Source organism: Paenibacillus sp. NPDC058367 (genome assembly GCF_042723305.1).
In the GTDB taxonomy this organism is placed as follows: Bacteria; Bacillota; Bacilli; order Paenibacillales; family Paenibacillaceae; genus Paenibacillus_AQ.
Genome location: NZ_JBHXIZ010000002.1, coordinates 288,358 through 519,043, shown reverse-complemented (window position 1 = coordinate 519,043; position 230,686 = coordinate 288,358). Strand labels below are relative to the sequence as shown.

244 protein-coding genes, 2 pseudogenes and 1 other annotated feature (1 of these 247 cut by a window edge) are annotated in these 230,686 nt (G+C 42.5%); of the genes and pseudogenes, 31 read left to right on the top strand and 215 right to left on the bottom strand.

Features of this window, described 5'->3' with window-relative positions; all coding sequences use genetic code 11:
• Nucleotides 1–79: 79 nt before the first annotated feature.
• The 21 genes from ACFWMP_RS13060 to ACFWMP_RS12960 all read right to left on the bottom strand — a co-directional run bounded on the left by ACFWMP_RS13060 (nucleotide 80) and on the right by ACFWMP_RS12960 (nucleotide 16,872).
• Nucleotides 80–355, bottom strand: a complete 276-nt coding sequence (locus tag ACFWMP_RS13060; protein ID WP_379423880.1) for a hypothetical protein — start codon at nucleotides 353–355, stop codon at nucleotides 80–82.
• Between the two features lie 157 nt (nucleotides 356–512).
• Complete coding sequence (locus tag ACFWMP_RS13055) at nucleotides 513–1,070, bottom strand: DEAD/DEAH box helicase family protein (protein ID WP_042189168.1); 558 nt, start codon at nucleotides 1,068–1,070, stop codon at nucleotides 513–515.
• A 98-nt stretch (nucleotides 1,071–1,168) separates the two neighbouring features.
• Nucleotides 1,169–1,636 carry a DUF2691 family protein gene (locus ACFWMP_RS13050; RefSeq protein WP_379423879.1) on the bottom strand — a complete coding sequence of 156 codons (468 nt, stop codon included), beginning with the start codon at nucleotides 1,634–1,636 and terminating at the stop codon, nucleotides 1,169–1,171.
• A gap of 409 nt (nucleotides 1,637–2,045) precedes the next feature.
• The gene (locus tag ACFWMP_RS13045; RefSeq protein ID WP_339241909.1) at nucleotides 2,046–3,143 is read right to left on the bottom strand and encodes a WG repeat-containing protein; all 1,098 of its coding nucleotides are present in this window, start codon (nucleotides 3,141–3,143) and stop codon (nucleotides 2,046–2,048) included.
• A 504-nt stretch (nucleotides 3,144–3,647) separates the two neighbouring features.
• A complete protein-coding gene (locus ACFWMP_RS13040; protein ID WP_379424303.1) occupies nucleotides 3,648–4,241 on the bottom strand; it encodes a chloramphenicol phosphotransferase CPT family protein in 594 nt (197 codons plus the stop codon).
• A gap of 271 nt (nucleotides 4,242–4,512) precedes the next feature.
• Nucleotides 4,513–4,740: a hypothetical protein gene (locus tag ACFWMP_RS13035; protein WP_379423878.1), complete on the bottom strand. Its 228-nt coding sequence runs from the start codon at nucleotides 4,738–4,740 to the stop codon at nucleotides 4,513–4,515.
• Between the two features lie 356 nt (nucleotides 4,741–5,096).
• On the bottom strand, nucleotides 5,097–5,519 hold the full coding sequence (locus ACFWMP_RS13030; protein WP_339265345.1) for a GNAT family N-acetyltransferase: 423 nt from the start codon (nucleotides 5,517–5,519) through the stop codon (nucleotides 5,097–5,099).
• A gap of 266 nt (nucleotides 5,520–5,785) precedes the next feature.
• On the bottom strand, nucleotides 5,786–6,550 hold the full coding sequence (locus tag ACFWMP_RS13025; RefSeq protein WP_042189178.1) for an SDR family oxidoreductase: 765 nt from the start codon (nucleotides 6,548–6,550) through the stop codon (nucleotides 5,786–5,788).
• A 179-nt stretch (nucleotides 6,551–6,729) separates the two neighbouring features.
• The gene (locus tag ACFWMP_RS13020; RefSeq protein WP_379423877.1) at nucleotides 6,730–7,068 is read right to left on the bottom strand and encodes a tyrosine-type recombinase/integrase; all 339 of its coding nucleotides are present in this window, start codon (nucleotides 7,066–7,068) and stop codon (nucleotides 6,730–6,732) included.
• Nucleotides 7,069–7,295: 227 nt separating this feature from the next.
• Nucleotides 7,296–8,210: a phosphotransferase gene (locus ACFWMP_RS13015; protein ID WP_379423876.1), complete on the bottom strand. Its 915-nt coding sequence runs from the start codon at nucleotides 8,208–8,210 to the stop codon at nucleotides 7,296–7,298.
• A gap of 206 nt (nucleotides 8,211–8,416) precedes the next feature.
• Nucleotides 8,417–8,761: a hypothetical protein gene (locus ACFWMP_RS13010; protein ID WP_379423875.1), complete on the bottom strand. Its 345-nt coding sequence runs from the start codon at nucleotides 8,759–8,761 to the stop codon at nucleotides 8,417–8,419.
• Nucleotides 8,762–8,908: 147 nt separating this feature from the next.
• Nucleotides 8,909–9,703 (bottom strand): hypothetical protein, encoded by a 795-nt coding sequence (locus ACFWMP_RS13005; RefSeq protein ID WP_379423874.1) that lies wholly within the window; start codon nucleotides 9,701–9,703, stop codon nucleotides 8,909–8,911.
• A 223-nt stretch (nucleotides 9,704–9,926) separates the two neighbouring features.
• Nucleotides 9,927–10,166, bottom strand: a complete 240-nt coding sequence (locus ACFWMP_RS13000; protein WP_379423873.1) for a hypothetical protein — start codon at nucleotides 10,164–10,166, stop codon at nucleotides 9,927–9,929.
• A gap of 482 nt (nucleotides 10,167–10,648) precedes the next feature.
• A complete protein-coding gene (locus ACFWMP_RS12995; protein WP_379423872.1) occupies nucleotides 10,649–11,452 on the bottom strand; it encodes a DUF2268 domain-containing putative Zn-dependent protease in 804 nt (267 codons plus the stop codon).
• A gap of 239 nt (nucleotides 11,453–11,691) precedes the next feature.
• Nucleotides 11,692–12,201 carry a tyrosine-type recombinase/integrase gene (locus tag ACFWMP_RS12990; RefSeq protein ID WP_379423871.1) on the bottom strand — a complete coding sequence of 170 codons (510 nt, stop codon included), beginning with the start codon at nucleotides 12,199–12,201 and terminating at the stop codon, nucleotides 11,692–11,694.
• On the bottom strand, nucleotides 12,146–12,535 hold the full coding sequence (locus ACFWMP_RS12985) for a site-specific integrase (RefSeq protein ID WP_379423870.1): 390 nt from the start codon (nucleotides 12,533–12,535) through the stop codon (nucleotides 12,146–12,148). Before ACFWMP_RS12985 ends, ACFWMP_RS12990 begins: the two co-directional genes overlap by 56 nt.
• 255 nt (nucleotides 12,536–12,790) lie before the next feature.
• Nucleotides 12,791–13,591 carry a phosphotransferase gene (locus ACFWMP_RS12980; RefSeq protein WP_339241933.1) on the bottom strand — a complete coding sequence of 267 codons (801 nt, stop codon included), beginning with the start codon at nucleotides 13,589–13,591 and terminating at the stop codon, nucleotides 12,791–12,793.
• A gap of 194 nt (nucleotides 13,592–13,785) precedes the next feature.
• Nucleotides 13,786–14,136 (bottom strand): hypothetical protein, encoded by a 351-nt coding sequence (locus tag ACFWMP_RS12975; protein ID WP_379423869.1) that lies wholly within the window; start codon nucleotides 14,134–14,136, stop codon nucleotides 13,786–13,788.
• A gap of 375 nt (nucleotides 14,137–14,511) precedes the next feature.
• Nucleotides 14,512–14,805, bottom strand: coding sequence for a hypothetical protein (locus ACFWMP_RS12970; protein ID WP_379423868.1), 294 nt, complete (start codon nucleotides 14,803–14,805; stop codon nucleotides 14,512–14,514).
• A gap of 95 nt (nucleotides 14,806–14,900) precedes the next feature.
• Complete coding sequence (locus ACFWMP_RS12965) at nucleotides 14,901–15,452, bottom strand: glutathione peroxidase (RefSeq protein ID WP_379423867.1); 552 nt, start codon at nucleotides 15,450–15,452, stop codon at nucleotides 14,901–14,903.
• A 250-nt stretch (nucleotides 15,453–15,702) separates the two neighbouring features.
• Entirely contained in the window at nucleotides 15,703–16,872 is a 1,170-nt protein-coding gene (locus ACFWMP_RS12960) for an MFS transporter (RefSeq protein ID WP_379423866.1), read from the bottom strand.
• Between the two features lie 183 nt (nucleotides 16,873–17,055).
• On the opposite strand from ACFWMP_RS12960, the gene ACFWMP_RS12955 reads away from it, so the two are divergent.
• The gene (locus ACFWMP_RS12955) at nucleotides 17,056–17,916 is read left to right on the top strand and encodes a LysR family transcriptional regulator (RefSeq protein WP_379423865.1); all 861 of its coding nucleotides are present in this window, start codon (nucleotides 17,056–17,058) and stop codon (nucleotides 17,914–17,916) included.
• 153 nt (nucleotides 17,917–18,069) lie between these two features.
• Entirely contained in the window at nucleotides 18,070–18,471 is a 402-nt protein-coding gene (locus tag ACFWMP_RS12950; RefSeq protein WP_042189208.1) for a VOC family protein, read from the top strand.
• An 86-nt stretch (nucleotides 18,472–18,557) separates the two neighbouring features.
• On the opposite strand, the gene ACFWMP_RS12945 is transcribed toward ACFWMP_RS12950, so the two are convergent.
• From ACFWMP_RS12945 to ACFWMP_RS12880, 14 genes are all read right to left on the bottom strand, one after another.
• Nucleotides 18,558–18,866 carry a GNAT family protein gene (locus ACFWMP_RS12945; protein ID WP_339241945.1) on the bottom strand — a complete coding sequence of 103 codons (309 nt, stop codon included), beginning with the start codon at nucleotides 18,864–18,866 and terminating at the stop codon, nucleotides 18,558–18,560.
• A 127-nt stretch (nucleotides 18,867–18,993) separates the two neighbouring features.
• On the bottom strand, nucleotides 18,994–20,028 hold the full coding sequence (locus tag ACFWMP_RS12940; protein ID WP_379423864.1) for a phosphotransferase enzyme family protein: 1,035 nt from the start codon (nucleotides 20,026–20,028) through the stop codon (nucleotides 18,994–18,996).
• A 98-nt stretch (nucleotides 20,029–20,126) separates the two neighbouring features.
• Complete coding sequence (locus tag ACFWMP_RS12935; RefSeq protein WP_379423863.1) at nucleotides 20,127–20,414, bottom strand: hypothetical protein; 288 nt, start codon at nucleotides 20,412–20,414, stop codon at nucleotides 20,127–20,129.
• Between the two features lie 337 nt (nucleotides 20,415–20,751).
• The gene (locus tag ACFWMP_RS12930) at nucleotides 20,752–21,255 is read right to left on the bottom strand and encodes a DinB family protein (RefSeq protein ID WP_379423862.1); all 504 of its coding nucleotides are present in this window, start codon (nucleotides 21,253–21,255) and stop codon (nucleotides 20,752–20,754) included.
• A 279-nt stretch (nucleotides 21,256–21,534) separates the two neighbouring features.
• Nucleotides 21,535–21,963, bottom strand: a complete 429-nt coding sequence (fabZ, locus tag ACFWMP_RS12925) for a 3-hydroxyacyl-ACP dehydratase FabZ (protein WP_379423861.1) — start codon at nucleotides 21,961–21,963, stop codon at nucleotides 21,535–21,537.
• Nucleotides 21,964–22,084: 121 nt separating this feature from the next.
• A complete protein-coding gene (locus ACFWMP_RS12920) occupies nucleotides 22,085–23,155 on the bottom strand; it encodes a CHAP domain-containing protein (protein WP_379423860.1) in 1,071 nt (356 codons plus the stop codon).
• A 201-nt stretch (nucleotides 23,156–23,356) separates the two neighbouring features.
• Nucleotides 23,357–23,743, bottom strand: a complete 387-nt coding sequence (locus ACFWMP_RS12915) for a hypothetical protein (protein WP_379423859.1) — start codon at nucleotides 23,741–23,743, stop codon at nucleotides 23,357–23,359.
• A 24-nt stretch (nucleotides 23,744–23,767) separates the two neighbouring features.
• Nucleotides 23,768–24,283, bottom strand: a complete 516-nt coding sequence (locus ACFWMP_RS12910) for a GNAT family N-acetyltransferase (protein WP_379423858.1) — start codon at nucleotides 24,281–24,283, stop codon at nucleotides 23,768–23,770.
• 215 nt (nucleotides 24,284–24,498) lie between these two features.
• A complete protein-coding gene (locus ACFWMP_RS12905; RefSeq protein ID WP_076301148.1) occupies nucleotides 24,499–25,116 on the bottom strand; it encodes a hypothetical protein in 618 nt (205 codons plus the stop codon).
• A 172-nt stretch (nucleotides 25,117–25,288) separates the two neighbouring features.
• Entirely contained in the window at nucleotides 25,289–26,035 is a 747-nt protein-coding gene (locus ACFWMP_RS12900; protein ID WP_256716446.1) for a class I SAM-dependent DNA methyltransferase, read from the bottom strand.
• 586 nt (nucleotides 26,036–26,621) lie between these two features.
• Entirely contained in the window at nucleotides 26,622–27,488 is an 867-nt protein-coding gene (locus ACFWMP_RS12895) for an SDR family oxidoreductase (RefSeq protein WP_379423857.1), read from the bottom strand.
• 3 nt (nucleotides 27,489–27,491) lie between these two features.
• Nucleotides 27,492–27,995: a hypothetical protein gene (locus tag ACFWMP_RS12890; RefSeq protein WP_379423856.1), complete on the bottom strand. Its 504-nt coding sequence runs from the start codon at nucleotides 27,993–27,995 to the stop codon at nucleotides 27,492–27,494.
• 108 nt (nucleotides 27,996–28,103) lie between these two features.
• Nucleotides 28,104–28,670 (bottom strand): MarR family winged helix-turn-helix transcriptional regulator, encoded by a 567-nt coding sequence (locus ACFWMP_RS12885; protein WP_042189233.1) that lies wholly within the window; start codon nucleotides 28,668–28,670, stop codon nucleotides 28,104–28,106.
• 57 nt (nucleotides 28,671–28,727) lie between these two features.
• Entirely contained in the window at nucleotides 28,728–29,075 is a 348-nt protein-coding gene (locus ACFWMP_RS12880; protein WP_042189236.1) for a VOC family protein, read from the bottom strand.
• Nucleotides 29,076–29,386: 311 nt separating this feature from the next.
• On the opposite strand from ACFWMP_RS12880, the gene ACFWMP_RS12875 reads away from it, so the two are divergent.
• Nucleotides 29,387–30,199 carry a class I SAM-dependent methyltransferase gene (locus ACFWMP_RS12875; RefSeq protein ID WP_339265387.1) on the top strand — a complete coding sequence of 271 codons (813 nt, stop codon included), beginning with the start codon at nucleotides 29,387–29,389 and terminating at the stop codon, nucleotides 30,197–30,199.
• Between the two features lie 156 nt (nucleotides 30,200–30,355).
• On the opposite strand, the gene ACFWMP_RS12870 is transcribed toward ACFWMP_RS12875, so the two are convergent.
• From ACFWMP_RS12870 to ACFWMP_RS12855, 4 genes are all read right to left on the bottom strand, one after another.
• Entirely contained in the window at nucleotides 30,356–30,610 is a 255-nt protein-coding gene (locus ACFWMP_RS12870; protein WP_339265389.1) for a cold-shock protein, read from the bottom strand.
• 68 nt (nucleotides 30,611–30,678) lie between these two features.
• Complete coding sequence (locus ACFWMP_RS12865; protein WP_339265391.1) at nucleotides 30,679–30,927, bottom strand: hypothetical protein; 249 nt, start codon at nucleotides 30,925–30,927, stop codon at nucleotides 30,679–30,681.
• Between the two features lie 227 nt (nucleotides 30,928–31,154).
• Nucleotides 31,155–31,550: a hypothetical protein gene (locus ACFWMP_RS12860; RefSeq protein ID WP_379423855.1), complete on the bottom strand. Its 396-nt coding sequence runs from the start codon at nucleotides 31,548–31,550 to the stop codon at nucleotides 31,155–31,157.
• Nucleotides 31,551–31,807: 257 nt separating this feature from the next.
• Complete coding sequence (locus ACFWMP_RS12855) at nucleotides 31,808–32,575, bottom strand: nucleotidyltransferase domain-containing protein (RefSeq protein ID WP_283908869.1); 768 nt, start codon at nucleotides 32,573–32,575, stop codon at nucleotides 31,808–31,810.
• A 283-nt stretch (nucleotides 32,576–32,858) separates the two neighbouring features.
• Between ACFWMP_RS12855 and ACFWMP_RS12850 the strand changes: the two are divergent.
• Nucleotides 32,859–33,245 (top strand): annotated as a pseudogene (locus tag ACFWMP_RS12850) (transposase); the annotation flags it as partial.
• 33 nt (nucleotides 33,246–33,278) lie between these two features.
• Here the strand turns inward: ACFWMP_RS12850 and ACFWMP_RS12845 are convergent.
• The 5 genes from ACFWMP_RS12845 to ACFWMP_RS12825 form a co-directional block, all read right to left on the bottom strand.
• Complete coding sequence (locus ACFWMP_RS12845; protein ID WP_379423854.1) at nucleotides 33,279–34,154, bottom strand: aldose 1-epimerase family protein; 876 nt, start codon at nucleotides 34,152–34,154, stop codon at nucleotides 33,279–33,281.
• A 374-nt stretch (nucleotides 34,155–34,528) separates the two neighbouring features.
• A complete protein-coding gene (locus ACFWMP_RS12840; protein ID WP_341053284.1) occupies nucleotides 34,529–35,407 on the bottom strand; it encodes a PhzF family phenazine biosynthesis protein in 879 nt (292 codons plus the stop codon).
• 261 nt (nucleotides 35,408–35,668) lie between these two features.
• The gene (locus ACFWMP_RS12835) at nucleotides 35,669–35,992 is read right to left on the bottom strand and encodes a hypothetical protein (RefSeq protein WP_379423853.1); all 324 of its coding nucleotides are present in this window, start codon (nucleotides 35,990–35,992) and stop codon (nucleotides 35,669–35,671) included.
• Between the two features lie 182 nt (nucleotides 35,993–36,174).
• Nucleotides 36,175–36,657: an NUDIX hydrolase gene (locus ACFWMP_RS12830; RefSeq protein WP_379423852.1), complete on the bottom strand. Its 483-nt coding sequence runs from the start codon at nucleotides 36,655–36,657 to the stop codon at nucleotides 36,175–36,177.
• A gap of 126 nt (nucleotides 36,658–36,783) precedes the next feature.
• A complete protein-coding gene (locus ACFWMP_RS12825; protein ID WP_379423851.1) occupies nucleotides 36,784–37,776 on the bottom strand; it encodes a phosphotransferase enzyme family protein in 993 nt (330 codons plus the stop codon).
• Nucleotides 37,777–38,443: 667 nt separating this feature from the next.
• Between ACFWMP_RS12825 and rsgA the strand changes: the two genes are divergently transcribed.
• Both rsgA and ACFWMP_RS12815 read left to right on the top strand, forming a co-directional pair.
• Nucleotides 38,444–39,517, top strand: coding sequence for a ribosome small subunit-dependent GTPase A (gene rsgA, locus ACFWMP_RS12820; RefSeq protein WP_042189259.1), 1,074 nt, complete (start codon nucleotides 38,444–38,446; stop codon nucleotides 39,515–39,517).
• Nucleotides 39,514–40,530 carry an aminoglycoside phosphotransferase family protein gene (locus ACFWMP_RS12815; RefSeq protein ID WP_379423850.1) on the top strand — a complete coding sequence of 339 codons (1,017 nt, stop codon included), beginning with the start codon at nucleotides 39,514–39,516 and terminating at the stop codon, nucleotides 40,528–40,530. The genes rsgA and ACFWMP_RS12815 overlap by 4 nt, the downstream gene beginning before the upstream one ends.
• A 189-nt stretch (nucleotides 40,531–40,719) precedes the next feature.
• Here ACFWMP_RS12815 and ACFWMP_RS12810 read toward each other — a convergent pair whose 3' ends face one another.
• From ACFWMP_RS12810 to ACFWMP_RS12775, 8 genes are all read right to left on the bottom strand, one after another.
• Nucleotides 40,720–41,601, bottom strand: a complete 882-nt coding sequence (locus tag ACFWMP_RS12810; protein ID WP_379423849.1) for a nucleotidyltransferase domain-containing protein — start codon at nucleotides 41,599–41,601, stop codon at nucleotides 40,720–40,722.
• Between the two features lie 16 nt (nucleotides 41,602–41,617).
• Entirely contained in the window at nucleotides 41,618–42,418 is an 801-nt protein-coding gene (locus ACFWMP_RS12805; protein ID WP_379423848.1) for an aminoglycoside 6-adenylyltransferase, read from the bottom strand.
• A gap of 92 nt (nucleotides 42,419–42,510) precedes the next feature.
• Nucleotides 42,511–43,371, bottom strand: a complete 861-nt coding sequence (locus ACFWMP_RS12800) for a GNAT family N-acetyltransferase (protein WP_379423847.1) — start codon at nucleotides 43,369–43,371, stop codon at nucleotides 42,511–42,513.
• Between the two features lie 121 nt (nucleotides 43,372–43,492).
• A complete protein-coding gene (locus ACFWMP_RS12795) occupies nucleotides 43,493–44,014 on the bottom strand; it encodes a phosphotransferase-like protein (RefSeq protein WP_076300624.1) in 522 nt (173 codons plus the stop codon).
• Between the two features lie 217 nt (nucleotides 44,015–44,231).
• Nucleotides 44,232–44,681 carry a DUF1569 domain-containing protein gene (locus ACFWMP_RS12790; protein WP_042189271.1) on the bottom strand — a complete coding sequence of 150 codons (450 nt, stop codon included), beginning with the start codon at nucleotides 44,679–44,681 and terminating at the stop codon, nucleotides 44,232–44,234.
• A gap of 241 nt (nucleotides 44,682–44,922) precedes the next feature.
• Nucleotides 44,923–45,195: a hypothetical protein gene (locus ACFWMP_RS12785; RefSeq protein ID WP_379423846.1), complete on the bottom strand. Its 273-nt coding sequence runs from the start codon at nucleotides 45,193–45,195 to the stop codon at nucleotides 44,923–44,925.
• A gap of 568 nt (nucleotides 45,196–45,763) precedes the next feature.
• Nucleotides 45,764–47,245 (bottom strand): DUF4179 domain-containing protein, encoded by a 1,482-nt coding sequence (locus ACFWMP_RS12780; protein ID WP_379423845.1) that lies wholly within the window; start codon nucleotides 47,243–47,245, stop codon nucleotides 45,764–45,766.
• The gene (locus tag ACFWMP_RS12775; protein WP_379423844.1) at nucleotides 47,238–47,807 is read right to left on the bottom strand and encodes an RNA polymerase sigma factor; all 570 of its coding nucleotides are present in this window, start codon (nucleotides 47,805–47,807) and stop codon (nucleotides 47,238–47,240) included. Before ACFWMP_RS12775 ends, ACFWMP_RS12780 begins: the two co-directional genes overlap by 8 nt.
• Nucleotides 47,808–48,174: 367 nt before the next feature.
• On the opposite strand from ACFWMP_RS12775, the gene ACFWMP_RS12770 reads away from it, so the two are divergent.
• Nucleotides 48,175–48,927, top strand: coding sequence for a YdcF family protein (locus ACFWMP_RS12770; protein WP_339241988.1), 753 nt, complete (start codon nucleotides 48,175–48,177; stop codon nucleotides 48,925–48,927).
• On the opposite strand, the gene ybaK is transcribed toward ACFWMP_RS12770, so the two are convergent.
• The 5 genes from ybaK to ACFWMP_RS12745 all read right to left on the bottom strand — a co-directional run bounded on the left by ybaK (nucleotide 48,916) and on the right by ACFWMP_RS12745 (nucleotide 51,782).
• Nucleotides 48,916–49,389, bottom strand: a complete 474-nt coding sequence (gene ybaK / locus ACFWMP_RS12765) for a Cys-tRNA(Pro) deacylase (protein ID WP_042189283.1) — start codon at nucleotides 49,387–49,389, stop codon at nucleotides 48,916–48,918. The two genes, ACFWMP_RS12770 and ybaK, sit on opposite strands and share 12 nt — an antisense overlap.
• Before the next feature lie 96 nt (nucleotides 49,390–49,485).
• Complete coding sequence (locus ACFWMP_RS12760) at nucleotides 49,486–49,737, bottom strand: YolD-like family protein (protein WP_042189285.1); 252 nt, start codon at nucleotides 49,735–49,737, stop codon at nucleotides 49,486–49,488.
• A gap of 86 nt (nucleotides 49,738–49,823) precedes the next feature.
• Nucleotides 49,824–50,642: an SPL family radical SAM protein gene (locus ACFWMP_RS12755; protein ID WP_379423843.1), complete on the bottom strand. Its 819-nt coding sequence runs from the start codon at nucleotides 50,640–50,642 to the stop codon at nucleotides 49,824–49,826.
• Entirely contained in the window at nucleotides 50,639–51,172 is a 534-nt protein-coding gene (locus ACFWMP_RS12750) for a methylated-DNA--[protein]-cysteine S-methyltransferase (RefSeq protein ID WP_379423842.1), read from the bottom strand. Before ACFWMP_RS12750 ends, ACFWMP_RS12755 begins: the two co-directional genes overlap by 4 nt.
• Entirely contained in the window at nucleotides 51,162–51,782 is a 621-nt protein-coding gene (locus ACFWMP_RS12745) for a bifunctional transcriptional activator/DNA repair enzyme AdaA (RefSeq protein WP_339796570.1), read from the bottom strand. The genes ACFWMP_RS12750 and ACFWMP_RS12745 overlap by 11 nt, the downstream gene beginning before the upstream one ends.
• 74 nt (nucleotides 51,783–51,856) lie before the next feature.
• Between ACFWMP_RS12745 and ACFWMP_RS12740 the strand changes: the two genes are divergently transcribed.
• Nucleotides 51,857–51,979, top strand: a complete 123-nt coding sequence (locus tag ACFWMP_RS12740; RefSeq protein ID WP_339241999.1) for a hypothetical protein — start codon at nucleotides 51,857–51,859, stop codon at nucleotides 51,977–51,979.
• A gap of 15 nt (nucleotides 51,980–51,994) precedes the next feature.
• A complete protein-coding gene (locus ACFWMP_RS12735) occupies nucleotides 51,995–52,534 on the top strand; it encodes a MerR family transcriptional regulator (protein WP_042189294.1) in 540 nt (179 codons plus the stop codon).
• Nucleotides 52,535–52,640: 106 nt separating this feature from the next.
• Here the strand turns inward: ACFWMP_RS12735 and aspA are convergent, their stop codons facing one another.
• Together aspA and ACFWMP_RS12725 are read right to left on the bottom strand one after the other, a co-directional pair.
• Nucleotides 52,641–54,065, bottom strand: a complete 1,425-nt coding sequence (gene aspA, locus ACFWMP_RS12730) for an aspartate ammonia-lyase (RefSeq protein WP_379423841.1) — start codon at nucleotides 54,063–54,065, stop codon at nucleotides 52,641–52,643.
• Between the two features lie 297 nt (nucleotides 54,066–54,362).
• Nucleotides 54,363–56,039 carry a hypothetical protein gene (locus tag ACFWMP_RS12725; RefSeq protein ID WP_379423840.1) on the bottom strand — a complete coding sequence of 559 codons (1,677 nt, stop codon included), beginning with the start codon at nucleotides 56,037–56,039 and terminating at the stop codon, nucleotides 54,363–54,365.
• 235 nt (nucleotides 56,040–56,274) lie between these two features.
• On the opposite strand from ACFWMP_RS12725, the gene kduI reads away from it, so the two are divergent.
• The 3 genes from kduI (at nucleotide 56,275) to kduD (ending at nucleotide 58,798) form a co-directional block, all read left to right on the top strand.
• Nucleotides 56,275–57,108: a 5-dehydro-4-deoxy-D-glucuronate isomerase gene (gene kduI / locus ACFWMP_RS12720; RefSeq protein WP_076286208.1), complete on the top strand. Its 834-nt coding sequence runs from the start codon at nucleotides 56,275–56,277 to the stop codon at nucleotides 57,106–57,108.
• A gap of 132 nt (nucleotides 57,109–57,240) precedes the next feature.
• A complete protein-coding gene (locus ACFWMP_RS12715) occupies nucleotides 57,241–57,996 on the top strand; it encodes a DeoR/GlpR family DNA-binding transcription regulator (RefSeq protein WP_076286209.1) in 756 nt (251 codons plus the stop codon).
• Between the two features lie 43 nt (nucleotides 57,997–58,039).
• Complete coding sequence (gene kduD / locus ACFWMP_RS12710; protein WP_042189303.1) at nucleotides 58,040–58,798, top strand: 2-dehydro-3-deoxy-D-gluconate 5-dehydrogenase KduD; 759 nt, start codon at nucleotides 58,040–58,042, stop codon at nucleotides 58,796–58,798.
• A gap of 45 nt (nucleotides 58,799–58,843) precedes the next feature.
• On the opposite strand, the gene ACFWMP_RS12705 is transcribed toward kduD, so the two are convergent.
• Both ACFWMP_RS12705 and ACFWMP_RS12700 read right to left on the bottom strand, forming a co-directional pair.
• Complete coding sequence (locus ACFWMP_RS12705; RefSeq protein ID WP_379423839.1) at nucleotides 58,844–59,278, bottom strand: hypothetical protein; 435 nt, start codon at nucleotides 59,276–59,278, stop codon at nucleotides 58,844–58,846.
• On the bottom strand, nucleotides 59,278–59,805 hold the full coding sequence (locus tag ACFWMP_RS12700) for a hypothetical protein (RefSeq protein WP_379423838.1): 528 nt from the start codon (nucleotides 59,803–59,805) through the stop codon (nucleotides 59,278–59,280). The genes ACFWMP_RS12705 and ACFWMP_RS12700 overlap by 1 nt, the downstream gene beginning before the upstream one ends.
• Before the next feature lie 142 nt (nucleotides 59,806–59,947).
• Here ACFWMP_RS12700 and ACFWMP_RS12695 point away from each other — a divergent pair, with 142 nt between their 5' ends.
• Together ACFWMP_RS12695 and ACFWMP_RS12690 are read left to right on the top strand one after the other, a co-directional pair.
• The gene (locus ACFWMP_RS12695) at nucleotides 59,948–60,598 is read left to right on the top strand and encodes an NUDIX hydrolase (protein WP_379423837.1); all 651 of its coding nucleotides are present in this window, start codon (nucleotides 59,948–59,950) and stop codon (nucleotides 60,596–60,598) included.
• The gene (locus tag ACFWMP_RS12690; protein ID WP_379423836.1) at nucleotides 60,595–61,140 is read left to right on the top strand and encodes a GNAT family N-acetyltransferase; all 546 of its coding nucleotides are present in this window, start codon (nucleotides 60,595–60,597) and stop codon (nucleotides 61,138–61,140) included. Before ACFWMP_RS12695 ends, ACFWMP_RS12690 begins: the two co-directional genes overlap by 4 nt.
• Before the next feature lie 44 nt (nucleotides 61,141–61,184).
• Here the strand turns inward: ACFWMP_RS12690 and ACFWMP_RS12685 are convergent, their stop codons facing one another.
• Nucleotides 61,185–63,260 carry a beta-galactosidase gene (locus ACFWMP_RS12685; protein ID WP_379423835.1) on the bottom strand — a complete coding sequence of 692 codons (2,076 nt, stop codon included), beginning with the start codon at nucleotides 63,258–63,260 and terminating at the stop codon, nucleotides 61,185–61,187.
• A gap of 282 nt (nucleotides 63,261–63,542) precedes the next feature.
• Here ACFWMP_RS12685 and ACFWMP_RS12680 point away from each other — a divergent pair, with 282 nt between their 5' ends.
• On the top strand, nucleotides 63,543–64,322 hold the full coding sequence (locus tag ACFWMP_RS12680) for an AraC family transcriptional regulator (protein WP_379423834.1): 780 nt from the start codon (nucleotides 63,543–63,545) through the stop codon (nucleotides 64,320–64,322).
• Nucleotides 64,323–64,371: 49 nt separating this feature from the next.
• Here ACFWMP_RS12680 and ACFWMP_RS12675 read toward each other — a convergent pair whose 3' ends face one another.
• The 5 genes from ACFWMP_RS12675 to ACFWMP_RS12655 form a co-directional block, all read right to left on the bottom strand.
• On the bottom strand, nucleotides 64,372–64,923 hold the full coding sequence (locus ACFWMP_RS12675) for a riboflavin biosynthesis intermediates N-glycosidase (protein WP_076300607.1): 552 nt from the start codon (nucleotides 64,921–64,923) through the stop codon (nucleotides 64,372–64,374).
• Complete coding sequence (locus ACFWMP_RS12670; RefSeq protein WP_379423833.1) at nucleotides 64,920–65,813, bottom strand: NUDIX hydrolase; 894 nt, start codon at nucleotides 65,811–65,813, stop codon at nucleotides 64,920–64,922. Before ACFWMP_RS12670 ends, ACFWMP_RS12675 begins: the two co-directional genes overlap by 4 nt.
• A 27-nt stretch (nucleotides 65,814–65,840) precedes the next feature.
• Nucleotides 65,841–66,851 carry an AAA family ATPase gene (locus ACFWMP_RS12665; RefSeq protein WP_379423832.1) on the bottom strand — a complete coding sequence of 337 codons (1,011 nt, stop codon included), beginning with the start codon at nucleotides 66,849–66,851 and terminating at the stop codon, nucleotides 65,841–65,843.
• The gene (gene pnuC / locus ACFWMP_RS12660; RefSeq protein WP_339242019.1) at nucleotides 66,848–67,525 is read right to left on the bottom strand and encodes a nicotinamide riboside transporter PnuC; all 678 of its coding nucleotides are present in this window, start codon (nucleotides 67,523–67,525) and stop codon (nucleotides 66,848–66,850) included. The genes ACFWMP_RS12665 and pnuC overlap by 4 nt, the downstream gene beginning before the upstream one ends.
• 630 nt (nucleotides 67,526–68,155) lie before the next feature.
• A complete protein-coding gene (locus ACFWMP_RS12655) occupies nucleotides 68,156–68,662 on the bottom strand; it encodes a DL-endopeptidase inhibitor IseA family protein (RefSeq protein WP_042189324.1) in 507 nt (168 codons plus the stop codon).
• A gap of 508 nt (nucleotides 68,663–69,170) precedes the next feature.
• Between ACFWMP_RS12655 and ACFWMP_RS12650 the strand changes: the two genes are divergently transcribed.
• Nucleotides 69,171–69,746: a hypothetical protein gene (locus ACFWMP_RS12650; RefSeq protein ID WP_379423831.1), complete on the top strand. Its 576-nt coding sequence runs from the start codon at nucleotides 69,171–69,173 to the stop codon at nucleotides 69,744–69,746.
• Between the two features lie 98 nt (nucleotides 69,747–69,844).
• On the opposite strand, the gene ACFWMP_RS12645 is transcribed toward ACFWMP_RS12650, so the two are convergent.
• From ACFWMP_RS12645 to ACFWMP_RS12615, 7 genes are all read right to left on the bottom strand, one after another.
• The gene (locus ACFWMP_RS12645) at nucleotides 69,845–70,369 is read right to left on the bottom strand and encodes a DUF4303 domain-containing protein (RefSeq protein ID WP_379423830.1); all 525 of its coding nucleotides are present in this window, start codon (nucleotides 70,367–70,369) and stop codon (nucleotides 69,845–69,847) included.
• Between the two features lie 42 nt (nucleotides 70,370–70,411).
• A complete protein-coding gene (locus tag ACFWMP_RS12640; protein WP_042189330.1) occupies nucleotides 70,412–70,870 on the bottom strand; it encodes an SMI1/KNR4 family protein in 459 nt (152 codons plus the stop codon).
• A 62-nt stretch (nucleotides 70,871–70,932) separates the two neighbouring features.
• Complete coding sequence (locus ACFWMP_RS12635) at nucleotides 70,933–71,499, bottom strand: hypothetical protein (protein ID WP_379423829.1); 567 nt, start codon at nucleotides 71,497–71,499, stop codon at nucleotides 70,933–70,935.
• Between the two features lie 37 nt (nucleotides 71,500–71,536).
• Nucleotides 71,537–72,286 (bottom strand): hypothetical protein, encoded by a 750-nt coding sequence (locus tag ACFWMP_RS12630; RefSeq protein WP_341124807.1) that lies wholly within the window; start codon nucleotides 72,284–72,286, stop codon nucleotides 71,537–71,539.
• A 35-nt stretch (nucleotides 72,287–72,321) separates the two neighbouring features.
• Nucleotides 72,322–73,332: a leucine-rich repeat domain-containing protein gene (locus tag ACFWMP_RS12625; RefSeq protein WP_341145692.1), complete on the bottom strand. Its 1,011-nt coding sequence runs from the start codon at nucleotides 73,330–73,332 to the stop codon at nucleotides 72,322–72,324.
• Nucleotides 73,295–73,963, bottom strand: a complete 669-nt coding sequence (locus ACFWMP_RS12620) for a hypothetical protein (protein ID WP_042189338.1) — start codon at nucleotides 73,961–73,963, stop codon at nucleotides 73,295–73,297. The genes ACFWMP_RS12625 and ACFWMP_RS12620 overlap by 38 nt, the downstream gene beginning before the upstream one ends.
• Nucleotides 73,964–74,031: 68 nt before the next feature.
• On the bottom strand, nucleotides 74,032–74,604 hold the full coding sequence (locus tag ACFWMP_RS12615; protein ID WP_042189340.1) for a hypothetical protein: 573 nt from the start codon (nucleotides 74,602–74,604) through the stop codon (nucleotides 74,032–74,034).
• Nucleotides 74,605–74,947: 343 nt separating this feature from the next.
• Here ACFWMP_RS12615 and ACFWMP_RS12610 point away from each other — a divergent pair, with 343 nt between their 5' ends.
• The 4 genes from ACFWMP_RS12610 to paiA all read left to right on the top strand — a co-directional run bounded on the left by ACFWMP_RS12610 (nucleotide 74,948) and on the right by paiA (nucleotide 77,706).
• Complete coding sequence (locus tag ACFWMP_RS12610; protein WP_379423828.1) at nucleotides 74,948–75,655, top strand: glycosyltransferase family 2 protein; 708 nt, start codon at nucleotides 74,948–74,950, stop codon at nucleotides 75,653–75,655.
• Entirely contained in the window at nucleotides 75,652–76,368 is a 717-nt protein-coding gene (locus tag ACFWMP_RS12605) for a glycosyltransferase family 2 protein (protein ID WP_042189343.1), read from the top strand. Before ACFWMP_RS12610 ends, ACFWMP_RS12605 begins: the two co-directional genes overlap by 4 nt.
• 341 nt (nucleotides 76,369–76,709) lie before the next feature.
• Nucleotides 76,710–77,162, top strand: a complete 453-nt coding sequence (locus ACFWMP_RS12600) for a MarR family winged helix-turn-helix transcriptional regulator (protein ID WP_339242038.1) — start codon at nucleotides 76,710–76,712, stop codon at nucleotides 77,160–77,162.
• A gap of 25 nt (nucleotides 77,163–77,187) precedes the next feature.
• Entirely contained in the window at nucleotides 77,188–77,706 is a 519-nt protein-coding gene (paiA, locus tag ACFWMP_RS12595) for a spermidine/spermine N(1)-acetyltransferase (RefSeq protein WP_339242040.1), read from the top strand.
• A gap of 93 nt (nucleotides 77,707–77,799) precedes the next feature.
• Here paiA and ACFWMP_RS12590 read toward each other — a convergent pair whose 3' ends face one another.
• The 7 genes from ACFWMP_RS12590 to ACFWMP_RS12560 form a co-directional block, all read right to left on the bottom strand.
• Nucleotides 77,800–79,092: a galactokinase gene (locus ACFWMP_RS12590; protein WP_379423827.1), complete on the bottom strand. Its 1,293-nt coding sequence runs from the start codon at nucleotides 79,090–79,092 to the stop codon at nucleotides 77,800–77,802.
• Between the two features lie 245 nt (nucleotides 79,093–79,337).
• Nucleotides 79,338–80,945 (bottom strand): S-layer homology domain-containing protein, encoded by a 1,608-nt coding sequence (locus ACFWMP_RS12585; RefSeq protein ID WP_379423826.1) that lies wholly within the window; start codon nucleotides 80,943–80,945, stop codon nucleotides 79,338–79,340.
• 135 nt (nucleotides 80,946–81,080) lie between these two features.
• On the bottom strand, nucleotides 81,081–82,682 hold the full coding sequence (locus tag ACFWMP_RS12580) for an ABC transporter permease (RefSeq protein ID WP_379423825.1): 1,602 nt from the start codon (nucleotides 82,680–82,682) through the stop codon (nucleotides 81,081–81,083).
• On the bottom strand, nucleotides 82,675–83,388 hold the full coding sequence (locus ACFWMP_RS12575) for an ABC transporter ATP-binding protein (protein WP_042189353.1): 714 nt from the start codon (nucleotides 83,386–83,388) through the stop codon (nucleotides 82,675–82,677). The genes ACFWMP_RS12580 and ACFWMP_RS12575 overlap by 8 nt, the downstream gene beginning before the upstream one ends.
• 198 nt (nucleotides 83,389–83,586) lie before the next feature.
• Nucleotides 83,587–84,366, bottom strand: coding sequence for a sporulation protein (locus ACFWMP_RS12570; RefSeq protein WP_339265515.1), 780 nt, complete (start codon nucleotides 84,364–84,366; stop codon nucleotides 83,587–83,589).
• 153 nt (nucleotides 84,367–84,519) lie between these two features.
• Nucleotides 84,520–86,259: an ABC transporter ATP-binding protein gene (locus tag ACFWMP_RS12565; RefSeq protein WP_076300585.1), complete on the bottom strand. Its 1,740-nt coding sequence runs from the start codon at nucleotides 86,257–86,259 to the stop codon at nucleotides 84,520–84,522.
• A complete protein-coding gene (locus ACFWMP_RS12560; RefSeq protein ID WP_379424302.1) occupies nucleotides 86,256–87,992 on the bottom strand; it encodes an ABC transporter ATP-binding protein in 1,737 nt (578 codons plus the stop codon). Before ACFWMP_RS12560 ends, ACFWMP_RS12565 begins: the two co-directional genes overlap by 4 nt.
• A 150-nt stretch (nucleotides 87,993–88,142) precedes the next feature.
• Between ACFWMP_RS12560 and ACFWMP_RS12555 the strand changes: the two genes are divergently transcribed.
• Nucleotides 88,143–89,012, top strand: a complete 870-nt coding sequence (locus tag ACFWMP_RS12555; RefSeq protein ID WP_379423824.1) for a LysR family transcriptional regulator — start codon at nucleotides 88,143–88,145, stop codon at nucleotides 89,010–89,012.
• Nucleotides 89,013–89,021: 9 nt separating this feature from the next.
• Here the strand turns inward: ACFWMP_RS12555 and metG are convergent, their stop codons facing one another.
• Both metG and htpG read right to left on the bottom strand, forming a co-directional pair.
• Nucleotides 89,022–90,668 carry a methionine--tRNA ligase gene (gene metG / locus ACFWMP_RS12550; RefSeq protein ID WP_379423823.1) on the bottom strand — a complete coding sequence of 549 codons (1,647 nt, stop codon included), beginning with the start codon at nucleotides 90,666–90,668 and terminating at the stop codon, nucleotides 89,022–89,024.
• A 44-nt stretch (nucleotides 90,669–90,712) separates the two neighbouring features.
• Nucleotides 90,713–90,974: a binding site (T-box leader), on the bottom strand.
• Between the two features lie 135 nt (nucleotides 90,975–91,109).
• Nucleotides 91,110–92,990 (bottom strand): molecular chaperone HtpG, encoded by a 1,881-nt coding sequence (htpG, locus tag ACFWMP_RS12545; RefSeq protein WP_042189365.1) that lies wholly within the window; start codon nucleotides 92,988–92,990, stop codon nucleotides 91,110–91,112.
• A 282-nt stretch (nucleotides 92,991–93,272) separates the two neighbouring features.
• Here htpG and ACFWMP_RS12540 point away from each other — a divergent pair, with 282 nt between their 5' ends.
• Nucleotides 93,273–93,683 carry a VOC family protein gene (locus tag ACFWMP_RS12540; protein ID WP_042189367.1) on the top strand — a complete coding sequence of 137 codons (411 nt, stop codon included), beginning with the start codon at nucleotides 93,273–93,275 and terminating at the stop codon, nucleotides 93,681–93,683.
• On the opposite strand, the gene ACFWMP_RS12535 is transcribed toward ACFWMP_RS12540, so the two are convergent.
• On the bottom strand, nucleotides 93,666–94,541 hold the full coding sequence (locus tag ACFWMP_RS12535; RefSeq protein ID WP_042189369.1) for a LysR family transcriptional regulator: 876 nt from the start codon (nucleotides 94,539–94,541) through the stop codon (nucleotides 93,666–93,668). The genes ACFWMP_RS12540 and ACFWMP_RS12535 overlap by 18 nt on opposite strands.
• 121 nt (nucleotides 94,542–94,662) lie before the next feature.
• On the opposite strand from ACFWMP_RS12535, the gene dapA (ACFWMP_RS12530) reads away from it, so the two are divergent.
• On the top strand, nucleotides 94,663–95,559 hold the full coding sequence (dapA, locus tag ACFWMP_RS12530) for a 4-hydroxy-tetrahydrodipicolinate synthase (protein ID WP_076286276.1): 897 nt from the start codon (nucleotides 94,663–94,665) through the stop codon (nucleotides 95,557–95,559).
• 568 nt (nucleotides 95,560–96,127) lie between these two features.
• On the opposite strand, the gene ACFWMP_RS12525 is transcribed toward dapA (ACFWMP_RS12530), so the two are convergent.
• The 102 genes and pseudogenes from ACFWMP_RS12525 to ACFWMP_RS12020 all read right to left on the bottom strand — a co-directional run bounded on the left by ACFWMP_RS12525 (nucleotide 96,128) and on the right by ACFWMP_RS12020 (nucleotide 202,050).
• A complete protein-coding gene (locus ACFWMP_RS12525) occupies nucleotides 96,128–96,928 on the bottom strand; it encodes a phosphotransferase (protein WP_379423822.1) in 801 nt (266 codons plus the stop codon).
• Nucleotides 96,929–97,329: 401 nt separating this feature from the next.
• Complete coding sequence (locus tag ACFWMP_RS12520) at nucleotides 97,330–97,887, bottom strand: hypothetical protein (protein ID WP_339242064.1); 558 nt, start codon at nucleotides 97,885–97,887, stop codon at nucleotides 97,330–97,332.
• A gap of 738 nt (nucleotides 97,888–98,625) precedes the next feature.
• Nucleotides 98,626–99,954: an SMI1/KNR4 family protein gene (locus ACFWMP_RS12515; RefSeq protein WP_379423821.1), complete on the bottom strand. Its 1,329-nt coding sequence runs from the start codon at nucleotides 99,952–99,954 to the stop codon at nucleotides 98,626–98,628.
• 19 nt (nucleotides 99,955–99,973) lie between these two features.
• The gene (locus ACFWMP_RS12510; RefSeq protein ID WP_042189378.1) at nucleotides 99,974–100,483 is read right to left on the bottom strand and encodes an endonuclease V; all 510 of its coding nucleotides are present in this window, start codon (nucleotides 100,481–100,483) and stop codon (nucleotides 99,974–99,976) included.
• A 928-nt stretch (nucleotides 100,484–101,411) separates the two neighbouring features.
• Nucleotides 101,412–101,687: a hypothetical protein gene (locus ACFWMP_RS12505; protein WP_042189381.1), complete on the bottom strand. Its 276-nt coding sequence runs from the start codon at nucleotides 101,685–101,687 to the stop codon at nucleotides 101,412–101,414.
• A gap of 785 nt (nucleotides 101,688–102,472) precedes the next feature.
• The gene (locus ACFWMP_RS12500) at nucleotides 102,473–102,658 is read right to left on the bottom strand and encodes a hypothetical protein (RefSeq protein WP_379423820.1); all 186 of its coding nucleotides are present in this window, start codon (nucleotides 102,656–102,658) and stop codon (nucleotides 102,473–102,475) included.
• Nucleotides 102,659–102,796: 138 nt separating this feature from the next.
• Entirely contained in the window at nucleotides 102,797–104,152 is a 1,356-nt protein-coding gene (locus ACFWMP_RS12495; RefSeq protein ID WP_379423819.1) for a DEAD/DEAH box helicase, read from the bottom strand.
• A gap of 270 nt (nucleotides 104,153–104,422) precedes the next feature.
• Entirely contained in the window at nucleotides 104,423–104,995 is a 573-nt protein-coding gene (gene pduL, locus ACFWMP_RS12490) for a phosphate propanoyltransferase (RefSeq protein WP_042128797.1), read from the bottom strand.
• A 138-nt stretch (nucleotides 104,996–105,133) separates the two neighbouring features.
• On the bottom strand, nucleotides 105,134–106,099 hold the full coding sequence (locus ACFWMP_RS12485) for a dipeptidase (RefSeq protein WP_339242077.1): 966 nt from the start codon (nucleotides 106,097–106,099) through the stop codon (nucleotides 105,134–105,136).
• Between the two features lie 148 nt (nucleotides 106,100–106,247).
• Nucleotides 106,248–106,508 (bottom strand): stage V sporulation protein S, encoded by a 261-nt coding sequence (locus ACFWMP_RS12480; RefSeq protein WP_019910496.1) that lies wholly within the window; start codon nucleotides 106,506–106,508, stop codon nucleotides 106,248–106,250.
• 200 nt (nucleotides 106,509–106,708) lie between these two features.
• Nucleotides 106,709–107,503: a TIGR00282 family metallophosphoesterase gene (locus tag ACFWMP_RS12475; RefSeq protein ID WP_042189389.1), complete on the bottom strand. Its 795-nt coding sequence runs from the start codon at nucleotides 107,501–107,503 to the stop codon at nucleotides 106,709–106,711.
• 142 nt (nucleotides 107,504–107,645) lie between these two features.
• Complete coding sequence (gene rny / locus ACFWMP_RS12470) at nucleotides 107,646–109,187, bottom strand: ribonuclease Y (RefSeq protein WP_042128807.1); 1,542 nt, start codon at nucleotides 109,185–109,187, stop codon at nucleotides 107,646–107,648.
• A 316-nt stretch (nucleotides 109,188–109,503) separates the two neighbouring features.
• The gene (locus ACFWMP_RS12465; protein WP_094870271.1) at nucleotides 109,504–110,235 is read right to left on the bottom strand and encodes a regulatory protein RecX; all 732 of its coding nucleotides are present in this window, start codon (nucleotides 110,233–110,235) and stop codon (nucleotides 109,504–109,506) included.
• Between the two features lie 165 nt (nucleotides 110,236–110,400).
• On the bottom strand, nucleotides 110,401–111,468 hold the full coding sequence (gene recA / locus ACFWMP_RS12460) for a recombinase RecA (RefSeq protein ID WP_042128809.1): 1,068 nt from the start codon (nucleotides 111,466–111,468) through the stop codon (nucleotides 110,401–110,403).
• Nucleotides 111,469–111,767: 299 nt separating this feature from the next.
• Nucleotides 111,768–113,054, bottom strand: a complete 1,287-nt coding sequence (locus ACFWMP_RS12455; protein WP_042189391.1) for a competence/damage-inducible protein A — start codon at nucleotides 113,052–113,054, stop codon at nucleotides 111,768–111,770.
• 109 nt (nucleotides 113,055–113,163) lie between these two features.
• Complete coding sequence (pgsA, locus tag ACFWMP_RS12450) at nucleotides 113,164–113,751, bottom strand: CDP-diacylglycerol--glycerol-3-phosphate 3-phosphatidyltransferase (protein ID WP_036688397.1); 588 nt, start codon at nucleotides 113,749–113,751, stop codon at nucleotides 113,164–113,166.
• A gap of 153 nt (nucleotides 113,752–113,904) precedes the next feature.
• Nucleotides 113,905–114,396, bottom strand: coding sequence for a YajQ family cyclic di-GMP-binding protein (locus ACFWMP_RS12445; protein WP_042128814.1), 492 nt, complete (start codon nucleotides 114,394–114,396; stop codon nucleotides 113,905–113,907).
• Between the two features lie 201 nt (nucleotides 114,397–114,597).
• The gene (locus tag ACFWMP_RS12440; RefSeq protein WP_179086684.1) at nucleotides 114,598–114,759 is read right to left on the bottom strand and encodes a hypothetical protein; all 162 of its coding nucleotides are present in this window, start codon (nucleotides 114,757–114,759) and stop codon (nucleotides 114,598–114,600) included.
• A gap of 79 nt (nucleotides 114,760–114,838) precedes the next feature.
• Nucleotides 114,839–115,801 carry a helix-turn-helix domain-containing protein gene (locus ACFWMP_RS12435; protein WP_340970866.1) on the bottom strand — a complete coding sequence of 321 codons (963 nt, stop codon included), beginning with the start codon at nucleotides 115,799–115,801 and terminating at the stop codon, nucleotides 114,839–114,841.
• Nucleotides 115,802–115,849: 48 nt separating this feature from the next.
• Nucleotides 115,850–116,617: a DUF3388 domain-containing protein gene (locus ACFWMP_RS12430; protein WP_042128818.1), complete on the bottom strand. Its 768-nt coding sequence runs from the start codon at nucleotides 116,615–116,617 to the stop codon at nucleotides 115,850–115,852.
• A gap of 176 nt (nucleotides 116,618–116,793) precedes the next feature.
• Nucleotides 116,794–117,057, bottom strand: coding sequence for a DUF3243 domain-containing protein (locus tag ACFWMP_RS12425; RefSeq protein ID WP_042189396.1), 264 nt, complete (start codon nucleotides 117,055–117,057; stop codon nucleotides 116,794–116,796).
• A 136-nt stretch (nucleotides 117,058–117,193) separates the two neighbouring features.
• On the bottom strand, nucleotides 117,194–117,922 hold the full coding sequence (gene ymfI / locus ACFWMP_RS12420; protein ID WP_042194125.1) for an elongation factor P 5-aminopentanone reductase: 729 nt from the start codon (nucleotides 117,920–117,922) through the stop codon (nucleotides 117,194–117,196).
• A gap of 39 nt (nucleotides 117,923–117,961) precedes the next feature.
• Entirely contained in the window at nucleotides 117,962–119,242 is a 1,281-nt protein-coding gene (gene yfmH, locus ACFWMP_RS12415; protein ID WP_379423818.1) for an EF-P 5-aminopentanol modification-associated protein YfmH, read from the bottom strand.
• Nucleotides 119,243–119,244: 2 nt separating this feature from the next.
• Nucleotides 119,245–120,522, bottom strand: coding sequence for an EF-P 5-aminopentanol modification-associated protein YfmF (gene yfmF / locus ACFWMP_RS12410; protein WP_379423817.1), 1,278 nt, complete (start codon nucleotides 120,520–120,522; stop codon nucleotides 119,245–119,247).
• 136 nt (nucleotides 120,523–120,658) lie between these two features.
• Complete coding sequence (sleB, locus tag ACFWMP_RS12405) at nucleotides 120,659–121,525, bottom strand: spore cortex-lytic enzyme (protein ID WP_339242088.1); 867 nt, start codon at nucleotides 121,523–121,525, stop codon at nucleotides 120,659–120,661.
• Nucleotides 121,526–122,041: 516 nt separating this feature from the next.
• Nucleotides 122,042–124,702, bottom strand: coding sequence for an FtsK/SpoIIIE family DNA translocase (locus ACFWMP_RS12400; RefSeq protein WP_379423816.1), 2,661 nt, complete (start codon nucleotides 124,700–124,702; stop codon nucleotides 122,042–122,044).
• A gap of 78 nt (nucleotides 124,703–124,780) precedes the next feature.
• A complete protein-coding gene (locus ACFWMP_RS12395; protein WP_042128829.1) occupies nucleotides 124,781–124,993 on the bottom strand; it encodes a YlzJ-like family protein in 213 nt (70 codons plus the stop codon).
• Nucleotides 124,990–125,769 (bottom strand): ClpP family protease, encoded by a 780-nt coding sequence (locus tag ACFWMP_RS12390; protein WP_179281594.1) that lies wholly within the window; start codon nucleotides 125,767–125,769, stop codon nucleotides 124,990–124,992. The genes ACFWMP_RS12395 and ACFWMP_RS12390 overlap by 4 nt, the downstream gene beginning before the upstream one ends.
• Before the next feature lie 215 nt (nucleotides 125,770–125,984).
• Nucleotides 125,985–127,664, bottom strand: coding sequence for a ribonuclease J (locus ACFWMP_RS12385; protein WP_042189403.1), 1,680 nt, complete (start codon nucleotides 127,662–127,664; stop codon nucleotides 125,985–125,987).
• Between the two features lie 510 nt (nucleotides 127,665–128,174).
• On the bottom strand, nucleotides 128,175–129,050 hold the full coding sequence (gene dapA, locus ACFWMP_RS12380; RefSeq protein WP_379423815.1) for a 4-hydroxy-tetrahydrodipicolinate synthase: 876 nt from the start codon (nucleotides 129,048–129,050) through the stop codon (nucleotides 128,175–128,177).
• Nucleotides 129,051–129,063: 13 nt separating this feature from the next.
• Nucleotides 129,064–130,287: an aspartate kinase gene (gene dapG, locus ACFWMP_RS12375; protein ID WP_042189405.1), complete on the bottom strand. Its 1,224-nt coding sequence runs from the start codon at nucleotides 130,285–130,287 to the stop codon at nucleotides 129,064–129,066.
• Between the two features lie 355 nt (nucleotides 130,288–130,642).
• Nucleotides 130,643–131,239: a dipicolinate synthase subunit B gene (locus ACFWMP_RS12370; protein ID WP_042189406.1), complete on the bottom strand. Its 597-nt coding sequence runs from the start codon at nucleotides 131,237–131,239 to the stop codon at nucleotides 130,643–130,645.
• Nucleotide 131,240: 1 nt separating this feature from the next.
• Nucleotides 131,241–132,137: a dipicolinate synthase subunit DpsA gene (gene dpsA, locus ACFWMP_RS12365; protein WP_379423814.1), complete on the bottom strand. Its 897-nt coding sequence runs from the start codon at nucleotides 132,135–132,137 to the stop codon at nucleotides 131,241–131,243.
• 195 nt (nucleotides 132,138–132,332) lie between these two features.
• The gene (gene dut / locus ACFWMP_RS12360; protein WP_379423813.1) at nucleotides 132,333–132,779 is read right to left on the bottom strand and encodes a dUTP diphosphatase; all 447 of its coding nucleotides are present in this window, start codon (nucleotides 132,777–132,779) and stop codon (nucleotides 132,333–132,335) included.
• The gene (locus ACFWMP_RS12355; RefSeq protein ID WP_042189409.1) at nucleotides 132,754–134,022 is read right to left on the bottom strand and encodes a M16 family metallopeptidase; all 1,269 of its coding nucleotides are present in this window, start codon (nucleotides 134,020–134,022) and stop codon (nucleotides 132,754–132,756) included. The genes dut and ACFWMP_RS12355 overlap by 26 nt, the downstream gene beginning before the upstream one ends.
• 76 nt (nucleotides 134,023–134,098) lie before the next feature.
• Nucleotides 134,099–135,082, bottom strand: coding sequence for a polysaccharide deacetylase family protein (locus ACFWMP_RS12350; RefSeq protein WP_339265611.1), 984 nt, complete (start codon nucleotides 135,080–135,082; stop codon nucleotides 134,099–134,101).
• Between the two features lie 247 nt (nucleotides 135,083–135,329).
• The gene (pnp, locus tag ACFWMP_RS12345; RefSeq protein WP_042189411.1) at nucleotides 135,330–137,432 is read right to left on the bottom strand and encodes a polyribonucleotide nucleotidyltransferase; all 2,103 of its coding nucleotides are present in this window, start codon (nucleotides 137,430–137,432) and stop codon (nucleotides 135,330–135,332) included.
• A gap of 392 nt (nucleotides 137,433–137,824) precedes the next feature.
• Nucleotides 137,825–138,094 carry a 30S ribosomal protein S15 gene (rpsO, locus tag ACFWMP_RS12340; protein WP_036656390.1) on the bottom strand — a complete coding sequence of 90 codons (270 nt, stop codon included), beginning with the start codon at nucleotides 138,092–138,094 and terminating at the stop codon, nucleotides 137,825–137,827.
• A 148-nt stretch (nucleotides 138,095–138,242) separates the two neighbouring features.
• Nucleotides 138,243–139,190, bottom strand: coding sequence for a bifunctional riboflavin kinase/FAD synthetase (locus ACFWMP_RS12335; RefSeq protein ID WP_042189412.1), 948 nt, complete (start codon nucleotides 139,188–139,190; stop codon nucleotides 138,243–138,245).
• Nucleotides 139,191–139,227: 37 nt separating this feature from the next.
• Nucleotides 139,228–140,142: a tRNA pseudouridine(55) synthase TruB gene (gene truB, locus ACFWMP_RS12330; protein ID WP_042189413.1), complete on the bottom strand. Its 915-nt coding sequence runs from the start codon at nucleotides 140,140–140,142 to the stop codon at nucleotides 139,228–139,230.
• Nucleotides 140,139–141,116, bottom strand: a complete 978-nt coding sequence (locus ACFWMP_RS12325) for a DHH family phosphoesterase (RefSeq protein WP_042189414.1) — start codon at nucleotides 141,114–141,116, stop codon at nucleotides 140,139–140,141. The genes truB and ACFWMP_RS12325 overlap by 4 nt, the downstream gene beginning before the upstream one ends.
• 70 nt (nucleotides 141,117–141,186) lie before the next feature.
• The gene (rbfA, locus tag ACFWMP_RS12320; protein ID WP_042128856.1) at nucleotides 141,187–141,534 is read right to left on the bottom strand and encodes a 30S ribosome-binding factor RbfA; all 348 of its coding nucleotides are present in this window, start codon (nucleotides 141,532–141,534) and stop codon (nucleotides 141,187–141,189) included.
• An 18-nt stretch (nucleotides 141,535–141,552) separates the two neighbouring features.
• Nucleotides 141,553–144,198: a translation initiation factor IF-2 gene (gene infB, locus ACFWMP_RS12315; RefSeq protein WP_042189415.1), complete on the bottom strand. Its 2,646-nt coding sequence runs from the start codon at nucleotides 144,196–144,198 to the stop codon at nucleotides 141,553–141,555.
• A pseudogene (locus ACFWMP_RS12310) lies at nucleotides 144,193–144,514 on the bottom strand (YlxQ family RNA-binding protein); the annotation flags it as partial. The pseudogene ACFWMP_RS12310 and the gene infB, both read right to left, overlap by 6 nt.
• The gene (gene rnpM / locus ACFWMP_RS12305; RefSeq protein ID WP_042189416.1) at nucleotides 144,507–144,815 is read right to left on the bottom strand and encodes an RNase P modulator RnpM; all 309 of its coding nucleotides are present in this window, start codon (nucleotides 144,813–144,815) and stop codon (nucleotides 144,507–144,509) included. The gene rnpM and the pseudogene ACFWMP_RS12310, both read right to left, overlap by 8 nt.
• 27 nt (nucleotides 144,816–144,842) lie before the next feature.
• Nucleotides 144,843–145,940, bottom strand: coding sequence for a transcription termination factor NusA (gene nusA / locus ACFWMP_RS12300; protein WP_042189417.1), 1,098 nt, complete (start codon nucleotides 145,938–145,940; stop codon nucleotides 144,843–144,845).
• A 26-nt stretch (nucleotides 145,941–145,966) separates the two neighbouring features.
• Nucleotides 145,967–146,434 carry a ribosome maturation factor RimP gene (gene rimP, locus ACFWMP_RS12295; protein ID WP_042128863.1) on the bottom strand — a complete coding sequence of 156 codons (468 nt, stop codon included), beginning with the start codon at nucleotides 146,432–146,434 and terminating at the stop codon, nucleotides 145,967–145,969.
• 199 nt (nucleotides 146,435–146,633) lie between these two features.
• Nucleotides 146,634–150,962 (bottom strand): PolC-type DNA polymerase III, encoded by a 4,329-nt coding sequence (locus ACFWMP_RS12290; RefSeq protein WP_339242107.1) that lies wholly within the window; start codon nucleotides 150,960–150,962, stop codon nucleotides 146,634–146,636.
• A 271-nt stretch (nucleotides 150,963–151,233) separates the two neighbouring features.
• Nucleotides 151,234–152,682 (bottom strand): proline--tRNA ligase, encoded by a 1,449-nt coding sequence (proS, locus tag ACFWMP_RS12285; protein ID WP_042189419.1) that lies wholly within the window; start codon nucleotides 152,680–152,682, stop codon nucleotides 151,234–151,236.
• A 25-nt stretch (nucleotides 152,683–152,707) separates the two neighbouring features.
• Nucleotides 152,708–153,982, bottom strand: a complete 1,275-nt coding sequence (gene rseP, locus ACFWMP_RS12280; RefSeq protein WP_042189420.1) for an RIP metalloprotease RseP — start codon at nucleotides 153,980–153,982, stop codon at nucleotides 152,708–152,710.
• A gap of 147 nt (nucleotides 153,983–154,129) precedes the next feature.
• Entirely contained in the window at nucleotides 154,130–155,269 is a 1,140-nt protein-coding gene (locus ACFWMP_RS12275; RefSeq protein ID WP_042189421.1) for a 1-deoxy-D-xylulose-5-phosphate reductoisomerase, read from the bottom strand.
• 20 nt (nucleotides 155,270–155,289) lie between these two features.
• Nucleotides 155,290–156,093 (bottom strand): phosphatidate cytidylyltransferase, encoded by an 804-nt coding sequence (locus ACFWMP_RS12270; protein ID WP_379423812.1) that lies wholly within the window; start codon nucleotides 156,091–156,093, stop codon nucleotides 155,290–155,292.
• A 21-nt stretch (nucleotides 156,094–156,114) separates the two neighbouring features.
• Nucleotides 156,115–156,882, bottom strand: a complete 768-nt coding sequence (locus ACFWMP_RS12265; RefSeq protein ID WP_042189423.1) for an undecaprenyl pyrophosphate synthase — start codon at nucleotides 156,880–156,882, stop codon at nucleotides 156,115–156,117.
• A 78-nt stretch (nucleotides 156,883–156,960) separates the two neighbouring features.
• The gene (frr, locus tag ACFWMP_RS12260) at nucleotides 156,961–157,515 is read right to left on the bottom strand and encodes a ribosome recycling factor (RefSeq protein WP_379423811.1); all 555 of its coding nucleotides are present in this window, start codon (nucleotides 157,513–157,515) and stop codon (nucleotides 156,961–156,963) included.
• Nucleotides 157,515–158,243, bottom strand: a complete 729-nt coding sequence (gene pyrH / locus ACFWMP_RS12255; RefSeq protein WP_036688491.1) for a UMP kinase — start codon at nucleotides 158,241–158,243, stop codon at nucleotides 157,515–157,517. The genes frr and pyrH overlap by 1 nt, the downstream gene beginning before the upstream one ends.
• A gap of 105 nt (nucleotides 158,244–158,348) precedes the next feature.
• Nucleotides 158,349–158,999 (bottom strand): translation elongation factor Ts, encoded by a 651-nt coding sequence (gene tsf / locus ACFWMP_RS12250; RefSeq protein ID WP_042189425.1) that lies wholly within the window; start codon nucleotides 158,997–158,999, stop codon nucleotides 158,349–158,351.
• A 132-nt stretch (nucleotides 159,000–159,131) separates the two neighbouring features.
• Entirely contained in the window at nucleotides 159,132–159,833 is a 702-nt protein-coding gene (gene rpsB, locus ACFWMP_RS12245) for a 30S ribosomal protein S2 (RefSeq protein ID WP_036688493.1), read from the bottom strand.
• Between the two features lie 161 nt (nucleotides 159,834–159,994).
• A complete protein-coding gene (locus tag ACFWMP_RS12240; protein ID WP_339242112.1) occupies nucleotides 159,995–160,639 on the bottom strand; it encodes an endolytic transglycosylase MltG in 645 nt (214 codons plus the stop codon).
• Complete coding sequence (locus tag ACFWMP_RS12235) at nucleotides 160,636–161,214, bottom strand: hypothetical protein (RefSeq protein WP_339242114.1); 579 nt, start codon at nucleotides 161,212–161,214, stop codon at nucleotides 160,636–160,638. The genes ACFWMP_RS12240 and ACFWMP_RS12235 overlap by 4 nt, the downstream gene beginning before the upstream one ends.
• Before the next feature lie 39 nt (nucleotides 161,215–161,253).
• The gene (locus ACFWMP_RS12230) at nucleotides 161,254–161,565 is read right to left on the bottom strand and encodes a hypothetical protein (RefSeq protein WP_042189428.1); all 312 of its coding nucleotides are present in this window, start codon (nucleotides 161,563–161,565) and stop codon (nucleotides 161,254–161,256) included.
• A gap of 148 nt (nucleotides 161,566–161,713) precedes the next feature.
• Nucleotides 161,714–163,117, bottom strand: a complete 1,404-nt coding sequence (locus tag ACFWMP_RS12225) for a flagellar assembly protein A (protein ID WP_042189429.1) — start codon at nucleotides 163,115–163,117, stop codon at nucleotides 161,714–161,716.
• Nucleotides 163,118–163,145: 28 nt separating this feature from the next.
• Nucleotides 163,146–163,934: a FliA/WhiG family RNA polymerase sigma factor gene (locus tag ACFWMP_RS12220; protein WP_042189430.1), complete on the bottom strand. Its 789-nt coding sequence runs from the start codon at nucleotides 163,932–163,934 to the stop codon at nucleotides 163,146–163,148.
• Between the two features lie 188 nt (nucleotides 163,935–164,122).
• Nucleotides 164,123–164,533: a hypothetical protein gene (locus ACFWMP_RS12215; protein ID WP_052404338.1), complete on the bottom strand. Its 411-nt coding sequence runs from the start codon at nucleotides 164,531–164,533 to the stop codon at nucleotides 164,123–164,125.
• A 2-nt stretch (nucleotides 164,534–164,535) separates the two neighbouring features.
• Nucleotides 164,536–165,033, bottom strand: coding sequence for a chemotaxis protein CheD (locus ACFWMP_RS12210; RefSeq protein ID WP_042189431.1), 498 nt, complete (start codon nucleotides 165,031–165,033; stop codon nucleotides 164,536–164,538).
• Nucleotides 165,026–165,619 (bottom strand): chemotaxis protein CheC, encoded by a 594-nt coding sequence (locus ACFWMP_RS12205; protein ID WP_371915738.1) that lies wholly within the window; start codon nucleotides 165,617–165,619, stop codon nucleotides 165,026–165,028. The genes ACFWMP_RS12210 and ACFWMP_RS12205 overlap by 8 nt, the downstream gene beginning before the upstream one ends.
• Nucleotides 165,620–165,655: 36 nt before the next feature.
• A complete protein-coding gene (locus ACFWMP_RS12200) occupies nucleotides 165,656–166,117 on the bottom strand; it encodes a chemotaxis protein CheW (protein ID WP_042189433.1) in 462 nt (153 codons plus the stop codon).
• A gap of 27 nt (nucleotides 166,118–166,144) precedes the next feature.
• Nucleotides 166,145–168,217, bottom strand: a complete 2,073-nt coding sequence (locus tag ACFWMP_RS12195) for a chemotaxis protein CheW (RefSeq protein WP_379423810.1) — start codon at nucleotides 168,215–168,217, stop codon at nucleotides 166,145–166,147.
• Nucleotides 168,218–168,251: 34 nt separating this feature from the next.
• Nucleotides 168,252–169,583 carry a protein-glutamate methylesterase/protein-glutamine glutaminase gene (locus tag ACFWMP_RS12190; RefSeq protein ID WP_379423809.1) on the bottom strand — a complete coding sequence of 444 codons (1,332 nt, stop codon included), beginning with the start codon at nucleotides 169,581–169,583 and terminating at the stop codon, nucleotides 168,252–168,254.
• A 33-nt stretch (nucleotides 169,584–169,616) separates the two neighbouring features.
• On the bottom strand, nucleotides 169,617–170,498 hold the full coding sequence (locus ACFWMP_RS12185) for a MinD/ParA family protein (protein WP_042189436.1): 882 nt from the start codon (nucleotides 170,496–170,498) through the stop codon (nucleotides 169,617–169,619).
• Nucleotides 170,495–171,856: a flagellar biosynthesis GTPase FlhF gene (gene flhF / locus ACFWMP_RS12180; protein ID WP_339242120.1), complete on the bottom strand. Its 1,362-nt coding sequence runs from the start codon at nucleotides 171,854–171,856 to the stop codon at nucleotides 170,495–170,497. The genes ACFWMP_RS12185 and flhF overlap by 4 nt, the downstream gene beginning before the upstream one ends.
• Nucleotides 171,853–173,886, bottom strand: coding sequence for a flagellar biosynthesis protein FlhA (flhA, locus tag ACFWMP_RS12175; RefSeq protein WP_042189438.1), 2,034 nt, complete (start codon nucleotides 173,884–173,886; stop codon nucleotides 171,853–171,855). Before flhA ends, flhF begins: the two co-directional genes overlap by 4 nt.
• A 17-nt stretch (nucleotides 173,887–173,903) precedes the next feature.
• Nucleotides 173,904–174,998: a flagellar biosynthesis protein FlhB gene (gene flhB, locus ACFWMP_RS12170; protein WP_042189439.1), complete on the bottom strand. Its 1,095-nt coding sequence runs from the start codon at nucleotides 174,996–174,998 to the stop codon at nucleotides 173,904–173,906.
• A gap of 22 nt (nucleotides 174,999–175,020) precedes the next feature.
• Entirely contained in the window at nucleotides 175,021–175,806 is a 786-nt protein-coding gene (gene fliR / locus ACFWMP_RS12165; protein ID WP_042194135.1) for a flagellar biosynthetic protein FliR, read from the bottom strand.
• A 9-nt stretch (nucleotides 175,807–175,815) separates the two neighbouring features.
• Nucleotides 175,816–176,085, bottom strand: coding sequence for a flagellar biosynthesis protein FliQ (gene fliQ, locus ACFWMP_RS12160; RefSeq protein ID WP_042189440.1), 270 nt, complete (start codon nucleotides 176,083–176,085; stop codon nucleotides 175,816–175,818).
• Between the two features lie 21 nt (nucleotides 176,086–176,106).
• Nucleotides 176,107–176,871: a flagellar type III secretion system pore protein FliP gene (gene fliP / locus ACFWMP_RS12155; RefSeq protein ID WP_042189441.1), complete on the bottom strand. Its 765-nt coding sequence runs from the start codon at nucleotides 176,869–176,871 to the stop codon at nucleotides 176,107–176,109.
• Complete coding sequence (locus ACFWMP_RS12150) at nucleotides 176,868–177,395, bottom strand: flagellar biosynthetic protein FliO (RefSeq protein WP_042189442.1); 528 nt, start codon at nucleotides 177,393–177,395, stop codon at nucleotides 176,868–176,870. Before ACFWMP_RS12150 ends, fliP begins: the two co-directional genes overlap by 4 nt.
• Nucleotides 177,396–177,404: 9 nt before the next feature.
• Nucleotides 177,405–177,770 carry a response regulator gene (locus tag ACFWMP_RS12145; protein ID WP_036688523.1) on the bottom strand — a complete coding sequence of 122 codons (366 nt, stop codon included), beginning with the start codon at nucleotides 177,768–177,770 and terminating at the stop codon, nucleotides 177,405–177,407.
• Between the two features lie 26 nt (nucleotides 177,771–177,796).
• The gene (gene fliY, locus ACFWMP_RS12140) at nucleotides 177,797–179,098 is read right to left on the bottom strand and encodes a flagellar motor switch phosphatase FliY (protein WP_042189443.1); all 1,302 of its coding nucleotides are present in this window, start codon (nucleotides 179,096–179,098) and stop codon (nucleotides 177,797–177,799) included.
• Nucleotides 179,088–180,086, bottom strand: coding sequence for a flagellar motor switch protein FliM (fliM, locus tag ACFWMP_RS12135; protein ID WP_042189444.1), 999 nt, complete (start codon nucleotides 180,084–180,086; stop codon nucleotides 179,088–179,090). The genes fliY and fliM overlap by 11 nt, the downstream gene beginning before the upstream one ends.
• A gap of 39 nt (nucleotides 180,087–180,125) precedes the next feature.
• Nucleotides 180,126–180,593, bottom strand: coding sequence for a flagellar basal body-associated FliL family protein (locus ACFWMP_RS12130; protein WP_042189445.1), 468 nt, complete (start codon nucleotides 180,591–180,593; stop codon nucleotides 180,126–180,128).
• A complete protein-coding gene (locus ACFWMP_RS12125) occupies nucleotides 180,590–180,814 on the bottom strand; it encodes a flagellar FlbD family protein (RefSeq protein WP_042128923.1) in 225 nt (74 codons plus the stop codon). The genes ACFWMP_RS12130 and ACFWMP_RS12125 overlap by 4 nt, the downstream gene beginning before the upstream one ends.
• A 90-nt stretch (nucleotides 180,815–180,904) precedes the next feature.
• A complete protein-coding gene (flgG, locus tag ACFWMP_RS12120; protein ID WP_042189446.1) occupies nucleotides 180,905–181,723 on the bottom strand; it encodes a flagellar basal body rod protein FlgG in 819 nt (272 codons plus the stop codon).
• Between the two features lie 103 nt (nucleotides 181,724–181,826).
• On the bottom strand, nucleotides 181,827–182,213 hold the full coding sequence (locus ACFWMP_RS12115; RefSeq protein WP_076119556.1) for a TIGR02530 family flagellar biosynthesis protein: 387 nt from the start codon (nucleotides 182,211–182,213) through the stop codon (nucleotides 181,827–181,829).
• Nucleotides 182,210–182,707 (bottom strand): flagellar hook capping FlgD N-terminal domain-containing protein, encoded by a 498-nt coding sequence (locus ACFWMP_RS12110; RefSeq protein WP_076285418.1) that lies wholly within the window; start codon nucleotides 182,705–182,707, stop codon nucleotides 182,210–182,212. Before ACFWMP_RS12110 ends, ACFWMP_RS12115 begins: the two co-directional genes overlap by 4 nt.
• Nucleotides 182,708–182,739: 32 nt before the next feature.
• Complete coding sequence (locus tag ACFWMP_RS12105; RefSeq protein WP_379423808.1) at nucleotides 182,740–184,215, bottom strand: flagellar hook-length control protein FliK; 1,476 nt, start codon at nucleotides 184,213–184,215, stop codon at nucleotides 182,740–182,742.
• Nucleotides 184,216–184,240: 25 nt separating this feature from the next.
• The gene (locus ACFWMP_RS12100) at nucleotides 184,241–185,161 is read right to left on the bottom strand and encodes a MotE family protein (protein ID WP_379424301.1); all 921 of its coding nucleotides are present in this window, start codon (nucleotides 185,159–185,161) and stop codon (nucleotides 184,241–184,243) included.
• A 39-nt stretch (nucleotides 185,162–185,200) separates the two neighbouring features.
• Nucleotides 185,201–185,644, bottom strand: a complete 444-nt coding sequence (gene fliJ / locus ACFWMP_RS12095) for a flagellar export protein FliJ (protein ID WP_076285416.1) — start codon at nucleotides 185,642–185,644, stop codon at nucleotides 185,201–185,203.
• A 9-nt stretch (nucleotides 185,645–185,653) separates the two neighbouring features.
• Entirely contained in the window at nucleotides 185,654–186,967 is a 1,314-nt protein-coding gene (gene fliI / locus ACFWMP_RS12090) for a flagellar protein export ATPase FliI (protein WP_179085815.1), read from the bottom strand.
• On the bottom strand, nucleotides 186,960–187,808 hold the full coding sequence (locus ACFWMP_RS12085; RefSeq protein ID WP_042189449.1) for a FliH/SctL family protein: 849 nt from the start codon (nucleotides 187,806–187,808) through the stop codon (nucleotides 186,960–186,962). Before ACFWMP_RS12085 ends, fliI begins: the two co-directional genes overlap by 8 nt.
• Complete coding sequence (gene fliG / locus ACFWMP_RS12080) at nucleotides 187,801–188,817, bottom strand: flagellar motor switch protein FliG (RefSeq protein ID WP_042128934.1); 1,017 nt, start codon at nucleotides 188,815–188,817, stop codon at nucleotides 187,801–187,803. Before fliG ends, ACFWMP_RS12085 begins: the two co-directional genes overlap by 8 nt.
• Nucleotides 188,818–188,821: 4 nt before the next feature.
• Nucleotides 188,822–190,408 carry a flagellar basal-body MS-ring/collar protein FliF gene (fliF, locus tag ACFWMP_RS12075; protein ID WP_042189450.1) on the bottom strand — a complete coding sequence of 529 codons (1,587 nt, stop codon included), beginning with the start codon at nucleotides 190,406–190,408 and terminating at the stop codon, nucleotides 188,822–188,824.
• 35 nt (nucleotides 190,409–190,443) lie between these two features.
• Entirely contained in the window at nucleotides 190,444–190,755 is a 312-nt protein-coding gene (fliE, locus tag ACFWMP_RS12070) for a flagellar hook-basal body complex protein FliE (protein ID WP_042189451.1), read from the bottom strand.
• A 92-nt stretch (nucleotides 190,756–190,847) separates the two neighbouring features.
• Entirely contained in the window at nucleotides 190,848–191,297 is a 450-nt protein-coding gene (gene flgC / locus ACFWMP_RS12065) for a flagellar basal body rod protein FlgC (protein ID WP_379423807.1), read from the bottom strand.
• 6 nt (nucleotides 191,298–191,303) lie between these two features.
• On the bottom strand, nucleotides 191,304–191,711 hold the full coding sequence (flgB, locus tag ACFWMP_RS12060) for a flagellar basal body rod protein FlgB (protein ID WP_076299245.1): 408 nt from the start codon (nucleotides 191,709–191,711) through the stop codon (nucleotides 191,304–191,306).
• 379 nt (nucleotides 191,712–192,090) lie between these two features.
• Complete coding sequence (gene hslU / locus ACFWMP_RS12055) at nucleotides 192,091–193,491, bottom strand: ATP-dependent protease ATPase subunit HslU (RefSeq protein ID WP_076299246.1); 1,401 nt, start codon at nucleotides 193,489–193,491, stop codon at nucleotides 192,091–192,093.
• Between the two features lie 33 nt (nucleotides 193,492–193,524).
• On the bottom strand, nucleotides 193,525–194,067 hold the full coding sequence (hslV, locus tag ACFWMP_RS12050) for an ATP-dependent protease subunit HslV (RefSeq protein WP_042189455.1): 543 nt from the start codon (nucleotides 194,065–194,067) through the stop codon (nucleotides 193,525–193,527).
• 132 nt (nucleotides 194,068–194,199) lie between these two features.
• Complete coding sequence (trmFO, locus tag ACFWMP_RS12045) at nucleotides 194,200–195,582, bottom strand: FADH(2)-oxidizing methylenetetrahydrofolate--tRNA-(uracil(54)-C(5))-methyltransferase TrmFO (RefSeq protein WP_379424300.1); 1,383 nt, start codon at nucleotides 195,580–195,582, stop codon at nucleotides 194,200–194,202.
• Entirely contained in the window at nucleotides 195,582–197,681 is a 2,100-nt protein-coding gene (gene topA / locus ACFWMP_RS12040; RefSeq protein ID WP_340971005.1) for a type I DNA topoisomerase, read from the bottom strand. The genes trmFO and topA overlap by 1 nt, the downstream gene beginning before the upstream one ends.
• Nucleotides 197,682–197,717: 36 nt before the next feature.
• Nucleotides 197,718–198,836 (bottom strand): DNA-processing protein DprA, encoded by a 1,119-nt coding sequence (dprA, locus tag ACFWMP_RS12035; RefSeq protein ID WP_379423806.1) that lies wholly within the window; start codon nucleotides 198,834–198,836, stop codon nucleotides 197,718–197,720.
• A gap of 221 nt (nucleotides 198,837–199,057) precedes the next feature.
• Entirely contained in the window at nucleotides 199,058–199,987 is a 930-nt protein-coding gene (gene sucD / locus ACFWMP_RS12030) for a succinate--CoA ligase subunit alpha (RefSeq protein ID WP_042128953.1), read from the bottom strand.
• Nucleotides 199,988–200,049: 62 nt separating this feature from the next.
• Nucleotides 200,050–201,210 (bottom strand): ADP-forming succinate--CoA ligase subunit beta, encoded by a 1,161-nt coding sequence (gene sucC, locus ACFWMP_RS12025; protein WP_042128955.1) that lies wholly within the window; start codon nucleotides 201,208–201,210, stop codon nucleotides 200,050–200,052.
• Between the two features lie 351 nt (nucleotides 201,211–201,561).
• Complete coding sequence (locus ACFWMP_RS12020; protein ID WP_379423805.1) at nucleotides 201,562–202,050, bottom strand: MarR family winged helix-turn-helix transcriptional regulator; 489 nt, start codon at nucleotides 202,048–202,050, stop codon at nucleotides 201,562–201,564.
• A gap of 143 nt (nucleotides 202,051–202,193) precedes the next feature.
• Here ACFWMP_RS12020 and ACFWMP_RS12015 point away from each other — a divergent pair, with 143 nt between their 5' ends.
• On the top strand, nucleotides 202,194–202,622 hold the full coding sequence (locus ACFWMP_RS12015) for an organic hydroperoxide resistance protein (protein ID WP_042189459.1): 429 nt from the start codon (nucleotides 202,194–202,196) through the stop codon (nucleotides 202,620–202,622).
• Between the two features lie 230 nt (nucleotides 202,623–202,852).
• Here ACFWMP_RS12015 and ACFWMP_RS12010 read toward each other — a convergent pair whose 3' ends face one another.
• The 11 genes from ACFWMP_RS12010 to ACFWMP_RS11960 form a co-directional block, all read right to left on the bottom strand.
• The gene (locus ACFWMP_RS12010) at nucleotides 202,853–204,550 is read right to left on the bottom strand and encodes a YifB family Mg chelatase-like AAA ATPase (protein ID WP_379423804.1); all 1,698 of its coding nucleotides are present in this window, start codon (nucleotides 204,548–204,550) and stop codon (nucleotides 202,853–202,855) included.
• Nucleotides 204,551–204,739: 189 nt separating this feature from the next.
• Nucleotides 204,740–205,249 carry a phosphoesterase gene (locus ACFWMP_RS12005; protein ID WP_379423803.1) on the bottom strand — a complete coding sequence of 170 codons (510 nt, stop codon included), beginning with the start codon at nucleotides 205,247–205,249 and terminating at the stop codon, nucleotides 204,740–204,742.
• Between the two features lie 38 nt (nucleotides 205,250–205,287).
• Nucleotides 205,288–205,701, bottom strand: a complete 414-nt coding sequence (locus tag ACFWMP_RS12000; protein ID WP_156113146.1) for a hypothetical protein — start codon at nucleotides 205,699–205,701, stop codon at nucleotides 205,288–205,290.
• A 153-nt stretch (nucleotides 205,702–205,854) separates the two neighbouring features.
• Entirely contained in the window at nucleotides 205,855–206,241 is a 387-nt protein-coding gene (locus tag ACFWMP_RS11995) for a YraN family protein (RefSeq protein ID WP_379423802.1), read from the bottom strand.
• Complete coding sequence (locus ACFWMP_RS11990) at nucleotides 206,238–206,546, bottom strand: EscU/YscU/HrcU family type III secretion system export apparatus switch protein (RefSeq protein ID WP_042128964.1); 309 nt, start codon at nucleotides 206,544–206,546, stop codon at nucleotides 206,238–206,240. The genes ACFWMP_RS11995 and ACFWMP_RS11990 overlap by 4 nt, the downstream gene beginning before the upstream one ends.
• On the bottom strand, nucleotides 206,543–208,699 hold the full coding sequence (locus tag ACFWMP_RS11985) for a DNA ligase (RefSeq protein WP_379423801.1): 2,157 nt from the start codon (nucleotides 208,697–208,699) through the stop codon (nucleotides 206,543–206,545). Before ACFWMP_RS11985 ends, ACFWMP_RS11990 begins: the two co-directional genes overlap by 4 nt.
• Nucleotides 208,700–208,771: 72 nt before the next feature.
• Nucleotides 208,772–209,383: a ribonuclease HII gene (locus ACFWMP_RS11980; RefSeq protein ID WP_042189464.1), complete on the bottom strand. Its 612-nt coding sequence runs from the start codon at nucleotides 209,381–209,383 to the stop codon at nucleotides 208,772–208,774.
• Between the two features lie 265 nt (nucleotides 209,384–209,648).
• Nucleotides 209,649–210,509, bottom strand: coding sequence for a ribosome biogenesis GTPase YlqF (ylqF, locus tag ACFWMP_RS11975; protein ID WP_042189465.1), 861 nt, complete (start codon nucleotides 210,507–210,509; stop codon nucleotides 209,649–209,651).
• A 29-nt stretch (nucleotides 210,510–210,538) separates the two neighbouring features.
• Nucleotides 210,539–211,147 (bottom strand): signal peptidase I, encoded by a 609-nt coding sequence (gene lepB, locus ACFWMP_RS11970; RefSeq protein WP_042189466.1) that lies wholly within the window; start codon nucleotides 211,145–211,147, stop codon nucleotides 210,539–210,541.
• A 296-nt stretch (nucleotides 211,148–211,443) separates the two neighbouring features.
• Nucleotides 211,444–211,788, bottom strand: coding sequence for a 50S ribosomal protein L19 (rplS, locus tag ACFWMP_RS11965; RefSeq protein WP_042128973.1), 345 nt, complete (start codon nucleotides 211,786–211,788; stop codon nucleotides 211,444–211,446).
• Nucleotides 211,789–211,935: 147 nt separating this feature from the next.
• On the bottom strand, nucleotides 211,936–212,226 hold the full coding sequence (locus ACFWMP_RS11960; protein ID WP_042189467.1) for a hypothetical protein: 291 nt from the start codon (nucleotides 212,224–212,226) through the stop codon (nucleotides 211,936–211,938).
• A gap of 414 nt (nucleotides 212,227–212,640) precedes the next feature.
• Between ACFWMP_RS11960 and ACFWMP_RS11955 the strand changes: the two genes are divergently transcribed.
• The gene (locus ACFWMP_RS11955; RefSeq protein WP_042189468.1) at nucleotides 212,641–213,591 is read left to right on the top strand and encodes a hypothetical protein; all 951 of its coding nucleotides are present in this window, start codon (nucleotides 212,641–212,643) and stop codon (nucleotides 213,589–213,591) included.
• Between the two features lie 57 nt (nucleotides 213,592–213,648).
• Here ACFWMP_RS11955 and ACFWMP_RS11950 read toward each other — a convergent pair whose 3' ends face one another.
• Nucleotides 213,649–213,876: a hypothetical protein gene (locus ACFWMP_RS11950; RefSeq protein WP_042189469.1), complete on the bottom strand. Its 228-nt coding sequence runs from the start codon at nucleotides 213,874–213,876 to the stop codon at nucleotides 213,649–213,651.
• Nucleotides 213,877–214,082: 206 nt separating this feature from the next.
• Between ACFWMP_RS11950 and ACFWMP_RS11945 the strand changes: the two genes are divergently transcribed.
• Nucleotides 214,083–214,259 carry a hypothetical protein gene (locus ACFWMP_RS11945; protein WP_156113147.1) on the top strand — a complete coding sequence of 59 codons (177 nt, stop codon included), beginning with the start codon at nucleotides 214,083–214,085 and terminating at the stop codon, nucleotides 214,257–214,259.
• 321 nt (nucleotides 214,260–214,580) lie between these two features.
• Here ACFWMP_RS11945 and ACFWMP_RS11940 read toward each other — a convergent pair whose 3' ends face one another.
• The 9 genes from ACFWMP_RS11940 to ACFWMP_RS11900 form a co-directional block, all read right to left on the bottom strand.
• A complete protein-coding gene (locus tag ACFWMP_RS11940) occupies nucleotides 214,581–214,715 on the bottom strand; it encodes a hypothetical protein (RefSeq protein WP_256716277.1) in 135 nt (44 codons plus the stop codon).
• Between the two features lie 221 nt (nucleotides 214,716–214,936).
• Nucleotides 214,937–215,719 (bottom strand): tRNA (guanosine(37)-N1)-methyltransferase TrmD, encoded by a 783-nt coding sequence (trmD, locus tag ACFWMP_RS11935; RefSeq protein WP_042194150.1) that lies wholly within the window; start codon nucleotides 215,717–215,719, stop codon nucleotides 214,937–214,939.
• Entirely contained in the window at nucleotides 215,719–216,243 is a 525-nt protein-coding gene (rimM, locus tag ACFWMP_RS11930) for a ribosome maturation factor RimM (RefSeq protein ID WP_042189470.1), read from the bottom strand. Before rimM ends, trmD begins: the two co-directional genes overlap by 1 nt.
• Nucleotides 216,244–216,335: 92 nt before the next feature.
• Complete coding sequence (locus ACFWMP_RS11925) at nucleotides 216,336–216,566, bottom strand: KH domain-containing protein (RefSeq protein WP_042128982.1); 231 nt, start codon at nucleotides 216,564–216,566, stop codon at nucleotides 216,336–216,338.
• Between the two features lie 22 nt (nucleotides 216,567–216,588).
• Nucleotides 216,589–216,861, bottom strand: a complete 273-nt coding sequence (rpsP, locus tag ACFWMP_RS11920; protein ID WP_036688604.1) for a 30S ribosomal protein S16 — start codon at nucleotides 216,859–216,861, stop codon at nucleotides 216,589–216,591.
• A 47-nt stretch (nucleotides 216,862–216,908) separates the two neighbouring features.
• The gene (gene ffh, locus ACFWMP_RS11915) at nucleotides 216,909–218,294 is read right to left on the bottom strand and encodes a signal recognition particle protein (protein WP_042189471.1); all 1,386 of its coding nucleotides are present in this window, start codon (nucleotides 218,292–218,294) and stop codon (nucleotides 216,909–216,911) included.
• A 20-nt stretch (nucleotides 218,295–218,314) separates the two neighbouring features.
• The gene (gene ylxM / locus ACFWMP_RS11910; RefSeq protein WP_036688609.1) at nucleotides 218,315–218,671 is read right to left on the bottom strand and encodes a YlxM family DNA-binding protein; all 357 of its coding nucleotides are present in this window, start codon (nucleotides 218,669–218,671) and stop codon (nucleotides 218,315–218,317) included.
• 149 nt (nucleotides 218,672–218,820) lie between these two features.
• A complete protein-coding gene (gene trhA, locus ACFWMP_RS11905; RefSeq protein ID WP_042189474.1) occupies nucleotides 218,821–219,468 on the bottom strand; it encodes a PAQR family membrane homeostasis protein TrhA in 648 nt (215 codons plus the stop codon).
• 56 nt (nucleotides 219,469–219,524) lie between these two features.
• Nucleotides 219,525–221,042, bottom strand: coding sequence for a carboxypeptidase M32 (locus ACFWMP_RS11900; protein ID WP_339242159.1), 1,518 nt, complete (start codon nucleotides 221,040–221,042; stop codon nucleotides 219,525–219,527).
• 163 nt (nucleotides 221,043–221,205) lie between these two features.
• Here ACFWMP_RS11900 and ACFWMP_RS11895 point away from each other — a divergent pair, with 163 nt between their 5' ends.
• The 4 genes from ACFWMP_RS11895 (at nucleotide 221,206) to ACFWMP_RS11880 (ending at nucleotide 223,046) form a co-directional block, all read left to right on the top strand.
• Nucleotides 221,206–221,538 (top strand): iron-sulfur cluster biosynthesis family protein, encoded by a 333-nt coding sequence (locus tag ACFWMP_RS11895; protein ID WP_339265675.1) that lies wholly within the window; start codon nucleotides 221,206–221,208, stop codon nucleotides 221,536–221,538.
• Between the two features lie 24 nt (nucleotides 221,539–221,562).
• A complete protein-coding gene (locus ACFWMP_RS11890; protein WP_042189481.1) occupies nucleotides 221,563–222,123 on the top strand; it encodes a beta-class carbonic anhydrase in 561 nt (186 codons plus the stop codon).
• A 201-nt stretch (nucleotides 222,124–222,324) separates the two neighbouring features.
• Nucleotides 222,325–222,753 carry a membrane protein gene (locus tag ACFWMP_RS11885; protein WP_042194151.1) on the top strand — a complete coding sequence of 143 codons (429 nt, stop codon included), beginning with the start codon at nucleotides 222,325–222,327 and terminating at the stop codon, nucleotides 222,751–222,753.
• An 8-nt stretch (nucleotides 222,754–222,761) separates the two neighbouring features.
• Nucleotides 222,762–223,046, top strand: coding sequence for a YxcD family protein (locus ACFWMP_RS11880; protein WP_339804402.1), 285 nt, complete (start codon nucleotides 222,762–222,764; stop codon nucleotides 223,044–223,046).
• A 47-nt stretch (nucleotides 223,047–223,093) separates the two neighbouring features.
• Here ACFWMP_RS11880 and ACFWMP_RS11875 read toward each other — a convergent pair whose 3' ends face one another.
• The 7 genes from ACFWMP_RS11875 to ACFWMP_RS11845 all read right to left on the bottom strand — a co-directional run bounded on the left by ACFWMP_RS11875 (nucleotide 223,094) and on the right by ACFWMP_RS11845 (nucleotide 229,366).
• On the bottom strand, nucleotides 223,094–224,110 hold the full coding sequence (locus ACFWMP_RS11875) for a S66 family peptidase (RefSeq protein ID WP_379423800.1): 1,017 nt from the start codon (nucleotides 224,108–224,110) through the stop codon (nucleotides 223,094–223,096).
• A 128-nt stretch (nucleotides 224,111–224,238) separates the two neighbouring features.
• The gene (locus ACFWMP_RS11870; RefSeq protein WP_042189486.1) at nucleotides 224,239–224,613 is read right to left on the bottom strand and encodes a hypothetical protein; all 375 of its coding nucleotides are present in this window, start codon (nucleotides 224,611–224,613) and stop codon (nucleotides 224,239–224,241) included.
• 79 nt (nucleotides 224,614–224,692) lie between these two features.
• Nucleotides 224,693–225,043, bottom strand: coding sequence for an Asp23/Gls24 family envelope stress response protein (locus ACFWMP_RS11865; protein WP_042129003.1), 351 nt, complete (start codon nucleotides 225,041–225,043; stop codon nucleotides 224,693–224,695).
• A 35-nt stretch (nucleotides 225,044–225,078) separates the two neighbouring features.
• Nucleotides 225,079–226,188, bottom strand: coding sequence for an AI-2E family transporter (locus tag ACFWMP_RS11860; protein WP_042189487.1), 1,110 nt, complete (start codon nucleotides 226,186–226,188; stop codon nucleotides 225,079–225,081).
• Between the two features lie 41 nt (nucleotides 226,189–226,229).
• Nucleotides 226,230–227,555: a sensor histidine kinase gene (locus ACFWMP_RS11855; protein ID WP_379423799.1), complete on the bottom strand. Its 1,326-nt coding sequence runs from the start codon at nucleotides 227,553–227,555 to the stop codon at nucleotides 226,230–226,232.
• Nucleotides 227,556–227,625: 70 nt separating this feature from the next.
• A complete protein-coding gene (locus tag ACFWMP_RS11850) occupies nucleotides 227,626–228,330 on the bottom strand; it encodes a response regulator transcription factor (RefSeq protein ID WP_042189491.1) in 705 nt (234 codons plus the stop codon).
• A gap of 196 nt (nucleotides 228,331–228,526) precedes the next feature.
• The gene (locus ACFWMP_RS11845; protein WP_042189493.1) at nucleotides 228,527–229,366 is read right to left on the bottom strand and encodes a DegV family protein; all 840 of its coding nucleotides are present in this window, start codon (nucleotides 229,364–229,366) and stop codon (nucleotides 228,527–228,529) included.
• A gap of 171 nt (nucleotides 229,367–229,537) precedes the next feature.
• Between ACFWMP_RS11845 and ACFWMP_RS11840 the strand changes: the two genes are divergently transcribed.
• Nucleotides 229,538–229,762, top strand: a complete 225-nt coding sequence (locus ACFWMP_RS11840) for a hypothetical protein (protein ID WP_042189495.1) — start codon at nucleotides 229,538–229,540, stop codon at nucleotides 229,760–229,762.
• A gap of 76 nt (nucleotides 229,763–229,838) precedes the next feature.
• On the opposite strand, the gene ACFWMP_RS11835 is transcribed toward ACFWMP_RS11840, so the two are convergent.
• On the bottom strand, nucleotides 229,839–230,686 hold the 3' portion of the coding sequence (locus ACFWMP_RS11835) for an MFS transporter (protein ID WP_379423798.1). 388 nt of this gene lie beyond the right edge of the window; 848 of the gene's 1,236 nt are visible here — the last part of the coding sequence; the start codon falls outside the window, past its right edge; its stop codon occupies nucleotides 229,839–229,841.

The window sequence follows — 230,686 nt, the reverse complement described above, 5'->3', positions numbered from 1 at the left end:
ACAAATAAAAAACGGCTGCCGAAGCAACCGCTATTCCACTAACGTGTCCCGTTAGTTCAATGAGTTCATGGAGGAAAAGTTATTTCAGACCTTCATTTTTCGTTTCGGAACCTAGAACCTTCCCTGTCTTGTCCATGTACAGTTTTGTCATCATATCGTACTTGTTCTGCCCAATTACTCCAAAAAACAAGGCTTGATGGTCTTTTATAACGTTGAAATGATATCCTTTAGCCCATCCTTCCCCTGGTTTGACATCGTTTTTAATCGCAATCTGCACCATATTAGGTGAGTCAAGTATGAGATCACTTTGTGGAATAATTTCAAAGTCTTGAATGTCTCCTTGTACAGTTCGCATAAACAGTAGACTCATACTGCTTACTAGCGAATTCCAAAAGAACTCGTTTTGAGGGTTCCAATATAAAAAACTAACAGTTGCCTTAAACTAAAAAATAAAGTCCTAGACTACTGTTGGTTTATTGAACTAAAGTGTCCCGTTAGTTTAACAAGAATCGTTATAAAGCGAATCTATTTTTTATGATTTCAGCAACTTCACGAGCGTTGATTTTCGTATTGTTTATTCTCAAATAGTTTTCTTTTTTAATTTCTCCCTCTAACGAGTTCAATCGATGTTGCTCCATTGTCTGTTTTAGATCCTGTTCAGAGAATGTGATATCTCTCTTTGTCGGTTTATGTTCAAGTCTATGGGGAGTCTTGTTACGCTCTATTCTCTCCTCAAGATCGGCTTCAAGCTCAACAAAATAGACATCTGCACCTTGATCCTCAAATATTTTACAAATTTTATCGACATAATCCCAATCGCTCTGCAAATCGAATCCCCATACATATGTAAATATCATTCCATACATTTTACTGACGGCGGTTGCTTCAAATATATCTTGACGGAATTTATCCGATAATCCCCACATTTCACTACTGAAGCCAAAATATGGAGCCAGCAATTCTATCGTCATATGGTTGTGGAACAATTTTAAATCAGATATCATTTCCAGTTCATGCCCCACTGTCATTTTACCAACTGCCTGAGGACCAAATATCAAAACAAATTTCATGATATCACCACTTTTCGAAGTCATTTTAATAATAGTACCACAATTGGTAAATTTTTATTGCACTAAACTGCCCGTTAGTTGAACAGGAACGTGTATGTTTACCACACAGATAGACTTGTTCTAAAATCATTTTCGTCGGTAATATACTCAACGTTCTCATATCCTTTTCTGACTCCATTCAGATATAAATCATTAAGTATTTTTTCGTCCTTACAATAAATTGTGACGTACAAGGAGTCAACCAACAACAGAACCAACTGGCACTGACTATTTAAGAATTCCTCATATGTGAGAACATCTTTAATGATTTCACCTTTTAAATATGCCTTGAAATTCGCGAAAATTATATAATAAACTCTTGATTTCAAAGTTTCACTGAGGTCTTGCCCCTTCATTCCATATATCTCTCCATGGAACATGGGTTCAATTTTACCCTCCCCAGTATCCTGATATGCTTCCTCTCCACCAATATACCAATCAAATTGACTGATATTGAAAGGTTCCAGTACCTCGCCAAGATGGCTACCCCATTCATTCGGTATCTCAAATTGGACTCCTCTGTTCATTTGCTCGCTTCCTCCCATCAATTCAAACGGGCTGCGTTCTCAGCCGTTTAAATATCGTACCCGTTAGGGTAATGAGAATCGAAATTTATTGGTATAGCATTTCCCGCCCGCAGTTGAAGCTTTAGATGGCATCACGGAAGGGGAATGGCTTTGAAGAAAGGGGAAAACCTGAGGTTTAATAAAGGGTTTCACATATTAGTCATGACTAATATGTGAAACCCTTTATGTTCAACTATCGTGTCCCGTTAGCCTAATCTGAGGGATCTGTTTTCTTTTAATAATATTGATGTTATCATCCATTTGCCATTAGAATTTAACAGCAAGTTAATATTGTTAGTTTCGATAATTTCATTAGCTGTAATGCGCTCTTTTTCCGATACAATCTGTGAAGTTCAGTTGTTCTGCCTTACTATAGTTTTGTCACTCCGTTCGGAAGTTCGGAAGCCGGCGGCCAGACGATCGCTCCGCTGCGGTTCATGTACCCTCTGATTTCCTCGCGCGAATTCGGAACGAGCAAGCTGATCACCGCCAATTCTCCGTTAAAAGCGTCAGCCCAATAGAATTGCGACTTGATCACAAAGCGGCCGGATGTATTGATATAACCGTAACTCTGCCCCTTGCTGGCCGGAGCCAGGCCGCCCTTGAACAAGCCTCCGGCTGTAAAGCCCTGAATGACTTTGGTTCCCTTCTTGTTGATGTAGAAGCTGACTCCATTACGCTCGACAAAAGCCAGTCCTTCCGAGAACGGCTGCGCCATGCTGAACTGCGGTTTTATCAGGTAATTGCCGTTTTTGTCGATGTACCCGTATTTTCCGTTCACGTAAACTACTGCCGCCCCGTTTGAAAACGGTGTGGCGTAATCATACCGGGGCGTAACGCGGAGCTTGCCGGTGGTGTCGATATAGCCGTATTTGCCGCCGTACGCAAGCACTACGGTCGCCATACCTTCGGAGAAATCGGACGTCGAGCTATACCGGTACGGAATGACCAGCTCGCCCTTCGTGTTGATGTACCCCGATGCTTTGCCCACATTGACCCGAGCCAGACCTTCGGAGAAATTAAACGCCCGGGCGTAGATGGGCTGTATGCTCACCTTGCCATGGCTGTCTATATATCCGTACCGTGTCGCCGTAGCTCCGTCAGCGTTCTGAACCTGCGTCGTATACAGCGCACGGTCATTATAAAGAATGCCGGCATCTCTCAACTTGTATTCGAACAGCTCGCTGCCCGCCGAGCTGAAATAATATTGCTTTTTAGCCGCATGGTCCTCGACATACACCGTCCCTCCGGATACTCCTGAATACCCGTATCCGTCGTACACCGCCTCGATGACCTCCTTGCCTTTGCCGTTGATGAAACCGTATTTTCCATTAACTTCAATCGGATACAGTTGATCGCCTGTCTGCGCCTGCATAGCGGTCGCACTGGCAGCCAGCGATTGCTCCGCCACGTTTGTACTGAATACCATCGTCGTAAATATAAGGGTAAGAGCCATCTTTTTAAGCACCTGTTGTCCACGCTCCTCAGAGACTATTTTCCAATCGTTAGTATAGACGACACTTGTACCGGTCTTGTTGCGCGTGATTGGGAATAAATCACAAAAAGCCTTCGCTTAATCCCACAATTCGCCCGCCCACATACTGCCGATCAGAAAAATGCTGTTTCGTTCCGAGTCTTACGGACACTGGAGCTGCTATTTGGTAAAATATGATTATTCCCTACTTATCGGCCCCAGTTCTTTTAACTGTATTTTATGTCTTCATCGAATTGCCTATTTTTCATCGCCATAATCTATTCACCAAGCTTTCGGTGATGGTAAATCAATTAAATTTATTATAGAAAAGATTTTCGCTTAATACCCACTAACATTCTTATCAATCTTAGTTTTCTGCACTATCCTGCCCGTTAACTTAATAAAAACAAGGAACACTGCCGAGGCAAACCGTTCCTTGTTTCGTTCAACTATAGTCCCCCAATGCTTAAATATGGTGCTATCTGATGAATACGCCTTCTAAGAAACACTAACATTTCTTTTACTTAATTTCTTAAATACCGAATATTCCTTATTGGACTTAATAAAACTCAATATCTTTTCGGCACATTCTATTGGATTCATCTCTTCAGTATTTACTTCAAGGTCATATTCATCAATGCAATATACTGTGCTGAACTGTGAAGCTGCTAATCCAATTTTTCTATCTCCTCTTGCTTGCTCTCTTCTTATGAGTTCTTCTTTCGAGCATATTACACCTATAAATAACGTAGGCTGATCGAAAAATTGATCAAGAAACTCATTAAACCTCTTGTCATTGTCGATTACGGTATCTACTATTACATTAAAACCCAATTCTGATAACAATTTAATTGTCGAATGGTACACTGAGAATATGGAATCATCAAGTATTTGTGAGACAACTTGATGATCTATTTCTCTTGGAGGTTCATCTGGAAATTTATTATTAATAAAATCATTGTAATTATTAAAAAAATCATCAATTGATAAAAGATAAAAAGGAATCTCTTTCTGATTTATCAGTTCAGTCGATATGGAGGTCTTTCCAGAACTTGAAGTTCCATTTAGATAAACTAATATCCCTTGTTTCAATTTAATCATCCCTTCAAAAACGTATTTTACAGATAACGTTATAATCACAAAGTTCATAAAATTATCCAACTCATAAAATATTCGAGAAACGATTGAACTATCCTGCCCGTTAGTTGAACAAGGGGCTACCTCTCGGCAGCCCTCTCATTATTGAACTATAGTTTCCCGTTAGGTTAACCGCTTTTTGCTTACTATTGGGAACAACCCTAGATTTTATTTGAACAAGATTGAGGTATCACGAGAATCAAAAAAGTACAAACGGACGTTGATGCTAACTAAATATTAGGACTCCAAATATAATAGTCAGTACCACAATAACTGTCAATGAGGCTACTTTTGCATAACGAATTGCCCCCTCAGATACTTCAGGTTCTTCTTTATACATCCATCGTTTCCCCCATAATAAACTATCCTCAGGACAAAAATAGGTCCATATTAATACTCCATACATAGGAATCATAAAAATAAAAAACAAATAAATTCCAGCTATCTTTTCCACTACATCACGCTCCCTCTACCATACCCCAATAATGGATTGGACAATTCTTATGGCCTCCAATAAGTAGGATTTCGTCTTATTTAAATATACCATATATTGGAACCACCCTGCCCGTTCAATGAAAAAAGCAGGATACCGTAGCTCCTGCTCATCAATGTGTATTATTGAACTATCGTGTCTCGTTAGTTGAACGAAATGCACTGTTTGGTCACTATAAAGTCAGTTATTGGAGGCATAAACATAATGAAACTCTTTGAGGTTGCCTGTTATCTTGTCGTATAGAAATATTAAGCAAAAAGAATGGCTGTCGAGCCTTTCTCGACAGCCTGACAAGGAACCAAATGCGGTTCCTTGTTTTATTTATATTCCATAACCCAGTACTTCTCTTCTCCCAGACGGCCTTCCTCAACAACCTTCTTCCATCCGTTGCGTTCATAAAAGGTCAATGCCTTATGATTTTTAGATACGCATTTTAATCGCATCGGTTTATTCATTTTAACGTCAGCTGCTTGCAGCAAACGACTGCCGACTCCTTTCCCTGAGCAATCAGGGTGAACAAAAAGATTATGAATGAAGTTATCCGGCAAATACAAGGAGGTAAAGCCCATAAGGATACCGGCCTCTTCTACTACGATGATGAATTCGTCCTCCGTATGCTTGTCGAAATCCTCCAAGGTCATTTCAATAATATTGTCCCATACGAAGGTATTGTGCCGTGATTCGAGATACAGCTTTCTTAGTTCAGGGTAATCCCCTTCATGAGCCTCTCTAATATTCAATTGCTCACTCCCTCTGCACTGAAATTTTGATGTGATGTATGCCCCTTTTTCAAATATTCACCATTAATACCCAACTATTCTGCACGTTAACTAAACAGGCTGCCGATCGTGCTGGAAGCCTAATGATGTACTATACTATCGTTCCCCGTTAGCTTAATCAAGGATATAAACATACTTGGATGAAACACTCTGTTTCATCCCTTAAATCGGGTGGGATTATAATAGTGAAATGAACATAAAGTGTGGGATTCATCTAATGATTTTACTTATAGGTGAGATCCACCGCTTGCATCGAGCAATTGACCAGTTACCCAACGGCTGTCCGACGAAGCGAGAAAGGTAACAATATCCGCTACATCCTCAGGTTCTCCCCACCTGTTGAAGGTTGAAAGACCGGCCGCATATTTTTGTCCATGGGGATCTTGCAACGTCCCGGCATTCATCTCTGTGTTAATAATGCCGGGCTGGATGGCGTTTACCGTAATATTGCGGTTACCCAGTTGTTTGGCCAGAAGATGCGTAAATGTATCGATGGCCCCTTTCGACATGCTGTAGGTGAACACACTTGGAGAGGCTACGCGCGTCACAAAGGATGAAATATTAATAATGCGCCCCCCGTCTTTTAGACGCGGTAAAGCTTGCTGGGTAACAAAAAGCGGTGCTTTTACGTTAATCTTCATCACCTCGTCAAAAGATTCTTCAGTTGTCTCTTCTAGGCTAACTATTTGACCGATTCCAGCATTGTTGACAAGAATATCGAATCCGCTACCGCCCGTACGTTTCCGAATGTCATCATCCAGTACCGAAAATAAATCATGAATGCCATCGAGAGTGCTCAGGTCAGCACCAATTGCGCACGCGTTACCTCCGCTTTGCTTGATCTGGTGAACGACTGCCTCCGCTTCATTTCGTCTTTTTCCATAGTGCACGACGACAAATGCGCCCTCTTGTGCCAGACGCAATGCGATGCTGCGGCCAATTCCTCGGCTCGCTCCAGTTATTAAAGCGATTTTACCTTCCAACTTACTCATGCTTTCATCTCCTTGTCCGAATTCAGATATAGTTATATCACAGGATAACATTTGAAATGTTGCTCTCTCATTCGGTTACAAGGGGATGTCTTTTGGTAGGTTCTCCGTGCTTATTAAACTATACTGCCCTTTAGTTGAATAGCGGCAGATTTCTAAAAGGGATCTGCCGCTATTATATGCTAAAAAAATCGTCGATACATTTCTCTCCTGCGGTCGCCACGAAGTTGTGCGTATATTTGCGTGGTTGAGGCTTTCTCATGACCCAACATACCTTGGATGAAATCCAAGGGAGCACCGTTATCAAGGAGTTGGCAAGCATAGGTATGTCGAAAGCGATGCGGATAAACATTCGTTTCAATCTCTCCTCGATCTGCAAGTCGTTTTAATGCCCACCTTATTGTAGGAATAGCCATGCGTTTAGTTGGGTTGGTATCCATTACGAATAAGGCTTTACAGGTATCTCCAAGACTGGTCAGGTACTTCCTTAACCATACTTTGCACTCTGTCGTAAAGTACACTTCTCTCTGCTTGGAGCCCTTACCGTTTGGGAGCAGCTGCCCATAGCGGTCTGCTCTATGGTTGTTTGAACTATCGTGTCTCGTTAGCGCAACGACTTACTCTGTTGAATTTCGTGTTCCTCAACATAAAGCGGCATCAGAGAAGGCGGATCGTACCTTATCGCGGCCTTTAAACGACAAAATGGTGCCGATAGCCATAGCCCCATAGCCGCAACGAAATAATGAGCCTAATCCGACAGTGCCCGCATGATGTTGGATTTCGCCTCTGCCGCAATCGCTTCATTCCCGTCATCGACCGCTTGCATTAAGATCAGTATGGGGATGTATACCGCGATCAGCCGCGCCAGCAGCTTCGTTTCCTCGTCCGCTCCTCCGTACGTTTCGAAAAACACGCCACGAGCGTAAGGTGGTAAAAAGCTATAAGCAACGCTCAAATCGCAAGCCGGATGGCCTACGCTCAGATCGCCCCAATCAATGATGCCGGAAACGATCCCGTTCTCATTCACAAGCATATTTTTGAAATGAAGATCGCCATGTAGCAGTGCATTCACCGACTCGACACGGTCCTTTTGCAGCCTGCTAATATACGCTTCGATCACACCGGACTCCTCCGGCGACAAGTGTTCAACCACCTTCGATAGAAAGCCCTCCAATTTCACTTTGCGCGATGCTATGTCCGTCAAGTTTCGATGATCTTGCTGAACTCCGCACTTCAGCGCCGCCTGCACCGGAAACTCATGCAATCTCCGCAAAAATTTCGCCAGCGTCTCTGCCGATAAAGCCCGGCGTTCTTCCGTCAAACCGATTGGGAAATCTCCTGGCACGTAGGCATAGCCAAGAAATGGTGCCGGGTATTCGTCACTTGCTTCGCCATAAAACAACGGTTTCGGATAGGGGATGGTCATATATGCCTCCAGCTTCGGCAGCAGCTTCCCTTCCATATGAATCGAGCCAACTGCAATCGTTCTTCTTGGAAACCGGAACACGTACTCGTCACCGATGAGAAAAACCGTATTGTCCCAGCCCCAGCCCAATCGCTTCATTTTCTTCGATGACAGCTGAGGGAATTGTCTGCCGATCAGCGTCCGCGCCTGCTCTTCGTTAACCTCCCACTCCGCATCCCATACATTCGTTCCTCCCATGAAATGTCTGCCTCCTCGTTCCTTACGTTATTTAGATGTTTACATTCCCTGGTAGTTACGCATAACTGCCCGTTAGTTGATTGCATATCAGTATTATTCTACATATTACCAGTCGAAATCATTATGCAAAATGTACTCTTCTGGTTCCAATTCTATTGCAAAACTTTCGCAGATTATATCTTGTTCTGCATATTCATTACCATTGTCTATACCCAAATAGATATGTAGGAGTTCTTTAGTTCTTTATGTTTTTGTGCTCGTTCGGGAACTCTTTGTAGGATACTTGAAGTTTTGATAACTGCGGAGCGGTAAAATTCACTCCATTCATCAAATTCCATCCAATAAGGTAGTTTCGCATATACCACACCTGAAAATTTTAGCCTTGCTTCCCTTACTTTATAGGTAAAGCTGTGCTCACTTCTATCTACTCGCTCAATTACATTAAGAAAGTAAAACTCAACGGTCTTGTTTTGGTGGTCAATAACGAATTTCTTTATGACTGAATCATACAGTTGTAAATCATCATTACCTTTGTAATCTTCAATGTTCATATTTTCTCCTTATTTATCCATTTGAAGATTATGACCTAATTTTTGGAAATCTAGTGTCACTTTTATTTACAGATAACTGCCCGTTAGTTGAACAAAGGGCTACCTCTCGGCAGCCCTCTCATTATTGAACTATAGTTCTCCGTTAGTTTAACCAATTTTCGGATTCACCAAGTCTCTAACATCGAATGCCGAAAGAGACTTTAAACCAATTTTTTTAAGATAAGATAAACGCAGTTCTAGATCATTAATCAATTCGCAATAATTATCTAACACTTGCTTGTCGAGACAATTTCGTAATTTCTGGAGAAACAATAGTGATTCTGAAATCGGCATTCTCAACACATCTGAAAGGGAATTCCCCATAACCAAGCGTTCCTGCTCCAACAAGCATTCGGTACAATTTGGGCACTTATCATGTCTGGAGAATAATTTTATCGCCCAAAGGTTTCCTTTACTAGTTGTTCCTGCATCACGCATATATTTCAAATCGAAAACGCATCCACGATAATAGTTTCTAAGTTCCTTTTTCTTGTGAACGTATGTTACAGGTTCCTTATCATATCCATAAAGTAAAATATCAGTAAATCGCTTATCCTGCTCAGCAAGTGGCCGTTCAAAGTTAATTCCGATCATTTTAGCCAATTCTCTGATCTTTACAACAGGTCCGCAGTTAGTACCCGCCCATAAAAGCACAGCTCCTTTTTTAAGCGAGAGTTCAGTTGCGACCATACGACTTGGATCTATATCACCAATGACAGTGCCTATGCCATTACATGTAGGGCATGTTGGAGTGCTTTCTAGTAAAGACCAAGTGCCGTCTTTCTCCTTGGCCTCCCCAATATTCGCATACAATGCCGAAAGATGTTCTAACACTCCAGTAATTGTACTAACAAGGGATCCTCTTTTGGCGTTAAACTTTTTATGGGAAAGAACAAATTCCAATTAAAAAACCCCCTTTGGCTGTTTGCTCGATACCCTTTAATCATACTAATTACTTGTTTCTGTGTAAATATTTCCCTTAAAACTTTCCTACCCAATAGCTTAATGAGGCCGCCGTTCTTGCCGGCAGCCTCGTCTTATTTGCTGGCCTAAACTAACGTCTCCCGTTAGTTCTAAACGGATTGTTTGGATAGATCATGGTCTCGATATATGGTAAAAACCCGATTTACATGAAATTTGTTCTTAGTCTAATTGCTTTTAGTTTTGGAATTTCACTATTAATGAAATTTTCTAGATCTATTGATAGTTTATGAATTCCGCGAAATATGAATTTACCTTTTGATTTAGTATAATTGCAGAGAATTATTCTTGGATTAAACAACCCAGTTTTCAAGTCCATTTCATCAATTTCAATTTCTGCAATTATAAAATCATTTGATATTCTGGGTTCACCAATAATTCTCAAAATATTGCCTCCTTATTATTATTGACTTAAAAATCCGCCAAATAACTATGCTCTCCTGCCCGTTTACTTCAACGAGCAACGGCAACCGATCGTGTGGCCGGCTACCGTCATGTCTGGTGCTATCGTGTCCCGTTAGTGTAACTTCACCTAGCTGAGTTACCTTTTCGATTACGACTATCCTATGTCTTTTTGTCAACAATGACCACAATGGTTTGAAGTCAAGAGTGGGGCAACCTGTTCCGCTTCCGGCCATAAACACAAGTGTCTTTCCTCCATTCCCTTCCAAAAAAAATGCATTTCAAGGCCATTGACGTTGACAAGTTTTCCTGGCGCAGAATGTATTAATTCCTTTTTCATCCCTTATCATATTACATATTATGTATTATTTGTAATTACTTTCTTATCAAAAATATGGGAATGCTTTTTTGAATAATGTATAAAATTATTAAACTTTTAGGAAAAAAGGTGAATAAGAATAACGCTTATTTTGTATAATTTTGATAAATAACCTGTGATGACATTGCAGTTAATTCACAGATTGTGTACCCTTTGGTGATTAAATCGTGAATTATATACATACCAATGAAATATCCGCTTAAAGGATATTCGGTAGCATCATCACCACTCCACATAAAAAACTGACTCATTTTCTCTGCGGTCAAGGGTGTCCCAAATTCGTTTACAACCGCCTTTTCTAACGAATTTTTATTATTCATGAGTTTCATTGTTTTATTTATTGGCAATCCCATTACTTCCGCCACTATCTCAATAGTTAAGTCAAAATCACAACTGCCATATTTGAAAGCGACAGGACAATAAGTGCCCAAACCTTCCGATATTACCCGTTCGGTGAAGTCAAACATATCTATGTTTTGTAAAATAGCACCGCGCACCATATGATTTAGTTCATGCGGAATTAATGACTCGACGTTTGATTCACTTATATTTCTGTCAATTCCAATGTAAGCATAGGGGTTTCCGTGATTAACCGGAAGCGCAACGCCTCCGTGCATACCTAGGTCAAGCCCAATGTATAAATCAAAACCGCCATGATAATTCAACAATTTAATGGTTTTATTCACTGTCTTGACAATCTTATCAACAATACCGTTATTTATATTTTCTTTCGCTTTCGCAAGACAAGAATTAAAGTCACACTGTTCTATCATTGATTGCAAATTGCTAATATCAGTCATATAAAAATACTTAAAAATACCGTCATATAAATCTGGATATTTTTCAGTATAACACTTATAAGCGTTAAATTTGCCCTGAATTTTTGACATGTCTCACATCTCATTGTAGTTGTCAATCATTTTTATTATTCTCATCTAAACAACTCCCAAAATATAATTTTAAAATTTCCGAATAGACAGCATCGTAGTCATTTCATTCCTCCAAAGATTGGATATTTCACATTAAATATTCGTGGGAAAGTAATCCATTCCTTTTTTTGGAATTGTGATAAACTGCCCTTTAGTTGAATAGCGGCAGAATTCTAAAAGGGATCTGCCGCTATTATATGCTAAAAAAATCGTCGATACATTTCTCTCCTACGGTCGCCACGAAGTTGTGCGTATATTTGCGTGGTTGAGGCTTTCTCATGACCCAACATACCTTGGATGAAATCCAAGGGAGCACCGTTATCAAGGAGTTGGCAAGCATAGGTATGTCGAAAGCGATGCGGATAAACATTCGTTTCAATCTCTCCTCGATCTGCAAGCCATTTTAATGCCCACCTTATTGAAGGAATAGCCATGCGTTTAGTTGGGTTGGTATCCGTTACGAATAAGGCTTTACAGGTATCTCCACGACTGGTCAGGTACTTCCTTAACCATACTTTGCACTCTGTCGCAAAGTACACTTCTCTCTGCTTGGAGCCCTTACCGTTTACGACTATAGAGCAGTTTTCCCAATTGAGATCCTCGATGTTTATCCTCTCTACTTCCCCGACTCGACAGCCAGTACAATAGAGAAGCTCAAGCAGCGCTCTTTCTCTTAATGTTTGGCCACGAGATCTTAAGATGAATAACATCTTCCTCGACTAAAAACTTAGGAATTCGCTTGTCCAATTTGGGTTCTCTTAGTTTTAAAGAAGGATTTGAAGTCAGGTAAGTCTCTTCATACGCATAGCGAAACAGGGATCGGACGAAACGAATTCGATGCCCTAGGCTGCTTGGCTTCAAACGTTCTGCTTGTTTCGCCAAATATTGCTTCAGCATTGACAATGTAATCTCCGCTATCTCGGGATCACCTAGTTCCGTCATTAGCATTTTGTTTTGGAGGACGTAGGCGTTCAATGTTCTCGGACTATATCCTTGAATTCGTTTATCAGCCTCATATAGATGCCACAACTCACTTAACTTCATAATAAAACCTCCCCTTAGAAGCTATTACAACTAGGTTTGCTTCTAAAGGGAGGTTTTAATCTTCTAACCTGCTTGAGCTAGCGTTCCTCGTTAGCTTAACGGCATGACGCACGGGTCCGACGGACTTCGCCATTGTAGAATTGTCTGACTGATAGCTCTTCCTATTGATGCTTCGGACAGAATCAAGGAGTGAATGCGACTCAGCATACGGTGTTACAGGATGTCAACGCCTTCTTAGAGTTACTACTATATAAATCACAATAATAAAGTATCGATAATTTGATGAAATTTCATTCTATCCTCGTCTAATTCAGATATTCCATATCCTTTCATAAATTCAACTATTTCTTCTTTCCTATCTGTATAATAAGTAAGACTTTTTACAAGATAATAAATATCATAGTATGGATCTGATATCCCTGAAGCTCCTAAATCAATAAATGCTTCAATACATCCATTATTTATCATAACGTTTCCAGAACCATAGTCACCATGAGTAAAAACTAGTTCCTCTGTCGACGCTTTATTCATTTCCAAAAAATCAATTAGTTGCTCAATAGTATGGTTGGGAAATGAGTTATTAATAGCCTCTATGACTTCATGTTTTCTCTCATTAATATTGTTTTTGACCATATCAATCAGTTTTTCTGGCAAAAAATCATTGAAAAAGCAATTATCAATGGGAACATTGTGTATTGTTCTTAAACCTTCTCCTAAAATATAGCCTAGACTTTTATCTCCCTCTTCCTGCTGGTATTCTTCCGCAGTACAACCTTCTATATAGGTCATAACTAAATATTCCTTTCCATTCTCCTTCTGATAACTTATTACTTTAGGAGAAGGAATCACATCATTTACCCATTTTAGTCTTTCTGCTTCGTCCATTAAACTTCCAGAATCTTTAACGTTTTTTTCTTTCAACACATATTTTACAGAATTATCAAACTCTAAAATGTGCAAAGATTGATAATGTCTTCCTTTTTCAATGATTGTAGTTTTAAGTAATTCTGACTGATTTACTAATTTACTTGGCATTGAGAATCGGTTATTCATCATTTTGTACTCCTCATTTGTGTATCTTGGCGTTATTTCCAATATCGTCTTATCACGGACTCTATAAATAATTCATATGTAGAGTATTCGCGAAACTTTTCAACTAACCTGCACGTTAGTTGAACAAAGGGCTACCTCTCGGTAGCCCTCTCATTATTGAACTATAGTTCCCCGTTAGCGTAACGTCATTTCTCCATCTACAACGGATTTTCACAACTCCACTCGCATACCAGTCTTCCGAAATTATCCAGATACTTAGCCAGATATTTTTCAAGATTTTTGATTCCTATAATATTAATTTCATGAATCGATTCGACAAGTTCGTCGTCTGTAACATCCCATTCATTTTCTAGATACGTTGTGGGTACCTCATATTTCCTTAAGTAAAACCTAGCCGATTCAGGTTCTAACTTATTTAAGTATTTCTGTTCAATAATAACCTGTACTTTTACGAAAGCTCGATTCATTTCAGTGTTAGCTTCAAGTTCACAAGCAAGGCCAACCCCAGTCATTAAATTGTTAATTTGACGTGTATCGAAGACCTGCACCTTTCACTTCCTCCTTTTCCTAATTAACTCTTCAACGTGTGTCATGGGATATAATCCCAACTCATTTTAGATCATATTGGTAGTATTCTATCCGTTAACATAACAAGAAGCAGCTGGTCCTCAAGGCAGTCTACTTCTGCCTGTATTGAGCTATCGTTCTCAGTTAGATTAACTGCACCTACCGTAGCCGTCTCCATTCTTTAGGAACATTTAGCCATATGGCGGGTACAAAACATGGGCTAAACCGCTCATCTTCCTTAAACTGATTAGTGTAGACTAGAATAGAATCATTTATTGAGGTTATTTCAGTAGGTGATATATTGCCCTGTTCTAATTTTTCGTATATACCATCAGGTAAATCAGAACTTTCATAATCTACACCCATTTCACTAAACCAGCCCTCGAAATGAATGCTTTGGGTACCTCCCATTCCATGAGGACATCCATAAAGATTCCTATTCTCATCTGTACATGGCACCACCATGTTACACCATTAATTGCTATCCCGACTTGTGTGAGTTCAAATACTAAATTTCGAATATATCTAGAGTCAGTTATTATGTCGATATAACGATGTCCGACAGGTTGTGCTTTATTTCTTTCAAGTATATCTTCAACTTGTTTCTGTTTGCCTTCTTGATTTAACCTTAAAGACCCCAGATAATTCATGTTTAGCACTTCCTGACTTATAGATTTTTATTTGTATTTATTCGATTACTCATTCAACTATCCTGCCCGTTAGCTTAATCACTAATCGGATTCATTTACTTTAAAAGAAGTGATTCAATAAATAACTCTATATCAAATGGTTCAGTCGTTGTTTCGTATCTGCCATATATATGACCGTTTCGATCAATTAAAAACTTTGAGAAATTCCACTTGATCCCGTCACCGGCATATATGTCCGGATACTTTTCCAGCAGAAAATCCTGCATCCATTGACCGCCTGATGTCTCAGTATCGAATCCTTGAAATGGTGCTTGCTGTGTTAAATATTGAAATAAAGGATGAGCAGTCGGTCCCCTAACCTCAACTTTCTCGAATAAAGGAAACTTAACTCCAAAGTTGCTCTCACAATATTCACGTACTTCCGAGTTACTCTCTGGCTCTTTCTCGTTGAATTGGTTACAAGGAAAACCTAGTATTTCAAACCCTTGTTCATGGTGAATTTCGTAAAGCCTTTGAAGATCAGGTAATTGGCGAGAATAACTGCATCTACTGGCAGTGTTCAGAATAAGCAGAACTTTTCCACGATAAATTGACAATTCAACAGGCTCACCCTTAATTGACTTCGCTTGAAAATCATAAATAGACATCAGACCATTCCTCCGCAGTATTATTATAAATAACATAATATAGCTACAGGCTTTTATTGGTCTAATATATAAAAGAAATAATCTTTATAGAATGAACCTATAATCAAATATTACCTTAGGATATTGCCCGTTAATTTACTAGAAAAGAGGAGCTACCATATAGGAAGCTCCTCTACTTATTTCCCCCCAACAAAATCCGTTTCTAAATTCATCATGAAAATAGTACATCCTCTCAGCTCTGGGGCTTATCCTAACTCGCTGGAGAACTTTTTTTATTACCTATAGTCAATTGAACGATAATCTGAAGCACGATGATTACAGCCAAACCATAGAATGCTTGGACGAAGCTGCCCGTTGCATCGTGGAGCCAGCCAATGGCTAGCGGCCCAAGCGCTCCGAGAATGTAGCCACCTGATTGGGTCATTGCGGACCAGCTACTGGCTTCCTGAGCATTGCTTGTTTCATCAATGGGTAACATCAGTGCAATCGGGAACAGTCCACCTGCTCCAATACCGAGTGGAATCGCCGCGAGCCAGGGGCTAACGGATATGTTCAGCATCAGGACACCCATCAACTCTAATAACGCACACCCAACAAGCCAGAATACACGTCTTTGGTAACGGTGTACAAGCATGGGAATGAACAACGTAGAGGGCAGAGATATCAATGTAAATAAGGTTTGGATGTTGCCGGCCGTCTCTTGACTATACCCCTGGCTTTGGATTGCTGGCGCAAGCCAAGCGGTCAACGAGTAGAAGATCGCTGCCATCAGCCCGAAGAATAATGTCAGCATCCAGGCACGCTTGTTGTTCACTGGAAGTGGTGAATTAAGTACACTCGAGATTTTACCGGATTGTCGATCTATGCGCGCAGACCAGGCTAATCTCAACCAGATCGGCAATGCAATGGCTGCGAGAAATGCCCATACAGCCAACGAGCCCCTCCACGAACCACCCAGCGTATGCTGAAGCGGAACCGATAATCCCACACTAATGCTGGCCCCCATCACCATCGCTGTAGAGTAGATGCCCACCATAGCTGCCACTCGGTCAGGGAAGTACTGCTTAATGAAGCTGGATAATAGCGGCCCTGCCAATGCAATTCCTACACCGGACAGAAAAGAAGTGAACATCATCAATGGAGTTGTACCAACAAACCATCGTAATCCAGTACCTAACCCAATGAGGATTAAAGCCAGAACAATTGCGCCCTCATTCCCCCACTTTCTGCTTAATCTTACGGAGAACGGAGCAAATATGCCCATGCATAATACCGGAAGTGTGGTTAACAGACTGGCGGTAATCCCGCTTATACCCAGATCATTCTGTACGGTGCTCATTAGAGGTGAAATGGATGTAATAGGTGGTCGTAAATTCAGTGAAGCCAGGATAAGCGCTAGGACGATATAAAAAAGTTTCATTATGAATCACCTCATGGTAGTAGTATCGTTACATTCACCCATCATCCTATTTTTTAACGACAGATCGTTGGGTGGTGCACGATTAAGTATAGAATCTTTAGAATGATTGAACAATACTATAGTTTCTATTAAAATGATTACTAAAACCAATGATTAGAGGGTATACATATGGAGATTCGTCAGATGGAAAACTTCATTGCTGTTTGTGAGGAGCTTCATTTTACACGAGCAGCTGAGAAACTCGGCATATCTCAACCTACGTTGAGCCAACAAATACGCGCGCTCGAGGATGAACTCGGTGTTCCCTTATTTGACCGAGTCGGCAAAAAGATTGTGATGACCCAGGCAGGAAATCTGTTTCTGGAGCACTGTGTACAGATGATTCGGCATTTACAGAATACCCAGGATGCGTTAGCTGAACTCCGCAATGATCAACGAGGTCGCTTAGTAATTGGTGTTCTTCCTTCCGATCTGGACTATCGGCTCACTCCATTGCTCGTGAATTTCCATGCACGATTCCCCAAGGTACAACTGAAGGTTATCTCTTCGATCTATGTCTTGAATCAAGTGCTCGATAATGAAGTAGACATCGGTATCGAGATCACGTCTGCTCCTGATGATCGGCTTGTACGCATTCCTTTGTGCAGTGAAGAATATGTACTCGTCGTTTCCGAGAATCATGATTGGGCTGAACGAAGTACGATCGGAATCCAAGAACTGCGAAATATCCAAACTGTGATGTTCCCCGAAGGATTTACAGGCAGAGAACTGGTTGATGGCTATTGCCGTAAATCTGGATTCAGTTTAAATACGATCATGGAGACCAGTTCGGCTACTTCCATTATTAGCTTGGTTAAAGCCAACGTCGGAGGAACATTGCTGCCTTATCGTTTGATCCAAGCGATGGATGAACCAACTCTACGCTGCATCCGAATTACAGACGATCCGCCATACCGTCACTTTGAGATCATTCATAGGTCCGACCGTTTTCTGACAAAATCGGCCAAGGCATTTATTGAGAACACTATCGAGTATTTCAATTAAGAGTGAATTGCGATATAGAGAAGAGAAGTTACTAAGGAAACCGCATAATGCATGACAGAAATGTCATTGCGGATTCTTTTGTAAGATTCGCTTCTGCTGCCAGAACTAGAGTATAGTAGGAGTTGTTAAAAATATATTCAGGAGGCTATAGCCATGCCACAGGAGATCTGGATTAACCTGCCGGTCAAAGATGTTGAGAGGTCAACTGCCTTTTTCAATGAGATTGGATTCCATGCAGTGAGCGTTGGTAACGAGAGAGCCAAGCTTGACATAGGCCAAACAACGATTCTGCTGTTCCCGGATGCAGCGTTTGAGAAATTCACAGGTTCTAAAACCGCAGATACTTCCCATAGCGCAGAAGTAATATTCTCCATTGGCGCTGAAAGCAGAGAAGAAGTAGATGCCTTTATTCAAAAAGTAGAGTCTGCCGGAGGAAACATCTTTGGCAAGCCGAGTGAAACTGACGGCTGGATGTACGGCGCAGGATTTGCCGACCTGGACGGTCACCGCTGGAACCTGCTGTACATGGATGAGAGCAAAATGCCTAAAAGCTAATATGAAAACGCCGGTCACCTGTTTAAGGTGACTGGCGTTTTTTCACACCCACTATAATCTCATATCTGTAATTCAAATCACCTGGGTTAACCTATCGTTTCTTTGACCAATAAAGAAGCATATCCTTTTTTTCTTAAATATAAAGGGGTAGCAATTGAACCAATCCCTTTTACAATTTGGTCATCAGAAAGATTTAGATCATATACGATGAGGGAGCTTAATAGTTGCTTTGTATCTGTTGCTTCAAGAACGTACCACTTTCCCTTTTTATACTTTTTGGAAGCCTGGCACATAGTTATATATTCTTCATATGGCAGATTATCTCCCCAAACATCATAGCCCATCTTATAAATTTCGATCATTTCCTCTTTTGTTGCTTCCCTAATTTTTTTCAAAGTACCTCTCCTTTTGTTTATGCGGTTATAGATTCTTTTCGACAATAAGCTTATCATGATCTCTTTTCTTCTGAAGCAAAACTGCTCCCAAAATATCTGGGCTAACGTTCGCCGTTCGTTGAACAAACTACTCCCAGTAAGGAGTACCACTAAAGAGAAATTCTTCTTTATTTACATATCGCTTAAATTCCCGACTTGCTAATTTACTAATGTGACTGGGTAACCACTCATTAGATTCAGGCAGCCCAAGCCAAAAATTCATTGTTTCGAGTTGGGCTGCTACAAAGAAACCTTCCAAACGTTGAACATAGTTATGAGGCAGGTCGAATTGTTTTGCGTATGATTCTAGCAACTGGTTTCTGAATGCTGGGTGGATATAAGAAAGTGTCCAACCTAAATCGAATAAATAATATCCGAACCCACAAGCTCCAAAATCAATAGCTCTAGCTTCTTGTTCATGAAACACAAAATTACTTGGAATCAAATCTGCGTGAATTATCCCCCAATTGCCTGGTGTTCTTTCTATGTCGTTCATCATTAAAATTGCACACTCTCCGGCCAATTGCAGAATTTCCACATCATTTTTATCGAGCTCACCAGCGTTAGCAAGCTGTTTTAGCTTTTCTAATGATTGTGAAATTCTAGAATTATCAAATGACGGTCGAGTAAATGATGACGGAATTTTCCAAAAAGATGATTGTTTATGAAGCTTTCCGATCAATTCGCCTACGCACTCGGCATCATTGACTGTTGGAACAAATTGTTTTTGATCACCATCTACCCATTTTAACAATGTACAGTTTATGTCAGCTATCTTAGTAACATATTCACCAATGTTATTTTTTATAGGTGATGGCAACACCAGATTTGTATCATTTGTTAATGATTCCAGCCAAATCATTTCTGAATGGATGACTTTTTCCTCAGACCAAATACTTTCCATCGAATCATTTTTTGATAGATGTATTCGCAAACTATAACAGTTACTTTCCTTATCTGTCACTTTATAGATGGTGTTTGCATTTTGTCCAATATGAGCTATTGATTGATAAGTAATTGGATAACAAGTTAATGCTTCTATAGCAATATTCTGAGTATTTAGCACGGTATCTTCTCCCCTTGAAACAACCGAATAAGGACATCGTACCATAATATTTTCCAATAGTTTGAGAGAGAACACTTATATTTATATTTTATCCATCACTTAGTTTATTAAGATAACCTGCTCATCTATATGTATTATTCAACTATCGTGTCCCGTTAGCTCAACGGAACTTCGATATTATTGTTATTATCTGATTTAGGATGAAGTCGATTTTCTATTACAAAAAAATGATTGAAAATACCTACTACTCGTACTTTATTATCTGCCTCTCCAAAAATTTTTGTTTCTGTTGTCATAAAAATAATCTGATGTGTGAGACTTGATGATTTCAAGTCATTAATAGTATGAAAGCAATTTGAGCTTTCAGAACTGTCACATTTAAGACCGTGAACCTTATGGAGGTAATTATCATAATCTTGACTACTTGGTTTTGTATAAGCCATCACAAATAATAATATGGAAACTATTAGGGAAGCATATTTCTTCTTGATAAAAAGCACCTCATCTCTTATGGATAATCGTACAATATAATACCGCATTTAACTGCCTAATAGTTCAACAAGGCAACATCACGCTCTACTGCACGTTAGTTGAACAAATAAAAAACGGCTGCCGAAGCAACCGCTATTCCACTAACGTTCCCCGTTAGTTCAATAGAATTAACAGTTTCAGTCCGATGATATCCTCTTGTCTATGATTCAAGCCACCACTTTCAATCCTATGATAAAATACTTATAAATCCCACTATAGCCAAACGGCCAAAGCGGATATAATCTTACTCTAAATTACTGGAGGTAGCGCTCCGTACTCGGCCCACTGCTCTTTTGTCGGGCCGTAAAGATCCGGCACACGAAGGCCTGCCTGACGCATCAGGACTGTCATCTGACCACGATGATGAATCTCATGCTTTACGAGAATATCCAGCATTAAGCCGTTTGGCCATTGATCACCATACATATCGCTCATGATAAGCAGATTCTCATCTTTCCAACTGGACTGTATAGCATCAAGGAGCGCTTGTGAGGTCCTCTTATAGACTGACGCGATGTCTGCTGCCGAAGCTGGCACCGGCATATCTTCGCTCGGTCCTTCGAAAGACAGTCCCGTCCGAGATGGCATTTCGTGCAACGTCTGTACAAGGTGCCATGCAACACGTCCAAGCGTTCTATGATCGCTTGTTATCTGTTGGCCAAGAGACTCGTCGGTCAGGATCTCCAGTGTCCGCATTGTTGCTTCCGTTTCATTCTGCCAAGTTGCGGCAAAATCTTTAATGTGTTTATACATATCCAACATCTCCTTTTTGTAATGGAATCAAGTTTATTATACCGAACACTAGTTCGTAAGTAAATATTTACATTTACTTACGAACTACCCCCGTTAACCAAACGAAGCTGCCGAAAATCATTGTGCTAATCCCGAAATGTAATTAACTACGTATGGTTAATACTTTTGATCATTTTGTTTACGCTAGCCTGCCCGTTAGCTTAATGAAAAGAGCAGGATACCGAAGCACCTGCTCATCAATGTATATTGTTCAATTGTCGTTTCCCGTTACATTAAAACCTAAATCGAACTGAATGCAAACATTATTTCAGATTCGCATACCAATTCATTATTTACCGTGGCGACTCCCTTTCCGTTGACGATTTGTCCCTTGATTCGAATTACATCAAATACAAGAAGGAGTTGGTCTCCTGGTTTTACTTGTCGTTTGAAACGACAATTATCAATACCAGTCAGTAAGCCTATTTTATGATTGTTGCTTTCAACGTTAGACATAGCGACTCCACCGACCTGTGCCAGTGCTTCTACAATTAAGACTCCAGGCATTACGGGATAGTCAGGGAAATGACCGAGAAAATAAGGTTCATTAATGGTTACATTTTTAATCCCAACAGCTCTCTTCCCCACATTAATCTCCAATATCCTATCGACCAAGAGAAATGGATTCCGATGAGGAATAATCTCTTTAATTCTTTCAATATCAATCATGGATTTGCCTCCCTAATCGGTTTATTACCATTTTATCGCCTTTGGGTTAAACTGGCCCGAAAAAAACTCAACATAACTCTTATTAAACTATCCTATCCGTAAGCGTAATAACTGCTCGAAATCAATAACCAAAGGGTATATACTCTCCATTGAAATGATAACGGTAGCCGTTATCTATTCGGACATATCCGAGTATACAATGATCTCTACCCCTGAATGAGACACTAGAGTAGTTTTTATTGTCTTTATTACCTTCAGCAATCAAAATTCCATTGTCTTCACAAGCTAAAACAATTCCGATATGATCGTGAGAATTATCGGAGAGAAGCTTATCGAAAATAACAATATCACCACGTGCCGGATTAAATTCTTCTTGTTTAGCGTCATAGAAAAATCTAGTTTCGGGCAGCTGAGCCCATTCCAACCACGCACCAACCCCAGCTAGACGATACATTCGGTTAGGATATCGAATTGGAAGAAGTATTCCAACCTGCATACAGCAGTAGTATACAAATGCAGCACACCAGTTACCTTCTAGTACTTTATAGATATCAGAGTCCGGCCAATACTTGCAAATTTCCCGATAACGTTCATCTTCCGGTACCCCGATTATATTTTGCTCTGCGAGCTTTTCCGCAAAATCAGCCAGCATAAGTCGTCTGTCTTTAGTTTCTCTATTTAATGCCTCCACATCTACGTTAAATTCTGTATTTACATTTTCCTCCGGAATCCCTAATTCAATAAATACATTTTGTAGTCTATGTATATCCGTCTTAAGCAAATGATTTCCTGTATTTTGAAAGTACCTCTGCAATAAAATAGCGTCTTTAATAACTTCCTCATCTGGCCCATGAACCCGATTTCTATCTTCTTGATAAAAGATTGATCTAAGAATTACTGAGATCTCTTCGTCGGTAAAGATTTGAGTGCTACGTATTATAGGTCTTACCGCGTCTGCGCTATTGTGACCAGGAAAGGTATTTATTCCAGTTTTATAGAAATAAAAATCGTGTAGCATCCCCGCGATCGCAGCTATTTCCGAATCTTGTCCTCTTCTCATAGCGAGTATCGAAGCGAAGGTAGACACTCCTGAAAGATAAGCCCAAGCTTCCTGATTCTTGAAGCTGCTCTGCATTTCACAAACAAGGGATCGAACAATTTCAAGACGCTTAGATTTCTTCTCACATATCATAATTCATTCCCCAATCCCCGAACTAACACAAGCTTATGTCCGTAGCCTCTCTGTACTCATAAAACTAACGTTTCCCATTAGTTCAAGTAAGTTTTTTTTAAATGTTTGTATAGATCCATGTGAGTCTTGCTGTACTAGTTAATCCGTATCCGTGCAATCCAGTACAGACTTTTGACATCTATGACTCCGTTACCAACTCCTTTACTTTAGATGCAAAAGTCTCCCAGCTGTATCATATCCTACATTAAACGTCCACCCGTTAGATCTAAGCTTTTCACCTAAATAGATGTAATCGGCGCGTTGCTTATCATTTAGGTTTACATCTAAAATCTCGTCACCAACCTTGAACTCGTTCATGTAATCGTACATTTTCATAAGGATATCTTCCTTATCTCTTTCCATTCCACTGTGTAAGATAATTGAATCGATGGCATCATCTAGTTTCTGTGTAACAAGAGTTTCATTATTCCAATTATGATCTTGTTGATACTGTATAGTTGCTTCAAGTTGAGCTAAATCTCGGTGAATGTTAGCATTCAATAATTCATATTTCAATTCTTGATTTCTGCTATCCTTTTTCTGATTCATAAAAAAGACAACATTACCGTTAGCTCAACGAGTCATTTGAGGATATATCTCGCTAGGTGGTCTGCTCAATCGAGTGTCCGGTTTATAATATTTTGTTACCCAATGGTTTAATGACTTTGCTTTGAAACCAAGACTCTTATACAATTTTATTGCAGGATTGCCTTTCACAACCCCGAGTGTCACGTTTTTCCCACCTCTTCGCACAATTTCATTTACAAGAAATGAAATAAAAGCTCTTCCGTATCCTCGTGATTGAAGATCTAGATGAACGGACATATGACTCAGTTCAACCCCGTCAATAATTCCGACTGCTGCTATTTCACTATCAATAAGCATCACGAATCTATTGCTTCTATCTTCGGCGAATCTCATCCGCTCCGTTTCGTTAGGAGGATAATAGTAAGACGGAAGAATCCCCACGCGTTCATGCATTTCGTAAAAAGCTATTTCGCAAATGTTATGACATATTACATAATCATCATCTTCGTATTGCCTTACAGTAATATTAGTTTCAGGAAGAAGTACACCTTCACGCTCCATGATAAAGGATGAATAACTTATGTAATACCCATGCGCATTTTGTTACTCTGTTGAAATTTTCAGTTGTTCCATCTGCATTCACCTAATACGTACTCTATAATAATTAGACCATAATTTACAATAATAGATTTCTCTATACTACCCGATTAGTTGAACAAATAAAGTGGCTGCCGAAGCAACCGCTATTCCACTATCGTTCTCCGTTAGCTTAGTTTCTAAAATACAAATTCTGTCTCGTTGTTTTCCTTATCAAGATATATAACCCTACAGGAATCTTTCCAACTATCCCAATTTAATACGCTATCAACATCCACACGGAATAATTCATTATATGGTACATTCATAGGATTAGAAAAATCATAAAAAACAAGTTCATAGGGGCATGCCCAATAGCATCCATCAATCACTATTAGTTTTTTTTGTTGAAAATATATTATTTCCCCCCAGCAAAATCCATGCCCTTTATAAGCCTCTTCGGGAACATAATGATTGGTTTCTTTATTTGATAAATTAACAATTGAATACCCCTGATAATCTAACCCACACAACAGATATTCTGTGCCATTTACCTCCAACCAACTGAATAAGAATGGGTCATAATTTCTATATATTATGTCGATGATTTTATGCTCACTATCCGTAACAATCCCTTTTGTGTAATTATGTCTGATAAAACCTTCAACATGGTTATAGTGATGGATTTCAAGTTTGAACTTTCCTGAAGTTGAATGAATAATTTCAGTTTTCTCAGAGATGTAAAATTCATCTTGAAAATAGTACATCATCTCAGCTCTTTCACTGAGAAACTGTGAGTCCTCAACAATATTCCTCAAATTCTTTCACCTCGCTTTAGTATTACAAATTGTACCATATTTTCAGACAGGCTATTACGCTATCTTGCCGTCTAGTTGAATAAAGGCGGACTCTAAGGGGGAATCTGCTAGGATCACCAAAAATCCCCTCGACCTGAGGGGATTTTTCCTATTACAATGCATTACGTCTCTCCTAACATTTCCTACAAACGCTAATAATAGATGAAGATGACGGAGAGAACGGCTTTTTATCCCAGTCAGCATATTGATGTTCGACGCGAAAGCCGTGACGGATTAATAAAGATTGCAGCGTAGCCTGATCTGTGAATCGACAAGCAATTCGGGAAGTCGTTCGTTTATCTCCCCAATCACGAATCGTGACCCAATGCATGATATGCTGGCTAGCATCGTAACATTGTGTGCCTGATACCTTGACGTTTTGCCCATCCTTATCAATAAAGGACCCCCATCCTGTCTCCTCTTGATCGGATAAATCCGTTCCCTCCGGATTACGGGTCTCGAATGCAAAGATTCCATGGGGTTGTAAATGTTTGTGAACGGTAGTAAGTAAATCGCTTTGATCTTGATCACTTAAGAATGCCTGAAATGCATTGCCAGTCAAATAGATCATCGAAAATCGCTTGTCCGATTCGAAGGTACGGGCATCGCCTTCCATAAAAGTAACAGTCAACCCTTCCGCCTTCAGCCGCGCATATGCGAGCATCGCCGAAGAGATATCTACACCAGTCATCGTTATGCCGGCTTTCGACAGGGGTATCGTTGTTAAGCCTGTACCACAAGCAAGTTCTAACACTTCGCCAGGACTCGATCTTGCAAGCTCAAGATAGAACTGATATTTGTCCATTTCACCGTCAAATTCAAGATCATAATTTACCGGATCCAGATATTCTTCAAGATTGCTATGTTCAATCAATGCCATGCCCCCTCTTTCATTTCAATGTTACATTGGAGAAAAAATAATTTTCATTAGGAAAAACTGTACTTATATAGACTCAGAAAGGATAATCAAAATAAAACCCTCTCGATAACCCTCGTACTTAATAGTATTATTTTACTATTTATTCGATAAACCGTTTGGTAATTCATAGTTATAATCAATTTTTATCGAACCTTACATAACTACTTTTTAAGTCGATAATCACTACTTTATCCTGACCGCGATAGAATAATTAGAGGCCGACCCAACAAAATGGTCATCTTTTTTTCATATTCGGTATAGCATCTTTCTTTATTCGATACAGGTGATCGAGTAAACGATATCTCGTTCCCATCTTCAAGCCGAAACTGGTTCGCAGACACCGTGTCGGAACAATAACCGGGCCAGATGACGCAAAATTATTTCGACTGCGGTACCATTCCGTTAACCTGCTGTTAGCTTAAATGAAAAAGAAGAGCTACCATATAGGAAGCTCCTCCACTAACGTTCTCAGTAAGCTCGATGACTTATCTAAATCGGAATAAAATTCTGCTATCGACACAAATATCAGAATAGGTGGACTCCACCTCTACCGGAAATTTTCTACACACTCATGTAGAAAGGCGTCTAGTGTGCGTGGCTCTCTGCCGAGCAAGCGCTTCACAGTGTCATTTGGACTTTCTGGCACCATCCTAGACATGGTTTGAATTTCCACAACGTGGTTCGCGAGCCAAGGAGGCAGATTCCCGTGCTCGATAAGATTACGGAGTAGTACTTGGGGTTCCAAGTTGATGTAACTTATCGGCCGATTAAGCAGGGCAGATAGTCGACTCGCGATCTGGGGATAACTGAAAATCTCCGAACCAGTAAGCGTATATATATGGCCTGATACCTTGTGGTTGGTCAGAACTTCTGCGGCAACGTCTGCAATATCGCGACAGTCTATAAAGTTACACGGTGAAACGCCCATGGAGCCGAAGAAAACATTTTGGGTTGTGATCGTTGGTGCAAAGCGCCTTAAATTTTGCATGAACGCATAGGGGCGCAATACGGTGTGGGTGAGACCCGATTCTCTCAGCGTGTTCTCAATTTCTTGATGCCAGCCCGCCACTGCCACTGGAGAGCTCTGCTCAAAGGCTGGACTGGATATTTTTACGATGTGTTTGATTCCAGATTCGGCGGCAATCTGAATGATAGAGGTTTCCAATTCGATTTGTCTTGGACTGTTGGACATGGCAAGGAAGAGCTGGCTAGCATCTGTAAACGCGCGGCGCATCGATGTGGGGTCAGAAGCATCGACAAAAGCGACCTCGATAATTGATCGGCCTTTTTCTCCGATCTGATCACGTAACTTCTCTGGCTCTCTGCTTAGCGCCCTGACAGGTACGCCAAGATCAACCAACCGTTCCAAAAGCGCACTACCTATCGTACCTGTTGCTCCCATAATAACTATCATTTTTTATCTTCTCCTTTTAGATGAAAAATTAGTTGTGACGGCAAGTCGCCACCGCCATGTCACTATCGTGCTTGCTATGAATCCAGACAACGGGAAATCGATCCATACACGATTTACCCAGGCCAAGTGATTACTCGGAATCATAATTTCTACTACAACAGATGTCACCCATGCAGCGTATAGTCCAAATGAGGACCCGGCCATTGCGAATACCCCTACCACAACCAAGTGAGGTGCACCGATGACCCATCGCAAATGGCCCACTCGGCTGTGCAACAATAGTCCAATCATCAAGGCCTTCAAGGCCGATGCACCGCCAATTGTGGTCAATGCTGCTATTTGAAGCCCCCTATCTGCAGTAACCAATCCCCCGATACCTGCCATAATGGCAGGAGCAGCATAGGCCATTACAACTTCACGCCATAGTACAAAAGTCTTTTTCTTGGAACCAGCAGCCTTGATGCCGTAAACATCATCTGTCTGATTCGAGTATTTCATCTGGTTCATTTACTTGCTCCTTTCTTCTTTGAAGTAGTTCAATGATTGCGTTCAGCTAGATATAATTAGGTGCCTAACTATATAAGAGTAAAAATAGGCTAGCTTCACTAGCCCATTCTACTCATTACTGATGTTTCCCTTTGGTTTCGAGCCTAATTCGCCCGTAAGTGCTGAGATGCCTTGTGTAACTCGACCTAGCAAGTCGAGAAATACGCTGCGTTCTTCGATGTTGAGCAAGCCCACCATTGCTTCCAACCGAGCAAAATGCTCAGGAGCCATTTCACGGAGCTTCTTCGCTCCTTCTTCCGTTAAAACGACTGATTTCTGACGGCCATCGTCTGAGCTTGATCGCCGAGATACTAGCCCATCTCGTTCTAGAATGTCGATAAGACCAGTCACTGTAGCACGTGTAACGCCTAGATGCTCCGCTAATTGCGAAGGCAACTCTTCTCCTTCGTTATCTTCAAGATCTGCCAATAAACGATAACGCCCTGTTGATAAACCGAATCTAGAGAAATGAATCTCTGAGGCGTGTCCAAGCATGGCTCCCGCTGCCATTAGCCTAGACGCGACGAGTATAGCCTGTGCGTCTATGTCTAGGTTATAGCGATCAATCTGACGCTTGGATTGTACAAGCGAGGGAATAGCCTCAATGTCATTTATTTTTTTATTATTGTTGTTCATATATGTAGTATGGTCCCTAACTACTTTTGTGTCAACTCATTTTTATTGCACAACTCTTTATTTCTCCCAAAGCTCGATCAGTCGACCTTCAGGATCCTCAATCCAAACAAACTTTCCAAATTCACTAATTTCTTCTTTCTTTGCAAGTGGTATACCAATATGCTCAAGATGCTTAATAGTCTCGTCTAGATTATGTACTTGGAAATTTAACATCACTTGTTGTTCTGTTGGAAAATAACTGTCATCCTCGGTAAAGAAAGAAAAGATAGTCTCATTTCCTGATTGGGGCTTTATCACAGTCCCATTCCAATGATCTATTTCTATCTTCAAGGCCTCACTGTACCATTTTTTTATAACTTCAAGATTCTTAGTTCTCCAAAAGATTCCTCCGAAACCTTTGATCATCGTATTTATCTCCTGTCTGTCATCAATTTTTTAGCTATCCGTTCTCAATAGATATTCGAGATTTAAATTTAAGTTCCTTTTTCAACTATCTTGCCCATTAATTGAACAAATAAAAAACTACTGCCGTAGCAACCGCTATTCCACTATCGTGTCCCGTTAGCGCAATGAGTCTACTACATCAAGTGGATGCTGTATGGAAGATTTTAGGTAGATGTATTCATAGAATAATGGTACATTATTTTGGAATCAATAGCGCGCAAGTCAGGATATACATTTAGACTAATATTTTTATATTGGGGGATGGTACTGGCATGGACAAGAATTCTGTTTATAGAACAAATATTATAGGTGCTGGCGAGGTTGGTAGCGCTATCTCGGTCGATATGGACAAGAATGTTATTCATGAAACTAACAGCTTATTTTGGGATACAAAAGGAAATGATATTTTAGGAGCAACCGCGCTTCCTTTATATGGAGCATTCGTCTCAGAAGAAAAATGCCAGCTTTTTGGCGATATTTCAGGAAAAAAGATGTTGGAGATAGGCTGTGGAAGCGGTCAATCCTTGCAATATCTCGGGGAACGTAAAGCATCTGAACTATGGGGTATGGATATATCAGAAAACCAAATCGAAAAAACAAGAGAATACTTATCAGATCACGGACTTTCAGCAAAATTAATCTGTTCACCCATGGAAGAAAAATGTGGACTACCTGAGGATTATTTTGACTTTGTTTATTCGATTTATGCTATAGGCTGGACAACCGATCTTGAGGGTACTTTTAGCAGGATTGCTTCTTACCTAAAAAAAGACGGCGTTTTTATTTTCAGTTGGTCTCACCCTATACACAAATGTGTTGTTGCAGAAAATGATATGCTTGTTTTTAAAAAATGTTACTTCGATGAATCTTGGTATTCGGTAACTCTTGACGAAAGCACGCTAACATTAGCTGACCGTAAACTATCAACCTATGTGAATGCGCTCTCAAAAGCGGGACTTGTTATTGAAGAAATGATTGAGCAATCTGATGATGAAATTATTCAATTGCGGGACGATAACGACGATTTTGCAAAAAAAGCAAAGATGCTTCCTGTAACTTTCGTAATCAAAGCAAGAAAACTGTAATTTAGTAGTTGAAGATAAATGCCCGTTAATTGAATAAAGGCAGCCGATCATGTTGACTGATTGGCTGCCTTATCGCGTTTATTGAACTATCGTCTCCGGTTAGCTTAATTATGATTCCCGAAAGTCCATACATTCATCAAGTAAGTCTCGATTCCTTCATTCCTCTAATATTTGCACATTTTTAGCTGTCCTACGCTGAGAATCAACTATATTCGGAAACTCGAATAGGTCGAATTCAACTTTTTGACCCTCTTTAAGGAACCGAAAGCCGTTCGGTAACCTAATAGGGTCTGGTAGTATTTCGCTGAAGTGTACAAAAACATGGTTACCTTCCTGCCCGTCTAGCATTATCCGTCCGTAACCTTTATCTTCTTTGTACCATTGGACTATACCCCATCTTCTTTCCGCCACCTAAGCACCTCCTCTGTAACTTTATGGTACAACTCATTATGTGCTCACATCGCGTTGAATGAGTTATCTCATTTGATTTTTTTCGGAAACCCATTTACAAAAAGTATCATACCGAGAAACGCAAGGATTGGCACAAAGATATTATCGAAGAAGCTTGTAATATGAGTTTCAGGTAGGGCATTGAACATATTTGCTTCGTACAACGCTGCAATTTCATGGCTGCGAGCTATCAAAGAGCCTACTCGTTCGATTGCATAGATTACTCCAGCGGAAATTAGAAAGGATGCACCTAGTTTTCTGTAAAAGTCGTTGCCCATGAAATATTTGTCTCCTCCTCTATTTTTTATTGAGTACTTCTCCCACGATCCCACTTTACCACATTGTTCCAATTTTCTGGGTGTCAGAATATCATTACATAACCTAATGCTAATAATGTGACGCTATAGCGCCACAAATTGTAAGTATTCTGCCGACTAGTTGAACAATAAAAAACGGTTGCCGAAGCAGCCGCTATTCTACTATCGTTCTTCGTTAGCTTAATGATTTACTTTGCTTCGGACGAATCATATTGCTCTTTATTGAGAACTTCATGGATTATATTTGTTATGTCGTTAATTTTGCGGGAACAATATTTTAAAATAGGGTTAGCCCAATATTCGGGTCCAGTTTCTTCATCACCTATTTTCACTAAATGCAATGTATACGCACCCTCTGAACGCATAGCTGGATACCATCCTAAATCCAAAATCAAACCTGTCTTTTCATTTTTAAAATAGAATATATCCTCATGTAGCTCCCATACATAAGGAAATGAGTCGTCATGAAAGTCATCGGGATTAATTTCATAAAAATGATTCCATAAGACAGTCCAATCTGACGGAATATTTAATGGCACCAATTGTAGACTCATGTTAATAACACATCCCTTAACAATCTTCATATTCAAATCTCCGTGACTTGTCCAAGTTATCCTGCCCGTTACTTCAACGAAAAAAGCAGTCTACCGTAGCGTCTGCTCATTAATGTGTATCATTCAACTAAAGTTCTCCGTTAGTTCAATAGTCTTATGTTTTAATTAGAGTCGCTGCTTATAGTTGTGAGGCTTGCCGAACACCTAATGCAGTGACGTCCCGACGGGCTTAGGGGGCTGGATGTGGTCACTCGCTTCTCAGAGTGACCCGGAGCGTCAATATGGTGTTAGCCGAAGGAAGTTCTGGAAGCAGCCATTGCATTTAAGGCGTTCTCAAAATAGCTATATACTTCATCTGCAATTCCCAGAAACTCTTCAACAAGTACATTACTATCCAAGTAACAAGCATACAGATAATCAACTAAAGCGGAATCAATCTCACAATAGTTTAATATGGCATTCTTCATCTTAATAATGTCATCTTGCCATACACCTGTATCTTCTAAAACCAAAGAGTATAATGCACGAATTAATCTCTTAGAGTAACCTTTAATATATCTAGTTTTCATTGTGTTATCATTAGCATTAGAAAGTAAACTATGTATACGATCTACTTCCTCCTTGGTCTCTGTATTTAAGTCTAAAATGAACTCTGGAGAAATAATTATCGGTGGTACTTTTTCACCAACGTCATGACCATATATGCAAACACAAATTATCTTTACCCAAAAACCCCACTCATTTGGTTTACTTAATACATCGTCAATCGAGCAAATTATCGTATCAATCTTAGTTACTACTGGATATTCTTCCAAAAGCCTGTCTTTAATATTTGACAATCTTTCGTAATCAATATCTTTGGGATTTACACATACAATAGTAAAGTCTGCATCTGACTTAAAAGGTTTAGCAGTTCCTTTTGGAATCGAGCCACACATATAAATGCTATGAATCTTACCTTTAAATTCGGTAAGTATATTATCTATATACTTATCAACAAAATCCTTATATTCACTTTGTATTACAATTCTATTTATAACTTTTTCTAATATCATATAGACTCCTCCTAAACTAAGAACTTCTTTCGGCTAACGTCTTTTTTGCGAACTTCGTAAATTCATCATGACTTAAGTTATTCGCGAAATCATTCAACTATCCTGCCCGTTAGCTCAACAGCATCCACGATTTGACGCCTACTTCAATAAAAAAGAGAACAGGCCACCTGTGGCAGTCTGCTCCCTAATTATCTTGAATGCTCCTTACTTCGATATAAAGGAGTAATAAAACACCACTTCACTTCGACGGCCTTGATTTTAACGAGCGAAACTGATGAAACTAGCCGGTCATATGGCTATTTGGAAGGCTCGACAGGGCAAGAAAGGCATCGACAAAAACCAAGCAGACACCTATTATTTTAACCTTGAACAGTGCAAGCATTGTCCGTTTAAAGAGGGTTGTTATAAAGAAGGATCGAAGAGCAAAACCTACTCTGTAACGATTAAATCTGAAGAACATTCGGAACAGATTGCGTTCCAGGAAACAGAGTACTTTAAAGAAAAATCTAAGGAACGCTACAAAATTGAAGCGAAGAATAGCGAACTTAAACATGGGGACGGGTATGATGTAGCTACATCCTCGGGTCTGATTGGTATGGAATTACAAGGTGTGATGAAGATATTCGCCGTGAACTTAAAGTTTTTTGCAATGGTATGGAGCCGAGCTTAACCAGTTGAGAACCCTGCAGATCCCTTCGGATCGTCAGTTGATTTCTATGGTCAGGGAGCTTGTGAAATTCGCCCCCGGCTCCAGGGTGATTATTCCCTCTTTAGCTTGAAGTTCACCTTCGAAGACGTCCAAATCCGCTACTCCTTGCCAAGGCTCGATGCATATGAAGGGAGCGTTCAAAGGCTGCCAGATTCCGAGGTCGGGAAAACCCTTATAGCTGACAACTACGCTTTTGGAGGAGTGCTTGCTTCTAAGCGAAATCTGCCGAGAGCTCACATTTCGGAAAATCAATGCGCCTTCGGCGAACATTTCATGGGATAAAGGCAGGATGGTCTCTTGTTTCAGAACGGGCTCCGATTTGCCGCTGATCAGCAGGCCGTCCGAATTCAAGAACAACCTTTCAAGGTTTTCCGATTCAGCGAACACCAGATAGTAATCGTTCAGGCTACCGTTGTCATCAAGCGGACAATTGAACGCCGGGTGGGTTCCGAGCTGGAAGAAGATATCCTGTTCATCGCTATTTTCCACCCGGTAACTAAGTTCCAGTGTGCTTGCATTCAGTTTATATGTAATATATAGGTTGAATTTAAAAGGATAACTGGCCAGGGTTTTCTCATCATAAGAGAGGCGGTAAACCGCGTGGGTGTCGCTTTCTTGGACCAGCGTAAATTCGCTGCGTCTGGCGAATCCATGATTGCCGATCTTATAGGCTTTGCAGTCCACCTTAATCTCTCCATTCCGGGCCGTACCAATAACGGGAAACAGCACCGGAGAACGGCCTGTCCAATACGTGGCGTCACCGCTCCAGATGTATTCAGCTTCCGGATCCAGCTTTCTGAAGCTGATCAGTTCCGCCCCAAGGGTATTAATCTCAGCTTCCGCCGAGCTGCTGCGCAAAATTTTATTCATTGTTGTACTCCCTTTCATACTTATAGTCCAGATACCCATATTATATCAAAGTTCTTGAGGGAGTTGAGAAAAAGACAGCCAATTCATCAGCTGCCGTTTCTTCGTGCTTATTGAGCTCTCGTGTCCCGTTAGTTCAATGAAACTACGTGTCGTTCACGATCTTCAACGCAAACGGTCTAACATTGCGGGAGGGGCTTGTTCGATGGCCTCGAGGAACGCAAAATGATCAAAATCAAGGAAAACGACAGGTTGGATGAAGAACTGTTAATCCGTCTGCTTACGCAAGCATCCTCTGCTATCTAGCCTCGCAGTAGCAAAATAAGCCTATTTGCCCCCTATGGTACGGTGGCTGCAAACAGGCTTTTTGATTCCGCTTATATCATGATATGTCTTCGTTCAATGCCAGCCACTGCACCGCCGACCCGAACCTGATTGATTTCACCGCTCTCGCTCAGGCGCAATCCTGCCTTGATTTCAGAAGGACAATCCATCGAATACCCTTGCCTGAACATGACATTCTCTACCTCCCGCAAAGATCGTTGGCCATGTTGGTACAAATAGCTGAGCAGGGCACCGTTGGATGTTCCTGTCGCGCTCTCCTCGGGAATATCGTACAGCGGCGCAAAATTCCGGCATTCCGCAGCAGCATCGTCTGGAGTATCCATCGTGAACAGATGATATCCAACCACATCATATTTTTCGCTGATGGCGGTTATGGCATCAAAATTTGGCTGAACCTCATTCAAGAGCTTCCTGCTGCGGATCGGGATCATAATGTCCCGCAGGCCCGTCGAAACAATCTGGATCGGCAACCCGGTTTCCAGACCCTCGGCATCCATCCCCAAAGATGGGGCGATTTCCTCACAGGATATCCTTTCAAGAAATTGAGGTAAAGCCTGTGACAAATAAACAAGACCCTCGGAGCTAATATCGACATCCAGAATCCCTGCCTTGGTTTCTATCGAATAGGAGGTCCCTTCCTTTGACAAACCCAGCGAATGCATTAGTCCAAATGCAGCAATCGTGGCGTGTCCGCACAGATCAACTTCGCTGGCGGGGGTGAAATAGCGGATTTTGTAATCCGCAAGCAGGGATTTTTCCATAAAGGCCGTCTCCGAAAGGCCCAATTCCTTCGCTATGAGCTGCATTTCGGCAGCATCCAGAGAAAGGCCATCCTCCAAGACAACGCCTGCTGGATTACCGCCACGCTCCCCTTTCGCAAACGCATTTAACGTATACACTTCCACATTCATGTTCCGCTCTTCCTCTCTTTATCTTCAAAAAACTGATGTGCGCAACCGCACGTCCCACTCGCATTCAAGATCTTCCTTTTATCAATTTATTACTAGGTAAAGACGACAGGAGCGATTGAATTGTTGCGTTAATCTGCCCGTTAGCGTAATGATGATCTGTCATCTATGGTACGGTTCTACTTAATGGCGCGGCGAATTAATTTCATAAAGCACCCTCAATGCTTATAATATTCTAGCACGTAATCTTGCTTATGCAGAGTGTTAATGCCCACGGATGTCAAGATCACTTAATGGATAGTTACTACTGCCCCAAGTATAATCAATATAATAGTTAATTAGTTTTTCATCTGCTTTCAATGCTTTGAATTTCAAGTTACCATTAAGAAAATCAATGTTATTACTCACTTGTTTTTCAACGATGTAACTCCACTCATTCTCGCGATACTTTGAATAAAAATGATTTAATTCTTCTAAAGTTAGTTCCGATTTGATTAAAATAGCGCAAAAAAATTGCATTCCATTTCCATTCCCAATTAATTTTCCAGCTGATGATAAATCATCTATCAATTCAATTTTGTCTGGCAAAGATACTTTTACTAGATCTTTTTTATGGATTATGCAATATAACATTTTTAAAATTTCGATTTATTGGTATCTAATCCAATATCAACATTTCTGTTACTCAGCTAACCTGCCCGTTAGTTGAACAAATAAAAAACGGCTGCCGAAGCAACCGCTATTCCACTAACGTGTCCCGCTAGGTTAAATCAAGACCCTTTAAAAGCCAATAAATCTTTTGTGTTAATATGTTTAATATCAGAAATTTGCCCACTTGTAAGCATCTCATAAAGACCGTCAGGAACAAGTTTATACTGAAGGTTTTCTTCAAAATCATCTAAGCTCTTCCAAACAGCTATAAACTTTTTGTCCCCCTCAATCCCTTCAAATTCATTCTTGTTGTAGTCATCCATTCGACTAAAGCTCGCTTCATAAATAAAATCATATTCATGCCCAATTTCTCCGTACCAAGGGAAGATGTGCTCGATAATTCCTATCAATTTTGGTTCAATAATATCAATATTAATTTCCTCTTTTACTTCGCGTATTACAGCTGATTTGCTATCTTCCCCATACTCAATCGTGCCACCAACTGGGCGAAATGTAATGATACCATCTTCTTCCGGGAAATGTTCAAGTAATATTGATTCTCTTCTTTTAATAATGCAAAGAGAACAAGCTCTATATCGCAAATTTTTCACTCCTCATAGTATTTTGTTTTTCAAATATATTCCATATAAGCATTGCGTTATCCTGCCCGTTAGTTGAGAAACAGCAGCCAATTAACTTGGCTGCCGTTTATTCACGTTTATGCTCTATTAAGTTATAAAATTCAAAATATCATCGGGTTCAACCAGTGAAATATTGTTTTCCATATTATATCGGGCACGCTTCAAGAACTCCCTAGACCAACCATCGAGTGCTTCAATATTTCCGTTTCGATAGAGAGCTGAATAAAGGATAGCTTGTCTCAAATCCATAAATAGTGGTAAGTCTCTTAACAATCTTATATCAATCGTATTTTCCTTTTCGTAACCTTCCAAGAACGAAGTTAGATACCTTTTCACAAAAGTTGGAACATCTTCATCTGGACTAGGCACTGCAATACCATAGAATAAGTTAACAGAAATATCTTGCGTGAACCATCCATATTGACATTCATCGAAGTCAAATACAGCGATGCTTCCATTTAGTTGAACTGTATAGTTACCAAAACAAAAATCACCATGAATAAGTCCAAAATTTTCACTATCACGTGATAATTTATGGATACTCTGCATCAAGGATTCAAAATGAGCGATTACAAGGCTCTGGGAAGAAGGAATATATGTTATGAATTCTTGAAGATAACTATTTTCATGCCAGTCGTATCGTGTTATCTCGGCTGTACTAGGAACATATTTTTTAGCTAGTGCGTGCATTCTCCCTGCAATTTCTCCCAATTTATTAAACTCTTCATTTTGAGATATTTCATCACTCCATGAGGCACCAAGCCCTTTTTGGAATGCTACAACAAAAAAACCATCCATCTTTTCAATTAGCTCGCCGTTACTTGATTTCACTGGAGTGGATACTGGAACACCGTTTTTCGCAAGATATTGTATCCATTCTAATTCACCATGTATAAGCTCCAGCGTCCTGTGAGATTCATGTATTATCCGAATGATGAGATTACGTGCTTTGTTTTTACTACCATAGGTAAAGTTTTGATTCTTCCCCAATAAAATTAACTCTTCAGGTATGAACCCATACCTTTTTGCTGCTTCAACTACAATCTTATCCGTAAAAAAGGCTTCAATTGTTGGATTCATATTTCACCTCATTATTTTTAATTCAAAGTGTTATCTCCATTCTAGTTCATTCTCTATTAGCACTTCTTTCCTCGAAGATTTTTCACGATAGTATTTTCCATTTTTCTACCTATTTCCATATATGCATAAAAAGAAGATAGACATTAGGTTTTATTTGTAAATAACTGCCACGTAACCTGCCGATTAGTTCAATGATTAATTACTAGTATTCAATGAGTTTCTTGTCAATTCCTGCAATTTCGCCGATCTTTCATATACCCTCCCATAGATTATTGACTTAACATCAGTAGGTACTTTCTTTCGTACTCCACTACGATTTGGAGAAAAGTAAGAATTGATTTTTTTTCCAAAATACGTTATTTTATAGAAAGCTTAGCGATAAGCAAGTTCCTGACACGAAGGGAGATGTGTTTTAATGGCAACTACTTATATGGTGGTTTGGTCTTAAAACTGAATAGTAGGCATACGCGAAAAAAGCGGGGAAACGCCCCTATTATTTGGTATGCCATCCGAAGTAACCTTTCGTGAATATTGCTGTTTGCAAGATACGATGAAGGTCGTGTCTTTTTTGCGTCCTGATGCCGCGTGACAGCAGCTTCTTTAGAGGCTGCTTGTACGTGGCATTTTTGCGTCCAAAAACAACATTAAAGGAGCTAACAAAAAAACTATGATAAATCTGAAAACCTATGGCTATACAGAAATAGAAGCAATTCCCGACGGATTATTGCCCGGCAGGGTGACAGAGCTTCGGCGCGAGCGCTTCACGGTCATGACCGAGCGCGGCGAAGTAACGGCGGTGCTCAAAGGAGCATTCTATCACAGCGTGGAAACACACGTAGATTTTCCGTGCGTCGGTGATTTTGTCTTGCTGCACTTCAACGAGAGCGGAGATTCTCTCATCGTTACGGTATTGCCCCGTCGCTCCAAGTTCTCACGCGCGGATTACTCAGGGCATGCTGTAGGCTATGCCAAAACCATCCGGGAACAGGTAGTCGCGACTAATTTTGACTATGTATTTATCCTTACTTCTCTGAATTGGGATTTCAACATTACACGCATCATGCGGTACCTGACACAAGCTAGACAGAGCGGCGGTCAGCCGGTCATCATTCTAACCAAGTCTGATCTCGTTGAAGATTATAATCTCACGCTCGCAGAAGTCACACAAAGCATCTCTGATGTTCCTGTTCACGCGATCTGCAGCCATACCGGCCAGGGGCTGAACGAGCTTGATCCCTACTTGATGCCTGGTAAAACAGTCGTCTTTCTCGGCATGTCCGGCGTCGGCAAATCGTCTCTGCTCAATGCATTGATAGAACAGGAAGTAATGAAAGTTCAGGCGATTCGGGAGGTTGACAGCCGGGGGCGGCATACGACAACGCACCGTCAGCTGTTCATGCTCCCCTCCGGTACGATGGTCATCGATACGCCGGGTATGCGTGAGCTCGGGCTTTTTGATGCCGGTGAAGGCATACGCGCAAGCTTTACCGATGTGGAGGATTGGTTCCCGCAATGCCGGTTTGCAGATTGCCGCCATCAGGGCGAGCCGGGCTGTGCCGTTCTCGCCGCGCTTGCCGACGGTTCGTTGCCGCGTGAACGGTGGGAGTATTATGTTGCCCAGCAGCATGAGCACAAGTATGTCCAGGATAAAACAAGCTACCTCATCGACAAGAGGGCTCGAAATAAAACGATAGCTATGTCAAGCAAGCAAACGAAGAAAAACGGAGGATGGAAGAAATGAATATTAAATTTGAAACGCTGATCTATGCTTTAAGCCGACAGTTCAAGAAGGATATTATCTCGGCTGACTGCCAAACCATGCCTTTACAGGGCGGAACTGTGGGAAATGTGCACCTGATAAACGGGATCGCCAAAACCGCAGATGGTGAAAAAATGCCGTACCGTATCGTGCTGAAAATTCAAAAGAAATGGGAACGTTACAACGATCCGGATTCCTGGCGCCGGGAATATGATCTCTATATGTCTGACTTGGGAATGACGTTCTCGGATACCTTCCGCTGGCCGACATGTTACCATGCGGAGATAAATGCCGAAGAAAATGAATTCCAGCTGTGGCTGGAATATATCGATGGCGTAACCGGTTTAGACTTAACCGGTGACATGTATGAAGAGGCGGCGCTGGAGTTAGGACGCTATCAAGGCAAGCTGTATGCGGAGAAGCCCGCTGTGCTGCAGAGCCTGACAAACCTGAGCCATGCAGATCTCATGAAGAATACGTATCTGCATTACCGGTCGTGGCCAGTCGTCTACGATTATATACGCTCGGAGGACTGCGAATTCCCGCAGCACATGCGGCAAATGCTCATCGACATCGATGAGCACGCAGATGAGATACTCGCCCGCATCGAGCAATTGCCCCTAGTGCTATGCCACCGGGACTTCTGGGTGACCAACCTGATCTATGCCGACGGAAAAATCGCACTCATCGACTGGGATACATGCGGTTGGGGCTACATGGGTGAGGATCTCGCAAGCTTGATTGCGGATGAAGCTGATATCGATCACATGGTCGAATACTACCAACGATGTGTCCCTGCGTATTACAACGGTTTTTCGGAGTATGCAGATGCATCCCCTATCGCCGATAATTGCGTCTTCGAATTGATCCTTCTCATATTCGGGTACAGGCTTGTAGAGTGGTATCTCCACACAGTGGGCGATGACGAGAAAACAAAGTGTCTTCATACGCTCCAAAAAATCCATGAAATGAAAACCAGCCCTGTGCAGGGTTAACTCTAAAAAAAGAACTCCGAAACCCCTTGAATATAGGTGGGTTTTCGGAGTTTCTTTCATTACTCTCATTCGGTGAATCGACAATTGAAATAAAGTCCTAGACTGTCACTACTCCACTTAACTAACGTGTTCTGTTAGCGAAAAAGTTATTATTAACAGTCTTTTTTATAGGACAAAAAAGAATCTAGTTTAATGAATTGTTGTTTCGAGAACTCTGTCCAGATCATGTGATGCTTCAATAATGGCTGGCTCCAAATTGCTCAACCATTCGGAATACTCTAAACGTGTTACCATGGATGGATCCTTCCTTAGCTCCTTGCATCTCTTCAAATTATCTTTCCATCCGCTACTAAGATGTAAATGCCCCCAATCTGCTGCTTGGCTTTTAGACAAGATGACACCTTCCTGCCACCAAGCTATAAATTTAGAAGCTAATAGGAGCCAGTCGACGGAATGTAGACTATTTCCCTTGCCAAACTTCCGCATACACTTGGCATATTCCTTAAAAAAACTAATGAACTCTTCCTTCGAATACGATGGAATATTGTCTAGATGGGACTCACCATACAACAAGATACTCTGCTCCTTGATCGTGTGCATGGTGAACAGATCTAATTGATTTTCTGTCCAGTCGGATTCGCGCTTTGTTCCCCACCATAAGCCACTGCCCTTTTCCCCACTCAGCATATTAATCGTAAGAAAGGCACCCTCAAGCATATCGATATAGAGGTTGGGGATTTGTCTATCAACGGATCTTCTAAGAAGGGATGATCTATAATTGGATCTTTGTTTATTTAGAAATTCGATTTCATTTTGGCTTAGGTCCTCTCCAATTACGACGAGAAAATCCAAATCCCCGTATCCCGGGGATAAATCATTGTGTATGGCCGAACCGTAAAGGTAAATGCTTCGCAACTTTCTATTAAGTATGGCACGGATATCTTCCACAAATATGGACAAAGATTGCTCAAGTGTTTCGTCTTCAAATGATTGGATAAACAATTCAATCGCTCCATTTTGAATTTCTATTTTCAGTAGCGTTCCCGTAGTTATGTATCTGAGATCACTCACAATAACCCAGTAATGCTTATGGGTTGATATCCGCTAAACTTTCGCCTTCTTTAGATTGTAATAGCATGACATGAGCCTCTGCTACAGCATTACGAAACAACTTGTCTGTCAATTCGATGCGATCTACTATATCTTCTACGGTTTTTACACCATATAGCTTTTCCAAGGTTAGTACCACTTCGACAGGAAAATCCCGAGACGCATGAACCAAGAAGCTGTCAGCTTGGAATGGTGTATAGATTATCCGAAGTACATCTACAAGTGGATTCACAACATACTTATGATAGTAAATCAACGACTCTAAAAAAAGCCCACGTTTTGTATATTTGACAGCTCGGTTCCTTTGACTGTAAATACCCTGAGCACGTATCAATTGTGATTGAAGTTGTGAATGGTGAGTCGTGTGATCAACGTTTTGATACTTCACGATACCTGTCTTATCTATCAATATAACGGGTACGACAGTTTTGTCTTCGTTAATGAATAAAACAGGGACACTCTCACTTTGGATCGTCACGTCAACTAAGAGACTATCAGATGACTCCTGTAGGTGGTAAACCTTGTAGCGGTTATTTGTGGGTCGACCAGTTTCTTCATAGGCAATATCTACTTTTCCTAATCGATGCATACAGGCATCCAATCGGGTGAATGCAGCATCTATGCAGCCTTCTTTTGTATAGCACACCAAATCGATATCAGAATACTCGTCCAAAGTTTTAGTACCATCTGAACCCTCTAGCCAGATAGCTAAAATATAATTTTCAATTCCAAGGTCTGATACAATTGCGTTTTGAATGGTCTCACGGTTAATCGTCATAGCTAAACCTCCCATGTATTTTCATATAATAATAGTTTTATCACCGGTTTACTCCTGTCATTTTGGAAAGTTTTCGTTTTAAACTCTCTTTTTTAATAATTGAATCTTTTCAAATAATCACTAATTATACTCTGATCCTGATGCCACCATAACATTGGAAAATCATACTTTTTTGCAAACCCTAACTTTTTCGCTAGCTGTATTGATCGTTCATTGCCAGCGTCACAATTATAATTCGGCACTAGATTATGGTTCAGACAATGTTCGATAAATGCTACACCCGTGAGTGTTGCTAGCCCTTTATTCTGGTATTCATCCACGGTTACGATATCAATAGCTGCATACCCTCCACCCACAAAATAAGAATTGCAAACACTTGCAAAATCATCATCCATCACAAGACAGTAACCAAACCCTCGATCCGAAAAGTGTTGTGCCGAACTCCATAACGAATCATAAGAAGCGTCCATTTCATTCTTGTATTTATCGAATAGCGCTTTATCCATCCGTTTCATAACAAATTGTTCTGGCAATGCGTTAGGTTTTTTTAGATGTTGGAATTTGGATAGATCGAATGTAAAAGAAGAACGGTGCAATAATACGGTCTTTCCCGCTAAACTTTCGCTAATTTGAAACAGTAGTTCGGGTGTTGAAGCATAAAGATCGTAATATTTTGAATGATTTTGATCATTTCGCAAAAATTCAACTACATCGCTCATGAAGCACTCATTGTCGCCCCTCTTAACCAAAAAATACTGTCCATATGAATTGATAATAAGACTGCAGGTAGGATTTTCGTTGTGATCAACAAACACTTTTCCAGATTGATTTCGCTCAATTACGGAATACGCAAACACAGGTTCATATGCTAGATTTTTCAACAGTGGCAGAACGTGTGCGTAGTTTTCTTTAGATAATTCTATCATTTCATCTCTCCCTTCAAATTTCATCATTAGATAAGTTCCTTGTTAAATTAACCTGAACACAGTTGAACAAATAAAAACGGCTGCCGAAGCAACCGCTATTACACTAACCTTCCCCGTTACCGGAATGTATCATCTCGAGCATAGTAATTCATACTTCATCTTCAAATATACTTTTTAAAATCAAATCTGCGCATTCTTCGGAAGTGTTTAAATGTGTATTGACAGTACAATTATACTGGATATCTTTTGCCATTATTTTGTGTTGCCAATCAGATTGGTCTTCGGTTCTATTTTCTCGTGCAATATTTCTCTGACGGCAAATGTCTAAAGGGCAAAACACTTCAACAATGTATAATGGGTAACCAGAAAATATATTGTTCACTTTTTCATAATGCGGTTTCAACTCAGGCCTTTCTACCATAATGCCATCAATAAGTACATTTTTACCATGGTCAGAAAATAATTTGGCTGTATGATACATCATGATAATTGCTTCACTTAAATACTTCCAATAATCTTCACGAAGATAACGTTCACCTATCATTTCTTCAAAAAGGTCATTGGCAACAACATAAAAAAATTCATGCGATTTTAACTGTAAAGCATCTACTATTGATGTTTTTCCAGAGCTCGTAACACCGTTCAAAAATACGATTCTACCCTTGTTCATCCTGTTAATGCCCCTTATTAATTCAATTAATCTCATTTTAATATTTAAACTGTAAGTCTGGAAATAAAAAACAACTATAATTGAACTATACTACCGTTAGTGAACAAATAAAAAACGGCTGCCGAAGCAACCGCTATTCCTCTATCGAGTCCCGTTAGCACAGCGAAGTGTTGTTACTGCACTAAACTGAACAATTATTAATCATTGCGAAAAAATACTAAGCACCAAATTGTCTTAAATGATGGTCTAGATGTTTATAAATCCCTTTACCCCATTGCTCAGGAGTAAACTTGCCAAAAAAAGGATGCGGATGGGATGAACATTTCTCCGGACCGTTTCTTTGGAAAGTTAAAATCTTTTGTTTCAGTTTTTCTTTTTCTGTCATAAAGTCTCTTTCATCTACAATAAGTATGGTCGGAATTGTTGACATATTGTGTGGTACCGGCTTGTCATTATAGAAAATAGAATTCACAAACCTTCCTATTAACCTTCCTAGCCAATATCTAGGGGGAAAGGAATTTCCCAATGCGATATCTTGAAATGCTGAGCAGTGAGCCAACATTTGAGCAACATTCATGGTTCCCCATTGTGGTTTTGAATTTGGACTTAAATTCTCGATACGGTTCAGTATTTCTGCTGTATGCAATTCATTGTATATATTTTCCATTGGCACGCTCCATTAAATTTATCTGAGGAAGTTCACATATGGTGTAGTCCGATGCGATTTCCTGCATAATCTAGAATCTTCTGGTTTGTCTATTATATTCATAATTGCATCAGTACAATTCGACAGCATGCTGTCATTCTAATATTTACTATTTCCCATCAACTAACCTTTGCTCACTATCCTGCCCATTAGTTGAACAAATAAAAAACAGCTGCCTACGCAACCGCTATTCTACTAACGTTTACCTATGTCGTCCCTCATCAACCCTATTCTTCGCCAGTACTCTTATATCTTCGTCATCATCGTTCAATAAAATAGTTAAAACTCGAAATGTCACTTTTTTGTTATAGACAATTCGTTTTCTAATTGAGCTATCTAAATCTTTTGCCAGTTTCATTTGTAAACTTTCTGGTAGTCGATTTTTTGTAGCAACATTAAATCTAACCCTTTCATCTGCATCGTCAGCTAGAATTTCCATAATCTCAATAGGAATTGATTTATTATGTGCTCCCATTCACGCATTTCAGGGTACGTTTCAATTACTTGTAACCAAACCTCAAAAGGTGCTTCATCCCATGCAGCCTTCAGATATTCCTCCATGTTATCACTAAGCCTTAACCTTACAAATTCTTCAGCCGAATTAATCATCATTCAACCCCGATAAACAGATTTATTCACATTTTAACATAAAAATTTAGTTCAACTAACCTGCCGTTAGTTGAACAAATAAAAAACGGCTGCCGAAGCAACCGCTATCGGTTAACTTTCATCTTTGAAATGAAAATGTTCATGATGGATCGTATCCATTCCAACCAACTTACTACTCTTTCTATGGTAATATGCGAAGTTATTATTTCGGAAAATCAGTTGAAGCATCAGCAACGAAAATCCCCCAAACATAATCATTTGGCATATAATTCACCCGTCTCCTTTATCGCTCAATAAGACAAAGAGCAGCTGCCGCGGCGATCTGCTCCTTGTTTTAAGTAACTATCGTTCCCCGTTAGTTGAACAGACTCGAACGGCTACTACCAGACACTGTTAAACGATTAAAAGGCCCTGATTTTCCGCTTTCGCTTTTCTTATTTATCTTCTTTTGGCATTGGCAATGGTACTTTCCAATCCAGGTCATAGCTCTTTTTTGCCAATTCTGAAGTAAGACTGAGCTTTTGAGGGAGTTCTTTCATTTCATCACTTTGCAATTTTATTCGGATATGGTTTCTGCCTTGTTCATCCTTTCCCATCATTTTAAAATCTCCACCTGTTACATTGAATATTTTGCCCTTTTCATCTTCTATAGTCCAACCAAAACGATTAATAATTTTATCTGTGTCATCATCCATTAAAATCGTATCTGCTACATTAATATATGATATATCCTTTAAATAAGCCTCTAGCAAAATAGTAGCGTGCTTCTCATTCTTTGGAGATGCTTCATTTAATGGTTCGTCAAAGGTTACGGACATGATCTCAATCGTTTTGCCATCCTCATCTACTCTTACAGGTTTTTCAGCAAGCTGTTTTGGCTCAAATGATACACCTAGCTCATACGGTTCTGTTTTTTCTAAAGAATCCAATACAAGTGTATATTGATGATCAGGAGACAGTGGAGCAAATCCATACTTCCGATTGGAATGACCGTATTCTCCCACAGCCTTGCGTGGAATATCAAGCGCCCTAGTTAAATCTTTTACTTTTTCTCCTTTTTCATTTTCAACATGAAAATTCAGTTTATAATCATCATAGCGAACATAAGGATCAACTGAATCTAGTTTTCCTTTCACTTGTTTACTTTCCTCTACTAATCTTTTCTTTGCCTCTTCCGTCCATTTCGTTTCATAATCCACACGAGCAGCAGTCGGTGAATGCATAATGCTATTTAGATTGATTTGCAGTCCCTGTGGTGTAGTATACGTTTTATCGATTGATAGCACCTTGGATGCCTTAATTGCTTTTTCTAAATCAATAGGAATCTGTAAGGCCCAATTTCCTTTAACAGAGTCGATCTGATTCCCCTCAAACTGTAATAAAAGGTTTTGATCTTCTGTTTCCCCCGGTTTTTTTAGAGTGAGATATCCGTAATTTTCTTGGATTTCTACCATATACGTTTTAGTTTCTTTAATCACATTCCCTTTCAAATCTGTTACCTCTACGTTACTTATGTGAAGCTTATCCGGATGAATAAAGTTCTTTTGCTGATCCTTGATCGAATAAACAGCCACAATTCTCATCGGATCAGCCAATATCTCCTCTATTTCAAGAGTATAGCCCCGATCAGTAACAGAGGCATTTACCTTCTGTGAAAAACCTTCCTGTGCTGCATATTGCAGTTCTTTATCAGAACCATTAAATAGCGATTTAACATAGGCCGCAAAGGTAGGACTTACCGATATCGTTAGAAGCAAAGCGCAGCTGATTAAGACAGGAAGTACCAAAGTACTTAGTAAACGCGACCTTTTTCTTTTATAGGCCACCACTTGGTCAGGAATCACAAAACTAGGCTGATCCAATTCTCCAGCAACATTTTTTAGAGTTTGTGCAATTTGTTTGTCAAGATTAGTCATGCATGTTCACTCCCATCTCGGTAAATACCTGTGTTTCTTTGTTTATTTGTATTTTTTCAGCAATTAACTTTCTGGCCTTATGTAGCCTTGATTTTACCGTTCCCTCAAATACACCAAGGATTTTTGCAATTTCAGCTATACTAAACTCCTCATAATAGTAAAGGATAACTACTGAGCGATGTTTCAGCGTCATCATCTGAATCGCTCGCCAAATCTGTTGCTCTTTCTCCTTTTGAAGAATACTCTCCAATGGGTTTTGCCCAGGGTCAATAGAGTCCAAATATTCTTCCGTTTTTTTCTTTCTACGCACCATATTAAGTGCACGATGTGTCACAATTTTTATAAACCAAGCTCGAAACGATGTCCCTTTTCGTTCATCATATCGATAAAGTGATTGATACGCTTCCCATAGTGCTTCTTGAACGGCATCCTGAGCTAGATGATAATCATGGACGATCAAAAAAGCGACTCGAAATGCACTAGTTAAGTGAGGTTGAACAAGTGTTTCAAAATCAACTTGACCTCCTTCCTTGGGTATTGGAAAATGATGATTTTCTTTCACTTAAAAGACCTCCTCGTTTTTCCTTTCACTTCTTATTCACCAGTTCTCGTATTTTGGTTCATAAAAAGAGGAAAAAACTTTTCCCTCACTTGGGTGAACTGCTACTTGCGAGGTTATCAATAAATTTCCCCTTCTTATCGGTGGCACTTAAATATATACTGCAGCGAAAACGAAAAAGGTTGGGGAGTTCAGGAAAAATTTATTCAACTATCCTTCCCTTTAGCTTAATGCCGCTCCCAATCTAGTTCTAGATTAGGCTTCTCATCAAATAAAAAAAGACCGTTTCGGTCTTTTGTGCAACTTCGAACACCCCAACTCATGTTACAATACAACCTGAACTCATACTTTACGAAGGCGGTTGATACTGTTGATTTACATCATCAAATTTGTATACAGCTTTGTGCTTCCTCCAGGACTTTTCATCCTGCTTCTGCTCGGTCTTGTCATTTGGTTATGGAAAAAGAACCGTCGTCCTGCGCTTGTCCTGCTTGGCGTTACACTGCTTATGTATTTCTCCATGACTTCTTTAGTCAGCGATGCGTTAATCGGAGGTTTAGAACGAAAATATCCTCAACCGGATACATTGCAAGGAGATGTCATCGTTGTGCTTGGTGGAGGTGCAAGCTCTGGGACACCGGATATTGATGGCGAAGGCAACTTATATGGATCAGCAGCGAATCGGCTAATTACAGCTGTACGACTACATAATGCGAGTGGTTTACCCATCCTATTCTCTGGTGGACAAGTCTTCTCCGACAGCGGCAATGAAGCGGATATCGCCAAAAGACAACTCCTTGGACTCGGTGTCCCCGAAGAGGATATCCTGACCGACAATCAATCTCTTAACACGGAGCAGAATGCTGTAAATACCGCCGCAATCCTACAAGAGAAGGGACTTAAGCGTCCTGTACTAGTCACATCAGGGTTTCATATGCCCCGCTCGATGCAGCACTTCAAGAATGCAGGGCTAACAGCGCAAGCTTTTCCTACAGATTATATCGCCAGCGCTGAATTTTCGTTGCAACCCTCAAAGTTCACTCCTTCGCCAGGAGCCATCTCCACTACAGGCACAGCCTTGAAGGAGTATTTAGGTCTTCTTGTTGCTCATCTATTTAATTAGATCTGTGAATTTCGCATTTGTTACCCCTGCAAGAAGCTGCGGTGATACATCCATTTGTTGACCAATTTTTCCGGCGCTAACGGCTATCGTTTCCTGACTTTCTGCGCTGCTATCAATGAACGTTGGATATAGCTTTTTCATACCGACTGGTGAACATCCACCACGGATATAACCCGTCCACTTCTGCAAGTCCTTCACTGGCAGCATCTCAATCTTTTTCTCTCCGGCGGCCTTGGCCGCCTTTTTGAGATCCAGCTCCTCAGCAACCGGTATAACAAATACATAAAGATTTGCTCCGCTATGAGCGACCAAAGTTTTAAAAACCGTCTCTGCCGCCTTTCCTATCTTCTCCGCAACTGCCGTACCATGGATTAGTCCATCCTCGTTGTCATAAACAAACACTTCATATCCAATTTTCTTCGCATCTAGCATTCGCATCGCGTTGGTTTTGGTTACTGCCATATCTGATCTACCTCTCTTTAATCTATTCGATACTATATGGTCAAAGAGGCCCCAAAGCCAACATGGCTCACAGGACCTCTTATTGCTGCGTTCCCATTAATCTCTGGGATAATTAACTTGCATAATATCCATAAACGGAACTTTTTCGATACCTTCGTTTTTACTGATGTGTACTTTTCCTGTCCGCGAGTCCATTTCTACAATCGTTCCGCGCACCTGTTCTTCTTTTCCCCATACGGTCAATAAAATCTCAGAACCTTCTTGCTTCGCTTCAACTAGCTGATTGCCTAGCTCCTCAAGTACAAATTCATCTCTTGTGGGCCGCTTGGCCACTTTTGCTTTTGCCACTCTACTCCTCCAATAAGCGATTACAGGTATTAAGTATTTTAAAATACTAAGTATGAATGCTCTCGTTTATTATATCATGTTTCAGTTTAAGGCTCGAACCCCTTCTGGCTCAAGAAAAGCTCATCTTCATTAAAAACACTCCGGAGTCCATCGTACACCCTGCGATAAGCCGCCGGATCGTACCATTCTTCCAATTGCAGCTCTTCATAAAGGGAATAAATACCTAATCTCCGTGTCCGTTTGCCCCCACTGCCATCTCCCATAAAATAATCGTCGATACAGACCCTATCCACCAAACCCCTTAGGATCTCTGGAAAAGAAGTGCTGCTTGGCAATACCGGAGCGATGGTTGCTTGAACAGGAATGCCCGCTTCACGCAGTAATTTCAGTGTCTTTAATCTTGCAGAAATGGGCGGAGCACTTGGTGTGAATTTTTTGCGAATATCTTCACGATCCGTCTCTACAGTCATACTCACGCGAACCTTGTCTTCTAAGCGTAATAATAAATCTATATCTCTGCGTACGAGCGGACTGCGCGTCTGCACGAACAGAAAATCGGGCGGGGTCTCCACCATAACCTCCAGCAAAGCTCTGGTTACCTGCTCCTTGTGCTCTATCGGTTGGTATGGATCTGTACTAGAGGACATAAAGATGGAGACCGGTCCTTTGGACTTTGCTTTCTGGAGTTCTTTGCGTAAGATAGCTGCAGCTTCTTGTTTGACATCTACCCACGTTCCCCATTCCTCTTGGCGAAACAGTGAAACAGGCATTTGACGCACATAACAATAAGAACAGCCATAAGTACAGCCGGTATATGGGTTTAAAGAATGACTATATCCGTTCAGATAACCCGTCCCTTTATTTAGTAAGGTCTTTGGGGTTTTGTACTGGACCTCAATATTCATAATTCTAGAGCACTCTTTCCACTTTCCAAATTAAGCAGCCTAGTCTTCATCTCTAATCCCCCGCGGTAGCCAGTTAATGTTCCATTCTTGCCAATGACTCGGTGGCAGGGCACTGTAATTAGTATCGGATTTGCACCTATGGCCGTCCCTACCGCGCGTACTGCAGCAGGCTTTTGAATATGTGTGGCGATGTCCGAATAAGACCACGTTTGTCCATATGGGATTTCACATAACGCTTTCCACACCGCGAGTTGAAATGGAGTCCCACGATAGTCAAAAGGAATGCTGAATGCCTGCCGTACCCCTTGCAAATATTCGATCAGTTCCTGTACAAATGGAACCATTTTCTCATCGTCCTGCACCAGTTTACTTTCAGGAAATCTACGGCTGATCCAGTCACTCATTTCTTCGAATGGCTTCTGCTGCGACCCCACATAACTTAATCCTTTCTCCGACGCTGCGATATAGAAACTCCATTCCTTATAAGCTAGCAATGTCCAGTATATGATTGCACTTGGTCTATTCTCCATTTTTCTGTACCTCCATGAATAATTCAGAATGATTCGTTAATTCTAATTTGTTAAGCTGTCGATACTTCGTTGGGGTAAGCCCCGTCTTTTTCTTAAATAAGGTAATAAAATACGACGTATTTGGCAGACCCACATGTAATCCAATATCAGCTACATCCCGATCCGTGGTAACCAAATATTCAGATGCCTGATCGATTCTCTTTTGCTGTATATAATCCGCTGGAGTGATTCCCATTACTTTCTTGAAGGTTCGATGGAGATGATAAGGGCTTCCATGACAGACTTCTGCCAGCGTTTCAAGAGTAAGAGGTTCATGATAATGTTTGTCGATATATTCAGTCATTACAGCCACCCATTCCTTATCCGGCAGCCGCTCACCCGTCGGTTTGCATCTTTTACAGGGACGAAATCCAGATTCTAATGCTTGTTCTGCATTTTGAAAGATACGTGCATTCTCACGATTAGGTGCTTTGGACTTGCAGGAAGGTCGGCAAAAGATTCCCGTAGTCTTCACAGCATAAAAGAATTTTTCGTTATAAGCTGCATCATTTTTCAAAATAGCCTGCCATTGCTCCTCAGTCATCTTTTCCACTTCTCCACTCTTATCCATACGATTCACCTCTAAACCAAGTATACCCCGCTACTGGGTCATCTGTACTCATTCTAGAATGTAAAAGCAAGATAGTGAAATCCAAGAATGGTGAGATTGCTCGTAATTACACTTTGTTTATCGAATCCGCACTTCCTTTGTCAGCCTTGCAGGGAGCAGCAATTGAACAACGAATTACTCATAACATGACTACCTGAACTGGAGGAATCAAAATGGAAATTCTGAAAACAAAGGATGCCGCAGAGCTGCTGTCAGTAAGCCAGACTACGATCAAACGTTGGGCTGCTATGTTCCCTGATTTTTTTCCAAAAGACCGGTTTGGCCACTATACATTCTCAGAGCAGCAAATCAGCTTGCTTAGTCATATTAAAGACCGCATTAATCACGGAGAACCACTAGAGAGTATTCAATTAACTGACTCGAATGAAAAGCAGATGTCTACGTCACCGCAAGATCCACTTCATCCCACAGACGCTGAGCCTATGCAAGATATATTATCCCGGATTCATTATATTGAACGTACACTCGATCAAAAAGCCGACGAAGTAGTCATGATACAGTTGCTTCAGCAGCGTGAAGAGCTTGAGGATCTGCGGATAATGATCAAACAATTAGCAGCAACCCTAGAACCCATGCAAGCTTCAAAAGGCAACGTCTTCACATCTAACGAAGCTTCTCGTCCCGTTACTACTACAAGGTTGCCCTCTCCACCAAGAAAACGTGGTCTATTACGCTCATTCTTTTTCCTGTAAGCCTGAAACGCAAAAGAACCTACTTCTAACAAACGTTGAAGTAGGTTCTTTTTAAATATCGTAGGACATGGATGACAAAGTCAGCGATTAACGGTTAGGTAATCCCCTATTGCTTCTGCAATAAAGCGGAGCCTGCGATTCCTGGATGCGTCATTTCGTATGGGTCCAGAATCAGATTGAGCTCTTCCTCGGATAACACATTATACTTAAGGCACAATTCACGAACAGATTCTCCTGTCAAAATCGCCTCACGAGCAATACGTGAAACCACTTCGTAGCCCAAATGTGGGTTAACCGCAGTAATGATTCCGACACTCCGCTCCACATCCCGCTCTAGCTTCTCTTTATTGGCTTCAATACCAGCCAGACAGAAATCTGTGAAGACTTGGAAGGAGTTGTTCATGATGCTGATGGACTGAATGAGATTAAACACTAGAACTGGCTCCATAACATTCAGTTCCAGTTGACCCGCTTGGGAAGCCAGACAGATTGTATGGTCATTTCCTATCACTTGAAAAGCTACCTGATTGATGACCTCTGCCATAACCGGATTAACTTTACCTGGCATAATGGAGGAACCAGGCTGGCGAGCAGGTAGTGAAATTTCATTAAACCCTGTCCGCGGGCCGGAGGCCATGAGTCGAAGATCATTAGCAATCTTGGACATGTTCATCATGCAGACTTTTAGCGCAGCAGATACTTCTGTGTATGCATCTGTATTTTGCGTAGCATCCACAAGATGATCTGCAGTAACTAGCGGCAATCCACTTATTTCGGCCAAATGTTCTACAACCACTTCGATATATCGAGGGTCAGCATTTAATCCAGTTCCTACTGCCGTTGCCCCCATATTCACTTCATACAAATGATGACGTGTATGTTCAATACGTTTGATATCTCTCTCAAGTACTCTGCGATAAGCCTCGAACTCTTGGCCCAGACGAATTGGCACTGCATCTTGTAGATGCGTGCGTCCCATTTTTATAACCGGATCAAATTCCTTGGCTTTGTCTGCAAACACCTCATGCATTCTGCGCATAGTAACAAGCAGTTGTTCCAGAAGAGAAAGCGTCGCAATATGAATAGCCGTCGGGAATGCATCATTTGTAGACTGCGCCATATTCACATGAGAGTTGGGACTTAAATGACGATAGTCTCCTTTTTCATGACCAAGCAGCTCTAATGCTCGGTTAGCAATGACTTCATTGGCATTCATATTTAACGAGGTACCTGCACCACCCTGTATAGGGTCTACAATAAATTGTTCGTGCCATTGACCTTTGATGATCTCATCTGCTGCTTTCACAACAACTTCTCCAAGCCCACGATAGAGCCTGCCAATTTCCATATTTGCAAGCGCAGCGGCTTTCTTTACGATCCCCATCGCTTTGATTAATTCATTGTGCACTCTATAACCCGTAATTGGAAAATTCTCTACTGCGCGTAATGTCTGAATCCCATAGTATGCGTTCTTATCTACTTGTTTGCTGCCTAGAAAATCATTTTCTACACGAAATTCAGTTCCTGTCACAGTAAATCCCTCGCATTCTTTGAGTTAGGTTTGAACGGATTTAAGAAAGCGCATTCATTCATATGTCTCACTTAGATATTAACCTTTATTGTGATAAATGTCTCTCATAAAATTAGAGATTAATGTAATTAATTTCAAATAAGATTACGAAAGCCTTGCCCTTAAAGGAAAGCTGGTTTTTATTAGGAGTAAATTTCCAATTGAAGCTATAGCATAGTATGCGCATTTATAATATAAAAAAGCCGACCTTTAGGTCGACTCCATCCAAACTTAACTCACAACTATGTTGAGTTCTTATTAAACCGTATAGTTCTCCAAAGAGATCTTCACACCATTCAGCAAAGCTCGCGGTTGCTCTGACTCGCTCTTCATACTCAAATGCAATCTATCGCCATTACTGGTCGTATAATGAGCCGCCAAGCCGCCTTCCATCTCAAATTGGGGTTCATTATGGGCCATTGCTATTACGAATGCATCCAGTCCGATGATGCCACGCTCTGCAGACTCCTTAACACCGATCGCCTCAACGATCACCCCACCCGGCATCCCTTGAACGGTTACCTCAATGTATCCCGGACGTTCCTGTAGCTGGTACGATTGAGATAAATATATTGCGAAATAGACATCCCCAACCTGACCGAATAAGGCGTTCGGGTCTTGCATCCACTCCCCATGAGGAAGAACACCGATGATCGTATTCTTTTCCCCCTGAGGAATGGGAAATAAAGAAATAACTACATTCTTGTGATAGAGGACCTCCATATAACGGCTCTGATGGCGAGGATCTCCCTCATTGTAGCCTTGACCTGGATGGAAGAAAAATAGCTGGTTAGACCCTCCTTCTCCATTCACAGGCAGAGAGAAAGTCCAACGGAGCTGTTCATTATCAAATTCCTCTACTCGTTCCCACATCCCGCCTGCTGCAAAATCCTCTGTAATATAGGCATAGGAATGAAGCAACGGTTGAGCATTCGGATCTGCTGGGACTACCTTCTGTGTAATCTTGGTGGTTTCCGCTGGCGTCCGCCGATTCAATGCAGCTGTTAAAGCCTCATCTGGTGCTTTATAGAATAGGAGTCCAGCGTATTCCGTGCGTGGCATTGCCTTTGAAAGCTTGAAGTCCCCGAACTGAACATAGTCATGAAGCACATTAGCATCCCCTGGTACATCATGTGGCCAACCTCTTGAATGTGCACCCACCCAAGCTCCACGTAAATAAAACTCTGCTCTTACCTTCCAAAGATGATCAAGCATGTCTTTAAGAGTAGTTATTAAATCCGTATCTTCTGTCGGGACAAGCTCCAAAGCGCAGGTAAACGCCTGTATCCAATGCCAGAACCACGGGAGACTGCCGTATTCTGGCATACCCTTAGAGCGGATGTATGTCAATGTGTCCTTCAAGCTTTGACGACCATCCTCAACGAGCACATCATCTGCAAACATAGTGCCAAAAATCAGCTTTGCTGCTGTATATTTCGCTTCATGATGCCCAAAAGTGATTACCGGCTTACGGTAGAAATCACTCCGATAAATGTGTCCAAATGCTGTATTCAGGACAATGCGAAGTTGAGCGTTTAGTGCTCCACCATATCTTTTGCAAAAGTAGGCCATCAGACTGCCCATAATTTCCACAGGCAATTCATGCGGCGAAGCCTCACGTGGAACCGGATTCAATCCAAGCGGCCAGTGCCCGTATAGCTCCGTGCCAGGTTGACGATTCTGTAGCATTAATGTCTCTAGCAGCACATCCTGTGCCTTCTGTTTCGCTTCTTCCCGGTCAAAAGGCAACGACAAAGAATCATCTACTGCAGCTGCAAAAAGATATGAGGCATAATAGAAGTTATTTCGCACATCATCGTGGAACCAGAGTCCACTCTCAAGCAGAGGCCGTCTCTGCGCTTCCAGCGCTATACTTATAATGATTTCTTGTTGACGGTCCTGATAAGTACTCTGAATACCATTCGACTCCAGCATTCAAGTTCAACCTCCCACATCTCAATTTTCAATAGTATGATAACAATCCTATAAAAGAGAACTAAGCATTTTAGATCTATTGTGCACACTTTTCGTTCATTTGGCAATTATTAAAACTTATAAATAAACTAAAACGAACCAACATCTAAAAATAAACACTTGTAATATGAACATAAATGGAGTAAATTGTACCTATACGAACGAAAATATGCTTGTGAAGGAGATTGAATATTCCATGGAAAGACGTTTTGCATCCCATCCTAATGAAGTTAAGCAGTTTGACACTGAGCGCCTCCGTAAGGAATTCCACATTCCTGTCATTTTTGCACCAGATGAACTGAAACTTGTACTTACCCATGAGGATCGCATGATCGTTGGCGGTGCTAATCCTGTTAAGGAAGAAGTTGCACTTACAACTGACCTTAAAGAACTTGGGGTTACTTACTTCTTGGAACGCCGTGAGCTGGGGATCATCAATGTTGGCGGTAAAGGTTCGGTTATTGTCGATGGTACAGAATATGAAGTAGATTTCAAAGAATGTCTGTATGTCGGTCAAGGTTCTAAAGATGTTATCTTCAAAAGTGCAGACGCTTCCAAGCCCGCTAAATTCTATTTGAATTCTGCGCCTGCTCACCAGTCCTATCCAACTACCAAAACCACTCTGGCTGAATCCGAATCTGGTGCAATGGGCGGTTTGGAGAACTCCAATGAGCGTACCATTCACCGGTTCATTCATACAAATGGCGTGCAAAGTGCTCAGCTAGTTATGGGTATGACTCAACTGAAGCCAGGTAGCATGTGGAATACGATGCCAGCACATACACATCCACGCCGGATGGAAGCATATTTCTATTTTGATCTACCGGACGATTCCGTTGTGTTCCACTTGATGGGAGAGCCTAATGAAACTCGCCATATCGTAATGCAAAACGAACAAGCGGTTATTTCTCCAAGCTGGTCCATCCACAGTGGTGTTGGTACTCATAACTATACTTTTATCTGGAGTATGGCTGGCGATAATAAAAGATATGATGATATGGACCCCGTATCCATGAAAGAACTACAATAGAGACAAGCTAAAACGCCTTCGGCGTCCTTTTAAGGACGATAAGCGTTTATGCGAGAATTATAAGGAAGAGTCTAGCGTGAAACTTAAACTTTCTTATAATTTTAATCAATTACGGAAAGCTGAGGCAAGCGGATGAACCCGATACGACGACATGAGATGATTATGGAAGTTATGCTGAACCAAAAAGATGTAACGGTGAATGAACTGAGCGATAAGCTACAGGTTACAGGAAAAACAATTCGTGAGGATTTAAGCAAGCTGGAGGAGCAAGGACTGATCGTACGTGTACATGGCGGAGCTGTGCTGGCACAAAGCGACCAGTTTGGTATTTTGCCCTCTAAGGATCCATTGGATAAGTATTCCGACGAAAAAACAGAGATCGCCTTGCGCGCGCTTGCTCATATTGAACAGGACGATATTATAGCTCTTGACGGCGGGAGCACAACGCTTGAAATTGCCCGACGCCTGGACAATATGCCTCTAACGGTAGTCACCAATGATGTATACATCATCAGCGAACTGGTTCCCAAAGATCATATTCGTCTCGTCGTTCCCGGGGGTTACCGTGTCCGCAATATGTTGGCCGGCCCTGAAGCCGTCTCTTATGTGCAACAACTTAATATTCAAAAAGCATTTCTGTCCTCGACAGCTGTTCATATCGAACATGGACTTTCTATTTATACAGGAGATTTAATTGAGTTTAAGCAAGCCCTTGTGTCTACTGCCCGTAAGGTGTTCGCGGTTGTGGATCATCATAAATTCGGCCAAACTGCGCTGCGTACATTCGCTTCTCTGCAGGAAGTTGACGTTATCTTGACAGATAAAGGACTCTCTCCCGAAACAGCAGAACAGTTCCGCAGTGCAGGCATTGCCATTGAATGTGAGTAATAACGGAATCAAATCCATTTAAATCAAAGGGGCGTAATTTATAATGTCATCATCATTATTCAGCTTGGCAGGTAAAACAGCACTCGTAACCGGTGCTGCTCAAGGTCTTGGACAAGGCATTGCCCTTGCCTTCGCAGAAGCAGGTGCGGATATTGCATCCGTATCGCTTAATACAAGTCAAGAAACCGTAAACGCCGCAAAAGCTTTTGGTGTAAAAGCGGTTAGCATCGAATCTGACTTAAGTGATCATAGCAACCTGCAAAACACATTTGACCAAGCACTTGAACTGACTGGTCATGTTGACATTCTCGTGAACTGTGCAGGAATGATCCGCCGTACTCCTGCAAAAGACCATAGTGAAAAAGACTGGTTCGATGTTATTAACCTGAACTTGAACACAGTGTTCCTTCTGTCTCAGATCGCTGGCCGCCACTTCCTGGAAAGAGGATCCGGCAAAATCATTAACATCGCCTCTATGCTCTCCTATCAAGGCGGAATCAATGTCCCTGGCTACACCGCGAGTAAGCACGGGGTTGCAGGTCTTACTAAAGCTTTTGCCAATGAATGGGCAGGCTCCGGTCTGAACATCAATGCGATTGCACCAGGCTACATGGCGACTGAAAATACAGCTCCAATCCGTGCTGACCAAAGCCGCTCGGATGCTATCTTAGATCGTATTCCAGCTGCACGTTGGGGAACACCTGATGATCTTAAAGGTCCTGCTGTATTCTTAGCTTCCGCAGCATCCGACTATTTGAATGGTCATATTCTTAATGTTGACGGCGGATGGATGGCTAGATAAATAACCTGAAATATTTAACCCGCTGCCTGTGGCAGCGGGTTATTTTTACTTAAACAAGCTTGTAATGGATTCCCCATCATATTTACTAGTAATTTTAAAACCTCCGGAGTGATACTTATTCTTACTAGCAAGATCAATGATATGCAGAAAATTAGTGTCAGTTAGAGTCATTCCAAAACGCAAAGCTTTATTTACACGTATACTTATCCAATAGGTTTCCGTGGTTTTATGAGAAGCACTACTTCTTTTTAATTTCACATTAGAAAATTCATGGATGATCTTTTGAATTTCTTTCGGATCATCAACAATTATTTTTTCTTCATTTGTAAATTTGAGAATTTCGATGGACGTGATTTCGGTTGTATCGATTCGATCTAGAATAATATTTTTAAATGAATTATAACTGTGATATAACGTAATGCTCCAAAAGCCAATAATGAATACTACAATAAACACGATGTACGGATTAGTTTTTTTCATTAATCTGAGCCTTCTATCTCCACAAATTCTCCCGGATGTGCCCGAATATACTCGCCAATCAACCTGTGGCTATCTTCGGCTATGTTCTTAAATCGTTCATATAAACCACTCATCTCATTCAACAACTCAGGATCTCGATCGAGATCCGTGATGGTAGCATCAACCCACTGTATTCCAAGTCTATTGTTTCTTTCTTCGAGAAATGCCTTTGTTTCCTGAAGCAAAAGAATCATCGGATCATCGCCAAAAAATCGTATACCTCCCATCACCCCTGTCCAATACCCCGGCAGGTCTTGCATGTAAGAAATCCAAGCATAATACTCCCCTTCGGAATTACGGCTGTGATCATGCATTACTCTGAACATACAAAGTGCTTTCTGTCCATCTGTGAGCTTTGAGATCACTTCGGATTTGATCGATGGTGATTTTGCGCGAATCTGCTGAAAGGTAGGCTCCATACAGGCCCATCCTAATCTTTCATCACTAAAAGTGTCCAAATCCTTCTGCTTCATGGTTACTAAATTCATTTAACTCCTCCTTTGATTAACATCCAAAAATATACATTTCATTCCAGCGGTTGTCAATAAGAACCTCCCTAACATTTAGGGTAATTCGAACGTTTTTATGATAGGCTTTAGAAAGAAAAAATCATCACAAAGGAGCTTTTCTATGCATAATGAGATACTTACCATTTTTGATGAAGCAGGCAACCGAACAGGTACGGCTCCTCGTGAAGAGGTACATCGGTTAGGACATTGGCATGAGACTTTCCACTGCTGGTTTATAAGCAAAGATCAGGAAATACCCTATATCTATTTACAACTTCGGAGTGAACAGAAACAAGATTATGCGGGACTACTGGACATCACGGCCGCCGGACATTTGCTAGCAAACGAAACTGTAGAAGATGGAACACGCGAGGTTCATGAAGAGCTGGGACTGGATTTATCCTTAAAAGACCTAATCCCGCTAGGGACAATTCCTTATAGTATGAAAAAAGAAAAACTTATCGATAATGAACGAGCGCATGTCTTTGTTTATAACAATCCCTATCGTCTAGAAGATTTTCAGCTACAAAAAGAAGAGGTCGCCGGCATTGTCAAAGCTAAGTTCTCTGATTTCCGCAGATTTTGGCAGGGAGAAATACATAGTCTACAAGTCAACGGTTTTCAAATCGATCCGCATGGACATAGAATTACCATTGAGCAGGATGTAGACATGACCCATTTTGTACCCCATGAAGTGGGTTATTATACTCGTATTATCGAGGGTATCGAAGCTATATTTCTAAAATCACCAGTAGTAACGGAGGACAAATGATTATTGATCAACGAACATTTACCGTGAAAGGAACCCAATACACTATTAGATCTGCAATCACTACGGATGCTATGACATTGTCCAAATTAAGAGTACAAATTGATGGTGAGACCGAGAATTTAGACAGAGAACCAGGGGAGGCTTTTATAGACGAAATAGAGTTTCAGCAGCTTATCCTATCTGATTCAGAGAAACTAAGAAACTTATTTCTAATCGCGGTAGTTAATAATCAAATCGTTGGGTTCTCTAGATGCGAAGGCCATTCATTAGCAAGATTCGCTCATAAAGTCGAGTTCGGAGTATGTGTGCTGCAGGATTATTGGGGTTATGGAATTGGAAAAAATCTTTTAGCAGAATCGATTGCTTGGGCCGACGCTAACGGTATCCAAAAAATCACTTTAAATGTCCTCGAAACGAACGACAAAGCTATCACCCTTTATCAGAAGCTTGGCTTTGAGATCGAGGGAATATTAAAAAATGATAAGATTCTTGCTGACGGAAAATTCTATAACACGATTATGATGGGACGATTTATGGATTGATAGTAAAAAGGCAGAACCTGAATCCCTCAGGTCCTGCCTTCTTTTTATACTAACGATTTACGCTTCAACATTGCGAGATCATTTACAGCTAGATTTAACACAGACGGAGCAGCAGTGCCTGAGCACAAATCCGTATAATCCGCTCCATCTAATTGTACCGCTTGCGGACTGCCGCTGTAGTTTTGCACAAAAATATAATCACTCTCTCCATCCGTACGAAGCTGCGCTGTCACACCAGTTGGAAGCTCACTATCAAGCGCACGAGTAATTCCTGCTTTTGCAGTGATTGCAGCATACAATTCAACGTAGAAAGAGGCGTCTTTTACACGAGTAGCGAGATGATACGCATTTCCTTCACCGAAATGATTTACCGTAAGCGCTGGACGGCCAGCATAGAAATCGCTGCGATAAGTGCCTAATGCTTCCGCACCTTCCAAGTGGATCAGCTCAGCAATTTCATGCGCATCATAATCTCCACTAAGATTAAGTGCATTGCTCGCCTGCATTACAACACCATTCAAATCACGGCTATGCAGCCCTTCGGTCTCTTCTGCCCAAATGCCGAGCGTTCTACGTAGTGGTCCAGGGAATCCACCCAAATGACATAAATCCGTTTCGTTAACGACACCAGACCAATAGGTTGCCAGGAAAGTTCCGCCTTGCTCAACAAACTTCTCGATACGCTTTCCATTCTCTTCGCTGATCAGATATAACATAGGTGCGATCACCAGCTTGTAAGCGGACAGATCATCCCCCGATCCGATCATATCAACTGGAATTCCTAGCTCCCAAAGGGCACGATAATGCTGTAGTACAGTCTCCTCATAACGCAATCCGGAATTACGAATGCCTTGCGCATCCTTGATCGCCCAGCGGTTGTCCCAATCGAAAATAATCGCTGTTTTTACTGGAGTTGATGTACCTACTACTTCTGTCATTCCCGCCAGCGTCTTTCCTACCTCTGTAACGTCTTTAAACACACGAGTTTCGGAGTGGCCGCTATGGTCAACAACTGCACCATGGAACTTCTCACTAGAGCCCCGGCTTTTACGCCATTGGAAATATTGAACGGAATCCGAACCATGTGCTACCGCTTGAAGTGAAGACAGCTTGTGCATGCCAGGACGCTTCAGCTTACTGACCGATTGCCAGTTCGTAAGAGACGGCGTGCTTTCCATGAGCAGGAACGGTTTCTTTTTAAAAGAACGCATTAAATCGTAGTGCATTGCCGCCCATGCCGCTAATCTAGCATCGTCACCGTCTTCAGTATAATGCCATTCTGGATAAGCATCCCATGAGACAACATCCAGAATTTTGGCCAGTTCGCGGTAATCAATGCCATCGATCATATGCATATTCGTCGTAATTGGCAACGCTGGATTGTATGGGCGAACAGTATTGATCTCATGCTGACAGAAATCAATCGTCCGTTCGCTGACAAACCGCCGCCAGTCGAGATTCAAGCCATGTACTTGCGTCTCTCCATGTGGAGCCGGGGATTCAATCTGTGTCCATGAAGTGTAGGTATGACTCCAAAAAGTAGCCCACCAAGCATGATTCACCTCATCCAGACTGTTATTGTATTTGACCTTTAACCAATCTCTAAAAGCATTCTGACAAAGATCACAGTGACATTCGCCACCGAACTCATTCGAAATATGCCAACCGATAACCGCAGGATGCTGGCTATAACGTTCTGCTAGCTTCGCATTTAAAATCGCAGTCTTTTCCCGATACACAGGCGAGGTGAAGCAATGATTATGACGGAAGCCATGTAAATTGTGAACACGATTACGTTCCACTCTTAGAACTTCAGGGTACTTCTCAGACATCCAAGCAGGTCGTGCTCCACTAGGAGTTGCCAGGAAAGCATAAATCCCATTCTCTGCAAAAGAATCCAAAACACTATCGAGCCAATCGAAAGTGAATACACCTTCTTCAGGCTCTAGGGATACCCAAGAAAAAATTCCGACAGACATCACATTGCAATTCGCAAGCTTCATCAGACGAATATCCTCACGCAAAATTTCTGGGTACTTCAGCCATTGCTCAGGATTATAATCGGCACCGTGCAGCATCACTGGTGCTTTGCTGCTAATCGGGGAGTGTTTTTTAGTCATAATGTAAGATCATCCTCTCAATTCTGCCCATTTCTTAAATGGGACTATTCTCTGATGAGACGCTAGATGCTTAAGCTATCAAATTCACGAATCATCATTTATACTATTTATAATATAAGAACATTCATCCCGATCAGTAGGAATATACTCTCGAAGTGATAGTACAAAATGAATATGAGGTGAATCATCCTGCTTCCTTTTTCACTGATAGAACTACCGCGCGACGCTGAGACGCTTCCCTTATATCCCTACTCTGTAGGTCGTCATATACAATTTCATCATGTGCGCCCTACAGGTTTTCCTGTTCATCAAATTTTTCTGATTCGTACCGGAACTGGGTTGTTTCGTGATCTGGAGACCGGTACTGAAACCATACTAGAACCTGGAATGGCTTTCGCTTTCCCACCGGATCGAGGACACGAATATTATCCTACCTCACATGAACCATGGCATGTCGGTTTCATCGGAATCGAAGGGAGTCAGTCGCAAGGAATGCTGGAGGGGATTGGCCTTCTCCCTTCTCTCCCCTATCATCCTGCTCATTTTGAACAATGTTGGGAGGAAATCGGAAAGATCTGGCATACGGTGAACAATCAGACGGCTAGTCGTCAAGACGAGCAAGGGATGGAGGATCTATCTATAACCCTATATAGATTACTTCTGATGTTACGTCGTTCTGAATCCATACACTCCTCAGGCAGTCGTTTAGAACTTGAGTCTGTGCGTAATGAAGCGTTGGCTAAAGCGGTTGAACTTATTAACGAACATTATACTGAGCCACTCCTTATCTCCAATCTAGCTGCTGCTGTGGGGTATTCCGTCCAGCATTTCCAGCGTCTATTCGTACAGGAATATGCCGTAACTCCACATAAGTATCTACAGAATCTGCGACTAGAACGTGCGATACAGTTAATGACAGAGAATGCTGATATTCTCGTTCAGGATATTGCGATTCAACTGGGAATGGAGACGAATTATTTTATCCGAATCTTCCGAAATACTTATGGCTGTACACCTGGGGTGATGAAGCTTCGGCTTTTAGAGGGTGAACAAAAAAGATAACGAAATCCAAAGGGATATCGTTATCTTTTCATTTAAATATAGGATGAAGTTAATCCCGCAGCAATTCGTCCCTCACTTCGGTCAGTACGAATCCAAGTAGGTTCCTACCCCGCCATTTTACGGGATTCTCCGCATCCGGATTGGACTGGCTCATACCTATTCCCCAAATGCGATCCTGTGGGCTAGCTTCGACGAGAATACGGTTTTTCGTTGACTTGAGGTATTCGCCAAGCTTCGGATTCTGCGAAAATTTGGCTATATTTCCTCTTTTGACAATGTCATAGCATTCTTTATCCCAAGTGTCATTTTCGAAGTTTCTTACTGCACGCCCGTAGGCTTTCATCTCCTTGGGATGCTTAGCTTTAAGGATCGCGTCCAACATATCGTCATCTCCAAACAGTCTTGCTTTCTCGGACATCATAAACTGCTCGACACAGGAATACTCGATCCCCTCTACCACGAAAGGACTCATCCACCATTGGCTGAAGCAGCTTTTGTCGACGCCGTCGTGCTTTGGCGGTGTATGGCCCCAGAAGAACACAAACTTGAACGTTTTGCCCGCGATATAAGCTTTTCTTAACTGCTCGATATTGTATATCATTGATATTCCTCCATATTTCTCCGATATAAGCGGGAAGGACGGTGTCCCGCATTTTCAGTATAATGATCGGTCTCCGCTACGAGATCCGCTACTTTACGCCGGAATGCGGCTTTCAACAGCTCTTTGTCTAAGATCACCTCATAAACCTGCTGCAGATCCGTCAAAGTGAAGAGATCCGGCATCAAGTTTAGCGCAATATCGGTGTAATTCACTTTTCCCCGCAGTCTCTCAATAGCGCAAGCTATAATCTTCGCATGATCAAAAGCCAATCCGTCATTTGATACAATGGAGTAAGCGGTTGACGTAGAGGCCGACTTTGATGTCATCGTCCGACCCACAACTGCCGTAAACTCTTCTTCATCGCTACTTAACTTGAGCTCGTATTCCTTCGTTTTCACATACCCATCCTCAATAATCTCTTTCCGCTCGCGCAGAAGCCGATAGGTTACCTTGAACCAGGCAGCATGGACAGCGTCATCTCCTGCTTTCAGCTGTACCTGATCACTGTTGATTAAGGCCATGTAGCTGCAGCTCATCACCCAGGTACGAGGGTCCCTTCCAACATCGCTGAAGGTGTACAACTGCTCCAAATAAACGTCATCCACACCGGTTTCCTCACTCAGCTCCCTCACCGCCGCCTGCTCTGTCGTCTCGTCCGGCCGGACGAAGCCGCCTGGAAGTGCCCAATTGCCCAGGAACGGGTGACCTCCCCGCTGAATGAGCAGAATTCGCAGCTCTTTTTCCGGAAGCTTGCGGTAGCTGTCCGCCTCCGTGTTCGTAACGGTGAAAATGACCATGTCCGCCGCCACCGAAGGCCGCTCGAAATCCCCGGCATGGTACTGCTCTAAAAATTGACGTTCCGTAAGTCCATCGCGATCCAACATATTCATGTATCCTTGCCTCCTTTGTTCTTTATTCTAGCCATTCAACTCTCCGAAATAGTTCCGGTAGGGCTCGAACTTTGCCAAGACCTCACTTACTTTGTGCATTCGTTCCTCTAGGTTTCCTCGCAACGTGATATAGGGAATCCGCCGCTCTTTCAAATCGGCAATGATTTGCTTATGAAAAATATGCCGCTTCTGATCCCCACTACGGTCCCATGTATTCTCATAAGGAATATCATCGTCACACAGGAAAAACAGATCGTAGCGCTGCGCGTTTTCTAATGCGATCCGGGCTAAGCATTCAGGAGCCCGGCCGTGGTAATCCAAAGCAAACATATATGTGGTAATTGCATTGGTATCGACAAAGAGATATCGGTTAGCTTCCAGCATCGCCTGCTCCTCACGTTCGATATGGCCCAAAGCGATCTCATCGAACGCTTCTAGGCTGATTCTACGATCCACTTGATGCTCGGTCCAGTAATCACGCCCATATTCGCTCGCAAAGGTTGTGCGATACCGCTGCGCCAGCGCTTCGGTGATTGTAGATTTGCCAGTCGACATCGCTCCCACAAAAACCACTTTCGTGATTAACCCCCTATACACGACATCACTTACAAATCTGCGATATTTATAAGGGTCGGCACGTACCATCGTGGCCGAAATCGGCACCCGCTCACGGGCTTCATCCACCCGCCGGTCCACCGCGCCTAATGCGACACTCATATGCTCACCGTAAAACTCACTAGAGTAAAAATGCGTCACTTGCTCGCCCTTCAGCAGCCCTAGAATATACTGCTCCTCTCGAATCTCATGCTCCCGATCGTTCGAATACCCGTCTGGACCGTCCCAAGCTTCGATTACCCGGACCGTCGGATAGAGCTTGCGGATCCAGTTCGCCCGGATATGAAGCGGAATCGGGGTCACCGTCGTTTCGTAGATTACCACAATCAATTCGTCGACCTCTTGCAACGCCGTCTCTATCATGAATTGATGACCTTTATGCAACGGGGCAAACTTCCCCAGTGTTAATCCAAGCGTCTTCATACCGATACCTCCTTAGCCCCTTTATTCCAATTGTAATAGCCGTATGCCGCGTTAATCAGATATGCACTCCACATGACGATCATTAGCACCCCTTCGCTACTGCCTTCCAGCATCCGAATTACCCACAACAACACCGTAAATATATTCAATACAATGTAGACCAGCCATTGTTCCTTAAATCTTCTGACCATTAAAAAGGTAGCCACAATGGATAATACCGTTGTAATAGCATCTATATAAGGCGAGTTCTGCCCTGGGATGAACGATAGCCCGATTCCCAGTAACAGGCAGCCTATTATGCAGACCGCTCCAACAAGGAACAGCCACTTAAGATCCATCTGTCGCATGGATAGTTTGCCGTCTTGGCGGTTGTTTTTCCACATATAGAAGCCAATGACATTCATAGGTACAAAGAATAACAAATTCAGCATGACCTCTCCAAACAAACCGTTTATATAAGCCAAGTACGCGTAACCAACGGTATTGTACATTCCGAAAACATAACTCATCAGGTTTCCTTTCGCCGCGAGCACCACACACAGCACCCCGGTGATAAAGACCGTAAATCCGAATAAGGAATCTTTAGAAATAACCGTAAACGCAACAGCAATAGAGGTAAATAAAACTAGCCAGACGATTTCAAACAGATTCCAACCACCCCATGTTTTATTCACTTTCATCCGCTCCCTTTCATTAAATTTCCTAATCTTCACCATTCAGTTTGTTGTTAGTAACTTTTTGATAATAACAATTTGTTAATATCAAATATAGCAAAAAGGCGAGGAAGATGCAATAAAAAGGTGAGAATAATTTCCAACTTAAGTTTGGACCCAGTCCATGGTCGGTATCCTCTTCCTTAGCATAAGCCTATTTCTAGAATCAGCTAACGGTACTTATTCTTGACAATGATTTCTGGCAAGAATATACGCTGACAAAGGAAAAAACCCGCGATTTACGCGGGTTGGCGTTCGAACATGTATTTGTCATCCAGCTACTTCTTCTTCTCTGCTACTACGCTCGAATTATTGCCCACGGGCGTAATTCTTATAGAAATTTGTTACAGCTTAATTAAAAGCTTTATCGGCTGTGGAGTTTGGAGAACATTCTTGCAGATTGTGTTCCCGCTGCTTATGCCGGTGATTGCCACAGTAGCGATTTTAAATACGCTACATTTTCATGCAAAAATATATCATTAACGGCATCACGTCCGGTTCGTTAAAGGGATAGGGAGTTAGCTCTAGCTCTTCTTTCTGCAATCAGTTTTTTCAATGAATAATTTATCTCTCTATATAACAGGCGCTATTTCATTTTTTCCTTCTTAGTATCCTACTCTTTTTTTTGCATGGATCGTAACGGTAATCGGCATATCGGCTTCTGCGTAAATTGATCGTAAGTACTTGGGTGGATGGGTTGCGCAAGATGAAATAACGAATAGTTTCCCCATCAGCGATTGAGTCGCCTGGAATACCTAAAATAGCGTCAACTATTATATTTGTGCTTGTCTGTTTTATAATTTTTAAACCCAACACTCTGCTAGGCAATCCCCCCGTATCTGCATCAGGAGAGTAAAGACGTCCTCGAATGTTTTTAAAACCTGCGGAGCAAATCATGCGATTTGCGTACACATTGTTCCAAAATTGGCGGTAATACCGAAAAATTTTGATTCGGGTCGAGAATCGCAAGGGAAGTCTGTAGTAATCAAAATCACCGATTCGAATCGGTGGACTGTTTAGATCATACGAAAAGACTACTTTCTCCCATGCCTTTTCCGCATTCTGAATAAATGCCATAAGTCGTTTTCTCGAAACCATGCCGTCCCCCTCCTTATCGCTCTTCCATTGCATACTATGTATGTTACCTTATGGAAGGCACGGCAAGAATGGATCCTCGTATTTCATGATTTTTCATTTCATGATGTTTGCCGGCTCATAAGTAAAAACCTTATTTTTGAGACAGCAACTTGTAGCAAGGAACGATTACTGCTCGCACTTCACGCATTACAATCTTCGTTGTCAAGGAGCAAATGAAGATGATAGCGGATATCCGAGCATTGAAAAATAAAACAGATTTCATCCTTGTATACCTACATTTCGGGAGAGAATATCGATCATTTCCATGCAAGCTGCAGCACACAAAAAAAACGCGACTAAACCGTTCCTACCGGCAGCCGCGTCATTTCTTGCTAAGTAATTTTCTTATCGTTCTAGCAGTAAATCTAAATCCCGAAAGCCTGGAGTGCTTTTTCGATGAAATGTCCAAACGTACCTTTCCGGTAAAGCATATGTTGCAGATAACTGAATTTTCAAGGAGGGAAGCATATTGAATAAGAAAAGAAAACGTCAACTCCCCGTTCGCAAACAGCAAAACGAATTTATAACACCTGCAATTTTAAGACGAACGATACGAAATGTGCTGCCCTTCTATCGCGAAATCGTGCGCAATCCAGCATACTCAGCTGCATGGGTACAAGCGGTGAATACGATTGATTTTGTGCAGATGGAAAGACTGTTTCAAAAGGTAAGCCATGCCCCAATTGCAGAATTGGGATCAGGGTACAGTTTCGGCTTTCGTACACCTATGCGGGATCGACTATACGTCAACGGTTTTTTTCTTGACCCCGCTCAAAGTAAGTATAAAGTGGGAGAACATCTCGTAGTAGTACAAGCTATTCTTCCCTTATACCTCAGGTTGGCGACTGATATTCCATTTGCAACGCGTGTCACTGCCGCAATTAATTCAGGTAATACGACAAGACTGAACAATTTAATTCGTGGATTAATACGCTCCCGTTTTTTACTAACTATCAGAGCACAAGATTCAGGATTCAGAATCAGCTTTAGATTTCCGATCAGTCGCAAAATATATACTAATTACATCTTACTAGGAATGGGCTAGTTAGTTGTGAAGACTGCCGGCTTTCACTGGTGGCAGCAACTGATTGAACTACTCGCGACTAGAGTGGCAAGATTCCTAAGTACGGGAGACTAACGTTTCTACTTCGCCGCTTCCGCCAACCATGCTTGCATAACCGGTGATTCGGCCCGATTTAAACGTAGGGCAATTTCGGTATTAACCTCATCCGGCGGCATGACTTCGACAAGGACACATACTGACTCTCGCAGCTGATTCATGGCAAACATGCCTTCATCATCAAGCATTTTCATTGCCAGCTCCATGGCCTTCAGCCTCAAATCAAACTCGCGATTCCCTTCGTCATTCTCAAGATCCGCTATGAAAGGACGCTCGATGAATCGTTGTTTAACGTGATCGAAGTTCTCATCCCCGAAACAACAATAGGGTGAATCGGCATAGGACCATTTGATGAGTTCAGCAATCGTCGATTCCATCTCCAAAGCTTCCCACGACCAGGCGGAGATGCTAGGCGCATGTCCCTCGCCAGTAGTATGTAGCGTACAGTAATAATAATGTTCGCCATTTTCAAAAAGAGCACGAAATGACGTTCTGGCAGCAGCGGCGATTTCTATCGCCAGCGTCTCTATTTCTTGCATCGGCTTCATGATAATGGCCCTCCTTTCCATTAGTCGATCAGCTCAGGTTATTTAAGAACGCTCGTCAATCAGACGTTCTAGAAATTCCGCAAACGTTGAAGCATACTTGTCGATCAAATCATTCATGAGATCATAACACATGATCGGAAATTCCCCCTGTTTATCTCTAGTAGACGTATCAAAAAAATAAAGCTCGTCGCTATCCGGTACGAACAAGTCCAGTCTGTGGGGAAACCGACCTACCCACCATTCCTCGGCTTTATTCAGTCTATGTATGTAAAGAAGGTCGCCGTCGTAATACTCTCTATGTTCCGGAGCTGCGATCGCTAGAATATTGCCGTCTCCCAACCGGGCATTACCGTAATGAACCAGCCACCAGCGATAAGATGGCGGCAGGCAGAATCCTAATTCCTCTTCAGCTTCTGCTATCCAGCTTTCTTCCGCACCATGGCCAGGAAACCATTTTAAAGCGGAGGTCGTTTTCAGTTTTTCTGCCAAACGCTCATACATAAGTTCGATCCCCTCTCCTTATACATGGGTTTATTGTAATTTTTAGATATCTCTCCAATTTTCTACAAATGATATGGCGGCGCTTTTCCTGCTACAATGTTATCAGGATGAACGTCAGTTGGCTCATAGTCATTCATACGGAGAAGGATATACTCAATCTCTTCTAATGGCATCTGCAATTTTTGGCTGACTTCATAAAGACCCATGTCTTGCGAAAGTAGTTTCCGTGCTTGATTTAGCTTTCCATTTAGCCAATTGTTTTCAAGCATCCATTTTTTCACCAGATCCAGTAGTTGATTTTGAGTTTCCTTAACTGCATGCTTATTATATTTAGCGACTGACTCTGACATATAGTTACAAAGGTGACTGCCTAATACCTCACGTTGCTCATGCTTGGACATCCGTTGGTACTGTTCATAACTTATGCTGATATCTAATTCGAGTGTATGATCACTGCTATCAAAACGTCTGGATGTTGTTCGACCATAACTTTCAGGTAAAACACGCAATACAAAAAAGATATCATAGGGAAACTTCCATGTATTTGCTAATTCCTCTAAGGGCAGCAGCTCATCTCTCAATTGACCCACACACGTTCCATGTGTATCCAAAGTAAAAACTAGTTTCATACATACCTCCCTCTCCCACACTTAAGGAGTATCCGGATCATCTGTTATTTTCTGAGATCGCTTCGCAGCCTTTCGACAAGAGCCACTGCTCCATAACTTCAAACGCCTGCCCCGCATCCTGTTCATAGAAGACAGCCACCTCTTGCTGGTAGGCATAATTCAATCGTACATAGCCGCCCAGCTGCCGGTAGAACAGGAAACAAGCATAGGCATTCTCAATGGACAAATCCGGCGGAAATTCGTTTTGGCATAAGTCGGCCAGTTCGGGCAGCGTAAGCTGATCCTGTCCTTGTGGCAAACGCAAAAAGAGATGGCTCCGAGTGCCCGTCCACGGTTCATAGTAGATGCTCTCCCCTTGGCTGATTCCATACACCTGACGATATATTTCATCCATCACCAAGGCGTACATCCCTTCGTCTTCCTGCTCCCGTGCCTGCAGGGAAATCGCCTTTACGTGCTCCGCATGCCGAGGTAGCCAGAGCAGCCTAGCTGTCTGGGGATGTACTGCCAGAAAATCACCGTCCACCGTTGTACCTATAACGATACACTCGCCGATCTGTTGCTCACTAATGGGGCTGTTTTCGTCATGCTCCCATAATCCGTACTCGGCAAATGGTTTAAGCACCTCCGCATCGGGAAGCTGAACATTCAACCACCCTCTGTAAGTCCCTTCACCGAATCGCCGCAAAAACCGGAGGTAGCCCTGTGGATAAACAGTAACGTCTTCCTTCGCAAGTGCTTGGTTTTGGCCGTCAGATAGCGGTTTTGGCTGAGATACGATGTACATAAATACTCCTCCTGTTAACTGAACGATCCTACCTTTTATTGAAAACCCAATTTTGCTAAAGATTGTTGTATTTCCCGGTCTGCTTTACTTTTGAAAGTTGCAAACTCCACTGAAGATAAAGAATTCGGAAGTTTCTGATGGATAAAGGAATCAAAATCGATTGCCGTCTTGAGAATACGAAGCGTGTGCAGCAAAGGTAGTTGCTCCATTCCCGTCAAACGGGTTAAGCCTTTACAATTCCTAATAGAAAGTTCCTCAAGTGCCTTCATTTCCTGGTTAAAGCTGATTTCCTTCAGTTGGATTTGATCCTCAATAACAAGTCTCTTCAGCGCTTGAAAGGCTGTAATATTGGTCAGGTCATGGAAGCCGCGGACTCTAGTAATCTCCAGGTTCTCGATTGTATTCTCTTCAATTTCATGAATATGCTCCCGGCCTCCAAGCAAAATGCGAAGGTGCTCCAGCTTCCTCAGCCGGTTAATACAATGTAACGGCAGTTTGCTGATCGAATGCAGCGCGAGATAATTCAAGTTCTCCAGATAACCTATAGCATCAAGGTTTTTAACCTTACCCCCTACATGCAATTCCTCCAGATCAGAGAACTCTCTAAAATATTGCAGGTTGAGGGTCTTTTTATCCGAGATAATGTTTAATTTATTTAGAGAGTGCAACGTATCAATACCCAAAATTTCCGAATTCTCCAGCTCGTATATGCCTATGCTCAAACTGCGCAGGTGATCCAGCTTCGCCAATGCTTCAGTGTTATGTGCCTGGGTGAGACTATCGAGGTGCAGCATTTTCACATGAGGAATCCGCAAGAGAGTATGACAATCAAAAGACAGCGAATAGTGGGCGTAGAAACGTACTCCGAAATCCTCATTCCAGCGCGCGCAAAGCTCATCCACTTCTTCCAATATGGAGCCATAAAAATCCGGGTGAGAAAATTGAATAATCACTTGGTTACCGTCGTGCAAATCCCGCTCGATCAGATCCCGGTCCAGCAGGGCAGGATTATTGATCAGAATTCTTTTTTTCCATATTTTCCGCATCCATTAATCCTCCTTTTTTGCCATTGATCACAAGCCCGTATTTACTGAAAATCCACGATTTGCTCAAATCGTGAATCGCATCATGGCTTATACGCACAGAAGGCTTTTGCTCCTTCATAGCATCTGCGTCATGCGTCGAGAAGCGAAGCGGCTTTGTCATTTTATTAATAGAGTCTTTTATTTCATCGAAAAACTTATATGTTAACGGCTTATGATCCTCGATATCCTCATAGATATAATACTTCCCGTTTTCATCTTCCAAATCCATTTGAAAGCCTTTAGGAAATGAAAGCAAGATACACGGCAATTCATCCTCTGCCCATTGTCCGTAATAGGGAAAATGGACACCTTCATTTCTCGCAAAAAATCCGGAGCCTTCATTATCAGACGCAACAGAAATGGAATAAACAAAGAATGGGTGACCATCATTCCTTTTTTCCTCTGCCGTAAAATAATGATAAAATGACTGATACGCCTCATACACCTGATTCTGGTCATGCTCTGTCTGGGCATAATTGGTTAGATAAAATTGCGCTTGCTTATGTTCAAAAAGCTTCAAAACGCTTTCAAACTCTTCCGGCCTTAAGAAGAATCTAAGTTTATAAAATCCGCTGTTCTTTAATCTATCCATTTCTTTTCTCTCACCGCCATGTTCTAAAGTGTCATCTCAGATGACTTTAGCCATTTGCTCATGTATTTTCAAAATTCATATTTCGCAAATCGTTCTTTGAGAGTTTCTTCGTGCGGGATCCACTCCCAATCGCTCCATAATGACATTCTTACGAGTTCTGACAGCTTATCTACGGCTTGTGCCGGACTCGTAATGCTAATGAAGTCGTCAAAATCCTCATTGCGGATATCCAACGCTTTCTGCAAATAGTCATCGTTAAGACGCTCTTCTTTAAGTTGTTCATATTCATCCCTCGTCCACTGTTCACAAAAGATTCTTTCGGCCTCAATATCTCCATTCTCGAACAACGACAACTCGAATATTTCCTCATTTATATATCCGGCGGTCATCACTGGCTCCTCGATAAGCCGAGACAGCGTTTTGCCGATCTCCTTCACCGTACCCCATACAAAATAATCATGGAGCACGCTGATCCAGTACTCGTTGCTTTTGCTTACATACATGACAACATTGAACTTTTGAGCCTCAGTATTTGGCTTGCCTAATACTGTGGCATGCCCTTCGCTTAGCTCTCTTAATGCTTCGACAGTCTTATCAAGGTTGTTCGACTTGATATGCAAATTTGCGAATGATCTTCCCACGAGATGGCCTCCTCTAATCGCTTTCTTATTCAGACTGATTCTTATTTATATCCTATAGATTGTATCTAAGTATGTCTCTTATTTCCATTATAGTGATCATTTGTCCTGAGTCTTCCTACTTTTCACCTGAATTTTGGAAATGACCTTTACTAGGGAGAGATACTGTATTGTTGCTTCAAGCTGAGTTAGATCTCGATAACACAGTCATGACTGTGATCTTGTGTTCTTTATAAAAATCCATTTTTGCATCCCTGAGGTTGATATGCCGTTACTCTATCCTAACTTGGACATATCGTATTATGAGACTTTTCCCAAATAAAAAAGCATCTAAGGGGTTGGTTAAATGAATGGTGTTTCCATTATTACCTGTACAAATCGTCAAAATTATTTAAACAACCTACTCCAAAATTACAACAGACAACGATATGCCCAAAAAGAACTCATCATTATTATCAATAACAATGCAATTCCACTATCTCCTTACCAACAGTTAGCTAATAATCACAAAAACATAAAGATATTTCGTAAGCCAGAACATCAAACTCTGGGTTCATGCTTAAACTATGCCGTAACGAAATGCAAATATCATACCATCGCCAAATTCGATGACGACGATTATTATGCCCCTCATTATTTGACAGAAAGTATTCAGACATTAAATAGAACAAATGCTGATATTCTTGGAAAACGAGCTCATTATATGTATTTAAGTGGTTCAAAGACTTTAATCCTTCGTTTCGCGCATGACGAACATCGAACAGTTACCCATCTCCCAGGCGCTACACTCGTCTTCAAACGTAAAGTATTCGATCATGTGAAATTCCCTAATAAAAACGTGGGTGAAGATGATCTTTTTTGCAGCAGAAGCAGAAAGAAAGGTTATAAGGTTTATTCTGCGAGTAAGAATAACTTCGTAGCCATCCGTAGAAAAAACTCTTCAAAGCACACATGGATCATCAGTGAAAGCACTTTAATAGCAAACCATAAGATCATCCGTAATATTAAAAATTACAAAGCATTTGTTGGACGCAGTCCAAAGATCAAATTATGAAACGGGCTACAGATTCCACTATATCTGCTGTATCTATTCTGACCTGTACGAAACGAGCTGACTGTATAAATACACTGTTTGATAACTATCGACGACAAAATTTTAATCTTAAAGAACTTATCGTAATCATAAATAATGATAGTCTGAAGATAGATGACTATACAGCTGCTGCAAAAAAACATAAGAATGTGTGGGTTTTTAAAGTACCGGAACATCATTCTCTCGGTTATTGTTTGAATTTTGGTGTTCAATTAGCGAATTATAGTTATATTGCAAAATTTGATGATGACGATTATTACGCTTCCAACTATTTAACTGATAGCATGCAAATACTCCATAAGACTAAAGCAGATATCGTTGGAAAACGGGCTCATTATATGTATTTGAATGATAAGAAGTTACTTTTGCTTCGTTACCTCCGAATGGAGAATAAATATGTAACCAATGTTCAAGGTGCGACCCTACTCATTAAACGCAAGGTGTTCGATCAGATTTCTTTTCCAAATCGGAACAGAGGTGAATGCGTTAAATTTTGTGCTGATTGCGCAGCTCATGGCTTTAAGATTTACGCAGGTAATAAGTATAACTTCGCTGCAATTCGTAGAAAAAACTCCAAAGATCACACCTGGATCGTCAGCGACAAGAAGCTTTTATCAAAAAGTGTTAAAGTTATTAAAGTAAAAAACTTCAAAAAATACGTCACTCGAAACTGAATTAATGAAATACGAAATGCAGACTTTGGCCAGATCGAGTTATTTGCTGATGTTACCGGACACTGTTCAATAACGAGAGACTACCATTTGTGCGGTAATAACCCAATAAAAAGACTGGATAGCAGCATAACCATGTTGCTATCCAGTCTTTTTATAAGGGCTTCCAATCGTGAAATACCAAGAGTTAGTTTTATAAATTTTTAATACATAGAAGTCACGCTTCACTTTACTTACCTCGCTATTTTATTTATTTATTTTTATTGCAAATGCAACAATTATGAGATAAATTAATATATATTATTTATTGCATTTACAACAAAATACGCGCTAAGGAGTTATTTATGAAGGAAATCCTACGTGAAATTGGAATGATAGCTAGGGCATTAGATTCAATAAGCAATATAGAATTTGCAGAACATGATCTTACAAAAGGGCAATATTTGTACCTTGTTCGAATATGTGAAAACCCAGGAATAATTCAAGAAAAGTTAGCTGAAATGATAAAAGTAGATCGAACAACAGCTTCACGTGCAATTAAGAAATTAGAAATCAATGGATTTATAGAAAAGAAAGAAGACAATCAAAATAAAAAAATAAAAAAACTATTTCCTACAGAGAAAGGGGTTACTTTGTACCCTTACATAAAAAGGGAAAACGATTACTCCAATAAGGTCGCATTATCTGGATTCTCTGAGAGTGAAGTAGAAACTATGTTTACCTTGCTGCAGAGAGTCAGAAAAAATGTAGAAAAAGACTGGGAGTTAGTCAAAAAAGGAAACAAAAGAGATTATTGACTTAGTAAACGGAGGACAAATAAAAATGACCATAAAAATAAAAAGGTGTACATTTGAAGATTTAGGGTTACTCCAAGAAATCAGTGTTGAAACATTTAACGATACATTTCAGAATCAAAACTCACCTGCAATTATGAATGCTTACTTAGATCGTGCTTTTAATTTGAAACAATTAGGAAAAGAATTATTAAATAATTGTTCGGAATTCTATTTTATTTTTTTGAATAAGGAAGTTGCAGGATATTTAAAGCTAAACTTTAATGATGCCCAATCAGAAAAAATGGGTAATGATTCGCTTGAAATCGAGAGGATTTATATCAGGGGGAAATTTCATAAACGGGGACTAGGTAAATACCTGATGAATAAAGCTTTAGACATAGCAAAAGATCAGAATAAAGAGAAGATTTGGTTAGGCGTTTGGGAAAAAAATGAGAATGCAATTAAATTCTATGAAAAAATGAATTTCGTTCAAACAGGGACTCACTCTTTCTATATGGGTAATGAAGAACAAATTGATTTTATAATGACTAAAACACTCATTTAATATTCTCATATTTCGTGAACCAGAATATCATCAGAAAAAAAATCGGCACCAAGTATATAGCTATACGCTAACTAGGTGCCGGCTGATAAACGCCTATAAGAGATTTAAATTAATAGCACCATGCTTACGAATGCGGACAGGATAAATCTGCTCAACACCAAATGAGTGCATATATGCTTTATAGGAATCCGTGTATTCTTTTGGCAATAAAACCATTATAACTCCTGCAAAACCGCCTCCATGTACCCTGCAGGCTCCTGCCCCCTTCTCCTTAATAAACAGCTCAGTTAATGCCAAATATAGTGTCACACCCTGTTCAGTAGGAGTAGAGTTAGAATAGCAATTTTGCAGCCATTTCCAGGATGAGTTTCCAGATTCATTTACGAGTCTTATGAAGCTGTTTGCATTATCGCCTGTCAAAGCTTCTACTTGTTGATCAACTCGAATGTTTTCCTCATAGAAATGCAGTGCTCTCAATACAGCTCTATCCCCAACACTCTCTCTAAGTTTGTCCAGGTTGTCCAATATATCTTGCTTTTCTAAATCACGAAGCACATTTTTCCCAAGTTCTCGGGCAACAGCCTTCATTTCTGTTGGAATTGAGGAGTATTCTTCACTTAAATCTGCATGGTTTGCACCTGTGGGGACAATGAATAACTCATAACCTTTGTCAATAGATGAAAAATTTAATGTAGTGATCAGTGGAGCCTCGATGTTTTTAAAATCAATCGAAATTAGTCCCCCATATCCACAAGCAATTTGGTCGAGCAAACCCGATTGTTTGTTCCACTCTGAATTCTCTGCATATTGGCCTATCTTGGCACAGGTAACGACATCCATCTCGTTATTGTTGTAGAAGAAATTAATAATAGAACATATCAACATCTCAAAAGAAGCTGATGAGCTTACACCTGCTGCACTTATAACATCACTTGTGATACAAACATCAAAACCGCCTAATTTATAACCGTACCGTTCAAAACCGTCCAAAATCCCTTTAACTAAGGTATATGTTCCTGAAATGTTAAGGCTATTCCCACTCGAATTCAAATCAATAATGAAGTCTTCGTTATAGGTAATGCTTTTTATACGAATAATATTTTGATCATTTTTCGCAGCCGCTCCAATACAATCCATGTTTATACTGGCAGCAATTACTTTACCCAGATTATGATCTGTATGATTGCCACTAATTTCACTGCGCCCTGGTGAGCTAAAGAGAAAAACATCGCCCTCTGCAAATTTTTTCACATATTCCTGAGCCAAGGTTTTATATCTTTGCTTTTGATCGTTTATGATAGATGGAACATCACCATACAGACTTTCTAGTGTTCTTTGAAATTCTTTTGATTCGATCAGTTGAATTGTTTCTGTAATTGATGGCATCCTTTGAATTCCTCCATATGTATAATTGCTCAAGAAAAATATAGCATTTATTAATTATTTCATACTAGTGAAAAATGTAACTTTTATATGGATGATTATGACTTATAATTCCTCAAATATATATATTTAGTGTATATGTTGCGTGCCAAGAGCTTTCACCGTAACGTGCTGTTGTTGCGCTGTGATAACTAAATAAAAAGACTGAATGCCATAGCAAGGTAGCTATATGCATCCAATCTTTCTTTTTAAAACGTATAATCGTAAAATTTCTCTGCATTACTTACGCTAGACCATATATCTGCGCTTTCCCCACCTATATACCAATAAGCGATTCCGGCTAGATTGTTCTTAACGCTTAAATCGTATTTTGCTATTAATGAACGGCCATCCTCAATCCAGATCGTGTGCTTTATGGACTGCTTCGAATAGTTAGCAACATATTGTCCTAAAGTCTCATTCCATACGGGCTTCATTCCATAGCTACTAATAATCTGATTTTGCTCCGGAAGCGAGATATACTTTGAAGATGAAACCGTACCATTCTGATTCAATGTCCAGTCACGATTATATAAAGGCAGTGCCAATATAACCTTATGGCTGGGTACGTCCTTTAGTACAGTATCCACTGCATGTTGATCAAAAGGAATAGAAGCATTGGGCCCTGGAAGCTTACTCCCGTCATAATGTTCGTCATAACCCATCATCACCATGTAGTTCACTTTCTTACCTAGTGCAGCGTAGTCAAAAGCATCTGTCCAATCTGTTCCAAGATCAGGAGAGACGTCTATTGACAGCTTCGCGTTAAGAGCATGCATTTTCTCAGCTAATAATGTAATGAATGAGGTCAAATACGCACGATCGTCAGGCGCTACATTTTCAAAATCAATGTTTAGTCCATCTAATCTATATTTGCTCACTAAAGCTACTAATTGATTTACTGCCGTATTCCTTGTGGTTACACTCGACAACATTTGATGGGTCGCTTCTTGATCCGATCGATTGCCTACCATCGCCCATATTTTCTTATTATTCTTCTTTGCCCATGTGATCAGCGAAGTATCCGTTGAATCCGTTACTGCACCTGTTTTTCCTACATAATACCACCGTGGTGATAAGGTATTAACGTTGGATTTCAGAACTGTATTCTCATATTGTGCCGTCGTCTGCCCATATTGCCAGCCTATAACGATTCGCTCCTCCGGCTCATCATCGAGTTCTGCTGCCCAACTCTCATTTTGCAGCACTCGGTCAATGAGGACGGCCGTTTCCTGTCTAGTTATAGGATCAGAGGGTCGGAAATTCTTGCGATTATCCCCCTTCATTAAACCTAGATCATTTACAGTTGCAACAGCTGATCTTGCCCAGCTAGCAATTTTATTTCGATCATTGAACGAAGTTAGAGCAGAAGTATGGTTTGTTTGCTTTAAAGCTTTGACCATCCATACAGCCGCTTCCTGCCTGGTAACTGCTTTTGCTGGCGTGAAAGTAGTTGCCGATGTGCCGTTAGCCAGCTCAAGCTGAACAGCTGCCTGTATCCAGCCGTAATACCAAGCTTTTTTAGCTACATCTGTATAAGGAGATACTGGACTGACTGCCGGATCAAGCTTTAGCAGACGGTCAAGAACCGTAATGAATTCCGCTCTAGTAATCGATTTAGTAGGTGAGAAGCTTGTCGCCGTTGTGCCGGATAATATGTTGCGGTGATACAAATCTATAATTTCATTTTTAGCATAACTAGTATCTATATCCTTAAAAGGCGCCTCATCATCAGCCGATATATGTTGAATAAATATTCCAGTTACAAGCACTAATACAAGTATCGTAATTACAAATCTACCAAATCTATTGTTCACGAGATGATCCTCCTCGGATATAATCTTCGAATTATACCAAGGATAGAAGCTATAAACACTGCTAAAATATTGGTAGAGCGCAAAAAAAATAGGGCATCCCACTAGCCGTTACGACTTTTAGGATCCCCCTATGATTTAAAGAGCCCGAAATAAAAGCTCCCCTTTAGACTGAATGTATCGATAAATCGTACCACACACCACTAATATCAATAATCCAATGCCTAACAATATGAGATTACCGTTCAGATCGGCTAGAAGAAGACTCAAACCAACTGGAATCAGTAAGCTTATAAAGCCTATCAACATCGCAACTAAAACAGATGCACTTTGTTTGACTACCGATACTTCATTTGTCCACTCCAGTTTAGGTAACTTCAAATTAACGAGTACACCTATCATTGCAGTAAGACAAGCATAAAGAACCGGAATTACCAATAATAGCAAGCTTTCCACCCATCCGGTGTCTAGAGATATCATGAGGAGCACACTACTGACAATTACAATCGGCACGGTAATCGTAAGATTCACTGCGATTTTACTTAGCAATATCGTTATTGTCGGCACAGGTGCGCTTTTTAAAATCCAAATATTATTACCTTCGAGCGAAATAGAACTGGATGTCGTACAGCTTAAAGTTACAAAAACGGAAACAAACAGTGGAGCCAGTCGATTCAGATAATTTGAAAGCTCTGGTATCTCAACGAGTTGACCTAGTTGGTCTGCACTAACGAACAGTAAGGCGATCGCTAACACAAGTAACATTACCATGCCTATACTCGTGTTAAGTACATAGATAGAAGAACTAAAATAGCGACGCAGCTCTTTTTTATACAATGTGTAAAGCGGTGAAGATACTGCAAGTGATTTCATTTGATATTTATTTTTTGAAAAAGAAGTCGTAAGACCTGTGTGGATCGCTTTATATTTGCTACCAAGCACGATGGTAAACAGCATAAAAGAAATCAGCGAAAACCCAATAAACAATACTAAGGAATCAAACTGAAACGAGCAAACCGCATTTACATACATAAGCGTCAAAGGATACAAGTTGTATATTTGATCAGCAATTTGAGCGCTCATATCCGCAAGTAATTGTGGATTGTTACCATTTATTTGACCTGAACCAACAATTATAGCAATAATTACAACAAAAGTTAGGATGAGCGTTATTATACGACTTCCTTTAAATCTTGAGGAAACCCAGCTGATCAGAGCACCTATAATCGTTGCAGCTATGATCGGCACTAATGGAATAAATAACAGTGTAATCAAAAAATACAAATAATATAGTACGCCGGGATTCACCTTCATAGCATAAACAATGCCTGCAGGTACCATCACCATTAAAGAGAAGAATAGGTTTAACACATAAAGCTGAGCCACCCGACTTGCTACAATATGACTCGTTTTGATTGGCAGCGACATTACGAGATCGTAGTCTTTGGAGCCAAATAATACACCACTAGCCTTATAGATCGTTGTAAAAAATCCGATTAAGCAAGTAACTGCCATCATTATCGCAAGCAGCAGCTCTGGCCGGCCAATCTGTTCAAGGGTCTCTGCTATCATATAGCTATAACCAAATGAAACCACAGCCATCATAACAATTCCAATTAGGATCCCGATGGTCAGCCAAAGCATTTTTCGTCTTTCTTTCACATCACGTGTGTGCAAAGCTTTATTTAACCCAAAGGAAGAGATCAGTTGAATCTTCGTCAATCTCCAGATATTAATCATGCTTAATCAACTCCAAAAATACATCTTCAAGGCTGCTGTCACCCTTCACCTCTTCTGTTTTCCCATGCGTAATCAATTCTCCCGCTTTGATAATGGCAATCTTATTACAGAGCTTCTCCGCTACATCCAGTACATGCGTTGAAAAAAAGATCGCACTGCCCTGACTGCAAATCTCCGTCATGATTTTTTTAAGCGTGTGTGCCGCTTTTGGATCAAGTCCCACAAAGGGCTCATCCAGAACTAACAGCTTCGGTTTATGTATCAGTGCTGAGATGATCGCTAGCTTCTGCTTCATACCATGAGAATACGAGGAGATTAAATCCCCCAAATGAGATGTAATCTCAAATTCATCACCATATTTCTTAATCAACAACTCCCGATCTGCTTTCGATACACTAAAAAGATCACCAATAAAATTCAAGTATTGAATGCCGGTCAGATGATCGTATAGATCTGGATTATCCGGAATATACGCAGTGATCGCTTTGCAGGCTAAAGGATCTTTTTTGATGGAATGCCCACCTATTTCGATATCCCCCTCTTCAAAATCAAGAACACCTACTACTGCACGAATCGTCGTTGTTTTCCCCGCGCCGTTATGACCGATAAAGCCATAAATATCACCTTTCTCGACCACTAAGTTCAAGTCATTCACTGCCTTTTTACCGCCCTTATAGCTCTTGGTAAAATGCTTTATTGTCAACATCTTGGCACTCCCTCTCCGTTCGTATTCGTATTAGTAACTTTCATCATGCAATCAATGCCTACCGTTTCATACGATGTTAGGATAGTTTTACTATAGTACGTTTATCCTGTCCATTTAGTTCATTCCTTCATATAAATAAATTTTTCTTTATAAAAACGAAAAAAGAGAGGGGTTTTCCCCTCTCTTTTATAATCCTGTTTATACGTATTTATGGATCGTTGCGAGCAGTTGATCAGCTACATAGTCAACTCCGTAAGCAAGTTGATTGTGATCAAAGCGTATTTTCACAAAGCTCTCATCTGTATCAAGCGCATCGGCGAACAAACCAGCTAAACCACGTGCCTTGCGATCAATTTGTAGGAGCAACTCAATGCCATCCTCATTTGGAAAGAAAACGATTTCTAATTCGTCTAGTTGATTCCGGAACTGAGAGGGGGGAACGAATTCAAATTCTTGAACAAAATCTAAGCCATTGATCCTGCCGTAACGCGGTGCATATTCACAAGTCACTTCACGAATAAGGAACCCGAGCTGATTCATCGCATCCAAAATAATAGCACAATATGGATGAGGGCCTACTTGAAGATAATCCTGATCCTTTGGATCAATTGCCTCTTTAATATCAAGTCCGGTTTGAATCCAAACCGGCGATCTCCCTAACGTCACTGGCGTTATCGCCGGAAGCTGGAATGAGACGGGAAATTCATAAACCTGCTCCGCCACTACTTTAAATTTACTTGCTAACAGGAATTTGGATACCGTCGCTTCCACTTCCATCTTCTTATCGTTCAGCTCTTTCAAGTAACGCGTCTTAACGAATGCGTAGACGTCATCGACCTCCTGATCCACTCGGCCACCTTGAATTCGAACGGAACCACTGATCGTATCACCTGCGTTCACGAAATCTTGATGGAGCATGAGATCTACTTTAGCCGCTCCAATTCCGGCACTCGCGAGCATTCGTTTAAACATTGACATTGTAATGAATTCCCTCCCTAATATTTGCATATTTAAGGATACGAAGGGAACCATCTGAGGTTTCATTTACGGGACAGTAAATGCCATGCTACTGACAAAAAAGAAGCATCCTCACCCAAAATAGGGTCGAATACTTCTTTATATTCACAAAGTCTATGCTGAGGCGAACTGACTGTTATATAATCTGGCGTAATATCCACCGCTGGCTAGGAGTTGATCATGCGTACCACTCTCCACAATGTCTCCATCCTTCATGAAAAGAATGAGATCCGACTCCCGAATCGTTGACAATCGGTGGGCAATCACAAAGCTGGTCCGACCAGCGATCATAGTCAGAAAAGCTTTTTGAATCCGTACCTCAGTTAATGTATCAATACTGCTTGTAGCCTCGTCTAAGATGAGCATAGGCGGATCTACAAGCATTACTCGTGCAATGGTAAGCAGCTGCTTCTGTCCTTGGGAGAGATTATCCCCTGAGCCACTGATCTTCGTATCATACCCTTCAGGCAGACGTTTAATGAAGCTATGAGCATTAGCAGCTTTAGCAGCAGCGATGACTTCCTCCTCTGTAGCCCCAGGTTTTCCGTAAGCAATATTATCTCTGATCGTGCCCCCAAAGAGCCAAGTATCCTGCAGCACCATCCCAAAATTACGTCGCAGACTGTCACGCGTAATGGTCTTAATATCCACACCATCAATCTTGATGGACCCACGGTCCACATCGTAGAAACGCATGAGCAGGTTTACCAGCGTCGTCTTCCCTGCTCCAGTCTGACCTACAATCGCAACTCGGGTACCGGGCTTCACTTCTAGACTGAAATCGTTTATCAAGGGACGTTCTGGATTATAAGCAAAGGATACTTTTTCGAAGGTAATGGTTCCTTGACTTGTACTCATGATTTTGGCGCCCTTAGAATCAGCGGGTTCTGGTGTTAGATCGAGAATGGCGAAGATCCGCTGCGCAGAGGCAGTTGCCGATTGAAGCTGTGTAATCACACCTGTTATTTCATTAAACGGCTTAGCGAACAAGTTGGAGAAGATCAAGAAACTGGACAGATCCCCTACCGTGAAATGACCCCGAATTACCATAACACTACCGATCATAGCTATAACTGAGAACGTAACGTTATTTACTAGCCGCGTTGTCGGATTGGATAAGGAGCCATAAAATTGTGACTTCACACCGGTCTGATATAATGTCTCGTTTTGTTCTTCAAACTGAGACATTGCACGTTCTTCATAATGATAAGCGGTGACTACTTTTTGCCCGCCGATCATTTCCTCCACATAGCCATTGAGACCCCCGAGAATCTTCGCCTGCTCTTTAAACATCTTTTGAGATCGCATCGTAATAAATCTGGCCACAAAAAAGGTGGCGGGTGCTGACAGAAGAACTACTAAGGTCATCAGAGGACTGATGTACAACATAAGCACAATTGCCCCAACAATGGTGATGATCCCTGTAAGCAGTGTGGAGAAACCTTGCAGCAGTCCATCAGAGACGGCATCCATATCGTTAACAAACCGGCTGATACTGTCTCCTTGCGGGTGGTTGTCGTGAAATTTTAAAGGCAAAACATTTAATTTATCAAAAAGCTCCCGCCGTAAGTCATATACAGTCCGGTAGGCGATTCGATTCGTCAGATAGGTAAGGAGCCATCCAAAAAAGCTGCCGACAATATATACCGCTGCCAGAATCAAAAGCAGTCTAAGTACGGCGTCAAAATCCACCTCTCCCGGTCCGATCATAAAATCAATGGCTTTACCGATAAGTAGTGGTCCGATTAGACTGGCGATCACACTGAGTAACGCGCATATAACTGCCCCAATAGCTATTTTTCTATAATGTCCTGTATATACAATTAGTCTTTTCCAAATGTTGTTTTTGTTCATTGGCCCGACTCCTCACTCGATAGCTGGGACAGGCAGATTTCTTTATACACTTCACAACCACGTATCAGCTCCTCATGGGTTCCGATACCGGCGATCCGCCCTTCCTCAAATACCATAATTTTATCCGCTTGCCTTACAGTGCTCACCCTCTGCGAGACAACGAGAACGGTCATTTGCTGGCTGCTCTCTTTGAGCGCTTTACGTAGAGCCGCATCAGTAGCGAAATCCAGCGCACTGGAGGAGTCATCCAGAATTAGAATCGACGGCTTACCTACCACTGCACGAGCTATGGTCAAGCGCTGCTTTTGCCCCCCGGATAAATTAAGTCCGCCACGTGATACCTGCGTATTCAATCCTTCTGGCAATTTACGAATAAACTCTTCCGCCTGAGCAACAGAGGCTGCTTGCATGATTTCTTCCTCGGTTGCGTCTTCCTTACCCCAACGAATATTCTCAGCGATTGTTCCTGTAAACAACACTGCTTTTTGCGGCACAATCCCTATTTTCTCTCGAAGCTGATGCAGCTTATAATCTCTGACATTCACTCCATCCACTTTAACTTCACCTTGCACTGCATCATAAAAACGTGGAATTAAGTTCACGAAAGTAGATTTACCAGAACCCGTACTGCCAATCAGCCCCACAGTTTCTCCGCGGTTAATGACTACCGAAATATCCTCTAATGCCAATTCTCCTGTTGTATTATAACCAAACGATACATGATCGAATGATATGGCAGGAGCGGTATGATCAGGTTCAGTCATCACAACATTCCCGTCCTCGGACACGGATGCTTTGACACTCAGCACTTCATTCACACGATTAGCAGAAGATGAGGCTTTTGTAAAAATAATGACCAAGTTGGAGACCACTATAAGTGCCAGCAAGATTTGAGTGACGTAATTGATAAAGGCAATGATCTCACCTTGAGACAATCGCCCCCCATCAATGTGAATTCCACCTACCCATAAAATAGCTATGATCGCCGCATTTACTACAAGTGTCGTCATAGGTCCAAGTAAAGCGGAAATCCGCGAGACCCGGATCGCTGTAGTGGTTAAATCCTCAGATGAGGCATCAAAACGTTCTTTTTCTGTACGTCTCTTCGCAAAAGCACGAATGACTCGTATCCCCGACAAATTCTCACTAAGAACGAGCGCAAGGGCATCCAGCTTCTGCTGGTATTTTCGATACAAAGGTGCACTTCGAGTGATAATAAAATATAATATAATGCCAAAAACCGGCGTTGCCGCTATTAAAATCAGCGATAATCTAAAATCCAAAATCATGGACATTATGATAGCCCCGATGCAGATAAACGGCGCACGAATAACCAGGCGAATCAGCATAGCCACTGCAATCTGCAGCTGGTTTACGTCATTGGTAATCCGGTTAATCAGCGTAGGCGTACCGAACGTATCCAGCTCAGCGTACGATAAAGATGTAATATATTTGAACATTTTATTACGAAGCGTCGTGCCGAATCCCTGAGATGCTCGTGCTGCATAGTATTGGCACACCATGGAGCAACCGAAGCCAAGCAGAGACATCAGCACCATCAGGCCACCCATACGGTATACATAAGCACTGTCATGATTTCCTACCCCGTTATTGATGATTAACGCGACAATGGTAGGCAAAATCAGCTCCAGAATCGCTTCCATCAGCTTGAAGATTGGACCGATGATGGCTTCTTTTTTGTACGGTTTTAAATAGACTGCAATTTTAAACAACGTCATCCACACCCAACATAAGAAGTATTTAAGCACTTGAAATATGTATAATAACAGTTATGATTATGGCATATCTACTCACATATTAATAATATTGGATTCGTATCGCTCCCATACGATTAACATATCTCAAGTTCGGAGGATTTTTTTATGGATATTAGACAGCTTAAATATTTTATGGCTATCGCTGAGGAAGGGCAGATTACTTCTGCAGCCAGAAAGCTGCAAATGGCTCAGCCTCCGCTCAGTCAGCAGCTTAAGCTGCTTGAGGAAGAACTAGGCGTCAAGCTTGTAGATCGAGGTCCGCGCAGTGTACAACTTACCGAAGCAGGAGCCATTTTGCGTGACCGTGCCCAACAAATTCTGGAGCTGGCTGATTCCACCGCCCGGGAGCTCAATGATTTTGTCAAAGGCTTAAAAGGAACTCTCGCCATTGGCACTGTGTCTTCCTCAGGAGCGACCCTGCTCCAAGATCGACTATGTGAGTTCCACAAAACGTATCAAGGCGTTAAATTTGAAATCCATGAAGGGAATACCTTCAGAATCATCGACCTTTTGAACAAGGGCATTGTCGAGATTGGCATTGTCCGGACACCCTTTAATGCTACAAATTTAGAATGTCTTTACACACAAGCTGAGCCTATGATTGCCGTAATGACTTCAGAGTATGACTGGAAAACAGATGAAAACTTTGTTGAGATCGGTGAGTTAAAAGATAAGCCGCTCATTATCTACCGCCGTTTTGAGCAGCTTATCCGGGAAACCTGTCTTGAGAATGGTTTTGATCCGCTAATATTCTGTATGAATGATGATGCGCGAACAACACTGCTCTGGGCAAATGCTGGTCTCGGCATCGGAATTATCCCCAAATCCGCTTTCGAATTAACGAGTAATCGTAATTTGATCTATAAAGAAATCAGTAGTGAGTCGCTTCGCACGCGGGTCGCCGCCGTCTGGATCAAAGATAAATACTTATCATCACTAGCTTCCAAGTTTATTGAAAGCTTTAAGAATGGTTAAGAATCTTCGCTATTTATTCACTTGTTGTTGAACTAGTCTATCCTCCTCTTCTTTAATACAAGTAATATCAATTCGTTCAAACAACAATTGCAAATCAGTTACCTGTTGATAAGGGGGAACCGAGCGGGGCTTCCAATTCGGTAGTTCAAGCGATAGGAATCCCCTGATCTTCTCACAAGAAAACGGTAGAAACGGATGCAGCAAATTCGCCAAATTAGCTATAATCTGCACGCATGTATATATTGTAGAACCACAGGACTCCTGATCTTCTTTTACCTGAATCCAAGGTTTTTGCCGATCAAAATACTGATTTGCCTTACGTACATAAAAGAAAATATACTCGAGCGCATCCTTCAAATCTCCCGCTTCAATTAGGCGTCCTGACTCCAGATACAAGAGGTCAATGTTATCGCTCCACCCCTTATCTAACTTTCCACTTGGCACGATCCCTTCATAAAACTTATCTACAAAAGCCAATGAACGATTCACAAAGTTACCAAATGCTCCAAGCAGCTCACCATTATGACTGTAAATAAACTCTCTCCAGGAAAAATCCGTATCCCGCTTCTCAGGCCCGTTGGCAATTAAGAAATAACGAATAGAGTCCGGATGATACCGCTCTAGAATATCAGGTACCCAGACTGCCCAATTACGGCTAGTGGAGAACTTCTGCCCTTCAAGGGTTAAATATTCGCTGGATATAATTCGATCCGGTAAATGTAGTTCTCTTGCTCCTAATAAGACGGCTGGCCATATCAGGGTGTGAAAAGGAATATTATCTTTACCATGGACATAATAAGCGGTGATGTCCTCTTGTTCCTCTGACCAAAAATCCTCCCAGCTCAGCCCAGACTGTGCAGCCCACTGCTTACTGGCTGATAAATAACCACTTACCGCCTCAATCCAGACATAAATCTTCTTGTCTTCAAATCCAGCTACAGGAACATCTACGCCCCAAGATAAGTCTCTGGTTACTGCCCGATCCTGAAGCTCCTCCTTCAAATATCGTTTGGTCAGTTTTACTGCATTTTCTCTCCAGTGTACTGCTTCGTCTACATAATCCGTTAATTCGGATTGAAATTTAGATAAGCTAAGATATAAATGTTCTGTCGGCCGTTCTGTCGGTGTATTCCCACATAATTTACAGACTCTGTCCAATAAATCGGCAGGATCTAGAATCGTAGAACAATAATCGCATTGATCTCCACGCGCCCGCTGTCCACAGACTGGACAAGTCCCTTCCACATATCTGTCTGGCAAAAATCGCTGATCCGCCTCACAGTAACATTGCGCTATGGTTTTTTTATATAAATGTCCATTCTTTAGTAACTCTATAAACAACTCCTGCACGACCTTATGATGCTGCTGTTGATCCGTTCGAGTATAAAGATCATAACTAAATCCCAGCTGTTCAAAACACTTCAGAAACTCTTCGTGGTATCGACTTGCAAAAGCTTCGGGTGTGATCCCTTCATTAGCAGCCTGAACCGCTACAGGTGTGCCATGACAATCGCTGCCTGACACATATAAAACGTTATCCCCCTTGCTGCGAAAATAGCGTGCCAGCACATCTCCAGGCAACACACTTGATAATCTTCCAAGATGTAAAGATCCATTCGCATACGGCCAAGCACCGCCTATAAACACATTACTCATTAACCTTCTCCTCCTTTTTTTAGACAACAAAAAAACTCCCATCCACAAAGGACGAGAGTTCTACTCACGTGTTACCACCTAATTTTATAAATGCCTCATGACATTTACCTCTTCAGGTACGACGTTAATAAACGTTTATACCCTAGCACTGTAACGGATGCAGATTCCGGCGCAGCCTACAACCCAAAAGGTTTCGATGCGCAGCTCTGAGACCATATTCCCAAGGTTTTTCTTTACTCCTTTTCAGCGACCGGAGCTCTCTGTAGAAAGAATTGCCGTGGTACTCTTTCTCTTCTTTGCCTTTGAATATTCAAGTTACTGGAAATAATACTTAATTTATCGAGTAAAGTCAATACATAAGCTCAAGCACCATGAATTCGTCATAGTTTTTATAAAAAAAGACCACCCAATCGTACAATTGGATGGTCCCTGTAGTTTAAATTATTTCATGATTTTGCAAATATCATTGGTGAATTGAACAGGATCACTAACTTGCAATCCTTCGATCAGCAGAGCTTGGTTGTACAGCAGGTTCGTGTATAAACCGAGCTTCTCTTTATCGTTCTCAGCTGCCGCTTTCAAAGACTGGAAGACTTCGTGATGGATGTTGATTTCGAGTACCTTATCCGCTTGAACCTCTTGCCCATTCGGCATCGATTTCAGGATTTTTTCCATCTCGATTGTCAATTCGCCTTCAGCTGAGAGGCATACCGGATGAGTCTTTAAACGTTTGGAAGCTTTAACATTCTTCACTTTGCCGGACAAGATGTCCTTCATCGCTTCAAAAAGCTCCTTGTTTTCGTTCTCTTCCGCTTCCGTTGGCTTGTCCGCTTCGTCTGCTTCGATACCCAGATCACCACTGGATACGGATTTAAATTCTTTTTCTTTATAAGACATGATCATCTTGATCGAAAATTCATCAATATCATCAGTGAAGTAAAGAATTTCATACCCTTTATCCGATACAAGCTCGGTCTGTGGGAGCTTTTCGATTCTGTCGATCGACTCTCCGGATGCATAGTAGATATACTTCTGATCTTCTGGCATTCTTGACACATATTCGTCCAGCGTTACCAGCTTCTTCTCCTTGGAGGAGTAGAACATCAGCAAATCTTGAAGTGTTTCTTTGTGCATTCCATAATCGTTGTACACACCAAACTTAAGCTGTCTGCCAAAAGCGTTATAGAACTGCTCATACTTCTCTCTTTCATCCTTCAGCAAGCTTTGCAGTTGACTCTTCACTTTATTCTTAATGTTCTTAGCGATCAGAGTCAGCTGACGGTCATGCTGGAGCATTTCTCTGGAGATGTTTAGCGAAAGATCCTCTGAATCTACCATACCTTTTACAAAGCTAAAATAGTCAGGCAGCAGATCCGCACATTTATTCATGATCAATACACCATTGGAATAGAGCTCAAGACCTTTTTCATATTCCTTTGTGTAGTAGTCAAACGGTGTATTTTCTGGGATGAACAGGATTGCATTGTACACTACAGCACCATCGGCACTGATATGAATATGTTTAAGCGGCTTATCGAAGCCGTAACGTTTCTCTGCATAGAAGTTATCGTAATCTTCTGTTGTCAACTCGTTTTTGTTCTTCCGCCAGATTGGCACCATACTGTTCACGGTTTGTTCTTGAACAACTTCCTCGAACTCGTTCTCTGTGCCTTCTTTTGGCTTTTGCTCCTTCACGTCCATTTTAATTGGGAAACGAATGAAGTCAGAATATTTTTTAATGATGGATTTCAGGCGATACTCTTCCAAGTATTCATCGTATTGATCTTCTTCAGTATTCTCTTTAATCTTCAAAATCACTTCAGTACCTACAGAATCCTTCTCGACAGGCTCGATAGTATAGCCATCAGCGCCCTTAGACTCCCATTTAAAGGCCTCGTCGCTACCAAGCGCCTTACTGATCACAATTACGTCATCTGCTACCATAAACGCAGCATAGAAGCCAACACCGAACTGTCCGATGATATTGTGACCATCCTTGGCTTCGTTCTCTTTCTTAAATGCAAGAGATCCACTCTTCGCGATTGTTCCTAAGTTATTCTCCAGCTCTTCTTGTGTCATCCCGATACCTGTATCGGAGATCGTCAAAGTTCTGTTCGCCTTATCGGCAGTCACTTTAATATAATAATCTTCTTTATTGAAGACCAGGCTTTCATCAGCTAATGCTTTGTAATAGATCTTATCAATTGCATCACTTGCATTAGAAATCAACTCGCGCAGAAAAATTTCCCGTTGTGTATAAATGGAGTTAATCATCATTTCCAGCAATCTTTTCGATTCGGCTTTAAACTCTTTTTTGGCCATGAATAAGTAAATCTCCTTTCAAAATAACATCTTGTCCAACACTTCGTGATTAGCACTCTTATTAGATGAGTGCTAATTCTTCTTTTTATATAACATAAACTGATTTTGAATGTCAATATTTACAGCGACTTTCTTTAAAGAATGCTATCTTTTACATACAAATTTAAGATTTTATTGATCATTAATGACCCACTTGCGCGTAGGCTGATTCTATGTTTTAAATAGACTAGAGCATAAATTCCAAATAAAGGGTTATCATTATCAAACCTAGGAGGAATTCGAATGAATAATCACGCGCAGTCCATTGTAAATTCTTCAGCAACAAGTCCCATTAAGAATTTGATTGGCAGTGTATTTATCCCCGTACACGATATTGAAAAAGCCCGTAGCTGGTATTGCCAAGTCCTAGGACTCCAGGAAGCAGATCATCCGATTATGAACGGTCATTTATGCCCGTTAACTATGCAAGGAAGCACTGGGATCATTCTGGACACCATGCCCATGTGGGGAGGTTTAGAGCCTGAAGGGGCTCCTCCAATCACAACACCTGCTCTTATGCTTATAACCGATGATTTGCAAGCCTCTTTCAACTACATAAAGGAGCTCGGTGTAGAGATAGTAACCGAAATTCAAGATCAGCAATGGTTTGTGGTGAAAGACCCTGATGGGAATAAACTAATGATTTGCAAGTAACATTTGCGTTAGAAATTGCAATGGCTGAGACTTCCACTTCTTAGGATGCATCAAAAGCTGCAGATCAAAATGAATTTCTTGATGTGCGAAGGGCAGCTCAGCCAAGTTCCCTCGCTCAATTTCTTCCTCTGCAACAATTTTAGGTAATAATGCAATCCCTAACCCATTCATAACACATCGTTTGATCGCTTCTAGATTCGAAAGCTCAAAACCAATGCGGAATATAATCCCGTGCTCTTTTAACAAATTCTCGAACAGACTCCGATAAATACAGCTCTCTTCAGAAACAATTAATTCGCAGTTATTTAGATCCTGTAACGTTACTGTATCCATCTGGGCAAGGGGATGGTTAATGGGAGCTATCAACACGAGCGGTTCATCTCTAATGATCGTACGATCAAGCAAAGAATCCGTAGTGGTACGATCGAGCATCAAACCGATGTCTACTTCCCCATCTTTTATTTTGGCCAAGAGGTTAGCTTCCTGCATCGTTTGTAGATGGATATCAAGTTTCGGAAATTTCGTCCTCAACTGCTGTAAGTAGGGTGGCAAGTAGAAAGCAGCTAATGAATCAATCGTACCAATCGTTAGCGTACCTCCAATTTGCTGGGCGATGGTTTCTTTAGAACGATCATACAGATCCAAAATCTCCACGAATAGCTTCAACAACTCTTCTCCAGGCGGGGTAAGACGCAACTGTCGACCATGCCTTTCTATCAATGGCACTCCGTATTCCTTCTCTATTTTCTGTATTTGCATCGTAACACTCGACTGCGCGTAACCCAGCTCTTCAGCAGCCCGTGTAAAGCTCTGACGCTTAGCTACCTCGCGGAATGTTCGTAAATAGGTTAAATCCATAACCTCACCCTAACATCAATATTTTTGATGATACACATCATTTATTATAGCTAACGACGATGCAACATTCCATGGTAAAGTGTATGTAGAGGAATTAAAATATTTTGGAGGCCGATAATTTATGCTTACAGAACAACAGATTTATGGAATTTATGTCCCCGTGGTCACCCCGTTCAATGCTGCTGGTGAAGTCGATCTGGATTCGTATCAGCGTTATGTAAAGAACATTATTAACAACAGCATACAAGGTCTGGTCGTTAATGGAACCACCGGTGAATCGCCAACTGTAACCGTAAATGAAATGCAGCTTCTAGTAAACACTTCTCGTGAGCTTTTACAATCTACATCTATCCCCTTAGTAGTCGGTACAGGAACCAATGACACAGCTTCTACGGTAGCACGCACAGAGATCGCAGCTAACCTTGGTGCGGATTGCGCACTAGTAGTCGTCCCTTATTATAGTCGTCCATCGCAAGAGGGCATCATTGCCCATTTCCGCAAAGCAGCAGAAGTAGGTATTCCGATCATGGCTTATGACATTCCAAGTCGTACTGGTACTGCTATGACCCTAGACACTGCACGCACAATCCTAGAAATGAATAATGTTGTCGGATTAAAAGACTGCTCAGGTAGCACCAAAATGGTTACTGAGCTAGTTCGTACAGGTAGCAAACCTGTGCTTGGCGGCGACGATTCACTCTTTTATGAAATGCTTAGCTCCGGGGCAGCTGGCGGTATGCTTGCTACTGCGAACGTTTATCCAGCAGAATGTATCCGTATATACGAAGCCTTCAAATCGGGTCAATTCGACTTGGCAAAAGAAAACTTTGAACAACTACTGCCGATCATCCGTCTCTTGTTCAAGGAATCGAACCCCGCTCCAATCAAATGGATGCTTAGCCAGAATGGCCTAATCAATTCGGATACGCTTCGCCTCCCAATGACTTCCATCAGCACAGCGCTTCAGCAAGAGCTTAGTTCTTATGTTCAGGACAATGCAATTGAAGCGACTGCATAAGAGAAAATATAACAGCCGTTATACAGTGAGGAACTGTTTAGCGGCTATTTTTTTGTAAATTTAAATTCTCTGTAACTAATGTTCTGATATTATCTATTCTTCCCCCTCTTCATCATAAGTTCACTAATACGCCCTTCAGAGACATCTCCTGCCATATTTCCAAATGCGATGGCTAGATAATCAGGATAGTTTTTCCTGCCGAACATCTCACTTAAATCTTCTTGTTCGGTGAAAATAAAGTATTAGACTGGAGTTGTTGATTTAACGGGGGTTTTGAATTGGAGATTACTCAGTTTTTTAAAAATTAGTTTTAGACTGATTCATTAAAAGAAGCAGCGGCAGAACAAGACTTGATAAATAAAGTCTTAGACTGACGCTGTTATTGAACTAACGTTCCCCGTTAGTTTAACGAAATGACAAGCGGGTCCGACGGACTTCGCCATGCAGAATTGTATGCCTGATTGCTCTTCCTAGAAATGCTTCGGACAGCATCAAGGAGTAAATGCGACTCAGCAGGAAAACGGTGTTACAGAATATCAACGCCTTCTTAGGGTTACTACTATATAAATCACAATAATAAAGTATCGATGATTTGATGAAATTTCATTCTATTCTCGTCTAATTCAGATATTCCATATCCTTTCATAAACTCATCTATTTCTTCTTTCCTATCTGTATAATAAGTAAGACTTTTTACAAGATAATAAATATCATAGTATGGATCTGATATCCCTGATCCTCCTAAATCAATAAATGCTTCAATATGTCCATTATTTATCATAACGTTTCCAGATCCATAGTCACCATGGGTAAAAACTAATTCCTCTGTCGACGCTTTATTTATCTCCAAAAAATCAATCAGTTGCTCAATAGTATGATTGGGAAATGAGTTATTAATAGCCTCTATGACTTCATGTTTTCTCTCATTAATATTTTTTTTGACCATATCAATCAGTTTTTCTGGCAAAAAATCATTGAAAAAGCAATTATCAATGGGAACATTGTGTATTGTTTTTAAACCTTTTCCTAAAATATAGCCTAGACTTTTATCTCCCTCTTCCTGCTGGTATTCTTCCGCAGTACAACCTTCTATATAGGTCATAACTAAATATTCCTTTCCATTCTCCAACTGATAACTTATTACTTTAGGAGAAGGAATCACATCATTTACCCATTTCAGCCTTTCTGCTTCGTCCATTAAACTTCCAGAATCTTTAACGTTTTTTTCTTTCAGTACATATTTTACAGAATTATAGAACTCTAAAATGTGCAAAGATTGATAATGTCTTCCTTTTTCAATGATTGTAGTTTTAAGTAATTCTGACTGATTTACTAATTTACTTGGCATTGAGAATCGGTTATTCATCATTTTGTACTCCTCATTTGTGTATCTTGGCGTTATTTCCAATAACGTCTTATTCACGGACTCTATGAATAATTTCATATGTAGGGTATTCGCGAAACTTTTAAGCTAAACTGCCAGTTAGTTGAACAAAGGGCTACCTCTCGGCAGCCCTCATTATTGAACTTTAGTTCCTCGTTAGCTTAACGACACGATAACATAAAAATCCCAATATATGGTACAATGTTGTCGGAAGTTTGAAAGTCATCAATCTAGCATTAAAAGGGGGCTGCTGAGAGTTGAGTAAAGAATTCAATTCCAAAACTCTCATAAATTTTACTTGCTACATTTACAGTAAGTAACAAGCCAATAGCCAAAAAAAACAATTGATTCAAGCAATATAACAACATCTTTTTTTAAGCCTTGAATTACGTCCAATATTGCTCTTCAATCTTCAGATCCTTATGTCTCTTATCTACGTACTCATTCTCACTAATTATTTCTATTTCATTAGAATCAAAAAAACTAAGCAATCTCAATCCTTCATTTAACAATTCATCTTTATATTGTCGGGAAAACTCTGACCTTTTAACTGGGTCTGCAAGTTGATCATCGTAATCAAATACAATATATTTAAGGGCTATCATCCTAAAAAAGGAATATCCATTACAATACTCCCTGTAAATGTGTGAACAAGAACTAATGAATTCCTCCTCAATATAAACAAATCGATTTAATAGATCTCTGATCTTAAACTCTTCAACTGACCTATAATTAAGAATTTTTGTAAGTTGCCCTTCTAATTCATCCATCACATATTTAGAATTATAATTTAGATTAATCAATCTAAAATAGACATCTTTACCTAATGATTCTTCAAGTATCTCTTCTTTGTCATAAAGCCACTGTTCAAATTCCTTTGTTGAAAGTTTATTCCTCAAGACTGAGTGAAACCATTCTATAATTTCTTCATTGATCGGATCCATGATTTCAATCCTTTCCTTGCACCGCGGTTTCATATAACGCCTTATTTACGAACTTCGTGAATTTTCTTATGTATGAAGTATTCTTCGAAATGCTTACGCTCTGCTGCCCGTTAGTTGAATAAATAAAAAACGGCTGCCGAAGCGACCGCTATTCCACTAACGTACCCGTTAGTGTACTTTCATTCTATCCTAAAACAGAAATGCAAACTAGTGTTCTTGTTTCTGTGATTTATATAATCAGGGGTTTCAGACAACGTCTTATTCGCGAACTTCGTGAATAATTCCGTATGTTGAGTATTCGCGAAATTACTGAGCTATCCTGCCCGTTAGCGCAGCAAGGCTGCCAATCGTGCTGGCAGCCTTGTCATGGTTGAACTATCGTTTCCCGTTAGCATTCCTGTAGAGCGTTATCTATCGTCACTTATCAAGCTGACAAATTTCACGAATAAATGAGCCTTCGTGAGAAAACTTAATAGCTCTTTGGCAATCGGTACATATTCTTGACATTGTACATTGACAAGAATATGTACCGATAAAACAATAAAATCACGATTTACGCGGTAATTAATCGGCTTATATTCTTGTCATTCGACAGAAAAATAAGGCCACGATGTAAACCGTGACCTGCCTAAAACTAATTGGTTGTTGGTCTTGTAGATATTAGACCCACTAATATTTATAGGATAAAGTTTGATTTATGGTCATGCATCCGCATTGTATGAATAATGAGTAATTAAATTATTCTTTGTCAAAATAATCATCTGGCAAATTTAATTTTTTCAAACAACCTGTAAATTTTTCTCTGAAATTAATATTGCTTTTATATTCCGGCCATGCAACCTTATAATGACGCAATAACTTCTCATGAGGGATAACGCCCCAAAATAAAATAGTGTTTTTCACAACCTCCTTATCGCCACCCACTAACATCTGTTCAATGATTTCCCAACTTTCCGATTTGTCATTGCAATTGCGTGTGGCATAGATTGCGGCAGATTGAATATTCGAGTCGGTGTGGCACAAAAAGGACGCAAAGTTCTGAAGTGTAATCGCGCCGGAAGATTCCAAAACATACCCCACATGACGTAACGTTTCCGAATCGTGAACCCTGTCAAGACTTTGCAATATCACTTTTATAAATTCCGCTAAATCAAAAGATTTACCGTACCAATTCAGAATCATTAAAGCTTGTAAAAAATCTTCATTTCTTTCAGAATACAACAGCTCCAGTAGATAGACTCTTCCCGCATCAAAAGAGGTTTTGCAGATTAGCTGAATGGCTGTGGTGCGATCATTTTGTCTTTGCTCAGCAACGCTCCTTAAAAAATCAATGGTTGGCTGCGAGATTTTCTTAAACTTGAACATTCCATCAAGCGCTTTTGATTTGATTTCTTCGTTTGGGGCGTTTTGATAAACCTGTATCAACGCATTTTCATCGCCCGGCATTCTACTGCCAAACCACGCGATATCATAATCCAGAATAATTTCGTCCAGCCAGCGCTCATACCAGTCCAGAAAGTTGTCTTCATAGACAAAGAAAAAGGGATGATCAGGATAAAAAACTGCAGTGTAAATGATTTTCCCCCTGTGTTTCCCTTCAAGTACGAGATACATATCGTATTCACAGCCTTGTGTACCAATGCACAACATGCCGCCCATCACCCTATCACGGGCGGCGTCGTATTCCGGGTCGGAGATGTCTTCATCACTGATCAGTGGCTCGATCAGATGGTTCCATTTTTCTTTTGTCATTCTCGGGTGTAGAACGCATTTTGTAGTGAATGCATTTCTTTCGGTATAGGAAGTTGCTTTTTCAATCGAATAAATCCCGTAATAAGGCCCGGCACCTCCATTTCCGACTTTCGTTAAAAACTGGGCATAAGGCTCCGGAAGTGTGACTTGATTCTTTGCTTGCCAGTCCGCAAGCTCTTTTGCTGTAAGCACTTCATAAACCTTGTATTTATGTGAAGATGCTCCAAACACCAAAAAAGCCGTATCTTTGCGCATGGCCTTTTCGAGTTTGTTTTTTATTCGATCAAGTTGTGTTTCTTTCTTCCAAAACAACATATTCAATCCCCCCTGTTGATTATAGCCGGGCTTCCTTCGTTTGCTTATCCAGCAATTTCAGCAGATGCGGAAATCGGTATTCTCCGTACATACTCTGTATGTGCTCGGCAGCGACTGCTAGCTCCATGCCGACAGAGGTTATATACAAAGGCTTGGAGCTGTTGCCTCGGTAAAGCTTTTTGACAAAGGCTTCGTTGTCGTGAAAGGCATTTTTTGCAACACCGATCACTGGAATTTCCCCTGAAAAATTTGTGTAAACATAATGTCCGAGCCCGGGCTTTTTCTCATTGTTTAAGTACACATAGCCATCCACAACAATGGTATGTATTTGATTTATGTCAGTAAGTTTCAACAGTTCCTGTATGCAAGGGAGCTCTCGTTTATAGAAAAAACCCGTTTCGTATTTGTGAGGGTTTTCCGTATAAGACATGATGACTTCGAGTGGTTTAGAATCTTCCCAACATTGAAAAATAACCCCCACTGATTTCGCTTTATTTTCCTCATAATACACATCGACAGCGATGATCATTGATAGCGATTCCTTCCTTTAAGCTCATTTTAAGCTATAGATTATAGCCAATATATCACATTTTGCCGTGCAGGATGATCTATAGATTATCCCAATACCACCACTCCACCAATCTAACCTATCAAGGGGCGGGTAGTATTTATTCTGCCGCAGGCGCAGCACAGAAAAAATCTCCACCCTATAACCCTTGACAGGCTGGATTTTTGACGTGCCATTTCGCCGCCGACAACGGGGAACAGGATTTTATCCTGCCTCCGGCCTCCTCCAAAGAATAGGATAGGGTGTAAATGATTGAATCTAAATGTACAGTTTCGCTTGGATAAGATTGTACAAAACGCTTGAGTAATAACAGAGAATTAAGAATCTTTGGCTCTAACTAACGCCTTCCGCTCTCGCTTCAGTTGTTGGCATATATAGAGTTGGAATGGTTTTGTTTCACAAACCATTCACTTCTATACATGTAATATTCACAGAAAACTATGTACAAGAAGCTCACTTGTACGCATATAATCCTAGAAAAGCGCTTAGCAGCTGTTTTTAAGGATTATACCAATCATTTTAGAACATTCTTACACAAGCAAATATGTACATCCTTATATCAGCATTTACAAACTATCCTCCGTTAACTTAACGAAGAAAGGAGCAGCTGCCGCGGTGGCAAACTGCTCCCAGGATCTCTAGACTAACGTGTCCCGTTAGTTCAAGAAGAATCGTAAACATTTCACTATTACTTTACTTCGGTTAATTTCAATAAAACGCCCTTTTAACTAACCTGCCCATTAGCTTAAAGCCATTACCGCAAAGGTACCATCGACAGGAATATTACTACTCCTGTTTAATTTTTGATAATATATCATAAAAAAGACTATCGAATGGACTTGTCGATAGTCTTTTTTGGGCTATTAATTGAATGGATGCATTGTTGCAGCTATTCCTTTAGGGCATCCACATATTGCTTCGCTTCTAATAGTGACAAACCAAGCACTTCTCTCGCTTTTTTAACAGCTGCTACTTCCTTGCCGTTACGTACGAGCTGGAGAACCTCATTTTGAACAAGATGTGGGGGCAGACCTTCAGACTTGGCAATTTGGTCAACGTTTACCTGCATTGTTTTGATACGAGCTTCCATGGCACTTACTTTGTTATACACAGTTAAACATACAACTAAGGACACAAGTGATATCGTAATTGATAGGTATTCCATTTGCGACACTCCCTTCTATCTCTTCTTTTATTCTAAATGAAGATGTCTGGTTCAACAAATTTATGTCGTGTCCTATTGAACTAACCTGTCCGTTAGCTTAATAACGCAGTGTCAGTCTAATACTTTATTTGCCGAGTCTAACACTTTATTTTTCAGTCTAGAACTCTATTTTCATTTGACACTTCTCTCTCACTTTTAATTTTCTCGCAGTCTTCAATAATGAACTGAATCTCTTACGCTGTAAGCTTAGCTTTTTTCGAAGAAAAATCCTTTTTTAAATTGTTGTAGACTTTCTTATTATTTTTGAGCAATTTGAACTCATATCCCATACTACTAACATAAAAATGTTTTGGCTCATGACTATCAATTCCATAACCCGAAACTTTAAGTATAGTTAGATATTCTAAAGTTTTTTTTCTATGTATGCAGCAGTGGACCTATGATGTCCGTCAATTAATGTACTCATAAAACCTTCATAATAATATGCGAGCCAAGTCATGATCTCCCCATTTTTAATTTGCTCCCTATATCCATAACTCTTTCAATGTTTAAACAATCGATTCGTTGAGAAGGTAAAAGGAATTTGGGAACCCCCTTGCTTGAATGGTACTTGTAAAAAACATCAGCTGACGCATTATACGTTCTCCTCTTAGTAAATAAGTTCCAAAAAAACTCTCCTTCTCCGTTAGTTGGTATCATTTCTATATAAGACATCAGGTAATAACCATTTTCTAGAATACTCAGAAGAGGTTTAACCTTTTCAAATGCAGTACTAAGGTCATTCCCTACCTCTTGTGAATCTTTAACTCTATCAATCGCTCACCAGAGTTATCCACCCCAAATTTAGTTATTAACTTTCCACTCCCATTATTTACTCGAAGTAACAAAGCATCCTTGTCCCATGAGTTAAAAATACTCGGAATGATTTCTTCGCATACGATCGAATTAGGTGCCTTAAATATCTTCTTCATAACTTCCACCCCACCCTAATATTACAAAAACCATACCATATCTTGAATTCACCTTATCATCAACTAACAAAAAAACCATCAGATTTCTCTGATGGTTTTGAGGTCTTACTATAAAAAACGTACAGCGTTCAAAGTAACTTATCTGCTGCTCGTTTGTCTTCCTTTAGTGAACCACTCGGACTTTGGCTTTAATGGAGGGTTAGACTTAGGTTTTGCTTTGGCAGGTTTAGATGCCGCTGGTTTTGCCCCCGCTGGTTTAGCTGTTGATGGTCTGGAAGTCGATGGTTTAGAAGATGCAGATCTCGAAGCTGACGGTTTCGAAGATCTTTCTGTCTTCATTTGCGTTTTACGAGACATCGGATACGGATGATCCTTCACTTCTGGAATCGATTTTCCGATCAATTTTTCAATATCCTTAAGGAACGGAAGCTCTTCAGATTCGCAAAAAGATATTGCCGTTCCGCTTAACCCAGCTCTACCCGTACGACCGATCCGGTGCACATAGGTTTCTGGAATATTCGGCAAGTTGAAGTTGATTACATGTGATAACTCATCAATATCAATTCCTCGCGCGGCGATATCCGTAGCTACAAGAACGCGGGTTGCACCACTTTTAAAATTCCGCAATGCATTCTGACGATCATTCTGCGATTTATTGCCGTGAATGGCTTGTGCAGAAATGTTCACTTTCGCTAGATCGCGTGTAACACGGTCCGCACCACGTTTTGTACGAGTAAACACCAGCGCAGAAATGATTGATTTATCCTGTAACAAAAGATTCAATTGATTCTGCTTATTTCCATTCTCTAATAAATAGATCGATTGATCGATTCTATCCGCAGTAGATGACACGGGTGTGATTTCTACTTTTACTGGATTCACAAGCAAGGTTTTGATCAATTTGGAGATCTCAGTAGGCATCGTTGCCGAGAAGAACAGTGTTTGTTTCTTCGTTGGCATTTTAGCGATAATTCGTTTTACATCATGAATAAAGCCCATATCTAGCATGCGGTCAGCCTCATCCAAGACAAGAATTTGGACATACTGTAAATCCACACGTTTTTGATTGATCAGGTCGATAAGTCTTCCTGGTGTAGCAATTAAAATATCAGCACCTTGATTCAAGGCACGCTCTTGTACTTTCTGTGATACACCGCCAACAATGGCAGCAGAGCGGATATCTGTGAATTGGCTATACGCTTTTATGTTATCAGCAATTTGAATCGCTAGTTCTCTTGTCGGTGTTAAGATCAGCGAGCGAATACGTCGCACATTGTTTGTTTTGTTGGGACTTGTTTGTTCGCTTAATAATTGAATGATAGGTACAGAAAAAGCAGCTGTCTTTCCTGTTCCCGTTTGAGCACATCCAAGTAAATCTCTACCTGCTAATACAGCTGGGATCGATTGCTCCTGTATAGGTGTAGGTGATGTATAGTTTTCTTTGGTTAAAGCCTTTAAAATCGCAGGCATAATATTCAGTTCGTTAAATGTCATTGGGTCTCCTTAATTTCTAATACATATATTCTTAACATTAAATCCATTTGTCACGTCATAAATAATAATCATAACACAATTAGTCACATAATAATAGATATTCTTTATCATCACACCAATTTTCATTAAAAATCCATTTCAGGATACCAGTACAATTAATAGTTAATAAGAGCTATGAAGCCAAGTATGCGTATCAGCCAAATAACGTTTCCCAACACACAACAAAAAAGCGAAGGATTTCTCCCCCGCTTCTTATCATTCGTATGAAGATTAGTCTACGATTTCAGCAGTGTCGCCATTGTTGGCACCAGCAGCATTAGCTTCGTCAGTATCAATATGCATATCAAGTTTGAAGCTGTCGGATACACGAGCAATTACGTTCTCCAATACGAGACCGCGGTCGCCACCGAGACGGACTTTAAGCAATTGCTTATCTGCAATGCCCCAAGCTTCAGCTTCAGAAGTGTGGAAGTGAATGTGACGAGCAGCGATGATAACGCCTTGTTCTAATTCAACTTCACCAGCAGGTCCTTTGAGCGTAATGCCAGGTGTTCCTTCAATATTTCCAGATTCGCGAACTGGAGCTTTCACGCCAAGTGCGAAGGAGTCAGTACGGGAAATTTCTAATTGGGAAGCCGGACGAGCAGGTCCCAAAATTCTTACCTTGTCAAATTTACCTTTGCTACCGATAACTGCTACTTGTTCATTTGCTGCAAATTGTCCTGGTTGGGAAAGTGGTTTGAACTCAGTTAATTGATATCCTGGGCCAAACAGAGCCTCCACGTGCTCTTGCGTAAGGTGAATATGTCTAGCCGACACACCTACGGGTACAGTCTTACTCATTGTAAAGTCACTCCTTGTATTTTCTCTAGTATCTGTACAAGCCATTAACCATTATACATCTTCTTACCCAAAAATAAAAAGGGCTGCATCATAACGAAGCCCCTTTTTTCGACAATTTATGTTTTTTGCACAAGATTGTCATGGTTTAGACACCTGAGAGGGCAAATTTACGCTTAAAAAAGAGGTCGCATTCTCATACATCCAGCCTTTCACAGTATCCTCTGGATAATAACGGAGCAGCTGCTCTATAAGATCAGGGTATTTTCCCGGATGCTCCAACTTCTCTACCCAAGTATCGATGCCGTCAAAATCCGAGCCAAACATCATATGCTTCTCACCGCCGAGACTACATACATGTTCAATGTGCTTTAACAAATCATCCATACGAGCCTTCCCATCATCACTTACAAACCAAGGATAAAAGGTCAGACCCATTCTTCCATCCATTGCAATCAAAGCTTTAATCTGTTCATCATTTAAATTTCTAACATGCCCACATATAGCCGCAGCATTCGAATGGGAAGCAATAAACGGACGATTGCTTAAATCAGCCAACTCCCAGAACCCCGCTTGTGACAAATGCGACACATCAAGCAGCATTCCACTTTCGTTGCACCATTCTATCAGCTTTCTCCCTTTTTCCGTAAATCCACCATTACGCTTCTCTAGCACACCATCTGCTGCCCAGTTCGCATAATTCCAAGTCACACCAAGAAACCGTACTCCAAGTTCGAAGCAGAGCTGAGCATAAAACAAGTTCCCTTCTAAGCCGTCTACGCCCTCCAGAGAGAGCATTGCTTGTGGAGGTGCGCCTACTAATCGATTCCCTACTTGCTCCTTCCACTGTAACCACTGAAGCCCATCTGTGTTCACTATCTTTTGCCTAAAGAGATCAATTTGCCCTAGAACATGTTCAAAGCTTGGTTTTCCTCTGTTAGTTGAAAGATATATTGCAAAACATTGCAACTCCACTCCGCCAGAAGCCAGCCGCTCCGCAGTAACATCTAATCGAGGATCATTGTCAAAATTTATATCCGGGGAGGCTTGCATTTTGCTTAGCACATCACAATGGAAATCCGCTACTTTAAACTTATCAGCCCTCATTTTACAACCCCACTTTCTCACTGTCCCAGCCGTTCATTTCATTTCCAAATGCCTATTTCAGATACTATGCAAAAAAACGCCAGACTATAAATCAAAAGCAAAAAACCTGTTTACAAAAGTAAACAGGTTCAATCATTCTATAGGTCTATTATCTGGGTTCAACAATCAGTTTAATCGCGGTTCGATCTTCCCCATCAATCACTATATCAGTGAACGCAGGAATGCAGATCAAATCTACTCCGCTTGGTGCAACAAATCCCCGGGCAATGGCAACTGCTTTGACTGCTTGATTCAGTGCTCCAGCTCCAATAGCTTGTAATTCGGCCGATCCACGTTCACGAAGAACACCCGCTAATGCGCCGGCGACGGAATTTGGATTGGATTTAGCTGATACTTTTAATACATCCATAGTAAGTACCTCCCCTGGGAAAATAATGGTGTTCTTCCACTACTTTAGATGTTATTCGCGAGAGAAGAAATAATTCCTTCTTTTTACGGACCACGTCTTCCAAAAACGGTATTAAAGATACTCTTTTATGATATTAAAAATATCACACTTTACCCTAACTCAGCGAAACTACCCGGATTAAACCATACTCTGTTCTACGTTTAGCTCATAACCCATTCATCTTCACGTAACCGTATCTTCTCCAGACGAGTTGCCGCACCAGTATTTTCATCTAATTCTGCAAATAAACCGTGAAGCTGCCACTTGCCTTCATCGACAACAAATCGTGCTGGAAGCTGAGTTGTGAACTTATAAAGTACTGCATCTCTTTCCATACCCAGAATTCCTTCGCTTGAACCAACCATTCCCGCATCGGTCAAATACGCAGTTCCTCCTGGTAAAATCACATCATCATTTGTCTGAACATGAGTATGTGTCCCAACAACAATCGATGCGCGACCATCCATAAAATATCCCATGGCGATTTTCTCAGAGGTTACCTCTGCATGGAAATCGACTAAAATACATTTGTGATCTCTGCGAAGCTCTTCCACAATTTCTTCCCCGACACGGAAAGGACAATCGATAGCAGGTAAGAAAGTCCGGCCTTGCAAATTTACTATTGCCAGTTCTTTACCGTTCCCTTTAACGACTGTATAACCTCTTCCCGGTGTTCCTGGCGGAAAATTAGCGGGACGAATAATCCGAGCCTCATCATCGATGAACTCAAAAATATCTTTGTTGTCCCATGTGTGGTTTCCCATAGTTATACCGTGAACGCCCCAGTTAAAAAACTCATTAGCGATCGCCTTGGTGATCCCTCTACCGGCAGCAGAATTTTCACCATTAACAATAATGATATGTGGCTGATATTTACTTTTTAGTGAGGGCAACATCTCACGAAGAGCCTTTCTGCCAACATTTCCAACGATATCTCCAATAAATAGTACTTTAATGATTCTCTCCTCCTAATCGTAACCGCTATATCTAATGGATAAGACCTCATATTCAAAAGAAAAAAGGCCCCGCTTAGGGGCCAATTCTCAACAAATATAAGAAAGTATAAGTTACATCTTATCCCTTAACCTTATATTCCACCTATTTAGCGTATTCAACAGCCCGTGTCTCACGAATAACGGTAACTTTGATATGTCCTGGATAATCCAGTTCACTTTCAATCATTTTCGTAATATCGCGAGCAAGACGGAATGCCTCTGCATCGTCAATCTTCTCTGGCTGTACCATCACGCGTACCTCACGGCCCGCCTGAATAGCAAATGATTTCTCAACGCCTTCGAATGACTCTGAGATTTCTTCCAGTTTTTCTAGACGTTTAATATACGTTTCCAGTGTTTCACGGCGAGCGCCAGGTCTTGCTGCTGACAATGCATCAGCTGCACCAACCAACATAGCAATAACCGAGGTAGCTTCGCAATCTCCATGATGAGACGCGATACTGTTGATAACAACCGGATGTTCCTTATATTTCTTCGCTAGTTCAACGCCGATCTCAACATGCGATCCTTCTACTTCATGATCCAGCGCTTTGCCGATATCATGGAGCAATCCTGCACGTTTTGCAAGCACGATGTCTTCCCCAAGCTCACCGGCCATCAGTCCAGTTAAATAAGCAACCTCCATGGAGTGCTTCAATACATTTTGACCATAGCTTGTACGGAATTTCAGACGACCCAGAATCTTGATCAAATCTGGATGCAATCCGTGAACACCCACTTCGAAAGTAGCTTGTTCACCATATTCGCGAATTCGTTCGTCCACTTCTTTGCGGGATTTCTCCACCATCTCTTCAATTCGAGCGGGATGGATACGTCCATCTGCCACAAGCTTCTCAAGTGCCGTACGGGCCACTTCACGGCGGATTGGATCAAATCCCGACAAAATAACTGCTTCCGGCGTATCATCAATAATGAGGTCGATACCTGTAAGAGTTTCGAGTGCACGAATATTACGGCCTTCACGACCGATAATCCGCCCTTTCATCTCTTCGTTCGGCAGGGTAACAACTGAAACTGTTGTCTCCGCTACGTGATCAGCTGCACAGCGTTGGATAGCGAGTGTGATGATTTCACGGGATTTCTTATCCGCTTCCTCTTTCGCCTGCTGTTCAATCTCTTTGATCATTTGAGCCGTTTCATGGCGAACTTCTTGCTCAACATTGCTAAGAATAATACTTCTTGCATCTTCGATGCTTAAATTGGAAATTCTCTCCAATTCAGTGACTTGGTTTTTGTAAATAACATCAATTTGCTGTTGGGTTTCATCAATTCGTTTCTCTTTGTTAGCTACTTGTTCTTCTTTTCTTTCAAGCGATTCCATTTTTTTATCCAGAGATTCTTCCTTTTGCAGCAAACGTCTCTCTTGCCGTTGGATTTCATTCCGACGTTCACGAGTTTCTTTCTCAGCTTCAGTACGGATTCTATGGACTTCGTCCTTAGCTTCCAATACTGTTTCTTTCTTCAGCGCCTCTGCGTCTTTCTTCGCGTTCTCCACGATGACTACGGCTTCTCTTTCTGCGCTTTGAATTTTAGCTTCTGCAAGGGATTTACGAATAAAATAACCGAACCCAAAGAATAATGCAGCTACAACGAGAACGATAATGACCCAGATCCATGCTTGCATCTGTTCACCTCCTCGTTGGTTCCTCTCCAAGGTATATCCCTGGGAATTGTGCAGTTGTTAAACTATCCGTTCATCACCATACAAAAAACCGGTAAATAACCGATTGCCATACTGCACATGCTGCACATGCACACTGCCCGCCTTATCCGGCGATTACATTTCATATGAGTTGTACGCGAACCGTTTTAAAAAGTCACCTTTTTGGGAAGGAAAAAGGATTCTTACTTTATGCCGATTCATGTTATATTTTATTATTTATAAAAAGACATTGTCAAGAGAGTCGATATGCGCATTAATGTCAAGAGAATCAGTGAGTCTAGTAAAATTCCTCATCTTCACCCTCATAATTGTCTTCCTCAAGTAAAGTATTGATCACTTGTCGCACCATATCACCCGAGAATCCACGCCGCATTAAGAAGGCTCCAGTCTTTCTGCGCTTATCTGTGGCTTCACCACGAATAAGATTCCATTTCTTACGACCAATCTGAAGTGCACTCTCTAGTTCTTGTTCAGGACTGACATTCTCCAGTGCTTCCGAGATCAAGGTTTTGTCGATTCCTTTCTCACGTAGCTCTTGGCGAATCCACATTTTCCCTTTTCGCTGGTTCGTAATGCGTTGCTCGGCCCATTGCTTTGCATACAAGGGGTCATCAAGAAATCTTTCCTGCTGTAGCCGTTGCACCACTTCCGCAATAATAGTCTCCCCTATTTCCTTCTGCCGTAAACGGCGAGTCATTTCCATAGCGGTACGTGGCTTCCGTTCTAGATAACGAAGTCCTTCTACATAAGCTCGTTGTCGCTCATCAGCAACAACAATTTCCTCCAAATCGGCTTTCATAAAAGAATTTCCAGTAATCATCCGATATTTAATCATGACGTCTTCGTGTACAGTCATGTTATAGGCTCCGAAATGTATGATGTAGCGGTGGTCCGACTTCTTCTGACGTTCTACCTTAGTAATTTCTAAAAGTTCTCCATCAGGAAAATCAGATAGGACCTGTACGTCCTGCTCATCCGATTCAAAATCCATATCCAGCTGTATTACCATAGTTGCTTGTCACCTCATAGCAATAAAATATCCCCACAAAGTGCGGCTTAACTTCGGTGCGTACTCAGGTACTTTGGGGGGACCCCAAATATATATGTTCTTACACTGTTAAGAAAAGACACCCTGCAACAATGAATCACAGGGCGTCCTATTCCTTAGTAAATTCTATTGTTCGATTTCGAGAAGTAGCTTTTCTTCTTCCTCTTGCTCTGCAATGATTTCCGCTTCATTTGGTGCAGCAACAATAGTGGACAGGTTACTTGCTTCACGGATCTTGTTCTCAATGATAAGTGCAATATCTTGATGTTCTTTCAAGAACTGTTTGGCATTCTCACGTCCTTGACCGAGACGCTCACCCTCATAGGAATACCATGCACCACTCTTATTCACGATGTCCATTTCAGTACCGATGTCTACAAGACTTCCTTCTCTGGAAATCCCTTCACCATACATGATATCAACATCAGCTTGTTTAAATGGAGGTGCTACCTTATTCTTCACAATCTTGATCTTGGTTCGGTTACCTACAACGTCGTTACCCATCTTAATACTTTCGACACGGCGAACATCCAACCGTACGGAAGAGTAGAATTTCAACGCCCGACCACCCGGTGTTGTCTCAGGGTTACCGAACATAACACCAATTTTCTCACGAAGCTGGTTAATAAAGATAGCAATTGTATTCGATTTACTAATGGCACCAGATAGCTTCCGAAGCGCTTGAGACATCAAACGAGCCTGTAGGCCGACGTGAGAGTCACCCATATCACCTTCGATTTCCGCTTTAGGAACCAACGCAGCTACGGAGTCAACGACAATAATGTCTACTGCACCACTACGGACAAGTGCTTCAGCAATCTCAAGTGCCTGTTCACCCGTATCTGGCTGAGATAGCAACAATTCATCAATGTTTACGCCCAAGTTACGTGCATACTTCGGATCGAGCGCATGCTCAGCATCGATAAATGCAGCTTGTCCTCCTTGTTTTTGCACTTCTGCAATAGCATGAAGAGCAACAGTCGTTTTACCGGAGGATTCAGGTCCGTATACTTCAATAATACGTCCCTTTGGAAGTCCGCCTATACCTAACGCAATATCAAGTGCCAAAGATCCGCTAGGTACAACTTCCACTTGCATATGAGTGGATTCTCCCAGTTTCATGATCGAACCTTTACCAAATTGTTTTTCTATTTGACGAAGCGCCATATCAAGCGCTGCACGACGATCTGACAATCAGACCACTTCCTTCACTGTTTATAATAATATAATAACGCGTTTTTGAGGTCTTGCCAAGCTTTTTTTCGAACATACATTCGTTTTTTTTGTCTCAAGCGTTAATTATCCCTTTTATTGTAAGCCTCCCTCCGGACATAGAAGTTAACTGATTTCTCTACTTCACCGGACATCAACGACTTATGATCAAAACCAAAACAGCGATCAAAATCTCCGCAGATATACAAAAAACCGCAGCAAAGAAATCTCAGTGCCACGGTTCTTCCGTATGTCTCAATTATAACTGGGCTAATCTCCCATTACAAGTCTGAGCCTTCAAGAGGTGTCTCCACCTTCCGTTCCTCAAGTCTGCGCCATAGACGATACAACAGGGCTTTAACAGTACGCAGTCGTATATTTTCACGTGTACCTTTAAGATTAAGCTCGTATACTTCTGTCTTACGCCCGCGTTCAGCTAAACCAATAAATACAAGTCCAACTGGCTTACGTTCAGAATAGCCTGGTCCTGCTACACCAGTTACAGATAAACCGAAATCACTATCTGCGATCATTCTCACCTGATCAGCTAACACCTCGGCAACTTCACGACTAACTGCCCCTGGAGCATCTGGCCCCTCCAAATAAGCACTTGGCACATTTAGAAGTTTTTTCTTCAGGTCGTTGGAATAACAGACGATTCCTCCCGCAAACATCGAAGCACTGCCTGGAATGTTAGTTATACTCTCCATCAGCAAGCCTCCCGTGCAACTCTCTGCCGCACTTAAAGTCAGACCTGCATCCGCCATCCAATCCACAATCAATTGCTCCAGTGGAACATCAATATTTGCATATAAATGTTCTGGCAAAATCTCTTTGATCTGTTTCTCCAGAATCTCCAGCTTCTTGTAAGCTTCATGCTCGGAAGGCGCTTTTGTCGAAATACGAACGGTTACCTCTCCCTCTTTAGCGTAAGGAGCTATGGTTGGGTCTGTCTGGCTGTGAATAAGATCAATGAGCTTATCCTCAAGCAGTGATTCTCCGATACCGGCAAATTTAAGCATTTTAGAATAAAGTGGCATTTCTGTCGTTAGAGCGTGCTGCTGGAGCCACGGTACAGCTTTATCTACGAACATCGGCTTCATCTCGCGAGGCGGACCAGGAAGCACAATATAATATTTCTTTTCATGCTCAAAAGCAATGCCAACAGCAAGACCAATCTCATTTGGCAAAGGTGTAGTTCCTTCAATTATAAGTGCCTGTTTACGATTATTCTCCGTCATTACAATCTTTCGATCATCAAAGAAACGTTGTACATGATCCATTGCCAAGCGATCTATATGAAGTGTGCGACCTAAGGAAGCAGCCAGCGCGTCCTTCGTTAGATCATCTTCTGTAGGACCAATACCACCGGTAAATATGATAACATCCGCTCTGCTTTGAGCGATCTCAATGGCTTGCTGCAAGCGACTGCTGTTATCCCCAACTACGGTTTGAAAATATACATCAATCCCAATAGCAGCTAGCTCAATAGACAAAAACTGGGCATTACTATTTACGATTTGACCGAGCAAAAGCTCCGTGCCTACTGCAATAATCTCCGCTTTCATACCTGGCTTTCGCCTCCTCGTTATAATGTAGATACACTGCTTTTAGGGTTTAAAAAAGGTAATAGGTGCTTTACCTATTACCTCTCCTATATGTAGCTGCCTAAAACGCTTAAGCATTATGCAGCTGTAATAGATCCTTATTCTTCACAAAATAATCAATTCCAGAGTAAATAGTGATCAAGGCTGCAGCCCAGATGGCAATATCGTCTACAGGAATGCTGACGAATTGAAATGGGAAATTATTTAACAACAGCAGTGAGATCGCTACAATTTGTACAACCGTCTTTATCTTACCCCATTTGCTGGCGGCAACCACTTTTCCCTCTAACAATGCTATCTGGCGAAGCCCGGTTACTGCGAACTCACGACTAATGATAACAATTGCGATCCATGAATCACATCTGCCCAATTCCACAAGTGAAATCAGAACTGCAGAAACTAACAGCTTGTCCGCTAACGGATCAAGGAGCTTACCGAGATTGGTGACCATATTATATTTCCTTGCTATGTAGCCGTCTATTCCATCTGTGCTCGCTGCAAGCAAAAAGATTACAGCTGCCACCAAATGATTAACAGATAGCTGAAAAGAGCCCCAATGTATCGGTTCTGGATAAAAACTGAAATCCACCAGTAAGAAAAACATCATAATCGGGATCAGGCAAATACGTGCTAGCGTGATGCGGTTGGGCAAATTCACTGAAGTTCCTCCCCTAAATCGTTCATACAAATTGCCTGAGTCAGGCTCATCTATTTCTACTTAAGCAAGTATATTATAGCTATAAATAGGTGTCAAAAAAAATACAAAGCACCCCGCATAATGGCGCTGATAAGCACTGCGGGGTACAAAATGCTATTTTAAGTTGTTGAACTGCAGGTCCAGCGGCAAATCAGCTTTACGCAAAATCTGGATAATTTGTTGTAAATCATCGCGACTCTTACCAGTTACGCGGATCTGATCTCCTTGAATCTGGCTCTTCACCTTCAATTTCGAATCACGAATCAGGATGTTAATTTTTTTTGCGTTCTCCTGATCAATCCCTTGCTTAAGACCTAAACGCTGACGAACACTACCCAGAGAAGCAGGCTCCACTTTGCCGAAATCCAAGTTTTTCAGCGTGATACCTCTCTTCACCATCTTCGATTGTAAAATATCAATAACAGCGTTTAACTTATATTCGTCCTCTGAGGCGATAATAAGTGCGTCTTTCTCCAGCTTCAGACTACTCTTGCTGTTCTTAAAGTCAAAGCGGTTATCAATTTCTTTCTCTGTTTGGTGGATCGCATTGGTTAATTCCTGCATATCCATTTTAGATACGATATCAAATGAACTTTCTGAACTCATAACTACACGTCCTTTGTACTTTTTAGTCTGCTACTATTATAAAAGAATGATACCCTTAAGTCTAATATTGGATAATATGTACCTCACCCGACACAGAAAACAGCCCCACATAGTGGAGCTTTTCCTTCGAAATGAGTTGTGTTTCAGGTAGAAATACGTCTCCAATGGAAAATATCCTCGGAGACGCACATTCTAAATTCTCTATCTGCTTCGAAGCGGGCTTCGAAACATATCCAGAATTCCAAGCACGATATGTGCAAGACCGAACCCGAGAATTCCATAACCCCAAGCACTTGGTGTCATATAGTATCCGATAAGACTGACAACAACCCCAAGTCCAGCTACAATCCAGCTAACAATCATGAATGTACACCCCACTTTGGCTAAGAACTAGAAACAGTCTTATGTTCCCCGCAAAGCCAAAGTCTATGCATCATTTTTCTTATTGGCCTGTTTCATTAGTCTGGTCGGTAGTATCGGTGGTACCTTCATTCTGGGTCGTTTCACTTCCAGTACCGTCATCCAGATTAAGTAGCAGACGAGATGAGGTCTTTTCATCCGTAATCACTTGTCCATTGACAGTAATCTCAGTAGCTGGTGAATAACCAGATTTAATATACATTCCTTCACTTCCAAGCACAAAGCTCATACGATCTCCTGCCGCTGTGTTACCAAATGAGAGTTTTTCACCTTTAGAGTTCTCACCTTTATACACCTCAAGCCAGCTTACCCCAGTAGCAGAAATCTCAACCTTCACTTCACTTCCAGCCGGAGCTGAAACCTTGAATTTTGTTGTTTTTCCTGCTTTCCCATCCGGTGTAACTGTAATGGATTGCGGGGAAGGCGTAGGTGTTGGTAATGGCGTTGGCTCTGCAGTAGGTTCAGTTGTTGCTTCTGTTCCTGCCGAAGAAGTTGGCGCCACAACTCCACCTCCTGAAGCCGGTGGAGATGTTTTAGCAGTCGTAGGATCCTGCTGTTCATTCGTCAGATTCGTCTGATCAATCTGATCAGGGTCCGGTTTGTTCAAACTAGATGCATAAATGTAAATCACAACAATAATTAATATTGGAAATGTCCACATTAGCACTGTTGGCAGCCATTTTGCATTCCGTTCGGTTTCAGGTCTACGGCTGCGTTTTTGAATCACCGTTTCCATGGCTGTGTCTTCGGGAGGGGCAGGTACATTCCCATGCTCCTCTAGCAGTTCGTCAGGACTCATCCCTACTGCCTCTGCGTACGTTTTGATAAACGCCCTAACATAAAAACTTCCTGGAAGCACCTTATAGTCTCCAGACTCGATGGCTTCCAAATACTTTTTGCGAATTTTCGTTACTTCCTGGACATCGTCAAGACTCATCCCTTTTTGCAGACGCGCCTCTTTCAATTGCCGGCCCAGTTCCGACATACCATCACCTCCTGTAAATTTCAATGAATATCATTGTTCATTCTTGTTCTATAAATCATCACTGTAGCTAGTCGTAAACGACTCGTACAATATTTCTTCATTTGGATTATTGCGAAGCTCGATAATAATATCAAAATCATCAAAGGTGTACTCAGATTCCCGCACAAAAATATCTGGATGCTCGATCACTTTCGTGCTTGGCATACTCATAACATTTTGTAATAAATTATAATGCTTCTCATTAGAGCGGATCGTACTAACAATACCATCAATAATAAATACATTATGTGGGTTCATCTCATCTTCTGCTAATTGACTTCGAACCGTCTGACGTAAAAGTGTCGAGGAGACAAATGTCCAACGCTTCATCGCGCAGACACTGCCAGCAATAATTGATTCCGTCTTTCCTACACGGGGCATACCTCGAAGTCCTATTACCTGATTTCCATCTTTTTTAAACAGTTCCCCGAGAAAATCGACCAATAGACCAAGCTCATCCCGAGTAAAACGAAACGTCTTCCGATCATCTGAATCCCGTTCAATATATCGCCCATGGCGCACAGCCAGCTTGTCTACGAGTCTTGGAGACCGCAGAGCTGAAACTGTAATATTATCAACTTTCTTGAGCATTTCGCCCATCAGCATTATTTTGTCATCGTCATTGGTCTCCAGCAACATTCCTCGAGTCTTTCCTTCAACGCCATTAATCGTCAGAATGTTGACTTCTAGCATCCCTAACATTGAAGCGATATCACCAAGCAGACCGGGTCTGTTCTTGTGAATCTTGTATTCCATATACCATTGTTTATATTCCACTTGTACACCTCATAGATTCCTTTTCCCGCACTTTGATATACATCAAAAAAATGCCGTTCAGACAAAGCGGTCTGAAACACGGGTCATGTTAATGATATATAAAATAAAAATGAAAGGCAAGGTCAGTCCTGTAATAATTGCAGAAAAGCTCCCACAAGGGGAGCTTTTCCGCAAGCTTAGGCGTGATTTTTCGCCAACTTGACCATGAGTTTAGCAATCGTCTGCTTTTCTTCATCGTTGCCGACGTCCCATAGCTCTTTGATTGCACGGTTTTGAGTGTTTGCTGGATCCACTTTTTCATCGAGGAATTCCCCGATTTCAAAAGCCAGCTTTGAGATTGTGTCTTCACTCATCCCAAGTTTCTCCGCCTGTACAACTCGTTTTCCCAGAAATTTCTTCCAGGTGTCAAAATTTTTGATTACGCTATCTTCTTGTGTCATCTTAAATCCTCCTTCATGTTTACGGTCAAACACCTGCATACAGGCTGTAAGCCGCCTTACGTGAGATTTAAAAACAACACTTATAATATGTCTTAGAAGCTAAGTTATTATGCTGGAGCTTTTCTCCAACTGAAGATCAGGTAATCCATCCACCATTTGGACTAATAATCTGGCCAGTGATATACCCGGATTCAGGCAAAGCCAAAAAATAAATTAGTGAAGATATTTCATTAGGCGTAGCCAAACGCCCTACTGGAATCTCATCCTCCAGCATACGGACTTCATCCTCCTGTAAATTGGACAGCATGTTCGTATTAACCGCTCCTGGAGCTACCGCGTTAACCGTTACACCAGATGGAGCCAACTCTTTAGCTAAAGCCTTTGTAAAGGCATTCACTCCACCCTTACTAGCCGAATATGCTACTTCGCAAGAAGCTCCAGTGATACCCCATACAGAAGAAACGTTGATGATACGTCCATAACGCTGAGACACCATGTACGGCATAAAAATCTGACTGCACATAAAGGTTCCCTTCAAGTTAATGGACATAATGTCATCCCATTCCTCTTCGGTCACATCAGCTAGCATTCCGTAATGCGATTTACCGGCATTATTGACGAGAATATCCGGCTGCATCCCATTACTCTCAAGCTTTTCAGCCATACGTACAATTTGACTACGATCCTTCATATCCGCGTTTACTGTCATTACCTTTGCGCCAAGGGCCATACAACGCCGAGCGACATCATTCGCAGCTTCATGTGAGTGTTTATAATGAATAACTATATTCATCCCCACAGAAGCAAATCGTTCCGCAATGGCGCCGCCGATCCCTCCGCTTCCCCCTGTAATGAGCACTGTCATTTCCCCTAATGGTTTGCTGCTCTCTCCCAAAACGCTCACCTAAGGACTCACCACCAATGAAACGGCAAGCTGTTCCCAGTTTACATGGGCATGCAGACGCTCATTTACTTCTGCCAAAGTAATCGATTCATACATAGGCAGAACTTCAAAAAGGTCACCACCACGGAACTGGTAGCGTGTAAATTCATGTGCGATACTTTCAGGGGAGTTCAGCATGCGCAAATAACCGCCAATTTTCTTTTTCCGTGCCCGCTCGAAATCCTTCTCCGCAAAGCCAGACTTTAAGATTAGATCTATTTCTTCATTAATTCGTTTTAAAAGCAAATCCGGATCCTTTGTATCCCCACCCATTGCAGAAAAAGCATACTGCGGAGAACTATTAAATTCATGTCCAAAGCTGTCCGAGATCAATTCCTCATCATAAAGCTTTTGATACAATGCTGTGCTACTACCTACCAACAAATCGAGCATTAGCTTCGTTATCAGGTCGCGTTTCAGAGAAGCTTCACCTGTTAGATCTTCTACTTTTTCCTTGAAACCAAACATGATCTTCGGCATCGAAACAGCAAGCTTGCTTTCTAGCCGTTTTGTAGCGACTTGTTCGGGTTCATCTTCAAAAATACGCTTGATTTCACCCTGCTTGCCGTAGGTTTTACCCTTTTGGTTAGCGCGAATCAAGGAGAATACTTTCTCCGGGTCCACGCCCCCAACCACGAACAACAACATATTGCTAGGGTGATAAAAAGCGTTATAACATGTGTACAGCGTTTCTTTCGTGATCGTACTAATCGATTCTACCGTACCTGCAATGTCAATCCGAACCGGATGCTTCGAATACATCGCTTCAATAAGGCCAAAATACACGCGCCAATCCGGATTATCAGCATACATATTGATTTCTTGGCCAATAATTCCCTTTTCCTTTTCTACATTCTCATCTGTAAAATAAGGTCGCTGAACAAAATCAACGAGCGTACAAAGATTGGTCTCTATATTTTCTGTTGCTGAGAAAAGATAAACTGTCTGATCAAAGCTTGTAAAAGCATTGGCCGAGGCTCCATTTGAAGCAAAGGTAGCAAAAATATCGCCTTCTGGCTCTTCGAACATTTTGTGCTCTAAAAAGTGAGCTATACCATCAGGAACAGTGGTCTCTTCTCCACCTGCGACATGAAAATGATTGTCAACGGAACCGTATTTAGTTGCAAATGTAGCATAGGTCTTTTTGAAGGTTGGTTTCGGCAACACATATACCTGAAGTCCGTTATCCATGACCTCATGATAAATGGTCTCTTGAAGTCTGTCGTAATGAATTTGTTCCATCGTTATTCCTCCTTTCCTGTCAAGAAATATATCGTATCCAGCTGAAAGGTTTCGGCGGCAGCTTTTACATCTTCAGCACCGATTTGTTCCACCTGCTCCAATAGCTGATCCGCTGTCCGTTCTTTTCCTGACAACTGGCGGTTGAAGTCATAAGAGATCATTTCAAAAGCAGAATCCGGAATCTCGGAAAGCTGATTGCGGATCATAGCTTTGGTCTGACTCAGTTCCAGATCACTGATATTGCCAGCTTTCATCTCTTCCAATTGCTTCTCTATAATGTCCACGGCTTTGCCGTAATTTTGCGTTTCGATACCTGATTGAATCGTTCCAATGCCCCTGTGGCCGTCATAACGAGACGAAGCATAATAGGCAAGGCTTGCCTTCTCACGTACGTTAACGAAGAGTTTAGAGTGGGGATACCCTCCTAATATTCCGTTGTACATAAGTGCGGACGCGTAATTATCATCCTTATAAGTAATAGAGGTGCGTAGACCCAGGTTCAACTTGCCCTGACTGACATCCAGCTTCTCTTCTACAGTCCGCACCTCATTAACTGATACAGGTACGAACTTAGAGCTATATAAGCCCACCTCGGACTGAACCCGACCGAAATGACGCTGTACAAGCTTTTCTACTTCCTCAGCTGTAGTGTCACCCACTACATAGAGATCAAGGATGGCATCATCCAGCCAGGAATTATACGATTCATACAAACTTTTCGGAGTGATTTGATCCAGATCCGCTCTTTGCCCCAGAGGGTGAAGACGATATGGCTCGTTACGGCACATTTCCTCAATACAGCGCTCAGCAGCGTAACGTATCTTGTCATTTACGATGGACTCCAGCTTCTTGCGAACGGTTTCACGCTCCGTTGCAACATACGAAGGCCGGAAGCTGCCGTCTTCAACTAATGGACGAGTCAGTACTTCACCTAAGAAAGCGAAGGATTGTTCAAGTAAGCTCTCCTGGCTTTGTACAAAAGAGTCATTAATAGTATCCATGCGGAACTGAACGATTTGATAATCGCCTCTTTTATAAATATCAAACCCGAATCCAGCGCCATACAGTTCCTCCAAACGCTCGCGGAATTGCGTGGTCTCCGGATAAGTCGCGGTACCTCTGCGAAGCACGAATGGAGCTAGTGCAGTAGAGGTTACTGTATTCTCATCAAGAGGGATCCCCGCATAAAGTGAGATCGCGTAGGTCTTGAATGCCTTGGTTGGCATAACGTGAATGCGCAAGCCTCCTACGGTGCCATGCTGAAATACATTATTTGTCAAGTCCAAAACTCCTTTACGGCGTGGATAGTTGCTCTACATCATGTTTATGAATTATTAACCATTCTAAACCATTCCAAAGTAAGGAAGCAACCGGAAGCCTCTTCCCGGTTGCTCTCTGAATTCTCTATCCTTCTTTTTACATACAGAAAATATGCTGACCAATCGTCTTCACCTGAGGACGGGTCCAAATCCATTTAGAGGTCGCTGTTTTAGGATTGAAGTAATACAAACATCCACCTGAAGGGTCCCAACCATTGAGTGCTTGCTGCACTGCTTTACGTGCTTGCTCATTAGGCTCCAGATAGATCTGACCATCGGCTACAGCTGTAAATGCTCCCGGTTGAAAAATAACGCCAGACGGCGTATTCGGGAAACTAGGTGATTTCACTCGGTTTAAAATGACCGCAGCAACAGCAACCTGACCTTCGAAAGGCTCACCTCTGGCTTCTCCATACACAGCATTAGCCATGATCTTGAGATCATTCTCCGATAAGCCCATCGAATTACCTGAAGACAATCCTGGCGAATTCGTTTTATTGGACGTATTTGTTTTATTGCCAGTGTTATTCTGTGCTGTCTTATTTCCCGTGCCCGTAGAAGGCTCAGTAGGCTTCCAGTTCTTCGTGGCGTTATACAGCTTCAGCTTAGTTTTGGCACCTACAATGCCATCAGACTTCATTCCGAATTTCCATTGAAACCAAGTTACTGCATTCTTCGTTTTTGGCCCAAAATGACTGTCTATTTTTCCGGCATAATAACCTAAATGCTTTAATCGCCCCTGCAATTCATAGACATCCTGACCCGTGGACCCAAGTTTAATGGGTGTTGTACTGAAAGCCGGCAAGACTTCTTCGTCAGGATTATTTAACTCGTGGACAAATGACGCAGCAGCACTTTGCTTGGTCTGAACAATGCCATTCCCCTTGAAAAACGTTCCTGCAAACGGCGCGGCAGCAAGTGCAAGAGTTAAAGCAGCAAATATCCACATCTTTTGTTTCTTCATAGGGTTCGCTCTACCTTTCTTTTGTAAGTTCTGCATGGATGGCTAAAGTTATTATGACGACTGTCAGCGCATCCTATGCATTACTAAAAAAGAAGAAATAGCTTTTCATTATAATTGAGAATAATTATCAACTATAATACGAAATAAGAAAACCATGGAGTTGATATGAATCATGAATTTAAAGGACCACATTTTACTGTGGAACCACGCATTAATTGAAATTATAGATATACGTCATAGGGAATTCCTCCCTAAAAATCAGGCCAATCCCTTTATTTCTTCCAAAATTAATAAATTATAGGGAGCTGTTCCCTAATTATAAGTTTGAGAACCAATAATCTCAGAATTCCAGGGAGAAATCCCCTAATTATTATAATGAAGCTTCACTAAAGCCATTATTTAAAGTGTCATTTACACTTCTTCAGCATGAGTAAGGGGCCGTCCCCAAGTAGTACAAACTACTTGGGGACGGCCCCTTTTTACTGTCTATTTAAGGTTTAAACTGACTTGCTCAGCTTAAGAACTGATCTTGTTATGCTGATACTGCTCAAGTGATACAAGCACCTCACGCGGCTTGCTGCCCTCGTAAGGCCCTATTACCCCACGAGCCTCCATAGAGTCAATCAAACGGGCTGCACGGGTGTAACCAACCCTCATCCGGCGCTGTAGTAGCGAGACTGAAGCTTGCTTCGCTTCAAGCACGATCGTTACGGCCTGCTCATATAACTCATCCTGTGGCTCCTGGTCTTCAGCGATTGTGTCATCAACCTCTGGAACAATGGACTCATCATATTCTGCTTCACCTTGACTGCTGACATATTGAACGATCGTCTCAACCTCTTGATCGCTCATAAAGGCACCCTGCACACGAATCGGTTTAGAAGCTCCCATCGGTAAGAACAGCATGTCTCCCCGACCTAACAGCTTCTCCGCACCTGGCATATCCAGAATGGTACGTGAGTCTACATTGGAAGATACGCCGAAAGCGATACGAGATGGAATATTCGCCTTAATCAAACCTGTAATGACATCCACGGAAGGACGCTGAGTGGCGATAATTAAATGTATACCAGCTGCACGCGCCATCTGTGCAAGCCGACAGATAGCATCCTCTACATCGTTAGCGGCAACCATCATCAAATCCGCAAGCTCGTCCACAATAACAACAATATACGGAAGTATAGCAGCTGGGTTCTCTGCCATCAGCTTATTATAGCCTTCCATGTTGCGTGTTCCTGATTTGGAGAAGAGTTCATACCTTTTCTCCATTTCCACAACGATCTTCTTTAAAGCTAAGCTCGCCCGCTTCGGATCAGTAACGACTGGAGCCAGAAGATGCGGAATCCCATTATAGACATTCAGCTCTACCATCTTCGGGTCCACCATCAGGAATTTGACTTCATCGGGTTTAGCTTTGTATAAAATACTCGTAATAATCCCGTTAATACAAACCGATTTACCAGATCCCGTTGCACCAGCCACCAATAAATGGGGCATCTTCGCTAAATTACCGATAATCGTCTGACCCGAAATATCACGGCCAAAAGCAATCGATAATCTGGATTCAGCTTCCTGAAAGATCTGTGTCTCCATAACTTCACGCATGGTCACAATAGACACTTCGGAATTTGGTACCTCTATCCCAATGGCTGATTTACCCGGAATTGGCGCCTCCATACGTATATCTTTGGCTGCAAGAGCAAGCGCAATGTCATCCGTCAGATTAACAATACGGCTAACTTTGACACCGATATCCGGCTGAATCTCATACCGTGTAACCGCTGGACCTCTAACTACTTCGAGAACCTTTGCTCTTACACCGAAACTCTCTAGGGTAGCTTCTAGCTTACGGGCGGTCTGCATATAATCATTCTGATCTCCCGCTTTGCCGCTGTTGTTAGGTTTGGCTAAAAGTCGGAAAGATGGCAGCTTATATGGTTTTGGTGGAGGTGGTGCCGGTGGAGCAGGAATGATCTGTCCATCAGGAGTGGCGCTTAGCAATCCATCCAAGTCAATAGTCACATTCTCCTCAGGCTCATCTGAAGGCTGTTGACTGACTGGATTAACCCCAGCAACAGGAGCTTTGACGGTAACACCACGAGCTGTTGGAGAGAATTCACTCCATTCCTCCCGATCTTCCTCATTCAGCCCTTCTGAGCGGATATGCTCAAAGAAGTCGCGAATAATTGGAGTCACAGGTTCCATATCCATATCTGCATCATCAAAATCATGTTGGATATCCTCAAGTGGAGTCACACGACTATCTACTGAAAGCCCAGAAATGATCGGACCGTGCGAAGCACTTGTTACAATTGGACCTTGATCATCATCCTCAGAATGGGCTTCCGCCTCTGAACGGGTGGAGCCTGTGAACCAACCGGATATTTTTTTCAATAGAACAGGTTGCTTACGATTAGGTAAATATCGATCGTCTTCTTCCTCTTCGTCATCTTCGTCATAGACAGGCTGCTTCACCGGCCGAGTCTTTGCGGGTGCGGCTGTTTTGGAAGGTCTAGCCGCTACTGGGACTGCCTTCGGACGGTTTGCCGCATGGAGACGAATCCCTTCCACAAACTTAACCGTACGAACTCGCAAAAGAGTAATAATCTCTACATAGGAGAGATTTGTAATTAACATAAAGCTGATGGCAAGCATAACGATCATGAGCAGCTTAGCTCCCAGACTACCAAAGAGCCACAGCAGCGCAGCATACTCCAATCCGCCGATATATCCGCCACTTATATCCTTACCCAGCATATAGACATTACTATTGTTAACACCGGGCGAAAGAGATCCCGAAAGATCATTATGTATTTGTGTCATCACGTTGCCAGGATGGAGCAAGGACAACGGGCCAAGCTTCTGCTCCATTGCAGAAATAGTGCTCATAAGGCACATGGATAGCAGAAGCAGAAGCACGCCTGTATGTCGACTGTTCCAAGAAGAAGGCCATCTACGATGGATCATAACCATAAGCCCATAAAAAATACCAATAAGCGGCAACACAAAATAAAATCTCCCTAATAAATAACCCGCCATACTTGAAAGTGACCGCCCTACCGCCGCTTCACCGGACAGAGCAATAACGGATATCGTTATTAGTAAAATTCCGTAAATTTCATATTTTAAAACGCTGCCGAGCAGCGCTTTTTTCTTTTTCTTTTTTCGTTTAGCCACGCCAGCCACCCCCGGAACAACATTATACCATATAATGGCGTGGCGTACCTATGTTCTCTTTTGTCAAAAAATGAATCTTTATGTTAACGTAATTATCGCTCCAGGAGAGAACGACGGATCTAAATATCGCTCCAAAGGACAATCCAGTAATCTTACTATGCGCGCGCGTCCTTCCTCCATCGGCTCAACCTGCATGAGCATCCCCTGAACACTTACTTCTCGCGTTGTAGCGTAATTATTAAATGCCCCCTCCCACACCTGTTCCATCGACATTATCGTATAGAGTGTCATTGCGTAAGCCCTCCCGAAATCGCTGCTGTAGGCGCTGCAGAGAAATCTCCACCAATCATGCGGTTAAGATGCGCTAAGGCAGCTCCGATCCCGCCCACCTCATCCATGAGACCATATTTAACGGCGTCCAACCCCCCAACGGCTGTTCCAATATCACGATTGAGCTCACCTGTCTTAAACATGAGGTCACGGAACTGTTCTTCAGAAATCCGAGAATGAGAAGTAACGAATTTTACTACACGCTCCTGCATTTTTTCCATGTATTCGAACGTCTGTGGCACTCCAATTACTAAGCCATTCATACGAATCGGATGTATCGTCATTGTTGCACTTTCCGCAATAATTGAATACGTAGAGGATACAGCGATCGGAACGCCAATACTATGGCCCCCTCCAATGACTACTGTTACCGTTGGTTTAGAGAGCGAAGAAATCATTTCGGCAATCGCTAGACCAGCTTCTACATCTCCGCCAACAGTATTTAAAATAATAAGCAGACCTTTAATATTCTTATTCTGTTCAGCTGCCACCAGCTGGGGAATGATATGTTCGTATTTCGTCGTTTTGTTCTGAGGAGGCATTACAATATGGCCTTCAATCTGACCGATGATCGTTATGCAAAAGATATCCGGCTCACCCGTAGGAACCGCTGTTTGTCCAAGCTCTTTAAGTGCACCCATTGTAGTGGGCGGCATGTTTTCATTTGTACTTGGATTTCCCTCTTGTGGTATAACTTCCTCATTCTTTGCTCCATTTGATCCATTCATGTAGTTCATTTTCGCAGCTCTCCCTTTTCTTATGCAGCTCTGGTCTGCTATAGCCTTACTAACTTTCATTAGTATGACATTTCAGGGCCCCGCATTATGCAAACCTCTCCTCATGATGTGAATATAAACAATACAAAAACCCCTTTTCCCGTAGAAACCGTCCAATATTTCCGGGGAAAAGGGGCCAATGCCCAAGCTATATATTTATTTAAGGAGAATTCTCCTTACACTTCCATGATAATTGGCAAAATCATCGGTCTACGACGCGTTTGCTCATATAAGAAACGACCGAGTGAATCTTTTACGCTTGTTTTAAGCGATGCCCACTCATTTACTTTCTCACTCATCAGGCGCTGCAGTGTACTGGAAACAATTCGGTTCGCTTCGTCAAGCAGTCCTTCGGACTCACGAACATAAACGAAACCACGAGAAATGATGTCAGGTCCGGAGACAATTGCACCATTCTGTTTGCTTAGTGTAACCACGACAACCAAAATACCATCTTGAGACAGCAACTTACGGTCACGCAATACAATATTACCTACATCACCTACACCCAGACCGTCAATCAATACGTTACCAGCCGTTACTTTACCAGCTTTACGAGCGGCACCGCCTTGAATTTCCACAATCTCACCGATTTCAGTGATGAAAATGTTCTGAGACTCTACGCCAACGGATTCTGCCAAAAGCGCATGTTTGCGTTGCATACGGTATTCACCGTGAATTGGAATGAAATATTTAGGTTTCATCAAGTTGAGCATAAGCTTAAGCTCTTCCTGGCTACCGTGACCGGATACGTGAACGCCAGAATTGGAACCGCTATAAATTACGTTAGCGCCAAGACGGAACAATTCATCAATGGTACGACCTACATATTTCTCGTTACCTGGTACCGGTGTTGCTGCAATAATAACAGTATCACCTGGCAAGATATCTACTTTACGATGACTGGAACGTGCCATACGGGTCAATGCGGACATTGGCTCGCCTTGGGATCCTGTGCAAAGAACAACGACACGGTTCGCTGCCATTCTGTTCATTTCTTCAGGCTCGATCAGCATACCGTCAGGTACGTTCAGATATCCAAGCTCAGAAGCGATGGATACAACGTTTACCATACTACGGCCAATTACTGTAATCTTACGACCTGTGGATTCTGCTGCATTAACCACTTGTTGAATGCGGTGCACATTGGAAGCAAAAGTTGCTACAACGACACGTTGTTCAGCTTTGCGGAAAATGTCTTCCAGAACGATACCAACATTTTTCTCAGATGGGGTAAAGCCTGGTTTCTCAGCATTTGTACTATCCGACAAAAGAGCAAGCACGCCCTTCTGACCAATTTCAGCCATCCGATGCAGATTTGCAAATTGACCGTTGACTGGAGTGTGGTCAAATTTGAAATCTCCCGTATGAACTACGTTACCTTCCGGTGTTTCTATGCATACACCGACGGAATCAGGAATACTGTGATTGGTTCTGAAGAAAGTAACTTTGAGCGAACTTCCCAGTTGAATTTCTGAATCTTCATTGATCAGAATTCGTTTGGTGTCACCCAGTAAGTTTGCTTCCTTCAATTTGTTTTCTACAAGACCTAATGTAAGTCTTGTTCCGTAAACCGGAACATTCAAATTCTTCAGGACATATGGGAGACCACCGATGTGATCCTCGTGTCCGTGGGTAAGTACAATCCCTCTTACCTTGTCACGGTTCTCTGTCAAATAAGAGATGTCAGGAATTACAATATCAATACCGAGCATATCTTCTTCCGGGAACTTAAGTCCCGAATCCACGACTACAATGTCAGCTCCATATTGAATGACATACATGTTTTTCCCGATTTCTCCGACTCCGCCCAATGCGAAAATCATCAATTTATCGTTGTTGTTTTTTTTGGACAAATGAATCTAACCCTCCTATGATGTTGGACGTCATACTTTTATTGGTAAATATTGAACTTCGATTATTTCAGCGGCGCTGAACACATTCTTCAAACAGCTGATAGCTTCCTTAATTAACAAGGATATTCCTGATATCTGTAAAATGCGCAATGCGAAAGCTCCCGATTCCGGGCAGTAAAGTTCATATTGAAGCGGACAAATGCCGTCAAAATTCACCGTCGCGCCCCTCGCGCGAAGACATTTCAATCATTTACACAGACTCATCTTGGGACCTATCCTGTCTCACAATGTATACCATTGACGGAAGATTACCGCATATTTAATTTTAACCGCACCCAGTCACTTAAGATCATTATACATGATTTTTTTGGCAAAAGACAAGTCACCCTATCTCGTATCCAAATTCTTTCCTTAAATGTGACCCATTATTTTAGCAAAATATAATAAATATAAAAACCGGCTCTCCACGGGAGAAGCCGGTTTAAAGACTAGAATATCATTGTTCAGAACTTAGTGAAATAGTGCCTCGATAAAGGCCGCCTCAGCTTCAGTAGGTGAAATAAGCGGCAATCTGACGCCTCCAACAGGCAGACCTTTCAGACTTAAAGCATATTTGACCGCTGAAGGATTCGGTAAAGGTTGTGGACATTCGAACAACCCCTTGAAAATAGGGAACAATTGCCGATGGATCTCTCCCGCTCGCTGAACATTTCCTGAGTTGTATGCATAGATCATTTCCGACATCTGTGCACCAACCACATGACTAGCTACACTGATAATTCCGTATCCTCCTACGGCTAGACTAGCTAAGCCCGCAGAGTCATCACCAGTATATACACGGAAGTCATCGGAACACGCAGAAGCGATAAGTGTTACTTGATCGACAGATGCACATTCTTTTGTCGCAACAATATTCGATATTTCAGCAAGTCGAAGGGTTGTGTCCACGCTCATACTTACACCCGTGCGACCGGGAACATTATACAGCATGACTGGCAATGAAGTCTCCGTAGCAATCGCAGAAAAATGCTGATAGAGCCCTTCCTGATTAGGTTTATTGTAATAAGGAACGACCAAAAGTACGCCATCCACACCTATTTTCTCCGCTTCCTTCGTGAGGTGAATAGAGTGCTTCGTGTTATTACTGCCTGTTCCAGCAATAATTTTACAGCGACCATTCGCCTTCTCTAGTACAAAAGAAAACAGCTGCAGTTTCTCCTCATCACTTAACGTTGGGGATTCCCCAGTTGTACCACAGACAACCAATGCCTCTGATTTCTGTTCCTCAATTAAATAATCGACAAGCTGTGAAGTTACATCCCAGTTGATTTCTCCATCCCCGTCAAAGGGGGTTACCATGGCTGTTATTAATCTTCCGAAATCCACTTTGAATTCCTCCTTAGCGGTGCAATTCAAACATAGCGTGCAGCGAACGCAGGGACTGCACCATATCCTCTTTCTTCACCAGCACCCAAATCGTTGTATTCGAATCTGCGGATTGGAGAATCTGAATATTTTGTGAGCTAAGTGCCTCAACGATACGCGCCATAATACCAGGTACACCATTAATTCCGCCCCCGATAACGGAAACTTTTGCACAACCTGATAAACTCTTAGGACGCAAGCCCAATTGCTGAAGTACTGAGATCGCCTTTTCTGATTTGTCATCGAACACAGTATAAAGAGCTTCAGTAGGTGTTACATTAATAAAATCAACGCTTATTCCGTTGTCGGCCATACTTTTAAAAATTTGCAGTTGAACGCCCGTACCATTTCCATCAGGACACTCCACAGAAATCTGTGTGACGTTGCTGACATAAGCAATCCCTGTTACGAAGCGATCTACAATGCCGCCAGACTGGATGTCGTTGAATCCTTCAGGATTCGTAACCAGCGTACCTTCATTCTCAGAAAATGTTGAACGAACGCGTACTGGAATTTGTGCCTGCATAGCAATCTCAACCGCACGTGGATGGATCACTTTTGCTCCTTGATGAGCCATATTACAAATTTCTGTATAACTAACATACGTTAGCGGTTTTGCATCTTCAACGATCCGCGGATCTGCTGTAAGAATCCCGTTAACATCTGTATAGATATCAACCATATCTGCATGAAGGGCAGCACCCAGTGCAGTCGCAGAGGTGTCACTTCCTCCACGGCCCAAAGTCGTCAAATCACCAGCTTCAGTCTGTCCTTGGAACCCGGTCACTATAACTACTTTATCTTCACGCAGTTCGCGAAGAATACGTTCAGGACGTACATCTAGAATTCTTGCATTGCCATAGTTGCTATCTGTCATAAAACCAGCCTGAGCTCCCGTTAGTACCGTAGAAGCAATCCCTTCATTCTCCAGCAGGCCACAAAGTGTAGTAGCAGAGATAATCTCACCACAGCACATCAAGAGATCCTTCTCACGCTCTGGGAGTGAATCTCCATTCTGAACAGCCCAATCCAGCAGAGTATCTGTTGCATAAGGTTCTCCGCGTCTGCCCATTGCCGAAACGACAATGACCAAACTATAGCCGCTAGCGAGCTCCCTTTTGACATTACGAATGACGTGCTCTCTAGCTTGTGGTGTTGAAAGTGATGTTCCTCCGAATTTTTGTACCAGAATACCCATGTATAATTCCTCCATTATTGTCAAAGCAAACACACTAATCGTTCGTAAATAGAACTCATTTCGTCTCTAATGAGAAATTCCTTTACAGTACGTAAGCTTATTTCTTAAGTAATTTTCTTTTATTTTGAAAAATGGTTGTACCGCCCTCGAAATGAGGACGGTAGCAGTAAAGCTTATATTTTTTGGTGGCAATGATCTCAGCAATGGGTTTAGCAGATCTTGGCTTTGAGCGTTAACGACCGCATCTATTGATTAAGAAGTAACTCCGACCAAGGCGGCATATAACTTCTCATTGCTCATTTAGTGCATCTCCCCTTTTATTGTCCGCAACTAGCTCCACCGATTCCGCACTATTCTAGACGGAATGAAACTTTTCAATAATCATCGGCTGTAGTTGTTTACCTTGCAAAGCGGCATAGCAAGCTTCTGGGATAAGATCCATACGCGCTACTAACGAATTAGGTTTGCCCTCAGGGTTATCCTGTCCGAATGGCACAAAATAAATATGTTTAGCCACTAGAAGCTTTGCAATATTTGCGGCATTAAGACCTAAGCCATCATTGGTAGATATCGCGAGAACAAGTGGACGTCCATTGCGCATCTGCGATTTTGCAGCCATGAGCACTGGACTATCGGTCATAGCATTTGCCAATTTACTCGTTGTATTTCCAGTGCAAGGTGCTATCGTCAGCACATCCAGCAGCTTGGAAGGACCCAGCGGTTCCGCTTCAACAATTGTAGAAATGATATCATTACCTGTTATATCTTTCAACTGTTTTAGCCAATTTTGCGATGTTCCAAAGCGGGTGTCGGTGCCTAGTACGGATGCTGAAACTATGGGCACTACGTTTGCTCCTCCATCTACGAAGCGTTGAATTTGCGGCATTACCTCCGCAAATGTGCAGTGAGATCCGGTAATCGCATACCCTACTGTTTTTCCGTGCCAATCCATTTTATTCGTCCCCCTTGATTAAAGCCTCGTCCGATATCGACTGAACCAGCGCATTTGCCATAATAATCCCAGCGCTTTTAGGAGCTACAATGCCAGGGAGTCCAGGTGCCAGCATCGCTTTAATTCCTCTTTTCTCGGCATAACGAAAATCACATCCACCTGGAGCAGAAGCCAGGTCGACAATTAAGCAATGCGGTGAGATACGTGAGAGTACTTGTGCGGTGATGATCATACTTGGAATCGTATTAAATATCAGATCAACATCCGGCACATGAAGCAACAGTTCACTGGTCATAAACGGCTTCCAGCCCATTTCCTCAGCACGTGCATAATGTTCCTGTTTTCTAACACCAGCTTTGACACTAGCACCCAATCCTTGCAGGCTTCTTGCCATTGTAAAACCCGTTCTGCCCAAGCCCAGTACCATCGATTTAGAACTGTGAATGGTAAAATCCGTGTTCTGTATGGCCATAACCAGTGCCCCTTCTGCTGTTGGGATGGAGTTGTAGATGGCTACATCATCACGATTAAGCAATTCAATTAACTTTAATGAATGCTTGGCGCACATGCCGCGTAAGTAGCTTTTAGCCATACCGCTATACACCAAACAATGGGGTGGCAGAGCAGCAAAATGTTCCTCCAAGAGCATCAAGCGTTCAGAAGAAAATAAAGCACTAATATTCCCTTCATCATCACAACCAACCGTAGGCAACACTAATACATCAGCATTCCTAAGCAGCTCTACCGTCATCTGTTCCAGGCTCACCCCTGGGCAAGGGGCTTCCCATTTATCGAACCCGGCAGCGCTTACCGTCGCATCCAATTCCACACATTTCCGAATCACTTCAAGCTGTCTCGCGTCCCCGCCCAGGAACACGATCCTGACGCCAGTAAGCATAGGGATGACGCTCCTTTCAACATACACTATCGACTATAGAGCATCTTATGCTGGGCATTCTTAATGGGTGAAAAGCGGAGAAGAATTAGCATGCAGGCTTAAATGTGAAACTTATAAATTGTCATATTCAAACGAAAAAAAGCTCGCGAATCACGCCGATTGGGCATAAATTCGCAAGCTTTTTAATAAGTCATATTATTTGCCAGTGTGACCGAAGCCTCCGGCTCCACGTTCTGTTTCGGATAAAGCATCTACTTCAACCAAAGTGACCACTGGAACCGCTTGAAATACCATTTGGGCAATGCGCTCATTACGAGCGATAGCAAATGGCTCTTGCCCTAGATTGATCAACAACACTTTGATCTCTCCACGATAATCAGCATCAATCGTTCCAGGTGTGTTCAAACACGAAATCCCATGCTTCAAGGCTAGTCCACTTCGTGGACGAATTTGAGCTTCTAATCCGTCTGGCATAGCTAATGATATGCCTGTTGGAATTAATGCACGTTCTCCAGGTGCAAGCACGACTTCGCTACCAACTGCGGCATATAGATCATACCCGGAAGCCTGTTCTGACATTTTACAAGGAAGATTAACATCCTCGTTTCCAGCTAGTTTATTGATTTGTACGTAATAAGACAAGATCATCTCTCCTAACATTTGCAATAGCTTTATCTGTTGAACCTACCATCGCTAAAGAAAGCGGCTCAGCAAACATATTATCAAGCACACTGTTGATATTGTCCATCGTTACTAACTGAATCTTGGCGATCATATCGTCTAATGTGTTATGTTTTCCGAGCATAAGTTCATTTTTTCCAATCCGATTCATCCGGCTACTAGTACTTTCCAGGCTAAGAATAAGGCTACCTTTAAGCTGCTCCTTGCCTTTTCTCAGTTCATCTTCACTAAGACCCTCAGTAGCAAGTTCGTACATCATTTCCTTAATTAGCTCCGTTACATCCTTAGTTTGCTTCGGTGCTGTTCCAGCATAGACCGTGAACAAACCAGAATCCGCTTGAGAACTGTGGTATGAATATACAGAATAGGCTAGGCCACGTTTTTCACGAATCTCTTGGAACATCCGTGAGCTCATACCGCCGCCAATGGCATTATTAATAAGCACCATAGCATATTGCAATGGGTCGCCAGAGCGGACACCTGGTAAGGAAAGACAGATATGATTCTGTTCTGTTTTTTTGCGGTGAAACAACAAGTCCCCATAATAATCCGGTGGAGTCAACGGCGCAGATGTGCCATGATTAGCAAAAGAACCAAAATGCTGCTCCAGCAGCTCAATCAATCCATCGCTGATGTTCCCAGCTACACTAATTACCGTATTCTCAATCGTATACTGCTCCTTCATGTAGGCACGAAGATCATCCGGCTTCATCTCCATCAGCCGTTCCTTTAAGCCAAGGATAGAATACGCAAGCGGATGATCCTTGTAAGCAGCAGCACACATCAAATCATGCACAAGATCGTCTGGTGTATCTTCGCACATAGAAATTTCCTCAAGGATGACGTTCTTTTCTTTCTCCAGCTCTTCAGCATCCATACGTGAACGGAAAAACATATCTGCTAATACATCTACTGCGATAGGCAGATGCTCATCCAGTACTTTTGCATAATAGCAAGTATATTCCTTAGAAGTAAACGCATTTACATTGCCGCCAATAGCATCGAACTGCTCGGCAATATCCTTAGCACTATATCGGTCCGTACCTTTAAAAAGCATATGCTCTACAAAATGGGATATCCCGTTGTTTCCAGGGTGTTCATTCCGCGAACCTGTCTTCACCCATATTCCAAATGAAACGGACCGGCCGGTCGGAATTTTTTCCATCACTACTCGTAATCCATTGGATAATACTATTTTTTCCACTTCATGTCCTCCTGGCAATAGCCATGTTCTATCTAAATTAATACACGTGCCTATAATCCTACCAGAAATAGATCACTCACTCAACATCAGAGGGGATTAGACGCTCCGCTGACAGCGTTTGGCTAACTGTTCCTAGCTGTAACCCTTTTGCCTTTATCCCGCGTATCATGGCTTTCAGCGCCTTGGAGGATGAGGCAGTAGGATGCATTAGAACAAGTGTGCCGGCTTCAGCTTTGCTTGTGATTTTGGCAACTATAGATTCAGGAGAAGGATTTCGCCAATCCACCGTATCTACAGTCCAGAGTACAGTCTTTAAGCCCAAGCTGCTAGCGATTTCTACTGTCTCTTGATCGAAATCACCAGATGGAGGTGCGAACCATTTATTAGTGACTCCAAGCGATTCCTTTAGCAGCTTTTGCGTCTTCTCAATCTCAACGGTAGCCCGCGCTCGACTTAAAGTACTCATATTGGGGTGAGTATAGGCGTGATTCTCCATCTCATGACCACGTTTTAACATTTCTGTAGCAAGCTCTGGATTCTTACTCAGCCAGCTTCCATCCAGAAAAAACGTAACTTTCACGTTCTCTTCATCCAAAATATCCAGCATTGGCACGATATACTGATTCCCCCAAGCCACATTAATCATCAGTGATACCATCGGCTTCGCCGGATTTCCTCGATATATAGGTTCTGCTCCCAGTTCATTTAACGATACTTTTGGTTCGATCTGCCGATACACTAACTTTATGGGCTCTTTTGGTGCCAAAAGAGCATTCCGATAGGTACTCTCTACATCAATCTCAAGTCCGTTATAGCCCGGAATGGCTTTCCACACCCGGTCAACCACTGCATCCACTGGAGGTGCATTTAGTTTGGCCGCGGCGGTCTCAATCCTCAGACGAAGATCGTTGTTCGCCGCCTTAGGGATATCCATCCACACCGCGAGATCATCCTGCGGCTTCAATTGCGCAAGCATGTCTTTGACTGGTCCCTGTGTGCTACCAATTCCTATCACGATTGCTACACAAGCAACCACTAATGCCACTTTTTCCGTCTTCATGACGACTTCCTCCCCGGTAGAAACGAATTTCAGGTTCGTTCCACACGATTACAAAGACACTTTGTCCCAATCTATGAGACAAGGGAGGATTTTATGTCATGAACAGATACAAGACTAATAGATAGGAATGTTTGCTACAGTTTTCCAGCTTCGTTCATATAAAAAAAGAGCCAGAACGCAAATCGCTTCTGTCTCTTTTAATAATGAAATTAGATCCCTTTAGTAAAGGTTATTACTAAGATCAATCTTACGCTTTAGCTCCAGTTTCCGAAGTCAACACTGCTTTACGAGACAGGTTAACCCGACCTTGTGGATCGATCTCGGTAACTTTAACGGTAATGGTGTCACCAATAGCAACAACATCTTCTACCTTAGCTACACGCTCAGTAGACAATTGGGAAATGTGTACCAATCCGTCTTTGCCCGGAATAAGTTCAACAAATGCACCAAATTTCTCAATACGTCTAACTGTACCCACATAGATTTCTCCGACTTGTACTTCGCGCACAAGACCTTCGATAATCGAACGAGCCTTTTGGATCATTTCTTCATCTGAAGAACCGATAAAGACACGGCCATCTTGTTCGATGTCGATTTTCACGCCGGTTTCTTCAATAATTTTATTGATAATCTTACCACCAGCACCGATAACATCACGGATTTTGTCCGGATTGATGTTGATAATAATGATTTTTGGAGCATATTTGGACAGATTAGGTCTTGGTGCAGAGATCGCTTCATTCATTTTGTCCAAGATGAACAGACGGCCTTCTTTAGCCTGCTGAAGTGCATCTTGAAGAATGTTGCGGTCGATACCGGCAATCTTAATGTCCATTTGAATAGCTGTAACACCTTCTGCTGTACCAGCTACCTTGAAGTCCATATCTCCGAGATGATCTTCCATACCTTGAATATCCGTCAGGATGGAGACATGATCTCCGTCTTTGATCAGACCCATTGCTACTCCGGCTACTGGTGCTTTGATTGGCACACCAGCGTCCATCATAGCCAGAATGCTGGCACAGATACTTGCCTGAGAAGTAGAACCATTAGATTCAATCGCTTCTGATACTAGACGAATCGTGTACGGGAATTCAGTTTCACTAGGAATTACCTTGGATAATGCACGTTCTCCAAGTGCTCCGTGACCGATTTCACGACGTCCTGGTGCTCTAAGCGGACGAGCTTCCCCTACGCTGAACGGAGGGAAGTTGTAATGGTGCATGAAACGTTTCGTTTCAGTAGGATCGATTCCATCGAGGATTTGTACATCACCTAGAGCTCCAAGGGTACAAACGCTAAGGATTTGTGTTTGTCCACGTGTGAACAGACCGGAACCGTGTGTACGCGGCAACAGGCTTGTATCACATTCAATCGGACGGATTTCATCCAGTTTACGTCCATCTGGACGAACCTTATCATGCGTGATTAGACGTCTTACTTCATCCTTCACAATATCATGTAGGACTTCTTTAACATCTTTCAGAAGCTCCGGTGCTTCTATGTACTTCTCTACGAAATACGCAACCGCTTCATCATTAACGACATCAATGGCTTCCTGACGAGCATGTTTTTCAGCAATTTTAACGGCTTCCACCAGACGAGCCTCAGCAAATGCACGGACCTCAGTATTCACGTCAGCATTCACTGCATGCAGCTTCACAGCCATTTTTTCTTTACCAGCCACTTTGACCAGTTCTTCAATGGTTGCAACGATCTTACGGATTTCATCATGACCGAACATAATCGCTTCGAGCATCACATCTTCCGTCACTTCATTCGCTTCTGCTTCAACCATCATGATTGCTTCCTTCGTTCCAGCAACCACTACATAAATATCACTGATTGCTTGCTGAGCCATATCCGGATTGATCACAAATTCTCCATTAATCCGACCTACAGCAACTCCGCCGATGGGTCCATCAAAAGGCACATCGGAAATACTAAGTGCAGCTGAAGTACCGATCATAGCAGCAATATCTGGTGCGCAGTCCTGATCCACACTCATTACCATGTTCAATACCTGAACATCGTTACGGAAACCTTCAGGGAACAGTGGTCTGATTGGACGGTCAGTCAAACGGCTGGACAGAATCGCTTTCTCACTCGGTCTACCTTCCCGTTTAATAAATCCGCCCGGAATTTTACCAACCGCATATAATCTTTCCTCATAGTTAACTGTAAGCGGGAAAAAATCCAGGTCCTTCGGCTCTTTCGATGCCGTAACGGTACATAATACCGAAGTATCCCCATAACGCACCATAACGGCTGCGTTTGCTTGTTTAGCTAGTCGGCCCGTTTCCAGCACAAGGCGTCTTCCGCCTAGCTGCATTTCTACACGTTTTTCCATAAATACCTCCTTGAATAGTAGTAGACCCGCAGTCAAATATTGCAGGTTCACATATCGATCTAATGAATCGGAAAGGCTTGTCCCCAAGCTAAAAACGCCTTCGGAGTCCTTATAAGGACGGTAGCGTTTATGCGAGAATTATAAGGATAAAGTATAGCATGAAACTTATACTTTCTTATAATTTAAGGTATGTAACCTGTTCTGTATACATATAAGAAGAAACGGCTAAGTCTTACAGATGATGTAAAGTGGCCGTTTTTACGAATAATCTCATCAGTCTTGCTATAAAGTTTTCCCTAAATTTTCAAAAAGCAACCCAGCTGTCCCGCTGTCGCTCCGAGAAGGACATACGGTATACAACCAGGCTGCTTTAAGGGTTATCTTATGGAAAATTAACGACGCAATCCCAGTCTTTCGATCAGGGCGCTGTAACGTCTGATGTCTTTGTTTTTCAAATACGCCAGAAGTTTACGACGTTGTCCAACCATTTTCAACAATCCGCGACGGGAGTGATGATCTTTCTTGTGCGTACGCAAGTGGTCAGTCAAATTAACGATGTTCTCCGTTAGGATAGCAACTTGCACCTCAGGGGATCCAGTATCGGATTCGTGAGTTTTGTGCTCGTCGATCAATTGATGTTTACGTTCTTGAGTTAATGCCATCCTGTTCACCTCCTTCAATATAATCGCCATTAGCCTCGTCACCGTCGGTGAGAACGTGCAACCAAGCTAAGGTTATGGTGCTGTAAGCCAGCAACGTTTATTAGTATAGCATCTCCATTAACAAAAGTAAACGGCTTGTCCGGGATGACTATAGATTATACCCCAAAATCTTCTTCGCGGTTTCTGCATCCTCACCGATTTGAGTAATCAATGCACCAATGGATTCGAATTTTCGTTCAGGACGAATGTAAGATACTAACTCCACCTTAAGCTCTTGATCATACAAATCACCTTCGAAGTCAAACAGATGGACCTCAAAGCTTGGCGTCAATACACCCTCATGAAAGGTAGGTTTAACGCCCACATTCATGACCCCGTACAAAACTTTATCCTTATAAAAGACTCGGACCGCATATACACCTTTAGTCGGAATGACAAAATGAGCACTGAGCTTCAAATTCGCCGTTGGAAAACCAATGGTGCGACCTCTCTTCTCACCATGACCCACTTCACCACGCAGATAGTAGCAACGTCCGAACCAGGAGTTTGCCAGCTCTAAATCCCCGTTTTGGAGACTTTTACGAATGCCGGAGCTGCTGACCTTCTCACCATCTAGCAGAAAAGGGGGAGCAACCTCTACATTCATAACACCTTCACCCAGCTTGCGAAGCATTTCAACATCGCCTTCACCTTGATAACCAAAACGAAAGTCAAAGCCGACAACTGCAGTTACAATATGTAGCGGCAAAAGCATAACAGAGACAAAATTCTGTGGACTTACACGGGAAAGCTGCTCGTTAAATTCAATAACATATAAGATATCGACACCCAAACTAGCAAGAATCTCCTGCTTTTCTACGGGTGGCGTCAAATACCCTTCATAATCACCCTTACCCATAACATCTTTAGGATGTGGATGAAATGTAAGGACTGCGGCCGGCACACCTTGTTTACGGGCTAGGGCCACAGCGGATGTAATGACGCTAGCATGTCCACGATGCAATCCGTCAAACTGCCCTAGAGCAGCCACTTGAGGCTGAGCCCACTCTGCAGCAGTCTCCGGAGACATCGGATAAGTTAACGTTACGGTTCTCACGCTGTTTCTCACCTACAATTCACTTGGTAAAATTGATTTAAGCTTGTGCAAATACCTTCACTGGAGCAATTGCACCTGTATCTTCCAATTCATAAATGCCAAGAAATCCACCTTGAAGATCGTATAGCCGAAATTGACTGTTCGTCTTCACCTCTGGAGCTATAAATCGTGAGGACAAACGCTGCCCCTGCAAAGCTGCCTTCTTTTTCTCATCCATTACAGTGTGCTTTGGCATATGAGAAATGGCTTCGTCTGCAGCGATTAAATGATCTTCCAATGTTCCGGCTTCCTTGTGAGTCGCAATATCCTCTAGCGTAAGACAATGACTGGCTGAAATCCCTGCCGACATCGTTCTCTCTAGTTTCACCATCACACCCGGCAGTCCAAGTGCTCGTCCGATATCGACACAGAGCGTACGAATGTACGTCCCCTTAGAGCAAAGCACCCGGAATGTGATATCGGGATGATTGCCTTCCCAAGTCATATCCGTCATTTCAATTTCATAAATCTCTACTTCACGGCTTTTACGTTCAACGGTTTTACCTTCTCTTGCTAACTCATAAAGACGTTTGCCGTCAACTTTAACCGCAGAATACATCGGTGGAACCTGAGAAATAACCCCTTTAAATGAAGCGAGCACTGATAGAATCTCTTCTTCAGTTACATGCACCTCATCTACAGTTTCTATAATAGTCCCAGTTAAGTCCTCAGTATCACTGGACATCCCTAGTCTCAGTGTTGCCACATATTCTTTGGGCAACTCCTGAATATACTCCACGACACGAGTAGCACGGCCCAGACAAAGTGGCAGCACACCTGTTACCTGTGGATCAAGCGTTCCCGTATGTCCGATCCGTTTCATGCCAAGAATACGACGTGCCTTGGCCACAACATCATGTGAAGTGAAGCCGGCCGGCTTGTAAACCGCCAGTACACCTTCTAATTCACTCATAAATGACGTCTTACCTCCTCAAGCACTTGCGATATTGCCGTTTCGAGTGTAGCTTCTATACGCGCGCCTGCAGCACGGGTATGACCGCCACCTCCAAACGTTTGCGCTAGATCAGCCACGTCCACCTTACCAGCAGAACGCAAACTAACTTTAACCGCATGTTCATGAATGACTTTGAACAAAATCCCTACCTCCACACCTCGAATATTGCGAGGGTAGTTCACGAGACCTTCTAAATCTTCATTAGCAGCAGCACATTCAATCATATCCTCCGGTGTAACATAGAGCCAGGCAATATCCCCTTCGGGTGATAATTGAAGAGTATTTAACGCTTTATTTAAAATTTTAATCTGCGGCAATGTCATTTCTTCAAGTAATGTCTCAGCCAGTTCAGGACCGTTAACGCCATAAGAAAGCAGTTCAGATACGGCTGCCATTACTTTTGGTGATGTGTTGGTATATCGAAATCCACCAGTATCTGTCAAAAGACCTGTGTATAAAGCTGTGGCGATATCAATGTCCCATTCAATATCGAACGTCTTCAGCAGATCGAACAAAATTTCCGCAGTCGCAGCAGCATCCGGTTTAATTAAATTCACAAGTCCATAACCGTTGTTAGTGGGATGATGGTCAATGTTCAGGATTAGAGCATCCTTCGCAAAATAGCGATGAGTCAGTCCTACTCGCTGAAAATCAGCACAATCCACACAGATCACATTGCTGTATTGACGGGGCGGCTCACTAGAGGCCATATTGATGATTTCATCCGAATGCCATAAATATTCCATCCGCTTCGGTATCGGTCCTTCATTCAGCATAGTGTATTTTTTGCCCAGACATGAGAGAAGCCAGCCCACCGCTAGGGTGGAGCTGACTGCATCTCCGTCCGGCTGAACATGCGACACTACAAGGTAATCGTCGTGTTCCAGCAGAAACTCACGGGTCTGCTGGAGACTTTGTTCATAGCTCTGCATTCGCCGTCTCCTTTATAAAGGTTGTTCAAAATAGCCTTGAGCTATTTTGAACTCCTTTTAGTACCTATTTCTAATCGTTCTTATGAAGCTCTCCAAGAAGTTTCTCAATGTGACTGCCATAAGCGACAGATTCATCGATCTTGAAGATCAGTTCCGGTGTATGCCGAAGGCGTATCGCCTTGCCAAGCTCGGAGCGAAGAAAACCATTAGCTTTCTCAATCGCTTTAAGGGAGCCTGACTTCTGCTCTTCATCCCCGAACACGCTTAGGTATACTTTCGCTTGCGACAGATCGTTAGTCACGTCTACGCCAGTTACAGTTACAAAACCGATTCGAGGATCTTTCAGTCCGCTTTGGATAAGTTGACTAAGCTCTTTCTTGATCTGCTCGCCCACTCGTCCTGCTCTAATTTTAGACATCTATATTCACCTCTTCGCTTAGCGCTCTACAGTTTCCATAAGAAACGCTTCGATAATGTCGCCCTCTTGGACGTCATTATAGCGTTCCAAAGTTATGCCGCATTCATAACCTTGCGCCACTTCTTTGGCATCATCTTTAAAGCGTTTCAAGGTATCAACTTTACCTGTAAATACAACGATTCCGCTACGGATCAAGCGCATTTCAGCATTACGGGTAATTTTACCATCAATTACCATACAACCTGCAATGGTACCCACTTTACTGATTTTGAAGACGCTACGTACTTCAGCGTGACCGATAACGTTCTCTTTATAGATAGGATCAAGCATACCCTTCATTGCACTTTCAATTTCCTCGATTACATTGTAGATGATGTTATGGAGACGAACATCTACTTTTTCTTGTTCAGCAGCTGCCTTTGTTTGAGCGTCCGGACGAACGTTAAAGCCAATAACAATAGCATTAGATGCTGCTGCAAGTGTAATATCGGATTCCGTAATGGCACCAGCACCACTGTGAATGATCTTCACGCGGACGCCTTCCACTTCGATCTTTGCCAGGGAACCTTTAAGTGCCTCGACTGAACCTTGTACGTCAGCTTTAATGATAACGTTAAGGTCTTTGATTTCGCCGTCTTTAATGTGCTGGAACAAATCATCCAATGTTACACGGGTGTTCGTATTCAGCTCAGATTGACGTTGGGATGTGGAACGTCTATCAGCAATCGCACGGGCTTTACGCTCGTCTTCGAAAGCCATAAACGGATCGCCAGCTTGTGGTACCTCAGTCAAACCAGTAATTTCTACTGGAGTGGAAGGTCCAGCTTCCTTGATCTTACGTCCTTTATCATTAACCATCGCACGTACACGGCCAAAGCAGTTACCTGCTACGAAAGCATCGCCGACTTTCAATGTACCGTTCTGTACCAGAACACGTGCAACTGGTCCACGATTCTTATCAAGCTCAGCTTCTATAACCGTACCGCGTGCCCGTTTGTCAGGGTTCGCTTTGTACTCATTTACTTCAGCAACGAGCAGAATCATTTCCAGCAGTTCTTCCAAGTTAATACGTTGTTTTGCAGAAAGGTTAACGAAGATGGTATCTCCGCCCCACTCTTCAGGAACGAGTTCATAGCTTGTAAGCTCTTGCTTCACTTTGTCAGGATCTGCACCCGGCTTGTCGATTTTATTAACAGCGACAATAATCGGAAGTCCAGCAGCCTTAGCGTGTGCAATAGCTTCAACGGTCTGAGGCATAACACCGTCATCAGCAGCAACTACGATAATAGTCATATCTGTTACCTGTGCACCACGAGCACGCATAGCAGTAAATGCTTCGTGACCAGGTGTATCTAGGAACGTGATTTTCTTCTGGTTGATTTCAACTTGATAAGCACCGATATGCTGTGTAATTCCGCCTGCTTCGCCTAGAGATACACTCGTCGAACGAATGGCATCCAGCAAAGTAGTTTTACCGTGGTCAACGTGACCCATGATCGTAACTACTGGAGGACGTGACTGAAGTTCTTCTTCAGCATCATTCTCTTCCACAGTTTCAAAGCTATCCTCATCAACAGGAATCTTCACTTCTACTTCTACGCCGAATTCAGCAGCGAGTAGCAGGATGGTGTCGATATCCAGCTCTTGGTTGATGGTTGCCATAACACCCATTGAGATCAGCTTCTTAATTACTTCAGAAGCATCTTTGTGAAGCAATTTTGCTGTTTCACCAACAGTCATGCTACCACGAACGATAATCTTCTTAGGTGTGTTATCGATCTTCTCACGGTGAACCATTGGCTGATTCTTGCCGCGGCCATTCTTACCACCACGACCGCGGTAGTTACCGCCTTTGCCATCATCAAACCGTCTATTGTTCGTATTTGGTCTACCACCAGTTGTGTTCTTCTTAGGACCTCTGTCGTCACCGCGTGTGAAGCCACCGCCAGTGCCAGATTGACCTTGTGGGCGGCTGTCAGTGCGTGGTGCACTGCTTTGTCCTTGCGGACGGCTGCCAGTATTGCTTCCTTGTGGACGGCTACCACCGGTATTACTACCTTGCGGACGGCTGCCACCAGTGCTGCTGCCTTGCGGACGGCTACCACCGGTACTGCTACCTTGTGGACGGCTGCCAGTATTACTTCCCTGCGGACGGCTGCCACCAGTGTTGCTACCTTGTGGACGATTGCCGCCTGTGCTACTTCCTTGCGGACGGCTTCCGCTAGTACTGTTAGTACGTGGAGCTCCGCTTTGTTGCGGACGTGCATTCTGCGTTGAACCTGTTGTTGTTCTGCGGGAATCTTGTCCGCTTTGGGGCCTTGGGGACGTCGTCGATTGGTTGTTGTTTTGGTTACTGTTCATACCTACCTGCTTTTCCTGTTGATTTTTGTTGGCATTCTGAGCACTTTGGGGTTCGGCAGTTACCGCACCGGTTGTCACCGGACGGCTGCTAGAGCTGGTATCCCGTTTGGCTGCAGCGTTCGACTTGATATCCTTGAAGAATTGCTCTACTTTGTTCACGGAACCGTTCTCCATGACACTCATATGATTATTCACAGGGACATTCAAACGCTTCAGAATTGTAATAATTTCTTTACTGCTCATGTTTAGTGACTTGGCGTATTCGTACACGCGCAATTTATCTTTGTTCTCTTCTTTAGTCAATAAATCCACCTCCGACAGTATCTCCGAGTTGCTTGGAGATCATTTCCGCGAATCCTTTATCCGTAATGGCCAGTACTACACGCTGGTCTTTACCAATACTTGCACCGAGGCTGTCTCGGTGAAATGCGATTACTAGTGGAATATCGTAGGTTCCGCATTTATCACGGAACTTTTTTTGGGTATTATCTGAAGCGTCACCTGCCAGAACGACCAGCTTCGCCTCTGAAGACCGTACAGCTTTGAGTACAGCCTCATCGCCGGTGACTATCTTGCCTGCTCTCATGGCAAGCCCTAAATAAGAAAGCGCCTTACTCATTATCCTCACTATCCTTTGCTGCTAGAAACTGCTCTTCCACGGAAGTAAACTCCCGGGCAAGCTGGTCATAGATTTCAGGACTCACTTGACATTTCAAAGCGCGGTCAAGTGCTTTATTCTTCTGTGCCAGCTTAAAGCATTCAAGCTTGCCGCATATGTAAGCACCACGGCCTGACTTCTTTCCTGTCAGATCAATCAGTACTTCACCCTCGGGCGTTCTAACCACTCGAATCAGCTCTTTTTTCGGCATCATCTCCTGGGTAGCAACGCATTTGCGCAGCGGCACCTTTCTTTGTTTCATACATACGCCTCCCGTCAAGCAGGTTAATTAATCAATGGAGACGGAATCCTGATGCATTTCATCAATAGAAGTTCTCGGTCTACCGTATTCCTGCTCCGCTTGACTTTCACTCTTGATATCAATTTTCCAGCCGGTAAGCTTAGCGGCAAGACGTGCATTTTGCCCTTTAATACCGATAGCCAGTGATAATTGATAATCAGGAACGATCACCCGTGCCATTTTCTCTGCTTCAAAGACTTGAACTTCAAGCACCTTAGAAGGGCTGAGTGCATTAGCGACATACTCCTGCACCAGATCAGAGTAACGGACGATATCGATCTTCTCGCCACGAAGCTCAGTAACGATGGTTTGAACGCGTGTTCCTCTTGGGCCTACGCAAGAACCAACTGGATCCACTTCCGGATTGCGGGAATACACAGCAATCTTCGAACGGAAGCCAGCTTCGCGAGCTACGGAACGAATTTCAACTACACCATCAAAGATTTCCGGAACTTCTAGTTCGAACAGACGCTTCAGCAATCCGGGATGACTGCGGGACAGCATAATTTGCGGTCCTTTGGTGGTGTTCTCAACTTTAGTGATATAAGCCTTGATACGCTCGCTTTGTTTAAACTTCTCACCTGGCATCAATTCGCTAAGCGGCAAGACCGCTTCGATTTTACCAAGATCAATGTAAATGTTCCGCATATCTTGACGTTGTACAAGTCCTGTTACAATATCATCTTCTTTGTCAATAAAGGCATTATAGATGAGTCCACGCTCTGCTTCGCGAATCCGTTGTGTTACAACCTGCTTTGCAGTCTGTGCAGCAATACGCCCGAAATCACGTGGTGTTACTTCAAGCTCAGCAATGTCTTCAAGCTGGAAATGCGGGTTAATTTCTCTGGCTGCCGGCAATGAGATTTCAGTCCTAGTATCCAGGACCTCTTCAACAATTAGCTTGCGGGCAAACACTTTAATGACACCTGTGTTGCGGTTCATGTCAACACGCACGTTCTGTGCTGCATTGAAATTACGTTTATAACTAGAGATCAGCGCCGCTTCGATCGCTTCGAACAGCACATCTTTACTGATGCCTCTCTCCCTTTCCAGCTCATTCATTGCTTCAATAAACTCCATACTCATGAATTTCCGGCCCCCCTTTCAAGACGTTAAAAAATAATGGCCAATCTCGCGCTTGCGACTTTGGCATACGGTACTACATGTTCTTTTTTGCCCGCGGAGATGAGCAGTTCCTCGTTCTCGAACGAGAGCAAACGACCTTCAAATTCTTTGAGTCCTTGAATCGGCTCATAAACAGTCACATACACGTCCTTACCTACCGCTTTAGCTACATCCGCAGCTTTTTTGAGAGGACGCTCTGCTCCCGGTGAGGAAACCTCAAGGAAGTATGCCTCAGGGATAGGATCATTCTCATCCAACTGCTGACTGAAATATTCGCTAATGCTTCCGCAGTCATCAATATCAATGCCGCCTTCTTTATCTACGAATATACGCAGAAACCAATTGGAGCCTTCCTTCACGTATTCAACGTCCACCAGTTCGAAACCATTGTCGTCGAGATAGGGCCCGAGCATCTGCTCTACCGTTTGTTTAATTTTAGATTTGGGTGTGCTCAAAAGAAAATTACCTCCACGAACTTGTCTTTTGCTATATACCAAAGATAAAGAGTGGGTTTCCCCACTCTTTACACAACGGACTTATCTCATTATTACCAAAGAAATTATACCATAGTGAGTCTGGACTGACAAGTGCTAGCCCTTGACTCCCCCTTTGGAGCTCTCTTTTCTAGCCATGAAATAAGTGTTGTTAAAGCCTTTAAAATAGGGAAAGTTGATTGCTCTCCGGTAGGCCGCGGAAGCAGCCCATATTGGTTAGCAGCTCAATAACTGTCTTACTCGCCTTGGATTTTTGCTGGAAATCCTCAATAGAAAGGAACTCCCCGGCATCTTTCGCAGCGGCAATGTTGATAGCAGCATTCTCACCAATTCCCGCTAATGCGGAAAACGGAGGAATCAAACTCTTGTCATCAACAATAAACTTATTCGCTTCCGAACGGTAAAGATCAATGTTTTTGAATGTAAACCCACGTGCCGTCATCTCCAAAGCCATCTCAAGGACAGGCAACATAGCCTTTTCCTTTGGCAAAGCTTGAAATCCTTTTTGCTCAATTTCTACGATCTGACGGTTGATCGCTTCATATCCCTTACAGCACAATTCAATATCAAAATCTGCTGCACGTACAGAGAAATAAGTCGCATAATATTCAATAGGATGATACAGCTTGAAGTAGGCGGTACGTACTGCAGAAATTACGTATGCAGCAGCATGCGCCTTCGGGAACATGTATTGAATCTTCAGACAAGAATCAATATACCATTGTGGAACCTTGCACTTTTTCATTTCCTCGATCCATTCGTCAGATAAACCTTTACCTTTACGAACACTCTCGGTAATTTTAAAGGCCAAGCTCGCATCCATTCCCGCTTTATAAATTAAGAAGAGCATGATGTCATCCCGACAACCGATAACGGTCTTAATGTTACAAGTGTTATTCTTTATAAGCTCTTGCGCGTTACCAAGCCAAACTCCAGTACCATGAGACAAACCTGATATTTGCAGTAAGTCAGCAAAGCTGGATGGTTTCGACTCAATAAGCATTTGACGTACGAACTTGGTGCCCATTTCGGGCACACCATAGGTCGCAACCGGTGATCTGATTTCGTCAGGTCTCACTCCAAGCGCATCTGTAGAGTTAAACATGCTCATTACTTTCGGATCATTCATCGGGATAGAAGTTGGATCAACACCTGTCAAATCCTGCAGCATCCGCATCATCGTCGGATCATCATGACCCAGAATATCAAGCTTCAGCAGATTCGCGTCAAAAGCGTGATAATCAAAGTGTGTGGTCTTCCATTCGGCATTGACATCATCCGCCGGGAATTGTACTGGCGTAATATCTTCTACCTCCATATAGTCTGGAACAACGACTATACCACCAGGATGCTGTCCCGTACTACGTTTAACGCCTGTACAACCGGCCGCCAGACGGCCAACTTCAGCTCCACGCCAACGTTTCTGGTGAAGTTCTTCGTATTTTTTTGCAAATCCGAAGGCTGTCTTCTCAGCCACGGTACCAATCGTTCCGGCACGGAATACATTTTTCTCACCAAACATTTCTTTGGTAAAGTTATGTGCATTCGGCTGATATTCCCCTGAGAAGTTCAAGTCGATATCGGGAACTTTATCCCCTTTAAATCCAAGGAAGGTCTCGAACGGAATATCCTGGCCTTCACCTTTGAGCTTCTGACCGCAATCCGGGCAGACTTTATCTGGTAAATCGAATCCGCTACGCACACTACCGTCCAGGAACCATTCACTATGGCGACACTCGGGGTTTAGGCAAATATAATGCGCAGGCAAAGGATTAACTTCTGAAATTCCAAGAAATGTAGCTACTACAGAAGAGCCTACAGAACCCCGCGAGCCTACGAGATATCCATCTCGATTTGATTTTTTAACGAGACGTTCAGAAATCAAATAGTTGGCAGAGAACCCGAATTTAATAATCGGTGCAAGCTCTTTCTCCAAACGGGCAATAACTACCTCAGGTAGTTCTTCGCCATAAATGGATTTGGCAGTGTTATAACAGGTCTCGCGAATTTCTTCGTCCGCCCCTTCAAGAATTGGTGTAAATAGCTTATCTGGAAATAGCTCCAGCTCTTCAAAACGTTCTGCCAGCTCAACTGTATTCGTAACCACGACTTCCATCGCTTTTTCAGCACCGAGAAATTCGAATTCAGACAGCATTTCATCCGTTGTGCGGAAGTGTGCATCCGGTTTGCGTTGGTCTTTAAGCGGACTAAAGCCTGTGATCCCATTAATCGTAATATCACGGTACAGCTTGTCCCGGGGTTCAAGATAATGCACATTCCCCGTTGCGATAACAGGTTTATTCAACTGTTCCCCTATTTCGCAAACCTTGCGGACTACATCGCGAAGCTCATCAGGGCCTGCTACAAAGCCCTTGTCCACCAAGTGCATGTACATGGTCAATGGCTGAATCTCCAGCACATCATAAAAATGAGCAACCTCCATGGCTTCCTCAGTCGTTTTGTTGAGTACTGCTTCAAAAAACTCTCCACGTTCACAACCGGAAATCACTAGCAGTCCATCTCTATGCTCTTCCAGCTTGGATTTTGGAATACAAGGTACACGTTTGAAATATTCCGTATGTGACATGGAAATGAGCTTATAGAGATTTTTTTTGCCTACTTGATTAAGTGCATAAATATTACAGTGGAACGGTCTTGTGTTCGAAAGATCATTACCCACATAATCGTTTAGTCGATCAAGGCGGGTCATGCCCTTCATCTTTTCAGCATCTGCGAGCAATCCTGTTAATATACCGCCGAGTGCTATGGTATCATCAATCGCACGGTGATGGCTTTCCAGAAGAACTTTATATTTATCGGCTAATGTGTTCAGCCTGTGATTCTTCATGCTTGGATATAGTAACCGAGCGAGCTCAAGCGTATCAAGAGATGGATTCGGAAGCACAGGTTCACCTATTTTACGTAACGAGGCCTGAATAAAACCCATATCAAATCTGGCGTTATGAGCAACAAGGATACTGTCACCCACAAATTCAACAAACTTACGCAGCACTGGTTCAAGATCAGGAGCATCCTTAACCATTTCATCCGTAATATTGGTCAATTGCTGAATATGATAAGGGATCTTCTCATGCGGATTAACAAAAGTAGAATAACGGTCTACTTCTTTACCCTCACACATTTTAATGGCCGCCAGCTCCGTAATATTATTTCGGGTAATCGATAACCCCGTGGTCTCTATATCAAACACTACATAGGTAGCTGTCTTCAAGTCCAAAGGCTGAGCATTCTCGACAATATTCACAGAGTCATTCACAACATTGGCTTCCACGCCATAAATCATTTTTATCTTATGCTTATGAGCTGCATGGTTCGCATCAGGAAAAGCCTGAACTCCGCCATGATCAGAAATAGCAATCGCAGGATGCCCCCACTGGGCAGCTGTTTTGACATAGGTAGTGATCGGAGTGACCGCATCCATCGTACTCATCGTAGTGTGAAGGTGGAATTCCACCCGTTTCTTAGGAGCCGTATCTTTACGCGCAGGCGGTGCCTTAACTTCCGTTAAATCCGAAGGGATCATCACTAGCTCAGGAATCTGCATAAAACGGTCATATTCAACTTTTCCGCGTGCTCTTACCCATTTACCGTTTGCTAGCTGACTCATAACCTTCAGATCATCTTTAGTCTTCGCGAACATCTTCATTTGTAGAGAATCCGTGAAATCGGTCAAACTGAAGGTGAACAAGGTACTGCCATTGCGAAGTTCCTTACGATCCAGACCAAAAATGGTACCCTGAATTGTAATTTTCTTCTCTTCATCTTGAATTTCAAGAATCGGCACGGCCTGTTCCTTAATTTCATACCCCACTTGAAGCTTTATTACTTCATTAGGATCACTATCATCAGCAGGAGCTTCTGTTTCTACAGCAGTCATCATCTGCTCAACGATCTCGCGTTGTTCTTGCTGAAGCTTTTGCTGAAATTCTTCGTATGCTTCAACATTATTATTTTCGTTCTCTGCCATTAGCACTTTAACTTTTAAGGAGAGACCGAAATACTTATCATAAAATTTAATAATTGCCCCATCGATGCCTTTTTTACGAGCCAGCTCCATAGAAGTGGAGTCACTCATCGTCAGCATTAAAGTGTCATCTTTAAGCTCTTGGGTAGAACGTGTCAGCCAGCCATTAACCGAAGGGATCTCGCGAGTCACCCACTCCAGAAACAATCCCCAATATTCTTGGACTAGCTCTGCTCTACTAACTTTTTGATCATATACGAATAAAAAGCTTACTTTGGCTATATGCTGTAGCTTCTCGCGCATTCTGAGGCAAAATGTCCGGTATACCTGCGCTGGAACCAGACTTTCTTTCGCAATCACAATTTGCCAGTCTCGGTTACCACGGCTGATCTCTACTCGTTCTATATATCCATCTAAAAAGTAGGGATCCATAATTGCAGGTGGAATTTCACCTTGCTTCATCAAGAGCTCGAATCTTTTTCTTCTCTCCTGGTTTTGTTCCATGCTTTCCTCCCACCTTTGATAACTCCGTAAAACACAATCAATGATATTCAGTGAAAGTACAATATGACAAGCATAAACGCCTTCGGCGTCCTTATGAGGACGGTAAGTGTTTATGCGAGAAATAAAAGGATAATTTATTACGTAAGCCTATAAATTCTTATATTTTAAAAAGCTTCTGGATTCAAAAAGCATTGGGTTTTTTCGGCCCGCTGACTCCTCTCTCCAGAAGCTAGATTAAAATACTACAAGACTGTTAATCGGTACCAAAAGATTAATATGCCTTTGCAAAAACCACAGTATGCTCAGCTGGTTTACCACAGCAAATGCAGACTTGTTTCTTCTCCGCCGGATCGAATGGAATGTTACGGCTACCCGCACCTGTCTCTTCCTTAACTTTGGACTCGCATTCTTCGGAACCACACCAGCCAGCTAGTGCAAAGCCGCGTTTTTCTTCCATTGAAGCTTTCATTTCTTCCAAGGAATCTACAGAATAGAAATGGTCCTCACGGAATTTCAGGGCACGTTCGAACATTTCATTATGAACCTGCTCGAGCATTGCTTGTACCTCTTCAACAAGGTTCTCCTGCTGAATTACCTTCTTCTCACCTGTGACACGGGATACGATAACGCAAACGCCATTCTCCATATCGCGTGGTCCAAGCTCCAAGCGCACAGGTATACCGCGCATTTCATATTCATTGAACTTCCAACCTGGCGTTACATCCGAACGATCATCCACACGTACACGAACACCTGCGTTCTTCAGCTCCTTGAACAGCTCGTCTGTCCGTCCAATCACGGCTTCACGAGTTTTTGGAGGTCCGATCGGAATCATAATCACTTGAGTTGGCGCTACCTTAGGCGGCAGAACAAGACCACGGTCATCGCCATGTACCATAATCAGCGAACCAATCAAGCGTGTAGTGGATCCCCATGAGGTCGTATGCACATATTCTAAATTATTGTCGCGGCTCAAATACTGGATCTCAAATGCTGTTGCAAACTTGGTACCCAAGTAATGTGAGGTAGCAGCCTGAACAGCACGTCCATCTTTCATCATCGCTTCAATAGAATACGTATCTACTGCACCAGCAAAACGCTCGGAAGGTGTCTTTTGTCCAGTGATCACCGGAATGGCAAGGAATGTCTCGGCAAAATCACGGTAGTTATCCAGCATCTTCATGGTTTCTTCACGAGCTTCGGCTTCATTCTCATGCGCAGTATGCCCTTCTTGCCAAAGAAACTCAGTAGTGCGGATAAATGGTAAAGTACGCTTCTCCCAACGAACCACGTTCGCCCATTGATTGATAAGTACAGGAAGGTCACGATAGGACTGAATCCATTTGGAATACATGTGCCCGAACATGGTCTCAGAAGTAGGACGGACAGCCAGACGTTCTTCAAGCACGTCTCCACCAGCCTCAGTTACCCATGGCAGTTCGGGATTAAAGCCTTCAATATGATCCTTTTCCTTTTGAAAGAAACTCTCTGGAATGAACACTGGAAAATAAGCATTACGATGCCCAGTTTCCTTGAGGCGACGGTTCATTTCCTCCTGAATATGCTCCCATATTTCATAGCCCTCTGGCTTAAATACGATACAGCCACGAACAGGAGAGTAGTCCATCAAGTCTCCTTTTTTTATAACATCAATATACCAGCGTGAGAAATCCTCGCTTTGCGGCGTGATTTCCGTAACGAATTGCTTATCTTTTGCCATGTAATGGAATGCCTCCCGAAGAAAATTAGCCGCTGATCAAACGTAAAATATCATTATACGTAACAGCAATCATTAATAAAAATAACAGTGCAAATCCGACAAAGTGAACCATACCTTCACGACTCGGATCTACAGGTTTACCGCGTAATGCCTCCACACCTAAGAACGCCAGACGGCTTCCATCTAGTGCTGGAATCGGCAATAGGTTGAAAATCCCCAGATACAAGCTTAGGATAGCAGCCCAATAGGTAAGATACTGAATGCCTTGTTGGGCAATTTGACCGGTTACTTCAAAGGTACGAACCGGACCTCCAATATCATCCATATTGAATTTATTGATCAATTGCTTAAAGCCCAGAAAGATAGCTTCCGTCGTATCGACCATAGCTTTACCTGAACCTGTCAACGTCTCTCCAACCCCTGCTTTGCGGGTAGGAAGCTCAGGTGTAATCCCGATTTTACCGCCTTCTTGTCCCTCCATGCTACGAGGAACGAGAGTCACATTAAGGGTCTCATCACCACGTTGCAGCATCCATTTCATTTCTTTCCCTTTGGACTCCGAGGTTAAGTCAATCATTTTTTGGTAATCGGCACCAATCTTCTCACCGTTGATGGAGACAATAATGTCACCCTTCTGCAATCCCGCCTCTTGTGCAGGCATTCCTTCAGAGACATCACCGATCTTAACATAAGTAGGATTCTCCACCGGAATTCCAACCATTTGCAAATGGATGGCAAACAGAACAAAGGCTAACAGGAAGTTCATCACAGGACCCGCAACAATAGCCAATGCACGCTGACCCACGGTTTTACTACCGAATTGGCGATCTTTAGGCGCAATTTGAGTCTGTTGCGTTCCTTTAATCATCATCGCTTGAGGATGAACATCATAAGTAGTAACTTCGCCATCCACATCCAAGCGGATTTGCAGATCATTTTCAAGATCAGTATGCAAAGCCTCACCACGGATTACATTTTTACGTGTATCCAGTGCGTCCAGATAAATATTTTTTACTTTATTATCCTGACCGAGTCTTACTGCAATGGTCTGTCCTGAGCCAATTTCAATAATTTCCGGATCTTCACCAGCCATCCGAGCATAACCGCCAAAAGGCAGTAAACGCAAAGTGAACTGTGTCTCATTCCGTTTATAAGAAAACAGTTTCGGACCGAAACCGATAGCAAATTCCCTCACGAGAATACCGGCGCGTTTGGCAAAATAATAGTGACCCCATTCATGTACAGTCACCAGGACAAAAAACATGAGCACCGTTAATAAAACGACTTGAACCATTTCCAAACGTATCATCCCCCTTTAGGTGTAAGACCGAAGTATGTCCTCTTAATTTATCATTATTCTCCGATCAGGCACAAGAGAATCAACTGTCCCAACCTATTTTTAGGGCAAAGTAAGTATTTCCAGCTTATCTAGAGATTTCACTACGTTCTACAGCGTTGCTGCCAGCTCACGAACACGCTTATCACAGGATTCAATTTGTTCCAAATTCGGATTGTCCTCGTTAATATGACGATGCAGCACTTCCCCGATGATCTCCTCAATTCGCAGGAATGGGATCTCATGACTCAAGAATCGAGCAACAGCAATTTCATTCGCAGCATTAAAAGCAGTAGTAGCTGTCCCTCCAGCTTTTCCACAATCCATGGCTAGCTTAAGCGCAGGGAATCGTTCATAGTCCATTTCTCGGAAAGTCAAACGTCCAACTTCAGCTAACGACAAACGCTGTGCCGGCGATTCCCAGCGTTCGGGATACGTGAGCGCATATTGAATCGGGACACGCATATCGGGATTACCAAGCTGAGCAATAATGCTGCTATCGCGGAACTCCACATATGAGTGAATGATACTCTCTGGATGCAAAAGTACATTTACTTGTTCATAAGGTAGACCAAATAGCCAATGCGCTTCAATCACCTCAAGCCCTTTATTCACCATTGTAGCAGAATCAATCGTGATTTTCGCGCCCATGCTCCAATTCGGATGACGAAGTGCATCTTCTACTGTTACATTCTTGAGTTGATCACGAGTGAAATCCCGGAAGGATCCACCAGAAGCCGTTAAAGTGATGCAAGCAATATCCGCGAGATTCTCACCATTTAAGCACTGAAAAATAGCAGAATGCTCGCTATCAATAGGTAACAACTTAACACCCTTACGATTAGCTAGATCAGTGACGAGGTGTCCTGCCGTTACCAAAGTCTCTTTATTAGCTAGTCCAATATGTTTGCCTGCTTCGATCGCAGCTAACGTGGATTGGAGGCCTACACTACCCATAACAGCCGTTACGACCATTTCGGCATCTCCACCAGCTGCCACCTCAACAAGACCTTCATTCCCGCTGTATAGCTGTATGCCAGAAGGCAGACTGGATCTAATCTCATCTGCCAACTCCTTTGTTGCAACAGAAACACGACGAGGATTAAACCGACGAACTTGTTCCAGCAATAACGCTGTATTCGTTCCAGCTGCCAAGCCATCTACTTGAAAAGAGTCTGGGTGCATAGCGATGACATCTAGAGTCTGAGTGCCGATCGAACCTGTGGAACCAAGAACACTTATTTTTTTCATAGTTATACCCTCTCCTTCCGTTAATAGTAAGGCATGAGCGTTAGGATATGTACGAATGGAAATACGATAATCCAGCTGTCACATCGATCAAGAATACCACCGTGACCTGGCAGAAGTGTGCCTGAATCTTTGATACCATACGCACGTTTATAGGCAGATTGCACAAGATCACCAAGCTGACCCAAGACCGCACAAGAAAGCCCTATAAGTAGCGCTCGTCCTATCGCTAGATGTTCAGGAGCAAATATTGCAAACACGATCGCGATTAGCATCGAGATCAGTACCCCACCTACTGCACCTTCCACCGTTTTGTTGGGACTGATGGCTGGCCAAAGTTTGTTCTTCCCCATGCTTCTTCCAACAAAGTAAGCCCCGGCATCACTACCCCAAATGCAGAAAAGGAGTAAAAAAGTCCAGAACAAACCATGTCCGTCATCCGATGCACGAGCCATGGCCATATAAGAAAAACCCATTCCAATGTATACTATACCAGTAAACAGCAAGGCTGTTACTCGAATATCTAATTTATTTTTAGTAAAAACTGTAACTAAAAGGAACAACAGCAGCAGAATCCAAATTCCTTGTTCCCACGATAAGGGTGCAGAGATCCCAAGCAAATTCCAAGGGATCATAAAACTTAGAATGGCTGCATAACCAAGAACGGTAGAACCGGAAAGCGCAGGTATCCCTATCATTTTCACAAATTCATAAAACCCGATAAAAGCCATGGCAGTAAGTAACAACTGGTATGGCCAGTTTCCCAACATGCATAAGCCTAAAAATAGTGCTCCGGCAACAATTCCGGTAATCAATCGCTGCTTCAAAGGTTTCCATCTCCTATCAAGCTACTTCAGTCCACCATAACGGCGTGTACGGCGTTGATATTCAGCAACTGCCTGATGCAAATGCTCCTTATCAAATTCAGGCCAATACACATCAGTAAACCACAGCTCACTATAAGCAAGCTGCCATAGCATGAAATTGCTAAGTCGCATTTCTCCGCTTGTACGTATAAGCAAATCCGGATCTGGTAACCCACCAGATAACATTCGGCTATCGATTAGATCAGTCGTAATATCTTCCGGTGACAAAGCCCCTGATTGGATGTCCTTACCAATGCTGCGCATGCAGTCCTCAATTTCTTTACGTCCCCCATAATTAAGAGCAAAATTCAATATAAGTCCAGTATTCCCCTGTGTTCGGGAAACCGCTTCTTCCATAGCCTTACGTGTATATGAAGGTAATGCATCAGTATCCCCCATCATACGTACTTGGACATTCTTCTCAATCAGTTCATCAAGCTCAATGGCTAGAAACTCCACTGGCAAGCGCATCAGATAATCGACTTCTTCCTTTGGTCGTTTCCAATTTTCTGTCGAGAACGCATACATCGTCAAAAACTCAACACCCAGTTCGTCTGCAGCGATTGTAGCACGTTTAACAGCCTTCATGCCATTCTGATGACCCACAACGCGCGGCAACCCGCGACGCTTAGCCCAACGCCCATTGCCGTCCATAATAACAGCCACGTGCCGGGGAATGTTATCCGGTGAAATCTCGACTGGCTGTTGCCTGTCTTTACGGCTCAGCCACGCTTGAACCCGTTTGATCATTTCCGTTTCCTCCAAGCTCTTATCAGAAAGAGACAAACCCCACCATTAACGGAGGGGCCTTAAGTCTCTAGAATATCTTTATACTTCCATAATCTCTTTTTCTTTGTATACAAGCACTTTGTCGACCTCGGCTATGAACTTATCCGTTGTCTTTTGAATGTCTTCCTGATGACCACGGGACTCATCTTCCGAGATACCGTTTTTCTCCATCTTCTTAATATCATCGTTGGCATCACGGCGAATGTTGCGGATCGCTACTTTCGCTTCTTCACCAAATTTCTTCGTCAATTTCACCAAATCCGTCCGACGTTCTTCAGTCAGCGGAGGGATAGAAAGACGAATGATTGTGCCGTCATTAGCAGGCGTCAAACCGATATCCGATTTCATAATCGCCCGTTCAATGTCAGACATCGATGTTTTGTCCCACGGCTGGATTAACAGTGTCCGGGAATCCGGAGTACTGATGTTCGCCAGCTGATTGATTGGAGTTGGGGAACCATAATATTCAACTTGAATGCGATCTAGCAGTGATGTTGTTGCACGTCCTGCACGCAATGTTGCCAAGTCACGTTTCAGCGATGAAATCGCTTTTTCCATACGCTCTTCGGCATTTTTTTTGACCGATTGTGGCATTAATCTACACTCCCTTTAACAATCGTCCCGATCTTCTCACCGAGAACGACACGTTTGATATTGCCTTGTTCAGTAATGGCAAATACAATGAGCGGTATATTATTATCCATGCATAGAGATGAAGCTGTGGAATCCATAACACCAAGGTTTTTGTTCAGAACATCCATGTAAGTGAGCTGTTCAAATTTCTCGGCTGTGCTGTCCTTAAACGGATCTGCTGAATATACACCATCAACCTTGTTCTTCGCCATCAGAATAACTTCTGCTTCGATTTCTGCTGCTCTAAGTGCTGCAGTAGTATCTGTAGAGAAGAAAGGGTTACCTGTGCCTGCTGCAAAAATAACAACACGGCCCTTCTCCAAGTGGCGAATCGCACGACGACGAATGTATGGTTCAGCAATTTGCTGCATCGAGATCGAAGTCTGCACTCTTGTTGGCACATCGATTTGTTCTAATGCATCCTGCAGAGCAAGTGAATTCATTACTGTTGCCAGCATGCCCATATAATCTGCAGTAGCGCGATCTATGCCACTTGCACTACCAGCGATCCCGCGCCAAATGTTACCTCCACCACAAACAATCGCAACCTGAACGCCAAGCTCTACAACTTCCTTGATCTGTTCAGCGATGGAAATAATCATGTCGGCATCAATACCATATCCGTTTTGTCCTGCCAAAGACTCTCCACTTACCTTAAGGACTACTCTCTTAAATACCGGCTGTTCCAAATGTATACCCTCACTTTCTGCAAAAGACGGAACACTACGTGTACGTGTTCCGCTCTTCTGATGCTTGCCTTTATTCAATTCTTCACATTTATGATGAAGCTGATATTAATTATTTACTTGTGCCATAACTTCTTCAACAAAGTTATCCACTTTCTTTTCCAAACCTTCGCCTAGTTCAAAACGAGCAAAACGACGGATCGAGATGTTTTCTCCGATTGTGCTGATTTTTTCGTTCAGCAATTGGGAGATCGTTTTGTCTGGGTCTTTAACGAAGGTTTGCTCAAGCAAGCAATATTCTTCGTAATATTTACCAATACGTCCTTCAACCATTTTTTCAATGATTTTCTCAGGCTTACCTTCGTTCAAAGCTTGAGCTTTCAGGATTTCTTTTTCTTTTTCTACATCTTCTTGCGGAACTTCTTCACGACGAACATAACGTGGGTTTGCTGCAGCGATTTGCATAGCGATATCGCGAGCAAAATCCTTGAAGGAATCTGTTTTACCTACAAAGTCAGTTTCGCAGTTGATTTCTACAAGTACACCAATACGGCCGCCAGCGTGGATGTAAGATTCTACAACGCCTTCAGTAGCAATACGTCCTGCTTTGTTTGCTGCTGCGGACAAACCTTTTTCACGAAGCAATTCAGCCGCTTTAGTGATATCGTTATTAGCTTCTTCAAGCGCTTTTTTACAATCAAGCATACCAGCGCCTGTTCTTTCACGAAGTTCTTTTACTGCTTTTGCATCAACTGCCATTGTTTATTCCCTCCAGGTAATTGTCGTTTTCTTACATTATTCAAGGCTTTTATCCTAAAAAAAGGGCAGTGAGAGGTTATCCACCTGCCAACCACCCTTTTCATTTAAGTTCTTGTATGTGTTAGTCGCTACTTAAGCAGTAGTTGTGTCTTCGCCTTGGTGAGCTTCAACAACAGCGTCTGCCATTTTACCAGTCAACAATTTCACGGCGCGGATAGCGTCGTCGTTACCTGGAATTACGTAGTCGATTTCGTCTGGATCACAGTTAGTATCAACGATAGCTACGATTGGAATACCCAATTTGCGAGCTTCTGCAACTGCAATACGCTCTTTACGCGGGTCAATGATGAACAACGCGCTTGGTAGACCTTTCATGTTCTTGATACCGCCCAAGAATTTTTCAAGACGATCTTTCTCTTTGCGAAGAAGGATAACTTCTTTCTTAGGTAGAACTTCGAAAGTGCCGTCTTCTTCCCAAGATTCCAATTTCTTCAAACGATCAATACGTTTTTGGATAGTTTGGAAGTTAGTAAGAGTTCCGCCCAACCAACGTTGGTTAATGAAGAACATACCGGAACGTTCTGCTTCTTCTTTTACGGAATCTTGTGCTTGTTTCTTTGTTCCTACGAATAGGATTGTGCCGTTGTCACCAGCGACGCTTTTTACAAAGTTGTAAGCTTCTTCTACCTTCTTGACTGTTTTTTGCAAGTCAATAATGTAAATTCCGTTTCTTTCAGTGAAGATATAACGATCCATCTTTGGGTTCCAACGACGAGTCTGGTGACCGAAGTGTACCCCAGCTTCTAGAAGCTGTTTCATGGAGATTACTGCCATCTTCACACACCTCCTAAGTTTGGTTTATTGTGTGTCTCCTCCGCCGTGCGTCATCTTTCAGCAAGACTTTCTTCAGAAGAAAGCACCCCTTGTCGAAATCAACCGGCGTGTGTTTTAACACCGTCAATTACTATACCATATTTTATTAGTGTATGCAACGATCATTGAAAACTTATTAATTTTTCTAGTATAGAATCTAGACTCTCGTCTTTATTAAAGGTATAAGAACCCGATTGAATCTTCGTATTGATCTGGCGTTGATTGGCCGCTTTAAGAAAACTAGCCTTGTCCTTAATGACATCAGCCTTCTCCAAAATATCTGCTGTTTTTGTCAGTGTGCTACCTGAAGGTATACGAACAACAACCCCTGCATTCGCAGTGGCATTAGGCTTATCAGGTGCAACAGCAGATGGTGCAGTAGTGACCTCTGGCTTCTCAATAGTGCCTTCTTTAGGCGTTGAGGGCTCTTTAGGAGGGACAACCTTATTAGGGTTTTCAGATACTGTAGGAGATACTACAGGAGCGGGAGAAGCCGCTACTGTAGGCTTAGAAGGTTCCACGTTCTCCGTACTTCCCTCTTTAACGCCGTCTGTCTTCTCACCTTGAACAGCGTCATCCAAAGCAGACTCATCAGAAGGAGGTTCAGTAGATTCGTCGATAACCTTCAAGTTCAATTTCTCAGCACCTTGTATTACCTGTTCCTTGGTGAGTGGAGCCGCTCCACCGGATATCATTAACTGAAGTAATAGTGCGCCTGCAATTAGCCCTGTGCCAAGACCGAACAAAAAAGAACGGTTCTTCATCATACCGATTCCTCCTGTTTGGCGAGTTGCAGAATCAGTTGCACTTCTCCCCGCTGAAGTCCAGCCGTCTTGGCAATGGAGTCTATCGATTTCCCCTGCTCATGTAGTTCAAATAATCGTGGATATCGCAATTTAATAGAACTAATAGGTTTCGCTTTCACTTCTGGTTGTATTGAACTCAATTCTGCTCCGGCAGACGGGTCTCCGATCAACGCAACCTTAGCATACGAACCCTTCTCAACCAAAACTTCCAACTCTCTTAACCGCTTTTCTTCGTTAGTTACTCGGCCCTCTAATAATAAAGAGCTTTGCTGTAATTCTGTCAATTGATGCTGTAAATCACTAATCTGCCCTTGCATTGCTACATGATTAGTTTGTGATTGCTGTTTAATACTGCTGACCAACTGTGCTAGCTCTTCATTCTCGCGCTCTATGTCAGCCATATATAGCTCAAGCGCAGCCTCCGTTTCTTTGAGGCTTTGCTGCTCTGCTTTTCCTTCCTTCATACGTGCTGGAAGTAAAAGGGCATAAAGAATAGCGGCGACACCTACTAGCACAATATACACCCATGGTTGCAAGTGCCTTATCTCCTTTTACATATCAAATATAATTACTTATTAAAGACTCAGATCAATGCGCTGTCCTTTGTAAGGATGTTCCGCATCACGAGTGCCTGACTTCGAACGTTTCTCCGAGGAAGGATTCCCTCCGGAATGATGATTGCCTTTATCTCCGCCATCGCGTAAAGCAGATTCAGAAGATTCATCCACTTCAGCGCTTCGCATGGTCATTTCCTGACTTTGTTTCACATTTTGTCCGGCCAGTTGATGCTGATCAATAGCGGGGCGCTGCTGAGATTCATTCTGAACCTTACCCGCTTCCGTAGTCCGAGGTAGTGCAATTTGCAGTTCCACTGGTTTTAGGCTCATCATAACCCTCTTCTCATAAGAAGAAACGATGTTGTCGTCTTTTGAAGACGATAACTGTTTCTCGTAAAAATATAAGGATAATGTATAACATGAAACTTATACTTTCTTATATTTCAAGAATGGCCGGCCGCTATTGCTGCCCGCCCGATTAATTGTATGGCGTTAAGGATATATCACCTTCACTATAAACAAACACAACTCGTTCTGTGGGGTCCTTTACAAATCGTGTATATCTACCGATCATAATTTTGGATCCGCCATAGATCGTTTTGATCACTTCAACTCTAGCTCTGCCTGTATCTTCTAGCATTCTTTCAATCTCTAGTACACGTTCTTTAATTCTTTTTTCCTCACGTTGATGAGACTGTTTGGTAGCATTCAATTTAACGCGAAGTGCCACTTTATCTGCAGGGAGTTGACCATTAGTTGCCAATTGATTTAATAGATACAACGCTTTAGACGTTTTGTCCTCATTTTCAAGTAATTGACGCAGTGATTGACGCAGCTCGTTAATCTCATTTCTGAGCTCAGGTACTACTCCTACCTCAATAGAAGTCGCTGTGGACATGGTATTGCCTATGGTACGTGCTACGACTCTTTCCCCAGACTGTACAGTTCCGCCAACTATCAATCCCTTAGCCCCATTACAAAGAACGTCTCTGCCCGCGCGTATATTGGAATGCATAATGCTCTGGGATACAATGACATCTTCACCAGCTGTTACATTACCATCTTGAATGAAAGAGACCTTAACATTTTTCCCAGCAGTTACATGTCCTTTGTTATAGCCGATAATTCCACCCGTAATTTCGATCGATCCTCCAGAGATTAATTCCGCTCCTTCAACTCCACCAACCACACGAATATCACCGGCGGATTTTACAGAAAATCCTGAAAGTACGTTTCCTCGAATAACAACGGTACCTACAAAATCAATGTTCCCAGTACTGTAGTCCACATCACCATTCACTTCATACACAGGAAATACATTGATTTTACCGCTATCAGTTAAAGTAACAAGACCGTCAATTGCGGCATACATCGAGGTTCCATTGTTATCAACGAGTACGTTCTTACCCACTTTAAAATGAGCTTCCCTTCCAGCTCTGAAAGCAAGCTCATCACCAGTTACAGTCTTACCATGCTTACCAGGCTGAGCAGGGATAATTCTAGCTATCAGCTTTCCTTTGAGGACGTTACGAAGCCGAACTAAATCCTTATAATCCACCTTACCATCCGCTTTTTCAAGCGGCTTGCGATCCTCTTCCAGATCAACAGTAAGCATAATACTTCCGTCGACTCCATTTACTGCAGGTTCACCTGTAGCAATAGCGACTTTACTCCAAAAAAACTCCTCCGGATGACTACAAATACGTCCAACAATATCACGCTGGACCCCGTAGCGAATATTGTGACTGTGCAGGAAGCTTTCCAATTCTGTAGGAGTGCAGGAAAAATTCTCATCCTTTTTGGAGAACTGCAAATACGCGATCCCTTTGTCATCCGAAAAAGTAATACTTAAGTACTGATCCAAAGCATTTTGACCGATCAATTTTGCTCCCCCTTGTCACCACTAACGGTTAATCGTTCTGCATAAGTAGATCGCGATTCTTCTCAAGCGTTCCCCTCAGCCGCAAAATAGCCTTGGAATGAAGCTGCGAAATCCGTGAAGGAGATAGTGACATGACCTCTGCGATTTCGCTCAATGATAAATCTTCATAATATAAAAGGGACACAACGGTCCGTTCTTTCACCGTTAATTTCTCAATACCTTTGGTGAGGGCTTCGCGTAAGTAGAACTCATTTACCTTGCTATCCGGATTCTTAGCTTTATCGTCCACCAGTATGGACATTCGGGTCTCTGATTCCTCTTCACGAATCGGGTCTTCCAGTGAACATAGTGACATTACAGCCACATCCTGCAACATATTTTGAAATTCAGTTACACTAATATTCAGGTATAGACTCATTTCCTCATCACTAACGGATCTCAAATACTTCTGTTCCAACTGCTGATAAGCGTCCTCGATTTTTTTAGCTTTTTCTCGCACAGACCTAGGGACCCAATCACTTTGACGTAAGGAATCTAAAATCGCACCACGTACGCGCCAGGAAGCATAGGTCTGAAACTGCAATCCCCGTTTGTAGTCGAATTTTTCAATCGCATCAATTAATCCCATTACTCCATTGCTGGCTAGATCATCTTTAGATACATTTTTGGGCAATCCCACAGCCAAACGGCTGGATACATAATCAACAATATGGAGATAACTCTCTATCAGCTTCTTTTTGGCTTCAGGGTCACTGTGTTCTTTCCACTGTTCCCATAGCTCGTCAGTTTCCAATTGAGAAGCTTTACGCTCGTTCAATAGCTTTCACCCTTCCCAAAGTTTAGTCAGAGAGCTTGTCGCGGCGAAACCTGCCTAGTCACAAGCATAAACGCCTTCGGCATCCTTATGAGGACGGTAGCGTTTATGCGAGAAATATAAGGATAATGTATAAAGTGAAACTTATACTTTCTTATATTTAAGATAACCGATTCCGCCACAGCGCTCGCTTATTCTTCTTTCAGGTGACGAACGGCCTTGGCCAATTCTTCAGGATCTTTCATAGAGACTAGTTTTGGGGGTGTAAGAGGCTTGAACCCCTCACTGTTCCCACTCCCTTGTCCTGGCTTCGGTTTGAGTAGATTAATTAACTCTTCATCCTCATTAGGGGTACTGATGTCTAGCTTTGCACCAAGTTCTTCTCCCTCAACATCCTGTTCATCCGGAGGCGATGATTGATACACGATAAAACCCAATACCCATCTTAGGAGGAAAGCAAGCAGAAACCAGATGATAAATCCTAATAGGCTTCGTAATAAACTAGTACCGAGAACATTATTACTGTAGGTTACAAAAAATGTGAATACAAAACCTATCAAACCAAACAGCAAGTTTATAAAAATGTTTCCTATCATTTTCATATTTATATTTCCTTAGCGCCTTTTTGCACACTGCGGATGAACAATACACCAGTGTTGCAGGCAATTTCTATCGTACGGCCATAATTACCGCCCGTGTCTTCCGCAATTAACGGAATTTTCAAATTCTCAAGAGCAAGTTTACAAGATTCAACATTACGAGGCCCGATCCTCATGGTGTCGCTCCCCCCGGCAAAGGCAAACATTTGTGATCCTCCTGCCATCTTGGCTACGATCCGACTCCGAACCGCACCAAGCTCCAGCAAACGGGATAAGAGCTCCGGCACTGCAGTATCTGCAAACTTAGCGATGTTTAATTGCCCTTCCCTAGCAATCTCAGAAGTAGGGAGCATCACATGCGCCATTCCCGCGAGTTTTTTTCCAGGGTCAAACAATGTCAATCCCACGCAGGAGCCAAGACCCGTTGTACGAATCAAACTATCCTGGCTTCCAATGTTAAGATCTGCCATCCCTACTTTAATGATGCTTTGTTCTTCAATCATTTTCAAACGGAACTCCTAGCGATTTGAAGATTTTCGGGAATGATTCCGGATCGGGAATAAGGAAAAATTGCCCTTCAATTTCGTTTTTCCCCTCAAAAAAGGTAGTATCGATCAACAATGCATCGTCACCCATTTGCCCAAATTGCAGCAAACCGTAGCTTAGGATGGCTCCAGCCATATCCATAGCAAGTGCAGGAACTGTTGGATACATAGAAAGTGAGGTAAAGTCTGCAAGAGAAGATAAGTACGATCCTGCTAATATATTTCCAATTTCACTCAGCGCGGAAAGTTCCATTTCTCCAAGTTCTTGGTCACTCAAAATCTCGATGCCTGCAATGCGACTGAGTAAGTTCAAAGCGGCTTCCGGGGAAAGAATGAAAAATAGGTTGCCCGGAGCTTCTCCCTCCACACGTAAGAAAACTGCATATACTAGTTCTTCAGCTCCACCAACTTTGTCCGTTATCTCTTCAAAGTTGAGAAGCTGTACCTTGGGAACAGCCATATCAATCGGCTTATTCAAGAGCTGTGATAATGCGGTGGCTGCATTCCCAGCTCCAATATTCCCGACTTCCTTAAGCACATCCATTTTAAAATCCTTATAGTGCTTAAATAATTCCACAGGTTAGCCCTCTAGGCTTTCTAATTGAACGATTTCGTTTTTGTTAAGCACTTCTGACAGATTAAGCATGATCAGCAAGCGCTCTTCACCTATCTTGGCCACCCCATCTAAATACTTCGCTTTGATGCCGCCAACAACATCTGGAGGTGTATCGATAGAATCCCTGTTCAAATCTATTACATCATTTGCTGAATCTACAATGAAACCTACTTCCATTTCATTAACAGATACGATAATTACACGAGACTGATCTGTTTGCTCCGCCTCTTCGATCCCAAAGCGACCTCGAAGGTCAATCACAGGGATAACAACACCACGTAAATTAATTACACCCTTGATAAAAGAATACGTTTTAGGTACACGAGTTATTGGCATCATGCGCTCAATGGTTTGTACCTTCTCAACTTCGATACCGTATTCCTCTGAGCCTAATTTGAACACTATCACTTTAATATCTTCAGCCATGGAACGAACCTCCCTGTTCTATCCTAGTTATTTAATAAAAGCGTTCGGATCAATAATAAGTGCGACTTGGCCATCTCCAAGTATCGTTGCGCCAGATATCCCTTGAATTTCAGGTAAATATTTACCCAGATTCTTGATAACAATCTCGTTCTGACCAATAAAATCCTGTACAGCCAAGGCCACAAGACGTTCTCCCTTACGTACAACTACGATCTCTGTCTCTTCTTCAGTACTCTCATCATAATCAGGCACCGAAAATAGACGACTAAGAGAGACTAGTGGAATATGAGAATTCCGGAACTCTAACATTTTGTTGCCATGAATCGTACGGATTTGAGTTTTCTTCACGATTCCAGTTTCCACAATAGAGGATAATGGAATGGCGTACTTCTCAGAGCCCAATCGAATAAGCATGGCCGCAATAATGGATAGCGTAAGTGGCAGCTGTACTGAGAAATTCGTTCCTTTACCTGGTGAAGAATAGATTGTTACATTACCACCCAGTGAAGAAATCTTAGCTTTAACAACATCCAGTCCTACGCCACGACCTGAGACATCAGAAATAACTTCTGCCGTGCTGAACCCTGGTGCAAATAGTAGTTGATAAGCTTCATCATCCGTCATATTTGCCGCCTGCTCTTGCGTGATCACGCCTTTTTTCACAGCAGACTTCAAAACCTTCTCTGGGTAAATACCTGTTCCATCTTCCTCAATTTCAATGAAGACATGATTTCCGCTGTGGAAAGCACGTAGATGAACTGTCCCAGTCTCTGGTTTACCAGCAGCAATACGATCAGCAATAGATTCAATACCGTGATCAACCGCATTACGCAATAAATGCACAAGTGGATCACCAATTTCATCAATTACCGTCCGGTCAAGCTCGGTTTCGGCACCCGTTACAATTAGATCTACTTTCTTATCCAGCGACTTAGCTAGATCACGAACCATACGCGGGAAACGGTTAAATACGGTATCTACTGGAACCATCCGAAGCTTCATCACAATATTCTGGAGATCTCCGCTTACTCTGCCCATATGCTCGACGGTTTCCGTAAGATCACCATTCTGAACCTCTGAAGCCAGCTGCTCTAAACGAACTCTGTCGATCAGAAGTTCACTAAATAGATTCATGAGCACGTCTAAGCGTTCGATATCTACGCGGATCGTACGTGAAGGCGCTCCTCCAGTTTTGGTTGCTCCCGGCTTATTACCTTCATCTTTGGTAGGCAACGGTTTAGATGCTACTGGAGCAGCAGGAGCTGTTTCCTCTATAGTGGCTGTTGCGGCAACCTCTGACACGGCAGCTGCCGATTCTTGACCAAGCATTTTCAAGGATTCTTGATCTAGTGCTACTGCTGTTACTTTATCAATTTCAGACAAATTCATAATCATTGCCTGAATCTGATCAGCGTTTTTTTGGGTTATGTAATAGAGTGAGAAGCTTTGGTCAAATTTCTCTTGTTCTATATCTTGAACAGATGGGAAGGATTTAACTACTTCACCCGAACGTTCGAGTAGATCAAACACCATGTATGCACGTACAGCCTTAAGTTGGCAATCCTTGCGGATCGTTACATCTACATACAATGCATGATGCCCTTCCTGAATCGATTGTTCTAGAACAGAAAATTGGAACTCATCTAAATGAATCGGAGTTTCAGCTGCTTGTGCATCAGACGTATTAGCAGCAGTGGCTGCTCCGCCTTCAACTGGAATCTCACCCCGGACGATAGCCTGCAGGGATGAGACAATGGCTGATACATCTGCTTTACCTTCGCCACCTCTAGTAATATCCTCAACCATAGACTCTAAGGCATCCAAACTTTTGAATAACGTATCAAAAATGAAATCCTGCATGCGCAGCTTGTTATTACGTACAAGATCTAACACATTCTCCATTTGGTGTGTAAGTGAAGCCAAATCTTCAAAGCCCATTGTCGCTGCCATACCTTTTAAAGTGTGCGCAGAGCGGAATATGACCTGTACGATACTAAGATCCTCAGGATTCGCTTCCAGCCCCATCATGCTCTCGTTCAATGACTGCAGATGATCATTCGACTCATCAATAAACATGGATAAATATTGGTTCATGTCCATAGTAGAGCACCTCCCCTTCGAGTTCGCTTTTCCGTTATTTAACGGCTTGCACTAGCCTTGGAGCAATTTCTTGCAAAGGCAGTACATATTTGACGCACTGCAATTCCACCGCAGATCGCGGCATCCCGTAAACGACACAGGTCTCTTCACTTTCAGCAAATGTTGAGGTAACCCCTGAGTCATAGAGAGATTTCATCATCCTAGCACCATCACTACCCATCCCTGTCATCAGCAACACGTGCCGCTCTAGAGATGTGAGTGGAAGCAATGATTCGAATAAAACATCCACTGAAGGTCGGTGGCCATTTCGCGCCTCCTCCTTCGTGAGTACAACTGCATATTGCCCTTTAGATGTTGGGGTAACCTGTAAATGATAGCCTCCAGGCGCAATGTAGGCTGCTCCTTTTCGTAATATCATCCCCTGCTCTGCTTCTAACACTTCTAGCGGACTGAATGTATTCAGACGCTGGGCTAGTGATTTCGTAAAGTTAGGCGGCATATGCTGCACAATGACAATAGGAGCTGGAAAATCCGCTGGAATTTTCTCCAGGAGTACCTTCAGTGCACGAGGTCCGCCTGTAGAACAACCGACAGCAACTAATTTGTGCAAATTCTTGCTACCAACCATTCGATCCGGAGAAAGTCCCGGAGGCTCAGAAGATACCTCCACTAAAGACTCTATCACCGGTTTGGGCGGAATGGGTTTATTCTCTACTTTAGTCTTTGGTTTAGACTTTTCAATTAACGGTGTTTTAGCAGAGATGATTGGTTTCGTTGCTTTTTTAGGGATAATACTATCTACTGGCTGTTTCCCCCGAGGTTTTCTCATTCCTTCATCTTTGAGAGAAGATTTAAGTGCTGCCTTGGATTTGTCCGGTAACAATCTCGGTGCAGTCGGCAGTAATGGCTCTAAAGGCGTGATTTCAGGTATCCTAAAAGCAGATGCTCGTGCTTCACGTTGCTCTCGAGCCAACATAGCTTCTTTCATTTGCTCTCTTAGGGATTCCCCTACGCCCGTTATATCCTGGGAATTTGATATTGAAGGTTTACGAATGAAATCAAAAGCGCCCCATTCCAGTGCGAGAATGGTTTCCTTCATGCCCTCTTCATTGATGCCTGACAGCATAATCACTGGCAGCGGATCTGACGCCATTATTATTTTCAGCGCTTCCAGGCCGTTCATCTCCGGCATTTCCACATCCATAGTAACTAGATCCGGCCGAAGTTTATTTATTTTCTCGATAGCCTCGCGACCATTTGTGGCTGTTGCCGTCACCTGAAAGTCAGCGTCATTTTCAATTAAATCGGAAATGATCTTGCGCATAAATGCAGAATCATCAACAACCAAAACTTTATATGGCTTCATATCATTTCCACCTCTGTTCCAGATTCAGAACAATTATTTACTTCGCTTTAACCATTTATGGATAAAGCCTTTAATGCCTTGAACTTTTGTTTCTTTTTTACCATCTATGGTCAAATAACTTAGGGCTAGCCGATGTATATCTTTTGCAGCAACACTGTTTGGAAAAGCCAATGAAAATGGCGTCTGCCTTTTGACAGCCTGCACTACATGGGCATCTGAGCTTATATGACCAAGATAGGAAACATCTAATTGCAAAAAACGACTGGCCGCCATACGGATCTTATCACTTGTCACTGATGCTTCTCTCTCATCACCCGCTTGATTCACGATCAGTTTAAAAGAAATATCCGGATATGTCCGATTCACAACCTTCATTAATGCGTAAGCGTCTGTTATAGCAGTTGGCTCTGGTGTTGTAACTACTAGGCAATCGTCCGCAGAGGTTATAAACTTCATCGTTTCCTTAGATAATCCAGCACCTGTATCGAACAAAATATAATCCATGCTGTCCGCAATAAGGGCTATCTGGGCTGTGAAATAATTAAGGTCCGATTCTGAAAGAGAAAATAACTCATCCATGCCCGATCCACCAGCTATAAAAGGAAGCCCGTTCGGTCCTAACTGAATAATCTGCTCAATATCCGCTTCTCTTTTTAACAGATGATATAGGTTATACTTCGCCGACACGCCCATTAACACGTCTATGTTAGCCATGCCAATATCTGCATCGAACAGCAATACTCTCTTTCCCATTGCTTTTAAAGTTAAAGCGAAATTAAGTGTAAAATTCGATTTCCCTACGCCACCTTTACCACTACAAACAGTAATGATACGGGCGGATGTTTCCCCTTTTTCAGCTAGTTTAGGCTCCTGACTGGATACAAGCTGTCTCAAGGATTGTGCCTGATCCATCATGATTCACCTGTTCCAAGAAGCATCTCACTAAGTTGTTCTTTGGAAGCCATCAATAAATCGTCAGGTACATTTTGACCATTGGTCATATAAGATAATGTGAGAGGGAAATCATTCAGGACGTTAAAGAGTGGTCCATAACTTCCCGTCTCATCTAGCTTGGTAAAAATAACTTTATCCAGCTTGTACCTGCCGAAATGCTCAGCAATCAATTTCATATCACGGCTTTTCGAAGTTAAGCTGAGTACAAGATAGGTCTCACTTCTTAATTCCTTCGCTAGCAAGCTTTGCAGTTCTGCTACAAGCATATCATTACGATAATTTCGTCCAGCTGTATCCATAATTACAAGATCACAACTCTCCAATCGAAAGAGTGCTCTTTGTAAATCTCCGGGAGATTGTACAACCTCTAGTGGAACATTCAGGATAGCTGCGTATGTACGCAACTGCTCCACAGCTGAAATTCGATACGTATCAGAGGTGATAAAACCAACCTTGCGTCCGTTTTTGAATAGCTGTTCAGCCGCAAGCTTGGCTATGGTAGTAGTTTTTCCTACTCCTGTGGGCCCTGCAATATATACGATTTGGGTATCAGGTGCAATTCCATCAGCGATTCTCCCTGACAGGAATCCATCGAGCTGTTCTTTTAAGGACTCCTGAAATTTCTCAGGTCCCCAAGTACGCCCTTCATCCGCCCAACGTTCGGAGATATTACTGATCCACTCCTCAACAAGTACAGTATCCATCTCCTGCTCAATCAAAAGATCTCTAAGCTGCTGGAGACTATCCGGTAATTCTCTTGCCCCTGAAGACTGCCTCGCGATTCGTTCCATCCAAAGCTTCATATCTCTAATTTCACGAAGAACATCATTCTCCAGCGCCGAGGCAACCTCTGGCGTTTGATCTAACCCTAAAGATTCATATAAGGCTGATACAGAGGTAGTTTCATCTGGATTGGATTCAAGCGATTTCTGATCAGGCTCTGGATGTTTGGTTATCGATTCTTTTACATCAATAGCTTCCGACAAGGCAGCGGCGATTTCCGCAAAGGACCGAGGCTCTTCCGGCTTTTCCAACGTTACAGTAGAAGCAGATGATGAAGATGAAGCTTTTTGGTAAGCTTGCGGGACAGCGCTGCGCGGAATGTTCATCGCAGGCTTCACAGGCTTTTCAGGAGCACTCTCCTTTTGAGCTTTTTCAACAGCCGCTACTACCTCTATTTTTTTCTTTTTAAACAATCCTAAAAATCCGCCAATCTTAATTTCTTTAGTACTTAAAATTACAGCCTCGCTTCCAAGCTCACTACGAATGGAATGCATGGCGTCAGGCATCGTATCGACCACATAACGCTTCACTCTCATAAATTCACCACTCCGACGCTTTGTATTTCAATGTTAGGCTCTAGTTCGCTATAAGACAGTACAGGAATATCCTGCATTGTCCGTTCAATCACCTGCCGCAAATACATACGAATGGTTGGTGATGTGAGTACAATGGGCTGTTGTCCTGACTGCAGCAGTCGATTGATCTGTTCACTTAACCGCTGATAGATCGTTTGAGTCGATGCTGGATCCAATGCCAGATAACTGCCCTGTTCAGATTGCTGCACACTCTCAGAAATTTTCTTCTCTAGGTTAGGTCCTACCGTAATAACTTTCAGAGTCTCTCCAACTTGCGAGAATTGCTGAGTAATCTGTCTGGACAAGGATTGACGAACATATTCGGTAAGAATATCAGGATCCTTGGTGTACGTCCCGTAATCCGCCAACGTCTCAAAAATAGTAACCAAATCCCTGATCGATATTTTCTCGCGCAGCAGCTTGGCAAGTACCTTTTGCACATCCCCAATCGCTAATACCGAAGGAATAAGATCATCAACAAGCACAGGATAATTGTCTCTTAGGTTATCCACCAACATCTTAGTTTCTTGTCGTCCTAACAACTCATGTCCATAACGCTTAATCAGCTCCGTCAAATGTGTTGCAACAACGGATGGCGGATCTACCACGGTATAACCTGACAATTCAGCCCGCTCTTTAACCGATTCGTCAATCCACAACGCTGGAAGTCCAAAGGATGGTTCAATGGTCTCAATACCGTTTATAGATTCATCATCATAGCCTGGACTCATGGCTAAGTAGTGATTAAGTAATAATTCACCGCCGCCGACAGTATTTCCTTTAATTTTTATGACATATTCATTCGGTTTTAGTTGAATATTGTCGCGAATGCGAATAACAGGCACTACAAGACCCATTTCAAGGGCACATTGCCGTCGAATCATGATGATACGATCTAGTAAATCTCCACCCTGACCTGTATCTGCCAAAGGTATAAGACCGTAGCCGAACTCGAATTCAATAGGATCTACAGAGAGTAAATTAATTACACTTTCCGGACTTCGTACCTCTTCAATCTGTTTCTCTTCAACAAGCTGCTCTTCGGCAATCTGTTTTCGATTTAAATTTTGTCCCATACTATAGGCTGCAAAAGCCAGCAAACCAGCTAGCGGGAGCGTAGTAATCATATGTATAGGTGTAAAGAGACCTAGAAAAGCAACAGTAACTGCAACAATATATAATAACTTTGGATAGGAGAGTAACTGACCTGTTAATTCTTCTGCCAGATTACCTTCCGATGAAGCTCTAGTAACGATAAGACCTGCTGCAGTCGAAATGAGCAAAGCAGGAATCTGGCTGACTAGACCATCCCCGATCGTCAATACGGAATAAGTAGATAACGCAGTGGAGAAATCCATTCCATGCACAACCATACCGATAATAAATCCACCAATAAGATTGATTAACAGAATAATGATACTCGCAATCGCGTCTCCTTTAACGAATTTACTCGCACCATCCATGGCTCCGAAAAAATCCGCTTCCCGTTCAACATTGCGGCGACGCTCACGTGCCTGTGTTTCATTAATCATGCCTGCGTTAAGATCGGCATCAATACTCATCTGCTTGCCGGGCATCGCATCCAAGGTAAATCTCGCCCCTACCTCAGCTACACGCTCTGAACCTTTAGTAATAACAATAAACTGAACCACTACCAAAATCAGAAACACGATAAATCCAACGGCAATTTGTCCACCGGCGATCCAGCTTCCGAAAGTAGATACCACGGAACCGGCATCAGCGTAAGTCAGGATCAATTTCGTTGTCGAAATGTTTAGTGACAGACGAAACAATGTCGTAACAAGCAATAATGAAGGAAAAATTGAAAATTCGAGCGCATTCTTCGTGTTCATAGCAACTAATATGATAATTAATGCTATAGAAATATTAATAACTAGCAAAACGTCCAAAAGCCAGGACGGGATAGGCAGAATCATCATAAGCACAATACCGATGATGCCTAGCAAAACTGTTAAATCTTTAGCTTTCAATGTCCTAACCCCCCGCCTTATTTCCTCTTACCTTTAAGTTTATATACATATGCCAGCACTTCAGCTACAGCCTGAAACAGATCATTTGGAACGACATCTCCAATTTCTGCTCTTTGGAATAATGCCCGTGCCAGCGGTTTGTTTTCCATAGTCACGACGCCATGTTCTTTAGCCAGCTCCCGTATACGAAGTGCTACATAATCCTGCCCTTTTGCAATAATCTGTGGCGCCTCCATTTTGGAACCATCATATTTTAGCGCAACAGCAAAGTGAGTTGGATTTGTAATAATTACATCCGCGTTAGGAACTTCCTGCATCATACGCTGCATGGCCATTCTGCGTTGGCGTTCCCTGATCTTACCTTTAATTAGAGGGTCACCCTCCATTTTTTTGTATTCATCCTTGATATCCTGCTTAGACATTTTCAGGCTTTTTTCGTGCTCGTACTTCTGATACATAAAATCTAGAAAAGCCATAATTAGCAGGGCAACCCCGATTTTCAAACCAAGACTCATCGTCAGCTTGGCCGCAAACTTAAAAATTCCCTCCGCACTGATATGCGACAGGGATGCAAAGTTCTTCTTTTCTCCCCATAATGTGCTATATACCAGATAAGAAATAATTAGAAGCTTAAATATTGATTTCAGGAATTCTACAAACGAACGCATAGAGAAAATATTTTTGAATCCTTTTATCGGATTAATCTTACTGAATTTAGGAGTAATCCCCTCTCCTGTAGCCATAAAGCCCACCTGCGCCAAGTTGGAAACAAGTGCCATAACAAACGTAATTCCAAGTAATGGAGCTAGCAAAATCAAGATTTGCAAGCCATACTGATTAAATAGCAGCGTTATATTCTCAGGCGTAACGTCCAGCATCATTCGATTCTGAAATACGTCCGTGTATAGCTTCATAAAACGCTCTTTCATAAAACCACCAAACATCATCAAGCTAACTACCGCAGCTAGCAATACAACCGCACCAGACAGCTCAGCACTTTTGGCTACTTGGCCTTTTTTACGAGCATCCTGCCGTTTCTTCGGGGTTGCTTTTTCCGTCTTTTCACCGGCGAAGAGTTGAAGATCTAGTCTATAACGCTTCGTCTTAGGCATAATACTCTCCCCTTACGGTCACCTACGGCTTCTTCCCCATGAGACCCAGTAAATTCTCCATGGATTCGAACATGATTTCGAAGAGATTCTGAAACAACACAGCCAGACCTGGCATCAGCACTAAAAGAAGTGCAATACCTATGATGATTTTTAGAGGAACCCCTATAACAAATACATTATATTGCGGAGCCGTTCTCGCTAAAAAAGCAAGACCAACATCGGTCAGAAACAGTGCAGTTACTAATGGAGCCGACATTTGAAAAGCTAATACAAACGACTGCGCAAATGTTCGGACCAGAAACTCTGACAAACTACCATCAACCATGCGTAGAAATAAATCATTATTCATAGGAATCCATTTATAGCTGTACACAATGGCATCTAGTAAATGGTGATGTCCATTCATACTCAAAAACATTAGCAGGGCTATCATATATTTGAAATTACCGAGAATAGGTGCTGACGTTCCTGTCATAGGATCAATGACGTTGGCAATACCGAAGCCAATCTGAATATCAATGAAAGAACCTGCTGTCTGAATCGCCATAAACATCAAATATCCAATGAAACCTAGCAATAAGCCTATTAATACTTCTCTCATAATCAGCAAAATATAACTAAAATCCTGCGGAATCGTAATCCCTGTTCCATTAGCACTAAAGACTACCAATGCTACAAAAAAAGATATGCCAATCTTAAAAGTTGTCGGTACCCCTTGAGAAGAAAATACAGGAACGACAACAAAAAAGGCTGTAATTCGACAAAAAATAAGCAAAAAGACGGGTAAACTTTGCAATAAGGTATCCATGTTCATTGGTTAACCAATATACATATAGAGACTGCCTAGAATTTGGCTAGTAAAGTCAATTAGCTTCGTGATGATCCACGGTCCAAATAGCAATAAAGCCAGCAGTACTGCGACGATTTTTGGAACAAACGCTAGCGTCTGTTCCTGAATCTGTGTCGTAGCTTGAAAGATACTGATTATTAGCCCTACCACCAGACCAAGAATCAGCATGGGAGCGCTGACTTCCAGCACTAAATATACGGCTTGGCTTGCTAGACCGATAATAAACTCCGTACTCAATCCTCATGCCTCCTCTTAAGGTCAGGTGTTAAAACTAAGAAGTAGTGATTTAATGACTAAGTACCAGCCGTCTACCAGTACAAAGAGCATAATTTTAAAAGGTAATGAAATCATGACCGGGGGAAGCATCATCATCCCCATGGCCATCAGCGTACTCGCCACAACAATATCAATAATCAGAAATGGAATGAAAATTAAGAAGCCCATTGTAAAAGCTTTTTTCAATTCTCCAATTGCGAAAGCTGGCACCATCACCGTCAGTGGAATATCACTGTATGTAGCCGGTTTAGCCGATCCCGTATAACCGGTATATTTCATAAATAACAAAAGGTCTTTGGAATTGGTCTGTTTAAACATAAACTCTTTCATCGGATCAGCAGCTTTATCAAAAGCCTCAGTCTGGGTAATCGTCCCCTTCATATACGGCTGTAATGCCGTTTCATTTACTTGCGCCAAAGTTGGCGACATAATGAACAGGGTCAGAAACAGAGCAAGCCCTACCAGCACCTGATTCGGAGGCATGGCCTGAGTACCAAGTGAGGTTCTAACAAAACCGAGCACGATTACAATTCTAGTAAAACTGGTCATAAGAACTAGAAACGCCGGAGCAATACTCAGAACCGTAACGAGAAGAAGAATTGATATGGAACTGGTACCACCGCTTGAACCATCTTCATTACCGACCTGAATATTAACATTAGGTATAGGATCAGCATGTATCGGCCGCATCATAACTATACTAATGAACCCGAACAGCAGAATAGCAAGAATTAGCTTCTTTTTCATAAATTCCTCGACTCATCCTTAGTAACATCATCCCGTAACAGCTCTTCCATTTTCTCTTTTCGCTCTGGTGCAGAACGAAGCTTGGATTGCAGTGTCTCGTAAAAAGATGATGTTTCACTAAGCTCGATTTCTTCTGATGGAACCTCCCCACGCAGCTTAACCTTAACCTTGGCAATAAGCGGTGCGAGAAAATTATTCTGGTTGGAGGACTGATCCTCAAATGCTGCAATGATCAAAGCCACCTCATCCGGATCAGTGACTTTATCCAAGATGGATATGTTCTCACCAATCCCGATTAAGTAAAGGCTGCTTCCCAGTTCAATAACCTGCATCGACTTGTTAGGTCCCAGCCCTACAGCACCAAGCGTTCGAATGGAGCGCCCGCTCATAAAGGTCTGATTACGACGTCCAAGAAAACGGATCAACAGCACAATAAGTACAATGATTACCGCAAGGACAATAATAACGTTAAGCAAATTCAGCAGGGTGTTATTGCTCCCGAGCGGTTCTGAATTGAGGGGCATGTCTTTTTCCTACACACCCAACGTTTTGTTGATAGCTTCGATAACTCGGTCAGCTTGGAAAGGCTTCACAATAAAGTCTTTTGCTCCTGCTTGAATAGCATCGATAACCATAGCCTGCTGGCCCATGGCTGAACACATGATGACCTTAGCAGCCGGATCTACCTTCTTGATTTCTTTCAGGGCGGCGATTCCGTCCATCTCAGGCATAGTTATATCCATCGTGATGAGGTCCGGACGCAGTTCTTTAAATTTCTCTATAGCTTGAGAACCGTCCTGAGCTTCGCCCACTACTTCAAATCCGTTTTTCGACAAAATGTCACGGATCATCATTCTCATAAATGCTGCATCGTCCACGATTAGAATTCGGTTAGCCATTTTTACAAAATCCTCCCTAAGTATGCTTATTGTAATTTCTGAATTCGGTCCCACTGGCTGACGATATCCGTAACGCGTACGCCGAAGTTTTCGTCGATAACTACGACTTCACCTTTGGCAATAAGCTTGTTGTTAACCAAAATATCTACAGGCTCACCGGCGAGCTTGTCCAGCTCAATGATCGAGCCTTGAGACATTTCTAAAATATCTTTAATCTGCTTCTGGGTCCTTCCTAATTCTACGGTTACTCTAAGCGGTATGTCCATCAATAAATTTAAATTGTTTTCATCAATATGACCAAAAGCTCCACCGTTAAGGTTAGCAAATTGTACAGGCTGTACATTTACATTGCGATTCGCTTCAGGACTAAGCGGTGGTGTCTGCCCATAAGGCATGCCTTGAGGCGGCATTCCGTAGGGTGGCATCCCTGGCATGCCATACGCCGGCATTCCCGCTGGAGGATAATAATATCCGCCTTCTGGCATCCCTGGATAACCAGGCATCCCCTGCGGCGGGTACGGCGGAGGTGTTTCTCCTACCGGCTGTGAAGGCGCCTGTTGCACTGGAGGAGCTACAGGAGGCGTCTCTTGAGCGGGCTTAGCAGGAGTCTCTGTCGACGTAACTGCAGCCTCCTGCGCTGCAGGGCTTACATCACCCAGAAGCATCGTTACCATATCCTTAGCAAACTGGACAGGCAAGAGCTGCATAATAGTAGAGTCTATTAAATCTCCTATCTTAAGTCGGAACGAAATTCGAATTAAGGTTTCGTCATTGGGTAAGCTGCCGACACCTTCACCGCTGGACATGTTCAGAATGTCGATACCCGGAGGTGAAATATTAACAAACCGATTGAAGATCGTAGACATTGATGTGGCAGAAGAACCCATCATCTGGTTCATTGCTTCCTGCACAGCACTAATGTGAATTTCATTCAATTCTTCATCTTTAGGTTCGCCTTCTCCACCAAGCATTAAATCTGCGATGACCTGTGCATCTCTAATCTTAATAACAAGAGAGTTAATACCCTGAAATCCATCTACATATTCCACGTGTACAGCTACATGTGGTTTAGGAAAAGCCACTTCAAATTCCCCGCGTGTAATGATGGAAACTTGAGGGGTTGTAATATCAACCTTTTTCCCTAGTAATGTGGAAAGAGCTGTCGCTGCACTACCAAACGTTATATTACCGATTTCACCCAAAGCATCCTGTTCAAACGGTGTTAAATAGTCATTTACCGTTTTCTCTGAAGGAGCCAATGAGCCTTCCGCAGATTGTCTCAGAAGGGCGTCGATTTCTTCTTGGGATAAATAATCTTTACTCGTCAAATTCTTCAACTCCTTCACTGACAATCTCGTCTATTTGCACGGCTACCCGGTCTTTCACCATTCCAGGACTTCCGATGAACTTAAGCTTCTCCCCTACCTTAATCGAGAGTCCAGAATCTACATTCCTGTTTAGTGAGATCACGTCACCGACGCTAAGCCCAAGAAACTCAGATATAGATAAGCTCGATTCTCCAAGTTCAGCGACAATCGGCAGTTTCGCCTTATGAACTCTAGCTTTAATAGCTTCAAGTTCATCTGCATCCCGCGTCTTCTTCTCTGTTACAAACCATTGGTGAACAGATAGTCTAGACATTATTGGTTCCAGAACGACGTGCGGTATGCACAGATTGATCATACCTGTTGTATCTCCTATTTTGGTGCTTAACGAGATCAATGCAATGGTCTCATTTGGCGATACAATTTGCATGAACTGTGGGTTCGTTTCGAGCGCTTCCATGCGCGGATGGATATCCAGCACAGTCTTCCAAGCCTCCTGCAAGCTCTCAAAACATCTGCTGAAGATACGCTCCATAATCGTTGTTTCGATTTCAGTTAAAGCATTAATCTTAGATGGCGCAGTCCCAAAACCGCCCAGCAATCTGTCCAGCATAGCGAAAGCGATGTTTGGATGAACTTCCATTACCATTCGACCTTCTAAAGGTTCGGCTTCAAAAATGTTCAGTATTGTCATTTTCGGAATGGAACGAATGAATTCATCATAAGGGAGCTGCTCTACTTGAACGACATTAATCTGCACAAAGGTGCGTAATTGGGCTGAAAAGTACGTTGTAAGATAGCGTGCGAAATTGTCATGAATCCTTGTAAGACTACGAATATGATCTTTAGAAAATCGAACAGCCCGTTTAAAGTCATAAGATCGGATCTTCTTCTGAGTTTCTTCCTTTTTAAGTTCATCGGCATCCATCTCACCTGAAGAAAGTGCAGCAAGTAGAGCATCTATTTCGTTTTGTGATAGTACATCAACCAATTCAATCACCCCCCTATCAAAGAATTATCATGCCTGAAGCTACATAGAAGCCAAAAGGTATTTGGTGACTTCGATCTGAGTGATTTTGCCTTCGGTCAATGTCTTATTGATCAGATTAACAAGCTTGCTGCTAAGCTGGTCTTTGCCATTTGCTCCATTAAGCTCCTCAGGTTTGGTATCTGCAAGCGTTTTGATAATAATCGGTTTGATTTTGATCTCTTTTATTTTTTCGAATGCTTCCTTTGATTTCGCAGAATTCAGTTGGAAGGCGAAATCTATTTGAACGATATAATCGGGATCAGCAAGATTTGTTTTGATATCTTTGATCTCTGCCGTTAATTCGACGATTTCATCTGCAGTTAAATACTTGGTTTCCACACTTTGAACCGCAGCATTTACATCATTCGAATCTTTCGGAAAGATCTTGTCCATTAATAAAAATGCGGCGATCACGATAAGTGTAATCGCAAGTAAAATCGTAAGTAACCATGGCAGCATCTTCTTCATGTTAGCTCCTCCATTGACTGGACTTTAATGGTGGCAGCATATGTGCCTATGTCCCTGTTATAATCCCGGATCTTCGTAATAACTTCATCAGCTTTTTCAAGCACGATCAGTCTTTTTCCGGTTACTAGCGTAATATATGTATCCGGGCTTTCTTCTACCATTTCTACCAGTAGGGCATTGATCCACATCGGTGTTCCATTTAATCTCGTTACCGATATCATAACAGGCCTCCTAACAAAAATAGGGGGAGGGGTATCTCCCCCACGACTCCGCGTTAATCTTTAAAAAAAGATATTAAATTATTGATAAAATTAACGCTTCAGGTTAACTACTTCCTGCAGCACTTCATCAGAAGTCGTAATGATACGGGAGTTCGCCTGGAATCCACGTTGCGATACGATCATTTCTGTAAATTCATTCGTAAGATCCACATTGGACATTTCGAGTTGACCAGAAATGATCGCCCCAGTGCCATCTTCTGTATTATTCGCTGTAGTCGGAACAAGCTCACCTTCTGCATTCGCATTAAGTGACATACGGTATAGATTGCCACCAATCTTCTCTAATCCAGATGGATTAGTAACCTTAGCTACACCGATCTTCACACCTGCTTCAGTCGTTCCATCAGACATGGTCTGAACAATCGTTCCATCATTGGAAATGGAGAACGCTGTTACATCATCACCCAGTTGAATGGGTCCACCATCGGAATCTAGCACATGAAGTCCGTCAGAAGTTACAAGATTACGTGCAGCATCTACATGAAAATCTCCTGCACGAGTCAAGAAAGGTGTTTCTTGATCTTCTGATAGCTTTACTAGGAAAAAACCATCTCCGTCAATGCGTAAATCTGTCGGGTTATTAGTAGTTTGAGCACTACCGGGTAAATGGAGTGTATCGATAGAAGCGATACTTACGCCTAGTCCGATTTGTTTAGCATTCATACCACCTGCACCATCATCACTAGGAGCAGTTACACCAGAAACAGTTTGACTCATAATATCCTTGAACATAACCCGTCCTGATTTAAAACCAATTGTATTGACATTGGCAATGTTATTACCGATTACATCAAGTTTAGTCTGAAAGCCTCTCATCCCCGAAACCCCTGAATACATAGATCTTAACATTTGTGTTGTCCTCCCAGATTATAGAGTCCTAATAACTTACTAAGTGAATGGGACCGCGTCAGTCGGTCAGCGGCCGCCTCGGCTTTCCGTTAGGACCAGCCGGTTATGAAATCACAATTGCACTATCAATTTGCGTAAATACGTTATCTTTAATCGAATTTCCATCCATAGCGGTTACAACCGTACGATTCGGGACACTTACGATAAATGCCAAGTCCTTCATTAATATCAAGGATTCTTTACTGCCTTTGGCAGCAGCTTTATCCACAGCAGAAGATATCTGATCCAGTTGTCTGCTTCCAAGTTCAATTCCTCTTTGTTCAAGACGCTTAGCAGCATGATTGCTGAATTTTAGAAGCTTTTGTTGCAGTACGCTCTCAAAGGTGGCTTCTCCAGTCACAGTCTGCTTCGGTATCGAAGATCGCTGTAACGTTGAGGAATGTAGGGACGACGCAGGATACAGTTGGCCTATGGTCAGCCTGTCACTCATATTGTCGCCTCGCTTCCTCCGTTATTCTCCGGAGTATTACTATCTGTACCAGAACCATTCTCTGTTGTTGCGGGATTCTGAATTTGTGTAATATCGGTTAAAGCAATTCTGTCTTTCCCCACAACCGCATATTGAATCCCCTTGCTGACAACGATTGATTCAACGTTCCCTGTCTTAGGTAGATTTGTGGCGGTATCCGTCCATGTGATATCTTTACCAATCAAGCCGGATACTGATCCAAGAGATTGATTCATTGATGTAAGCTGTGTAGAGATATTCATAAGCTGCTCAACAGATGTAAACTGTGCCATTTGAGCAATAAATTCTTTATCTTGCATCGGCTGCATCGGATCTTGATTCTGCAGCTGGGTGATCAAAATCTTCAAAAACTGATCCTTACCCAATACGGAATTTCCTGTTGTTTTAGTAGATTCAGGAGTTGTATAATTCCACTGGTCTTTGGTAGAAACAGGAGGAGTTGTTGTTGTCGTCATAACCGTTCACCTCTCTTTCACTTGTGATAAGTTTAAGCTTTGGCAGAGAAGGAGTTTCCTTGATTCTCATCTTCTTGCCCTGCGTTTGAAACCCAATCTTTCCATTCACCATTTAGCTCTGCGGCAAGAATGGCATCATTAGCTTCCTCACGACTTTCTTTGGAGCGTCTTCCCTGCTGACCACTTCCAGAACCAGGTTGGCGTCCTTCTTGACCCCACCCTGAATTGAGGGGGGTATTATTTTGTGTGACTTCCAATTTTTCTACTTGGAGGCCTTGAGACTGCAATGCCGCTCGAAGCTGGTTCATCTGCTGTTCCAACATATCCTTAGCTCCGGAATGTTCAGTCATAAACTGTGCAACCAGATGGCCGTTTTGCATAGTAATCTTAACATCTACTTGTCCGAGATTTTCTGGAAAGAGCGATATCGTAGCCTCAGCTACTCCGCCTTTTTGCACAATCTCCAATTTACCTGTAATAAAACCGGTCATTTCCTGTGCAAACTGATGAACGGGTACAGGAGCTACTGGAACCTCAGCCTTCAACGGAGCAGTAATTCCTCCCCTAAGAGCTAGTTGACCAGCAGTTACAACCTCATGATCTCCTTCTATGATAGTAGTTCCTGATGTGGAATCTTGAGCTGATTCTGCCTGCTTTGTCTCTCCAGTTGCACTGCTTTTAATCAATGGAGCGGTAAGCTCTGCTTCAGGATCTTGAACAGCTCCTGAGGTCACAGGCGAAGTTAGGACTGCTTCATTCTTAATTGCAGCTGCTTCTCCAGCACGATTACTAAGGTTTTGAATGGTTTTGTCCGTCGTATTACCTTTGCTTTCAGTCACTATAGGTTGTTGTACAGATACACCAGAATTTTCATTTGTACTGGAGTTCTTTCCCTTCCCCTTAATAGTGTTAGCGGAGGACTGTTCTAGTATTGCTGTGAAATTATTTAACAGGCTTATTCCTTTACTAGCAGCTTCTTCGTTCCCACTGACAGCAGCTTCCTGAATCATAGTAACTAAACTTTGCAAATCATCTTGAACAGCAAATCGCAGTGTATCCGCATGCTTAGCTAACGGCGACAAGCTTCCTGCCGACTCCGTATCAGATGTAGCATCACCCTCAGTCGCTTGACTTCCCGATAGAAGAGCTGATACCTGAAGAAGCCAAGCTTGCAAAGCTACCAGCACAGCAGGATCGCTATTGATGCTTTCATCTAGATTTTCAACATCAGCAGTTAGCTTCTCGATAAGATCAGAATTCTGCGTATCTTGTCCCCCTTGATCTTCTCCAGTTGTCTGCACTTCATTTAAAAGACCTTGCAATAAAGAGGCTAGATTTCCCAGAAGCGGATCAGTAGGTACCGATGTGGTGTTAGCTGTGTTTCCTCCCATAGTTTGCACTAAAGTCTGCGCGAAAGGTACAGCAGCTGTTGTGCCAGTAGAAGTTGATGAGCTACCACTTGCGGCTGTAGCATTTGCGCTCACAAGCGATTGAACCACTAAACTCATATTATTTTTCACCTCCTTTCAATATTTATTTAGCACCCATCAAACGGTTAACAATCTTCGCGGTTTGCGCACTATCATTTTTAGTCATTTCCCCCAAAATCGAAGAACGAACACTATCACTAACGGTATTCATAATCGTTACTACTTTATCAGGGCTAATCTTATACATTTCTCCTAGTAGAGAAGCTGCATTGGCAGGCGTCATTGAACTAAAGGTTTGGTTCAACTTTTCCTTATCCAGATTTGTACTAGTTTTAGTCGTTTGAGTAATGCCAGCCTCTTTCTTCAATCTAGATTGAAGAGCAGCAATAGCCATATCACTCGAAGAGGTGATTTCTTTCAACTTAATCGTGACATCTGCCGCTTTTTGAGGATCCATTTTTTCCAGAATCGCAGTTTTACTCGCTTTATTCATTACGCTGAATATCTGCACCATCTCTTCTGTAGTCAAATTCTCCATAATCGGTGCAGCTTTGGAAGCTTTCATGCCCGCGTACAGCTTCGCCAGATCAGTAACCTGCTTCTGATAAGGGTCTTCTGTTTCCTCACTGTTTATTTCAGCAGCTGCAGCAGCTTCCGTCTTCATTCCCTCAATTTGCGACTCTAGCGCCTGAACCTTGGTATCCTGGGCTGTTTTTTCATCTGTGACCTTCTTCAACTCATCTGCCTGCTGGGCAAGCTGAGCTTTGAGCTCCTTAATCGTTGAGTTTGAGCTCACTTCCTGCTTTTTGCTTTCTTCCTTCGGTTTAGAAGGATCTGTTGGCGGATCAGGAACCCATTTTTCCAGAATCGGAATTTTATTCGCAACTTCAAGCACGTTATTACGAATGTCCATATTAAAAAGCGTCAACAGTACTCCAAGCAGTACTAGCGTGAAGATAATCGGTATCATTAGAAATAAGAACCGCTCAAATTTCCCCGCTGACCCTTCATTTTCAAGTTCCATGTCATTATCAATTTTAGCCACTAGCGGAAACCTCCCGGGTTAGAGGGATTTCATCGCGAAGCGGACGGTTGCCATCTCATCCAGTTCGTTTTGTTCCCGTAAAATCATACTTTGCTGAAACTGTGTCTCAGCCTTATCTTTTGCCTTTAACCATACTTTTTCATCTAATACCTTTGTGCTTAACTGATCTTGCTTCTTCAAGACTTCCTGATGTGCACTTCTAATGTCCGTATGTTTACGGGCAATGCATATATCCAGGTATTCTACATATTCTTGCATTTCACGAATCTTCGCCATAGGTGCCTTTTGTTCTGCGGCATTTTGTAAAGATAACATAATAGCGCTCCGCTGAAAGGTGAGTTCATCCAGGCTTCTTTCTTGTGCCTGCAATTCTCCAAGCGCGCTTGAGAGCATCCATTCTGCCTGTGTCTTCTCATTGCCCTTCAAGTCAACGACTTTTTGAAAAGTATAATGAAATCTCATGATACTGAATCAACTCCTCGAGAAGTGTGAAATTAAAGACTGTTGAACTTCAGCCAGCGTAACTTTTTCATTCACTCTTTGTTTGGTGAATTCCCATATACTGTCTATATACTCCATCGACTCATCGATTTGAGCATTGGAGCCTCTCTGATACGCTCCGATATTAATTAAATCCTCTGAATCCTTGTACACGGCCATTAGTCGCTTAACATTCTCTGCTGCGGCGATCTGTTCTTCTGGCGCAATATCCTTCATCACACGACTAATGCTGGAAAGCACATCTATTGCTGGAAAATGTCCTTTGTTCGCAATACTTCGGTTAAGGACGATATGTCCATCGAGTATTCCTCTCACTGCATCAGCGATCGGCTCATTCATGTCATCACCATCAACCAATACAGTGTAAAAAGCTGTGATAGAGCCTGTAGGACCAGTTCCGGCGCGTTCTAGTAGTTTAGGTAAGCTTGCAAATACAGATGGTGTGTAACCTCTCATAGCTGGTGGTTCTCCGACTGCAAGTCCAACTTCACGTTGAGCCATAGCATAACGAGTGACCGAATCCATCATCAGCATCACATTAAGTCCACGATCCCGAAAATACTCAGCAATCGTAGTAGCAATAAGTGCTCCCTTAATTCGAATTAATGCAGGCTGATCAGATGTAGCGACAATAACAACTGACCTCTGCAAACCCTCAGGTCCCAAATCGCGTTCGATGAAATCCAGTACTTCCCTGCCACGTTCCCCAATCAGAGCGATAACATTAACATCTGCTGATGTATTACGTGCAATCATTCCCATGAGCGTACTTTTGCCGACCCCTGAACCAGCGAAAATCCCCACCCGCTGACCTTTACCAATTGTTAGCAAACCATCTATCGCTCTTACACCGATGCTAATAGGTTCTTGCACTCGTGGTCTATTGAGTGGATTGGACGGAATGTTAAAGGTCGAACTATGTGGCATTCGAGCTGGGATCAGGGAACCATCAAGCGGTTGCCCTAGACCATCCAGTACCTTACCCAGCAATTCTGAACCCACCTGAACACTAAGCGGCTTACCTGTTCCCACTACATCACAACCAGGTCCAATGGCCTGCAGTTCTCCAAGTGGCATTAATAGCACCTTGTTGTCACGGAAACCAACGACTTCAGCTTGCAGCGGCTTATTTCCTTTAGAAGGATAGATATAGCACACATCACCAATGCTAGCATCAGGTCCTTCAGATTCAACCATAAGACCGATAACCTGCGTCACTTTCCCATTGATCCTCACCGGATCGAGATTACGAAGTTGCTCCTTATAACGGTTACTATCAAGCATCTTCTTCCCCATTTCTCTGCTCATCGGTGTCCAGCGCGATTCTAACCAGCTCTTTCTTGATTTCTGCAAGCTGAGTATCAATTCGGGCATCTATGCTGCCAAAGGAGGAGCGGATTACACAACCTTGATCTTTCACAGTCGAGTCAGGCAAGATCTGTAGTTCAGCCTGCGAGTCAACCGCTAATGACAATTCTTCCCTTGCTGCGTTTACGAAAGCGAACTGCGCAGGTGATACACACAGTGAAATCAGCCCCTGCTCACGTTTACGAGCTAGATTCTTCCGAATCAAATCCATTGCAAACTGCGGCTCAACCGTTAACTGTCTGTCCACAATTTTCTCCGCAATATCACAGCTTAGCTCAACCAAGAAAGGTTCAGCTTCCTGAATAATGACATCCCTTGCCTTATAGGCTTCAGTTAAAACAGCACGAGCTTCATCCATCATCGCTGCAATTTTGAGCTTCATCTCTTGCTCAGCTTGAGAAACACCTTCTTGATACCCTAGCTGATAAGCCTCGGCTTTGACGGCCTCAACTAGATGTTCATCCTGCTCACGCCGCTCTTTCCACCACTCTTCAGCCTCCGCTTTTGAGGATTCAACAATCTGTTCCGCTTCAAGAGAGGCATTCCGTACTTGCTCTTCAGCAAATTCTTGGGCGTCTTTAAGCATTTGCTTACGTGCCACTTCAGCCTCTTCACGAGCGGGATCATGATAGTGAGTCTCGCTTACAGTCTCCTCTGGAACGGGCTCCTCAGTTAGGCCCGCATAGTGCCGGGCCTGCTCCAATCTTTTCAGTACATCAACTGGAACATACTGAGAATGCTTAATCAGCTTAGACAATGATGTCATCTCCTCCGCCACGAGCGATGATAATTTCTCCAGACTCTTCGAGTCTGCGGATCGTACCTACAATACGCGTTTGCGCTTCTTCTACATCACGCAGCCGCACAGGACCCATGTACTCCATTTCTTCTCGGAATGTCTCTGCCATACGTTTGGACATATTCCGGAAAATAACATCTCGTACTTCTTCGCTTGCAACCTTAAGGGCAAGCTGCAGGTCCGCATTATCAATATCACGAATAATACGCTGAATCGAACGGTTATCCACATTGACAATATCCTCGAATACGAACATCCGCTTCTTGATTTCCTCGGCGAGCTCTGGATCTTGAATTTCGAGAGAGTCCAGAATTGTGCGCTCTGTCCCACGGTCAACACCATTCAAGATCTGTACGATTGATTCGATACCGCCAGCATTTGTATAATCCTGAGTTACTGTAGCAGAAAGCTTCTGCTCTAGCACTCGTTCAATTTGTGTAATGACCTCCGGAGAGGTGCTGTCCATTACAGCAATTCTTCTAGCCACCTCCGCCTGCTTCTCTTGAGGTAATGAGGAGAGAATAGCTGCGGCTTGTTCGAATTGCAGATAAGACAATACAAGTGCGATAGTCTGGACATTCTCATTCTGAATAAAGTTCAAAATCTGGTTTGGATCAGCCTTGCGTGCAAAATCGAAAGGTCTTACCTGCAAAGTCGCAGTCAGACGGTTAATGACCTCCATTGCTTTTGCGGAACCAAGTGCTTTCTCCAGAATCTCTTTGGCGTAGTTAATACCGCCTTGTGATATATATTCCTGGGCGAGGCATATCTGATGGAACTCAGACATGATCGACTCTTTTTCACTGCTGTCCACTTTACGGACATTGGCAATTTCAAGAGTTAATTGTTCAATCTCCTCGTCTCTTAAATGTTTGAATATTTGCGCCGATACCTCGGGCCCTAGTGTGATAAGCAGGATCGCGGCCTTTTGACGGCCACTAAGCCCCTGCTGACTAGCCTTTGCCATTAGTTCACCTCTGTTCGTCTGCAAGCCATGTACGCAGCAGATTTACGAATTCGTCTGGCTTTTTCTTAGCCAAACTTTCCAATTGCTTACGAACTTGACTGTCATTCGTCACACTTTCCAAATTAATAGATGGAAATTCGGTAGGAACCTGCAATGGAATGTCTTCATCTTCCTCTTCCACAGTCTTCTTACGACTCCGATAGATTAGATATCCTCCACCTGCTCCAACCAGCAATGCAGCTGCTCCGATAGCCCATAACATCCATGTGGCAAGACCACCTGGTGTTGTATTAGCAGCGGTTCCGCCAAATTGTTGAGAATACACCGAAACCTTTTTGGTTAAATCAGCGTCTGTATATGTAGTACCTGAATCTGCGAGCGAAGCACGAACAATATTTACCAAAATGTTTTGAATTGCTGCTGATGTAGCAGCGTCCAAAGTATTTTGTCCTGTAGGTGGTTCAACTGCAACATTTATGGTTAAATCTTTAACAGTAAAGGGACTTGCGATAACATCCTTTGTAATTCGGTTTACTTCATAGTTCCTCGTTTCAGAAGATTCTTCCGAAGTAGAAGTATCCGTACCGGCTTGTGAAGGATAGCCCGCTACATCTTGTGAACCAGTGCCTGCCACTCCACCAGTTGTATTTCCTTGACCCGAATACGAATTACTAATGATTTGTGAACTGATCTCAATCCCCTTCATGTTCTCTGTATCCACAGGGGTTACGAGATTCTCCTTCCGGTTTTCCTTGTCAAAGTTCAGCTTCGAAAATACAAGAACATCAACTTTATCTGGACCCGTAAGAGTGCTAAGGAATTGTTTCACATCTTTCTTTACTTCTTCTTCGAATTTCTTCTGAAGAGCGAAGTTCTCTTCGACTTGGCTGGAAACTCCAGCTTGTCCACCTTTGGCCGTAGGCATTAACTCGACTTCATTATTAGCAATCGTAATGTTATCGATTGGTAGATTTGGAACAGCCGTCTTTACAAGGTTAAAGTACCCATCAATATTATCTTGAGTGGGTCTGAATCCCGGATTAAATGAAAGCACAACGGATGCAGATGCTTGCTCTTGGTCAGCCTGGGAAGCAAAAACTGTTTCTTTAGGCAGATTAATCAGCACTTTAGCATCCTTAATTCCTTGCATACGTCTCATTAACTGTTCTACTTCACCGTTTAATGCATTATTATACTTCACATTAAACTCACTATCTGTCGTCCCTATCATTGACGAATTTTCATTAAAGACCTTATAACCGATAGAGCCCCCCTGAACAATCCCCTGAGAACCGATATCCACCTTTATTCGAGCCGCTTCTGTGCTTGGCACGGAGATGCTTTTTCCATCTTGGCTTAATCGGTATGAAACACCTGCTGTATCCAAGTAGTTCATTACTCCAGCTGAATCTGTGCTGTCCAAATCTTGAAACGCTACTTCATATTCTGTCTTTGAAAGCTGCATGGTTAATACTACGATTATTATTAGAATGATAAACAATGTAGAAAAGAATAAAATCTTCTGTTTACCACTAAATCTGTTCCAATACAGGGTCACCTTCTCCCGATATTGGGCAAATCTTTCATTCACAGTGTCACCCCATCCGGAACTAAGCTAGGAATTAATTAAATTTGAGTTCTCATAATTTCTTGATAGGCTTCTATCACTTTGTTCCGGACTTGTGTAGTCAACTGCAAACTCAGTAAAGCCTGTTGGGAAGAAATCATCACCTCGTCTATGTTCACTTCTCCCAATACAAATTTATTACTCATATCCTTTGCTTGTTGTTCCTGATCTGCTACTTTAGTGAGTGCATTCTCAAGATAAGAACCAAAGCTCTCCATGGCATTAGCAGGAGTGGATGAAACTTCGGTAGATGTTGGTTTCATGGCAAGCTGCTGTACAGCTTGAACCCCATTAGTGATATTCTGTATCAACTGTTTCCCTCCTAAAAGTTTTGTAAGCTTATGCTTCCTAGATTCACTTCGTACAAAACTCACTTCGGAAGCGTTCCTTGTGTTAATTACGTTTAGCGCCCAATTTCGAGTGCTTTACTTACCATAGCTTTAGATGCATTCAGCATCGTGACATTGGCTTCATAAGAACGTGATGCAGATAACATATCTACCATTTCTTTGGTAATATCTACGTTTGGCATATAGACATAACCTTCGGCATCCGCATCAGGATGGCTTGGGTTGTAAACTGGCTTTAACGGTGAAGTATCTTCTATAATGGACCGCACCTTTACACCTTCACTACTACTACCGTTCAATTTCGAATTTAGTATATTCGAGAACTTATTGCTTTCGGTAGCTTCCATAACAACAAGTTTTCGACGGTAAGGAACGGCTTTGCCATCAACGACCGATGCTCTTGTAGTTTCCGCATTGGCCACGTTGGAGGAAATCACGTCCATCCGCAATCGTTGAGCTGTTAATGCTGATGCACTTATCCCAAAACTACTCCCAAAGTTCATGCAATCTTATCCTCCTTGAATTACAGCTCGCATCATCGAAATTTGACTGTTGATCTGCTCGACATAAGAACTATACCTGAGTTGGTTCTCAGCACTTAACGCCATTTCTCGTTCTACATCCACATTGTTGTCGTTATTATTCATCGAGGTAGTTTCATCCGTACTAACGACAGCTGCTGGTACAATTCTATTACTACCAAATTGAAAATGTCGGGAGTCCGTTACCTTCGCGTTAAGTGTAGGTTTTATTCCACTTTCTTGTTGCTGAAGGAAACTTTCGAATGAAACATCAGAACGTTTGAAATTTGGCGTATCTTCGTTAGCCACATTATTCGCTAGAACATTTTGTCGTTTGTAGGCAGCATCAATGCCTCCCTGCAATCGTTGAAAACTGACACTATTCAGCAATCCCAAGATAATTCCTCCTTTCAAAGCTATCATAATGAAATGAATTCCACAACTTTCCTTAAAAAACCTGCTTGATTTCGACAAATAAAGTATAAAAGTCCTCTATTTATCAGTTTCTACGTCGAACCTTGTCGCAAAGTATAACTAATTAGTATTTTCACATACATTGATTTTCATTTAATTTGTATATTATTACAATAAGAAATAAGCCCTATCTTTTTAGAAAAGACAGGGCTTTTAGCACTTTATTGCTATTTTATTCCTTTTTTAACTCAAAATTATCTTTTTAATTGCATCTTTTTACATTTTTTTACCTATTAATGACACTAAATTGTAATTTTCTAATTCAATATGCCCAAATCCAAAAGAATAAGAATTTGTCGCATTAAAGAATATACTGACTTAGATCACGATCCTGCGCAATACTTGCCAATTTCTCACGCACATACTCTGGTGTAATAACCATAGTGTCCAGCGTCAGCTCAGGTGCTTCAAAAGAAAGATCCTCCAATAACTTCTCCAAAATCGTATGAAGACGTCGAGCACCTATGTTCTCCATATTTTGATTCACTGAAGCAGCTATTTTGGCAATTTCATAAATAGCATCTTTCTGGAACTCCACTTCAATGTCCTCGGTTTTTAACAAATTAACATATTGTTTCGTCAAAGCGTTCTCTGGCTCTGTTAAGATGGAAACAAAATCCTCCAGTGTCAAACTGCTTAGTTCTACGCGAATCGGAAAACGCCCCTGAAGCTCTGGAATCAGATCAGAAGGTTTAGCAACATGAAAAGCCCCGGCAGCCATGAAGAGCACGTAGTCCGTCTTCACAGGACCGTATTTTGTCATGATTGTAGAACCCTCTACAATTGGAAGGATATCTCTTTGTACACCTTCACGTGATACATCAGGGCCCGAACCCTTTCCTTGACTTGCAACCTTATCAATCTCATCGATAAAAATAATACCCGATTGTTCAGCGCGTGTCACAGATTCCTGAATGACATCATCCATATCAATCAGTTTGGTTGCTTCATCTTGAATTAGCACTTTACGAGCCTCACGGATAGGAAGCTTGCGCTTCTTCGTCCGCTTCGGAAGCAAGCTACCAAACATTTCTTGCATATTCATCCCCATCTGGTCGTTCCCTTGCCCTGCAAACATATCCAGCATAGATGGCGCTGTATCCTCAACATCTATTTCAATGATATCTTCTTCCAATTGACCAGCAAGCAGCTTAAATCTAACCCCGCGACGGCGTTCGCTTAAGCTTCCATCTGGTTCGGAATCTTCTTTAGAATCCTCTTGTGAAGAGTTCCCGCCAAAAATCATCTCAAAAGGATTCTTCTGAGATTTATTTTTTGAAGACGAAGGCACTAAAATAGAGACAATCCGCTCATTAGCCAGTTCTTCTGCACGGTCTTTCACTTTTTCCGTACGCTCTAGCTTCACCATACGAATAGAGGTCTCAACTAAATCACGCACCATAGACTCCACATCTCGCCCTACATAACCCACCTCAGTGAATTTGGTTGCCTCCACTTTGATGAACGGAGCATTAACGAGCTTAGCTAGACGCCGAGCAATCTCAGTTTTCCCTACACCAGTAGGTCCGATCATCAAGATGTTCTTAGGAACAACTTCATCACGCAGTTCCTCAGCCAGCAGACTGCGCCGATAACGATTACGAAGGGCAACAGCTACCGATTTCTTAGCTTGTTTCTGACCTACAATATATTTATCCAATTCAGCTACGATTTGACGGGGTGTTAGCGATTGATTCACCATCGTGAATTCCTCCTTGTCTCTATGGCACTGAGCCTATAATTGCTCAACAATAATATTGGAGTTAGTATACACACATATTTCTGATGCAATCTGAAGAGCTTCACGAGCGATATCCGCAGCAGCAAGATTTGGAGCATGACGTTTGAGCGCGCGACCGGAAGCAAGTGCAAAGTTACCACCGGAACCAATAGCGAGCACATCATCATCTGGCTCGATAATTTCACCATTTCCGGAGATCAAGAGCATTCCTTCCTTGTCCATAACAATCATCAATGCCTCAAGTTTTCGAAGAATACGATCTTGACGCCAGTCTTTCGCCAATTCTACGGCTGCCCGTTGCAGGTTTCCGTGATGCTCCTCCAACTTGCCTTCGAATTTTTCGAACAAAGTGATAGCATCGGCCACAGATCCTGCAAACCCTGCTATTACTTGTCCTCTGTATAAGCGACGAACTTTTCTGGCCGTCGTCTTCATAATTACACTCTCTCCGAATGTAACCTGACCATCACCTGCTATAGCTGCCTGTCCGTTATGTCTTACAGCACAAATTGTAGTCGCATGAAAGCTGGGTACCATGATTGTAGTTACCTCCTTAAGATGGGCTTTGTTCAAAAATAAGAAGTATACGTTTCACGTTATACATTATCCTTATATTTCTCACTTAAACGCTAACGCTTATCATCCTTATAAGGACGCCCAAGGCGCTTCTTAATCTTGGTTGTCGATAGTCTCCGGCTCTATATAAGCAAGGCCCGTACGATTGGCGTACTCGGCAAGACTGTCTAGTGCACGATGCGCTAACATCTCATTCTTTTCTTTCTTATTACGGATTTTCTTCTCCACCTTCGGCAGAAGACCAAAATTGGCATTCATAGGCTGAAAATGCTCCGGATCAGCGGAAGTGATATAAGCAGGCATACTACCAAGCACCGTGTCTTGTGGGAAGATCAGTCCTTCTTGACCAAGTGCGGCTCTAGCAGCGTTAATGCCGGCAATCAGACCTGAAGCTGCTGATTCCACATAACCTTCCACGCCAGTCATCTGTCCAGCAAAATACAGCCTTTCTTTACCCTTCATTTGATAAGTAGGATGCAAGAGTTTAGGAGAATTAATAAAGGTATTTCTGTGCATTACCCCATACCGAACGTATTCAGCGTTCTCAAGACCTGGAATCAGCGAGAATACCCGCTTCTGTTCGCCCCATTTCAAGTGCGTTTGAAAGCCCACCAGATTGTAAAGCGTTCCAGCAGCGTTATCCTGACGAAGCTGCACTACCGCGTAAGGTAGCTTACCTGTGTGCGGATTGATAAGCCCTACAGGCTTCATCGGACCAAACAATGCTGTTTGCTTACCGCGCTTCATCATGATTTCGATAGGCATACAGCCCTCAAAGTATATCTCTTTCTCAAAATCCTTGAGCGCTGCCGTCTCAGCAGAAATCAACGCATCATAAAACACGTCAAACTCCTCTTCAGTCATAGGACAGTTTAGATATGCTGCTTCCCCTTTGTCATAACGGGAAGCCAGATACACTTTATTCATATCAATACTGTCCTTCTCAACAATCGGTGCTGCAGCATCATAAAAATAGAAATACTCTTCACCTAATAGACCCTTAATTTCAGCAGATAATGCAGGGGAAGTTAGTGGACCCGTTGCAATAACAACAATCCCTTCCTCCGGTATATGCGTAAGTTCTTCATTTATGACTTCCACGAGCGGATGATTATGCAATGTACTCGTAATTTCTCCCGAGAAACCATCCCGATCCACGGCAAGTGCACCGCCAGCAGGTACAGCGTGGCGATCAGCCGCACCTAATACAAGAGAGTTTAAACGTCGCATTTCTTCCTTTAATACACCCACCGCATTGCCTAAACCATTTGCACGCAAGGAGTTGCTGCATACTAGTTCTGCGAATTGATTGGTGTGGTGTGCTGGCGTCTTCACCACTGGTCTCATTTCATACAATCTTACCGGTACGCCTTGAGAGGCTATTTGCCAGGCCGCTTCACTACCTGCGAGACCTGCTCCAATTACTGTTACCTTTGCTGTATCTGTCACTGTCTTATTTCCTCCTGTAGAGACTATTATTCTGCTAACTCTTCTTCGTTGTCTAAAACTGCCTCTGTATGGTCACAAGACGTACATTGCAGTTTGGTGCCTTGCTTATTGCGTTTCTCAATCATCCAAGCCCCGCAAGATGGACATGGTTTAGTGGATGGTCTATCCCAAGAGACGAAATCACACCCAGGATATTGATCGCAGCCATAGAAGACACGCCCTTTTTTGCTACGACGCTCTACAACTTTTCCTTCATTACATTTAGGGCAAGTTACACCAATATCTTTGATAATCGGCTTCGTATTTCGGCAATCTGGAAAGCCAGAACATGCTAGGAACTTCCCAAAGCGTCCTAATTTATATACAAGTGGTTTACCACATTTCTCGCAGATCTCATCAGAGACTTCATCTTCAATCTCAATTTCTTTCATTTCTTCTTCGGCAAACACTAAGCGCTTCTCGAAAGACTCGTAAAATTCAGCAAGAACCTTCACCCAATCTTCTGAGCCTTCTTCCACATGGTCAAGATCGCCTTCCATATTAGCCGTAAACTCTACGTTCAATATTTCCGGGAAAAATTGTTCCATCTGCTCGATGACAAGTTCTCCAAGCTCTGTAGGCATAAATTTCTTCTCTTCAATCGCTACATAGCCACGCTTCTGAATCGTTTCAAGCGTTGGTGCATACGTACTTGGGCGTCCTATCCCTAATTCTTCAAGTGTCTTTACAAGCCTTGCTTCTGTATATCGCGGTGGTGGCTGTGTAAAATGCTGCTTCGGCTCGATCTCTTGCTTATTTAAAGCATCTCCCGCTTCAAGAGGCGGTAAATACTTATCTTCATCTGTAGTTCCATCATCGTTACCTTCCACGTAAACCTTCATGAACCCTGGGAATGAAACCTTCGAACCCACCGCTCTGAATGTAGCTGTACCTGCTTCTATATCAACCGAGAGTGTATCAAGAAGAGCCGACGCCATTTGACTGGATACGAACCGCTCCCACACCAGTTTGTAAAGACGGAATTGATCCCGGCTTAAGAACTCTTTGACCATTTCCGGTTCACGAAGTGCTGAAGTTGGTCGGATCGCTTCATGCGCTTCTTGCGCTCCAGCCGCTTTCTTTGAATACTGACGAGGGGCATCAGGTAAGAACTTTTCACCATACTTAGCAGTAATCAGCTCTTTAGCTTCATCCTGTGCAGTGACAGATAATCGTGTCGAGTCCGTACGCATATAGGTGATCAAACCTACGGTTCCCTCTTTGCCTAGTTCCACACCTTCGTATAATTGCTGGGCAACAGACATTGTCTTAGCTGCACGGAATCCAAGCTTACGAGCTGCTTCCTGTTGAAGGGAACTTGTTGTAAAAGGAGCCGATGGATGCCGTTGTCTTTCCTTCTCCTTCACATTACTTACCTTAAAAGCTGCGTTCTTGATTGCCTCAAGGACCTCTTGAACATCGCTTTCCTGATTAAGTTCCTTCTTCACACCATTCAGCTTATGAAACTTAGCTTCAAAGACAGAATCTCGAATCCCAAGTTTAGCTGTAATACTCCAATATTCAGTAGGTACAAAAGCGGAGATTTCATTCTCACGATCCATTATGATCTTTACAGCTACAGATTGAACACGTCCAGCAGATAACCCTTTTTTGACTTTCTTCCATAATAGAGGGCTAATCTTGTAACCTACTAGCCGATCCAGTATACGTCTTGCCTGCTGTGCATTCACAAGATCCATGTTAATCTTGCGTGGCGTCTTAAAAGCATCCTTCACCGCTTGTTTGGTGATCTCATTAAATACAACTCGGCATTCCTGTGTATTATCTAAATCCAGGGCATGTGCCAAGTGCCAAGCAATTGCTTCTCCTTCGCGATCGGGGTCAGCTGCGAGATAGACTTTTTTCACTTTTTTACTAGCGTCTTTCAATTCCTTCAATATAGAACCTTTACCACGAATCGTAATATATTTGGGATTGAAATCATTCTCGACCTCAACACCAATTTGACTCTTCGGTAGATCTCTGATGTGTCCCATAGATGCCTTTACAATATACTTACTACCTAGATATTTGCCAATTGTCTTCGCTTTCGCGGGCGATTCGACAATAACCAATGCATCTGCCATAGACTCTTCCTCCTCGTTAACACTCGTACCTCTATATTAAATTACCTTATAAATAGCTCCTGGTAATTGTGCTACCGCTTTTTTTATGATTAAAGATAACAGAACTGAATGCAAATGTCCAAAATCCCATCCTGTCCTCACAAGCAGATCGTCCAAAATAAAGGGGCCTTGATGCAGTATATGGTATAGGTGTAACTCCTCATTTGTCAATTTCTTTTCAATTAACAAATCGTCAGCCACCTGTTTTGAGGGACCGCTTTCACCCGTTTTTGAGAGGTTTGTCGGGAGAAAAGAAGTGTATTCTTCTAAAATATCTAGTGCACCGGTTACCAGCTTTGCCCCTTGTTTAATCAGATCAAGAGCACCTCTACTTTTTGGAGACGTAATAGGTCCAGGGACAGCAAAAACATCCCGTCCTGCCTCCAAGGCAGCATCTGCAGTAATGAGTGATCCACTTCTACTATCCGCCTCTACGACCACTGTCCCGTATGTGAGGCCTGCAATAATTCGATTGCGCTGCGGAAATAACCCAGGATGACTTTTAGTTCCAAGGGGATACTCTGTTAGCACTAACCCATCACGGGAAATCAATCGTTCGAGCTCCTTATTCTCAGGCGGGTAGACCCGATCAAGTCCTGTAGCCACTACCGCTATTGTGCCCCCACCGCTTCTTAGCGCAGCTTCATGACAGACGCTATCAATCCCCCTAGCTAATCCGCTAACCACTGTTAGACCTGCTTCACTAAGCTCTTTTGTGAGAATCTCCCCTACCTTCCGTCCATAAGCTGTTGGCACACGAGTACCGACCATCGCTACACTAGGTGTCGATAACAGATCCAAACGCCCACGATAATAAAGAATCCATGGTGGCTGAGCCGTCTCCTTCAATAAATGGGGATAGTCTGCATCAAAAATCGTAACCATGTTCACAGCACTTTCTTCCATTAGTAAGCGGCGGTTTGCTATCCACTCCAACGTATATATTGAAGCAAGTTGAATCGACACTTTCTCGCTCAATCCAACCTGTTCCCAGTCTTCTGAGCTACAAGAAAATGCTTTTTCTGACAAAAGCCCAGCTCTGCGAATTTTGTCGATAGTTTTCCAGCCAATGCCTTCCACTTCATTAAAGCCGAATAGTAGTTCCCGTTCTTCCATAGCATTTTTCGCCCCTTAACATGGAAGGCCTAGCCTTCCCTATTTTGTGTTACACCTCTTGAAAACGCAAGTATTTCTTTAAATTCAATAAATTTCTATTTAAAATAAAAAAAGCAACCTTTCATCCCTAAATAGGAACAAAAGGTTGCTTACCTCTTTAATTAATTATACACGAAATAACCTCACTACGTGGAGTGATTTCTCTGTCTTAACTACACTAATTAGTGCGATGTAAAAGCATTGAGAATACCGCGCTCTTCAAGCACACTTACGAGTGTTGAACCCATTTCAGCAGGTGTAGGGGCTACCTTGATTCCGCAAGCTTCCAGTACGGCAATTTTTTCGCTTGCTGTACCTTTCCCTCCAGAAATGATAGCACCAGCATGCCCCATACGCTTGCCTGGAGGTGCAGTTGCTCCTCCAATGAAGCCTACAACTGGCTTGGTCATGTGTTCACGAATCCACTCTGCTGCTTCTTCCTCTGCAGTTCCACCGATCTCTCCGATCATAATAACTGCCTTCGTACCCGGATCTTCATTAAACAGCTTCAAAATATCAATAAACTCAGAGCCTTTAACCGGATCTCCGCCAATACCTACAGCCGAAGATTGCCCAATTCCACGCGTGGTCAGCTGATGAACCGCCTCATAGGTTAGCGTTCCGCTACGCGAGACCACTCCTACATAACCAGGCATATGAATATAGCCAGGCATGATTCCAATCTTACACTCTCCAGGAGTGATAACACCCGGACAGTTTGGACCGATCAACACTGTAGAACGACCTTCCATATAACGTGAGACTTTTACCATATCAAGCACAGGAATACCTTCGGTAATACAGATAACCAAATCCAGCTCTGCATCTACAGCCTCCATGATGGAATCTGCCGCAAATGCTGGCGGTACATAAATCACACTAGCAGTTGCACCAGTAGCTGCCTTAGCAGCTGCGACTGTATCAAATACCGGAAGACTAACTTCACTGCCATTTTCAAGGGTGATATTAACTGTCGTTCCACCTTTACCTGGCGTTACCCCTCCAACCATCTGAGTTCCATAATCAAGCGCACCCTTAGTATGGAACAAGCCCGTTGCTCCCGTAATACCTTGCGTGATAACTTTCGTATTTTTATCTACAAGAATGCTCATGCCTTAAGTCACATCCCTACTTATATTGTCAAATACGATAACTGGCTTCAACTTCCGAGCCATTATTGCACAAGAGATACAATCTTACGGGCACCGTCCGCCATAGAATCAGCAGCTACAATGTTAAGTCCCGATCCAGCCAAGATTTGCTTACCCAATCCAACATTTGTTCCTTCAAGACGTACAACAAGCGGTTTAGTCAATCCCAATTGACTTGCCGCTTCCACAACACCGTTAGCAATAACGTCACAGCGCATAATACCGCCGAAAATATTAACGAAAATTCCATTTACCTTTTCATCCGATAGAATGATTTTAAAGGCTTCTGTAACTTTCTCGGTAGTTGCACCGCCCCCTACATCAAGGAAGTTGGCGGGTTCGCCTCCGTAATATTTAATTATATCCATCGTTGCCATCGCTAGGCCTGCACCGTTCACCATACAACCAATATTGCCATCAAGTGCAATATAGCTCAGGTCATACTTAGAGGCTTCGATTTCTTTCAAATCTTCTTCATCTAGATCCCTAAGCTCTTGAATATCTTTGTGGCGGAACAAGGCATTGGGGTCAAAATTCAATTTAGCATCAAGAGCCATCACATTCCCATCCGCAGTAACTACCAATGGGTTAATTTCGGCAATAGAGCAATCTTTATCCACAAAAGCTAGATATAGCGCTTGCATGAATTTAACAGTCTTGCCTACCAGTTCATTAGGAATAGAGATGCTGTAAGCTAATTTACGAGCTTGGAAAGTCTGCAAACCTACTGCCGGATCAATGATTTCTTTGAAAATCTTCTCCGGATGTGTAGCTGCAACCTCTTCAATCTCTGTGCCACCTTCTTCAGATGCCATCATAACCACTCGGCCAGTTCCTCTATCAACAACGATACCGATGTAATACTCTTTAACAATTTGACAGCCCTCTTCAATGAGCAGCCGTTTTACTACCTTACCCTCCGGACCAGTCTGGTGAGTAACTAAAGTCTTACCGAGAATTTCGGTTGCGTAAGTACGCACTTCATCGATATTCTTAGCAACCTTTACACCTCCAGCTTTACCTCGTCCACCTGCATGAATCTGAGCTTTAACTACAACAACCGGTGTACTCAGTGACTCTGCGGCTTCTACCGCTTCCTCCACTGTATAAGCTACTTTTCCATTCGGTACGGCCACACCGTACTTCTTAAGCACTTCTTTTCCCTGATACTCGTGGATATTCATAGCGGTAGCCTCCTAAAGTAGCGTGGTGACTTAACAGGCAGCCTGTTGTCATCTCGCCTTCCGTTTTGATTGCCGCGGGGTTAGGGATAGGCTGATGCTAAACATGCAGCACTATTCCGGAACCAACAGAAACTGCTCTACCACTCGTAAAAGAATGGCCTTATTTCTGTGAGAGACATTGAGTAAATCTATAAGACTAAGCTTATACTTACCTATATGCCATATAAAGGAACCCAGAATAGTGTAACATGTTTTTAAAACGCTTTCCTTAAATATATTCATGATTTGTACACATTTTTTCGCTTGATTTCATGCCGGAATGCGAACGATCGCATAGACTCCTGATTATACTTACTTTTTACTATCTTGAGTGTTCGCTTCATGAACACGATTTAACAAGCTTTTGAACTGCTCAAGCAGCTCTACAGTTTCATCGCTGGACATAGTCGTTTCTTCCATCATTTTTCCAGGAATACAAGCCGCATTGTTTTGAAGTGCCCAGCCCTGTTCCGTTAGTGAAATCAGAACTTTTCGCTCATCTTGTGTCGAACGTTCACGCACGATCAACCCTGCAGCTTGTAGACGTTTTAAAAGAGGTGTCAGCGTACCTGAATCCAAAAATAGCGCCTCACCAATTTCTTTAACCGTGCATTGCTGCCGTTCCCATAACACAAGCATTACTAGATATTGCGAGTATGTTAAACCGATCTTATCCAAATAAGGTTGATACAGCTTTGTGATCTCACGAGAGCAAGCATAAATCGTAAAACAGAGTTGATTCTCAATCAGCAGCTCAGGTGTAGTCGTCATCTTTTGCATATCTTCTTCATTCATTTTCATATCTTATTCACCTGCCTTATACCCTTATTTTATCATAATTCACTCATAACATCATGTTAATAGCAAAAAATTAATTTGACATTATAGTTAATTGTGGTAAATTAGATTGTACACAAACTAATTAGGAATTGGAGAGATACACAATGATGACGATCCAGCAAAAAATGTATGAAACCACTGTTAAAGCCGTAGGAGGAAGAAACGGTTTTATCGAATCAGAAAGCCCTAAGCTCAATCTTACAATCAGCACACCACGCGAAATGGGAGGTGCCGGTGGCGAAGGTACAAATCCTGAGCAATTATTTGCAGCTGGTTATTCCGCTTGTTTCGATAGTGCACTGAACATGGTTGCCCGACTCGGAAAAGTGAAAATTGAAGGTAGCGAAGTAACGGCTACAGTCAGCTTTGGTAAAGTTGAAGATGGGGGTTTTGGCATAGCGGTTAAACTTGATGTGCTAGTTAAAGGCGTTGACAGAGAAACCGCAACCTCTTTAGTAGAGGCTGCTCATGGCGCTTGTCCATACTCCCGTGCAACCCGCGGCAATATCGCTGTAGAATTGAATGTACTGTAAGTAAATACAGAGAAATATTTTCTCAAACGAAGCCCTAACGGACACAGATGATTTTAAATTCAATTAGTGTCTCTGAAGTCCGAAAACACGCTCCAAAAGCTAAAAATGGCCATATCATGTCTTTCGGGTCCATAAGGTTCCAGAGACGTTAACAATTTTGCGGAGTGAAACTAATAACCCAAAAATAGAGCAGCAATTCGCCAATAACGGGAATCGCTGCTCTATTTAGCTTATTCTTCTGTCATCGCCTGCCGGTCTAAATTACGGTATTGCACAGCCTCCGCAAGATGCGCGGAAGTAATATCCGGTGCGCCTTCCAGATCAGCTATTGTACGGGATAGCTTAATAATTCGATCATGCGCTCGCATGCTTAAACCTAAATTCTCCAGAATGTCATACAGCAATTGGGCACCTTCACGGCTAAGACTTGCATATCTCCGAAGGGAAGCGCCGGAAAGTTCACTATTCCAAGAAATAGGCAAACGCTTAAACCGTTTAGCTTGTATCGTCTGTGCCGCCATCACCTCTGCATACATCTCAGCCGAAGATAGAACATGCCCTTGACGATCCCATTCCTTCGGGCGAGGAACATCCACCTGTAAATCAATACGATCCAATAAGGGTCCTGATATCTTTGCGCGATATTGAGCAATCCTAGCGAGGCTGCATGTACAATGTTGTTGAGAAAGATTACTCCCAAAATAACCGCAGCTACAGGGATTCATCGATGCGGCCAGCATGAATTTTGCAGGATAGGTAAAAGAAGCTCGAGCACGACTTATGGTAACAACCCCGTCTTCGAGCGGCTGGCGTAACACTTCAAGTACATTCCGAGAGAATTCGGGCAACTCATCTAAAAAGAGAATCCCTCGATGCGCAAGACTAACTTCTCCCGGCTTTGGAATGCCTCCACCCCCAATAAGGCCTGCGGCCGATATGGTATGATGCGGAGAGCGAAAAGGACGACTACGCAGTAAGCCGTTGTGGGCATCTTTTAAAGTTCCTGCTGCGCTAAATATTTTGGTTACCTCTAGTGCCTCACTCTCAGACAATTTCGGAAGGATGCTTGGAAGGCGTTTAATTAGCATCGTCTTCCCTGTACCGGGTGGACCGATGAGCAATATATTATGCATGCCCGCTGCCGCAATGGTTAGGGCTCTTTTTACATGTTGTTGCCCTAGCACATCACTGTAATCATCCATCATCTCGTTCATTCCATATGAGGAGTCGTCAGAAGTACGGTAAACTGGGGTATATTTAAGATGTTCCAAAGAAAGGACAAGAACCGGAGGTCGGTCATTAGCATCTATCCCCTTGGTCACAGTTACAGGAAAAGGAAGAGATGATAAAGAAGGCATATCTTCGGAAACTCCCCCATTCCTTTGGTTCTGTTCGTCTTCACCTTTTGCTGAACTGGACAGTGATTCTTCCGGGTTCGGTAATGCGCACAAATGATCAATCGCGTATATATTTATATCACTAATCAAAGCTGCCTCAGCAGCATTCCCTTCAGGAAGCAGTACAGCCTTAAATCCATTTTTGCGCGCTGCTTCCACCATTGGTAGAACACCTGATACTGGACGCAGACTATCATCAAGCGCAAGTTCTCCAATAAAAAGCACCTCATTGGCTGAGGGTATTATCAGTTGACCACTAGTTATCAGTATCCCCAGAGCAATCGCAAGGTCAAAGGCAGAGCCTTCTTTTCGTAAGTCGGCTGGTGCTAGATTTATCGTAATGCGCTGCTGGGGATAACGATAACCACAGTTCTTAATAGCGGCTCTTACTCGTTCTACTGCCTCACGAATCGCAGAATCAGGCAGACCAATGATATTCGTCTGTGGCAATCCATTCGCAAGATCAATTTCTACACCTATCATTACCCCTTCAATTCCATACAGACATGCACTATGCATTTTTCCATACATAAAAACACCTCATCTCCTGAAATACACCCTGTTTGGGTGTCACATCTTCAAGAAAAAAGGTGCTTCCTTATTTTCCGGTAATAAATTTGCTTTTATATCTCATTATATATAGGGAATCTTTGCGTAATCAAGAATTATTAATAAACATCAAATTGCATAAATACGTATAAATAATTCCATAGACCCACATTAACCTTCTTCACTAACTATGACAGAGTCCCTAATCTGTTCAAAAGTCAACGGTTTATAGTTCCAATGCTCTACACAAATGTTAAAATAATTCTTTCCTTCATATTTTTGTCCGTGAATATGACCATGCACATTTACGTAAGGCATATGTTTATTCATATACATAGGCTCATGAGAGAGAAAAAAGAAATCCTTATAAATCAGCGGATATTCACTAACCTCGTCAAAGCCTGCTTCAAGCCACCAATCCCGACCGCGTCCCCGATCATGATTGCCGAGAATTAGAATCTTATAGCCATGTAACCTCTCCACAATAGCATGTGTCGCTTCCTTATTAAGAAACGAAAAGTCTCCCAAATGAAACACTTTATCATCCGGATTTACGACCGAATTCCAACTTTCAATCATGGCTTCATTCATTTGCCCCACATCTATAAAGGGTCTGGATTCAAAATCAATAATCAACTTATGTCCAAAATGATGGTCGGATGTAAAAAAAACGTTAGCCATGTTCACCCTTCTTTCTTTTTTGATCATAGTTTGTATGATTATCTCCAGTCACGCCGCTTATGTGGTCGTTTTTTATTATCGCTCTGGATCAGTTCAGCTAGAGGGGGAGTCTCTTCATTCTCAATGAGCCAGCCACGCATCTCTTTAATCGCTTCCACCTGTCCATTTCCTTTATCACGCCATGTAAGAAGCTCTATGACTTTTATAACAAGCGCTAAGAGACTGCTATTGCTGTTTTGTGATTTATCAGCACGGATTTTTTGAAATAGCGCCTCATTTTTCCAATCGATTAATATTTCCTCAGCTATAGTGGGCCGCATAACCGTGAAGTTCTTATTGCAATTTGCACAACAGACAACGGATACTGGTTCTGCGGTAAATTTCACTTCAATCTTCTGCTGGCAATATTGGCAAGCAAAACTAACCTGCATTTCAAAAGGTTTATTCTTCACTTAAACAGCCCTCCTCATGATGACATTAAAAAGTTACTCTAATGTTTACCCATTTCTTTTGAGAAATGACCCACTGTGCGGAGGCTATGTAAAGACTTTTTTCATAAGAATGCTAGTGCCCATAATGAATGGCGTGAGAATATGGGGTGCAGCTTAAAAAGCCTCACGTATATGCCCCAAAGAAGCGATGCTTAAATCTTCATTCAGTAAAATGCTAATGACGTCAAAAGTTACTCTTCGATCATCATAACCTTTCATATGCAAATAAACCTGTGCTGTATTTCGCACTTGATGTATTTTTCGTGTATTCACAGATTCCTCCGGAGTCCCTTGATATAGCTCTCCACTACGACTGCGAACTTCAATAATAATAATACAGCCTTCGTTCTCCGCAATAATATCAAGTTCTCCGGTTCGACAACGCCAATTTCGATCTAAGATCTTGTACCCACAAGTAGATAAGTACTGCACAGCCCCGTCTTCAGCAGCGGCTCCCTTCTGTTTGCGGTTGTAGCGTTCTTTTGTGTATGGCTCTTTCATTCCGGTCTCCGTTCACCGGCGGAACGGTCGCTCTGATACACAAAGCTGAGGATTTCAGCCACTAGCTGATAAAGTTCAGATGGAATCTGTTGATCTAGATCGAGCTTTGAAAGAACTTCTACGAGAGCTGCGTCCTCTTGGACAGCAACCCCACTCTCTTTAGCTTTTTGCAGAATCAGATCCGCTATCGCCCCTTGTCCTTTGGCAACAACGACAGGTGCCTCGCTTTGTCCTGGGCTATATTTGAGAGCGACCGCTTTTTTGAGCCCTTGTGAAATTGGAGGTACAGGCTCATTCTCGTTCATATACGGTAATCCACTCCTTTATAAGCATCAGGAACATAATCAACAAGCTTACTATGGGGATTGGCAAGTTCTGTAGATAGCTTTAGTTCTGGTAAAGGTTCAGTTCTTAATCCCGACAACTGATAACCAATAGATTCTACTGCCGTTTTAATGTCATCACGCCGCTGTTCCAGCAGCTCAAGCACCCAAGGATGATCATTATGCAGCTTAAGACTAACGATTCGATCAACAACCTGCACATCAACCAGCGTCTGGCCGAGCTGCTTCATATCCAAATCAAACCAGAGCCTGCAATTGGCAGCATCTAATTCACCTTTGCGTCCCCGACGCGATTGAATATGAACGGAAGCTGTCTCCTGCCCATCTGGACCTTGCAGCGGCAAGAACAAAGTTACTTGCGCGAAAGGAGCCGTTCGATCTGTATTGAGCAGCAGCTGTTGTCCTGTCAGCTGCTGCACTAGTCCGCTCGCGGCTTCTTTTACCGCGGGCGGCACCTCGCTGCTGCTCATGATCTGCAGCAGCACGCCCTTTAAGGTGTCGGTGGCTTGTTCGCCTCCGACACCCGCACTGCCAAGCGCGGCCGTACCTGTCGCCGCGCGGGCCGTCTCAGCGGCGGCTACTGCGCCGCCGCGCACCGCCTGCTGCTCGTGCTCCGCACCGAGCAGCTTCAGTACCCGCCCCACCCACGACTCCGCGTCCGCGGGTGGGGCGGTGTCTGGCTGCACCGGCGAAGCCGTCGCAGCCGGGGCCTCCCCGCGCGGCGCAGCAGCCGCGGGGGCAGGGCTTGCTCCCGCCGCGTCAGCAGGCGGGACCATGGCGAGCTGCGGCAAGCTGCCGCGCAGCTCGGTGAGCACGCCCTGCAGCTTCGCAAGCAGGGCGGGACCACTTGCTGCGTGGGGTGCCGCACCAGCAGCAGTTCCTTCGGCGCTCACACTCGCGCCACCCGGCATATCCCCGCTCTTATCCATCGAGGCAGCCCGGCTCTTATCTGCCTGTATAGCACTATCCAATGCCCCATCCTTATTCAAATTCAAGGCATTACCTTGAATCTCAACTTCACTGGAACGGATAGGATTATTCACCGCACTATCAGCTTGAGTGCTTAAAGCACTATTTAGAACGCCGGATGTCATGGCAGGTGTTGATTTACCTGCCATAGGCTCTGTAACAATACCACCCTTCGAGATCTGAGCTCCTTCACCTGTCTCATCAACTACAACTGGCTTGCCAGTTTCAATCCCCGTTTCATTATCAGAAGCTATATTAAGAGTCACCTTGACTGGCGCACCTTGTTCAACCGGTTTCAGAGCACCTTCAGCTGCTCCTTCCGAAAGAACGGTACTTCCGCTAGCGATAGTGCCTTCAGCAGTTTTAGTTGTAGCTTGTCCATTTCCTTTAGCTGCCAATTGTACAGAGTCAGCTTCTGTAGCGTCACCCTCTACAACACCCATATTATTTCCACTTCCAGCACCTGCAGTTACCGAAGGTTCGAGTTTTCCAGTAATTGTACCCATTCCAGCTTTAGATTCTGCGGTTATTGTTTCTTCATTAGCAATTTGTCCTGCCCATATTGTAATTTGATCTTCCAGTGCTGATAAAAGCTGATGCAGCTGTGGGCCAAATACAGCCTGCTGCAATCCTTTCACACTCTCAGCTGTAACGGGTAGTCCCCGCTTTACAGAAATGACAGCTGCATCAAGCCACTCTGAAGCAGGCACACCAGCTGGTTTTGCACTCATTACCGCATCCAGCAAAGCCGCTGTCTCTTTTGTAAGTGGAACGCCTCCTGCTTGCATCGCTAGTACGATTTCTCGACCTGCTTTGGAATCAGCTAATCCTAGCGACTCCAAAGCCTCACCCATGCTTTGGGGAGTGACTAACGCCGTTTCACCGAGGGAGACCGGCTTCAATACGGGTAATCCGCCTTCTCCGGGTGATCCAACCTGTAAATTCAAGGTTTCTCCAGGCAGTAGTGGTGTTTCTAATTCTGCACGAACAGGTGTACCTTGGATTTGCACAACCGCTTCTTTGCCTGAATCCGATACAGAGAGGACAACACCACGAACAACTTGCCCTTCTTTTAACTCTAAAGACTTCGCCGCACCCGGTTTTTGATCTCCAAGCAATCCACGGATCAATGTTCCGATATTCATACCGTTTCTCCTCCCTCCATTTTCTCTCTTCTTACTATATCGGTATTCATCCTACTTTTTTAAGCATTGCTTCTAGAATAACGTTTGCTGCTCCGCGAGAATCCGCCCAATAAAACTGCGCCGATGCATAGGTGTTGGACCTAGAGCCGTAATTTGTTCCCGGTGAAGCTTGGTCGCGTAACCTTTATGTATCGCAATCCCATAATCAGGGTATAATTCCTCCCACAGACCTTCACACAACCTGTCTCGTGTCACTTTAGCGATAATTGAAGCTGCTGCAATGGACTGACTATTAGCATCTCCTTTAATAATTGCCTGTTGTGGCAAAGGGAGGTCTACCTTTTCAGCATCGATCAGCATATAGTCAGGAGTGTGCTCTAGACTCTCAACCGCCTTTTTCATGGCCAGGCGTGAAGCTTGCTTAATATTAATCTCATCAATGACAGTAGAGTCTACATACCCCACACCCACGGCCAGCGCTTGCTCCATTATAATCTCGTATAAAGCATCTCTCTTTTTAGCTGTAAGTTTTTTGGAATCATTCACTCCATCAATAATAAGCCCCTCTGGCAAAATCACCGCTGCTGCGACGACGTCCCCAAACAAGCAACCTCTTCCTACTTCATCTACGCCTGCTATTCGGCGATAAGACTGTTCCCAGCCTTCTTTTTCATAGGCCAACATATCTAACGAACTCACTAATTTGTCACCGCCAATTATGAATTATTCTATGATCTATATAAGTCAGCTTATCATAGTAAAGCTTACATGGTCATCTTAAAATAGACGTTCCAATTTAATCTATTCCCATAAAATATCCCTAACAAGTGGGGCTTAGCTTGAGGCGTACTCAGGCACTTTGTCGAGGACCCAAAACATAAAAAAAGAGCCTCCGAAATTTCGGATGGCTCTTCCATACCTAGTCCATTAAACGCAGAATTCACACTATTTAAGGCGTTTCCAGCGTAAAGCGTCCAAGCTTACCTGCCCGTAGCTCATGCAACAAGGCCCGCGAAGCTTTTTCCAGATCTACACGTCCACCGCTGATTAGACAACCGCGTTTACGACCCACGGCTTCCATAACAGCCACGATCTCATCTGGATTCTCCAGATCCTCAGGAAGCTTCTCAATGCCAAAGCGTTCTTGAAATCTAGAGCCGTAGTCCTTCACCAAATATTTCACTGCATAAAAGGCGATGTCCTCAATATTCAGGATTTCTTCCTTTATTGCACCTGTTACCGCTAGGCGATAACCTACTTCTTGGTCCTCAAATCTCGGCCATAAAATACCTGGGGTATCCAGAAGCTCCAAATTGCCGCCTGTCTTAATCCACTGTTGACCCTTGGTTACCCCTGGGCGGTCACCAGTAGCAGCAATACTCTTACCAGCCATCCGGTTAATGAGTGTTGATTTACCGACGTTAGGAATACCAACGATCAATGCACGCATCGCTCGCGGATTCATTCCTTTTGCAATCTGCCGGTCAATCTTCTCTTTTAGCAGCAGCTTGACTTGCTCTGGAATATCCTTTACACCTGTTCCAGTAGATGCATCAACAGGATAAGCAACATGCCCTTGTGCCTTGAAGTACGCCAGCCACTTCCGTGTAATTTCTGGATCTGCCAGATCCGCTTTGTTCAAAATAATCAATCTTGGCTTGTCCCGCAAAATATCGTCAATCATCGGATTGCGGCTGGAAAGCGGCAGACGGGAATCGAGCAATTCTATTACAACATCAATCAGCTTCAGCTTATCCTCGATTTGCCGCCTAGCCTTCGTCATATGACCAGGAAACCATTGAATGGCCATTGCCGTCACCTCCTTTGACTTCTGTCAACTTAATGGTTAATCAGTGAAATATCCTTTATCGGCCAGAAGATTAAATCTGCACGGCCTACAATATCCCCCAGAGGTACATAACCGATCATTCGGCTATCCGTACTATCCGAGCGATTATCCCCCATAACGAACACATGTCCTTCAGGTACAGTACCATCTGGGAACTCTTCATTAGGGAAATCTTTATTATTATACAGAGCGTTGATACTATGCTTTGCATCAATTGCATCTTGGATATAGGTCTCATTAACAACTTCCCCGTTAACTGTAACTACATCCCCTTCTACTTTCACAGTATCTCCAGCGACACCGATTACACGTTTAATAAAATCTCTACCCTCAGATGGCACGTGGAATACTATAACCTCGCCCCGCTGCGGAGATCTAATATCGTACAAAATCTCATTTACGATAACACGTTCACCAGTATGGAAATTAGGCTGCATGGAAGGTCCATCTACAATAAAAGGCTTGAACAAAAGCCAGCGAATCAGAAAAACCAACACTAAAGCAATCGCAATGGCCTTGACCCATTCCAAGACTTCATTTTTAGGTTTACGTGGGTTCTGCGCGCTTGATTCCAAAGTTTCACTTTGTTCCTGCTGCATAGTTCACCGTCCTCTCTTAATACTACTCTTACTATACAACACAAAAAAGCTCCTGCCAAAAACCCCTCCACAGATACTCCTTCAGGAGGCCTTTTCGGAGAAGCTGATCCCCAAGCGTATATGTCGCACGCATTGTATGCCAAGCTAAAACGCCCTCAGCGTCCTTTAAGGCGGGTAAGCGTTTATACGAGAAATATAAGAATAATGTATAACGTGAAACTGATGCTTTCTTATATTTTCATAAAATAATAAAACGAAAGGGGCTTGAATTCAAGCCCCTTTCCTTTGTCACTATTCTAGCGACGAATTTCTTTAATTCTCGCTGCTTTACCACGTAGTTCACGAAGATAATAAAGTTTAGCACGACGCACTTTACCACGACGAGCAACTTCGATTTTCTCGATTTTAGGCGAGTTGATTGGGAATGTTCTTTCCACACCAACACCGTAAGAAATTTTACGAACCGTAAAAGTCTCACTGATTCCACCGCCACGACGTTTGATTACAACGCCTTCGAACAACTGGATACGCTCACGAGTTCCCTCGATTACTTTTACATGCACCTTCAAAGTGTCACCCGGGCGAAAACTCGGGATATCTTTACGAAGTTGCTCTTGCGTAATAGCTTGTAGGATATTCATTAAGGACTTCCTCCTTCCGTACAGGTGTTCTTGCCTCTTCCGGAGAGATCTTTGCTCTCCCTCATTATCCGCAGCGGACCACCGTATTCCACACAACAGAAATAATAATACCATAAAGGACGGGCTAATACAACTTATTTTTTCTATTTAAAGCGGTAGCATATCTCTTTTTTTCGCCTTCGATTGGCAATCTTTACATAGACCAACCACAGTTCCATTATCTTGTGCATAGAAGACTAGCTTTCCATTCTTCTTCTTACAAGAAGAGCAAGGCTGCTCCCCTGGGCTCTGTTTGGCTTTACGATGACTATCCATTGAGATTACATTGCTCTGAGTGGTACGCGGATAATTTTTTGTAGTATTTATTTTCCGTTTCCAGACTAAAAAATATACGCCTGTCAAAACTACTAAGGCAAGCAAAATGGCTACATATTTCATTTGGCTCCCTCCACCCTTCAGGATTTATTAAAGAAAGAAAGTAAAAAGACCGCCCTGTTCTGCAAGTGAGGTAACGGTCTATATCTGTATACAATGTAGCCTTAGCACACCTATGCACTTCTATCCGAAAAAAGCGATTTCCAGTAGCTGCTGAAGGTTCTATATGAGGATTTCCGCGTCCTTTTAAATATGTACCCGTATCGTATTTATTCAGCGAGTGATCTTTCATTTATTTTAGCACAATTAAAAATCGAAGTGTAGTGAACACTTTTGAGACCTAGTCTTTGGTCCAGTATAATAACCCGCCTCCAGCCGTTTTTACAGATAAATTCCATAAGCTATACTTACAGAAGTACATAACGAAATCACATATGTCAGATCACATACACCCATATATGAGGAGGAGTTTTTTCAATGAGGAAAAGGAATAATAATAGTGTATTAGCAGCAGTAGCCGTATTATCTATCGTACTTTTGGCGGGTTGCACTGAATTACCAGGCAGACAATCTGCCAAAAATGAGGTTGAAAAGAGTATTTCTGAGGATGTGCATCAGAACATTGGTGAAGTTGTCAAGCAAGAGCTAGGAAAAGCAGCTGCAACTGTGCAGCAAGCCGTTGAGGAAACAGCAACTAAGGTAGTTGACGAAGTTAAAGCAGACAGCATTAGCAAAGAACTCTCCGTATCGCAAGCGATCGGTTCAGCATCCGTACTCAGCATGGACAATGCAGTAGGAGAAATAGAAGTTACAGCTGTTACAGGAGATCTGATCCATGTAAATGCAACGATCTCAGCCCACAATAGCTCTCTCCATGCGTCTGACCGTCAAAAGATTATGGATGATGCTGAAGTTTTAGTAGAGGTCAGTGGTGATACGTTGAAGGTGTCCACGCATTCCAAATCAAGTCCTAAGAAGGACTTATGGACATGGGCGCAAGACAAATACGGATATTCAGATTTTAGCATAAGCTATAATATAGAGCTCCCCGCCAGCATGAATAAATATAAAATCACAAATAACGTAGGTCAAATTCGTCTTCACAATCTAGAGGGGAATTATCAAATCGTCAGCAACGTTGGAGCGATCAATATTGAAAGAGCTAAAATCACTGGCAAATCCACTGTAGAATCCGATACTGGCAGCATACGAATGGATATAGCAGGGATGAAGAATGATAGCAGCCTAAAAGCCAAAACAGAGGTCGGCAGCCTCAGTGCTGTCTTAGCCGATGGTATGAAATGCAGCTTAGAAGCCAATAGTGATCTCGGGCAAATCAAAGGTGTAGAAGGCGGAAAGACCGATATCAATGGAGGCGGTCCCTTATTGTCCCTAAGCTCAAATATAGGCGCAATTACAGTACAGTAATCAGCAGTAAACAGACCGTCCGGGATAATCGGGCGGTCTGTTTTTGGTTCCTAATGATTAGATTAATGCGATGGCTAGCAGAGTGAATAAACTTAAAGTTAAGATCTGATTTCCGGCAAAAGAATTCCCCCAAAAAGCAGAAGTATGCACAGAACCATTGTCAGTTCTTAAGTAAACATTGTATCTGTCTACATCTGTAATAACGCCTTCATGCTGTCTACCGTCTCTAGTCAGAATCCGCACCCTTCTATCCTTACAACGCAAACAATTATAATAAGCTTCCACTAGTGTACTCCTCCTTGTTCGTAATGATATAATCTATGTGTAGGGGTACAGGTCGGTAACGGCGAACTTACATAGGTCGGACTTTGGGTCAATATTTACTTTTTTCGATCCTTGTATCTTTCGTATTCCTCAAGGCTATAGATAATGTAAGACCTATCTACGACTTGCAGTCCACAATATCCAATCCATTCGAGGAGGCCAATCTCATGAATGTTGAAAGAAAACAGTTTATTAAAGAAGGCGTACTGCGTATCACCATTTTCGTTATTTTAGCTTCACTTACTTACACCGTTCGCAACTACGCATGGGCTGTTACTGTTCTCGTATGTGTTGCGCTGTACTCACTCCTTACAGGAGTACACAAAATCTTACGCAAAGAATAACATGTGCCTCCACGAACTTTTATAGCAAGCTAAAACGCCTACGGCGTCCTTTTAAGGACGGTAAGCGTTTGTGCGAAAATTATAAGAATAAAGTATATCGTGAAACTTATACTTTCTTATAATTTCAAAAATAACCACTTTTCGCTGAGATGCTAGATCTCATTGGAAAGTGGTTATTTACAGTTTAACCGGAGTAATAGGATTCAAGCTTTGTTACCTTCTAAAAGAATAAAACCATTAGCGACAGCGAACACAAAATTCACTGTATCTAATGGTTTTATTAAGCCTAACAATCAATCCCTAACATTCAATCTTATATGTTCACTCTTTAAATGGCGAATGGGCATTGCGATTTGTATAAAAATCGATAATATCATTCACGGTGCGGAGCGGCTCCGCTTCCTTGTGGATTGTGTCCACGTTAGGCTTGAATTCTTCATGCGTCTTCGTAGTCACTTCAGTTCATTCCCTTCAATAGTTAAGCTTGCTGCGTTATCAGCTGCATATATTAGTGCGGCACCTCTATTCATTACCCTAAAAAGAAGCTTTTAACGCACCAATACTCATATTATTTTGAAAACTATTATTTTATTTGTTCTCAGGTACACATAACAAAAACGCCTCCTCAACGTAAGATACGTTAAAAAGACGTCAAATATACCTGTTTCATTAAATTATCACTCCGGTTTGTCCACATTTCTTAGACGTTCCAGTGTCTTTTTGTCTTTCAATGTAAGTTCTGCAGTCTCAAGCAGGTCCGGTCTGCGTTCCAACGTGCGCAGCAGTGCCTGCTCTCTCCGCCATATGTCGATGTTAGCATGATGACCACTCAGCAAAATATCCGGTACCTTCCAGCCGCGAAACTCGGCAGGACGTGTGTAGTGTGGATATTCTAGCAGTCCAGTGCTGAACGAGTCAGATATCGCAGAGGTTTCATTTCCAAGTGCTCCTGGCTGAAGCCGGACTATGGAATCTATAACCGTCAACGCAGGCAGCTCTCCACCTGTTAGCACGTAATCACCCATTGAAAGTTCATCAGTTACCAGATGCTCACGAATCCGCTCATCATATCCCTCATAATGCCCACATATGAAGATTAGATGCTGCTCTTGCGCCAGTTCCTCTGCAATCTTCTGATTGTAAGTTTTTCCTTGTGGGCACATAAGGATGATACGCGGCTTCACAGAGCCCACTTCATCAGATCGATTGTGATCTTCCTCGTTCGGTGTAATACCAAGCACATGCTCGACTGCATTAAAAATCGGATCAGGCTTGAGCACCATACCCCCGCCACCGCCATACGGTGTATCATCCACACTATTATGCTTATTTCCCGAGAAATCACGGAAGTTCACAGCATTTAAGGAGACGATTCCTTTTTCACGTGCTTTACCAAGAATACTTGTGCTGAATACGCCTTCGCACATTTCTGGAAAGAGCGTTAGCACATCAATTCTCATCATGGCAATAACCCTTCCATCAAATGGACAATAATTCGTTTGGCTTCTATATCCACATTCAGGACTACATCGTTGATTACAGGAATTAGAATGTCTTGTCCTTTTGCAGGCTTAACAACCCATACGTCATTCGCACCAGGCTGCAAGATTTCTGTAATCGTACCGAGTGGTTTGTTTTCATCTTCATCCGTGTATACCTCACAACCGACGATTTGGTGGAAGTAGTATTCGTTCTCAGGGAGATCAACCAGATCATTACTCGGAACCTTCAGGAGGCTTCCTTTATATTTTTCCACTTCATTGATGTTCGTATACCCTTTGAGCTTAACGATGAACATACCCTTGTGCTCACGAGCGGATTCTACAGTTACTTCGAATTTAGAACTGCCATCTGCAGGGATCACCTGCAGCTTCTTACCTGCAGCAAAACGAACATCAGGGAAATCGGTATGGGATAGCACTTTAATCTCCCCACGAATACCATGCGTATTCACAAGTCTGCCTACGGTTAACTCTTCTGTCATACAACCCTCTCCTTTACGAGCTTCATCTAATCTATATTTGAACAAAAAGGAGCCGGGATATACTATCCCTAGCCCCTCATTGTACGCATCATTTAAGATAAAATATCTACAGTTACGCGTTTATCGCTCTTGACTGCTGCAGATGTGACTACTGTACGGAGCGCCTTAGCGATCCTTCCTTGTTTGCCAATGACCTTCCCAACATCATCAGGATGTACGGACAGTTCATAGACAATTAGGTGATCCTTCTCCACCGCTCGTACCGTCACATCTTCTGGATGATCCACTAAAGCCTTAGCAATTACTCCAACTAATTCTTCCATAGAGGACCCTCGCAATCAGTCATTATTTCTGTTGCTTAAGCTCATGAAACTTCTTCATTACGCCTGCTTTGGAAAGCAAGTTGCGTACTGTATCAGATGCTTGCGCACCTGTTTGAAGCCATTTAAGAGCTTTTTCCTCATCGATCTTAACTACTGCCGGTTGTTCAATCGGATTATAATAACCGATTTCCTCGATAAAACGACCGTCACGAGGGGACCGGGAATCGGAAACCACTACACGATAGAAAGGCGCTTTATGCGCTCCCATTCTTTTCAGACGAATACGTACTGCCACGAAAAATCACCTCCTTATAATAGTTTCGAGATATTAGTACAGCAAGATCATTTAAAAGGGAACTTCATACCTTTTCCACCTAGACCTTTAAGCTGCTTCATCGCATTCTTCTTAGAGGCTTTGCCGCCTCCGCCCATCATGCCTGAGAATTGCTTCATCATCTTACGCATCTCATCAAATTGCTTAATGAGGCGGTTGACCTCGGCAACCGAAGTTCCGCTACCAGCAGCAATACGCTTGCGGCGGTTATGGTTGATGATCTCGGGCTGACGCTTTTCCGTCTTAGTCATAGAATGAACTATGGCTTCAACGCGGCCCATTTGCTTGTCGTCAACCTTCAAATCCTTAATGCCCTTGGCTTTGTTCATGCCAGGCAGCATGTCAAGAATTTGATCGATCGGGCCAAGCTTCTTCACCTGATCCATTTGCTCAAGGAAATCATCAAACGTAAATTCTGCATTGCGCATCTTACGTTCCATTTCCTTAGCTTTATCAGTGTCAATGTTCGCTTGAGCTTTCTCAATCAGCGACAACATGTCACCCATACCCAAAATCCGCGAAGCCATACGTTCCGGATGGAACGGCTCCAATGCGTCAATCTTCTCACCTAGCGCAGCGAATTTGATCGGGCAACCAGTTACGGCTTTGACGGATAGTGCAGCACCACCGCGGCTATCGCCGTCAAGCTTCGTCAATACAACCCCTGTAAGCTCAAGCTGCTTATTAAAGCTCTCAGCTACGTTCACGGCGTCTTGACCAGTCATTGCATCTACTACTAACAGAACTTCATCAGGATTTACAATGTTGTGAATCTGCTTCAGTTCTTCCATCAATTCTTCATCAATGTGCAGGCGGCCTGCAGTATCAATAATTACATAATCAAGTCCGTTATCCTTCGCATGTTGTACAGCTTGTCTGGCAATCTCTACCGGACTAGTCTGATCACCTAGCGAGAATACTGGAACTTTAATTTGTTCTCCAAGTACTTGAAGCTGTTTGATCGCAGCAGGGCGATAAATATCTGCCGCAACAAGCAATGGACGATGATTGCCCTTCTGTAACAGCTTCGCCAGCTTACCCGAAGTGGTTGTCTTACCCGCCCCTTGTAAACCCGCCATCATAATGACAGTTGGTGGCTTGTTCGACTTGGCCAGCTTCGCTTGGCTTCCGCCCATCAGCTCGGTTAGTTCCTTGTTAACGATGTCGATAATGACCATCCCAGGTGTAAAGCTGTCCATCACTTCTGTGCCAATAGACTTTTCTTTCACCTTAGCCACGAATTCTTTAACTACCTTGAAGTTAACGTCGGCTTCCAGAAGGGCCAACCGTACTTCACGCATAGCTTCGTTTACGTCATCTTCGGATACTTTACCTTTACCGCGCAGCTTGCTGAACACATTCTGCAATCTTCCGGTTAAACCTTCAAACGCCATATGCAGTTTCTCCCTTCATGCTACTCTAACCTCTGCAAGCGATCCACGATCTCCGCGAACCGAAGTTTATATTGCTCAGGCAGCATCCCATTCTCCGGCAGTCTGCGCAGTTCTTCTAAATATTTGGTACGACTCTCATGCTTCACTAATAAACCAAGTTTTTCTTCATAATTTTCTAGGACTTGCTCCGCCCGTTTAATATGTTCATAAACGGCTTGGCGGCTGATTTCAAATTCAGCAGCAATCTCTCCCAAGGAAAAATCGTCGTGAAAATAATATTTAAGAAACGTTTGCTGCTTATCTGTAAGCAGTCGTTCATAAAAGGCAAAAAGCAGATTGATACGATTCGTTTTCTCGAGCCTATTCTCCTGACTCATTAAGGGCACTCCCTTCGTCAAGGAAAAACACTTTACACCTTCACAACGTCCCTTATGATACCTAAAAGAAAGAGAGATGTCAAGCATTTTTGCTTGTCATCTCTTTCTTTATTAAAAATCCCTTTTTCACGCAATAAATACGCTTGAAATTATTGGATCGGCAGTACATAAATCAATACGGCGAAGAAGTGTGTGACACTACCCGCAAGGACAAATACATGCCAAATCGCATGATGGTATGGAAACCCTCTCCATACATAAAAAACAGTACCTAATGTATAGAGTATACCTCCAGCCATCAGCAGGATCATTCCTCCGTCTGCTACAACAGCCGAAAGAGGGTTCCAAGCGATTACAATCAGCCAGCCCATTGCGATGTAGAATATGGTGGACATGAACAGAAACTTTTTAACAAAAAATGCCTTGAAGAAAACACCGAACACTGCGATTCCCCAAATAACGCCGAACAAACTCCATCCAAGCGTTCCCCGAATGGCGACTAACAAAAAGGGGGTATACGTGCCAGCAATAAACAGATAAATAGCGGAATGATCGAAAAATTCGAACAAATCCTTCGCCTTACCCTCTTTGAGACTATGCACTAGTGTTGAATTCAGATACAGAAGCAGCATTGTCGTTCCATAGATGGAGAAGCTGACCACATGCCATGTCGTTCCTTTCAGACTTGCAAAAACAACAAGCAGAACAAGTGCAGCCACGCTTAATACCGTTCCAATCCCGTGCGTAATCGCATTCGCGACTTCTTCTCTCCGGCTGTAGGTGTGAGTATTTGCCATATCCATATCCTTCCGTCTAAGCTTTCTTTCTATTATACCACGCGTACCCTACTGGATTACAGTTTGTAAATCTCCGTATACTTCGCTTCTAAATAATCAGCTAAATAATCTGGACTCAGTGGTTCCCCCGTTACTTGCTCAATAATTTGTGAAGGCGTTAAGCTATTGCCGAAACGATAGATCTTATCGGTTAGCCACTCTTTAATAGGTAGTAGGTTCCCTGCAGCAATTAACTCATCAAACTCCGGTAACTCTTTGCGAAGTGTATTCAGAATCTGTGCAGCGTACATATTACCTAAGGAGTAGGAAGCAAAGTATCCGAAATCCCCGCCAGACCAATGGACATCTTGCAACACACCAAGTGCGTTAGATGGCGGAGTAATACCCAGATACTCTTGATACTTAGCATTCCATACTTGAGGCAAGTCTTTTACAGAAAGGCCTTCATTAAAAATAAGCTTCTCGATCTCATAACGCACGATAATGTGCAGATTGTATGTAAGCTCATCTGCTTCGATGCGGATAAATGAGTTCTCCACGCTGTTGATCGCCCGGTAGAAATCTTCCAACTCCACATTTGCAAGCTGTTCCGGGAATTGTTGTTGAAGATCTCCGTAATAACGTTGCCAGAAAGCCCGGCTGCGTCCGATCATGTTCTCCCATAGTCTCGACTGAGATTCATGAATCCCCATCGATGCACCTTGTGCCAGTGGTGTTCCAACAAAATCCTTGCTGATATTTTGCTCATAAAGCGCATGTCCACCTTCATGTAGTGAGCTGAATATGGCACTAGTCACATTATCAAGCAGATAAGCGGTTGTAATACGAACGTCGCCTGGATTCAATCCTGTTGCAAAAGGATGCACACTCTCATCTAAACGACCTGCGTCAAAATCGTAGCCCATTTGCTCTAAAATAAAGTTGCCGAACTTTTCCTGCTGTTCTTTAGGGAAGATCTGCTGTAAGAAGCTTGTGTCTGGTTTATTGGGCGAAGCAGCGATAGCTTCTACCAATGGTACCAAACGGCTGCGCAGGCGGCTGAATACTTCATCCACTTTTTCTACCGTAAGATCAGGCTCATACATATCAAGAAGCGTATCGTACCGCGTTCCTTTTACACCCCAATAATCGATAAATTCTTGCTTTAGAGCAACTATCTTGCTTAAGTAAGGTTCAAAAGTAGCGAAATCATCATTCTCCTTGGCTTCTTCCCAGATGGTTTGGGAATGTGCGGACAGGACAGCGTACTCCTCAAATCTTTTGGAAGGGATGCTCTTGCTGCGCTCATATTCTTTACGGCAATCGGTAACGATCTTCTTCTGATCATGTGATAGCTGGGAAATCACTTCAGGACGGGTAAAAAATGTTGTAAAATCTCCCATCTCCTCCGAAATTCCGAGTCTGAACAGTTCTCCACTCAGCATCCCAATCGTACCCGAACGAACCTCTACTCCCTTACGTGGCGCACCGGTGCGTAAATCCCAGTGAAGTAATTCTATGGCCTCTGAATATCCACTTATTTTTGATAATAACTCGCTAAATTTCTCCCACTGTTCCTTCACTTGCTGTTCCATTTTATTACACCTGCTTTCTCTGTTTTGCCGACTCCTCTTGATGATACTTTTTTGAATGAGTATAATCAACTTCAGAGATTACATCTCTAATTTAAAATATTCAATGGGTTACATAAGAAGCAGATCTTGCTTCGCACAAAATTCAAAGGAGCGTGAACAGGCTATGATGATTCAAGTTACACCTCTCGCAGAAAGGAAGTTGAAGGAAAGGCTTGAAGATCGGCCAGGATTTTTCAAGCTCTTTTATGATACGGAAGGCTGCGGGTGTGACGGAATTAATGTATTACTGATTGTTTCAGAAGTGGAGGACGGAGATTCCAGGATTGAAAGTGATTCCCTTCCCTTTATCGTAAGCCGCCAGCAGGAAATCTTTTATGAAGACAAGATGCGTCTGGATGCCGAGGAAAGATTCTCTTCCTTTAAGCTAGACAGTGATTCACAGATTTACGGAAAAAATATCCTGGTAAGAGATATGCGTAATGTAAGTACATTCTAGTGATTTTAGGGAGGAAGAATAGCCATGAGCCATGTATCCGATATTATTAACTTTAATAAGAGTTTTGTAGAGAATAAAGAGTATGAAGCGTATTTAACAAGCCGCTATCCAGATAAAAAAATGTTGATTATCACTTGTATGGATACCCGTCTGGTTGAACTATTACCAAAAGCGATGAATTTTAAAAACGGTGATGTTAAAATCATCAAAAATGCCGGAGCGGTTATTTCTCAGCCTTTTGGTAGTGTTATGCGTAGTGTCATGGTTGCGTTATATGAACTTGACGCGGAGGAAGTTATCGTTGTTGGGCACTATGAATGCGGTATGGCTTCCCTCAATGCAGATCATATGATCAATTCCATAAAAGAACGCGGAGTATCCGAAGAGGTGCTAAACACGCTGGAGAATTCCGGGATCAAGCTTACCAAGTGGTTACGCGGGTTTGACAATATCCAAGAAGGGGTATCCCAAACTGTGAATCTGATCAATAAGCATCCATTACTACCCCCAAATGTACCAGTGCATGGCATGATCATCGATCCGGCTACCGGAGCGCTTGAGCTTGTCGTTGATGGGTATAAATGATTTAAGTAACTACCTTCTATCTGCTAATTGCGTGGATCCTGGATCCACGCTTTTTTTCTGATTAAAAAAGTATAAATTATGACAAGCATATACTTTCTTATATTTTAAATAAAAATTGAAACCTAGTAGGACTAGCTGCGTAATACTGAACATGCACACAAATTCATACTCACAGGAGGGTTTTCGTACTAAATGAAACCAATGAAACGCGTAATGATGATTGTAATGGCCTTTACTCTATTTTTCGCCGTAGCTACCCCGAACTTTGTGGATGCGAAGCGAGGTGGTGGCGGTTTTAAATCCGGCACTCGCAGCTATTCAACAACTCCAAAAAAATCAACAACCGATAACGTAAGAAAAAGCGATAGCACTAAAAGCTCCACAGCAGGATCTACTGCGAATACGAAACGGGGATTCTTCAGCGGTGGTGGCTTAATGAAAGGTATGATGATCGGTGGTTTGGCTGGGTTACTGTTCGGCGGAATGTTCGCCGGTATGGGTGCCTTCGGTAACATTCTAGGATTCGTCATTAATATGCTTGCTATCTATGTGCTCGTAATGCTCGTGATGTCCTTCTTCCGTCGCAGAAAAGAACGTCGTCGCTTAGAAGATCAAGGTGGGCGTTACTAATGTCAACAATGGTTCTAAGCATGGATGAGATCATCAATGCCCTCTGCCTACACATGGCTGAACGTAAAGCGGTTCGCCCTGAAGATGTTCAAGTAGAACTGAGCTGGGAAGAAGACACCGGATACTCTGCTGAGGTTTGGGTACAGGGACGTAGTCAATATTTAGTTGAGTCCAACATGATCGAGGCGATTCTACGTTACATGCTTAGCGAATATGGCATTCGTGCATACCGCGAAGATGTAAGGCTAGACCTGGATGAGGAAATCACTGCAATTGTAAATACACAGAACTAATAGTAAAAGGGACAACCCAAATGGTTGTCCCTTTTTTTTGTATGCATCTATTCATAGAAAAATTGCTTTACCGTTCCTACTCTGTCCGTCACATCAACTTCAGCGTACGCACCGTTAATCAGCGTAATTTGCGGTGGAATATGACCACAATCGATATCATACACAATAGGTACCTGGAGCTCCTCAGAAAGCTCTGCGTAGATGTCTTCGGCCGTGTAATTCTCTACTGGTCGATTAGCAGGACTTCTGCCAAACATAATGCCAGAACAATTCTCAAACCAACCTGCTAGCTTCATCTGAACTAATGACCTACGTACATCAACCGTATTCAGTTCGCAGTTTTCCAAATACCATAGGATCGGTTCATTGTTAATCATTTGTTCTTGGAAATGCTGCAGATTGCCAAATGGTGTGCCAATCAGATGCCTAATTACATCTATACAGCCCCCTAGCAGACGCCCTTTCATAGTTACAGGACCAGAGGATACTGTCTTCCAACGGGTATCTTCTGTCAAGTGAAATACATAAGGCGTAGGAGCATCATGTTGCCATTCCCCCTGATATTTAAGCGATGAATGCTGGACAATAGAACCCCCTGCTTTCGTCTCTAGAACCGCTTCCCACATGGCTGTGGTATCATCTGAATACTCTCCTCTTAAATCAACAAGGTTAGTTCCGTGGGCCGTGGCAATCCCTGTTCTTAAAGTAACTGCAAGCAACAGCACGCTAATATCTGAATAACCTAAGATCCATTTGTCCTTCATGGTATCAAAATCAATAAATTCAAGAACCTCAATTAATAACTCTCCGCCCCAAGGCGGAATAAGGATATCAATATGCTCACTGCCCATCATCTCGTTAAACTCCTGAGCACGAACTTTGGCCGGTGCGGATTTGGCTTTCTCTTGCGTCCATACCGTATCCCCACAAATCATATTAAATCCTTTAGACTCTAAACGGCTTGAAGTAAGCTTAATTAACTCTGCATTTTGAGCGCCTACTCCAGATGAAGGTGCTGTTACCCCTATTGTCGCATTCTTGTTCAAAATCGGATATTTAATCATATGACACCTCCAGTATTACAGCAATTATATCAAGAGTACACATCAATTACACAAAAAAAGAACATGACTAGTCGCGTCAACGTACGATCGCAAAACCAGTACATGCTCTTATTCAATAGAATTCAACTTTAGAGTAAAGAAATAGCAAGCAGTTCGAACAACACAAGCGGCAAGATCACATTATTATTAGGAGGACCTGGGTAAGGACCCGGGCCGGGATACGGACCATGACCATGACCCGGATGATACGGTTGGTAAGGGTTATAATATCCGCGTGGCATTTGCCCATTTACTGCAACGTTCAAATACAAATGTTTATTATCTACTCCGGCAATAGTGCCTTCATGCACTAAGCCATCTAAAGTCTGTACATTCACCCTATGGTTTAGGTAGGGCTTGCAAGATTGATGCAAGGAATCACGGACACCGTGCAGGTGCCGGATCACCGTAGGATCGGCCTGATAAATCACATTCTGCTCTTGCCCAGTGTTATATGTCGACATGGATGCTCTGACCTCCGTAAATGGATTTGCTCCATTCTATGCAGAAGCCTGTATCACGGTGCCTATTTGAGAGATATCCTTATACTGGAAGGGCTACCTTCTCAACTTTCACATTTACCGAAACAAGGGACAAGCCCATCATATTCTCCACAGCATTACGCACATTTTTTTGCAGCATATAACAGACCTCTTGAATCACACATCCGTAATTAACAATAACCCGCAGGTCGATGGCAACGTCTACTTCCTTCACTTCTACAGACAATCCTTTTTTCACATTTTTACCGCCCAAACGTTTGGCCCAGTTGTCCGAAATATTACTTCCTGACATCCCGGCAATACCTGGCGTTTCCAGAACCACCTGTCCAACGATCGATGTGACTACATCATCTGAGATATGAATTAATCCTTGCTCCGTTCCTTCATTCATATAAACAACCTCCATATTTGCTAATTTAAGAGATATTAAAGGCTCTCCTCTACCTCTACTTCTACCTCTGACTCTGCCCTGTGGTTCTTAACAAACAAATTATACACTTTGGTCAAGAGGATTTTCACAATCATATACAATGGAATAATCAGCAATATCGCAATAATCCCGCCTATATCTCCACCAACCAACACTAAGATGATCGTTGTCAGCGGATGAATATCAAGCTTTTTCCCAAAAATGTAAGGAGCAATCAGATTATCCTGAATTTGCTGAGCTACAAGAACGATGATGATGGACCATACTGCAATGGACGGCGATTGGATGAATCCGATAATGAAAATTGGGATACTGGAGAGAATTGCACCAATGAAAGGTACAAAATTCATCACAACAGCAATCACTGTCAACAACAATGCATACTGTAGTCCAATAATAAGGAAACCAATATACATCAGAACACCAAGTGCCAGATTGACTAATACCCGACCAACAATGAATCCACTTAACGCACTGTCAATTTCACTCATCATTGTAGTCCCTTCTCCACGATACTTCTTTGGAAAGAAACTTACAATCTTACGACCAAATTTCCCACCTTCCTTAAGCATGTAAAACAACATAATAGGAAAGGTAAATAAAATAATCGCGAAATTTGAAACAAAAGAGAATAGACCCGTTACGTAATTCGAAATCAGATTAAATCCTTTATTCAAATATTCAGTCAATTGGGAAGCAAGATCCATATCTGCTGGGATAATAGAAGCCAAGAATCCACTGTCCTCGAGCCTCAATAACTGCTGATTCACGGCTGCGATCAGATTTGGCATATTATCGACAAAATTAATTAGCTGTGTTCGAAGTGAAGGCCATACTCCAATACTAAAACCAAACAAGAGCAATGCAATGACCACATATACGATGATGATCGCAACAGAGCGATTTAGTTTATATCTCTCCAAAGTATTGATTAGAGGTCGGAGTAAATAATAGAAAAATCCTGCCAACATTAAGGGCACGATAATAACATTGAACAAAGACAAGATTGGACTGAAAATAAAATTAACTTGTGAGCCTAAAAATACGATGCCTAACACCAAAAGGATCGCTATACAAACTCGAATGAATGTGTTCAGTTTAGCCATAGTTCTCTCCTATCTTCTATTTTCGGGTGTCTTTCATCTCGTTATTTGGGAATACGTATGGTGAATACCGTTGGTTCCTTCTTTCCGCGACTGAGATGAAGCGTTCCACCCATTTTCTCTGTATTTTTCATAGCAATGGATAAACCAAGACCCGTTCCACCTGTAGTTGACCGCGCTTTATCTCCTCGAACAAACGGATCAAAAAGCGTTGACCAAAGCTCTTCAGGAATGCCTACTCCGGTATCTGCAATTTCAATAGTAACCTCGCTCTCCGAGGGGATAACCTCCACTCGTAGATGAGTGCCTGGCGGATTATAGGTCAAAGCATTGGAGATCAAATTATGAACTACACTCGAGAGTAGCTCCGCATCGAAGCTTGCGAACACTTCCTGTTCAGGAACATTCAGCTGCAGGATGAAGTTCTTTTGTTCAATCTCACCATAGGAGTCTGCAACGATTTCACGAATAAACTCGCCCAATTCATGACGCTCCATTCGTAGTAAAAAATCTGGGGAATCTATTTTAAGTAGCTCCACCATATTTTGAATCAGCTTGGTCACTTGCGAGGATTTATTATAGATATAGGTTAAATACCGTTTCTGGCGTTCTTCGTCCTCACCACGGCCTTCAACCAACGCCTGTGCAAACCCCTGTATACTCGTAATGGGTGTCTTCAGATCATGAGAAAGATCAACCATCATGCGTTTCTTACTTTCTTCTGCTTGACGTTTTTCTTTCGTTGTCTTCTCAATTACGTCCGCCATATAATTAAAAGTCTCCCCAATTTGCGAAAATTCTTTCTCTGCATATAGCGAGATACGAGTATCATAATTTCCTTCAATCATCTGCTTCAAACCAAGCGTAATAATACGCAGCGGCTTCCTTATTCTTCGTGCCACCCAATAGCTGTACACGATAATAAGCAAGAGAACCATTCCAACTCCTAAAAAAACATAGTATGAAAGCGAGTGGTTGAAGTATTCAACTAATGGATCACTATTAATTGAAATGTCGATAACTTCTCTAGGGATTTTCAAAAGCAGCCACTCTGATTCATTCTCATTATTACGTGTAGTCAACGAGTAGAAGTACGCCTGATCTTCTCCGTTTTCCAGGTTATTTAAGAGCTGATTGTCGGTATATTGTGTTACATCGTCTTTCTTCTCACCAACTACGTCGATGACCTTCTTGTCTTGACCCAAGATCTCAATCCACCCACCGCTACGCAGAAGCCGTTTGGTTTCTATCCCATGCTCCAGATTATCTCGATAGGCACTCGCTTCAACCTTCAAATCAGGATCAGCGATTTTATTTTTTTCGAACATATGGGTCACATCAAGGTTAATGAACAAATAATAAACAATCACAAGAAAAAACAAAATGCAGATGAATAACAAAAAATCCAGCGTCAGCGATGATTGTAAAGGTCGTTGATCTCTATTGCTCCATAGGCGCTTCAATTTTGTATCCCAGCCCTCTAATAGTCTTTAAATAAACCGGCTTTTTGGAATCTTCCTCGATCTTTTCCCGGATATTACTGATATGTACCATGATACTATTATCCTCGTACACATAGAAATCTTCCCATACCGCCTCATATATTTTTTTTCGTGTAAAGACCCGACCCGGTTGTTTCATCATTAATTCCAGAATTTTGTACTCAGTAGAAGTAAGAACGACGGGTTCTCCTGAACGATAGAGCAGACACTGGCTTTGATCCAGCCTCAATTCTCCCAACACAATTTGTTCAGCTGCCTTTTCTTCAATAATCTGTGCGTCAAAATGATGTACCCGCCGCAGTAAAGCTCCTGCACGAGCTACAATTTCCAATGGATTAAACGGTTTAGAAATATAATCGTCGGCACCGAGTTCAAGTCCCAGTATTTTGTCGTAATGTTCGCTTTTTGCAGATAAAAACAACACCGGGAAATGATGGAACTCACGAATTTTCTTCAATAATTGCAGTCCATCTAGACCAGGCATCATAATATCAAGAATCGCTAAATCAATTTTTTGGTTCTGCACTTGCATTAACGCTTCAGTCCCACTGTTCGCTTCCACAATGTTGTACTCTTTCTCTAAATATAATCTCAACAATTCCACAATTTCTGCTTCATCATCTGCGATTAGAATTGTATACACAGTAATCACCCCATCTAACTATAATCTTCGATTATTAAACCCACCTAAACGCAATCTAAAGAATAGCTAAATTATTACATCCATCAAATTCTTATATTTAAATAAAAATCGCACACAGGAACTCGTCCCATGTACGATCGTATAATTCCAGAAATCTGAACACCTGCTGGCAAATATAAACGCCCTCGGAGTCCTATTAAAAAGCAACACCAATTCCACCTTCACCCGCATAGGTTCCCATTACAGGTCCCATACTTGAGAGTAAAACTTCTTTGAACGGGTGCTTTTGTAAGATGCGTTCTTTAATCTCAAGTGCAAGCTTCTCACAATTACTGTGTACTATAGCGATAACAGCCTTCTCGTAGTCATGCTGCTTCTCATCCAAATGCGCAAGCAGTCGGTTTAATGCCTTTGGAAGACCCCGGGTCTTCTCCACTACCTCAACAGTACCCTCTTCGCTGATTTTAAGCAGTAGTTTGATATTTAGCACGGAAGCAACCGCTCCTGATATACGGCTTAGACGTCCGCCCTTCATTACATTCTCAAGTGTATCCAGTGTAAAATATGCGCGAACTTCATCCATTTGCTGAAGCACCTTGTCCTTCAGTTCCTGCAGACTTGAACAAGTCTGTGACCACTTCGCCGCAAGGCCCACGATCAGCGACAACCCGCCAGAAAAGGTCTTGGAATCTATAACCTCTATCGCATTGGTGTGTCCTTCTTCTTGGTACATTTCCATAGCGATCATAGCCGTCTGATAAGTGCTACTAATATTAGAGGACATACAAATGACCATAATGTCAGTACCTTCCTCTACTTGCCTGAATGTCTCAAGGAATTGGTTTGGACTTGGACTTGCCGTAGTAGGTAGCTCCTTGGATTCACTCATTTTAGCATAAAAGGTTTTCGTATCCGTATCCGCAGGCATTAACTCATGCCCAAAATGAACCGGTAGATGGACCACGGAAACATTATACTTCTCCATGTAGTCAAGGGGTAGGTCAGAACCGCTATCTGTTATGATCTTGATTGCCATAATATAAGTACTCTCCTTTCAATATCAGTACTATTATAGCTATCGCCAAATGAAATCTCCAGTAACCAATATAACTTGAAAAATCCTTCAATTTGTGCTTATGTCTTTCTTCCTTAACTTGTCCTAATATGATATGGTTTATGAATAAGCGTATAGAAATGGAGTGTATGTATGAGTAAGGGAAGAGTATGGAACCGAGGCAAGCATGATGGAACAGGACTATCAAGAAAAAAAAGCGTGGATCAAGAAGTTACAACATCTACTGAAACAGAAGCGACTGAAGCTTCAAGTGAACCGTCAAATGCCAGAATTGATACAGTTAAACCGATGAATCGTACGAACTGGGTAACTCGTCCTGCACGGGTTATCAATAAAGATTCCAAAAACAAACAATAACTATGACAAATAGGGTTTCAGAACTTGTCCCAGAGTTCTGAAACCCTATTTTTATATGTTCTTAAACGTAGGTAGTTTACATAATTACATCCGGACGTTTATACAAAACGAGTATGGCTGCTGCTATAAGGATCATCCCCATAAATGCGGGTGCGGCATGGCCTAGTGATACATAAATCTGACCTCCAATGATAGGCCCAATCATTCTTGCTAAAGCCTGAATAGATTGGCTACCTCCTTGAATCCTACCTTGTTCACTAGAATCGACAGACTTGGAAAGCATCCCGTTAAATGAAGGCCCAAAGATCGAATCCCCAAAGCCAAATATAAACATTCCAGCGATAAAAAGAGGATAGAATGAGAACAACGCAGATAACGCAATAAAACTGTAACCGATAATTTCCGAAGCCATTCCAAGAATTGCTATACGTTTATCACTAAGCTTCTTCAAAAGCTTTGGCATGATCAAACCTTGTGAAATGATGTCTTGGAGACCCATAATCGAAAACATAAGTCCGATTAGTGCAGGCTTCCAGCTGAAAGTATCCATCGTAAATTGAGAAAATACTGCCTGTAAAGATCCGTTAGGAATCCAGAGTAAAAACGCTGAGACTAGCAGCCTATTTAAGTTTTTCATGGAAAGTAAGTTTGCAAGCTGTGAAAATGGATTCAGTCTTACAAAGGTAATCTCCTTCAGTCTATTCTTCTTGGCAAGGCTCTCTGGCATAAAAAAGAATCCATAAACAACATTTAATAAAGTTATGATTGCTCCAAAATACAAGGGAACAGAATAACCAAACTTAGCAAGTAATCCGCCAATCGTTGGGCCAATGACGGTGCCAACACCTACAACTGCACTCACCCATCCGAAGTATTTGGTTCTCTGCTGCGAAGGAATGATGTCTGCAAAATATGCAAAGATCG

Coding starts and splice junctions, on each gene's coding strand:
- ACFWMP_RS13060 (WP_379423880.1), bottom strand. CDS start 355: ATGCGAACTGTACAAGGAGACATTCAAGACTTTGAAATTATTCCACAA.
- ACFWMP_RS13055 (WP_042189168.1), bottom strand. CDS start 1,070: ATGAAATTTGTTTTGATATTTGGTCCTCAGGCAGTTGGTAAAATGACA.
- ACFWMP_RS13050 (WP_379423879.1), bottom strand. CDS start 1,636: ATGAACAGAGGAGTCCAATTTGAGATACCGAATGAATGGGGTAGCCAT.
- ACFWMP_RS13025 (WP_042189178.1), bottom strand. CDS start 6,550: ATGAGTAAGTTGGAAGGTAAAATCGCTTTAATAACTGGAGCGAGCCGA.
- ACFWMP_RS13015 (WP_379423876.1), bottom strand. CDS start 8,210: ATGGGAGGAACGAATGTATGGGATGCGGAGTGGGAGGTTAACGAAGAG.
- ACFWMP_RS13010 (WP_379423875.1), bottom strand. CDS start 8,761: ATGAACATTGAAGATTACAAAGGTAATGATGATTTACAACTGTATGAT.
- ACFWMP_RS12995 (WP_379423872.1), bottom strand. CDS start 11,452: ATGTCAAAAATTCAGGGCAAATTTAACGCTTATAAGTGTTATACTGAA.
- ACFWMP_RS12990 (WP_379423871.1), bottom strand. CDS start 12,201: ATGTTATTCATCTTAAGATCTCGTGGCCAAACATTAAGAGAAAGAGCG.
- ACFWMP_RS12985 (WP_379423870.1), bottom strand. CDS start 12,535: ATGAAGTTAAGTGAGTTGTGGCATCTATATGAGGCTGATAAACGAATT.
- ACFWMP_RS12980 (WP_339241933.1), bottom strand. CDS start 13,591: ATGATGAATAACCGATTCTCAATGCCAAGTAAATTAGTAAATCAGTCA.
- ACFWMP_RS12970 (WP_379423868.1), bottom strand. CDS start 14,805: ATGAATTATCTGGGGTCTTTAAGGTTAAATCAAGAAGGCAAACAGAAA.
- ACFWMP_RS12965 (WP_379423867.1), bottom strand. CDS start 15,452: ATGTCTATTTATGATTTTCAAGCGAAGTCAATTAAGGGTGAGCCTGTT.
- ACFWMP_RS12960 (WP_379423866.1), bottom strand. CDS start 16,872: ATGAAACTTTTTTATATCGTCCTAGCGCTTATCCTGGCTTCACTGAAT.
- ACFWMP_RS12955 (WP_379423865.1), top strand. CDS start 17,056: ATGGAAAACTTCATTGCTGTTTGTGAGGAGCTTCATTTTACACGAGCA.
- ACFWMP_RS12950 (WP_042189208.1), top strand. CDS start 18,070: ATGCCACAGGAGATCTGGATTAACCTGCCGGTCAAAGATGTTGAGAGG.
- ACFWMP_RS12935 (WP_379423863.1), bottom strand. CDS start 20,414: ATGGCTTATACAAAACCAAGTAGTCAAGATTATGATAATTACCTCCAT.
- ACFWMP_RS12930 (WP_379423862.1), bottom strand. CDS start 21,255: ATGTATAAACACATTAAAGATTTTGCCGCAACTTGGCAGAATGAAACG.
- fabZ (WP_379423861.1), bottom strand. CDS start 21,963: ATGATTGATATTGAAAGAATTAAAGAGATTATTCCTCATCGGAATCCA.
- ACFWMP_RS12920 (WP_379423860.1), bottom strand. CDS start 23,155: ATGATATGTGAGAAGAAATCTAAGCGTCTTGAAATTGTTCGATCCCTT.
- ACFWMP_RS12915 (WP_379423859.1), bottom strand. CDS start 23,743: ATGAATCAGAAAAAGGATAGCAGAAATCAAGAATTGAAATATGAATTA.
- ACFWMP_RS12910 (WP_379423858.1), bottom strand. CDS start 24,283: ATGGAGCGTGAAGGTGTACTTCTTCCTGAAACTAATATTACTGTAAGG.
- ACFWMP_RS12900 (WP_256716446.1), bottom strand. CDS start 26,035: ATGGCATTGATTGAACATAGCAATCTTGAAGAATATCTGGATCCGGTA.
- ACFWMP_RS12895 (WP_379423857.1), bottom strand. CDS start 27,488: ATGATAGTTATTATGGGAGCAACAGGTACGATAGGTAGTGCGCTTTTG.
- ACFWMP_RS12890 (WP_379423856.1), bottom strand. CDS start 27,995: ATGAACCAGATGAAATACTCGAATCAGACAGATGATGTTTACGGCATC.
- ACFWMP_RS12885 (WP_042189233.1), bottom strand. CDS start 28,670: ATGAACAACAATAATAAAAAAATAAATGACATTGAGGCTATTCCCTCG.
- ACFWMP_RS12880 (WP_042189236.1), bottom strand. CDS start 29,075: ATGATCAAAGGTTTCGGAGGAATCTTTTGGAGAACTAAGAATCTTGAA.
- ACFWMP_RS12875 (WP_339265387.1), top strand. CDS start 29,387: ATGGACAAGAATTCTGTTTATAGAACAAATATTATAGGTGCTGGCGAG.
- ACFWMP_RS12865 (WP_339265391.1), bottom strand. CDS start 30,927: ATGGGCAACGACTTTTACAGAAAACTAGGTGCATCCTTTCTAATTTCC.
- ACFWMP_RS12860 (WP_379423855.1), bottom strand. CDS start 31,550: ATGAAGATTGTTAAGGGATGTGTTATTAACATGAGTCTACAATTGGTG.
- ACFWMP_RS12855 (WP_283908869.1), bottom strand. CDS start 32,575: ATGATATTAGAAAAAGTTATAAATAGAATTGTAATACAAAGTGAATAT.
- ACFWMP_RS12845 (WP_379423854.1), bottom strand. CDS start 34,154: ATGAATAAAATTTTGCGCAGCAGCTCGGCGGAAGCTGAGATTAATACC.
- ACFWMP_RS12840 (WP_341053284.1), bottom strand. CDS start 35,407: ATGAATGTGGAAGTGTATACGTTAAATGCGTTTGCGAAAGGGGAGCGT.
- ACFWMP_RS12825 (WP_379423851.1), bottom strand. CDS start 37,776: ATGAATCCAACAATTGAAGCCTTTTTTACGGATAAGATTGTAGTTGAA.
- rsgA (WP_042189259.1), top strand. CDS start 38,444: ATGATAAATCTGAAAACCTATGGCTATACAGAAATAGAAGCAATTCCC.
- ACFWMP_RS12815 (WP_379423850.1), top strand. CDS start 39,514: ATGAATATTAAATTTGAAACGCTGATCTATGCTTTAAGCCGACAGTTC.
- ACFWMP_RS12805 (WP_379423848.1), bottom strand. CDS start 42,418: ATGACGATTAACCGTGAGACCATTCAAAACGCAATTGTATCAGACCTT.
- ACFWMP_RS12800 (WP_379423847.1), bottom strand. CDS start 43,371: ATGATGAAATTTGAAGGGAGAGATGAAATGATAGAATTATCTAAAGAA.
- ACFWMP_RS12795 (WP_076300624.1), bottom strand. CDS start 44,014: ATGAACAAGGGTAGAATCGTATTTTTGAACGGTGTTACGAGCTCTGGA.
- ACFWMP_RS12790 (WP_042189271.1), bottom strand. CDS start 44,681: ATGGAAAATATATACAATGAATTGCATACAGCAGAAATACTGAACCGT.
- ACFWMP_RS12785 (WP_379423846.1), bottom strand. CDS start 45,195: ATGGGAGCACATAATAAATCAATTCCTATTGAGATTATGGAAATTCTA.
- ACFWMP_RS12780 (WP_379423845.1), bottom strand. CDS start 47,245: ATGACTAATCTTGACAAACAAATTGCACAAACTCTAAAAAATGTTGCT.
- ybaK (WP_042189283.1), bottom strand. CDS start 49,389: ATGGCAGTAACCAAAACCAACGCGATGCGAATGCTAGATGCGAAGAAA.
- ACFWMP_RS12755 (WP_379423843.1), bottom strand. CDS start 50,642: ATGAATATTGAGGTCCAGTACAAAACCCCAAAGACCTTACTAAATAAA.
- ACFWMP_RS12750 (WP_379423842.1), bottom strand. CDS start 51,172: ATGGAGAATAGACCAAGTGCAATCATATACTGGACATTGCTAGCTTAT.
- ACFWMP_RS12745 (WP_339796570.1), bottom strand. CDS start 51,782: ATGGATAAGAGTGGAGAAGTGGAAAAGATGACTGAGGAGCAATGGCAG.
- ACFWMP_RS12735 (WP_042189294.1), top strand. CDS start 51,995: ATGGAAATTCTGAAAACAAAGGATGCCGCAGAGCTGCTGTCAGTAAGC.
- ACFWMP_RS12725 (WP_379423840.1), bottom strand. CDS start 56,039: ATGCTGGAGTCGAATGGTATTCAGAGTACTTATCAGGACCGTCAACAA.
- kduI (WP_076286208.1), top strand. CDS start 56,275: ATGGAAAGACGTTTTGCATCCCATCCTAATGAAGTTAAGCAGTTTGAC.
- ACFWMP_RS12715 (WP_076286209.1), top strand. CDS start 57,241: ATGAACCCGATACGACGACATGAGATGATTATGGAAGTTATGCTGAAC.
- kduD (WP_042189303.1), top strand. CDS start 58,040: ATGTCATCATCATTATTCAGCTTGGCAGGTAAAACAGCACTCGTAACC.
- ACFWMP_RS12705 (WP_379423839.1), bottom strand. CDS start 59,278: ATGAAAAAAACTAATCCGTACATCGTGTTTATTGTAGTATTCATTATT.
- ACFWMP_RS12700 (WP_379423838.1), bottom strand. CDS start 59,805: ATGAATTTAGTAACCATGAAGCAGAAGGATTTGGACACTTTTAGTGAT.
- ACFWMP_RS12695 (WP_379423837.1), top strand. CDS start 59,948: ATGCATAATGAGATACTTACCATTTTTGATGAAGCAGGCAACCGAACA.
- ACFWMP_RS12690 (WP_379423836.1), top strand. CDS start 60,595: ATGATTATTGATCAACGAACATTTACCGTGAAAGGAACCCAATACACT.
- ACFWMP_RS12685 (WP_379423835.1), bottom strand. CDS start 63,260: ATGACTAAAAAACACTCCCCGATTAGCAGCAAAGCACCAGTGATGCTG.
- ACFWMP_RS12675 (WP_076300607.1), bottom strand. CDS start 64,923: ATGATATACAATATCGAGCAGTTAAGAAAAGCTTATATCGCGGGCAAA.
- ACFWMP_RS12670 (WP_379423833.1), bottom strand. CDS start 65,813: ATGAATATGTTGGATCGCGATGGACTTACGGAACGTCAATTTTTAGAG.
- ACFWMP_RS12665 (WP_379423832.1), bottom strand. CDS start 66,851: ATGAAGACGCTTGGATTAACACTGGGGAAGTTTGCCCCGTTGCATAAA.
- ACFWMP_RS12655 (WP_042189324.1), bottom strand. CDS start 68,662: ATGGTTTCGAGAAAACGACTTATGGCATTTATTCAGAATGCGGAAAAG.
- ACFWMP_RS12645 (WP_379423830.1), bottom strand. CDS start 70,369: ATGAAGCCGATGCAAGAAATAGAGACGCTGGCGATAGAAATCGCCGCT.
- ACFWMP_RS12640 (WP_042189330.1), bottom strand. CDS start 70,870: ATGTATGAGCGTTTGGCAGAAAAACTGAAAACGACCTCCGCTTTAAAA.
- ACFWMP_RS12635 (WP_379423829.1), bottom strand. CDS start 71,499: ATGAAACTAGTTTTTACTTTGGATACACATGGAACGTGTGTGGGTCAA.
- ACFWMP_RS12630 (WP_341124807.1), bottom strand. CDS start 72,286: ATGTACATCGTATCTCAGCCAAAACCGCTATCTGACGGCCAAAACCAA.
- ACFWMP_RS12625 (WP_341145692.1), bottom strand. CDS start 73,332: ATGCGGAAAATATGGAAAAAAAGAATTCTGATCAATAATCCTGCCCTG.
- ACFWMP_RS12620 (WP_042189338.1), bottom strand. CDS start 73,963: ATGGATAGATTAAAGAACAGCGGATTTTATAAACTTAGATTCTTCTTA.
- ACFWMP_RS12610 (WP_379423828.1), top strand. CDS start 74,948: ATGAATGGTGTTTCCATTATTACCTGTACAAATCGTCAAAATTATTTA.
- ACFWMP_RS12605 (WP_042189343.1), top strand. CDS start 75,652: ATGAAACGGGCTACAGATTCCACTATATCTGCTGTATCTATTCTGACC.
- ACFWMP_RS12600 (WP_339242038.1), top strand. CDS start 76,710: ATGAAGGAAATCCTACGTGAAATTGGAATGATAGCTAGGGCATTAGAT.
- paiA (WP_339242040.1), top strand. CDS start 77,188: ATGACCATAAAAATAAAAAGGTGTACATTTGAAGATTTAGGGTTACTC.
- ACFWMP_RS12590 (WP_379423827.1), bottom strand. CDS start 79,092: ATGCCATCAATTACAGAAACAATTCAACTGATCGAATCAAAAGAATTT.
- ACFWMP_RS12580 (WP_379423825.1), bottom strand. CDS start 82,682: ATGATTAATATCTGGAGATTGACGAAGATTCAACTGATCTCTTCCTTT.
- ACFWMP_RS12575 (WP_042189353.1), bottom strand. CDS start 83,388: ATGTTGACAATAAAGCATTTTACCAAGAGCTATAAGGGCGGTAAAAAG.
- ACFWMP_RS12570 (WP_339265515.1), bottom strand. CDS start 84,366: ATGTCAATGTTTAAACGAATGCTCGCGAGTGCCGGAATTGGAGCGGCT.
- ACFWMP_RS12565 (WP_076300585.1), bottom strand. CDS start 86,259: ATGAACAAAAACAACATTTGGAAAAGACTAATTGTATATACAGGACAT.
- ACFWMP_RS12555 (WP_379423824.1), top strand. CDS start 88,143: ATGGATATTAGACAGCTTAAATATTTTATGGCTATCGCTGAGGAAGGG.
- metG (WP_379423823.1), bottom strand. CDS start 90,668: ATGAGTAATGTGTTTATAGGCGGTGCTTGGCCGTATGCGAATGGATCT.
- htpG (WP_042189365.1), bottom strand. CDS start 92,990: ATGGCCAAAAAAGAGTTTAAAGCCGAATCGAAAAGATTGCTGGAAATG.
- ACFWMP_RS12540 (WP_042189367.1), top strand. CDS start 93,273: ATGAATAATCACGCGCAGTCCATTGTAAATTCTTCAGCAACAAGTCCC.
- ACFWMP_RS12535 (WP_042189369.1), bottom strand. CDS start 94,541: ATGGATTTAACCTATTTACGAACATTCCGCGAGGTAGCTAAGCGTCAG.
- dapA (WP_076286276.1), top strand. CDS start 94,663: ATGCTTACAGAACAACAGATTTATGGAATTTATGTCCCCGTGGTCACC.
- ACFWMP_RS12525 (WP_379423822.1), bottom strand. CDS start 96,928: ATGATGAATAACCGATTCTCAATGCCAAGTAAATTAGTAAATCAGTCA.
- ACFWMP_RS12520 (WP_339242064.1), bottom strand. CDS start 97,887: ATGGATCCGATCAATGAAGAAATTATAGAATGGTTTCACTCAGTCTTG.
- ACFWMP_RS12515 (WP_379423821.1), bottom strand. CDS start 99,954: ATGTTGTTTTGGAAGAAAGAAACACAACTTGATCGAATAAAAAACAAA.
- ACFWMP_RS12510 (WP_042189378.1), bottom strand. CDS start 100,483: ATGATCATCGCTGTCGATGTGTATTATGAGGAAAATAAAGCGAAATCA.
- ACFWMP_RS12505 (WP_042189381.1), bottom strand. CDS start 101,687: ATGGAATACCTATCAATTACGATATCACTTGTGTCCTTAGTTGTATGT.
- ACFWMP_RS12500 (WP_379423820.1), bottom strand. CDS start 102,658: ATGAAGAAGATATTTAAGGCACCTAATTCGATCGTATGCGAAGAAATC.
- ACFWMP_RS12495 (WP_379423819.1), bottom strand. CDS start 104,152: ATGACATTTAACGAACTGAATATTATGCCTGCGATTTTAAAGGCTTTA.
- pduL (WP_042128797.1), bottom strand. CDS start 104,995: ATGAGTAAGACTGTACCCGTAGGTGTGTCGGCTAGACATATTCACCTT.
- ACFWMP_RS12485 (WP_339242077.1), bottom strand. CDS start 106,099: ATGAGGGCTGATAAGTTTAAAGTAGCGGATTTCCATTGTGATGTGCTA.
- ACFWMP_RS12480 (WP_019910496.1), bottom strand. CDS start 106,508: ATGGATGTATTAAAAGTATCAGCTAAATCCAATCCAAATTCCGTCGCC.
- rny (WP_042128807.1), bottom strand. CDS start 109,187: ATGCAAGCATGGATCTGGGTCATTATCGTTCTCGTTGTAGCTGCATTA.
- ACFWMP_RS12465 (WP_094870271.1), bottom strand. CDS start 110,235: ATGGTAATACAGCTGGATATGGATTTTGAATCGGATGAGCAGGACGTA.
- ACFWMP_RS12455 (WP_042189391.1), bottom strand. CDS start 113,054: ATGAAAGCGGAGATTATTGCAGTAGGCACGGAGCTTTTGCTCGGTCAA.
- ACFWMP_RS12445 (WP_042128814.1), bottom strand. CDS start 114,396: ATGAGTTCAGAAAGTTCATTTGATATCGTATCTAAAATGGATATGCAG.
- ACFWMP_RS12440 (WP_179086684.1), bottom strand. CDS start 114,759: ATGATTGTTAGCTGGATTGTAGCTGGACTTGGGGTTGTTGTCAGTCTT.
- ACFWMP_RS12435 (WP_340970866.1), bottom strand. CDS start 115,801: ATGTCGGAACTGGGCCGGCAATTGAAAGAGGCGCGTCTGCAAAAAGGG.
- ACFWMP_RS12425 (WP_042189396.1), bottom strand. CDS start 117,057: ATGACACAAGAAGATAGCGTAATCAAAAATTTTGACACCTGGAAGAAA.
- ymfI (WP_042194125.1), bottom strand. CDS start 117,922: ATGACAGTGCTCATTACAGGGGGAAGCGGAGGGATCGGCGGCGCCATT.
- yfmH (WP_379423818.1), bottom strand. CDS start 119,242: ATGGAACAAATTCATTACGACAGACTTCAAGAGACCATTTATCATGAG.
- sleB (WP_339242088.1), bottom strand. CDS start 121,525: ATGAAGAAACAAAAGATGTGGATATTTGCTGCTTTAACTCTTGCACTT.
- ACFWMP_RS12395 (WP_042128829.1), bottom strand. CDS start 124,993: ATGACACTCTATACGATAATGTCGATGGAACAGGTGTGGGAGGGGGCA.
- ACFWMP_RS12390 (WP_179281594.1), bottom strand. CDS start 125,769: ATGAACTACATGAATGGATCAAATGGAGCAAAGAATGAGGAAGTTATA.
- dapG (WP_042189405.1), bottom strand. CDS start 130,287: ATGGGTATTCTGGTACAAAAATTCGGAGGAACATCACTTTCAACACCA.
- ACFWMP_RS12370 (WP_042189406.1), bottom strand. CDS start 131,239: ATGGATTGGCACGGAAAAACAGTAGGGTATGCGATTACCGGATCTCAC.
- dpsA (WP_379423814.1), bottom strand. CDS start 132,137: ATGCTTACTGGCGTCAGGATCGTGTTCCTGGGCGGGGACGCGAGACAG.
- ACFWMP_RS12350 (WP_339265611.1), bottom strand. CDS start 135,082: ATGAAGACGGAAAAAGTGGCATTAGTGGTTGCTTGTGTAGCAATCGTG.
- pnp (WP_042189411.1), bottom strand. CDS start 137,432: ATGGAAAAACGTGTAGAAATGCAGCTAGGCGGAAGACGCCTTGTGCTG.
- rpsO (WP_036656390.1), bottom strand. CDS start 138,094: ATGGCATTAACTCAAGAACGTAAACATCAATTGATCGACGAGCACAAA.
- truB (WP_042189413.1), bottom strand. CDS start 140,142: ATGAGTGAATTAGAAGGTGTACTGGCGGTTTACAAGCCGGCCGGCTTC.
- ACFWMP_RS12325 (WP_042189414.1), bottom strand. CDS start 141,116: ATGCAGAGCTATGAACAAAGTCTCCAGCAGACCCGTGAGTTTCTGCTG.
- rbfA (WP_042128856.1), bottom strand. CDS start 141,534: ATGTCTAAAATTAGAGCAGGACGAGTGGGCGAGCAGATCAAGAAAGAG.
- rnpM (WP_042189416.1), bottom strand. CDS start 144,815: ATGAAACAAAGAAAGGTGCCGCTGCGCAAATGCGTTGCTACCCAGGAG.
- nusA (WP_042189417.1), bottom strand. CDS start 145,940: ATGAGTATGGAGTTTATTGAAGCAATGAATGAGCTGGAAAGGGAGAGA.
- ACFWMP_RS12290 (WP_339242107.1), bottom strand. CDS start 150,962: ATGGAACAAAACCAGGAGAGAAGAAAAAGATTCGAGCTCTTGATGAAG.
- proS (WP_042189419.1), bottom strand. CDS start 152,682: ATGGCAAAAGATAAGCAATTCGTTACGGAAATCACGCCGCAAAGCGAG.
- ACFWMP_RS12275 (WP_042189421.1), bottom strand. CDS start 155,269: ATGAAAAAAATAAGTGTTCTTGGTTCCACAGGTTCGATCGGCACTCAG.
- ACFWMP_RS12265 (WP_042189423.1), bottom strand. CDS start 156,882: ATGATCAAACGGGTTCAAGCGTGGCTGAGCCGTAAAGACAGGCAACAG.
- frr (WP_379423811.1), bottom strand. CDS start 157,515: ATGCCACAATCGGTCAAAAAAAATGCCGAAGAGCGTATGGAAAAAGCG.
- tsf (WP_042189425.1), bottom strand. CDS start 158,999: ATGGCAGTTGATGCAAAAGCAGTAAAAGAACTTCGTGAAAGAACAGGC.
- rpsB (WP_036688493.1), bottom strand. CDS start 159,833: ATGGCAGTAATCTCCATGAAACAGCTTCTAGAAGCTGGGGTACACTTC.
- ACFWMP_RS12240 (WP_339242112.1), bottom strand. CDS start 160,639: ATGATGAAGAACCGTTCTTTTTTGTTCGGTCTTGGCACAGGGCTAATT.
- ACFWMP_RS12230 (WP_042189428.1), bottom strand. CDS start 161,565: ATGAGCCTAAAACCAGTGGAACTGCAAATTGCACTACCTCGGACTACG.
- ACFWMP_RS12215 (WP_052404338.1), bottom strand. CDS start 164,533: ATGAAAATGATAGGAAACATTTTTATAAACTTGCTGTTTGGTTTGATA.
- ACFWMP_RS12210 (WP_042189431.1), bottom strand. CDS start 165,033: ATGATTGAAGAACAAAGCATCATTAAAGTAGGGATGGCAGATCTTAAC.
- ACFWMP_RS12205 (WP_371915738.1), bottom strand. CDS start 165,619: ATGGATGTGCTTAAGGAAGTCGGGAATATTGGAGCTGGGAATGCAGCC.
- ACFWMP_RS12200 (WP_042189433.1), bottom strand. CDS start 166,117: ATGGCTGAAGATATTAAAGTGATAGTGTTCAAATTAGGCTCAGAGGAA.
- ACFWMP_RS12195 (WP_379423810.1), bottom strand. CDS start 168,217: ATGGACATGAACCAATATTTATCCATGTTTATTGATGAGTCGAATGAT.
- ACFWMP_RS12190 (WP_379423809.1), bottom strand. CDS start 169,583: ATGAAGCCATATAAAGTTTTGGTTGTTGATGATTCTGCATTTATGCGC.
- ACFWMP_RS12185 (WP_042189436.1), bottom strand. CDS start 170,498: ATGATGGATCAGGCACAATCCTTGAGACAGCTTGTATCCAGTCAGGAG.
- flhF (WP_339242120.1), bottom strand. CDS start 171,856: ATGAGAGTGAAGCGTTATGTGGTCGATACGATGCCTGACGCCATGCAT.
- flhB (WP_042189439.1), bottom strand. CDS start 174,998: ATGCCTAAGACGAAGCGTTATAGACTAGATCTTCAACTCTTCGCCGGT.
- fliR (WP_042194135.1), bottom strand. CDS start 175,806: ATGGATACCTTATTGCAAAGTTTACCCGTCTTTTTGCTTATTTTTTGT.
- fliP (WP_042189441.1), bottom strand. CDS start 176,871: ATGAAAAAGAAGCTAATTCTTGCTATTCTGCTGTTCGGGTTCATTAGT.
- ACFWMP_RS12150 (WP_042189442.1), bottom strand. CDS start 177,395: ATGCCCCTCAATTCAGAACCGCTCGGGAGCAATAACACCCTGCTGAAT.
- ACFWMP_RS12145 (WP_036688523.1), bottom strand. CDS start 177,770: ATGGCTAACCGAATTCTAATCGTGGACGATGCAGCATTTATGAGAATG.
- ACFWMP_RS12130 (WP_042189445.1), bottom strand. CDS start 180,593: ATGAAGAAGATGCTGCCATGGTTACTTACGATTTTACTTGCGATTACA.
- ACFWMP_RS12125 (WP_042128923.1), bottom strand. CDS start 180,814: ATGATATCGGTAACGAGATTAAATGGAACACCGATGTGGATCAATGCC.
- flgG (WP_042189446.1), bottom strand. CDS start 181,723: ATGTTAAGATCTATGTATTCAGGGGTTTCGGGGATGAGAGGCTTTCAG.
- ACFWMP_RS12115 (WP_076119556.1), bottom strand. CDS start 182,213: ATGAGTGACAGGCTGACCATAGGCCAACTGTATCCTGCGTCGTCCCTA.
- ACFWMP_RS12110 (WP_076285418.1), bottom strand. CDS start 182,707: ATGACGACAACAACAACTCCTCCTGTTTCTACCAAAGACCAGTGGAAT.
- ACFWMP_RS12105 (WP_379423808.1), bottom strand. CDS start 184,215: ATGAGTTTAGTGGTTCAATCGCTTGTGAGCGCAAATGCTACAGCCGCA.
- ACFWMP_RS12100 (WP_379424301.1), bottom strand. CDS start 185,161: ATGGAACTTGAAAATGAAGGGTCAGCGGGGAAATTTGAGCGGTTCTTA.
- fliJ (WP_076285416.1), bottom strand. CDS start 185,644: ATGAGATTTCATTATACTTTTCAAAAAGTCGTTGACTTGAAGGGCAAT.
- fliI (WP_179085815.1), bottom strand. CDS start 186,967: ATGCTTGATAGTAACCGTTATAAGGAGCAACTTCGTAATCTCGATCCG.
- fliG (WP_042128934.1), bottom strand. CDS start 188,817: ATGGCAAAGGCTAGTCAGCAGGGGCTTAGTGGCCGTCAAAAGGCCGCG.
- flgC (WP_379423807.1), bottom strand. CDS start 191,297: ATGAACTTTGGGAGTAGTTTTGGGATAAGTGCATCAGCATTAACAGCT.
- hslU (WP_076299246.1), bottom strand. CDS start 193,491: ATGGTGAATCAATCGCTAACACCCCGTCAAATCGTAGCTGAATTGGAT.
- hslV (WP_042189455.1), bottom strand. CDS start 194,067: ATGGTACCCAGCTTTCATGCGACTACAATTTGTGCTGTAAGACATAAC.
- topA (WP_340971005.1), bottom strand. CDS start 197,681: ATGGCAGATGCATTGGTTATTGTCGAATCGCCCGCGAAAGCGAAGACA.
- dprA (WP_379423806.1), bottom strand. CDS start 198,836: ATGGAAGAACGGGAACTACTATTCGGCTTTAATGAAGTGGAAGGCATT.
- sucD (WP_042128953.1), bottom strand. CDS start 199,987: ATGAGCATTCTTGTAGATAAAAATACGAAAGTTATCACGCAAGGTATT.
- sucC (WP_042128955.1), bottom strand. CDS start 201,210: ATGAATATCCACGAGTATCAGGGAAAAGAAGTGCTTAAGAAGTACGGT.
- ACFWMP_RS12020 (WP_379423805.1), bottom strand. CDS start 202,050: ATGAAAATGAATGAAGAAGATATGCAAAAGATGACGACTACACCTGAG.
- ACFWMP_RS12015 (WP_042189459.1), top strand. CDS start 202,194: ATGATGACGATCCAGCAAAAAATGTATGAAACCACTGTTAAAGCCGTA.
- ACFWMP_RS12010 (WP_379423804.1), bottom strand. CDS start 204,550: ATGTATGGAAAAATGCATAGTGCATGTCTGTATGGAATTGAAGGGGTA.
- ACFWMP_RS12005 (WP_379423803.1), bottom strand. CDS start 205,249: ATGGCTAACGTTTTTTTTACATCCGACCATCATTTTGGACATAAGTTG.
- ACFWMP_RS11995 (WP_379423802.1), bottom strand. CDS start 206,241: ATGAAAGAGCCATACACAAAAGAACGCTACAACCGCAAACAGAAGGGA.
- ACFWMP_RS11990 (WP_042128964.1), bottom strand. CDS start 206,546: ATGAACGAGAATGAGCCTGTACCTCCAATTTCACAAGGGCTCAAAAAA.
- ACFWMP_RS11985 (WP_379423801.1), bottom strand. CDS start 208,699: ATGAATATCGGAACATTGATCCGTGGATTGCTTGGAGATCAAAAACCG.
- ACFWMP_RS11980 (WP_042189464.1), bottom strand. CDS start 209,383: ATGTTGGCCTATGAAAAAGAAGGCTGGGAACAGTCTTATCGCCGAATA.
- ylqF (WP_042189465.1), bottom strand. CDS start 210,509: ATGGCCATTCAATGGTTTCCTGGTCATATGACGAAGGCTAGGCGGCAA.
- lepB (WP_042189466.1), bottom strand. CDS start 211,147: ATGCAGCAGGAACAAAGTGAAACTTTGGAATCAAGCGCGCAGAACCCA.
- rplS (WP_042128973.1), bottom strand. CDS start 211,788: ATGAATATCCTACAAGCTATTACGCAAGAGCAACTTCGTAAAGATATC.
- ACFWMP_RS11960 (WP_042189467.1), bottom strand. CDS start 212,226: ATGAAATATGTAGCCATTTTGCTTGCCTTAGTAGTTTTGACAGGCGTA.
- ACFWMP_RS11955 (WP_042189468.1), top strand. CDS start 212,641: ATGAGGAAAAGGAATAATAATAGTGTATTAGCAGCAGTAGCCGTATTA.
- ACFWMP_RS11945 (WP_156113147.1), top strand. CDS start 214,083: ATGAATGTTGAAAGAAAACAGTTTATTAAAGAAGGCGTACTGCGTATC.
- trmD (WP_042194150.1), bottom strand. CDS start 215,719: ATGAGAATTGATGTGCTAACGCTCTTTCCAGAAATGTGCGAAGGCGTA.
- rimM (WP_042189470.1), bottom strand. CDS start 216,243: ATGACAGAAGAGTTAACCGTAGGCAGACTTGTGAATACGCATGGTATT.
- ACFWMP_RS11925 (WP_042128982.1), bottom strand. CDS start 216,566: ATGGAAGAATTAGTTGGAGTAATTGCTAAGGCTTTAGTGGATCATCCA.
- ffh (WP_042189471.1), bottom strand. CDS start 218,294: ATGGCGTTTGAAGGTTTAACCGGAAGATTGCAGAATGTGTTCAGCAAG.
- ylxM (WP_036688609.1), bottom strand. CDS start 218,671: ATGAGTCAGGAGAATAGGCTCGAGAAAACGAATCGTATCAATCTGCTT.
- trhA (WP_042189474.1), bottom strand. CDS start 219,468: ATGGCAAATACTCACACCTACAGCCGGAGAGAAGAAGTCGCGAATGCG.
- ACFWMP_RS11900 (WP_339242159.1), bottom strand. CDS start 221,042: ATGGAACAGCAAGTGAAGGAACAGTGGGAGAAATTTAGCGAGTTATTA.
- ACFWMP_RS11895 (WP_339265675.1), top strand. CDS start 221,206: ATGATGATTCAAGTTACACCTCTCGCAGAAAGGAAGTTGAAGGAAAGG.
- ACFWMP_RS11890 (WP_042189481.1), top strand. CDS start 221,563: ATGAGCCATGTATCCGATATTATTAACTTTAATAAGAGTTTTGTAGAG.
- ACFWMP_RS11885 (WP_042194151.1), top strand. CDS start 222,325: ATGAAACGCGTAATGATGATTGTAATGGCCTTTACTCTATTTTTCGCC.
- ACFWMP_RS11880 (WP_339804402.1), top strand. CDS start 222,762: ATGGTTCTAAGCATGGATGAGATCATCAATGCCCTCTGCCTACACATG.
- ACFWMP_RS11875 (WP_379423800.1), bottom strand. CDS start 224,110: ATGATTAAATATCCGATTTTGAACAAGAATGCGACAATAGGGGTAACA.
- ACFWMP_RS11870 (WP_042189486.1), bottom strand. CDS start 224,613: ATGTCGACATATAACACTGGGCAAGAGCAGAATGTGATTTATCAGGCC.
- ACFWMP_RS11865 (WP_042129003.1), bottom strand. CDS start 225,043: ATGAATGAAGGAACGGAGCAAGGATTAATTCATATCTCAGATGATGTA.
- ACFWMP_RS11860 (WP_042189487.1), bottom strand. CDS start 226,188: ATGGCTAAACTGAACACATTCATTCGAGTTTGTATAGCGATCCTTTTG.
- ACFWMP_RS11845 (WP_042189493.1), bottom strand. CDS start 229,366: ATGGCAATCAAGATCATAACAGATAGCGGTTCTGACCTACCCCTTGAC.
- ACFWMP_RS11840 (WP_042189495.1), top strand. CDS start 229,538: ATGAGTAAGGGAAGAGTATGGAACCGAGGCAAGCATGATGGAACAGGA.